We start from the raw sequence: 189,386 nt of genomic DNA on the forward strand, positions 1-189,386 counted from the left end.
GGGTGAGCAGGACCGCGGCCCCCTCGCAGGGCCCCGCCGCGAGCACGCGAGCGGCGGGGGGCCAGGGGTGAGCAGGACCGCGGCCCCCTCGCAGGGCCCCGCCGCGAGCACGCGAGCGGCGGGGGGCCAGGGGTGAGCAGGACCGCGGCCCCCTCGCAGGGCCCCGCCGCGAGCACGCGAGCGGCGGGGGGCGAGGGGGTCCTTCTAGGGTCGGGGACGTGGCTGCCGCACCGATCGCCGTGCACGTGGGCCCCGGCCTGACCGACGACGGCGAGCTCGACGACGGCGGCCCGCTGGCCCGGGCCGCCGAGATGGACGCCGACGGCGTGCAGGTCTTCCTGGCCGACCCGCAGGGCTGGACGGCGCCGAAGCCGCGGCCGGACGCCGACGCCCTGCGCGACGGCGACCTCGTGGTCGTCGTCCACGCGCCGTACGTGCTCAACGTGGCGACGACGAACAACCGGATCCGCATCCCCAGCCGCAAGCTGCTGGACAAGCACGCGCAGGCCGCCGCGGCGGTCGGTGCGCCGGGCATGGTGGTGCACGGCGGGCACGTCCTCGCCAAGGACGACCCGGCGGCCGGGGTGGACAACTGGCGCAAGACCTTCGCCCGGCAGGCCGAGAGCGGGGGCTTCGCCGTCCCGCTGTGGATCGAGAACACCGCCGGCGGCGGCAACGCCATGGCCCGCGACCTCGACGCGATCGCCCGGTTGTGGGACGCCGTGGGGGAGTTCGGTGCCGGGTTCGTGCTCGACACCTGCCACGCCTGGGCGGCCGGCTGGGACCTCGCCACGGCGGTGGACGACGTCCGCGCGATCACCGGGCGGATCGACCTGGTGCACCTCAACAACAGCCGCGACCCGGCCGGCTCCAGCCGTGACCGGCACGCCCCGCTGGCCGGCGGGGAGATCCCGACCGAGCTGCTCGTCGAGGTGGCGCGGGCCGCCGGCTGCCCGGTGGTGCTGGAGACCCCGGGGGACAGCGCCGCCCACGCCGAGGAGGTGGCCCTCCTCCGCGCGGCCCTGTCCGCCTGACCCGCGGGACGACTGACCCGCGGGACGGCCCACCCGCGGGAGAGGGAGCAGTGCCGGCGTCCAGCAGCCCGGGACGGGGGCATCGCTTGCTGTCCCGCGTGACTTCCTACCCCGCGTGGGCGGCCGACCGCCGGCGCCGGGCCACCCGGTCCGGGGCGTGGTCGAGGACACCCCCGGCGGGGTCGTCGACGGCGGGCCAGCTGGTGCGGACGACGTCCCGGTCGGGGTGCAGCACGTCCCGCACGACCAGCACCACGAGCGCGACGACGGCGGCGTCCCGCAGGGTGACCGCGAGGAAGAACCACTCGACGTCCACCCCGCGGTTGTCCGTGCCCAGGTACCAGAGCATCCGCGGCACCCACAGCAGCGCCTCGGTGGCCTGCCACAGCAGCAGCGACCGCCAGCGCGGCCGGGCCAGCACGGCCAGCGGCAGCAGCCACAGCGAGTACTGCGGGCTCCACACCTTGTTGAGCAGCAGGAAACCGGCGACGAGCAGGAAGGCCACCTGGGCCACCCGCGGCCGGACCGGTGCGGACAGCACCAGCCAGCCGACCGCGGTCACCATCGCCAGCGTGCTGACCGCCACGACGGCGTTGAGCACCGTCGGCGCCTGCCCCTCGGCCAGCGGCCCGTCGAACAGCCGGCCGCCGCTGGCGGTGATCGCGATGTTCCACAGCGAGTCGGGGTCGGCGGGCCGGGTGCTGTTGAGCCGGAAGAAGCGCGACCAGTTCTCCGGGGCGAGCACGGCCACGGGGACGTCGACCGCGAGCCAGGCCAGCGCCGCCGCGGCTGCGGTCCGCGCCCAGGCGGTCAGCCGCCCGGCCCGCAGGCACAGCAGGAACAGCGCCCCGAGCAGCAGCACCGGGTAGAGCTTGGCGGCCACCCCCAGGCCCAGGAGGACGCCGGCGAGGACCGGCCGCTCGCGGGCCCACGCCCACAGCCCGAGCGACGCCAGCGCGACCGCCCACAGGTCCCAGTTGGTGAACGCGTGGACGAACAGCACCGGCGAGAGCCCGACCATCGCGGCGTCCCACGGCCGGCGGCCGGCGGTGCCCAGCACGGCCCGGGTGGTGACCAGCGCGCACACCGACAGCAGCAGGCAGGTCGCCACGTAGTACGCCTGCACCGGGGGGACGTCGGGCAGCAGCGCGGTCGCGTCGGTCAGCGACCCGTAGACCCGGCCGAGCGCGGCGGCCACGACCATGAACGCCCCGGTGAGCACGGGGTACTCGACGGCCGAGTCGAGGTAGGGCAGCTCGCCGCGGTCCAGGCCGTGCAGGCCGAACAGCGGGACGGTGTCGGAGTAGCACAGGTGCGTGTACTGCACCGACCCCGCCCAGTTCCCGTCCGCGCAGGGCGACTGCTTGGCCCAGGCCAGGGCGAGGACCGCGGTGGTGAACAGCAGGCAGACCCGCAGCGGGGTCCAGAACGGTGCCCGGCCGGTCACCGCGTGCCGGCCCCACGGCCCACCGACCGCCTCGCTGGCCTGGGCGACCACCGGGTCGGTCCAGGTCGGGACGACGCGGTCCGGCTCCGTGCCGTCGTCCCCCGGCGGCCGTCCCCCGGACGGCACGGACCCCCCGGCCGACGGTGCGGCCGGGGGGTCCGGGAGGGGGTCGCTCGGGCGGTGCGGGCTCACCCGCGCCAGTCTGCCCGAGGAGCGGTCAGCCGCCCTGCTGCTGCGGGTCGACGGGGGGCGCCCCGTTGGCGGGGGGCTCCTGACCCGGGCTGCCCTGCTGCTCCTCGGGATCCGGCGACTCCGGCGGGACCGGCGGCTGCGGCGGCTGCGTCGACGGGGGAGCGGTGGTCGGCGCCGGCGGCGTCGTGGTGGTCGGCGCCGGCGGCTCCGGGGCCTCGGTCGTCGTCGGCGCGGGGGCCTGCGTCGTGGTCGGCGCGGGCGCCCGCGTGGTCACCGGCGCCGGAGCCGGCACCCCGCGGTCGCCCTTGTCGCCGCGGATGGCCGGGCGGTCGGGCAGGTTCTCCTCCGGCGTCCCCTGGAGCGCGGTGTCCATGAACCGCTGCCAGATGGCGCCGGGCAGCCCGGAGCCGTACACGATGGCCCCGCCGGAGTTCACGATCGGCTCCCGGCCGTCGGTGCCCATCCACACCGCCGTCGACAGCGACGGGGTGTAGCCGACCATCCAGGCGTCGGAGTTGTCCTCGCTGTTGAGGCCCTGGGTCCCGGTCTTGCTGGCGACCTCGCGCCCGCCGCTGAGGGACCGCTTCGAGTACCCGGCGACGTCCTTCAGGGCGTAGGTGACGTCGTTGGCGACGTCGGCGCTCATGACCTGCTCACCGGGGTCGCCGCCGTACTGGAGCAGCACCGCGCCCTCGGTGTCGGTCACGCGGGAGACGAAGAACGGGTCCCGCTCCACCCCGCCGGCGGCGAAGGTGGCGAAGCCGTGGGCCTGGTCGATCGGGCGCATCTCGTACTCGCCGATGCCGATGGCCGAGCCGGTGTCCCCGTCGGCGTTGGCCAGCGTGGTGTTGCCCTCCAGCGGCCCGCCGGCCCAGGTCTCGGGCAGGTCGGTGGCCGCCAGTGCCGTCTCCCGCACGTTCTGCGGGCCCACCTCGTAGGCCAGGCCGTAGAAGGTGGTGTTGAGCGACCGGGTCATGGCCTCGACGAGGGTGCAGGCCCCGCAGGAGACGCCGCCGGAGTTGCGCACCGGCGCCTCGCGGTCGGGGAACTCCTGCGGCGAGGAGCCGTCCCGGCGCGAGGTGACGCTGATGCCCTGCTCCAGCGCGGTGGCCAGGACGTAGGGCTTCATCGACGACCCCGGCTGGCGCTGCGCCTGCGCGTAGTCGTTGCCGGTGCCGCTCGGCCCGCCGTAGTACGCGCGGACGGCGCCGGTCCTCGGGTCGATGGCGACGAGGGCCTCCCGCAGGTTCTCCGGCTCCCCGGCGGTCACGTCGGTGACCGCGGCGATGGCGGCGTCCTGCGCGGCCTTGTCCACCGTGGTGGTGATCCGCAGGCCGCCGGCCCGGATCTGCTGCTCGGTGTACCCCTTGGCCTCGAGCTCGCCGATCGCCCGCTGCACGACCAGGCCCTCCGGGCCGGAGGGGATGCCCAGCGAGGAGCCGGTCTTGGGCAGCACGGCCGGGTAGCCGGCGGCCTCGCGGGCGGCGGGCTCCAGCCAGCCCTCCTCGACCATCGCGTCGAGGACCAGCCCCCAGCGGTCCTGCGCACCCTCCGGGTTGGCCTCCGGGTCGTAGGTCGAGGGGCTGCGCACCAGGACGGCCAGCACCGCACCCTGCTCTGCGGTCAGCTGGCTGGCCGGGACGCCGAAGAAGGTGTTGGCGGCGGCCTCGATGCCGTAGGCGCCGCGGCCGAAGTAGATGGTGTTCAGGTAGTTCTCGAGGATCGCGTCCTTCGAGTACTGGTTGTCCAGCTTGATGGCCAGGAAGAGCTCCTGGAACTTGCGGCTGAACGTCTGGTCGGTGGTCAGGAAGGCGTTCTTGACGTACTGCTGGGTGATCGTCGAGCCGCCCTGCGTCGAGCCGCCGGTGAGGTTGTTCCACGCGGCCCGGACGATGCCGGTGAACGAGATGCCGGGGTCGTTGTAGAAGTTCCGGTTCTCCGCGGCCAGGATCGCCTGCCGCGCCGGCTCCGAGACCTCGTCCAGGCTGACGTTGGTGCGGTTCTCCGCACCCAGCCGGGCCATCTCGGTCGTGCCGTCGGCGTAGTAGACGACGGTGGTCTGCGCGTTCTGCACCGAGCCGGGGTCGGGGACCTCGGTGGTGGCGTACACCACGCCGACGAAGACCCCGAGCAGCACGAACAGGCCGACGAGCGCGGCCAGCGCGGCCTTGAGCACCCGGCGCCGCCTCGGCTTGGCCTTGCCCGCAGGGCGCTTGCCCGCGGGACGGGAGCCGGCGGGGCGGGACCCGCCGGTCCGGGACGCCGTCGTCCGTGCACCGCGCCCGGCCGGCGGGCGGCGGGCGCTGCCGCCGCCGCGGGCACCGCCGCCGCCGTTCCCGGCCGTGCGCCCGGGCGGCGGCCGGCGGACCGAGCCGCCGCGCGGGCCGACCGGTGAGGTCTCGTCGTGGGGAGGCACGAGGGGCCCCTCTCTGGTTCGATACACGGGGACACGCCGACGGACGTCGGTCATCCCAGGGTGGCGTCTTCAGGTGTGGCACCGCGGGAGACCCGCGCAGCGGCCGCAGGGCGACGCCCCACCAGCCCCAACCAGTGAACACGGCAGGGCCTGTTCCCCGCCGTGACTCAGAACACGTGCTCCCGGGCGGCGACCACCCCGTCGCGACCCGGCGACTACTCCGTCGCGACCCGCCGGCGGCTTCGCCGGCGCTGGCGGGCCGGATCCGGCTCCGCACCCAGGACGTACGAGCAGTCGAGGTGGTTCCACCCGCACCCGCGGCACACCTCGACGGCGTAGACGGTGAACTCCTCCTGGGCGGCGTCCATCCGCGCGAGCTCGGCCTGGGTCTTGGCCTGACCGGCCGCCGGGCCCAGGGCGTCACCGTAGACGTAGTTGACCCGGGTCAGCCGCTCCCGGCGGCACACCGGGCAGGCGACGTCGGTCTGCTCCCCGTGGTACTTGGCGGCGCGGGACAGGTACGGGCTGGCGTCGCAGACCTCCGAGACCCCGGTGCGGCCGGCGTACACGCCGGCCAGGACCGCTCGCCGCTGCAGCGAGTAGTCCACGACGGATCGACGTCCGGGCACGCACCCAATCTACGCACCGGGCCCCTGCCCCGGGACCCCTCGCCGACCGTGGGCGCCGTCCCGGCGGTCGCCGCGGGACACCTGCCGGTCACCTCCCGTTGGAGTGCCCGACCGATGCCGATGTATCGTCCCGATACATCGAGGCGCAGGGGACCGGAGGGGGGCGACGTGCTGGAGTTCGCCATCCTCGGACTGCTGCAGCAGTCCCCGATGCACGGGTACGAGCTGCGCAAGCAGCTGGCCCAGGTCCTCGGGGGGCTGCGGAGCATCTCCTACGGGTCGCTCTACCCCGCGCTCAAGCGCCTGCACGCCGCCGGGTACGTCACCACCGACGAGCCGGCACCGGGTGCCCTGCTGCCGGCCGACGCCCCGCCGCTGACCGGCCGGCGCGGCAAGGTGGTGTACCGGATCACCGCGGAGGGCAAGGAGCGCTTCCACGAGCTGGCCGGCCAGTCCGGCCCGGAGGCCTACGACGACGGCGGCCTGTTCGGCGTCCGCCTGGCCTTCTTCCGGCACACCGCCGCCGACGTGCGGCTGCGCATCCTCGAAGGCCGCCGCCGCACCGTCGAGCGGCAGCGGGAGGGGCTGCGGGCCTCGCTGGCCCGCACCCGCGAGCGGCTCGACCGCTACACCCTCGAGCTCCAGCGGCACGGCCTGGACTCGGTGGACCGCGAGGTCCGCTGGCTGGCCGAGCTCATCGACCGCGAGCTGGTCGACACGGACCCCGCCCGCACCGAGCACACCCGTACCGAGCAACCCGACCACGACCGGCGTCGAGACGACGGCGCCGGACCGACCGGGACCGGCCCCGACGAGGGGGCCGGCAGACCCCGTCCTGACTGACACCCGGGGGTAGCACCGCCCCCGTCCACCACCACCCGGACCGTTCGCGGTCCGACCGCCCACCGACCGCGAACCGGTCCGTACCAAGGAGATCTGCATGGGAACCGTCAAGGTCGCCATCGTCGGCGTCGGCAACTGCGCCGCCTCGCTCGTGCAGGGGGTGCACTACTACCGGGACGCCGACGAGACGACGTCGGTCCCGGGCCTCATGCACGTGCGCTTCGGCGAGTACCACGTCTCGGACGTCGAGTTCGTCGCCGCCTTCGACGTCGACGCCAAGAAGGTCGGCCGCGACCTCTCCGAGGCGATCGTCGCCAGCGAGAACAACACGATCAAGATCTGCGACGTGCCGCCCCTGGGCGTGCCCGTCCAGCGGGGCACCACCCTCGACGGGCTCGGCAGGTACTACCGCGAGACCATCGAGGAGTCCGACGAGCAGCCGGTCGACGTGGTCGCCGCGCTGCGCGAGTCGGGCGCCGACGTCCTGGTCTGCTACCTGCCGGTCGGCTCGCAGCAGGCCGCCGAGTTCTACGCCCAGGCCGCCCTGGACGCCGGGGTGGCCTTCGTCAACGCGCTGCCGGTCTTCATCGCCGGCACCCCGGAGTGGGCCGACAGGTTCACCGCCGCGGGCGTCCCGATCGTCGGCGACGACATCAAGTCCCAGGTGGGCGCGACCATCACCCACCGGGTGCTGGCCAAGCTCTTCGAGGACCGCGGCGTGCAGCTCGACCGCACGATGCAGCTCAACGTCGGCGGCAACATGGACTTCAAGAACATGCTCGAGCGCGAGCGCCTGGAGTCGAAGAAGATCTCCAAGACCCAGGCCGTCACCAGCCAGGTCGACCGCGACATGGGCCAGGGCAACGTGCACATCGGCCCGTCGGACCACGTGCCGTGGCTGTCGGACCGCAAGTGGGCCTACGTCCGGCTCGAGGGCCGCGCGTTCGGCGACGTCCCGCTGAACCTGGAGTACAAGCTCGAGGTGTGGGACTCCCCGAACTCCGCGGGGATCATCATCGACGCCGTCCGCGCGGCGAAGATCGCCAAGGACCGCGGGATCGGCGGTCCGATCCTGTCCGCGTCGTCCTACTTCATGAAGAGCCCGCCGGTGCAGTACTCGGACTCGGAGGCCCGCGACGCGGTCGAGGCCTTCATCCGCGGGGACGTCGAGCGCTGAAAGGACTCGTCCTCCTCACCCCTCGCAGGCTCGGGGTGAGCCTCGGGACGGGGCCGCTCCGGCGGCGCAGGCGGTTCACCGGGCCCGTCCCCTGCGGGGGGCGGGCCCGGTCGCGTGTCGGGCCACCGCGCCCGGCCGGGCGGCTGCCTACGCTGGCCGCCATGCCCGCCCCGCGCCGCCGTCCCCTCGCCGCCGGCGTGCTGGCCCTCGGCCTGGCGGGCCCGGGGCTGCTCGCCGGCTGCGGGGGCGACGTGCAGCGCCCGGTGGGTGACCAGGTCACCGCCGACGAGGCCGGCGTCCTCGGCGGCCTGCTCAGCCGCAACGCCGAGCAGGGCGGGGCGGCGTTCGTCGCCAGCGCGCCCTACGGCTCGGACGGCGTGCTGACCCTCACCGGCGAGGTGGACCTCGCCGGCCGGGCCGGGCGGGCGCAGGCCGTCGCCGACCCCGGCGACGGCGGCCCCGAGCTGACCCGCACCGTCTTCTTCACGGCGGACGACGTCTGGCTGGGCGACGTTCCCGGGCTGGCCGACGCCCTGACCGCCGCCGGCCTGCCCGCCGCCTCCTACGTGCGCCGACCGCTCGCCGAGGGGGATGCCCCGCCGCTGACCGACGTCCTGGTGCGGGTGGTGCTGGGACTGTCCGCCGAGGAGGCCGACGACCCCGCGGCCTTCCTCGACGGCGGCTACCGCTGGCAGGGCGACCGCTCGATCGACGGGGAGCTGACCAGCGTCTACGGCGCCGAGTCGGGGTGGACCGTGGCGGTCGACCGCAGCAGCGACCTGCTCGTGCAGTTCGTGGCGCCGGTGGGCGGCACCGACGCCACGGTGACCCTCTCCGAGCACGGGCCGCGCACGATCGCGCTGCCTCGGGACGAGGAGACGGTGGACGGCCCGGCACACCCGGAGGTGGCGGCGACCGTCGGCCTCTGAGGGGCCCGCCGGCCGGAGCCGGACATGGGTGGAGGGGGCGGCCTCTTCCCCAGACCGCCCCCTCCGACCGCTTTCCTACCAGAGATCGGCCCCGCGCGCCTCCCCTGGCCGCGCGACGCGCCGGATCGAGTGCACCGGTCTCAGCGCACCGGATCGGGTGGGCCGGATCGGGTGGGCCGGGTCAGTTGAGGGTCGGGTCGGCCGGCGCGGTCGACAGCACCGCCAGCAGGCCGGTCTGGCGGGCGAGCACCCGCCGCCACAGCTGCGGGCCGGAGAGGTCGCTGACGACGTCCTCCGGCGTCCCGGGGACGCAGGCCCACGCCCCCTCGGCGACCTCGCCGGCCAGCTGGCCGGGCGACCAGCCGGCGTAGCCGGCGAAGACCCGCAGCCCGCTGACCTCGCCGTCGAGCTCCTCGGGGTCGGTGTCGAGGTCGACGAGGTAGACGTCGCCGGCCACCCGTCGCAGCCCCCGGTCGCCGAGCGCGGCGGCGGCGGGGGAGACGGCGAGGCACAGGGCGGTGTCGGTCTCGCACGGGCCGCCGACGTGGAAGACCCCGGGCGGCACCGCCAGGTCGCACCAGCCGGGCAGCACGTCGCGGATCTCCACGCCGCTGGGCCGGCCGAGGACCACGCCGAGCGTGCCGCTGTCGTTGTGGTCGAGCACGTACACCACGGCGCCGGCGAAGGTCGGGTCGGTCAGCGAGGGCATCGCCACCAGCAGCGACCCCGGTCGCACGTCCGCGACCGAGCCGATCGAGACGGCGGGGGCGGCGTCGGGCCGCCGCCTGCCGGTCGCGGGACGGGCCGGCGGGCCGCTGTCGGGGTCGGGCGCGGACGGGGGAGTCATCGCCGTCCAGTGTGCCCCACCCGGCGGCCCGGGGGAGGCTCCGGACGCCTCCGTCCCGAACGTCACGGCCGCGTCCCCGGCGGCCGTAGGGTGAGCGGCGTGCGGCAGGCCGGGGCGTCCGCGCGGCACCTGCTGCCGCGGGCGGACTTCCGGCGGCTGCTGGCCACCCGGCTGCTGGCCCAGGCGGGGGACGGCGTCCTGCAGGCGGCGCTCGCCGGGACGGTGCTGTTCAACCCGCAGCGGGCCGCCGACCCCGTCGACGTCGCGGCCGGCTTCGCGGTGCTGCTGCTGCCGTACTCGGTGGTCGGCCCGTTCGCCGGCGTGTGGCTGGACCGCTGGAGCCGGCGGCAGGTGCTGCTGTGGGCGGGGCCGGTGCGCGCGGCCCTGGTCGCCGTCCTGGCCGCCCTCGTCGCCGCCGGGGTGGCCGGGCCGGCGTTCCTGCTCGCCGGGCTGGCGGTCTTCTCGGCCAACCGCTTCGTGCTCGCGGCGCTGTCGGCCGCGCTGCCGCACACGGTGGAGCAGCCGTCGCTGGTGTCGGCCAACGCGCTGTCGACCACGGCCGGGGGCGTGGCGACCGTCGCCGGCGGTGCGGCCGCGGTGGCCGCCCTGCCCCTCCTCGGCGCCGGGGACGCCGGCTACGCGCTGGTGGCGCTGGCGGCGACGGTCCCCTACCTGGCCTCCGCGGCCGCCGCGGCCGGCTTCCCGCGCCCCTACCTCGGCCCCGACGCCGGTGCCCGGTCGGCGGCCGGCGAGATGCGCGACGTGGTGCACGGGATGGTCGCCGGCGCGCGGCACGCGTGGTCCCGGCCCCCGGCGCGGGCCGCGCTCGGCGTCATCACCGTGCACCGGCTCTGCTTCGGGCTGGTGACCCTGATGACGCTCCTGCTGTTCCGCGCCACCCCGGGCGGCGAGGGCCCGGTGCCCGGGGGGCTTCCCGGTCTCGGGGTGACCGTCGCCGCCGGGGCCGTGGGGACCGTGGCCGCGGCGGCGGTGACACCGGCGGCCGTCCGGCGCTGGGGCCGGTCGCGCTGGGTCGCGGGCCTGCTCGCGGGCGGGGGCGTGCTGGTCGTCGTCCTCGGGTTGCCGGCGCGGCCGACCGGGGTGGTGCTCGCGGCGCTGGTGCTGGGCTTCCTCGGCCAGGGGGTGAAGGTCTGCGTCGACACCACGCTGCAGGAGGTGGTGGACGACGACGTCCGCGGCCGGGTGTTCTCCGTCTACGACACCCTGGTCAACGTCGCCTACGTGGCCGCGCTGGGCCTGGGAGCGGCCGTGCTCCCGCCCGCGGGGGCCTCGCCCCCGGTGCTGCTCGCGGTCGGCGCGCTGTACCTCCTCACCGCGGCCGCGGCGGCCCTCCGCCGCTGAGCACGGTGCCGCGCCCCGGTAGCGGAGTGCCCCGTGCGAGAGAACCTCGCACGAGGCACTCCGCTCACCCCTCCTCGACGTGCGGGGCGAGCTCCAGACCGCAGGCCAGCGGCTCCGCGCGCAGCCGGCGCACCGGGAAGCGGAAGAGGACCAGACCCACCGAGTGGAGCGCGTTCTGCCGGAGCAGGTCACCGCCCCAGTCGGCGGCAGAGAGGTGGAAGGCGGCCCCGTCGGCCTCCGCCGCGACCCTGCGACGCCGCCACAGCGCGTCCACGAAGAAGGTCCCCCGCGGGGTCTCGACGACTGCGCCCCACTCCGGCTCCGGGAGGCCGGCAGCGAGCACAGCCCGCCGGAGGTCCGCCTCGCCCACCGACCGCATCCCGCGTCCGGCATCGGCGACCGCCTGCCGCAGCCACGGGGTGGACCGCCTGCCCAGAGCTGCCACCTCGATCTCCAGGTCGCCGACCGTGCACAGCTCCCGCTGCAGGACGTCCGCGACGACGTGGTCGACGTCGGCACGGCGCCCGGCCGTCACGGCGACGTCCACCGCCGCGCGTGCCGGTGGTGCCACGGCAAGCCGGTCGACGACCCAGCCGGGAGGTACCGGCCGCCGGCTCTGGTGCACGACGACGAAGGCCCGTGAGAGCAGGTGCCGGCCGTGGGGGACGGTGATCTCCACGAGCCCGCCTCCGCTCGGGGCCGCGTAGCGACCTCTCACGCCGGCCACCCGGGACGCCCGCCTGGCCTCGTCCACCCGGGCGCCCCAGGCCAGCAGTGCGCTGCGGTGGGAGAGGACGGCGTCGGCCCCCGCGTAGCAGAGCGCGGCCTGCCAGCGCTGCCGCAGGGTCAGGGGTCCCGAGTGGCTGACCAGCACGCCGGGGAGCGGTTCCTGCCAGCGCCCGGACTCCACCGCCGTCCGCAACCGGTGGTGACTGAGGCCTGCCTCGAGCAGGAGCCGCCGAGGGGCGACCGGCTGGCCGAGGTGGTCGATGGGAGGCAGTCGCACCCGCGAGAGGGTGGCGGACCACTCGCTCACCCGCGCCCGCCGTCCACAGCGGAGTGCCGCATGCGGGAAAACCTCGCACGCAGCACTCCGCATCCGTTCAGTGGCGGCGGGACCACCAGGCGCGCAGCTCGGCCTCGGCCTCGTCGGGGTCCAGCGGCCCGCGCTCCAGCCGCAGGTCCTTGAGGAACCGCCAGGCCTCGCCGACCTCGCGCCCCGGCGGGATGCCCAGGACCTCCATGATCCGGTTGCCGTCGAGGTCCGGGCGCACGCGGGCGAGGTCCTCCTGCTCCGCCAGCTCCGCGATCCGCCGCTCCAGCGAGTCGTAGGTCGCCGCCAGGGCCGCCGCGCGCCGCCGGTTGCGGGTCGTGCAGTCCGAGCGCACCAGCTTGTGCAGCCGCGGCAGCAGGTCGCCGGCGTCGGTGACGTAGCGGCGCACCGCCGAGTCGGTCCACTCGCCCCGGCCGTAGCCGTGGAAGCGCAGGTGCAGGAACGTCAGCCGGGCGACGGCCTCGACGACGTCCTTGGGGTAGCGCAGTGCGGCCAGCCGCTTGCGCACCAGCTTGGCGCCGACCACCTCGTGGTGGTGGAACGAGACCCGGCCGCGCGGCTCGTGCCGGCGGGTGGCCGGCTTGCCGACGTCGTGCAGCAGCGCGGCCAGCCGCAGCACCAGGTCGGGGGACCCGTGCTCCGGGTCGGCCCGCTCCAGGGCGATCGCCTGGTCGAGCACGGTCAGGGAGTGCGCGTAGACGTCCTTGTGCTGGTGGTGCTCGTCGATCTCCATCCGCAGCGCGGACAGCTCCGGCAGGACGACGTCGGCCAGGCCGGTCGCGACGAACAGCTCCAGCGCCGCGCGGGGGGAGTCCTGCAGCAGCGTCTTGGTCAGCTCGGTCTGCACCCGCTCAGGGGTGATCCGCGCCAGCTCGCCCGACATCGACGTCATCGCCTCGACCACCGCGTCGGACGGCGTCAGCCCGAGCTGGGCGACGAACCGGACGGCGCGCAGCATCCGCAGCGGGTCGTCGGCGAAGGACGCGGTCGCGGCCCCGGGGGTCCGCAGCCGCCGTGCCAGCAGGTCACCCAGGCCGCCGTAGGGGTCGGTCACCGTCCGGTCGGGCCCCAGGGACACCGCCATGGCGTTGACCGTGAAGTCCCGGCGGGCGAGGTCGTCGACGAGCGAGTCACCCCAGGCCACCTCGGGGTTGCGCGACTCCCGGTCGTACCGGTCGGCACGGAAGGTGGTGATCTCCAGCCGGACGCCGTCCACCTCGGCACCCACGGTGCCGAAGGCGATACCGGTGTTCCACGTGGAACTGGCCAGGCCGCGCAGCAGGCGCAGGACCTCGGTCGGCCGGGCGTCGGTGGTGACGTCGAGGTCGCCGGGGACCGCCTGCCCCGCCGACCCGGCCGCGAGCAGGGCGTCGCGCACCGACCCGCCGACCAGGTGCGCCTCGAAGCCGGCCTCGGCGAAGCGCTTCCCCAGCCGGGTGAGCACGGGGGAGAGGTCGACGAGCTGCCGCACCGTCTCCTGCACGGCGGGGGGCACGGCCTCGGCGGGGGGCACGGCTGCCGGGGAGGGCGCCGCGGCCGCGGAGGGCGCGGTGGCCGACGACGGCACGGCAGTGGCAGCCGGCGCCTCGTCGGCGGGCGACCCGGCGCGGGCCGGGGGAGGACTCTGCGGCTGTCCGGACACGACGATCCAGGGTAGTGGCGCCGGTCGCGCTACCCTCCTCGCATGGCTGGGACGGGCGGGCGAGGGCGCCCCGGCCGCCGGTTGCGCCGGGTCGACGAGACCTCCGCCGGGGGCCTGGTGGTGGCCGACGACGGTGTGACCGGGCCGCGGGCGGCCCTCATCGGCCGGACCGACCGCCGGGGCCGGCTCCTGTGGTCCCTTCCCAAGGGCCACATCGAGGAGGGGGAGACCCCCGAGGACACCGCCGTCCGCGAGGTCGCGGAGGAGACGGGGATCATCGGCGAGGTGGTCGCCCCGCTGGGCATCATCGACTTCTGGTTCGTGGCGGACGGCCGCCGCGTGCACAAGACGGTGCACCACTTCCTGCTGCGCGCCATCGGAGGAGCCCTGTCCGACGCCGACATCGAGGTCACCGAGGTCGCCTGGGTCCCCCTCGAGGAGCTCAGCGCCCGGCTGGCCTACGCCGACGAGCGGGCACTGGTCGAGCGGGCCCCCGCCCTCCTCGCCGACAGCGCGTGACCGGGGGCACCAGGTCCTCGCAGGAGCGCTCCCCCGGCACCGCCGGCGCCCGGCGGACGGCGGACGCCCCGCGACCTGCCCGCCGCCCGCTGGCCGCGCTGACCGCGGCGGTGCTCGCGCTCCCGGTGACCCTGCTCGGCCCGCCCGCGGCCGCCGCGCCGGGCTCGGTGGCACCCGACGACGCCAGCGACCCCGACCGGCCGGTGGCGGTCGACCTGACCCGCCTGGAGCCGCGCACCGTCACCCCCGGGGTGCCCGTCACCGTGGCCGGGACGATCACCAACGGCGGGGACGAGACGGTCACCGACCTCGACGTCCGGCTGCAGCGCGGCGAGCAGCTGACCAGCCGGGCCGCGCTCGTCGCCACGGATACCGACCCCGACCCGGCCACGGCCGCGGCCACCGCCTTCACCGACCTGCCCGGCGAGCTGGCGCCCGGGGACTCGACGAGCTTCAGCCTGACCACCACCGCCGAGGAGCTCGGGATCGCCGCCGACGGCGTCTACCCCCTGGTCGTCAACCTCAACGGCGTGGACGAGGACGGCGAGCGGCGGCGGGTGGGCGAGCTGACCACCTGGCTGGTGCAGCCACCTGCCCAGCCGGCCGCCCCCACCGGCGTGGCGTGGTTGTGGCCGCTGACCGAGCGGACCCACCGCGACGCCGCCGGGCGGTTCGTCGACGACGGCCTGGCCGACGCGGTGTCCCCCGGGGGCCGGCTGGACCGCGCGCTGGCCGCCGTGGAGCGCATCCCGGAGGCCGCCGCCGTGGGCGCCGAGCCGGCCCCGGTCGCGCGGGTGACCCTGGCCGTGGACCCCGCGCTGGTCGAGGAGCTCGAGCTCATGGCCGCGGGCCCCTACGACGTGGCCGGCCGGGAGGACGCCGGCCAGGGGACGGAGGAGGCCGGGGAGTACCTGGACCGGTTGCGCGCCGTCGCCGCCGAGCACGACGTCCTCGCCCTGCCCTACGGCGACGTCGACGCCGACTCGCTCACCGCCGCCGGCCTGTCCCAGGTGGTCACCCGCAGCCTGCCCGGCACCGCCGGCACCGCCGGCACCGACGCGGGCACGGCCGGCGGAACGGCGGACCCGAGCGGCGCGCCGGACGGCGAGCGGCCGCCGGTCGCCGGCGTCGGCTCCGACGTGCTGCGCGAGGCCCTCGACGTCGAGCCGCGGACCGACCTCGCCTGGGCGGTCGGGGGCACGCTGGCCGCCGACACGCTGACCACGCTGCGCGCCGGGGGCACCTCCGGCGTGGTCGTCGCGGCCGGCGCGCTCGACGACGGGACGGCCGCGCTCGGCCTCACCGGCGAGGGGGCCGCCGCCCGCGCCGCGGTCCCGGGCGCCGACGGCGAGGTCCCGGTGCTGGTGTCCGACCCGCGCCTGGGCCCGCTGCCGACCCGGGACGGCGGGGGGCTCGCCGAGGGCGGGCAGCGCTTCCTCGCCGAGCTGGCGCTGCTGACCCTCGCTCCCGCGCCGGGCGGCACCGCCGGGCAGACCGTCCTCGTCGCGCCGCCGCGCGCGCTCGACGTCGACCCGGCCACCGCGGCCGCGCTGATCGCCGACCCGGGGGTGCAGCCGTGGCTGCGGGCCCTCACGCTCGGCCAGCTCACCGACGGGCCGCGGGCCGCGGCCGGCGAGCTGGTGCCGCAGGTGCAGCCGGGCGGCCTGCCCCTGGACGGCCTGGCCGACCTCGCCGCGGCCGTGGCGGTCCGGGAGGACCTCGCCGGCGCCGCGGCCGAGGACCCCGCCACCGCGCTCGCCGTCTACGACGAGGCGATCGCCCGCGCCGCCTCGGCGGCCTGGCGGGACGAGCCCGACGGCTTCCGCGTCGCGGCCGCGGACACCCGTGCCACGCTGGAGGCCCTGCGCGAGCAGGTCACCCTGCTGGCGCCGGCCGAGGGCAGCTACAGCCTGGCCTCCAGCGAGGCCCCGCTGGTGCTCACCGTGCAGAACGACCTGCCCTTCGCCGTCCGCGTGCTCCTGGAGGTGCGCGCCCGCGGCAACGCCGCGCTGACCGTGGAGGACATCGGCCCGCAGGTCCTCGCGCCCGAGCAGCGCACCACGCTGCAGGTTCCCGCCCAGGTCCGCCAGTCCGGGCGGTTCGGCGTCGTGGCGACCCTCACCACCCCGGGCGGCGTGCCGCTGGGCGACCCGGTCGAGCTGCAGGTGAAGAGCACCGCCTACGGCTCGATCTCGCTGGCCATCACCATCGGCGCCGCGGCGCTGCTCGGGCTGCTCTTCCTGCGCCGCCTGGTGCGCTTCCTGCTGAGCCGGCGGCGGGGGACGCCGGAGACCGCGGACGACGCCGTCCCGCTGCCGCCCACCCGGAGCCCGGTGTGAGCCGGCCGGCCGGTGACCGGCGGCTCGAGGACCGGCCGCCCGACGAGCGCCCGCCCGAGGACCCGCCGGAGGACGGCGGCCCCCCCGGGCACGCCGACGCCGTCCGGCAGCGCGCCCGGCCGCTGCCCCCCGTCCCGCCGCCCACCGGGCCCCAGCGCGCCGCGGAACCCCCGCGCGCCGCAGGGCCCCGGCGCTCCCCGGGGCCCGCCGCCGGGCCGGCGTCCGCCGGTGGGTCGGTGCGCTCGGGTCGCGGGACCCCGCTGCCCCCGCCGCCCTACCCCCAGGCGCCGGCGACCCCCGGGCCGGGCACCGCCGCGGGGCTGGCCGCACCCGCGCCGCGGCCGCTGCCGCCGGTGCCGCCGCCGGTCGCGCGGGCCCGCCCGCTGCCGCCGCCCCCGCCGCCGCGCCGGCCGGCCCGCTTCGTCCCGGGCCCCGACGACACCCAGCTCATCCCCGTGCTGCCGGCGGTGCCCCGGCGGGTCTACGAGAGCGACGAGGAGGCCGAGGCCCGGGAGGGCACCCCCGGCGCGAGCGGGGGGATCCTGCGGGCGGCCGGCACCATGGCCGTGGCCACCCTCGTCTCGCGGGTCACCGGGCTGCTGCGCACCATGGTCCTGGCCGCGGCCCTGGGCGTCGGCCTGGTCAACGACGCCTACAACACGGCCAACACCCTCCCGAACATCGTCTACGAGCTGCTGCTGGGCGGCGTGCTGACGTCGGTCGTCGTCCCGCTGCTCGTGCACGCGCAGGAACGCGACGCCGACGGCGGCGTCCGCTACGCCCAGCGGCTGGCCACCGTCGCCCTCAGCGGCCTGGTGGTGGTCACCGGGCTGGCGATCGCCGCTGCCCCGCTGCTGACCTCGCTCTACGGCATCTCCGGGGACCCGGACCAGGTGCGGCTGGCCAACTGGCTGGCCCGCATCCTCCTGGTCGAGATCCTCTTCTACGGGGTCGGCGCGCTGGCGCAGGCGGTGCTCAACGCCCGCGGGGTCTTCGGCCCGCCGGCCTGGGCGCCGGTGCTCAACAACGTCGTGGTCATCGCCACCGGTGGGCTGTTCATCGCCGCCAGCGGTCCGGGGGAGCTCTCCCCGGCGACGATCACGCCCACCCAGGTCTGGCTGCTGGGCATCGGCACCGCCCTCGGCATCGCCCTGCAGGCGCTGGTCCTGCTGCCCCTGCTGCCCCGGGTCGGCGTGCCGCTGCGCCCCCGCTGGAGCCTGCGGCAGACCGGCCTGCGCGAGGCCGGCTCGCTGGGGCTGTGGGTGATCGGCTACGTGGCGGTCAGCCAGATCGGCGTCGTGGTGGCCACCCGCATCGCCAACCAGGCCAACCGGGACGGCGGCCTGGGGTCCAGCGCGTTCGCCATCGCCAGCCTGCTGTTCCACATGCCCTACGGGATCATCGGCGTCGCGCTGCTCACCGCCCTGCTGCCGCGGATGAGCCGCGCCGCCGCCCGCGCCGACGTGCCGGGCGTGGCCCAGGACCTCTCCCTCGGCACCCGGCTCTCGGCGCTCGGTCTGCTGCCGGTCACCGCGGCGCTGACCGTCGTCGGCCCGGCGCTGGCGGTGGTGGCCTTCGCCCGGGGCAACACCAGCGTGGAGGAGGCCCGGGCGATCGGTGTCGCGCTGGCCATCGGCGCCTTCGGCCTGCTCCCGATGGCGGTCACCCTGCTGCAGCTGCGGGTGTTCTACGCGATGAAGGACGCGCGCACGCCCACCCTCATCCAGGTCGGCATGGTCGGCGTCCGGGTCCCGCTGCTGTTCGCCGTCCCGGCGGTGGTCCCGCCCGACGGCGTCGTCGCGGGCCTGATGCTGGTCACCAGCCTCACCTACGTCGCCGGGTGGGTCCTCGGCAACCTGGCGCTGCGGCGCCGGCTGGGCGCGCTGCGCACCGGCGAGGCGGCGGGTCAGGTGCTGCGCGTGGCGGCGGTGTCACTGGTCGCGGCCCTGCTCGGGTGGATCGCCGTCGAGGTGACCGAGGACGCCTTCGGGACCTCGGTCACAGGCTCGCTCGGGACCCTCCTCGTCGGTACCGTGGTCGTCGGTGTCGCCTCCCTCGTCGGGATCGTGCTCGCCCGGGTGCCCGAGGTCCGGGAACCCCTGGCTCGGGTCAGGGCCCGGCTGGGTCGTCGGTGAGCGGGCGGGCGGCGCCAGGGCCGGGGCACCCCGGCCCTGGTGAGCAGCGAACAGGGGGCCGGCCACGCCGATGACGTCCACGATCACCGGCCTCCCGGACCGCTACCGTCCGCTCGACGAGGTGGGTCCGCCCGAGACCACGGCGACCGGCGTCGTCCACGCCTGGCGCGCCCGCGACCGGGTCCTCAACCGCGACGTCGCCATCCGCGTGCACACCCCCGGCGGCCGCGCCGCCCGGGAGTGGATCACCCGTGCGCTCACCGCCGGCGGGCTGGCCACCCCCACCCTGGCGATGGTCTACGACGCCGCCGAGGGCCACGACGGCCCGGGCGGCGCGGCCTACGTCGTCAACGAGTGGATCGAGGGGCGCACGCTCGCCGACCGGCTGGCCGACGGGCCGATGCCCGAGGCCGAGGCGCGGACCGTGCTGCGCCGGCTGGCCGAGGGCGTCGCGGAGGCGCACCGCGTCGGCCTGGCCGTCGGCGGGCTGACCCCCGAGGCCGTCGTCCTGCGGCCCAACGGGCTGGTGGGCCTGCGCGCGGTCCCGGCCGTCACCGGCACCATGCAGGGCGACATCGCCGCGCTGGGCGAGCTGGTCGAGCGCTGCCTCACCGCGGGCGCCCCCGGCCGTGCCGCCGGCCTCTCCCCGGACCTGGCCGCCCTCGTCCGCCGGGCCCGGTCCACCGAGCCGGGCAGCCTGTCCAGCGTCGCCGCCATGGCCGCCCTGCTCGCCGAGCGCCCCCGCCGGCCCGTCGCCGACACCGCCCGCGGTGCCGACGAGAGCGACAGCGGGTGGCTCCGGCGGCTGCGGGACCGGCGCGACGCCGCCGGCCGGGCCGACGACGGCGACGACGCGCGGGACGACGGCGTCCTCCTCCTCGCGCCCGAGGACGACGACCCGGCCCCGACCCTGGCCGCGCACGGCTCGCGGCTGCCCGCACCGCCGGCAGCCCCCGGACGCCGGGACGCCGAGGAGGACCTGCTGCCCCTCGGCGACGGGTTCGGCGCCGAGGACGACGAGCGGTGGGAGGACGACCGCTGGGACGACGAGCGGTGGGAGGACGACGACCGCTGGGCGGACGAGGCGCAGGGGACCGGCTCGGTGCCCGCGAACCGCCGCCGGGCGCTCGTCATCGGCCTCCCGCTGCTGGCCCTCGCCGTCGTCATCGCGCTGGCGTGGTGGGTCGGCACCAACGTGCTGTCGGTCGCCGGCTCCGTCGAGGAGGCCGACGGCGCGGCCACCTCCCCGCCGGCCAGCAGCGCCCCGGCCGAGGAGCCCGAGCCGGCGGCCCCGCCGGCGGGCGGGCCGGCCGCCGTCGCCGGGTCCGCGGTGTTCAACCCCTTCGGCGACGGGGATCCGGAGAACGACGACGCGGTCGGTCTCTCCCACGACGGCGACCCGGCCACCGCCTGGTCGACGGTCACCTACCGGGGCTCGGCCGCGTTCGGCAACCTCAAGCCGGGGGTCGGCGTCCGGTACGACCTGGGCAGCGCGCAGCCCCTCTCCGGTGTCTCGGTGGCCACCACGACGCCGGGGATCGCCGTGGAGGTCCGGGCCGGGACCGCGGACACCCCGGACCTCGAGGGGTACACCACCGTCGCCGCCGGCACCGTCGACGGCACCACCGAGCTGGCCTTCGAGGAGCCGGTGGACGCCCGCTACGTGCTGGTGTGGATCACCTCGCTCGCGCCGGCCGAGGGTGGGTTCGAGGGCGATCTCGCGGAGGTGACCGTCACCCGGGCCGGCTGACCGGCAGACCCTCCCCGGGGCCGAGGAAGCGGCCCCGGGGCAGGGGCACCGGGCGGCGGCGCGGCCCCGGGGCCGGGGAATGGCGCCCCTACCATGCTCGTTGTGCCGCCTGTGACCAGTGACCACCAGCCCACTCCCGGCCCCGCGGTGACCGCCGAGCACGCCGAGCCCGCGATCCCGCCCGCGGAGCACGACGGGGTCCGCGATCTGATCATCATCGGCTCGGGTCCGGCCGGCTACACCGCTGCCGTCTACGCCGCCCGCGCCAACCTGCACCCGCTCGTGTTCGAGGGCTCGCAGTTCGGCGGGGCGCTCATGACCACGACCGAGGTCGAGAACTTCCCCGGGTTCCCCGAGGGCGTCCAGGGCCCGCAGCTCATGGAGGACATGCGCACCCAGGCCGAGCGCTTCGGCGCCGAGCTGGTCGCCCGCGACGTCAGCGAGGTCGACCTGACCGCGACGCCGAAGATCGTCAAGGTCGGCGACGAGGTGCACCGGGCGCACGCCGTCATCGTCGCGACCGGGTCCAAGTACCGGTACCTCGGCCTGGACAACGAGGCCCGCCTGCTCGGCCGCGGCGTCTCGGCCTGCGCCACCTGCGACGGCTTCTTCTTCCGCGACCAGGACATCGTCGTGGTCGGCGGCGGTGACTCGGCGATGGAGGAGGCCACCTTCCTCACCCGCTTCGCCAAGAGCGTCACGGTCGTGCACCGGCGTCCGGAGCTGCGCGCGTCGAAGATCATGCAGAAGCGCGCCCAGGACAACGAGAAGATCCGCTGGGCGCTGAACCGGACCGTCAGCGACGTCCTCGGCGAGGAGACCGTCGCCGGCGTCGAGCTGACCGACGTCGACACCGGTGCCACGGAGACGCTCCCGGTGGCCGGCATGTTCGTCGCCATCGGCCACGACCCCCGCAGCGAGCTGTTCGCCGGCCAGCTGAAGCTGGACGACGAGGGCTACATCCAGGTCGAGCACCCGACGACGCGCACCAACATCGAGGGCGTCTTCGCCTGCGGTGACGTCGTCGACCACATCTACCGGCAGGCGATCACGTCGGCCGGCACCGGCGCCGCGGCGGCCATCGACGCCGAGCGCTGGCTGGCCGAGACCTTCGGCGAGCGCTGAGACCTTCGGCGAGCGCTGAGACCCGGCGGGCGCTGACCCCCCGGCGAGCGGCGACCCGGTGCCCGAGCGCGCCCCGGGTGCCCGGTTCGGCAGGCGCCGGACCGGGCACCACCGGCATCGGGCATAGCCGGCCGCCCCCGCTGGTTGTGCCCGGCGGACCCCGACCACGAGAGGAAGACCATGGCAGGCAACACCAAGACGGTCACCGACGCCAGCTTCGCCGACGACGTGCTGGGCAGCGAGAAGCCCGTGCTCGTCGACTTCTGGGCCGAGTGGTGCGGACCGTGCAAGATGGTCGCCCCGGTGCTCGAGGAGATCGCCGCCGAGCACGCCGACAAGCTCACCGTCGCCAAGCTCAACATCGACGAGAACCCGCAGATCGCCCGCGACTACCAGGTCATGTCGATCCCGACCATGACCGTCTTCCAGGGCGGCAAGCCGGTCAAGAGCATCATCGGCGCCAAGCCGAAGGGCGCGATCCTCTCCGACCTCGCCGACTACCTGTAAGGGCCGCCTCCAGGGCCTCCCCGGCACCCGCGCCGGGGAGGCCCTGCCGCGTTCCGGGCCGCCCCGGTGCGCCGACACCCCCTCGGGGGGACCACAATCGACCGGGATGGGAACCGACAGCCGCATGCACCCGCTGCGCCCCGGGGACCGCGGTCCCGCCGTCGCCGACGTCCGGGCCGCCCTGCGGGCCCTGGAGCTCCTGCCGGCGGCCAACGGCGCCGGGCCCGGTGACCCCGGGGACCTCGACCAGGCCGGGTACGACCGGGCCACCGAGCTCGCCGTCCGCCACTTCCAGCAGGTCCGCGGGCTGACCGTGGACGGCCTGGTGGGGGAGGAGACCTACCGGGCGCTGTCCGAGGCCCGGTGGTCCCTCGGCGACCGCCTCCTGCACCACGACCCCGAGCGCCCCACCCGCGGGGACGACGTCACCTCGCTGCAGGAACGCCTGCACGAGCTCGGCTACGACGCCGGCCCGGTCGACGGGGTGTTCGGGGCCGACACCGAGCGGGGCCTGCGGGCCTTCCAGCGCGACTACGGGCTGACCTCCGACGGCACGTGCGGGCCGGCCACGTTCCGAGCGCTGCGCCAGCTGGGCCGCAAGGTCACCGGCGGCCGCCCGCAGCTGCTGCGGCAGAGCGCGGTGTTCGTCGAGAGCGGCCCCCACCTCATCGGACGGCGCATCGTCGTCGACCCCGGCCACGGCGGGCCGGACCCCGGCCACACCGCGGGCGAGACCACCGAGGCCGACCTGGTGCTCGACCTCGCCTCCCGCATCGAGGGGCGGCTCGCGGCCGCGGGCGCCACGGTCTACCTCACCCGTGGGCGCTCGCAGAACCCGAGCGGTGAGGAGCGCACCGCCTTCGCCAACGACGCGCGGGCCGACCTCTTCCTCTCCCTGCACGTCGACGCGCACCCCTCCCAGCACGCCCGCGGGGTGGCGAGCTTCTACTACGGCACGGGGTCGGGGGCGTCCTCCACGGTGGGCGAGCAGTTCGCGAACCTGCTCCGCCGGGAGGTCGTGGCCCGCACCGGGATGGTCGACCTGGGCTCGCACGCCAAGACGTGGCAGATGCTGCGGGCCTCGCGGATGCCCGCCGTGCGGCTCGACTGCGGGTACCTCAGCCACCCCGTCGACCGCCTGCTGCTGCTCGACGCCCGGCTGCGCAGCACGGTGGCCAGCGCCGTCCTGGCGGCCGTGCAGCGGCTGTTCCTGCCCGCCGAGGCCGACCCGCCGACGGGCACGTTCGTCCTCCCCGCGCGGGTCTAGCGGCCCCGCCCGGCCCGTCCCGCGGGTGGGCGGGGCTCGAGTGACGGGTGGGGGCGGACCGGTCCGTCCCCCCGTGTCCCCCGCCGGAGCCGGCCGAGGGCGTCCCTACACTCGACAGGTGGTCTCTCTCCCGCCCGGCACCTCCCCGGGCCCCGGTGTGCACCCGGCGCCGCGCCACCCGCGGCTCGACCCGCTGGCCGACCGGTACGCAACCCGCACCCACGGGATGAAGAGCTCGGAGATCCGGGCGCTGTTCTCCGTGGTGAGCCGCCCCGAGGTCGTCTCGCTGGCCGGCGGCATGCCCGCGGTCACCGCGCTCCCGCTGGACGCCGTCGGCTCCATGATCGGGGAGCTGGTCTCCGGCATGGGTGCGCAGACGTTGCAGTACGGCTCGGGCCAGGGCGACCCGCGGCTGCGGGAGCGCATCTGCGACGTCATGGCGCTGGAGGGCATCACGGACGCCTCGCCGAGCGAGGTCGTCGTCACCGTCGGCTCCCAGCAGGGGCTGGACCTGGTCACCCGGGTGTTCTGCGACCCCGGCGACGTCATCCTCGCCGAGGGGCCCTCCTACGTGGGCGCGCTGGGCGTCTTCGAGGCCGCCCAGGCCCGGGTCCGGCACGTGACCATGGACGACGACGGCCTGGTGCCCGAGGCGCTGGAGCAGGCGCTGCTCGAGTGCCGCGCCGGCGGTGAGCGCGTCAAGTTCCTCTACACCGTGCCGAACTTCCACAACCCGGCCGGCGTCACCCTCTCCGAGCCGCGCCGCCAGGCGGTCATGGAGATCGCCGACCGGTACGACCTGCTGGTCGTCGAGGACAACCCCTACGGCCTGCTCGGCTTCGACCGCGAGCCGATGCGGGCGCTGCGGGCGCGCGACGACCAGCGGGTCATCTACCTCGGCTCGTTCTCCAAGACCTTCTCGCCGGGCCTGCGGGTCGGCTGGGTGCTCGCCCCCCTCGCGGTGCGCGAGAAGCTGGTGCTGGCCACCGAGGCGCAGGTGCTCTGCCCGCCCTCGCTGACCCAGTACGCCGTGGCGCGCTACCTGGACACCCAGCCCTGGCGCGAGCAGATCAAGCTGTTCACCGAGCTCTACCGCGAGCGCCGCGACGCCACGCTGGAGTCGCTCGGGGCGCTGATGCCGGCCGGCACCACCTGGACCCACCCGGACGGCGGCTTCTACGTGTGGCTCAAGCTGCCGCACGGCCTGGACGCCAAGCTCATGCAGCCGCGGGCGGTCAACGCGCACGTCGCCTACGTCCCGGGCATCGGCTTCTACGCCGACGGCTCGGGCCGCGAGTACATGCGGCTGTCCTACTGCTACCCGGAGCCCGAGCAGATCCGCGAGGGCGTGCGCCGGCTCGCCCGGGTCATCGAGGCCGAGCTGGAGCTGCACGCCACCTTCGACGGCGTCGACACCGGCAGCTTCCGGGCCGTCCGCGGGGGCAGCCAGGTGCCGGGCGTGGACCCGTTCGTGGGGCCCGCCAACAGCGACCGTTACGGGGACCGGGGATGAGCGAGTCCGCCACCACACCTGCCGCCGCACCCGCCGAGACACCGGTGGCGACGCCGGCCGCGCCCGCGCCCCGGGCGGCCGCCGAGCCGCCCGGTCGCAGCGACCCGCTGCGGGCGGTCGTCCTCGCCGGCGGCCTGGCCTTCGAGCGGGAGGTCAGCCTGTCCTCGGGCACGCAGGTCTGGGAGGAGCTCAACCGGGTCGGCTTGGACGCCGAGCTGCGCGACGCCGACGCCGACCTGCTGCCCGGGCTGGCCGCCGCCCCCGCCGACGCGGTGTTCATCGCGCTGCACGGGGCGACGGGGGAGGACGGGTCGCTGCGGGCGGTGCTCGACCTCGCCGACGTCCCCTACGTGGGCTCCCCGGCCGCGGCCTGCCGGCTGGCCTGGGACAAGCCCGCCGCGAAGGGCGTCGTCCGCTCCGCCGGCCTCACCACCCCCGACTGGGTGGCACTGCCGCACAGCACCTTCCGGGAGCTCGGCGCCGGCGCGGTCCTGGACCTCATCGTCGCCCGGCTCGGCCTGCCGCTCATGGTCAAGCCCGCCTCGGGCGGCTCCGCGCTCGGCGCGCAGAAGGTCGCCCGCGTCGAGGACCTCCCCGCGGCGATGGTCAGCTGCTTCGCCTACGGCGACACCGTGCTCGTGGAGCGCTTCGTGGACGGCGTAGAGCTCGCCCTCGGTGTGGTGGACCTGGGGGACGGGCCGCAGGCCCTGCCGGCCGTGGAGATCACGCCGGAGTCCGGCGTCTTCGACTACACCGCGCGGTACACCCCGGGCCTCACCGAGTACCACGCCCCGGCACGGGTGCCCGACGACGTCGCGGCGCGGGCCGCGGCGCTCGCCGTGGAGGTGCACCGGGTGCTCGGGCTGGCCGACCTGTCCCGCACCGACGCCATCGTCAGCCCGGACGGCGAGGTCCACTTCCTCGAGGTCAACGTCTCCCCGGGGCTGACGGAGACCTCGATGTACCCGATGGCGCTCGAGGCGGCCGGCTACTCGCTGGGCGACGTCCTGGCCCGGCTTCTCACCCGGCGGGCCGCCACGGCTCGCTGAGCGCCGTCCCGCGGCACCACGCGGACGAAGCAAGCCATGCCCCCGTCAGACGGCCCGTGACACGGGGATGGCTTCCTCTTCGGAGGCAGGTGCCGGTACCGGACGACACGAGGCCCATTTCCGCAGTGACGGAAATGGGCCTCGTGTCGTGAGAGGGAGGCGGTCAGTCCTCCGGGTTCCGCCCGGTGATGTCGGGGGCCATCTGGCCGATGATCCGCTGGAGGTCGTCGACCGAGCCGAACTCGACGACGATGCGCCCCTTGGCCCGGCCGATCTGGATCCGCACCTTGGTCTCGAAGGCGTCGGAGAGGCGGCCGGCGAGGTCCTCCACTCCCGGGGCGTTGAACCGCCGCGGCCGGCGCTTGGCGGTCGGCTGCTCGGCGACGGCCAGCGCGACGGCCTCCTCGGTGGCCCGCACCGACATCCCCTCGGCGACGATCCGGGTGGCGAGGGCGTCCTGCGCCTCGGCGTCCGGCAGCCCGAGCAGGGCCCGGGCGTGCCCGGCCGAGATGACCCCGGCGGCCACCCGGGTCTGCACCTTCACCGGCAGCTTGAGCAGCCGGATGGTGTTGGTGACCTGCGAGCGGCTGCGCCCGATCCGCTGGGCGAGCTCCTCGTGGGTGGCGCCGAACTCCTCGAGCAGCTGCTGGTAGGCGGCGGCCTCCTCGAGCGGGTTGAGCTGGACCCGGTGGATGTTCTCCAGCAGTGCGTCCCGCAGCAGGGCGTCGTCGGTGGTGTCCCGGATGATCGCCGGCACGCTCTCCAGCTCGGCCGCCCGGGCGGCGCGCAGCCGACGCTCGCCCATGATGAGCTCGTAGCCGCCGTCGGCCCTCTCCCGGACGACGATGGGCTGCAGCAGGCCGAACTCGCGGACCGAGTGGGTGAGCTCCTCGAGCGCCTCGTCGTCGAAGACCTGGCGGGGCTGCCGCGGGTTGGGGACGACGTCGGCGACGGCCACCTCGCGCAGCTGGGCGCCGGGGACGCCGACGGCCGCCTCCTCCGCCTGCCGGGCCACCGTCGCCGCGGCCTGGGCGGCCGGGGGGAGGAGGTGGACGGGTGCCGCGGCCGGCTCGGCGCTCGCGGCGCCGCCCGGACCATCGGGCTCCGGCGGGGTGCCGGGAGCCGGCTGCTCGGCCGGCGGGGCGCTGGTCGGGATCAGGGCCGCCAGTCCCCGGCCGAGACCGCCGCGCTTGGTCATGCTCGCTCCTCTGTGGTGCGGGACGGGGGAACCGGGACGCCGGCCGCGCCGCCGTCGCCGAAGGCCAGGGACGCGGCAGGGGGTGCGGTCACCGGGGCCGGGCCCGACGGCGCCGGCAGCGGGGGCAGCGAGACCCCGCGCTCGGCCAGCTCGCGGGCCGCCTCGACGTAGCTGGTGGCGCCGCGCGACCCCGGGTCGTAGGTGAGCACCGACTGCCCGTAGCCGGGCGCCTCGGAGACGCGGACGTTGCGGGGGATGACGGCGTCGAGCACCAGCTTGCCGAAGTGGTTGCGTACCTCCTCGGCGACCTGGTCGGCCAGCTTGGTCCGTCCGTCGTACATCGTCAGCAGGATGGTGCGGACGGCGATGCCCGGGTTGAGGTGCTGCCGGACCAGGTCGATGTTGTTGAGCAGCTGGCCCAGCCCCTCGAGTGCGTAGTACTCGCACTGGATGGGGATGAGCACCTCGTCACCGGCCACCAGGGCGTTGAGGGTGAGCAGGCCGAGGGACGGCGGGCAGTCGACCAGCACGTAGTGCGGCCGGTCCTGCTCGGGGAGGGCGTGCAGGTAGGCCTCGATGGCCCGCCGCAGCCGGTACTCGCGGGCCACCACGGAGACCAGCTCGATCTCCGCGCCGGCCAGGTCGATGGTGGCCGGGACGCAGCGCAGCAGCGGGCTCGCCGAGGTCGGGTGGACCACCTCCGACAGCGAGCTGTCACCGACGAGGGCGTCGTAGATGGACGGCGTCCCGACGCTGTGCTCGACGCCCAGGGCGGTGCTGGCGTTGCCCTGGGGGTCGAGGTCGATGACCAGCGTCCGCAGGCCGTACAGCGAGAGGGCGACGCCCAGGTTCACCGTGGACGTCGTCTTCCCCACGCCGCCCTTCTGGTTGGCGACGGAGATGACGCGGACCCGGCTCGGCGCGGGGAACGGCTCCTGGTCGGCCGCGTGCAGGACACGGGTCGCCCGGAGCGCCTCCATGGCGATGGGGCTGTCGAAGTCGCCCGGCGTCGCACCGGCCGTCCGCTCCCCGGCGGCGCTGTCGGCCGCGAGGCTGCTGCGCAGCCGCTGGCCCGGGTCGGTCATCCGGATCCCTCCCTGCCGATCCGTTTCACGTGGAACGGAGTCGGGTGACGCTGCGGTTCCACGTGGAACCGCACTCACCGGCGTCCACGGGTCATGACCACCACGGTAGTGGCAGCCTCCCCGAGCTCCGCGCCGACAGCCCGGGCGGACACCTCGTGCATGCCCGCAGCTTCCAGTTCGGGGAGCATCGCCGGCAGGTCCTCGACGGCCCGGGAGCCGACCAGCGCGACCAGCAGCGTGCCCGGGGCCATGAGCCCGCGGCACCACCCGACCAGGCGGGGGAGTGCGGCGACCGCCCGGGCGGTCACGACGTCGACCGGGCCGACGGCGGAGCGCGTCGTCCGCTCCTCGGCTCGGCCGCGGACCACCCGCCAGGGGGCGCCGAGCTCCTCGACGACCTCCTCGAGGAACTCCACCCGCCGGGCCATCGGCTCCACCAGGGTGAGGGCGACGTCCGGCCGGGCCAGGCCCAGCGGGACGCCCGGCAGGCCCGCCCCGCTGCCGATGTCGGCCACGCGCGCCCCCTCCGGCACCGCCTCGGCCACCGCGGCGCTGTTGAGGACGTGCCGCTCCCACAGCCGCGGCACCTCGCGCGGGCCGATCAGCCCGCGGGTGACGCCGTCCGTGGCCAGCCGGGCCACGTACCGCTCCGCGCCGGTCAGGGCGTCCCCGAAGACCGCCCGGGCCTGCTCGGGGGCCGGCGGCACCTCGGGGGCGACGGGCGGGGTCACTTCTCCGGCAGGACCACGACGCGGCGGTTCGGCTCCTCGCCCTCGGACTCGCTGCGCACACCGGCCACCCGCGCGATGACGTCGTGGACGACCTTGCGCTCGAACGGGTTCATCGGCGAGAGGCGCTCCGGCTGGCCGCTGGTGGCGACGCGCCGGGCGGTCTCGCCGGCGAGGGAGGTCAGGTCGGACCGCCGCCGGGCCCGGAAGCCGCCGACGTCGAGCATGAGCCGGCTGCGGACGCCGGTGGACTGGGCGACCGCCAGGCGGGTCAGCTCCTGCAGCGCCTCGAGGACGGCGCCGTCCGAGCCCACCAGGTCACCGAGGTCGCCGCCGACGATGGCGACGCTGGCCCGGTCGCCCTCGACGTCGAGGTCGATGTCGCCGTCCACGTCGAGGATGTCGAGCAGCCGCTCCAGGTAGTCACCGGCGACGTCGCCCTCGCGGACCAGCAGGTCGTCGGCCTCGTCCGCCCCACCCGCCTCGTCCGCGTCGTCCGCGTCGTCCGCGTCGTCGACGAGCGCGGCGGCGCCGTCCTCGTCGGGGTCGGGCAGGTCCGGCTGCGCGACCGGGCCGTCCTGCGGCACGGGGCTGAGCACGGCGCCCGAGGTCGCCTCGGCGGTGGCGGCGGTGTCGGTGGGGTGCTGCGGAGCACTCACGGGGGTCCTCCCAGGTCGGTGAGGGGCGGCCGGGTTCTCCCGGTGGTCGGTGGGGTGCGGCGCTCGGGCCGGTGCCGGTGGGGCGCTGCTCAGCGTCGCTTGCGCTTGCCCCGGTTGGCGGGGCCCTGCCCGCCCCGGCCGGCGCCGCTGCGGGGCCGGTTGCCGCCGGAGCGGGGGACGGGTGGCTGGCCGTTGGAGGCCGCCGTGGAACCGCCGGAGGGAGCGGCACCCGCGGGCGGCGTCGCGCCGTCCCCGTCGGCGGTGAGCGCGGCGCCGGCGTCGCCCTTGCCGAGGTCGACCGGCGGGGTCGCCGGGCGGCCGGGCTTGGGGCGCACCGGCTTGGCGCCGGGCTTGGGCGCGAGGGTCCTGGGGTCGACGGCCGGCTTCTCGGCGGCCGCCTTCGCCTTGGCCGCGGGGGAGCCGGGCGGGGGCATCTTGCGGAGGATGAAGAACTGCTGGCCGAGCGTCCACAGGTTGTTGGTGAACCAGTAGAGCAGCACGCCGATGGGGAAGAAGAAGCCCGTGACGAAAAGGCTGATCGGCATGCCGTAGAGCAGCAGCTTCTGCACCATCGCCGCCTGGCCCTCGACGGGACCGGCCCGCTTCATCGTCTGCTTCTGGGTCACGTACGTCGTCACGCACATGATCACGATGAGCACGAAGCCGACGACGCGGATGTTGACCCAGCTCACGCCGTCGAGGGCGAGCAGGGCCTCGGCCTTCGGGCCGGTCATGAAGAACGAGGACGAGATCGGCGCGCCGAACAGGTCGGCGACAGCGGCCTGCCGCGTGGTCGTGTCGTCCCAGCTGTACAGACCCTGCGCGTCGGGGGACAGGCGCCGCAGGACGTGGAACAGCGACAGGAAGATGGGGATCTGCGGCAGGATCGGCAGGCAACCGGCCAGCGGGTTGACGCCGCGCTCCTTCTGCAGCGCCATCATCGCCTGGCTGAAGCCCTGCTTGTCGCTGCCGTACTGCTTGCGCAGCTTCTGGATCTCCGGCTGGATCTCCTGCATCGCCCGCTGCGACTTGATCTGCTTGACGAACAGCGGGAACAGGAGGATCCGGATCGTCACCACCAGGAAGACGATCGCCAGGGCCCAGGTGATGCCCCCGGCCGGGTCCAGGAACGTGGAGAAGAGGTCGTGCCACCGGGCCATGACCCAGGAGATGGCGGTGTACAGCCAGTCAAGCAAGGCCAGCCTCCTGCTGGGCGGACCGGCGGGGCGCCGGCACGTGGTCTCGGTCGGTGCGCGCCGGCGGGACGGGGTCGAACCCGCCGGGGTGCCAGGGCGCGCACTTCAGCAGCCGGCGCAGGGCCAGCCAGGTGCCGCGCGCCGCGCCGTGGACCTCGAGGGCCTCCGCGGCGTAGGCGCTGCAGGTCGGTGCGAAGCGGCAGCGCGGCGGGAGAGCCGGGCTCACCGCCCGCTGGTAGAAGCGGACGGCGGCCAGCAGGGACCGCCGCACCGGTGCCCGGCCGGACGACCCTCGGGGCGAGCTCACCGCGGGGCCGGTCCTGCGGTGCCCGCGCGCGGCGCGAGGAGACGGTCGAGGCCGGAGGCGAGGTCGCGGCGCAGCCGGGCGGAGTCCGCGTCGGCGGCCTCGGGCCGGGCGCGCACCACCAGGTCGGCCGTCCCGGGGAGCCGGTGCAGCTCCTCGCGCACCACCGCGCGCAGCCGCCGGGTGACGCGGTGCCGGACCACCGAGTTGCCGACGGCCCTCCCCACCACGAAACCGGCCCGTGGACCACCGGCTGCGCCGGCGGGGCCGGGCAGCGGCGTCACGGGCCGTTCGGGGAGGTAGTGGAGGACCATGGTCGGCCGTCCGGCGCGCCTGCCGGACCGGACGACCGCGGTGAACTCCGGACGCCGGCGCAGGCGGGCCTGCGCGGGCAGCACCTCAGGCGGAGAGCTTCTCGCGACCCTTGCGCCGACGGCCGGCGATGATCGCCCGGCCCGCGCGGGTGCGCATCCGCAGCCGGAAGCCGTGGGTCTTGGACCGGCGGCGGTTGTTCGGCTGGAACGTGCGCTTGCTCACGAGGTACTCCCACTGACACGACGTCGACGGCGCGCACCGGCCGGCGGGCAGGCGCGCGAGGGCCGCGGGTGGCGACGCGGTCTCGGGGTGACCGGCGCGTCGCGTCCGCGGAACTCCGACCAGCATAGCCGAACCGCGCCGCCCGGCGGCGGGCTCGAGCCGCCCCACCCAGCCGGGGTGCGCCTCCCCGGTCCCGCCGCGCCCGGGGCGCGCCGCCACCCGGGTGGAGTTCCGTCCCCCCGGAGTTCACCGTGTCGTTGCCGGGCTGTGGACGAGGCTGTTAGCGTCGCCGTCGCCCGGCCCCGGAACTCCCGGTCCGGGACGGGCCGAACCGCCGGCTCGACCGACCGCCGCCGCACCGCCACCACCCCGCCCGATCCCGCCTCCCACCTGCGACGACGCACCCGTGCGGAGCGGCTCGCGGAGACGTCTGGCCGTTGTGCACGGGTGGTTCACAGCCTGTGGACGGTGGTGTGGACGGCCTGTGCTCAGACCTCCGCAGCAGGGTCGGCGGCGGGCGCGAGGGGTACGGCGCCGCGGCGGTGGCCGACGACACACGGAACAGGGAGGACCAGGCCATGGCCGATGCCACGGTGGAACTGGCGACGGTCTGGGACTCGATCCGCGCGCGGCTGGCGACGAGCCTGTCCCCGCAGCAGAACGCGATGCTCAACCTCACCCGGCCGATCGGGCTGTTCGAGGACACCGCCGTCCTGGCCGCGCCGAACGAGTTCACCCAGACGGTGCTGGAGTCCCGGATGCGCCGGGTGCTCGCCGAGGCCCTCTCCGAGCAGCTGGGTCGCGACATCCGCGTGGCCGTGCAGCTCGAGGACGCGCCGGCCGAGCGGGCCGCCGAGCCGGAGCCCGAGCTGCCCACCCGCCGGCCGTGGGCCGCGGTCGAGGCGCAGCGCGCCGCCGAGGACCGGGAGTCGCAGGACCGCGCCGACGACGGGCGCAGCGCCTTCGGGGTGCGCACCGACGCGGCGCAGCTGGCCTGGGAACGGGACCCCGCCCCGGCGCCCGAGCCCCCGGCCGACGGCGACGGGGAGCACTGGGCGGCCACCGACTGGAGCCCCGCCGGTCGCCGGGGCGGCCGCGGTCCCCGGCCGGTGCAGCGCGACTGGGGCGGGGCGCCCGAGGACGACGGTCCCGCCGTCCTGCCCTTCGACCTCGAGCCCCCGGGCGGGGCGCCGGCACCGGCCCCGTCGCGGGGGCGCCGCGGTGCCGCGGCCCGCGACGGCGACGCCGTGCCGCTGTTCGGCGACCGCCGCGGCCCGGCGGGTGCCGCGGACCCGGGGCTGAACCCCAAGTACGTCTTCGACAGCTTCGTCATCGGCAACAGCAACCGGTTCGCGCACGCCGCGGCGGTGGCGGTCGCCGAGGCGCCGGCCCGGGCCTACAACCCGCTGTTCGTCTACGGCGACTCCGGGCTGGGCAAGACCCACCTCCTGCACGCCATCGGGCACTACGCGGCGCGGATGTTCCCCAACGTCCGGGTGCGGTACGTGAGCACCGAGGAGTTCACGAACGAGTTCATCAACCTCGTGCACTCCGGCCGCGCCGAGGACTTCCGCCGCCGTTACCGGGACATCGACTTCCTGCTCATCGACGACATCCAGTTCCTGGAGCGCGCCGAGCGGACGCAGGAGGAGTTCTTCCACACGTTCAACACGCTGCACAACGCCAGCAAGCAGATCGTGATCACCTCCGACCGGGCGCCGAAGAAGCTCACCACGCTGGAGGACCGGCTGCGGACCCGGTTCGAGTGGGGCCTGATCACCGACGTCCAGGCGCCCGACCTCGAGACCCGCATCGCGATCCTGCGGAAGAAGGCCTACGGCGAGCGGCTCCAGGTCGCCGACGCGGTGCTGGAGTTCATCGCCAGCAAGGTGCAGACCAACATCCGCGAGCTCGAGGGCGCGCTGATCCGGGTGACCGCCTTCGCGAGCCTGAACAAGCAGCAGGTCGACCTCTCGCTGGCCGAGCTGGTCCTCAAGGACCTCATCAGCGACGAGCAGGGCCCGCAGATCACCGCGGCGATCATCATGGCGGCGACGGCCGAGTACTTCAGCGTGACCATGGAGGAGCTGCAGGGCTCCAACCGCAGCCGGACGCTGGTCAACGCCCGCCAGATCGCCATGTACCTGTGCCGGGAGCTGACCGAGCTGTCCCTGCCGCGCATCGGTGCCTCGTTCGGCGGCAAGGACCACACCACGGTCATGCACGCGGTCAAGAAGATCACCAACCTGATGAGCGAGCGGCGGGCCACCTACACGCAGGTCACCGAGCTCACCGCCCGCATCAAGAGCCGCGCCCGGCAGTAGCCGGCGCCGGCGGTCGGAGCGCTGCTGACCTCGGCCGGGGCCGGCAGCGTGCGGTCGTGGCGCACGATCCGCCCGGAGCGCGCCCCAGCCGCACATCGCTCGGCGATCCCGGCCGGGCACGGCACGCGGCGGCGGTGGGGTTCCTGGGAGCGGGGGGCCGCAGGCTCCCCCGAGCAGGACCGGGCCGCCGGGGCTCCACGCCGGCCGGGCACGGCACGCGGCGGCGGTGGGAGGCCGGTAGGCCGACAGTGAGCAGAGCACACGGTCGACACAGCGCAGTCGACTTCTCCACACCTGTGGGAAACCGTGTGCACGGCGTCCGCCCACGTCCCGGCCGCGCAGGCCGCGCCGACCGTGTCCACAGCGGTCGACAGGTCGAGGAGTTGTCCCCAGGGATGTGCACACCCTGGGGGAATCCCGTACGTGTGACCTCACGGGGCGTCACCGCCCGGCCGAGCGGCCCCCGACGGCCCCGGATGCCGCTCGCCACGCGACTGACCTGCACGTTCGCCGCCTGCCGAGCTCCAGACGCCGAAGGCACCCCCGCGGTCGTGCACAACACCTGGGGACGGACCGGGGAACGACCAGGGGACGACGGGTGGACGACCGGGGGTGAGGGTGGACGACCATCGAGATGTCCACGTGTCGACAACAGCCGTACGCCGGCCACCCACAGCGCACCAACATGTCGACTCCGGGGCTGACCTGGGCGGACGGCCTCGATCCCCAGGATCCACACCGGTGATGACGAGGATGAGGGAGATAGATCGAGGGATTCTCGAACCACACTCTGGGTGGGGAAGCAGGGTCGTGAGGGGCTCCTGGGCACCTGGTGGAGGCAGTGGTTACCCACCTGTCCCTGCCGCACGGCACGATGAACACCGCAGGGGAAGCGGTCGACACGAGCAGGGGTGGATCAGGTCATGAAGTTCCGGGTGGCACGTGAGGTGCTCAGCGATGCCGTCGCCTGGACGGCCCGCAGCCTGCCGCCGCGACCGTCGGTGCCGGTCCTGGCCGGGATCCTGCTCGACGTCGACGGCAGCCAGCTGTCCGTGTCGGGGTTCGACTACGAGGTCTCGGCCCGTGCGGAGGTCGACGTCCAGGCCTCCGAGGGCGGCCGGGCGCTCGTGCCGGGGCGCCTCCTGGCCGAGATCACCCGGGCGCTCCCGCCGCACCCGGTCGACATCACCGCCGAGGGCCCGCGGCTGGCGATCTCCTGCGGCAACGCCCGGTTCAGCCTCCCCACGCTGCCGGTGGAGGACTACCCCTCGCTACCGGCGATGCCCTCCTCGGCCGGGGTGGTCGACAGCGACGTGTTCGCCGAGGCGGTCGGCCAGGTGGCCGTGGCCGCCGGGCGGGACGACACCCTCCCGATGCTCACCGGTGTCCGGCTGGAGATCGAGGACGACCTGGTGACCCTCGCCGCCACCGACCGCTACCGCCTGGCGGTGCGCGAGTTCGCCTGGCGGCCGGAGACCCCCGGCCTGTCGGCGGCCGTCCTGGTGCCGGCGCGCACCCTCGCCGACGCCGCCCGCACCCTGACCAGCGGCCCGGAGATCGTGCTGTCGCTGTCCTCGGGGGGCTCCGGCGAGGGCATCCTCGGCCTGTCCGGCAAGGACAGGCAGACCACCACCCGGTTGCTGGACGCCGAGTTCGTCAAGTACCGCGCGATCATGCCGAACGAGTCGAACGCCCACGCCGTCCTGCCGGTGGGGCTGTTCACCGACGCGGCCAAGCGCGTGGCCCTCGTCGCCGAGCGGGGCACCCCCCTGCGCTGCGAGTTCACCCCGGGCCAGGTCACCCTCCGCGCCGGCGGCACCGACGACGAGGGGCAGGCCGAGGAGCGCTGCGACGTGGAGTTCGAGGGCGACCCGCTGACCATCGGCTTCAACCCGACGTTCCTGCTCGACGGGCTGGCCGCGGTGCACACCGCCCGGGCGCGGATGGACTTCACCAGCCCGCTCAAGCCGGCCGTGCTCTCGGGTGTGGAGGAACCGGCCGCCGGCGACGAGACCGCCGAGGCCAAGCCGGCCGAGCGGCCCGGCAGCTACCGCTACCTGATCATGCCGGTGCGCCTGCCGGGCTGACGGAGGCCCCGCGGGCTCGGCGCCCGGGCGGGGAGGGAGCGGGCCGCGCCCCCGGCGCGCGCCCACCGGCGGGGGCGAGCACGATGGCCACGGGAGATCGCCGACGAGGGAGGGGCACCGACGTGCAGCTGGGGCTGATCGGGCTGGGCAAGATGGGCGGCAACATGGCCGAGCGGCTGCGTCGCGGCGGCCACGAGGTCGTCGGCTACGACCGCTCACCGGGCAAGCGGGACGTCGACAGCCTGCCGGCGCTGGTCGAGGCGCTGTCCGCGCCGCGGGTCGTGTGGGTGATGGTCCCGTCCGGCGAGCCGACGCGCTCCACCGTCGAGGAGCTGGCCGGCCTGCTGGAGCCCGGCGACGTGATCGTCGAGGGCGGCAACTCGAAGTACACCGACGACCAGATCCACGACGTGATGTGCCGGGAGAAGGGCATCGGCTACATCGACGCCGGTGTCTCCGGCGGGGTGTGGGGCCTGGAGAACGGCTACGCGCTCATGGTCGGCGGCACCAAGGAGGACGTCGCCAAGGTGCAGCCGGTGTTCGACGCGCTCAAGCCGCCCGCGCCGAAGGACGAGTCCGGCGAGGAGATCCCCGGCGCCGGCTTCGTGCACGCCGGGCCGGTGGGTGCCGGGCACTTCAGCAAGATGGTCCACAACGGCATCGAGTACGCGCTCATGCAGGCCTACGGCGAGGGCTACGAGCTGCTCGCCGCCGTGGACCTCGTCGAGGACGTCCCCGGTGTCGTCAAGTCCTGGACCCAGGGCACCGTCATCCGTTCCTGGCTGCTGGACCTGCTGGTCCGCGCCCTGGACGAGGACCCGGCCCTCGAGAAGATCAGCGGGTACGCGGAGGACTCCGGCGAGGGCCGCTGGACCGTCGAGCAGGCCATCGAGAACGCCGTCCCGATGCCGACCATCGCGGCGTCGCTGTTCGCCCGCTTCTCCTCCCGGCAGGAGGACTCGCCGACCATGAAGGCGGTGGCGGCGCTGCGCAACCAGTTCGGCGGCCACGCGGTGCAGGCGGTGCGGAAGCACGAGGCCGAGCGCCCGGCATGACGGCGGACCCCCCTGCCCCTCACCGAGAGAGGACCCCCGGGAGGACCTCGCCGGCCCCCACCACGAGCGAACTCGCGGCGGGGCCCCTGGACGGGGCCGACCCGGGACGGGCCCACGGCGGTGCCGTGCAGGGGGGCCGTCCCAGCACCTCACCGCAGGGCTGCTGAGGTGTACGTCCGGCACCTCCAGCTGGTCTCCTTCCGCAACTGGGACCGGGTCGACCTCGCCCTGCAGCCGGGGCCGACGGTCGTCGTGGGCCGCAACGGCGAGGGCAAGACCAACCTGGTCGAGGCCGTCGGCTACCTGGCCACGATGGGCAGCCACCGGGTGTCGGGGGACGCGCCGCTGGTCCGGCAGGGCGCGGCGCAGGCCGTCGTCCGGGCGGCGCTGCGCCGCGAGGACCGCGAGCTGCTGGTCGAGGTCGAGATCAACCCCGGCCGGGCCAACCGGGTCCGGGTCAACCGCGCCCCGTTGCCCCGCCCGCGCGAGCTCCTCGGCCTGGTGAAGAGCGTGCTCTTCGCGCCGGAGGACCTCGTCCTGGTGCGCGGCGACCCCGCCGAGCGCCGCCGCTTCCTCGACGACCTGCTGGTCAGCCGCACGCCGCGGCTGGCCGGCGTGCGCAGCGACTACGACCGGGTGCTCAAGCAGCGCAACGCCCTGCTCAAGACCGCCCGCCTCGCCCGCGGGAAGGCGATCGAGACCCTCGACGTCTGGGACGGGCACCTCACCGACCTCGGTGGCCAGCTGCTCGCCGCCCGGCTCCGGCTGGTCGCCGACCTGTCCCCGCACGTCGCCCGGGCCTACGCGCAGGTCGCCGGCGCCGACGCCGCCCGGGCGGCGCTGGGCTACGCCAGCACGGTGCCCGCGGCCGGCGACGGGACGCCGCTGCCCGAGGGTGCCGCGCTGCCCGACGCCGCGACGCTGACGGCCGCCCTCGCCGCGCGGATCGCCGAACGCCGCGCCGACGAGGTCGACCGCGGCATGACGCTGGTCGGCCCGCACCGCGACGACCTCGTCATCTCCCTCGGTGCACTGCCGGCCAAGGGCTTCGCCAGCCACGGCGAGTCGTGGTCGCTGGCCCTGGCGCTCAAGCTCGGCTGCTTCGCCCTGCTGCGGGCCGACGGCGACGAGCCGGTGCTCGTGCTCGACGACGTCTTCGCCACCCTGGACACCGACCGCCGGACCGCACTGGCCGCCGTCGCCCGCGGGGCCGAGCAGACCCTCATCACCGCGGCCGTGCTCGAGGACGTGCCCGTCGAGCTGCGGCGCACCGTGGTGCAGGTCGCCGGGGGCCAGGCGGTGCCGCTCGGACCCGCGGCGGCCGAGGATGGACCCGTGGACGGTGCGGTGCTGGAGGAGGGGGCGCGGTGAGCGGTCAGACCGGCGACGGCCCACCCGGCCGGCCCAGCGACATCGCCCGCGCGGCGCTGGAGGCGGCGCGGGCCGCCTCGGCCGCGCGGCCGCGCCCCACGCGGCGGCGGATCGCCGGCCCGCGGCGCGCCTGGACCGGCGCCCGACCGGGCGACGACGACCCGCAGCCCCTCGGCCGGCTGGTCGACAAGCTGGTGGCCGACCAGGACTGGACGGAGCACACCCGGGTGGGCACCGTCTTCGGCCGCTGGTCGGCCCTGGTCGGCCCGGACATCGCCGCGCACTGCGCGCCGCAGACCCTCACCGAGGGGGAGCTCCTCGTCATCGCGGAGTCCACCGCCTGGGCCACCCAGCTGCGGCTGCTGGCCCCGACGATCCTCGGCAGACTGCGGGCGCAGGTCGGTGGGGACGTCGTGACCCGGCTGCGCGTTGTCGGACCGACGGCCCCCAGCTGGAAGAAGGGCCCGCGGTCGGTCCGCGGGCGGGGCCCCCGGGACACGTACGGATAGGAGCGGGCGGGAACGGCCGCTCAGGGGAGGACGGTGCAGCCATGAGCAGTCCGCGCGACCGCGACGGCTTCGAGGACCGACCGGACGACGGCAGCGGCTGGCGCGAGCCGGTCCACCTCGGCAAGGACGGCGCCGACCGGCCGCAGGCGGACCGCCCCGACGCGGACCGCCCACCGCGCGAGGAGCCGGCCGCCTGGCAGCCCCCCGGCTGGGACCTGCCGCCCGCCGCGCCCGCGCCCGCGCCGGGGACCGGTGAGCGGCCGGGCCCCCGCCCGGGGCTGTTCGGCCCGCGCCGGCCGCGCACGCCCGGCGAGGTGGAGCGGGTGTTCGCCTACCAGGGCGACCAGGTCGGCGCCCAGGGCTGGGCAGTGCAGCACGGCTGGACGGTGTCGGACGGCAGCGCCCCCGAGGACGCGCCGCTGGCCGAGCTGGTGCGCACGGCCCCGGTACGCGCGACGAAGGACCACCGCCCGGCCGGGGTCATGCGCGGCCGCTACGGGTCCCTGGAGCTGGTGGCCTTCGACATCCTGTACGCCTCGGGCCGCTACGCCGTCCCCGAGTACGCCGTCACCGCCGCTCCGGTGCTGGGCACCGTGCTGCCGCTGCGGCTGTCCCCGGCCCGGTTCTGGAAGCACCGCACCGGCGGGCTGGTGCACGTGCCCAGCGGGGACCCCGAGTTCGACGCGCGGTGGGTGCTGCTGGCCGCCGAGGACGGTCCGGTCGCGCAGCGGCTGGTGCAGGACCCGGCGGTGCGCGGGCTGCTGCTGGGCAGCGACGACGGCGACGAGTTCTGGACGGCGGACGGGACCGGTGGGGGCGGTTGGGGCGGGGGGATGATCGCCGCGATCCGCCCCGACGGGCACCGGCCCGAGCTGATCGAGCACCACGCCCGCCTGCTCGGTGCCCTCGTCGGCGCCCTGGCCGCCGCGGCGTGACCGCTCCGCCGGAGCCCGCCCCTCCGGCCGTGCCCGAACCGGCCGCCGGGGTCCGGGAGCTGCTGCCGCTGCTGCGGCCGCACCGGACGCCGCTGCTGCTGGCGGCCGCGCTGTCCCTGGTCGCGGCGGCCGCCGCCCTCGCGCAGCCGGCGCTGGTGGCCCGGGTCATCGAGGCCGTCGGGGCCGGCCGGCCGCTGCTGCCGGCGGTGCTGCTGCTGGTCGTCGTCCTGGTCGCCGCGGCCGCCCTCGGTGCGCTCCAGCAGTACCTGCTGCAGCGCACCGCGGAGGGCGTCGTCCTCACCACCCGCCGCACCGTCGCCGACCGGCTGCTGCGGCTGCCGGTCGCCGAGTACGACCGCCGCCGCACCGGTGACCTCATGTCGCGGGTCGGCGCGGACACCACCCTCCTGCGGGCGACGGTGACCTCGGGCGTGGTGGAGATCGCCGGCTCGGTGGTGGTCGGCGTGGGGGCGCTCGTGGCCATGGCGCTGGTCGACGTGTGGCTGCTGCTGGTCACCGTGGGCGCCGTGGCCGTGGGCCTGACCGTGGTGGTGTCGGTGTCGCGCCGGGTCCGCCGGCTGTCCCGGCAGGCCCAGGAGGCGGTCGGCACCATGAGCGCCGCCGTGGAGCGGGCGCTGTCGGCGGTGCGCACCATCCGGGCCAGCGGCGCCACCGCGCGCGAGGTCGGGGTCGTCGGCGACAGCGCGACGCGGGCGTACGCCGCCGGGGTCCGGGTCGCCCGGCTGGAGGCGCTGGTCGCGCCGACCGGGTCGATCGCCGTCCAGGGCGCCTTCCTGGCCGTGCTCGGCCTCGGCGGCTACCGGGTGGCGACCGGCTCGATCGCCGTGTCCGACCTGGTGGCGTTCATCCTCTACCTGTTCCTGCTGGTCATGCCCCTGGGCCAGGCGATCGGCGCGTGGACCCAGCTGCAGACCGGGCTGGGTGCGCTGGCCCGGATCCAGGAGGTCCTGGCCCTCCGCCCCGAGGAGGACGACCGGCCGGAGCGGGCCGGGGCCGGCCCGGTCCCCGGCGTCCCGGCGGCCCCGGCGCCCGGCGTGCCCCTGCTGGAGCTGGCGGACGTCGACTTCGACTACCCGGACGGCACCCCGGTGCTGCGCGGGGTGTCGCTCACCGTGCCCCCCGGGTCCCGGGTGGCGCTGGTCGGGCCCTCGGGGGCCGGCAAGTCGACGCTGCTGGCGCTGGTCGAGGGCTTCTACCCGCTCAGCGGCGGGTCGCTGCGCTGGGCCGGGACCGACGTGCGCGACCTGCCGCGGGCGGCGCTGCGGGCGCGGCTGGGCTACGTCGAGCAGGAGGCCCCCGTGCTGGCCGGGTCGCTGCGGGACAACCTGCTGCTGGCCGCCCCGGACGCCACCGACCCCGAGCTGTGGGCGGTCCTGGCCGACGTCGGCCTCACCGACGTGGTGCAGCGCTCGCCGCGCGGGCTGGACGTGCCGGTGGGGGACGACGGGGTGCTGCTGTCCGGCGGCGAGCGCCAGCGGCTGGCCATCGCCCGCTCGCTGCTGGCCCGGCCGGCGCTGCTGCTCCTCGACGAGCCCACCGCCAGCCTCGACGCCCGCAACGAGCAGCTGCTGCGCCGCACGCTGGCCGCGGCGGCCGCCGACCGCGCCCTGCTGGTGGTCGCCCACCGGCTGTCCACCGTGCTGGACAGCGACCAGATCGTGGTGCTCGACGGCGGCCGGGTGGTCGCCCGCGGCACCCACGAGGAGCTGCTCGAGGACAGCCCGCTCTACCGCGAGCTCGCCGCCGCCCAGTTGCTCGCCGGACCGGCGACCGGCTGAGCGGCCCGGGGACGGCGTGTCGACGCCCGGGGCAGCACCGGTGGTGGCGGACGAGCCGCGAGTGGCGCAGACACGGCGTCAGGGCACGGACGGCGACGTTCCTGTCATAGGGGCCGGTAGACTCGGGAGGAGAAACCGCCAGCATCCGGCTGAGAGCCGTTCTGCGCCCCTGTCCACGTCGGGGCGACCGACCCCGGGTGCGCGACAGAAGGGCCCCACGTGGTCGCTCGACCGAAGACCGACGTCCCGGCTGCCAACGCCTACTCCGGCAGCTCCATCACCGTCCTCGAGGGCCTCGAGGCCGTCCGCAAGCGCCCCGGCATGTACATCGGGTCCACCGGTGAGCGCGGCCTGCACCACATGGTGTGGGAGGTCGTCGACAACTCCGTCGACGAGGCGCTGGCCGGGCACTGCGACACCGTCCGGGTGACCCTGCTGGCCGACGGCGGGGTCCGGGTGGAGGACAACGGCCGCGGCATCCCGGTGGACATGCACCCGGTGGAGAAGCGCCCCACCGTCGAGGTCGTCATGACCATCCTGCACGCGGGCGGGAAGTTCGACGGCAAGAGCTACGCGGTCTCCGGCGGCCTGCACGGCGTCGGGGTCACCGTCGTCAACGCCCTGTCGACGAGGCTCGACGTCCGCATCTGGCGCGACGGCACCGAGTGGAACCAGGCCTACGACATGGCCAAGCCCGGCCCGCTGGAGAAGGTGGGGCCGACGAAGAAGCGCGGCACCCAGATCACCTTCTGGGCCGACGGGGACATCTTCGAGACCACGCACTACTCGTTCGACACCATCAGCCGCCGGCTGCAGGAGATGGCCTTCCTCAACAAGGGCCTGACCATCGTGCTGCGCGACGAGCGGCCCGGTCAGAGCAAGGCCGAGACCGGCGTGGCCGAGGAGGTCACCCTCGCCGAGGCCGCCCCCGAGCCCGGTGCGGAGGCGCACGCCTTCGAGGCCACCGAGATCACCTACCGCTACGACGGCGGGCTCGAGGACTACGTCCGGCACATCAACGCCAAGAAGACGGCGATCCACCGCTCCATCGTCAGCTTCGGCGCCGAGGGCCTCGGCAAGAACGACATGCGGATGAGCGTCGACGTGGCCATGCAGTGGTCCGACGCGTACTCGGAGTCGGTGTACTCGTTCGCCAACACGATCAACACCCACGAGGGCGGCACCCACGAGGAGGGCTTCCGCACCGCGCTGACCTCGATCGTCAACCGGTACGCCGAGGAGAAGAAGCTCCTCAAGGGCAAGGACGAGAAGCTCCAGGGCGAGGACATCCGCGAGGGGCTCGCCGCCATCGTCTCGGTGAAGATCGGCGACCCGCAGTTCGAGGGCCAGACGAAGACCAAGCTCGGCAACACCGAGGTGAAGGGCTTCGTGCAGCGGGTCTGCAACGAGCAGATCTCGCACTGGTTCGAGGCCAACCCGACCGAGGCCAAGACGATCATCACCAAGGCCGCCTCGGCCGCCCGCGCCCGCCGCGCCGCGCAGGACGCCCGCAAGCTGGCCCGCAAGAACCTGCTGTCGAACAACTCGCTGCCGGGCAAGCTGGCCGACTGCCGGTCGACCGACCCCCGCAACTCCGAGGTCTACATCGTCGAGGGCGACTCGGCCGGCGGCTCGGCGAAGTCCGGCCGCGACTCGATGTTCCAGGCGATCCTGCCGATCCGCGGCAAGATCATCAACGTCGAGAAGGCGCGCATCGACCGGGTGCTCAAGAACACCGAGGTCCAGTCGATGATCACCGCGTTCGGCACGGGCATCCACGACGAGTTCGACCTGTCGAAGCTGCGCTACCACAAGATCGTGCTGATGGCCGACGCCGACGTCGACGGCCAGCACATCCGCACCCTGCTGCTGACCCTGCTGTTCCGGTTCATGCGCCCGCTGGTCGAGGCCGGGCACGTCTACCTGGCGCAGCCGCCGCTGTACAAGATCAAGTGGGGCGGCAAGTGGGGTGACCAGTACGCCTACTCCGACCGGGAGCGCGACGCGCTGCTCCGGGCCGGCCGGGAGGAGGGCCGCAAGGTCCGGGACGAGATGATCCAGCGGTTCAAGGGGCTCGGCGAGATGAACGCCACCGAGCTGTGGGAGACCACCATGAACCCCGAGACCCGCATCCTGCTGCAGGTCACCCTCGAGGACGCCGCCACCGCCGACGAGCTGTTCAGCGTCCTCATGGGTGAGGACGTCGAGGCCCGCCGCAGCTTCATCACCCGCAACGCCAAGGACGTCCGCTTCCTCGACGTCTGAGGAAGGACCCCCGTGCCCCCCACCGTGGAAGGACCCCGTCCTCCTCACCGCTCGCACGCTCGCGGTGAGCCTCTGGACGGGGCCGCGGCGGGGTGCTGCACGGGGCCAGGCGCGGCTGACCTGGGCTTTCATCCACCACTGTGCACATCCTTGTGGAGACCTGAACCATGACGGAGACCCCCGCGCGCGACCGGATCGAACCGGTCGACCTCCAGCAGGAGATGCAGCGCAGCTACATCGACTACGCGATGTCGGTGATCGTCGGACGCGCGCTGCCCGAGGTCCGCGACGGCCTCAAGCCGGTGCACCGCCGCGTGCTCTTCGCGATGTACGACCAGGGCTTCCGCCCCGACCGCGCGTACGTCAAGTGCGCCCGCGTCGTCGGCGAGGTCATGGGCAACTACCACCCGCACGGCGACTCGGCGATCTACGACGCCCTCGTGCGGCTGGCCCAGCCGTGGTCGATGCGCTACCCGCTCATCGACGGCCAGGGGAACTTCGGCTCCCCGGGCAACGACCCGGCCGCGGCCATGCGGTACACCGAGGCCCGGCTGACCCCGCTGGCCATGGAGATGATGGCCGGGATCGACGAGGAGACCGTCGACTTCCAGCCCAACTACGACGGCCGCAACCAGGAGCCCCTGGTGCTGCCGTCGCGGATCCCCAACCTGCTGATCAACGGCTCGGCCGGCATCGCGGTCGGCATGGCCACCAACATGCCGCCGCACAACCTCCGCGAGGTCGCCGACGCGATCTTCTGGATGCTCGAGCACCCGGACGCCGAGCCGGAGGAGGCGCTCACCGCCTGCATGCAGCGCATCCCGGGGCCGGACTTCCCGACCCACGGGCTGATCGTCGGCCGCGAGGGCATCGAGGACGCCTACCGCACCGGCCGCGGCTCGGTCCGCATGCGCGCGGTGGTCACCGTCGAGGAGGACACCCGGGGCCGGGTGCAGCTGGTCGTCACCGAGCTGCCCTACCAGGTCAACCCGGACAACCTGGCCGAGGCGATCGCCGAGGCGGTCAAGGACGGCCGGCTCCAGGGGATCAGCGAGATCGCCGACGAGTCCTCCGACCGGGTGGGCCGGCGGCTGGTCATCACGCTGCGCCGCGACGCCGTCGCCAAGGTTGTCCTGAACAACCTCTACAAGCACACGCAGCTGCAGACCACCTTCGGCTGCAACATGCTCTCGATCGTCGACGGCGTCCCGCGGACGCTGCGGCTCGACGAGCTGATCCGCAACTACGTCGCCCACCAGGTCGACGTCATCCAGCGGCGCACCCGCTACCGGCTGCGCAAGGCCGAGGAGCGCGCGCACATCCTGCGCGGTTACGCCAAGGCGCTCGACCACCTCGACGACGTCATCACGCTGATCCGCAACAGCGAGTCCGCCGACGCCGCCCGCACCGGCCTCATGGAGCTCCTCGACGTCGACGAGGTCCAGGCCACCGCGATCCTCGACCTGCAGCTGCGCCGGCTGGCCGCCCTCGAGCGTCAGCGGATCATGGACGAGCTGGCCGAGATCGAGGCCCGCATCGCCGACCTGCAGGCGATCCTCGCCTCGCCCGAGCGCCAGCGGCAGATCATCCGGGACGAGCTCGCCGAGATCGTGGAGAAGTACGGCGACGACCGGCGGACCAAGTTCGTCGCCAACGACGGTGACGTCTCCATGGAGGACCTCATCGCCGAGGAGGAGGTCGTCGTCACCATCACCCGCACCGGGTACGCCAAGCGCACCAAGAGCGACCTCTACCGGTCGCAGCGCCGCGGCGGCAAGGGGGTGATGGGGGCCCAGCTCAAGCAGGACGACATCGTCGACCACTTCTTCGTGGGCTCCACCCACGACTGGATCCTGTTCTTCACCAACAAGGGCCGGGTCTACCGGGCGAAGGCCTACGAGCTGCCCGAGGCCAACCGCACCGCCCGCGGCGCGCACGTGGCCAACATCCTGGCCTTCCAGCCGGACGAGAAGATCGCCCAGGTCATGCAGATCAAGGACTACGGGGTCGCCCCGTACCTGGTCCTGGCGACCGCCAACGGGCAGGTCAAGAAGACCCGCCTCGGCGACTTCGACTCCCCCCGCAGCGGCGGCGTCATCGCCATCAACCTGCGCGACGGCGACGAGCTGGTCGGTGCCGCGCTCATCGACCCCGACCAGGACCTGCTGCTGGTCACCCGCAAGGCCATGAGCATCCGGTTCAAGGCCGACGACGCCACGCTGCGGCCGATGGGCCGGGCCACCGAGGGCGTGCGCGGCATCTCGCTGGCCCCCGACGACTCGCTGCTGTCGATGATGGTGGTCGAGGAGGGGGTCGACGTCCTCGTCGCCACCGAGCGCGGCTTCGCCAAGCGCACGGGAATCGAGAACTACCCGCCGCAGGGGCGGGGCGGCAAGGGCGTCCTCACCGCCGACCCGAAGGCCCGCAAGGGCTCGCTGGTCGGGGCGCTGTCGGTGCGGCTCGGCGACGAGCTGTACGCCATCACCTCCGGCGGTGGCGTCATCCGGACGCCGGTCAACGGGGTGCGCCACAACAAGGACCGGGCCACCATGGGTGTCAAGCTCATGAACTTGCCGGAGGACGTGACGATCGTGGCGATCGCCCGGACGACGGACAACGACGAGCCCGCCGCCTAGGCTGAGACCGATGACACGGGAGGCGCAGCGACCGGGCCCGGTGGGCCGGGCGGTGCGCCTCCCGTCGTCCGAGCACCGAAGTGACCGGCGCCCCGGCGTCCCCGGCAGCGCGCCGGGGCGGAGGGGTGCGAGGGAGCGGCACACGCCGCTGGGGAACGGGAGACTGGCATGAGCGACCGGACGCAGGGTTCGGTGCGCACCGGGTCCCGGGCCGGGGAGACCGCCCCGGTCACGGGAGCGCCCTCCGGGGCCGGGAAGGGCGCGGGCGCCCCGGGCCCGGCCGCCCCGGGCCCGGCCGCCCCCACCGACGGGACGCCGGCGACGTCCTCGTCCCCGGCCACCGGAGCGCAGCGGGCCACGCCCGCCACGGGCGCGCAGCGGGCGGCCCAGCCGGCCGTCGCCGACGGCACCGCCCCGGTCGGGCCGCCGGCCGGCTCCGTCCCGCTGTCCAAGGGCGCTACCCCGGCCGGGCCCCCCCCCGCCGGCTCCGGCCCGGGTGCACAGGCCGGCTCGCCCGCGACGGGCACGGCCGAGGCCACCGCCCCCGCGGCCCGGCCGGCCGGACGCGGCCGGCCCGCCCGCGGACCCCGCCGGGCCCGCCTGCAGCTGCGGCACATCGACACCTGGTCGGCGCTGAAGATCTCCCTGGTGCTCTCCATCGCGCTGTTCTTCATCTGGATGGTCGCGGTCGGGATCCTCTACGGCGTGCTCTCGGGCCTGGGCGTCTTCGACACCCTGAACGACCTGTTCGGCCAGCTCGGCACCGCCTCCGGCGCCGGCGGGGACGGCGAGGTCATCACCCCGGGCATCGTGTTCGGCGGTGCGGCCGTCGTCGGGGCCATCAACATCGTGCTCATGACGGCGCTGTGCACCGTGGCGGCGTTCATCTACAACATGTGCTCCGACCTGGTCGGCGGCCTCGAGGTCACGCTCTCCGAGCGGGACTGAAAGAGGACCCCGTCCTCCTCACCCCTCGCGGGCTCGGGGCGAGCCTCGGGACGGGGCCACCGTTCCCGGCCCCTCGTCCGGGCCCGGCCGCAGGAGGGCGACCGCGGACACGGGACCGACCCCCCTGCGGAGGGTGGCTGCCGGGCAGGTACGCTTGTCGAGGTCCACGGGCCTGTAGCTCAGGCGGTTAGAGCGCATCCCTGATAAGGATGAGGCCGGAGGTTCAAGTCCTCCCAGGCCCACCCGTGTCCCGGCGTCACCGGCGTCGTCCTCCGGTGAGGGCGGTGCCCACCGCCTCCGACCGGAGGTGGTGACCCCCCTCGAGGAGGCACCTGGCGTGATCAAGAAGCTGGCCCTCGCGGCCGCCGCCCTCGGCGCGGTCACGCTCGTGCGCAAGCGCTCGTCCGAGAAGGCCGAGGCCGACCTCTGGCACGAGGCCACCCGCGGGCCCCAGGGGGTCAGCAACCCGACCCTCCGCTGACCCCTCCCGGGCCGCGCCCCGCGCGCCGGCCCCCGGGGACGTAGCTCAATTGGCAGAGCACCGCCTTTGCAAGGCGGGGGTTAGGGGTTCGATTCCCCTCGTCTCCACTCCGTCGACAGGTCGCCCGGGCCGGAGCGCGGCGCGTCCCGGCCGCCGGTGACTTCCGGCCCTGGACGGCGCACTGCGCCCAGGCCACGGTCGGACCCGCCACCGGCCGGCCGGTGGGGCGGGCCGGGGCCCGGCCCTGAGGAGGAGCCATGGCTCGGAAGACCATCGACTGCCGCACGATGCCGAGCGAGAGCAACTGCACCGTCTTCGTCTCGGGCGAGGAGGACGAGGTCCTCGAGCTCGCCGCCCAGCACGCGGTGTCGGTGCACGGGCACACGGACGGCCCGGAGCTGCGCGACGGGCTGCGTGCCGCCCTGCGGGACGAGGAGGCCCTGCACCTGGAGGGTGGCGCCTTCGTCCAGCTCATCGAGTTCCACGCCAGGGACCTCGACGGATACCGCTCGCTGGAGGAGGAGTGGCGCCGGCGGATGGGGCGGGAGACGACGGCGCGGTGGATCGTGGTCGCCGCCGACCGCGACCGCCCCGACACCTACGTGGAGGTCGTCGCGTTTCCCGACCACGCCTCCGCGATGCGCAACTCCGAGCACCCGGTGACCACGGAGATCTCGAAGAAGATGCAGGAGGTCACCGAGGGGGAGGCGTCCTTCCGCAACCTCGACGTCGTGGAGGTCACCCGGATGTGAGCCGGCATCTCCCGGTCCGCTCCCCCTGCCTCGCGGGGAGCGGACCAGTGGGAGAGTGAACGTCGTGACCGAAGCGACCCCTGCACGCCGCGCCGTCCTGCACACCAACCACGGCGACATCACCGTCGACCTGTTCCCCGACCACGCCCCCAAGACGGTCGCGAACTTCGCCGACCTCGCCGAGGGCCGCCGGGAGTGGACCCACCCGCAGACCCGCGCGAAGACCACCGACCGCCTCTACGACGGCACCGTCTTCCACCGGATCATCGACGGCTTCATGATCCAGGGCGGTGACCCGCTCGGTCAGGGCATCGGCGGCCCGGGGTACCAGTTCGGCGACGAGATCCACCCCGAGCTGGCCTTCACCAAGCCCTACCTGCTGGCGATGGCCAACGCCGGCCCCGGCACCAACGGCTCCCAGTTCTTCATCACCGTCGCCCCGACGACCTGGCTGACCGGCAAGCACACCATCTTCGGCGAGGTCGCCGACCAGGCCAGCCGCGAGGTCGTCGACCGCATCTCCAAGGTCCCGACCGCCCGGGGTGACCGGCCGGTGGAGGACGTCGTCCTGGAGTCGGTCGAGGTGCAGCGCAGCTGACCACCGGCCCGGACGACGGGGGCGCCGGCCCCGGCCAGCCGCAGCCGGCGCCCCCGACACCAACCTGCTACCGGCACGCGGACCGGCCCACCCGGATCTCCTGCACCCGCTGCGGGCGGCCCATCTGCCCGGAGTGCATGACCCCCGCCTCGGTCGGGTTCCAGTGCCCGGAGTGCGTGCGCGAGGGGCAGGCCTCGGTCCGCCGGCCGCGCCCCACCCCGCCGCTGCGCCGCGCCGGCCGGCGGTTCGGCGTGGTCACCGTCTCCCTCATCGCGGTCAACGTCGCCGTCTTCGTGGTGACCGCGGTCTCGGCCGGGCTCGCCGGGGCCAACCCGCTGGACAACCAGCTCTCCCCGCTGTTCGCCCGCTTCTCGCAGATCCCGGTGCTGGTCGCGCTCGGGGAGGACTGGCGGGTGCTCACCGCCGCGTTCCTGCACATCGGGCCGGTGCACCTGGCGCTGAACATGCTCGCCCTGCTGCTGTTCGGCTCGGAGCTCGAGCGCCAGCTCGGGCGGTGGCGCTACCTGGCCGTCTACGTGGTCTCGCTGCTCGGCGGCGCGGCCGCCCTCCAGCTGTTCGGGGAGCCCGGCCGGCCGGTCGCCGGGGCCTCGGCCGCCATCTACGGCCTGCTCGGCGGCCTAGGCGTGCTCATGCTGGTCCGCCGGGAGGACCTGCGGGCGCTGCTCACCCTGCTCGCCATCAACGTCGTCATCAGCTTCCTGCCCGGCGTCTCGCTGCTCGGCCACCTCGGCGGCCTGGCCGCCGGCATCGCGGCCACCGCGGTGCTCGTGCTGACCCGCCGCCGGCAGCGGCTGCAGGTCCTCCTGGTGCTGCTGCTCGCCGGCGTGCTGGTCGCGGTGGCCCTCACCGTGCCGACCCTCGTCGTGCTCGGGCGCGCCTACGGGTAGCGGCCGCTACGGGTAGAGGTCGCGCAGCGCGCGGGCGACGTCGGCCGGGTCGGCACCCAGGTCGCGCCGCCCCAGCAGCACCAGCCGGCCGTCGTCCCCCGGCCCCGCGGTGTCCAGCTCGAGCAGCCGCGACCGCACCCCCCACCGCCGGGTCTCGCGCACCCGCACCGCCGGACGCCCGAGCCGCTCGGTGCCGGTCAGGGTGCGGACGGCGACCCCTGCCGGGCCCGCCGACAGCCGGGGTCGCAGCAGCAGGTCCCGGGTCCCCAGCGCCGCCAGCAGCAGGGCCGCGGCACCGACGAGCACCCGGCCCGCCGGGTCGAGCACGAGCGCGGCACCGGCCAGCAGCAGCGCGCCGATCCACACCAGCACGCCCTGTGCACGCGGTGCCGACCACTCCACGTCCCCGGCCCCCACGTCCCCAGCTTCCCAGCACGCCGGCACCGGACCCGTCCGTCCCCAGCCCTCCCGTGCGCTCCCCGGCCGCGACGGCTCGTCCACAGCCGGGGAGGGGCGGGTCGCGGCGCCCGCGGTCGTCGGCATCCGCCGTGGTCAGACCCCGTGTCAGGATCCGCGACACGGGGTAAGGACCCCGGGCGGTGACCGTCGTACCCGCCGGCGCCTTGTCGACTCGTCCACAGCTGTGTGCACACCTGGGGACAAGTTCCACGTCTGTAGTTACTCGGCTGCCCTTCTCGTCACATCCGCCTCAGCGGGCATGAAACCGCAGGTCAGCGCGTTCCTGTCGAACAGGCGTTCTCCACACGCGGTGGACAACTCTGGGGGTATCGCGCCAAGTCGACCTGTGGACGACGGATGCCCCTGTGCACAGCGCTCCCTGTGCACAACACGGACGGTGGTCGGGCGATCACACCGTCCCGGACGCACGCCGGCCCCCGTCCCGGGTGCGGGACGGGGGCCGGAGGGCGGGCGCAGGGGCGACGTCAGCGCCAGCGCATCGACATCACCAGGCCGGCGACCATCAGGCCGAACCCGATGGCGAAGTTCCAGGCCTGCAGGGACACCATCACCGGGACCTGGTCCCCGGCGACGTAGTAGACGACGATCCACAGCAGGCCGAGCACCATGAGCGTCACCATGACCGGCGCGTACCAGCGCGGGCTGGGCTGCAGGGCCCGCGCGTTGCCGCGGGGCTGCAGGGTGCCCTGCGGGGGCGTGTAGACCGACTTCTTGCGCACCTTCGACTTCGGCACGTGGAACTCCCTCCGGGGCCGGGTCGTCGCGACCGGCCGTCACCGATCCCAGCCTAAGCTGACCGCGTGGCCGCAGTCCGCAGCCTGACCGCGGGGGCCAGGCGCCGTCCCTCGGCGTGGGCGGCCCTCGTGCCGGTCGTGGCCCTCGCCGCCGGCCTGCTGTTCGCCACCTCCCGGCAGGCCTCCGACGGTGTGGACCTGCGCGGCGGCGACGTCACGGAGCTCTCCGCCCTCGTCCAGGAGCGCCGGGAGGACCTCGCCGGCCAGCGGGAGGAGCTGGCCGCGCTGCAGGAGCAGGTGGAGGCCCTCACCGACCGGGTCGCCGCCCGCGACGGGGACGTCGCCGCCGCGCAGGAGCGCGCCCTGGGCGGGATGCTCTCGGCCGGGCTGGTGGCGCTCACCGGGCCGGGTGTGGAGATCACCCTGGACGACGCCCCCCGCCGTCCCGACGGGTCGCTGCCGGTGGGCGCGCGGCCCGACGACGTGGTCATCCACCAGTCCGACGTGCAGGCCGTCGTCAACGCCGTGTGGGCGGCCGGCGCCGACGCCGTGGCGATCATGGACCAGCGGCTGATCGCGACCAGCGCGGTGCGCTGCGTGGGCAACGTGCTCCTGCTGCAGGGCCGCACCTACTCCCCGCCCTTCGTCGTCACCGCCATCGGGGACGCCGACGTGATCCGCGCGCAGCTGGCCGCCTCCCCCCAGGTGCAGCTGTTCCGGCAGGCCGTGGCGGACTTCGGGCTGGGCTTCGCCGTCCGCGACCGCGGGCAGCTCACCGTGCCCGCCTACGATGGCTCGCTGGACATGGAGCACGCGAGCGCCCTCGACCGCTGAGCCGGGCCGGGCGGGCCGGGTGCTCCCGACCGCCGTCCCCCGGGAGAGCCGAGCCGCCGTGACCCGCCCCGTCCTCGTCGTCGACAACTTCGACAGCTTCGTCTACAACCTCGTGCAGTACCTCGGGCAGCTCGGCGTGCGCTGCGTGGTGCGGCGCAACGACGCGGTCACCGTCGAGGAGCTGCCGGACCTGGACGTCGCCGGCGTGCTCCTCTCCCCGGGGCCGGGCACCCCGGCCGGCGCCGGGGTGACCGTCCCGATGGTCCGGGCCGCGGCCGAGGCCGGGACGCCGGTCCTGGGGGTCTGCCTCGGCCACCAGGCGATCGGGGAGGCCTTCGGCGCCCGGGTCGTCCGCGCCCCCGAGCTGCTGCACGGCAAGACCAGCCAGGTGGTGCACGAGGGCGCCGGCGTCCTGGCGGGGCTGCCGTCCCCGTTCACCGCGACCCGCTACCACTCGCTGGCCGTCGATCGGGCCACCGTCCCCGACGAGCTCGAGGTCACCGGGAGCACGCCGTCGGGGATCGTCATGGCGCTGCGCCACCGCGAGCTGCCCGTCGAGGGGGTGCAGTTCCACCCGGAGTCGGTCCTCACCGAGGGCGGGCACCGGATGCTGGCCACCTGGCTGGCCGCCTGCGGCCTGGCCCCGGACCCGGCGGCCCTGGAGGCCGCCAGCGCCGCCGCCCGGCGGCTCACCACGGTCGCCACCGCCTGAGCCCGCAGCCGCCCTCCCAGGGGCTTCCCGGGCGCCTCCGGCGAGCTCCGGGCGGGAGGAACGGCCCCGGGACGCCACGAGGGCGCCTCCCGTGCACGGGAGGCGCCCTCGTCGCGTCGTCGTCCGGGTCATTCGCCCCCGGGGTCCGTCGGCTGCTCGCCGCCGTCCTCCCCGCCGTCGCCGGTGGGGGCCTGCGTCGGCGGGGCCTCCTGCACGACCAGCAGGGTGATCTCGCCGTCGGGCTCCACGGTCTGGCCGGGCCGCGGATCGCTGCCGGCCACCGTGCCCGGCGCCTGCCCGCCGCCGGACTCGGTCGGCTGCACGGAGATCGTCCCGGTGAAGCCGGCCGCCGCGAGCGCCTGGCGGGCGGCCGCCTCGCTCTGCCCGACGATGCCGGCCGGCACGGTGATCTCGGTGACGCCACCGGAGATCTGCAGCGTGACGGTCTGGTCGGCGGTGGCCTGCGTGCCGGCCGCCGGGTCGGTGGCCACCACGGTGCCCGCGGGCCGGTCGGACTCGACCTCCTCGGTGGCGATGTCGGTGAACCCGGCTCCGCGCAGCTCCTCGGTGGCGGCCCCCTGGTCCTGGCCGGTCACGTCCGGCACCGCGACGTCCCCGTCGGAGACCTGCAGGTTGACCCGGGTGTCCGGGGCGACGGCGCTGCCCTGCTCCGGGTCGACCGCGATCACGGTGCCCTCGGGCTCGGCGGAGTCGACGGTCTCGGTGTCCACGCTGGTGAAGCCGGCGTTCTCCAGGGCGGTCCGGGCGTCGTCGACGTCCAGGTTGACCACCGGGGGGACGGTCAGGGTGTCGACGCCGCCGCCGACGACGAGGGTGACCTCGCTGTCGGGGTCGACCTGCGCGCCCCCGGCCGGGTCGGTGCTGAGCACCCGGCCCTCCTGCTCGGGCGTGCTCGGCTGCGCGGTGACCGCGCCGACGGTCAGCCCGGCGTCGCTGATCGCCGAGCGGGCGTCGGCCTCGGTGTCCCCGACGACGTCCGGCACGGCGACCTGGGTCACCGGCGGGGGCGCGTCGTCGGAGTTCCCCAGCACCAGCGCCAGGGCGATGATCCCGCCCAGCAGGACGACGGCGGCGGCGATCAGCGCGACGGTGCGGTTGCGCCGGCGCCGGGACGCGGCCTCGTCGTCCTCGTCCCAGGAGCCGTCCCCGTCGTAGCCGCCGGGGGTGGCGCCGAGGATGGTGGTCTTCTCGGCGTCGTTCATCACCGGCGTGGCCTCGACGCGCTGGCCGGCCAGCGCGCGCAGCAGGTCGCTGCGCATGTCGGCGGCCGACTGGTACCGGTTGGCCGGGTTCTTGCTCATGGCCTTGAGCAGGATCGCGTCCAGCTCCGGCGGGATGTCGGGGTTGACGGACGACGGCAGCCGCGGGTCCTCGCGGACGTGCTGGTAGGCCACCGCGACCGGCGAGTCCCCGGTGAACGGCGGCGCCCCGGTGACCAGCTCGTAGAGCAGGCAGCCGACGGAGTAGACGTCGGAGCGGGCGTCGACGCCCTCACCGCGGGCCTGCTCGGGGGAGAGGTACTGGGCGGTGCCGATCACCGCGGCCGTGGAGGTCATCGTGGCCGCCGAGTCGGAGACGGCGCGGGCGATGCCGAAGTCCATGACCTTGACCGCGCCCTGCGGCGTGATCATCACGTTCCCCGGCTTGACGTCCCGGTGCACGATGCCGTTGCGGTGGCTGAAGTCGAGGGCGCCGCAGATGTCGGCGGCGAAGTGCATGGCCCGCTCCGGGGAGAGCACGCCCTCGCCGCGCAGGACGTCGCGGAGGGTCTGGCCCTCCACGTACTCCATGACGATGTAGGGCGTGGCGCCCTTGGTGTCGCGGTCCTCGCCGGTGTCGTAGACGGCGACGATCGCGGGGTGGTTCAGCGAGGCCGCGGCCTGCGCCTCGCGGCGGAAGCGCACCTGGAAGGACGGGTCGCGGGCGAGGTCCTGGCGGAGCACCTTGACGGCCACCTCGCGGCCGAGCCGCAGGTCGCGGCCGCGGTGCACCTCCGCCATGCCCCCGCGGCCGAGCACCCCTCCGATCTCGTAACGCTCGCCCAGCACCTGCGGCGTGGTCATCGGGGGTCCTCTCGGGCGGTGCGGTCCTGCGTGCAGGGGTCCTGGGGGCCGGGAACCCGGCGACGGTGGTCCCGCGGGCGCGGGGGACGGCCGCCCGGCGGGTGACCGGCGGGCAGCGTAACCGCTGGGACGGCGCCGTCCCGGGCGGCGCGGGGCAGCCGGCTCACCCGGCCGGACCCTCCGCGTCCTGCGCCGCACGGCCCTCGCCCGTACCGGCCTCCCCACCGGGCGCGTCGCCCTCCGGGGCCGCCTCACCGGGCAGCGGGGACCCGGTCGGGGCGGGGCTGCCCCCCTCGGCGTCGTCGTCGTCGGTCGGGGCGGGTGCCGTCGTGGGAGTCGTCGGCGCGGCCGTGGTCGTGGTGGGCGCGGCCGTGGTGGTGGTCGGGGCGGCGGTCGTCGTCGGCGCGGCCGTCGTGGTCGGCGCGGGCTCCTCGGTCTCCTCCGGCTCGCCCTCGTCCTCGGTCTCCTCGGCCGGCGGGGCGTAGTCGTCGGGCGCGACGAACAGCGTCACCGTGCCGCCCTCCGGCACCGCCTGGTCGGCCGGGTCGGACCCCACGACCGATCCCGCGGCCAGCGCGATCCCCCAGCGGGAGACCTCGTCGGCGGTCGCGTCCCGCTGCTGCACCTGCAGGCCGCTGCCGCCGAGCAGCTCGGCGATCTCGTCGGCGTCCCGGCCGATGTAGGCCTGGGTGTCGACCAGCACGGTGCCGGCCGAGGTGGTGATGCTCGGCGCGGGCCCGCTGGTCCGGGTCGTGCCGGTGCTCTCGCCGTCGCCGCCGAGCAGGAACCACAGCCCGCCGGCGACCACGAGCAGCAGCACCAGGCCCGCGGCCGCCCAGGCCCAGCGCCCGGTGCCCCCGGCGGCCGCGCCGCGGTGCCGGCCGGCCTCCGGCGGGGGGGCGTCGTCCCCGCCGTCCTCCCGCCGCAGCGGCGGCACCGGGCGGGCCCCGGTGCGCTCACCGGCGCCGGCCGCGCCGCCGGCGGCTGCGGCGCCGAGGACGGCGGTGTGCCCGTCGCTGGTGTCGCGGACCACCTCGGTGCGGGCCGTGGGGGTGGCGCCCGCCACCGGTCGCGTGCCGCTGACCGGGCCGGGCGCGGGGGACGCGCCGGTCAGCCCGGTGCCGGCCGCGACCGAGCGGATGGCGGCGGCGAACGCCCCGCCGTCCGCGAAGCGGTCGGCGGGGTCCTTGGCCAGCGCCCGCTCCACCAGCAGCCGCACCGCGGGTGGGATCTCGGCCGGCAGCGGCGGCGGCGGGCGGTTGATGTGGGCCAGGGCCACGGCGACCTGCGAGGTGCCGTCGAAGGGCCGCCCCCCGGTCAGGCACTCGTAACCGACCACGCCGAGGGAGTAGACGTCGGAGGCCGCGGTGACCTCGAACCCCTGCGCCTGCTCGGGGGAGAGGTACTGGGCGGTGCCGACGACCATGCCGGTGCGGGTCAGCGGCGTGGCGTCCCGGGCGCGGGCGATCCCGAAGTCGGTCAGCTTCACCACGCCGTCGGGGCGGACGATGAGGTTGCCCGGCTTGATGTCGCGGTGGACGACGCCGGCCCGGTGCGCCGCCGACAGCCCGTCGGCCGCCTGGCCGAGCACGTGCAGCGTCCAGTCGACCGGCAGCGTCCCCTCCTCGTGGAGGATCGTCACCAGCGGCTGGCCCTCGACCAGCTCCATGACGAGGAACGCCAGCCGGGCACCGCGGTCGTCCTCGGTCTCGCCGTAGTCGTAGACGGAGGCGATGTTCGGGTGGGTCAGCGCGGCGGTGTGCCGGGCCTCGTTGCGGAACCGGGCGACGAAGCTGGGGTCGCCGGTGAACTCGCTGCGCAGCACCTTGGCCGCGACGACCCGGTCGAGCACCCGGTCGCGGGCGCGCCACACCTCGCCCATGCCGCCGGTGGCGATGGGCGCGGTGATCTCGTAGCGGCCGGCGAGCACCGTGCCGGTGGACAGCGCCATCAGCCGCCCTGCCCCTCGAGGTAGGTCGAGATGACCTGCCGGGCGATCGGCGCGGAGGTGTCGCCGCCGGTGCCACCGCCGTTGGCCACGAACACGGCCACGGCGATCTGCGGGTCGTCGGCCGGGGCGAAGCCGATGAACCAGTTGTGGTCGGGGCCGGCGTTCTCCGCCGTCCCGGTCTTGCCGGCGACCTGGACGCCGGGGACCTGGGCGCGCCGGCCGCTGCCGTCGGTCACGACGCTCACCATCATCTCGGTCAGCTGGTCGGCGACCTCCGGGGTCACCGGCTCGCCGAGCTCCTCGGGGTCGGTCTGGTCGATCACCGACAGGTCGGGGGCGCGCACCTGGTCGACCAGGTAGGGCTCCATGAGCGTGCCGTCGTTGGCCACGGCCGAGGCGATCATCGCGGCCTGCAGCGGGGTCATCCGGACGTCCTGCTGGCCGATGGAGCTGACCCCGAGCTGGGCGTCGCCCTCGATCTCGCCGACGGTGCTGGGCGCGACCGCGAGCGGGATCTCCCGGCCGTCGCCGTCCATGCCGAACGCCTCGGCCATCTCGCGGACGCGGTCCTCGCCGAGGTCGATGCCCAGCTGGGCGAAGGCGGTGTTGCAGGAGACGGTGAGCGCGTCGATGAGCGGCTGCTCGCCGCTGCTGCTGCAGGCCGAGCCGCTGAAGTTCTCCAGCTCGGTGGAGGTGCCGGGCAGGGTCAGCGTCTGCGGGGCCGGGACGACGCTCTCGGGGGTGTAGCCCTCCGCCAGCGCCGCGGCCGAGACGATCACCTTGAACACCGATCCGGGCGGGTAGTTGTCGCCGATCGCCCGGTTGAGCCGCGGGTCCCGCTCGGCCTCGTTGAGCTCGGCCCAGTAGTCGCGGATGGCCTGCGGGTCGTGGCTGGAGAGCAGGCCGGGGTCGTAGGTCGGGGTGCTGGCCAGGCCGAGGACCGCACCGGTCGACGGGTCGAGGGCGACGACGGCGCCGGTGACCCCCTCGAGCGCGGCCATCGCGGTCTGCTGCACCTCGGCGTCGAGGGTGAGGACGACGTCGCCGCCGGAGGGGTCCCGGCCGGTGAACAGGTCGGCCAGCCGGCGCACCAGCAGCCGCGGGTCGTTGCCGGAGAGGACCTCGTTGGCCGCGCGCTCGGTCTGGGAGTTGCCGTAGACCAGCGAGTAGTAGCCGGTGACGCCGGCGTAGACCGGGCCCTCCGGGTACTGGCGCAGGTAGGTGAGCCGGCCGTCGGTGGGGACCGAGAGCGCGACCTCGGTGCCCTCCACCACGATCGAGCCGCGCTCGCGGTCGTACTCCTCGGCCAGGACCCGGGTGTTGCGGGTGTCCTCGCGCAGCTCGTCGGAGCGGACGACCTGGATGACGTTGACGTTGACGATCAGCAGCGTGAAGAGGACCAGCACGCTGATCGCCACGCGGCGGAGGGGAGCGTTCACGGTTGCACGACCTCGGTGGGGGCGTCGCCCAGCGCCGGCTTGGGCGGGGCGGCGGCGGGCGCCGGGCGGCGGGCGGCGTCGCTGATCCGGACGAGGACGGCGACGAGGACGAAGTTGGCCACCAGCGACGAGCCGCCGTAGGCGAGGAACGGGGTGGTCAGGCCGGTCAGCGGCAGCAGGCCGGTGACCCCGCCGAGGACGACGAAGACCTGCCAGGCCACGGCGAAGGCCAGCCCGGCGGCGAGCAGCTTGCCGAAGGCGTCCCGGACGATCAGCGAGGTGCGCAGGCCGCGCTCGACCAGCACCAGGTAGACGATGATCACCGCGACCAGGCCGAACAGGCCGAGCTCCTCGCCCACCGCCGAGGCGATGAAGTCGCTCTTGGCGATCGGCACCTGGTCGGGGCGGCCCCCGCCGAGCCCGGCGCCGAACAACCCGCCGGTGCCCAGCCCGAACAGCGACTGGGCGACCTGGAACCCCGAGCCGTCGTAGTAGGCGAAGGGGTCCAGCCAGGCGTCCACCCGCTGCTGCACGTGGCCGAAGACCTGGTAGGCGATGAAGGCGCCGCCGGCGAACAGCGCCAGCCCGATGAGCAGCCAGCTGGCCCGCTCGGTGGCGATGTAGAGCATCACCACGAAGATGCCGAAGAGCAGCAGCGAGCTGCCGAGGTCCCGCTCGAAGACCAGCACGAGGATCGACAGCATCCAGGCGACCAGCACCGGGCCCAGGTCGCGGCCGCGGGGCAGCTCCAGGCCCATCACCCGGCGGCTGGCCAGGGCCAGCACGTCGCGCTTGTCCACCAGGTAGGCGGCGAAGAAGACGACCAGGCAGATCTTGGCGAACTCGCCCGGCTGGATGCTGAACCCGGCGACGCGGATCCAGATCTTGGCGCCGTTGACCTCCGACAGGGAGGCGGGCAGCACGGCGGGGATCGCCAGCAGGACCAGGCCGACCAGCGCGAGGGTGTAGGCGAACCGGGACAGCAGCCGGTGGTCGCGCAGCAGCACGAGCACGGCGACGAACAGCGCCACGCCGAGCGTGGCCCACACCAGCTGCACGGGCGCGTCCTCGCGCGTCGCGGTGGCGTCGACCTGCTGGTCGGCCAGGTCGAGCCGGTGGATGACGGCCAGGCCCAGGCCCACCAGCAGCGCCACGCAGGGCAGCAGCAGCGGGTCGGCGTACGGGGCGAACCGGCGGACCACCAGGTGGGCGACCAGCCACAGGGCGCTGATCCAGACGCCGAAGGTGGCCAGCTCGGTGGTCAGCGACCCGGTGAGCGTCAGGTCCACGATGGCCTGCGCGGTCAGCGTGATGAGGACGGCGAAGCCCAGCAGCGCCAGCTCGGTGCCGCGCCGCTTCGGCGTCGCGGCACCGGCCGCGGCGCGGGGGTCGGTGGTGGGTCCGGCGGTCACGGCGCCTCCCGGCAGTCCACTCCCGGCTCGGGCGTCGAGGGCGACCGCGTCGGATCGGTGGGCACGGGGTCGGTGGGCACGGGGTCGGTGGGCAGGGACGGGGTGGGCAGGCCGGCGGTGGCGTCGGCGCCCAGGTCGGTGCCGGGGAGCGGGAGACCCAGGGAGGGGCTCGCGGCGGCGCCCGCCTCGTCGTCGGCCTGCTCGTCCCCGGACGGGCAGACGGGCAGCCGGGAGGACCGGAGCATCGCGACGATGCGGTCGGCGTGGGCGCCGTCGGTGGCCTCGATGCCGCGGCGGACCTTGCTCGCGTCGGCCGGGGTCAGGTCGTCGACGTCGAGGTCGGTGACCGTGGCGACCCGGTTGAGGTCCAGGCCGAGCAGCGAGGTGTCCAGGCCGCGGTAGACGGTGACCCGCTCGCCGTCGGCGACGTCCTCGACCCCGACGAACCAGTTCGACAGCAGCCACAGCCAGGCGCCCGCGGCCGCGGCGGCCACCAGCAGCAGCCCGGCCAGGCCCCAGAGCAGCCGCCGCCGGCGCTGCGGGGGTGGCGCGCTCGCCGCGGGCGGTGCGGGGGCCGGCGGGGGCGGCGGGGGACCGGCGAGCGCCGCCCGGCCGGCGGCCGAGCTCGGGTCGACGGCGCGCTGGCCGGCGTTGTCCCCGGCCGCGCCGTCGACGACCGGGTCCACGGGCGCCGGGCCGGCGCCGTCCTCGACGACGTCGGCGACGATGACGGTGATGTTGTCCGGGCCCCCGCTGCGCAGCGCCAGCTCGACGAGCCGGTCGGCGGTGGCCTGCGGGTCGGGGTCGGTGAGCGCCTCGGCGAGGGTCTCCTCGCTGACCACGCCGGAGAGCCCGTCGGAGCACAGCAGGTAGCGGTCGCCGGCGCGGGCCTCGCGCATCGACAGGTCGGGGTCGACGTCCTGGCCGTTGAGGGCGCGCAGCAGCAGCGAGCGCTGCGGGTGGTGGTTGGCCTCCTCGGGCGTGATCCGCCCGTCGTCGATGAGGGTCTGCACGAACGTGTCGTCGTGGGTGATCTGGGTGAGCACGCCGTCGCGCAGCAGGTAGGCGCGGGAGTCCCCGACGTGGCAGAGGGCCAGCCGGCCCCCGGCGAAGAGGACGGCGGTCAGGGTGGTCCCCATGCCCTCGAGCTGGGGGGACTCGCGGATCACCTCGCGCAGGTGCTCGCTGCCGTCGAAGACCGCCTCGCGCAGCGCCTGGAGCATGTCGCCCGAGGGCGCGTCGTCGTCGAGGTGCTCGAGCGCGGCGATGACGACCTTGCTGGCGACGTCGCCGGCGGCGTGCCCGCCCATGCCGTCGGCGACGGCGAGCAGCCGCGGGCCGGCGTAGACGGAGTCCTGGTTGTTGCCGCGGACCAGGCCGCGGTCGGACCGGGCGGCGTAGCGCAGGGAGAGGCTCACCGGATCCCCTCCGCGGCGCCCGCTGCCGCGAGCCGGGTCGCGGTGCTCGGGCGGGAGGTCACGAGCGCAGCTCCAGGGCGGTCTGGCCGATGCGGATCGGTTGGCCGGGGCTCACCAGGAGCGGCCCCTGGACGCGCTGCTGGTCGAGGTACGTGCCGTTGGTCGAGCCGAGGTCCTCGACGTACCACTGGCCGCTGCGGTTGGTCAGCCGGGCGTGCCGGGAGCTGGCGAAGTCGTCGGTGAGCACGAGCGTGGAGTCGTCGGCGCGGCCGATGAGGATCGGTTGCTCCCCGAGGGTGATCTTGGTGCCGGTCAGCGGGCCGGCGGTCACGACCAGCGTCTTCGGCCCGCGGTTGCGGCGGCGGCCCGGTGCGGCGGCCGCGCGGGGCGGGACCGAGGAGACCCGGCCGGCCCGCCCGCCGAAGAGGTCGGCGCGGACCACCCGGAACGCGGCGAAGATGAACAACCACAACAGCAGCAGGAAGCCGAAGCGGAAGATCTGCAGGACGATCTCGGCGGTCACCGGCGTCCTCCGCCCCGCCTCACGCGCCGTCCTGGCGGTAGACGAGCACGGAGTGGCCGATCCGGATCACGTCGCCGTCGGAGAGCGCCTGGCGGGTGATGCGCCGCCCGTTGACGAGGGTCCCGTTGGTGGAGCCGAGGTCCTCGGCCACCGCCGTCCCCCCGTCGAGGACGACGTCGACGTGCTTGCGGCTGACCCCGGTGTCGGGGAGCCGGATGTCGGCGTCCGTGCCGCGGCCGATGACGTTGCGGCCGGTGGTCAGCTCGTGGCGGGTGCCCGGCCCGTCGACGACGAGCACGTGGGTCAGGCCCGGCTTCGCACCGGCCCGCCCCACGACCGAGGGCGACTGGCGGCCGGTGTCGGTGGCCACCCGGCCGCGCAGCGGTGGCAGCGGGGGCACCACGCCGCTGCCGGGGCCCTCCGGCACGGGGGCGGCGTCGGGGCGCGCGGGTGGCCGTGCCGGGTCGGCGACGTGCGAGCTGACCTCGAAGACGCCGGTGGGCAGCTCCTCGTCCCGCTCCAGGCGCACCTGGACGCGGTCGAAGACCTGCCAGCCCTCGTCCTCGATGTGCTCGGTCACCATGTCGGCGAGCTGGACGGCGAGCTGCTCGGACCACTCCGCGAGGTGGTCGTAGTCGGTGGGCCCGAGCCGCACGTCGTAGACGTTGGGGGCCAGCACCCGGCCCTCGCCGAGCACCGAGCGCTGCTCCTCGGCCTCGCGGGTCAGCGCCTTGGCGATCTCGGCCGGGTGGACCTTGCCCTTGAAGAGCCGGGCGAAGGCCAGTCCGACCATCCCCTCCAGCCGCCGCTCGAAGCGCTGCAGCACACCCACAGTCGCTCCCTCGCGCTCGCCGGACGTCCGTTCTGCCACCCGTGATCGTAGCCGGGGATGAGGCTCCGGACCGGCCGGTGGCCCCCGGACGCACCGTGCGCCCCAGGCGTCCCGGGGGGCCTGCGCGGGCGGGCGGCGGAGGGCTGCTAACCTCGTCCCTGCGTCCGGGCAAGTGGCGGAATGGCAGACGCGCACGGTTCAGGTCCGTGTGTCCGGAAGGACGTGGGGGTTCAACTCCCCCCTTGCCCACCAGACGAGACGGCCCCCGGGGATCCCCCGGGGGCCGTTCGCGTCGGCGGGGGTTCCGGGAACGGGCCTCGGTGCCGGTCGGCTGACGGCCGTGGAAGCCGGCAGGGGTGAGGACGTGACCGGTCACCCACAGTCCCGGCCGGCCCCGGGGCGGTCCTCACCGGAGTGCCGGCACGGGCGCCGCCTCCCCGGCCAGCAGCCGGTCCCTCAGCTCGGCGGGTGGCGTCGGCCGGCCGAACAGGTATCCCTGGGCCCGTTCGCACCCGATGTCGCGCAGCGCGTGCCACTGGCCGACCGTCTCGACGCCCTCGGCGACGATCCGCAGCCCGAGGCCGTGGCCGAGGCCGAGGATGCCGGCGACGAACGGCGACGGTGCACCGTCGGTGAGCCGCGCCGTGAACGCCCGGTCCACCTTCATCTCGGTGACCGGCAGCCGGTGCAGCTGGCCCAGGGAGGAGTACCCCGTGCCGAAGTCGTCGACCGAGATGCCCGTGCCCAGGGCCGCCAGCCGCTCGAGGTGCCCGTGCCGGGTGGCGACCTCGGTGAGCACCTGGCTCTCCGTCACCTCCAGGGTCAGCCGGCCCGCCGGCAGCCCCGTCCGCTCGAGCACCCGCTCGACGAGCGAGGTGAACCCCGGGTCGGTCAGCTGGACGGCGGACACGTTGACGGCCACCTCGAGTTCCAGCCCGTCCGCCCGCCAGGCCGCGACGGCCCGGCACGCCTCGTGGAGGACGTGCTCGCCGATCTCCCGGATCAGCCCGCTGGCCTCGGCGACGGGCACGAAGACGTCGGGCCGGACCGGCCCCAGGGTGGGGTGGTGCCACCGCGCCAGCGCCTCGACGGCGACGACCCGTCCGCTCCGCAGGTCGACCTGCGGTTGCAGGTGTACGGCGATCTCCCCGCGGTCGACGGCACCGTGCAGGTCGGTCTCCAGCCGCAGCCGCTCGCGCGCCTCCTCCTCCTGGCCGGACAGGGCCCCGGTCGCGCACCGGCGCATGTCCTCCCCGGCCCGTTCGACGAGGTCCTCCCTCATCCGGTGCGCTGCGCCGCCGGGTACGTCGTCCCGTACCTCGTCGGAGGACCCGGCCACGGCGATGCCGACGGCCAGGTCGACGAACACGTCCTGGTCACCGACGCGCACCGGGGTCGACAGGGAGCGGTGGACCCGGTCGGCCACCTCGCGGGCGCCGGTCCCCGTGGTGCCGGGGAGCAGGACGACGAACTCGTCACCGCTGTAGCGCGCCACGGTGTCGTCGTCGCGGACCACCGACCGCAGTCGGCGGGCGACCTCCCGCAACACCTCGTCCCCCGCTCCGTGCCCGAGGCTGTCGTTGACCCGCTTGAGCCGGACGACGTCGCAGAAGAGGAGCGCCACGTCCCCGGCAGGTGGTCCCGGCCGGCTCAGCGCGGCGTCGACCCGCGACTGGAGCAGCGTGCGGTTCGGCAGGCCGGTGAGGGAGTCGTGCGTGGCCCGGTGCCGGATCTCGTCGAGCAGCTGGGTGTTGTCCAGCGCCACCCCGGCCAGGCCGGCCAGGCCCCACATCCGCTCGGTGGTCCCCTCGCCGAGGGCGGTCGGCGGTGTGCTGTCGACCCAGTGGGCGAGGACGATCCCCACCAGCCGGTCGTCCACCTTGATCGGCACCCCGCCCATCGCGGTGACGCCGAAGTGGCCCAGCACCTCGTCGGCCCACGCCGAGCTCGACCGGTCGACCAGCATGGGCGCGCCGACGGCGATCAGCTCGCACAGCTCGGGGCTCTCCTCCGTGGTGGTCACGAATCCGGCCAGGTGCTCGGCCGGCCCCGACGGCCAGCCGCTCAGGCCGGCGATCCAGACCGCCTGCATCCCGGGATCCCACAGGGCGACCGCGGAGCGGTCGGCGCCGCAGAGTGCCGGGACGGCGTCGGCGACGGTCTGGGCGACCTCGCGCGCCTCCCGCCGCCCGGCGAGTGCCCGGGCGACGGTCAGCAGCAGGCGTGCGGTCTCCTCCTGCTCCCGTGCCTCGGCCAGCGATGCCGTCATCTCGATGGCGGCGGCGGCGTGCCGGGCATAGGTGGTGAGCAGCTCGACGTCGCCGGGGAAGGTCTCCTGCCCGGGCCACGCGACCACGGCCAGCACGCCGTAGTCCCGCGTCGCGGAAGTGACCGGCACGGACAGCACCGAGGTGCCGCCGACCTCCCGGCACCCGACCTCGAGCCGCCGGTCCCCGAGCGCGGCCAGCACCGAGGAGCCCAGACCACGGGAGCGCACGTGCCGCTTCCCGTGGGGCAGGCGCACGTCGAGCACGTAGCCGGGGGCGTGCACGGCCCGGTCCGCACGTGCGGCGACTCGGTCGAGGGTGTCCTCGAGGGAATCCCCGCTGAGCAGGTCGGTGGCGGTTTCCTGCAGGTCGTGCAGCCGCTCCTCCGCATCCGCGACGGGCGTGCGGACCGCACGGCGGGGCGTCGGGCGGTGCCGGCGGCGGCCACGCCACCGGGGGGACGCGTGCTGCTGCCAGCTGACCGTGTACTCGCACTGCGGGGCGCCGTCGACCTGGCAGGTCCAGTGCTCGACCACCGCCGGCGGGAGACCGAACAGCACCGGAGCCTTGCAGAGCATCCCGATGTTGTAGTCGCAGTCCACGCGACCGGGGCGGTGCGGTGGCAGGACCCGCCAGGTCAGCCGCGCCGTGCCGTCCGCCGCCGACTCGCAGCGGAACACCGCGGAGGTGTCCAGCCGGGTGGAGATCCGCGAGACCTGACGGAGCAGTCCCGCGGGTGTCCCGAAGGTCCTCAGTACACGCCGCAGCGCCGCCACCCCGGGGTCCGAGACGGCGGCCCTGCCCAGCGCGAGCCCGATCCGCGGGTCACCGAGTTCCTCAGCGGCTGCGTCGAACAGCCGCAGCTTCTCCGGGTACGACACCCGCCCCCGGACGCTCTCCAGCAGAGCCCGCTGGTCGGCCAGTCCGGCGCGGCCGAGCACCCGTTCGACGGTCCCCTCACCTCCCCGCGCGGCGACCACGCGCAGGAGCAGCCGCGTGGTGACCGTGGAGGTCCCCGCCAGTGCATCCGCCTCGCCCACGGCGCCTCCCGTCCTGTCCGGCCCGGCGCGGACCTCCAGCCCCGGGACCCGCCCTGCCGGCAGGTATCGGCCGGTCGCGTCTCGCCTTGAGAGCCGGGTGCGCCCCTCTCCCCCGCGAGGGTGCCGTGGCCGCTCGCGCGGATCGTCCGTCGAGTGCTGCGCCGGTGGCCGGGTCGAGGAAGGCGGCACGGACGGGAGGCCGGGCACGGGCGTGCCGAGGCCGGTCACCGGCCGCCGCGACCGCGCCGCTCGCGCAGCGGCGGGGCCGCCGGGTCGGAGCCGGTGACGCCGGCCTCGAGGCCGAGCAGTCCCGGCGCCCGGTCGAGCAGCCGGTCCGCGCCGTCGCCGTGGGCGCGGACCCGGGCCGCGGGTGCGCCGTCCGGGTCAGGCCGTGCCCGCGCGCTCCTGCACGAAGGCGGCGGAGTCGTAGTAGGTGCGGACGCCGGACAGCCGGTCCTCGTCGCCCTCGATCACCGTCACGCCCCGATACGTGAACGGCTTGCCCGAGCGCAGCGTCCCGGTCGAGGTCCACTCGAGGGCGGCGCTGCCCTCCCCGACGACGCTGTGCGTGAACGTCGTCTCGATGTCGCCGAACACGTCCCGGTAGTCCTGCCAGAACTGCCGGGCGCCGTCCTGGCCCCGGGCCTCGTGGTGCTCGTCGAGCTTGACCAGCCGGGTGTCGTCGCGGGCCAGGTCGACCAGCGGCTGGGGGTCGCGCTCGGCGTCGAGGTGGTGCAGGGCGTCGGTGAAGCGCTCGGTGAGGGTGTGCATGCCGTGGGTCTACCCGCCGGAGGGGCGGGGCACCCGCGGGGCGGCGGCGCGGTCAGGGCAGCTGCCGTCGCTGCTCGTCGTCCGCGCCGCGGCGGGTGAGGGTCTGGGCCAGCAGGACGGCGCCCCACGGCCCGATCACCCAGATCGGCCAGGGGTAGAGCAGCTCCGCGGTGGCCAGGCAGGTGGTCAGCCAGACCCCGAGCACGACGACCGCGACGAAGGCCCAGTTGCGCCAGGCCGCCGCGCGGCTCGGGCCGCCGCTCCAGCCGCCGTGCAGGTGGGCGGTGTGCGACCCGGACCCGGACGCGGTGGTCGCCGCCGGGGCCGCTGCGACCGGCGCCGGGGCGGGGGTCGCCGGGAGGTCGGCGGTCAGCTCGGCCAGCTCCCCGTAGGTGCGCGCGGTGTAGGCGGCGGCGAGCCGCTCGTCGTACTCGGCGACCGAGAGCCGGCCGGCGGACAGGTGCTCGCCCAGCTGGGCGGCGACGGCGGCCCGGTCGGCGTCGGCGGCGCGCAGGTGCGGCTCGGGCATCGCGGGGACCCTCCTCGGGATCGGCTGCCCCCAGTCTCGTCGGCCGCACCGGGCCGGGACCACTGACGGACGTCACGACTGTCCCGTGGTCCCGGTCAGGCGCCCTCGGTGCGGGTCACGCCACGGCGGGTCGCCGGGAGGGGGCCGACCGGCCGGCTCCTCCGAGGGCTCAGCCCGCGGCCGGGGCGGCCTCTTTCGCCAGGTGCCGGCCGATGACCATCCGCTGGATCTGGTTGGTGCCCTCGAAGATCTGCATGACCTTCGCCTCGCGCATGAAGCGCTCGGCCGGGTGGTCGCGGGTGTAGCCGGCCCCGCCGAGGACCTGGACGGCGTCCGTGGTGACCTTCATGGCCGCGTCGGTGGCGACGAGCTTGGCGATGCTGGCCTGGCGGGAGTAGGGCTTGCCGGCGTCCCTGCGGCGGGCGGCGACGAGGTAGGTCGCGCGGGCGGACTCGACCGCGGCGGCCATGTCGGCCAGCAGGAAGGCCACCCCCTGGTGGTCGACGATGCGCTTGCCGAACGCCTCGCGCTCCAGCGCGTACGCGATGGCGACGTCCAGGGCGGACTGGGCCAGGCCCACCGCCACGGCGCTGACGCCGAGCCGGCCGGAGTCGAGCGCGGCCAGCGCGATGCCCAGCCCGCGGCCGCGCTCGCCGACCAGCCGGTCGGCCGGCACCGGGACGTCGTCGAGCCGGACGGCGGCCGTGGTGGAGGCGGTCAGCCCCATCTTCTCCTCGGGCTTCGCGGGGCTGAACCCCGGCAGGTCGGGGGTCAGGTGGAAGCAGGAGATCGCGCGCGGGCCGTCGTCCGGCGTGCGGAGGAAGGTGGAGTAGAAGTCGGCGTGGCCGCCGTGGGTGACCCAGGCCTTCTCGCCGGTGGCCACCCAGCCCCCGTCGCCGGCGTCCTTCGCGCTGGCGCGCATCGCCGCCGCGTCGGACCCGGCGTGCGCCTCGGAGAGGCAGTAGGCGCCGAGCAGGTCGCCGCCGACCATGGCCGGCAGCAGCTCGCGGCGCTGGGCCTCGGTGCCGGCGGTGTCGACGGGGAAGCAGGCCAGGGTGTGCACGCTGACCCCGAGCGCGACGCTCGCCCAGCGCGCCGCCAGCTCCTCGACCACCTGCAGGTAGACCGCGTAGGGCTGGCCGCCGCCGCCGACGTCCTCGCCGAAGGGCAGGCCCAGCAGCCCGGCCTCGCCGAGCAGCCGGAAGACCTCCCGCGGGAAGCGCTCCTCGCGCTCGTGCTGCGCGGCCCTCGGCGCCAGTTCGGCGTCGGCGATCTCGCGGGTGAGCGACAGGAGGTCGGCGGCCTCCTGGGTGGGCAGTTCGCGGTCGACCGGCACGGCGTCCCCTCCCTCGCGGACAGTACTGGTGACGGTACCGCAGTACTGTGTGGCGTCCTGGGTCGCGCTGTCCCGCCGGAGGTGCCCGATGACGACGACCGCTGCGGCCGACGGCCGGCTCACCCGCCGGCAGGCCGAGCTGCTCGACCAGCTCGAGGCGCTGTTCCTGGCCGAGGGCTTCGCCCGGTTCACGCTCGACGACCTCGCCGTCCGGCTGCGCTGCTCGAAGAGCACGCTCTACGCGCTGGCCGACAGCAAGGAGCAGCTGGCCGTCCGCGTGGTGCGGCACTTCTTCCGCAAGGCGACCGAGGAGGTGGAGGCGGGGACGGCGACCGAGGAGGACCCGGCGCTGCGGGTGACGGCCTACCTCAGCGCGGTGGCGCGGGCCCTGGCCCCGGCCGGGCCGCGCTTCCGCAGCGACCTCGACGCCTTCCCGCCCGGCCGGGCGGTCTACGAGCGCAACACGGCGCTGGCCGCCGACCGGGTGCGCGAGCTGATCGCCGAGGGGGTGGCCCGGGGCCGGTTCCGGGAAGTGCACCCGGCGCTGGTCGCCGACACGGTGACCACGCTGATGCTCCGGATCGGCCGCGGCGACACCGCGCGGGCCACCGGTCTGGACGACGCGGCGGCCTACCGCGAGCTGGCCGCCCTCCTGCTGCACGGGATCAGCCTGTGACCCGGGACCGGCCCGTGCCCCGGGACCAGCCCGCCTCCCGCCCCGTGGGACGACCCCGACGTGCACCGGCTGGCGGCGGCGCAGCAGGCCGAGCTGCGGGCCCGGTACGACGCCGCCGGCGAGCCCGGGACGCCGCCGGGGAGGCGGTGACGCCGGGTGACGGGACCACGGGGCGGTGGTGTACGGCCGCGGCGCAGGATCCGCGACGGTCGCGCCACGACCGCACACCACCGACCGGTGAGCGGGCCGGGGGGCGGGCCGGCTCCGGGAGCGCGGACCGCGGACGTCGGCGGCGTGTGGTGGGGTGAGGCCATGAGCGACCCGACCGCGCCCTGGCCCGCCACCGAGCCCACCGAGGTGGCGGTGAGCGCCGGCGGCACCCGGCTGGTGGTCGACCTGCGCGGCGGGGCCCTGCGCGCGCTGACCGCCGGCGACCGGGAGGTCCTCGACGGGTACCCGGCCGGCGGCCTGCCCTCCGGTCGGCGCGGCGGGGTGCTGCTGCCCTGGCCCAACCGGGTGCGCGACGGCCGGTGGACCTGGCGCGGCGAGGAGCACCTGCTGGAGGTGTCCTCGGCGGAGAAGCCGGTCGCCATCCACGGCCTGGTCTCCTGGCAGCCGTGGTCGGTGCTGGCCCAGGCCGACGGGGCGGTCACCGTCGGCACCGTCGTCGAGCCGCGCCCGGGCTACCCGTTCCGGCTGGCCGCGGCCCTCGACCACCGCCTCGGGGCCGGGCGGCTCACCGTCACCGCCCGGGTCCGCAACGCCGGCGACGCCGCGGCGCCGTTCGGCCTGGGCCTGCACCCCTACCTCGGGGTCGGGGCGACCGAGGACGGCGGCATCGCCGACGCCGAGCTCTCCCTGCCCGCCCGCACCGAGCTGGTGGTCGACGCCGGCGGCCTGCCCACCGGCGAGCGGCGGCCCTTCGACGGCGCGGTGGGCCTGATCGGCGAGCGCTCCTTCGACACGCCCCTCACCGACCTCGAGCGGGACGACGACGGCTGGGCGCGGGTGCGGCTGCGCGGGCCGGCCGGCTGGACCGAGCTGGCCGTGGACCGGGCGTGGGGCTGGCTGCAGGTCTACACCGGTGACACGCTGTCGCCGGGCGAGCGGCGGCGCAGCGTGGCCGTCGAGCCCATGACCTGCCCGCCGAACGCGCTGGCCGACGGCGCCGACCTCGTCGTCCTCGAGCCGGGCGCCGACTGGTCGGGCACGTGGAGCCTGGCCTGGGGGGACTGACGATGGGCACCACCCCGATACGGGTCGCCGAGCTGTGGCGCTACCCGGTCAAGTCGCTGCAGGGCGAGCGGCTCGAGGCGGCCGAGGTCGGCCCGGAGGGGCTGGCCGGCGACCGGCAGTGGGCGCTGTTCGACCGGGAGACCGGGTTGGGGCTGACCGCCCGGCGGGTGCCCGCGCTGCTGTTCGGCTCGGCCCGGCTGGGGCCGGACGGCGAGCTGCAGGTGGTGCTGCCCGACGGTTCGGCCACCACCGAGGACGACGCGCTGTCGGAGTGGCTCGGCCGGCCGGTGGCCCTGCGCCGGGCGGACGGGTCGGCGCCCTCCTACGAGGTGCCCGACGACGAGGAGCGGAACTGGGAGGCCTTCGAGGGGGCCGCCGGCGCCTTCCACGACTCCGCCGCCGCCCGGGTCACGCTGCTGTCCACCGGCACGGCCGGCGCGTGGGACCGGCGCCGGTTCCGGGCCAACGTCGTCCTCGAGGGGGCGGGGGAGGACGCGCTGGTCGGCAGCCGGGTGCGGCTGGGCGGGGCGGTGCTGGACGTCGGCCTCGCCGTCCCCCGCTGCGTGATGGTGACCCGCCCGCAGCCCGGCGGCATCGACCGGGACACCTCGGTCCTCAAGACCATCCACCGCGAGCGCGGCGGGACCCTCGCCGTGGGTTCGCTCGTCGCCCGCCCGGGCACCGTGCGCGTCGGCGACGAGCCGGTGGCGGGGGGCTGAGCCGGTGCGGACCGTCGAGCTGCGTCCCGGGGACGACTCCATCCGGCTCGGGCAGCTGCTCAAGCTGGTCGACGCGGTGCCGACGGGGGCGCAGGTCAAGGACGTGCTGCTCACCGGCGACATCCGGGTCAACGGCGAGCCCGAGGACCGGCGCGGCCGGCAGCTGCGCCGCGGCGACGTGGTCAGCGTCCCCGGCGCCGGGGACGTGCGCATCGCGTGAGCGCCGTGCCCCACCGCGGATACGCCGTTCCACGTGGAACCGGGGCCGGCGTCGCCGGACGCACGGCCCGACTCGGGAGGGAGGACGCCGCATGACCCGCGTGCCGTACCTGTCCAGCCGGCTCCAGGGCTTCGGGACGACGGTGTTCGCCGAGATGAGCGCCCTCGCCGTGGCCACCGGGTCGATCAACCTCGGCCAGGGCTTCCCCGACTACCCGGGCCCGCCGGAGGTGCTCGACGCCGCCCGCGCCGCCATCGGCACCGCGCACGACCAGTACCCGCCCGGCCCCGGCACCCCGGAGCTGCGCGAGGCGGTGGCCGCGCACGTGCAGCGCTTCGGCGGGCACGCCTACGACCCCCTCACCGAGGTGCTCGTCACCGCCGGCGCCACGGAGGCCCTCTCCGGCGCGCTGCTGGCGCTGCTCGAGCACGGCGACGAGGTGGTCCTCTTCGAGCCGATGTACGACTGCTACGCCGCGGGCATCGCGATGGCCGGCGGGGTGGCGCGCCCGGTACCGCTGCGCCCGCCGCCGTCCGGCACCGGCCCGTGGACCTTCGACCCCGCCGAGGTGCGCGCCGCGGTCACCCCGCGCACCCGGGTGCTGCTGGTCAACACCCCGCACAACCCCACCGGGAAGGTCTTCAGCCGTGCCGAGCTGGCGACCCTGGCGGCGGTGGCCATGGAGCACGAGCTGCTCGTGCTCACCGACGAGGTCTACGAGCACCTGGTGTTCTCCGGGGCCCGGCACACCTCGCTCGCGACGCTGCCCGGCATGCGCGAGCGCACGCTGGTGGTCAGCAGCGCCGGCAAGACCTTCAACGTCACCGGCTGGAAGGTCGGGTGGATCTGCGGCCCGGCGGAGCTGGTGGCCGCCGTCCGCACGGCCAAGCAGTTCCTCACCTACGTCAACGCCGGCCCGTTCCAGCCCGCGGTCGCCGCGGGGCTGGGGTTGCCCGACGAGTACTTCACCGGCGTCGCCCGCGACCTCGAGTACCGCCGCGACGTGCTGGTCGAGGGGCTCACCGCGGCCGGGCTCCCGGTGGTCAGCCCGGAGGCCACGTACTTCGCGACCGTGGACGTCCGGCCGGTGCAGCCCGACGGGGACGGGCTGGCCTTCTGCCGCACGCTGCCGGAGCGGGCCGGGGTGGTCGCCGTCCCCACGGTCGTCTTCTACGACCCCGCGCACGCCCACCTCGGCCGGCACCTGGTGCGGTTCGCGTTCTGCAAGAGCGACGCCGTGCTCGGCGAGGCCGTCGAGCGACTCGGCAGGATGTCGGCATGAGGATCGCCGCGGTGCAGCACGACATCGTCTGGGAGGACCGCGAGGCCAACTTCGCGCGGCTGGCACCGCAGGTGGCCCGGGCGGTGGGCGCCGGGGCGGAGCTGGTGCTGCTGAGCGAGACGTTCTCCACCGGTTTCTCGATGACCCCCGGCATCGGCGAGCCGGAGGGCGGGCCGTCGTCGGCCTTCCTGCGCGAGCAGGCCGCCGAGCACGGCGTGTGGGTCGCCGGCAGCTGCCCGGAGGTGGCGCCGGACCCCGGCGGTGCGGGCGGGGCGGAGGCCGCGCTGCCGTTCAACTCGCTGGTGCTGGCCGGTCCGGACGGCACGGTGCACCGCTACCGGAAGCTGCACCCGTTCACCCACGGCGGTGAGCACGAGCGCTTCCGGGCCGGGGCGGAGCCGGCCACGGTGGAGATCGGCGGGCTGCGGATCACGCCCTTCATCTGCTACGACCTGCGCTTCGCCGACGTCTTCTGGGACGCCGCCCCGCACACCGACGTCTACCTCGTCCCAGCCAACTGGCCGGCCGCCCGCCGGGTGCACTGGCGCACGCTGCTGCGGGCCCGGGCCGTCGAGAACCAGGCCTACGTGGTCGGCTGCAACCGGGTCGGCACCGCGGGCGACGGCACGGAGCACGCCGGGGACAGCGTGGTCGTCAGCCCGATGGGGGAGCTGCTGGCCACCGCGGCCGGCGGGGAGACCGTCGTCGTCGCCGACGTGGACCCCGCCGAGGTCGTCGCGACCCGGGAGCGCTTCGCCTTCCTCCCCGACCGGCGGTCGGCCGCCGCGCAGCGGGGGGCCGGTCAGTAGGAGAACGTGACGGCGTGGTCGTCGCCGATCCACTGCCACATCGGCACGGTGCCGCCGAGCTCCGCGCCCGCGATCAGGTCGCCCTTGTCCAGGCCCTTGGCGTCGAAGCAGATCGGGCACACCAGGTAGCGCCCGCCCGCGGCGGCGTAGCGCTGCAGCAGCGACGGCAGCGGGGGACAGCCCTCGCACGCGGTGCCGACGGCCACCCCCTCGAGGGCCAGCCGCACGGCCTCCTTGGTGAGGAAGACCAGCGTCCGGCGGCCCGTCTCGGCCGCGCCGACCGCGACGAGGAAGGCGACGGTGACGCGCTCGGCGTCCTCGAGCCCGGTGGTGAGGCTGATGACGGCCTTGTCGGCCATGACGTCCTCCGGCAGCGTGGGAGTGGCCCCCGTGCTGCCGCCGGACCCTAGCCCGCCGCGGCCCCGGCTGGGGGCCGCGGCGGCGCGCCGGCCGGTGCGGCGGATCAGTGCCGCGGACGCAGGTCCTCGTCGACGACGACCTGCTCGCGCTGCACCTGGTCGGTGACCTGCTCCTGCCCCCGGACCACCTCGGTGCGCAGCCGGACCCGCTCGACGGGCACCACCTCGACGGTCACCACCGGCTTCTCGGCGTGCAGCACGATCTCCCCGGGCAGGTCGGCGCCCGCGCCGCCACCCGCCCCCGTGCCGGCGCCGCCCGCGGCCGTGCCGGCCGGCACCAGCGTCTCCCCGGGACCCGGGTCGGCGGAGTCGTCCGACACCTCCTCGACCCGGATCTCCTCCCGCCGCACCGGGACGGTGAGGTGGACCTCCTCGGTCACCACGTACTTGACCAGCCGCACCCGCCGGTCGGCGACGCGCTCGGTGTGCACGTTCAGCCGTTCCTCGCTGCGGGTCATCGCACCGTCGGTCTCCCGGCGGGGGGTGGTCCCCTCCGGCCCGGCGTGCGCGTCGGCCGTGGGGCCGGCGGCGGCGACCGCGGCTCCCGGCACCGGGGCGGGGGTGGTCGGGGGCACGCCACCGGCCGGGGCGCCGGGAGCGGCCGCGGTCCGGTCGGGGACGTCGTCCCCCGCGCCCGCCGGGGCCATCCCCGTCCCCGTGCGCGTCCACCCCCCGCCGGCGGCCTCGGAGCCCGCCGGGGTCAGGCCGTAGTGGCGCCGCAGCAGCGTCTCCGCCTCCGGGTCGAGGTGCTCGTCGGGGACGTGCGGGGCGGTGCGGACGGCCTCCTTCGTCACCGGCAGCCGCAACCCGCCCCCGTCCAGGACGGCCTCGGTGGCCGGGACGACCGAGTGCCGGGTTCCGAACAGCCCCGTGGACACCGCCACCCAGGTCGGCGCCCCGGTGCGGTCGTCGGTGAAGAAGTGCTCCACCGTGCCGATGCGGTCCCCGTCGGGACCGTAGGCCGTCGCCCCGATCGCTGCGGCCAGCTCGCGTTCGCTGAGCATCGTCGCCCTCCCCTCCCGGAGCGCGGGCGGCGCTCCACCGGTCCCGACGTGCCCAGCCGGGGCAGCGGCCGAACATCGGCGTGCGGCGGACGGCTCGGCTCTGCTGACCTGCAGGTCGGTGGCCTACCGTGCTGTGCGTGAGCACCAGCCACGTGGAGGTCGAGCGCAAGTTCGAGGCCGAGGAGTCCTTCGTGCTCCCCGACCTCGCGGACCTGGACGGGGTGGCCGCGGTCGGCGACCCCGAGGAGCAGGAGCTCGAGGCCGTCTACCACGACACCCCCGACCTGCGGCTGCTGCGCTCCCGGGTCACGCTGCGCCGGCGCACCGGCGGCCCCGACGCCGGCTGGCACGTGAAGCTGCCCGCCGCGGCCGGCGCCCGGCGGGAGCTGCACCAGCCGCTCGGCCGGGCCGCGAGGACCGCGCCGAAGGCCGTCGTGGCACCCGTGCTGGGGCTGCTGGGGACGGCGACGACCGCACCGGTCGCCACGCTCTCCACGCGCCGGGTGGTCCGGCGGCTGCAGGCCGAGGACGGCCGGGTGCTCGCCGAGGTCGCCGACGACACCGTCCGGGGCACCGCGCTCGCCGCCGAGCCCGGGGAGCCGGCCACGGTGACGACGTGGCGGGAGATCGAGGTCGAGCTCGTCGACGGCGACGAGGCGCTGCTCCAGGCGGTCGCCGACCGGCTGGTCGCCGCCGGCGCCGAGGTGTCGGCCTCGCCGTCCAAGGTGGCCCGGGTGCTGGGTCCGGCCCGCTCCGCGGAGGACGCCCCGGAGGTGCCCGCGGACGGCGGCACCGGCGGGAAGGCCACCAAGAAGGCGGCGAAGAAGGCCGCGCGGAGGGCGGCGGACGCCGGCCGGGCCGTGACGGCGGGGGACGTCGTCCTCGCCGCGGTGGCCGGTCAGCTGGCGGCCCTGCGCGAGGCGGACATCGCCGTCCGCACCGGTGGCCCCGAGGGCGTGCACGACCTCCGGGTGGCCTGCCGCCGGCTGCGCAGCATCTTCGCCGCCTACCGCACCGTGCTGGCCCGCGAGGTGACCGATCCGCTGCGCGACGAGCTGCAGTGGGTCGGGGCCGAGCTGTCCGGCGCCCGGGACGGCGAGGTCGCGCTCGAGCACCTGCGGGCGCTGGTCGCCGAGCAGCCGCCCGAGCTGGTCCGCGGCCCGGTCGCCGCCCGACTCGAGCAGACCGAGAACCGGGACCACGCGGCCGGCGAGCGGCGGGCCCTGCGCGCCCTCACCGACCGCCGCTACCTGCGGCTGCTCGACGAGCTGGACGCCCTGCTGGCCGACCCGCCCTACGGCGAGCGCGCCGGGGAGCGGGCCCCCGTGGTGCTCGCCGACGCGGTCAAGCGCAGCGGCAAGCGGCTGCGGCGCGCCGTGCACGCGGCCGAGGACACCACCGGGGAGGAGCGCCACCACGCCCTGCACGAGGCGCGCAAGGCCGCCAAGCGGGTGCGCTACACGGCCGAGGTCGCGATCCCGGTGCTGGGTACCGCCGCCGAGGGGCTGGTCTCCTGCGCCAAGGAGGTGCAGGACGTGCTCGGCGACGCCCAGGACACCGTGGTCACCCGGGAGTACGCGCTGCGGGTGGGCCGGGAGGCCGCCGCCGCCGGCGAGGACGCCTGGACCTACGGGCGGCTGCACGCGCTGGAGGAGGCCCGCGCGGACGCGCGCGAGGCCCACTTCTGGGACCTGTGGCCGGCCCTGCGGTCGGCGGTCAAGGCCGCCGCCAAGGCCTGAGCACCGTCCGCACGACCGGGGAGCGCCCCTGTCCCTCATCGCCCTGTTGGGCTTCGTCACCGTCGTCCTGCTCGCGCTGGTCCTGCTGCACGGCTACCTGTGGTGGCGACTGGTCCGCAGCACCACCCGGCCCGGTCGGGCCCGTCACCGGGGAACCGCCGCGGTGGTCCTGCTGGCCCTGCTTCCCGCCGCGGCGGTGCTGGTCGGCCGTGACGCGGTCACCCCCGCGGCCACCGCGCTGGACTGGGTCGGCTTCACCTGGCTCGGCCTGGCCTTCTACACGTCCCTGACCCTGCTCGTCCTCGAACCCCTGCGGCTGGTGCTGCGGCGCTGGACGCGGGGGGAGGTGCGCGCCCGGAGGGTCCCCGAGCGGGGCCACGCCGGGGCTCAGCGCGACCCGGGGACGGCTCCCGGAGGCGGTGCGGTCCCGGAGGACCGCGGTGTCGAGGAGCGCGGTGTCGAGGACCGCGGTGTCGAGGACCGCGGTGTCGAGGACCGCGGTGTCGAGGACCGCGGTGTCGAGGACCGCGGTGTCGCCGACCCGTCCCGGCGGCTGCTGCTCGCCCGCGGCCTGGCGGTCACCGCGGGGGCCGTGGCCCTCGGCACCGCCGGCACCGGCATGGTGCTGGCCAACTCGGCGCCCGTCGTCCGCCGGGTGCCGGTGACGCTCGCGGGGCTGGACCCGGCGCTGTCCGGGCTGCGCGTGGTGACCTTCTCCGACGCGCACCTGTCGACCACCTTCCGCGGCCGCCGCTTCGAGCGCCTCGTCGAGACGGTCAACGCGCAGCGGCCCGACGTGGTGGCCGTCGTCGGCGACCTGGTGGACGGCGAGCTCGCCGAGCTGCGCGAGGAGGTCGCCCCGCTGGCCGACCTGGTGAGCGAGCAGGGCGTGTACTTCGTGACCGGGAACCACGAGTACTTCGTCGACACCGCCGCCTGGCTGGACCACCTGCCGACCCTGGGGGTGCAGGTGCTGCGCAACGAGCGGGTCCCGATCCGCCGCGGCGGGGCGACGCTCGACCTGGCCGGCATCGACGACCGGACGGCGGCCGGCTCGGGGGTCGCCGGCCACGGCGCCGACCTCGACGCCGCGCTCGACGGGCGCGACGACGCCGTCCCGGTGGTGCTGCTGGCCCACCAGCCGGTCCAGGTGCAGCAGGCGCGGGCGGCCGGGGTGGACCTCCAGCTGTCCGGGCACACGCACGGCGGTCAGCTGTGGCCCTTCGACTACGCGATCCGGCTGGACCAGCCGTCGGTGGAGGGGCTGCACCGGTTCGGCGACACCCAGCTCTACGTCACCTCCGGCGCCGGGTTCTGGGGCCCGCCCATGCGGGTGGGCGCCCGGCCCGAGGTCACCGTGGTGGAGCTGCGCGCCCCCTGACCGGGGCTCACGGCTCCCGCAGCGCCCTCTGCCCCGGGGCTCACGGCTCCCGCAGCGCCCTCTGCCCCGGGGGCTCACAGCTCCCGCAGCGCCTTGAGCACCTCCTCGATGAGGTCCTCCAGGGCGACGTCGCCGTCGGACTCGGCCCAGCGCAGCAGGATCTGGGTGTACGCCGAGAAGGTCGCCGCCGTGACGACGGCCGCCGTGCCGTCGCGCTCGGCGCCGAGGGCGCCCAGCACCACGTCGACCGTCCGCCGCTCGAACTCCGCCGCCCGGCTGCGCAGCCCCGGCGTGCGGATGACGATGCGCCACCGGTCCAGCAGCTCCTCCCGGTCGCGGCCCTGGATGGCACCCAGCCAGCCGCGGATCGCCCCCCGGAGCCGCTCGCCGAGCGGTAGGTCGGCCGGCTGCAGCGCCAGGACCTGCTCCACGTCGGCCGCCTCGGGGAGGGGCAGGACGATGTGCTCCTTGCTCGGGAAGTGGGCGTAGAAGGTGGGCACCGTCACCTGGGCGGCGGCGACGATGGCGCTCACGGTGACCGCCTCGAACCCGTGCTCGGCGAACAGCCCCATCGCGCACTGGTAGATGCGCCGGTGGGTCCGCTCCCAGCGCGGGGTGCGGGGCTCCCGGGGCTCGTTCACGAGGAGCCATCCTCACCCGCCCGCGCCGGCCTCCGGACGGTGGGGTTCCGCGATCCGCCTCTCATGACGCCGTGCCACCAGGTGGACACGGCCCGAACAACACCCGTCGGAGAGACGTCTCATACGACCAGACGTCTATGCGTCCAGTACCTTTGCCGTCGTGACGAGCACCGTGTCGGGGCCGAAGTACCTCGCGGTCCGGGAGCACCTGCGCCGCCGGGTCTCCGCGCTGCCCGAGCACACGCTGCTGCCGCCCGAGCCGGTGCTGTGCGCCGAGTACGGGGTCAGCCGCATCACGCTGCGCCGCGCCGTCGACGGGCTGGTCGCCGACGGCCACCTCGTGCGCGAGCAGGGCCGCGGGACCTACGTCACCCGGCCGGCCATCCGGCACGAGTACCGGGAGAGCTTCGTCCACCGGATCGCCGGGTTCAGCTCGGTCATGACCGAGCAGGGCGCCCAGGTGGGCACCACGGTGCTCACCCAGCGGGTGGTCTCCGTCCCGCCCTCGGTCGCCGGCGAGCTGGGCCTGGAGCCCGCGGCGGACGTCGTGCAGCTCGTGCGGCTGCGCAGCCTCGACGGCCTGCCCAACCACGTGGCGCACAGCTTCATGGCCGCCGACGTCTACCCCCGCGCGGCGGAGGAGGACTTCAGCGAGGGCTCGCTCTACGACTTCCTGCGCCGGGAGTACGACGCCGACCTGGCGCACGCCCGCATCGTCGTGGACGTCGGCACCGCGGCGCCCGACGAGGCCGAGGTGCTCGGCGTGGTGGCCGGCTCGCCGCTGCTGGTGGTGCGGACGACGGTCCGCGACAGCGCCGGCCGGCCGCAGGTGCACAGCTTCTCGCGGCTGCGGCCGGACGTCAGCCAGGTGGAGTTCGAGGTCTCGGTCCCCGGGCGCTGACCCCGCCCGGGCTCGCCGACGCGGGCCGCGCGGGGGGCACCGCGCCCGGCGGCGGCTACCGTCGTCGGCGATGACCACCGCGAGCGGCACCCGCGAGGTGCCCCACGACCGCGCCCTCGTCTGGCGGGCGCTCGCCGTCCTGGCGCCCTACTGCGCCGTGTGCGACGTGTCCTACGTCGTCGACGGCGACGGCCCGCCGGGGCGCGGCACCCGCTTCGTCTGCGCACCCGGCCGGCTCGCCGACGGGGCGGCGCCGCCGGCCGGCGCGCCCCGCGGCGAGATCGTCACCTGGACCCCGTGCCGCGAGGTGGCCACCCGGCTGGACCTGACCGGCGAGACGTGGACCACCCGCATCGAGATGGCCGACGCCGGGCCGGAGGCGACACGGGTCACGATCACCGTCACCCTCGAGGCGCGCGGCCGGCGCCGGCTCGCCCGGCGGCTGCAGCGCCGGCAGCTCCAGCGGCTGGTCCAGCAGACCGTCGACGGCGAGCTGGACGAGCTGGAACCCCACGTCGAGCAGGCTCGAACGGCGTGAGTCACCCGGCCGGGTGAGGGCCCCCGCGGTTGTACGGTGATCTTGCGGGTAGAGACCCGCCCGGACGGGCGCACCGACCGGGTGCGCCCAGGGACACAAGGGAGAGCGCCATGCTCTGGGACATCCTCGGACTGATCGTCGTCGGGCTGATCATCGGGGCCCTCGCCCGCCTCATCAAGCCGGGCAGGCAGCCGATGAGCATCCTCGCCACCATGCTGCTCGGTGTCGTCGGCGCGCTGATCGGTGGCTTCATCGCCAGCCTGCTCGGCACCGGTGACATCTTCGAGCTCAACGTGCTCGGGTTCATCCTGGCGGTCGTCGCCGCGGTGATCCTGGTCGGTGCGTTCGCCGGCTACTCCGGTCGCAACCGCGCCGTCCGCTGACCCCAGGCCCCGAGGGGGCACGGTCGCCGCAGAGCTCGCGCACCTCAGAGCTCGACCGTGTCCCCCGGGGTCAGCCGGCTGTACGGGGTGGGGGTCCCGGGCCCGCGTTCCCCCAGCAGCCCGCCGACGACGCCGAGGCCGGTGTCGTTGAGCAGCCCGTCGTGCACGGCGAACGCCTGGTCGGCGTCGACCGCCCGCACGTAGTCGATGACGTCGGCCGTCCGGCTCCAGGGCGCGTGCACCGGCAGCAGCAGCACCGGCACGGGCTCCGACGGGACGGTGAGCGCGTCACCCGGGTGGAACACCCGGCCCCCGACGAGGAAGCCGACGTTGGGGATCCGCGGGACGTCGGGGTGGATCTGCGCGTGCAGCTCGCCGTGGACGTGCACGTCGAACCCCGCGACCTCCACGGCGTCGCCGTCGCCCACCACGTGGACCCGGGAGCCCAGGCCCTCCAGCTGGCGGGCCACCGAGCCGTTGGTCCAGACCTCGAGCGCGGGGTCGTCGTCCATCGCCCGCCGCAGCACGTCAGGGACGAAGTGGTCGGCGTGCTCGTGCGTCACCAGGACGGCGCTCGCCCCCGCCAGCGCGGCGGGGTCGGTGAACGCGCCCGGGTCGACGACCAGCCGGCGGTCGTCCTCGCTGAGGACCACGCAGGCGTGCCCGTGCTTGGTCAGCTCCACGGCTCTCCCTCCTCGCCGGCCGCTGCCCGGCCGTCCCCTCTCGCCGGCTGCGGCTCGCCGCCCGCCGGCGGCGTCCCCCGATCCTGCCCCCCGACCGGCGGTGGTCGCGCGCCGGGCCCGCCACCCGGTCGCGGCGCTCGCTCACCCGTCCGGGTGACCTGGTGCGACGCCCCGCTGTGCGACGCGGCCGGGCCTGCCGTACTCGGGGGCATGACGCCCCGGACCCTCGCCCAGACCGCGCCCGCCGCCCGCGCACCCGCCGTCAGCGCGGCCCGCAGCCGGGCGCACGGCCCCACCGCGGCCCTCTGGCACGCCGTCGAGCTGCACCGGCCGACCAGCGAGGTCGACGGCGCCTGCGAGCTCACCCTCTGCGGCTCGCTGGCCCGGGTGGCGGTGGGGAAGTCCTGGCCGCCGGCGTCCCGCGACGTGTGCCCCGCCTGCGTCGTCCTGACCGCGCGCTGACCGGGGCCGTGCCGGGGCCGGACCCCGGGCTCAGCGGCCGGTGAGTCGGCAGCGAGGTGACTTCCGGGTGGAGAGCCCATTCCCGAGGTCACCAGCGTTGATCCCCCGACGGGCGTCTCCGGACCAGCATGCCCACCGACTGCCCTTGCGGCGCATGTCGGAAGGGACGCGGTTCACGAGGCTCGTCCGGTGGAGGTCCTGTCTGCGGGGGCGGGCCGGTAGCGCAGGAGCACCGCACCCGACGGGAATGTCGTAGTGGCGATGAGCTCCAGCCGGACGGCGCCGAGATCGTCGAAGATCCGGGGCCCGGTTGCCCAGAGGTAGGGGCTCACCGAGAACCAGAGCTCGTCGACGAGGTCCTGGGCCATGAGGTTGCGGGCCAGTTCGCCGGCACCGGTGACGATCAGGTTGCCGGGGTGTTCGACCTTGAGGTCGTTCACGCTGTCGGCCAGGTCGCCTTCGAGCAGGGTGGCATTCCAGGTCAGCGGCCCGCTCAGTGTCCGGGACGCGACGTACTTGGTCATGCTGTTCATCCGATGCGCGTAGGCCTCGTACCCAGGGACGTCTGCCATCTGCGGCCACACCGCGGCCAGGCCTTCGTAGGTCTTGCGCCCGATCACCATCGCGTCGGCTGCCTGCCACTTCTCGAGCGAGGCGTGCTGGCTGTCGGGGTCCAGGACGAGCCACCCGTCGGGTTCGGGTACCGGTGCTTCGAAGGCGCCGTTGACGGTGACGGCGTTGTTGACGATCAGTCGTCCCAAGAGAAGCTCCCCGGTCGATTCGGCAGCGATCGGTGGTTGTCGTTCTCCTGACAGCGCGCACGAGCGAAACTCATCGAACTCTGCAGCCCGCCCTCGAGCCGGGTGTCGAAGCGGCCCGCGGCGGGCTGCTCTCACCAGCCATGGCCACAGGCCGGACAGCTGCCCCGGCGGGAGCGTGGCCGGCCCTCCGCCCGCGCCACCAGCCCGGCAGGCCCTCGGTCGGACTCCTGCTCTCACACGAGTGCTCTCACACGAGCAGACGACCGATGGCGCCGGCCGGGCCGACAGGGGCACTCGCAGACCCGCAGTCGTCACGCCCGGATGACAAGGGGGTGCCCCCGGCAGGGATGCTGACCCCCCCACCCAGAGGTCACCTCGCTGCCGACCTCAGCGGCCGGTGAACCGCGGCGGCCGCTTCTCCAGGAACGCCTCCACCGCCTCGCGGTGGTCGGCGGTGCGGCCGAGCTCCGTCTGCAGCCGCGCCTCCAGGGCGAGGGTCTCCTCGAGCGGGTCGGTCGCCGCGGTGGCCAGGACCGTCTTGATCGCCCGGTAGGCGGCGGTCGGGCCACCCGCCAGACGGGCGGCCAGCGCCTGGGCCTCCGGCCGCACCCGGTCGGCCTCGACCACGCGGTGCACGAGGCCCCACGCCGCCGCCGTCTCGGCCACGAACGGCTCGGCCAGCATCAGCAGCTCCGTGGCCCGCGACCCGCCCACGCAGTGCACCAGCCGGGAGGCCAGGCCGGAGTCGCTGGAGAGCCCGATGCCGGCGAAGGCCGTGGTGAACTTCGCCCCGGCGGCGGCGACGCGCAGGTCGCCGGCGAGCGCCAGGCCCAGCCCCGCCCCGGCCGCGGCGCCGTTGACGCCGACGACGACGGGCACCTGCAGGGCCGAGAGCGCCAGCACCAGCGGGTTGTACTCCTCCTCCACGACGCGCAGCGAGCTCGCCGCGTCGCCGCGCAGCGCCTGCACGTGCTGGCCGAGGTCCTGGCCCACGCAGAAGGCCCGGCCGCTGCCGGTGAGCACGACCGCCCGCACCTCGGCGTCGGCGTGCACCTCCTCCACGACCTCCCGCAGCTCCCGGCGCACCTGGTGGGTCAGGCCCGGCTGCTGCAGGGTGATCGTCGCGACGCCGCCGGCGTCCTCGCGGGTCACGGTCTCGGGCATCGTCGCCCTCCTCTCGTCGTCTGTCGTCGCGCCCCGGGGCCCGGTGACCGGGCGCCCGGGCGGTCCCCCCGGCGTGCCGCCCGGGTGGTCACCCCGGCGTGGCGTCCGGGTGGCGTCCTGGCTCACCGCGGCGGGTCCTGGCCCACCACCGGCGGTGAGCCAGGACCCGCGGGGATCAGGTCACCTGATCACCGGTCGCGGAGCTCCCGGCGGAGGATCTTGCCAGTGACCGTCTTGGGCAGCTCCTCGATGAGCTCGACCTGCCGCGGGTACTTGTAGGCGGCCATGCGCTCCTTGCAGTGCGCGATGAGCTCCTCCGCCGTCACCCCGGCCCCAGGGACGACGCTGACGTAGGCCTTGACGGTCTCGCCGCGCTTCTCGTCCGGGACGCCGACGACCGCGGACTCCCGCACCGCCGGGTGCTCGGCCAGGACGTCCTCGACCTCCCGCGGCCAGACCTTGTAGCCCGAGGCGTTGATCATGTCCTTCTTGCGGTCGACGATGAACACCCAGCCCTCGGGGTTCATGAAGCCGACGTCGCCGCTCTTGAGCGCCCCGCCGGGCAGGTTGGCCGCCGTCTCCTCCGGCTTGCCCCAGTAGCCGGCGACCACCTGCGGCCCCTCGGCCACGATCTCGCCGACCTCGCCCAGGGGCAGGTCCCGCCCGTCGTCGTCCTGGATGCGGACGATCGTGTTCGGCGCCGGCACCCCGACCGACAGCGCCCCGGAGGTGGGGTCGACCGGCGACGGCGAGCCGAACGGCGTCACCGTCATCGGCGAGGTGGTCTCGGTCAGGCCGTAGGCGTTGTGCACCTGGATGCCGGTGGCCTCCAGGAACCGCTTCTCCGCGGTGGGCGAGATCGCCGCGCCGCCCGAGTACACCGAGGTGAACGAGGAGAAGTGGTCCCGGGTGAACCCCGGTGCGCCGAGCAGGGCGTTGAGCGCCGTGATCGCGCCGATGGTGAAGGCCGGCCGGTGCTCGAGCAGCGCGTCGAGGACCACCTGCGGCTCGAACCGGTAGGCCAGGACCAGCGGCGCCGGGGCCAGCATGCTCACCGCGATGTGCCCGATGAGCCCGGTGATGTGGAACAGCGGGGCGATGCCGAAGATCGCGCCGTCCCGGCCGGCGTGCACCCAGTCCCGGTAGACCTGCGCCGTGAACACCACGTTCCGGTGGGTGTTCATCGCCCCCTTGGGGACGCCGGTCGTCCCCGAGGTGTAGGTCAGGAACGCGACGTCGTCCGGCCCCAGCTCGACCGGCGGCGGCGCCTGCCCGCGGTGCTGCCCGATGAACTCCAGCAGGTCCGTGGTGCCCTCGTGCCGCTGCCGGCCGATCCCGGCGAAGAGCCGCTCGTCGTCCCGGCTCTGGAACTCCAGCTCGCTGGTGGTGAGGACCAGCCGCACGTCGGTGTCCGGCACGACCTCGCGGGCGACCTGGTCGTAGAGCGACTCCAGCGAGACGAGGACGGTCGCCCCCGAGTCCGCGAGCAGGTAGGACAGCTCCCGCTTCCGGCTCATCGGGTTGATCGACACCATGATGCCGCCGGCCTTCCAGGTGGCGACCATCGCGATGACGAACTGCGGCACGTTCTGCAGGTACACCGCGAGGCGGTCGCCGGGCGAGAACCCGTCGGCCCGCAGCCCGGCGGCCAGGGCGTCGCTCATCTCGTCGAGCTCCCGGCGGGAGATGCGCCCGTCGAAGTAGCGGAGGGCGTCCCCGTCGGGGTCCCGGGCGAGCCCGGCGCGGAACATCTCCAGGGCGTCGCCGAACTCGATCTCGTAGTCGGCCGGCTGGTCCCCGTAGAGGGCCAGCCAGGGCCGGTCGTCGTAGCTGCTCATGGCCGGCTACTTGACCGCGATCGGGTTGACCGGCGCGCCGGTCGCCTGGTGGATCTTCAGCGGGGCGGCCGCGTAGAGGAACGTGTACTGCCGGTCCGACGCGCTGTCGGCGGCGAGCTCCTCGAGGTCGGCGATCTCGGTGAGGGTGACCCCCAGGTTGCGCATGAGCGCGCAGTGCAGCGGCAGGGCGGTGCCGTTGTTCGGGTCGAAGGTCACCTCGTTGGCGATGGTGTCGGTGACCAGGTTGGGGATCTCCATCTCCTGGAACCAGCGCACCAGCTCCGGGCTGTAGACCAGCCCCGGCTCGTTGAACCCCTCGTAGAACCGCTCGCCCTGCTCGTGGAACAGCTGCAGGAAGTTGGTCCGGACGACGAGGACGTCGCGCTTCTCGATCCGCACCCCCTGCGCCTCGGCGCAGGCCACGAGGTCCTCGTGCGTGAAGGTCTCGCCCTTGTCGAGGGTGTCCTTCCCGCGGAAGCGGGCCATGTCGAGGAGGATGCCGCGGCCGACGACGCCCTTGCGCGCGATCGGCTCGACGCTGGCCCGGTCCATGCCGCCGACCGTCGTCCGGGCGTCGTAGCCGTTCCAGATCTGCCCGCCGTACCAGACGTGCCCGAGCGCGTCGTACTGCGTGGACCCCTGCAGGAAGGCGTTGATCTTGTCGTCGGCGTAGTGCAGGCCGCCGGGGAACTGCGGTGCGTCGGGGGAGTCCCAGGTGGACTCGTCGAGGATCATCGTGCGCTCCGCGGGCGTGCGGCCGGGCCAGACCGGGTCGCCCTTCGGGTCGCCGATCAGCCGCTGGAGGGTGAAGACCTTGCCCTGGCTGACGTGCCGGATGCCGCGCAGCACCTCGTCCGCGGTCAGGTAGTTGAGCGCGCCGACCTCGTCGTCCGGACCCCACTTGCCCCAGTTGGTGGGCGCGTCGGCCAGCACCTCGGTCATGTCGGGGACCGCGGTGGCCTCGACGGGCGCCTTCTCCTCGGCCTGCTCGGCGGCGTTGGTCATGGGGGACCGTCCTCTCGTCGGGAAGCGGGACCGGCGCCCTCACCCGGCGCCGGGGTGTCCACCGTCACAGTCGACGGTTGCGCCTGGCAAGCACCGGCCGGGGAACGCGCAACGTCGGCGCAACGCCCGGGTCGCCCGGCGCGCCGGCCCGCGCCGGACGGCCACGGGGCGTGCGGCACCGGGCTCCCGGGGAGGTGGGCCCGCGGCCCGGCGCCGTCCGCGGGCGGCACGGGAGAGCGATCACACGCGACACGCCCACCACGGGGGCGCTCTCCCGTCACAATGGCAACGGCGGGCCCTGCCCGCCGCCGGGTGCGCCGGTGGCGGGTCGGGTGTGCGGGGTCGTGGATCGCGGTGGCGGGCAGGCGGGGGTGGCCACGGTGGTGGAGCCGGGACGGCGGGAGCTGGGTGGGCGGTACGCGCTCACCGAGCTGATCGCCTCCGGGGGCATGGGCCAGGTCTGGCGGGGGACCGACGAGCTGCTCGGCCGCCCGGTCGCGGTCAAGGTGCTGCGCAGCGAGTACACCGGCGACCCGACCTTCCGTGCCCGCTTCCGGGCCGAGGCCCAGCACGCGGCGGGGCTCAACCACCCGAACATCGCGGCGGTGTTCGACTACGGCGAGGCCCGCGCCGAGGACGGCAGCGGCGAGACGCTGGCCTACCTCGTCATGGAGCTGGTCGAGGGCGAGCCGCTGTCGGCGGTGCTGCACCGGGAGGGCCGGCTGGCACCCGAGCGGACCCTGACCCTGCTGGAGCAGACCGCCTCCGCGCTGGCCCAGGCGCACCGGGCCGGGCTGGTGCACCGGGACGTCAAGCCGGGCAACATCCTCGTCCGGGCCGACGGCAGCGTGAAGATCACCGACTTCGGCATCGCCTGGTCCGCCGGCAGCGTGCCGCTCACCCGGACCGGCCAGGTCATCGGCACCCCGCAGTACCTGGCCCCGGAGGTCGCCGAGGGGCTGCACGCCTCCCCGGCCAGCGACGTCTACGCCCTCGGCCTGGTCGGCTACGAGTGCCTCGCCGGGCACCCCGCCTTCGACGGGGACAACGCCGTCACCATCGCGCTCAAGCAGGTCCGGGAGGACCCCGAGCCGCTGTCCACCGAGCTGCCCCCGGGCCTGCGCACCCTGATCCGCCGGGCGCTGAGCAAGGACCCCGGCGTCCGGATGGCCGACGGCGCGGAGTTCGTGGCCGCCATCGGCGACCTGCGGGCCGGCCGCCGGCTGGCCGAGCCGCCGCCCACCCGCGCGGTGGCGGCGGTGCCCGCGGCCGAGGTCGCCCGTGCGGTGCCCGGCGGCCGCACCCACCGGGCGCCGGCCGCCCGGCGGCGCGGTGCGGCGGTGCTGGTCCCGCTCCTGGCGCTGCTCCTCGGCGCCGGGGCGGCCGCCGCCGTCCTCACCGTCCTGCCCGGGGACCCACCGCCGGCCACGCAGGCGGCCGCGCGGACCACGGCCGGGGAGCCCGTCGTCCTCGACGCCGGGGAGTTCGTCGGGCGGCCGGTCGACGAGGCCGCGCTCACCCTCGCCGCGCTCGGCCTCGTGGTGGACCGCCGGCCCGAGGTGACCGGCGCGGCCGACCCGGGCAGCGTGACCGCCGTCGACCCCACCGGCGTGCCGCTCGAACCGGGCGAGGACGTCCTGCTCGTCTACGCCGTGCCCCCTGCCGACGACTCGCCGGCCCCGCCGTCGCGGGCACCGGCCCCGGAGGCGCCGGTCGAGGCCGGGGCCCCCGACGGGCCCGCCGTGAGCACGGCCCCCGAGGAGCGGCCCGAGCCGGAGCGGGGCGCCGCGGTCACGCCCGTGGACGACCCGCGCCCGGACCCCACCGCCGGCCGGGAGCTGCCCGGTGGGCGGGTGCCCGCGGAGCCCTCCCCGACCACGCCCGCGACGTCCCCGTCGACGGTCGAGGAGGAGCCGTCGCCGGACCCCTCCGCCACCCCGACGAGCACGTCCGTCGCGCCGCCGTCGCCCTCCGGGACCACCGATCCCGGCGGGACGCCGGAGAGCCGGGAACGGGTCGACGACGGGGTCCCCTGGACGGGGGAGGGCTGACGGCGCGGGTTTCACGCCCAGCCCTCCCCGGGCACCGAGGGCGTCGTGCCCCCGGAGCGTCGTGCCCGGGGAGGGTCGCGACGGGGGGTGAGGCGGGGTGCTCGAGCGCGGGGCCTGCACGCTCGGCAACCGGTACGACCTGCTCGAGCCCGTCGCCGGCGGCGCGATGGGCCGCGTCTGGCGGGCCCGGGACACCCTCCTCGACCGCGTCGTCGCGGTGAAGGTGCTGCGGGCCGAGTACGCCGGTGACCCGGTGTTCCTCGCCCGGTTCCGCGCCGAGGCCCGGCACACCGCCCGCCTGCTGCACCCGGGCATCGCCGCGCTGCACGACTACGGCGAGGAGCCGGTCGACGGCGAGACCGTCGCCTGGCTGGTCATGGAGCTGGTCGAGGGGGAGCCGCTGTCGGCGCTGCTGCGCCGGGAGGGCCGGCTCGGGCCCGCCCGCACCCTGGAGCTCGTGCGCCGGACCGCCGAGGCGCTCGGCGCCGCCCACGCCGCCGGGGTGGTGCACCGGGACGTGAAGCCCGCCAACGTGCTCGTCCGGCCCGACGGGGTCGTGAAGGTCACCGACTTCGGCATCGCCTCCTCGGCCGGCTGCGCACCGCTCACCGGCACCGGCCAGGTGGTCGGCACCGCGCACTACCTCTCGCCCGAGCAGGCCGCCGGTGGGCGCGCCACGCCGGCCAGCGACGTCTACGCCCTGGGCGCGATCGCCTACGAGTGCCTGGCCGGGCGGCGGGTGTTCGACGGCGACAGCGCCGTGGGCATCGCGGTGGCCCACGTGCACGACGAGCCGGACCCGCTGCCGGACGACGTCCCCGAGCAGCTGCGCCGGCTGGTCGCCCGGGCGCTGTGCAAGGACCCCGCGGAGCGCTTCCCCGACGGCGCGGCCCTCGCCGCCGCCGTCGTCGACGTGCAGAGCGGCCGCGAGCTGCCCCCGGCGCCGGCCGGCACGGTCCCGATGCCGCGCGTGGGCGCCCCGCGGCGGCGGCTCCTGGCGCCCGCGGCGGCGCTGCTGGTCGGCGCGGCGCTGGCCACCGGGGGGCTGCAGCTGGTCTCCGGGGCCGGGTCCCTGCCGGCGGCCGAGGCGGAGGCCGGGGTGCTGGTGTCGGCCGACGCGGTGGTCGGCCGGCCGGTCGCCGAGGTCGAGGCCGAGCTCGTGGCCGCCGGGCTCCGGGTCCAGCGGGCCGAGGAGCAGCGGGACGACGTCCTGCCCGGCACGGTGACCCGGGTCGGACCGGTGGGCCGGCTGGCGGCCGGGGACCTGGTGACGCTGCGGGTCGCCGTCCTGCCCGACCTGCCGGCCCCGCTGCCCGACCCGGCGGAGGGTGCGGTGGAGGCGTCCGCACCGGCGGGGACGCCGGACGCGCCCGGTCCTGCGGAGGGTGCGGTGGTCCCGGTGTCGGCCTCGGTGCGCGGGTCGGGCGACGCGGCGGCGGCACCGGAGCCGCCCGTCGTCCCGCCGGCCGCGCCGGAGCCTCCCTCGGCGCCGGCGGCGGCCCCGCCGGCCGGGGACACCGCGGTGGACGACCCCGGCGACGGGAACGGTGCCGGCAACGGGGACGGGGACCGCCGGGGCGGCGCGGACGGCGACCGCGGGGGCAACGGCGGTGGCGACGGTGCCGGCAACGGCAACGGCAACGGCAACGGCAACGGCGGTGGCAACGGCGGTGGCAACGGCGGTGGCGGGGGGAACGGGCGCGGCCGCGGCTGAGCGGACCGCACCGCCCCCGGTGTTCCCGCGGCCGGTGGTCCCGCGGCGGTGGTCCTGCCGGTGGCTCAGCCCCGGCGGGCCGGGGCGGTCCAGAGCGCCGCGCCGAGCGCGACCAGGGCGGCGGTCAGCACGAAGCCGCGGTCGCTGGCGACCCCGGGCAGCACCACGAGCACCCAGAACACCGCCACGCCGGTGAGGCCGCCCGCCGCGACCTGCCAGGCCGTGCCGGGGTCGAGCCGGGCCCGCCGCACCAGCCGGCCGGCGGCGGGCAGCAGGCCCAGCAGCGTGCCGATCGTGGCGAAGGCCGACCACAGCGGCACGGCGGACCACAGCGCCGTCCCGTCGGCGCCGACCAGCAGCCCGGCCTGCAGGAGGGCCAGGGAGACCCCGGCGAGACCGGCGCAGCGCAGCCCGGCCCGCTGCTCGGGGGTCCGCGGTGACCGGCGCGCGGCCGCGGGAGCGGGGGTGGGTGCCGCCGTCCCGGCCCCGGGGAGGCCGGGGACGAAGCCGACCGGCCCGGTCGGCTGGACGCCCGGCTCGGGGTCGGCGGACGGGCGCGGTGCCGGCGCGGCCTCGGCCGGCACCGGCGGGAGCTGCGCGGTCGCGTGCGGTGCCGTCCCGACGGTGATGGCCTGGGTGCTCGGGGTGGCGTCCGGCGTCGCGGTCGTCGGCTGGCTCACGGTTCCTCCTCGCTCGGGCGCCGTCCCGGCGGCGCCGGGGTCCTCGGGCGGACCGGTCCTCCCCGAACGGTAGGGCGGCGGCGGGCCCGCGTCCGGGAGACGCGCGGGGGGCCGGGGCCTAGGGTCGGCCGGGTGGGTGCGCGCGCAGGGATCGTGGTCACCGGAACCGAGGTCCTCACCGGCCGGGTGACCGACCGCAACGGCCCCTGGCTGGCCGAGGAGCTGCGCCGCCGCGGGGTCGACGTGGGGTCGGTGCTCGTCGTGGGGGACCGGGTCGACGACCTGCGGGCCGCCCTGGCCTTCCTCGCCGGCGCGGGGGTCGACCTGGTCGTCACCACCGGTGGCCTCGGGCCGACCGCCGACGACCTCACCGCCCAGGTGGTCGGTGACGCGCAGGGCCGCCCGTCCGCGGTGGACCCCGAGCTCGAGGCCCACATCGGCGGGATCGTCGAGCGGTTCATGGCCCGCCGGGGGTGGCGGGCCGACCCCGAGGCGACCGCCGCCGGGACCCGCAAGCAGGCGCTCGTCCCGGCCGGGGCCACGGTGCTGCCGCCGGTGGGCACCGCGCCGGGCCTCGTCGTCCCGCCGGCCGAGGGGCGCGGCGGGCCGCCGGTCGTCGTCCTGCCGGGCCCGCCGCCGGAGCTGCGGGGCATGTGGCCGGCCGCTCTCGCCTCCGAGCCGGTGCAGCGGGTGCTCGCCGGCGCGCCGGAGCTGCGGCAGGAGACGGTGCGGCTGTGGGGGACGCTGGAGGCCCAGCTCGCCGCCACGCTGCGCGAGCACGACGCCGGGCTGGACGGCCTGGAGATCACCACCTGCCTGCGGGACGGCGAGCTGGAGATCGTCACCCGGTTCGCCCCCGCCGCGCAGCCCGCCTACGACCGGCTCCGCGCCGTGCTGCACGGGACCTACCCCGACACGCTCTTCTCGACCGGGCCGACGGTCGACGACCTGGTGGCCGGGGCGTTCGCCGACCGCGGCCTGACGGTGGCGACCGCCGAGTCGTGCACCAGCGGGCTGCTGGTGGCGCGGCTCACCGAGCGGGCCGGGTCCTCGGCGTGGGTGCTCGGCGGGGTCGCCTCGTACGCCAACTCGGCCAAGGAGGCGCTGGTCGGCGTTCCGTCGGAGGTGCTGGCCGGGCACGGCGCGGTGAGCACCCAGGTGGCCGCGGCGCTGGCGGAGGGCGCGCGGGAGCGCTTCGGCGCCGACGTCGGCGTCGGGATCACCGGCATCGCCGGGCCGGGCGGGGGGACGGCGGACAAGCCGGTCGGGACGGTGCACCTGTGCGCCGTCGGCCCGGACGGGCGGCAGCCGCGGTCGGTGGTCCTGCCCGGCGACCGCGCGGCCGTGCGGCACCGCTCGGTGACCCTCGCGATGCACATGCTGCGCCAGCTGCTGCTCGGGGGGCCCGCCGCCTGAGCGAGGGGTGGCCGTGCCGCCCGCGGGGCATGGTGCCGGCGTGGAGCTGCTGGCCGTGCCCGAGCGGGGGATGACGGCGCACGGCAGCGCCGGCGTCGGGCTGCGGGCCGTGGCCCGGGTCCTCGCCCCGCAGGACGGGTTCGCGGTCGACGTCGTCCGCCTGGCGGCCGGTGGCCGGCTGGGCCGGCACCCCACCGCCCTGTGGCAGCTGCTGGTGGTGGTGGAGGGCGCCGGCTGGGTCGCCGGCGCCGACGCCGAGCGCCGTCCCGTGGCGGCCGGGACGGCGGCCCTGTGGGCGCCGGGCGAGGAGCACGAGACCGGCAGTGCCGGGGGGCTGCTGGCCGTCGTCGTGCAGTGCCGGGAGCGCCCGCTGCCCGGACCCGGCCCCGAGGAGGCGCGGTGACCACGCTGACCCTGCACGCGAGCGGCCCGGAGTCGCCGGCCGAGGTGTGGGACCGCTACGCCCGGCCCGCGCGCTGGCGGGAGTGGTCGCCGCAGATCAGCCGCGTCGAGGTGCCGGGGGAGCGGCTGGCCGCCGGCCTGCGCGGCCGGGTGTTCGGCCCGGTCGGGCCGGGCCTCCCGTTCGAGGTGGAGGCCGTGGACGACGCCGCCCGGGAGTGGGCGTGGACGGTCGGGGTCGGCCCCGTGCGGGTGCGGCTGCTGCACTGGGTGGCCCCCGCCCCGGCGGGCGGGACGACGACCGGCCTGCGCCTCACCGGCCCGGCCCCGCTCGTGCTCGGGTACGCCCCCCTCGCGCGCCTGGCCCTCGGTCGCCTGGTCCGCCCCCTGGGCTGAGTGAGCCCGGGTCGGCGCTCCGCCGTGGTGCCGCGCTCTGCCGCGGCCCGACGTTCCGTCGGCCGGCGCTGTGCGGTCGCGGTGCAGTTCCAGCGGATCGTGCGCCGCGGCTGCACATCTCCCACCCGTCATGACCCTCTCGTCTGCTGTCGGGGTGCACGGCCTCGTCAACCGCCCGCCCTGGTCCGCTCGTCAGCCTTCTCGTCGGCCGGACGTGTGCGGTCCTGGCGTGCTCCGTCACAGGTCGCGCAGCACGGCTGCACATCACTGACCCCGTCATGCGCGCTCGTCTGCTGTCGGGTGCACGTCCCCGTCAACCTCCGGCTCCGATCTGTGAACAGCGGGCTGACCTGGAAGTTCACGGTGCGGTGACCCCTGCCCGGCGGTAGTATCCGTACACACGTTCGAGACGGTGGAGCGGGAGGTGACCCGGCGGTGGAGCGGCTGTCGAACGCGATCGACGACCTGTCCGCGGCCGAGCTCACCTCGGCCTTCGGCCCGGAACTGCTGACCCGCCTCGGCGGGTTGCTGGTCGCGCAGCACCGGCTGGCCGCCGAGGTCGCCCGCACCGTGCGGGCGTGTGAGCTGGCCGGAGCGGCGGAGTGCGACGGGCTCAAGACCATGGCCTCCTGGCTGCGCGGGCACGGGCGCATGTCGACTTCGGCGGCGGCCGGGCTGGTCCGCGCCGGCCGCGCGCTGGCGCACCTGCCCGCCCTCGCGGCCGCGCACGCCGCCGGCGCGGTGTCGGCCGAGGTCGTCGCCGTGGTCGCGCCGATCACCCGGGGAGGACAGGCTCGCCGCCGCACGAGCCCAGGGCGTGGACCTCGGCGAAATCGACCGGCTGCTCACCGGCGTCGCCGCCGGGCTCCCGCACGCCGACCTCGTCCACGCGGTGCGGCACTACCTGGCCGGCCTGGACCCGACGGGGCCGAGCCCGACCCCACCGAGGGCCGCCGGCTGAGCATCGCCAAGCACGCCGACGGGTCGATCTCCGGCCGCTTCGAGCTCGACGCCGCCGGCGGGGAGAAGCTCCAGGCCGCCCTGGAGAGCATCCTGCAGGCCGGGCGCTGCGCCGGCGACGCGCGCACCCGGGCCCAGCAGCAGGCCGACGCCCTGGTCCAGCTCTGCGATCTGCACCTGGCCGCCGGGACGCTGTCCACGCCGCGCACGGTGAAGCCGCAGGTGGCCGTGGTCCTCGACGCCGCCGACCTCATCGACCCCGCCACCGGCCCGGGCGCGGCCGAGCTGGGCTTCGGCGCCACGATCTCCGCCGCCCGGGCCCGCTGGCTGGCCTGCGACGGCGCGGTCACCCGCATCGTGATGGGCCCCGACGGCACACCCCTCGACGTCGGGCGCGCCCACCGCGTGGTGCCACCCCACCTGCGCCGCGCGGTGGAGCGCCGCGACCGGGGCTGCGTGTTCACCGGCTGCGGGGCACCGACCCACTGGTGCGACGTGCACCACCTGCTGGAGTGAGCCCTGGGCGGGGAGACCAGCCTCGCGAACAGTGCCTTGCTGTGCGAGCGGCACCACACGAAGGTGCACCACGGGTTCCGGGTCGAACGCCGACCCGACGGCCGCTGGCGCACCTGGCGCCCCGACGGCACCCAGATCCGCATCCTGGCCTCACCCCTGGCCGCCGCCTGAACCCACCGGGCCCCGGCCAGAGCCGGGACCGGAGACCCAGCGCAGCCCCGCCGACCCGGCGCACCACCCCGTGCGCCGGGCACTCGGCGTGCCCCGAGGACGGCAGCGCCCGGCGGCGCGGCCGTCCGTCCGTCCGTCGGAGAGCGGCCCCGCCGGGGCGTCGCCATGGTGCCGCCGGGACGCCGTTCCACGTGGAACGCGACCCGCGCCGGGGCGGTCGGGACCTGCTCCGGCGGCGCTACCGTGCGGGGATGGGTGCCACGCACGAGGTCACGAACCAGGTCCCTCCGCTGGTCGGGCACGACCCCATCGCCGGGGACGCCGCCCTCGCCGAGGCCTGCCGGCGGCATGCCGACCAGGCCACCCTCGATTCGCTCAAGGCCCTCGGTGCCCTCGCCGGCAGCGAGCAGGCGCAGGAGTGGGGGCGGCTGGCCAACGAGAACCCGCCGCGGCTGCGCACCCACGACCGTTACGGCCACCGGGTCGACGAGGTGGAGTTCCACCCGGCCTGGCACGAGCTGGTGCGCACCGCGGTCGAGCACGGCATGGCCGGAGCGCCGTGGGCGTCCCCCGAGCCGCACGCGCACGTGCGCCGGGCCGTGGGCTACCTCGGCTGGACCCAGGTCGAGCAGGGGCACGGTTGCCCGGTGACGATGACCTACGCCGCCGTCCCCGCGCTGCGCGCCGCCCCCGGGCTCGCCGGGCGGTACGGGCCGGGGCTGACCAGCCGCGAGTACCAGTTCGGCCTGACCGAGCCCACCGGCAAGCGCGGCCTGGTCGCCGGCATGGGCATGACCGAGAAGCAGGGCGGCTCCGACGTCCGGGCCAACACCACCCGCGCCGTCCCCCAGGCCGACGGGACGCACCTGCTCACCGGGCACAAGTGGTTCACCAGCGCCCCCATGAGCGACGTCTTCCTCGTGCTCGCCCAGCTCGAGGAGGGGCTGTCCTGCTTCCTCGTCCCACGCGTGCTGCCCGACGGCTCGCGCAACGAGTTCCGGCTGCAGCGGCTCAAGGACAAGCTCGGCGACCGCTCCAACGCCTCCAGCGAGGTCGAGTTCGACGGCACGGTGGCCTGGTCGGTCGGCCCTCCCGGCCGCGGCGTCCCGACGATCATCGAGATGGTCAACCTGACCCGCGTCGACTGCGTCCTCGGCTCGGCCGCCACCCTGCGGGCGGCGCTCACCCAGGCCGTCCACCACGCCGGGCACCGCCGCGCCTTCGGTGCGGCCCTGGCCGAGCAGCCGCTCATGCAGCACGTGCTCGCCGACCTGGCCGTCGAGAGCGAGGCGGCCACCGCGCTCGCCGTCCGGCTGGCGGCGGCGGTGGACGCCGGGGAGGCCGACCTGCTGCGCCTGGCCGGTGCCGCCGCCAAGTTCTGGGTCTGCAAGCGCACTCCCGCCGCGGTCGCCGAGGCCCTGGAGGTGCTCGGCGGCAACGGCTACGTCGAGGAGTCCGGGCTGCCCCGGCTCTACCGCCAGGCGCCGCTGAACTCCATCTGGGAGGGCTCGGGGAACGTCATCGCCCTCGACGTGCTCCGCGCGCTCGGGCGGTCCGAGGCCTCGCTGGCCGCCGTCCGCGCGGAGGTGGACGCCGCCCGCGGGGCCGATCCGCGGCTGGACGCCGCGGCCGCCCGGCTGGCCGCCGAGCTCGCCGACGCCGACGGGCTGGAGGTCCGGGCCCGCCGGATCGCGGGTCTCGTGACGCTCTGCCTGCAGGGCTCGCTGCTCGTCCGCCACGCGCCGCCCGAGGTCGCCGACACCTTCTGCGCCTCCCGCCTGGGCGGGGACGGCTGGGGGGCCGTCGCGGGCACCCTGCCCGCTGGGGCACCGGTGCGCGCGATCGTGGAACGATCCGCCATCCGGGCTGACTAGAGCGCATCCGGACCGTTACCCTCGGTGTCGCGCCGAGCGCCCGCGCCGTCGCCCGTGCGGCCGTGGCGGGCGTCCCGGGGAGGAGCGGCGCCACCGCAGGGGGAACGAGGTAGCGGCAGCGTGCACACTTCCGTCGAGAGCGTCACGACCGTCCCGGTCGACCCGCTCGCGACGGTCCCCGACGCCGTGGTCCACCTGGACCCCCACTGGCACATCACCTACGTCAACTCGACCGTCGTCACGGTCGTCGGCCGCCCGGCCGAGCGGATCGTCGGCCGGGCCGCCCTGGACGTCTTCCCCCACCTGCAGGGCACCGTGCTGCAGCGGGAGCTGCACGCGGTCGCGGCGCACCGGCGGCCGGCGGTCGTCGAGTACCGCACCCCGGACGGCCGCTGGTTCGAGGTCCGCGCGTCGGCCGAGGAGCACGGCCTGGTCGTGGTCTTCCGCGACGTCACCGCGGCGCGCCGGCACAGCGACCGGCAGGAGGCGCGGCTGCAGAACATGGCCGCGGTCCTCGACGCGCTCCCCTCCGCGACGGTCCTGGTGGACGCCGACGGCCGCATCGTGCTGGTCAACCGCCGGTGGTCGGTGGCCAGCGAGGTGGTGCAGCGCTCGGGGCTGCGGCCCGGCCGGATCGGCGACGACTACCTCGCGGTCATGACCCAGGGCATGGACACCGACGACCGGCAGGTGGTCACCGACGGCGTCCGCAGCCTGCTGGCCGGGACCGGCTCCGGCGCAGCCGTGTTCTCCCACGACTACGCCCACCAGACCCGCGCCGAGCCCGCCTGGTTCCGGCTGCAGGCCTCCCGGGTCGAGGGCACCGGCCAGGTGGTCATCACCCACACCGACATCACCGCGCGGGTGCTGGTGCAGGAGACGCTGGCCTGGCAGGCCAGCCACGACGACCTCACCGGGCTGCCCAACCGGGCCCGCCTGCTGCACCTGATCGGGGCCGCGCTGGCCGACCGGCACTCCCGCCCCGCGCTGCTCTTCCTCGACCTCGACGGCTTCAAGACGGTCAACGACTCCCTCGGTCACGAGGTGGGCGACGAGCTGCTGCGCCAGGTCGGGAGCCGGCTGGTCGAGGACGTCCGCCCCGGGGACACCGTCGGCCGGCTGGGTGCCGACCAGTTCCTCGTGCTGGCCCGGAACTGCGACACCGCCGAGGCGGCCGCCCTCGCCGTCCAGCTGCAGCAGTCCTTCTCCCGGCCCTTCGTCGCCGCCGGGCTGCCGGTCCCGCTCTCGGCCAGCATCGGCGTCGCCGCGGCGACCCCGGGCGTCCACCAGGCCCACCAGCTGCTCAGCGACGCCGACGCGGCCGCCTACGCCGCCAAGGCCTCCGGCCGCGACCGCGTCCACCTGTTCTCGCCCGGCCTGCGGGAGGCGGCGCGCTGGCGGCTGGACGTGGCCAACCGGCTGCGGGACGGCGCGGTCGACCAGTTCGTCGTCCACTACCAGCCGCTGGTCCGCGTGGACACCGGCGCCATCGAGGGCGTGGAGGCGCTGCTGCGGTGGCAGCACCCCGAGCGCGGCCTGCTCTCCCCCGACTCCTTCCTCGGTGTGGCCGAGGAGACCGGCCAGCTCATCCCGATCACCCGGTGGCTGCTGCGCGAGACCACCCGGCAGGCCGCCGCCTGGGCCACCGAGGGCCTGCCGCTGCGCATGTCGGTCAACATCAGCGCCCGGCACTTCTCCGCCGAGACGCTCGTGCACGACGTGCGGGTCGCGCTGCGCGACTCGGGCCTGCCGCCCGAGGACCTCGTGCTGGAGCTGACCGAGACCAGCGTCGCCGAGGACCCCACCCGCGCCGAGGACCAGCTCGCCGTGCTGCGCAGCTCCGGGGTGCGGGTCGCCATCGACGACTTCGGCACCGGCTGGTCCTCGCTGGCCCAGCTGCTGGCCCTGCCCATCGGCACCCTGAAGATCGACCGCTCGCTGCTCACCGCCGCCGCACGGCTGGCCGCGGACGGCACCGGCCCCGTGCTGGCCGCCATCGTCTCGCTGGCCCGCACGCTGGGCATCCGCTCCGTCGCGGAGGGCGTGGAGACCGCCGAGCACCTGCAGATGGTGCGCGCGGCCGGGTGCGACCTGGCCCAGGGCTACCTCCTCGCCCGCCCGATGCCGGCCGAGGAGATCCCCCGGTGGGCCTCCCGCGTCCGGGAGGCAGGCGGCGACTCCTGCGCCCTGGCGCTGCGGGCCCGGGCCGGGTGAGCGGTCCCCGGCTGCGCCGCCGAGCGGTGCGCCGGGCCACCTCCCCGGGTGGTCCTCCGGCGCCGGCATCCCCCGTTGCGGTGCCGACCCGGCAGACTGCCCCCGTGACCGACGCAGCCGCAGCGGCCGAGCCCGACGCCGCCGAGGGGCGGCCCCGTCCCGCGCTCGACCTGCTCATCTGGGACGCCCCCAACATCGACATGACCCTGTCGACGGTGATCGGCGCCCGCCCCACCGCCGCCTCCCGCCCGCGCTTCGACGCGATCGCGGCCTGGTTCGTCGAGGGCGCCGGTGACCCCGCCGCGGTCGACGCACCCGAGGTGGAGGCCTGCGTCTTCGCCAACATCCCGCCCGTCGTGGGCTCCCTGCAGCGCTGGGTCGAGGCCCTGCGCAGCTTCGGCTTCGCCGTCTTCGCCCGTCCCAAGACCCAGCCGGACGACGACATCGACCAGGACATGCTCGACCACATCGAGGTCCGCGGGCACAGCCACCGGCTGCGCCGGCTGGTCGTCTTCTCCGGCGACGGCCGCAACTTCGCCGAACCCCTGGAGGAGCTGGCCCGCGCCGGCACCCAGGTGGTCGTCGTCGCCTTCAGCGAGGTCGCCGGCTACGCCATCGGCTCGGAGCTGCTCGAGTTCATCGACATCGAGGACGTCCCGGGGGCCTTCGTGGAGCCGCTGGACCGCGTCCGGCTCGACGCCCTGCCCCCGGACGGCGCCTGGCTGCGGCCCACGCGCGGGCTGCGCGACTTCGTCAGCTCCTACGTGCGCCGGAACGGGTGAGCCCGGTGCTGGAGGGCAGCGGCGTCCCGACCGATCCGGACGGGCCGGTCACCACCGACCGGCTCCTCGTCGAGGGCGAGACCTGCTGGCGGATCGCCCGGGCCGACCGGCACGCGGTCTTCATCGACGCCGCCGACTACTTCGCCACGCTCATGGGCGCGGTGCTGCGCGCCGAGAAGCGGGTGCTGTTCATCGGCTGGGACTTCGACCCGCGCATCCACATGGACCCGCAGGGCCGCGGCGGGCGCGGTCGCCGGGGGCGGGACAAGCTCGGGCGGGTGCTGCAGGACGCCGTGGCCGCCAACCCCGACCTGGAGATCGGCGTCCTCCAGTGGGACCTCGGCATGGTCGGTGCCCTGGCCCGGGGCCTGGCCCCCATCGTGTTCCTCAACCGGCGCACGCCCGACCGGCTGCACCTGACCGTCGACACCCACCACCCGATCGGCGGGGCGCACCACCAGAAGATCGTCGTCATCGACGACTGCCTGGCCTTCGCCGGGGGGATCGACGTCACCGCCGACCGCTGGGACACCTCCGACCACCTCGACCGCCACCCGCTGCGCCGCCGCCCGCGCTCCAAGCGGCCGACCGGGCCCTGGCACGACGTCACCAGCCTCGTCTCCGGCCCCGCCGCCCGCGTGGTCGGCGACCTGGCCCGCGACCGCTGGGAGAGCGGGACCGGCCGCCGCTACGAGCCGGTGGACGGCGTCGAGGCCTGCTGGCCCCCCGAGGTCGAGCCGCTGTTCACCGACGTGGACGTCGCCGTCTCCCGCACCCGGCCGGAGTACCGCGACCAGGAGCTGGTGCACGAGATCGAGCTGCTGTGGCTCTCGGCCATCGCCGGCGCCCGGCGCACGGTGTACATCGAGAGCCAGTACTTCGCCGCCCGGCGGATCGCCGAGGCCATCGCCGACCGGCTGGGCGAGGAGGACGGCCCGGAGTTCGTCGTCGTCAACCCCGAGAGCGCCGACGGCTGGCTGGAGGAGAAGGCGATGGGCACCGCCCGCGCCAAGCTGCTGGGCATGCTCGCCGAGGCCGACGTGCACGGCCGCTTCCGGCTCTACGTGCCGGTCACCGAGGGGCGGCAGCCGATCTACGTGCACGCCAAGGTGATGGTCGTCGACGACCGGCTGCTGCGGATCGGCTCGGCCAACGTCAACAACCGGTCCATGGGCCTGGACACCGAGTGCGACATCTCCGTCGAGGCGGTGCCGGAGGACCCCCGGCGGGACGAGCTGGCGGCGACCATCACCGGCCTGCGCGACCGGCTGCTCGGCGAGCACCTGGGGGTGCCCCCGGCGCGCGTCGCCGAGGAGATCGCCGCCCGGGGCGGCTCGCTGCTGGGCGCGGTGGAGGCCCTGCGCACCGGCACCGGCCGCTCGCTGGTGCCCTTCACCCCGCCGGACCTGGGCCCGCTGGACGGCGCGCTGGCCGAGAGCGAGCTGCTCGACGCCGAGCACACCCCCAACCGCTGGCAGCGGGTGCGGCGGCGGTTCCGGCGGGCGCGCTCCCGGGGACCGCGGCCCTCCCACCGCCGGGCCTGACGCGGGCCCCGGGGCCGGACGACGGCTCAGAGCACCCCGCGGGCGCGGAGGACGCGCAGCTCGGTGAACACCCGGGCGCGCAGCCGGTCCCCGGCCTTCTCGTCGAGCCCGACGAAGCGCACCGACAGCTCCAGGGTGCCCTCGGACAGCTGCACCCGGCGCGCGACGGCCTCGCACGCGACCGGTGTGCCGACCGGGTCGTCCAGGGTGAGCGTCACCTGCAAGGGGTCGCCGCCGTGCGGGCGGGGCGGCGCGCCCTCGCGCATGCGGAACACCGCGAGCAGGCCGCCCTCGCTCACGTCGACCGTCTCGCCGGTCAGCGAGCCGCCCTCGAGGACGACCTGCACCGGCAGCCGCAGCGGTGCGCGGACGGCCTCCCGGCGTTGGGCGCGCGTGGCCGGGCCCACCGGGCGCAGCCGCCAGCACGGGGGGTCGCTGGGGACGACGGACCCGATCTCGGCCGGGATCGCGCGCAGCCCCTCGGGGCCCTTCCAGACCAGCTCCACGTCCTGGCCGACGTCCAGCCGGACCCTCCGGCCGGAACGGTCGACACCCACCGTCAGGCGGAGGGAGTCGGCGTCGGCCTCCTCGACGAAGCTGATCAACGGCTCCTCGTGCCCGGGGACCCGGACGTCGACGGCGTCCTTGGTCTCCGGGTGGTCGACGCCGGGTGTTCCCGCTGCCATGCCTGCCTCCGTGGGGCCAGCGCCCGCGGCACGCCCGCGGCTCGGGGGGAAGCTAGACCCCGCCGTTCCGCCGCCCGGCCGCGACACGCCGCGCGACGGTGCGGACCGGTACGCACCACACCCGGTGGGTGAAGTGACGTCGCGCTGGGCACCGTCTCCGCCGTGACGTCGCCCGTTGCCCTGCCCGCGGCCCTGGAGGACCTCCGGGACACGGTGGCCGCCGCACCCCTGGGCCTGGCCACCCCCGGACGCGACGCCGCGCTCGCGACGGCCCGCGGGGTCGTCGACCAGGTCGACGACTACCTGCTCCCGCGCCTGCGCGACCTCGGCGCGCCGCTGCTGACCGTCGTCGGCGGGTCGACCGGCGCCGGGAAGTCGACCCTCGTCAACAGCCTCGTCGGCGCCCCCGTCAGCACCGCCGGGGTGCTCCGGCCCACGACCCGCGCACCCGTGCTGGTCTGCTCCACCACCGACGCCCCGGCCTTCTCGGGTGACCGGGTGCTGCCCGGCCTGGCCCGGGTCACCGGCGGCTCGGGTGGTCCCGGCACCCTGCAGCTGGTCGCCCGGGACGACGTCCCGTCCGGCCTGGCCCTGCTCGACGCCCCGGACGTCGACTCGGTGGTGGAGTCCAACCGGGAGCTGGCCGCCCAGCTGCTGGCCGCTGCGGACCTGTGGGTGTTCGTCACCACCGCCGCGCGCTACGCCGACGCCGTCCCGTGGGACGTGCTGCGCACCGCGCAGGAGCGGGGGGCCGCGCTGGCCGTCGTCCTGGACCGCGTGCCGCCGGAGGCCGTCGGGGAGGTGGCCGCCGACCTGGCCGGGATGCTCGAGCGGGCCGGCCTGGCCGCGGCCCGGCTGTTCGTCGTCGAGGAGCGGCCCCTGGTCGACGGCCGGCTGCCCGAGGACCAGGTCGCGCCGCTGCGGCGGTGGCTCGCGGAGCTGGCGCAGGACCAGGAGCAGCGGGCCGCCGTCGTCCGGCAGACCCTCACCGGCGCGCTGGCCAGCCTGGGCCGGCGCGCCGAGGGTCTGGCCCGCGCCGTGGAGGAGCAGGCCGCCGCCGCCACCGCCCTCGAGGACGCCGCGTCCGCCGCGTACGCCGCCGCCTGCGAGGGGGTGGACGAGGGCGTGCGCAGCGGCACCCTGCTGCGCGGGGAGGTGCTGGCCCGCTGGCAGGAGTTCGTCGGGACCGGGGAGTGGATGCGCTCCCTGCAGGGGGCGGTCGGCCGGTTCCGGGACCGGGTGACCGCCGCCGTCACCGGCCGCCCCACCCCCGCCGACGACCTCGCCGAGGCGCTGGAGTCCGGGGTGGAGACCCTGCTGCGCGCCGAGGCCGACCGGGCCGCCGAGCGCACCGTGACCGCGTGGCGGGCGCTGCCCGGGGGACCGGGCCTGCTCACCGCCGGCGGGCCGGGCCTCGACCGCGTCTCGCCGGACTTCCCCGAGGCCGCCGGCGCCCAGGTGCGCGACTGGCAGGGGGCGGTGCTGGACCTGGTGCGCGACGAGGGGGCCGGCAAGCGCAGCCGCGCCCGCTTCCTCTCCTGGGGGGTCAACGGCGCCGGTGCGGTCGTCATGGTGGCCGTCTTCGCCCAGACCGGCGGGCTGACCGGCGGGGAGGTCGCGGTGGCCGGCGGGACGACGGCGGTGGGCCAGCGCCTGCTGGAGGCCGTCCTCGGGGACGCCGCGGTCCGGTCCCTGGCCGCCCGTGCCCGGGAGGACCTGCAGGACCGCGCCGACGCTCTGCTCGGCACCGAGCGCGCCCGCTTCGACGAGCTGGTGGACGCCGTCGCGCCGGGCCCGGACGACGCCGACCGGCTGCGCGCGGCCGCCGCCGCGCTGGCCGCCGCGTGAGCCGCCGGCAGGGGCGCGGCGCCCCGCTCGCCGACCGGCTGGCCGCCCTCCGCGAGGCCGTCGAGGTCGCCGACGGGCGGCTGGAGGCCGATGCGGTCGGCCGGTCCCGCGCGGTGCTGGCCAAGGCCGGGGCCCGCGAGGCGCTCGGCGACGCCACCGTCGTCGCCCTGGCCGGTGCCACCGGAAGCGGGAAGTCCACCCTCTTCAACGCGCTCTCCGGGGCGGAGGTGAGCGCGCCAGGGGTGCGCCGGCCGACCACCGGGACCGCGCACGCCACGGTCTGGGGTGCCGACGACTCCAGCGACCGGCTGCTGGACTGGCTCGAGGTGCCCCGCCGGCACCGGCACGCCCCCGAGCCCGCGTTCGACGGGCTGGTGCTGCTCGACCTCCCCGACCACGACAGCGTGCGGCTTGAGCACCGGCTGGAGGTCGACCGGCTCGTGCAGCTCGTCGACGTGCTGGTCTGGGTGCTCGACCCGGAGAAGTACGCCGACGCGGCGGTCCACGAGCGGTACCTGGTGCCCCTCGCCGGGCACGCCGGGGTGCTGCTCGTCGTCCTCAACAAGGTGGACCGGCTCGACGCCGCCGCGGCCCGCGCCTGCCTGGCCGACCTGCGGGCGCTGCTCGACCGCGAGGGCCTGGCGGCGACGCCGCTGCTGGCGGTGTCGGCCCGCACCGGCGCCGGGCTGGGGGAGCTGCGGGGCGAGCTGGCCCGCCGGGTCTCCGCCCGCCGCGCGGCCACCGACCGGCTGGCCGCCGACGTCCGCGCCTGCGCGGGGGAGCTCGCCGACCACTGCGGCCCGGCCGGGGGCGGCCCGGCGGTGGGCCCCGACGACCGGGCGCGGCTGACCGCCGCCCTCGGCGACGCGGCGGGGGTGCCGGCCGTGGTGTCGGCGGTGGCGCGGTCGGTGCGCCGGGACGGGACCGCGGCCACGGGCTGGCCGGTGGTGCGCTGGACCCGGCGGCTGCGCCCGGACCCCCTGGACCGGTTGCACCTGGGGCGGGAGGGGGCGCGCAGCTCGCTGCCCGCGGCCGGGACGGTGCAGCGGGCGGCGGTCGAGCGGGCCCTGCGCGGGGTGCGGGACTCCGCGGGGGAGGGGCTGCCCGAGTCCTGGCGGGACGAGCTGCGGCGGACCGCCGAGGTCGCCGGGGACCGGCTGCCCGACCGGCTCGACGCCGCCGTCGCCGGCACCGACCTCGGCCCGCGGACCACCCCGCTGTGGCAGCGCGCGGTCGGCGGGCTGCAGTGGCTCCTGGCGCTGGTCGCCCTCGCCGGGGCGCTGTGGTTGCTCGCCCTCGTGCTGCTGGGGTTCCTCCAGCTGGACGACGTCGTCCCGGTCCCCCGCGTGGAGGGGCTGCCGGTGCCGACCCTGCTGCTCGTCGGGGGCCTGCTGGCCGGGGCGCTGCTGGCGCTGCTCGCCCGGCCGCTGGTCGGGCTGCGCGCCCGCCGGAGGGCCCGGCGGGCGGAGCTGCGGCTGCGCGGCGCGGTGGACGTCGTCGCCCAGGAGGAGGTGCTCGGGCCGCTGGGTGAGGTGCGGGCCGACCACGCCCGCTTCTGCGCCGCCGTGACCCGCGCCGCCCGCTGACCCGGCGGCCCCGTCCAGAGGCTCGCTTCGAGCTCGCGAGCGGCGAGGAGGACGGGGTCCTCCCCGAGGGGTGGGGGACCGGGTCCTCCTACTCGGGGCGGCGCGGCACCTCGGGGGCGCGGGGCTCGGGCACCCGGTCCTGGCCGACCTCGATGGGGGCGCGGCCGTTGGGCAGGCGGGCCCAGACGTGCTTGCGGCCCGGCCGGCTCTCCCAGCCGTACCCGACGGAGAGCTGGGCCACCAGGTGCAGCCCCATGCCGCCCAGCGCCGGGTCGCGGTCGACGGCGGGGACCGGTGGCCGGTCCGGCGCCTCGTCGCTGAGGTCGAGCAGCCAGCCGTCGTCGCCGGCCACCACCAGGGCGCGCACCGCCCCGCCCCCGTGCCGCAGCGCGTTGGAGGCCAGCTCCTCGAACACCAGCAGGAGCCCGTCGCGGGCGTCCTCGGTCGAGGAGGAGCAGACCGAGGGGTGCGCCACCCGGGCGCGCAGGTCGGCCCGGACCCGGGAGACCGTGGACATGGTCTCCAGCGCCCAGTGCCACACGTCCCCGCGAACCGACGGGACGGGCGCGTGCGGCCACGTCTCCGCACCCATCGCACCCTCCTCGCACCGGTCCGGCCGCCCCATCCTGACCGAAAGGCCGTCGAGCCGCAGCGGGTGGGTCCGGTCGGAGGGCGGTCCGGTGCAGACTGGCGCCGTGCAGGACCTGTGGCGGGACCTCAGCCGGGTGACCCTCGGTGACCGTGCGCTCGACGACGTGCTCTCCGAGATCACCACGATCGCCGCCCGGGGGATCCCGGGGGCGGAGGCCACGTCCATCACCCTCATCCGTGGGGACCGCGCTTTCACGGCCGCCTACTCCGCCCCCATGGCGCTGGCGGCCGACGAGCTCCAGTACGAGCGCGGCTACGGCCCGTGCATGGACGCCGCCCGCGGCGGGCTGCTGCTGCACATCGCCGACATGCGCACCGAGCAGCGCTGGCCCGACTACGCCGCCCGCGTCCTGGACGTCGGCGTCCGGGCCTCGCTGTCGGTCCCGCTGCCCTACCAGGGGGACCTCATCGGCGCCCTCAACGTCTACTCCGGCACCGCGGGCGCCTTCTCCGGCCCGGAGGCCGCCGCCCGGGGGGAGGAGGTGGCCGAGGCGATCGCCGTGGCCGTGGTGAACGCCGACGCCCACCACCGGGTCGGCGAGGAGGCCCGGAACATGCGCCTGGCGATGCAGTCGCGGGCGGTGATCGAGCAGGCCAAGGGCGTGCTCATGGCGCAGCGGCGGATCGGCTCCGACCAGGCCTTCGACATCCTGCGGGCGGCCTCGCAGCGCTCCAACCGCAAGCTGCGCGACGTCGCCGCCGGCGTGGTGGCCTCCACCACGGCCCCGCCCACGACCCCGCCCCCGTCCACGGCTCACCCCCCGCCCCAGCCGGCGGCCCCGCCCGGCGGCGGGAAGGACCCGGCCGGGCCGCGCTGACCCGCGGCGCGCCCGGTCAGCCGACCGCGCGGGCCAGCGACTCCAGCCGCGCGACGAGGAACTCGACCGCGGTCGGGCTGTCGACGGTCTCGGCCACGTCGACGGCGGTCGGGGCGTCCGAGACGGCGCGGCGGTCGACGATCGTCTGCCCCCTGCCGGGCCCCGGGGTGGTGTCGACGACGACGTCGCGCCGGACGGTCCCCAGCGTGCCCGGGGCGATAGCCTCGGTCAGCGCCAGCGCGTCGTGCACCACCACCCCGGTCGTGCCGTAGGCCGAGCGGGCGTGGTCGAGGTACTGCCGCAGGATCGCCGCCGCGGTGCGCCCGACCGGCCCGGCCCCGGCGAAGCGGGCGACGCCGTCCTCGTCGAGCACCGTGGGCAGCGTGACGTCCAGGCCGACCAGGGTCGTGGGGATCGTCGAGGTCAGCACCGCGTGCGCCGCCTCCGGGTCGGACCACACGTTGAACTCCGCCGCCGCGGTGACGTTGCCGCCGCGGCCGGCCGACCCGCCCATGAGCACCAGCCGACCGATCCGGGCCGCCGCCTCGGGGTGGGCGCCCAGCAGCAGCGCGATGTTGGTCCACGGCCCGATCGCGGCCACGGTCACCGGCACGGGGGAGGCGGTCAGGACCTCGGCCAGGGCGAGCACGGCCGGGCGGGGGTCGGCCGGCACCGGGGACGGCGGCAGCTCCACCCCGCCCAGCCCGCTCGCCCCGTGCACGTGCCCGGCCCGCTCCGGCTGCGGGTGGACCAGCGAGTCGCGGGCGCCCGCGGCGACCGGGACGTCGGACCGGCCGGCCAGGTGCAGCACCCGCAGCGCGTTCTCCGTGGTCTGCGCCAGGTCGACGTTGCCGTGCACGGTGGTGACCAGGCGCAGGTCCACCTCCGGGCTGGCCAGGGCCAGCAGGATGGCGAGGGCGTCGTCGATGCCGGGGTCGGTGTCGATCACGAGCGGGGTGCGGTCGGCCACCGGCTCATCCTGGCAGTGCCGCGCCGGGCAGGATCTGCGGTCGTGCCGACCGTCCTCCTCGCCAGCTGCGCCGAGGCCCTGGGCCGTGACGACGACGAGCCGCTGCTGGTCGCCGCGCTCGCCGCCGAGGGGATCCGCGCCGCCGTGGCCGACTGGGCCGACCCGGGCGTCGACTGGGCCGCCGCCGACGCGGTCGTCGTCCGGTCCACCTGGGACCACGCCCCCCGGCGGGCGGAGTTCCTCGCCTGGGCGCGGCGGGTCGAGGCCGGGACCCGGCTGCTCGACCCGGCCGCCGTCCTGGCGTGGAACACCGACAAGCGGTACCTGGTCGAGCTGGCCGACGCCGGCGTCCCGGTGGTGCCCACCACCTGGGCCGCGGACGAGGCCGACCTCGACGCGTCCCTCGCGGCCTGGCCCGACGTCGTGGTGAAGCCGGCGGTCTCGGCCGGCGCCCGGGACACCGCCCGGTTCCGCCCCGGCGAGGCCGCGGCGGCGCGGGCCCACGCGCTCGCGGTGCTCGCCTCCGGGCGGGCGGTCATGGTGCAGCCCTACCTGGACCGGCTGGACGCCGAGGGCGAGACCGGCCTGGTCTTCGTCGACGGGCGGTTCAGCCACGCCTTCGGCAAGGGCGCGCTGCTGGCCGGCGACCCGCTCGGCCCGGGCCTGTACGCCGAGGAGACGATCACCGCCCGCACGGCCGGGCCCGCGCAGCGCGCCGTGGGGGACGCCGTCCTGGCCCGGCTGGCCGGCACCGGCCCGGCGCCGCTCTACGCCCGCGTGGACCTGGTCCCGGGCCCGGACGGCGCACCGCAGGTGCTCGAGGTCGAGCTGACCGAGCCCAGCCTGTTCCTCGCCACCGCCCCGGAGGCGGCCGGCCGGCTGGCCCGGGCGGTGGCGGCCCGGCTGCGCTGAGCAGCCCGTGTCCGGCGGCCGCCGCGACACGCGGGCGTGCCGCGGTGGGTCCCGGGGTGACCGGCCCGCCGACCAGCGCGTTCCACGCTCGGGACGGCACGGCTTGTCGACAAGGCAGTGCCGCGGGCGGGGGGTGACCGACCGGTCCGGAGCACCGCCGCAACGGTTCGGTCACGCGCCCTCCAGGAGGTGTCCCGGAACGCCGTCCGCGAGGGGGGTCGTCCCTACCGTTCTCCTCGTCCGCGGCACCTTCCCCAGCCGCGGCGGACCACTGCAGGGAGGACGCCGTGCCGATCGACGCGCGCCCGGTCGACCGGATCGCCGGGCACCCCCGGGGCCGGGGGACGGCGGACCTCACCCTGGGTGGCCTGCTCGACGTGCTGGACCGGGTCGACGCCACGCCGGAGCGGCGCCGATCCGGTCCGCCGCGGGCGACCGCCGTCCGCCCGACCGCCGTCCGCCCGACCGCCGTCCGCCCGGTCCCCGTGCCGCGGCCGCGTCCGGCCCCGCCGGCCCGGGTCGCGACCCCCGGCGCGGCCGGCCGGCCCCCGGCCACCGCACCCACCCGCACCGGGCTGCTCCGCCGGCTCGCCCTGTGGGGCGCCGGCCCCTCGGGTGAGCACCTGGCCTGGGGCCGCCCGCCCGCGCCGGTCGTCCCGGTCGCGTCCCCCGGAGCGCCGGCCGCGCGCCCGGCCACCCCGGTGGCGCCCCGGCCCGGCGTCGTCGCCCGCCTCCGCGCGGTCACCCGGCGGCTGGCGCTCTGGGGCGCCGGCCCCTCCGGCGAGCACCTCGCCTGGCGGCGGCCCGCCCCGGTCGCGCCCCGCACCGACGGCCCGGTGCACCTCACCGAGCTGCCGAGCACACCCACCACCCCGCCCGCGGCGCACCGCCCTGCCGCGGCGCACCGCCCGGCCCGCGTCCACCCGGCCGCCCCGCCCGCCCGCCCGCGCGTCCCGGTGGTCGTCCCGCTCGCCCGGCAGCAGCCGGCAGCGCGGCCTGCCCCCGCACCGGCGACCGCGCTCCCGGGCCGGTCGGCCGGACGTCCCCGGGTCGCCGGGCCGCGCCGCCGGGCCGCCGCCGCGGCGGCCCGGGGCACACCCGCCCGGGGAGCGCACGCCCGGGCCGTGGCCCGGTCCCGCGGCGACCCGCGACCACCGCCCGCCCGCGGATCGCCCGTGCGCTGACCACCCGACGCCCACGGCCGCCCGCTGCCGGACGCCGTCCTCCCGCACCGCCTGCCGGACCGCCGGACGCCGGTCCCCCTTCCCCGGGGACCGCGACCGCCGCCCCCGGGGTGCGTCCCCCGCTCCTCCCGACCGACCCGTCCCACCCCCAGGCCGTCCCCCCGCCGGGAACCCGGCCGCCCCGACCGTCCCGCACCACCGAGCTCGCCTCGTCCCCCCGCCGACTGCGCCCGACGCAGCGCGCGGACCCTCCCGGGAGGCGCAGCCGGCCGGCCGCGGGCAGCGTCGGGCGGCACCGGGACCCGCCGGGGCGCGGACCACAGGTCCGACGCCGGTACCCGCCGCCCCCGGGTCCCGACCGGCGCGACCTGGCCGGGGACGACGGATCGGGTGCGCCGCTCGGCGGCCCCGGGAGTCGACCGCGGTGGGGATGCACCCGGGGCCGGCCCGGCGCGGTGCGGGGAGGACGCCGGCAGCGGCCCGGGGCACGCAGACTCTCGGCGGTCTTCCCCCCGCCGGGACCGGCGGTCTTCCCCCCGCCGTCCCGCCGACGGGCGGGTGCCCTCCCCGGACCGGGGGGCACCCGCCCGTCGGTCGCGTCCGCCCCCGGCCGGCGCGGCACCGCACAGGCCGGGACCCGGGGACGCGGCACCCCGGCCCCGGTGTTCACCGGACGGCCGGCCGGTCGTCAGCCGGGCAGGACCGCCCACACGTGCTTGGCGCCGTCCTCGACGAACCAGCCGTGCTCGGTGGCGAGCTCGGCGATCAGGTAGAGGCCGAGACCCCCCTCGCTGGGGTCGCGCCCCACGGCCGGCGTCGGGGGGATCTCCGCCGCCCGGTCGGAGACGACGAGGAGCCAGGCCACCCCGGTCGGGCGCACCGTGGCCCGCACGCCGCCCCCGCCGTGCCGCAGGGCGTTGGAGGCCATCTCGTCGAGGGCGAGCACGAGGCGGTCGCGGAGGTCGACACCGTCCGAGGGCAGGTGCCGGCGCAGGTCGGCCCGGACCCGGGGGAGCTGGGCGACGTCGGAGAGCTCCCAGGCCGGCCCCTCGCACGACGGCGGCGGGGTCGCGCGCGGCCAGGCCCGGCCGGCCGTCTCCCTCGTCACGCCGCGATCCCCTCCACGCGCAGCAGCCCGCGCTCCTGCGGGCGGTGACCCCGGCTGCGACCCGGGGCGAACACCTCCGGATGGCCCCGGAGCAGCTGGTCCAAACCTCGTGAGTCCGATGTCACAGGCCGCGCCGGCAGGTGGCGCCCACCGGGGTCGGGAGGTGGTGCGCCACCGACGGACCCTAGCGCTGATCCGATCGCCGCGGGGCCGGATACAACGCGTTCGTCACGGGACCGCAACACCCGGGCACGACCCTCGCGGGGTCCCGCCGCCCGACCGCTCCTGGAGCCCCCATGGCCGCCCCCGCACCCCGCGCCACCGCCGACCCCGCCACCGCCGACCCCGCCGCCGCCGACCGCGCCACCGCCCACCCCGACCGCGCCGCCGCCGCCTCGACCACCGCCCGCACCGACCCGGACGCCCGGCCGCCGTGGGGCGTCGCCGTCCCGCTGGGCCTGCAGCACGTCCTGGCGATGTTCACCTCCAACCTGACCCCGGCGATCCTGCTGGCCGGGGTGATCGGCGCGACGACCGGCGAGGCGGTGCTGCTGGTCCAGGCGGCGCTGCTGTGCGCCGGCCTGGCGACGCTCCTGCAGACCGTCGGCATCGGCCCGGTGGGCAGCCGGCTGCCGCTGATGATGGGCTCCGGCTTCGCGTTCATCGCCGTCGCCGTCCCGCTGGCCGAGGACCACGGGCTGTCGGCCGTCCTCGGCGGCGTGCTCGTCACCGCCGCGGTGCAGGTCGCGATCGGGCTGGGGATCCACCGGGTCGCCGCGCTGTTCCCGCCGGTGGTGACCGGCACGATCATCCTGGTCATCGGGCTCGGGCTGCTGCCGAGCGGCGTGAACCTGGCCGCCGGCGGGGTGGGCTCCCCCGACTTCGGCTCCCCGGTCAACCTCGGGCTCGCGGCGCTCGTCCTGGTCCTCACCGTGGTGCTCAACCAGTTCGGCCGCGGTCTGCTGGGCACGTGCTCGGTGCTGGTCGCCGTCGCGGTGGGCTACCTGGTGGCGGTCCCGCTGGGCCTGCTCGACCTGTCGGGGGTCGGGGACCGGCCGCTGGTCGCCGTCCCCGCGCCGTTCGAGTTCGGGCTGTCCTTCCCGCTGGTCGCCGTCCTGTCGATGGCCGTGGTCGGGGCGGTGAACATGGTGGACTCCGTCGGCACGGTGCACGCGGTGACCGAGGGCGGTGCGGGCCGGCCGGCGACCCCGCGGGAGCTGCGCGGCGGCATCCTCGCCGAGGGCGGCAGCGCGGTGCTCGGCGGGGTCTTCGGCGCCCTGCCGACGACGATGTTCAGCCAGAACATCGGCCTGGTGGCGCTCACCCGGCAGATGAGCCGGCACGTGGTCACCATCGGGGCCCTCGTGCTCGTCGGCCTGTCGCTGCTGCCGCAGGTGGCCGCGGTGCTGGCCGCGATCCCGCCCGCCGTGCTGGGCGGCGGCGTGCTCGTGCTCTTCGGGATGATCTGCGCCATCGGCGTGCAGCTGCTGACCAAGGACGGGCTGGACACCCGCGGGCTGCTCGTCGTGGCCCTCTCCGTCGGGCTGGGCCGGGGGATCGCCGCCGCGCCCGGCGCGCTGGACCGGGTGACCGGGGACTGGGGCGCGCTGTTCGACTCGGGGATCGTCGTCGCGGCCGTGGTCGCCGTGGTCCTCAACCTCGTCCTGCCCGGGCGGGTGCGGCGGTCGCAGCCCGTGCCGACCCCGGCCGGCTGACCGGAGGGTGCGGGCCGGGCCGGCGTTCCCGACCGGAGCGCCGGCCTGGCCCCGTGTCAGCCGCCGACGAAGACCGGGTCCCAGGTGCCGAGGCCGATGCTGAGCGCGAGCGCCGCGGCGCACACGGCCACGGTCGCCGCGACGAACACCGCGTCCCGCCGGTGCAGCGTCGACCCGCGGGCGTTGGTGCGCGGCACCCCGGAGTCGAAGCCCCGGGCGTCCATCGCGGTCGCCAGCCGCGACCCCCGGCGCACCGCCCCGACGAGCAGCGTGAACCCGACCCCGCCCAGCAGCCGGGCGCGGGCGACCGGGCCCCGGGCCTCCACCCCGCGGGTGCGCCGGGCCAGCCGGGCGGCCTCGAACTCGGCCACCAGCAGCGGGGCCAGCCGCAGCGCGGCCAGCGCCCCGTAGGCGAACCGCGTGGAGACCCGCCAGTGCACGGTCAGGGCGTCGGCCAGCCGCACCGGGTCGGTCGAGGCCACCAGCAGCACCCCCGGCAGCGCCAGCCCCACCACCCGCAGCGCCAGCCCGATGCCGGTGACCGGGCCGGCCTCCGCCGACAGCAGCACGTTGACCAGGCCCACCGACCCGGCGCCGACGAGCACCGGCCAGGTCCGCCGCAGCAGGTCGACCGGGCGGGACAGCCCGGCGGCGGGCAGCAGGCACAGCTCGGCGGCGACGACGACCGCCGGCGTGACGACGTCCAGGCTGCTCAGCAGCACCACGGTGACCACGGCCAGCGCCGTGAGCTGGGCGACCGGGTTGATGCGCGACAGCGGGACGTCGGCGACCGGCCCGAGCGCGAAGGACGCCGTCACCCCAGCTCCAGCCGGTCGTCGGCCAGCACGGCGACCAGGTCGGCGTCGTGGGTGACCGCGACGACGGCGCAGCCGCGGGCGCGCTGCTCGGCGAGCAGGGCCACCAGCTCCCGCCAGGTCGCCGCGTCCTGCCCGAACGTCGGCTCGTCGAGCACCAGGACCCGCGGGGAGGTGGCCAGCGCGGTGGCCACCGACAGCCGGCGCTGCTGCCCCCCGGAGAGCGTGTACGGGTTGGCCTCGGCGAAGGCGGTGAGCCCGAGCCGCTCGAGCAGCTCCCCGGCCGTCGCCCGCGCGGCCGCGGCGCCCTCGCCGGAGCGCAGGGGCCCCAGGGCCAGCTCGTCGCACAGCCGGCCGGTGAGGAACTGCTGCTCCGGGTGCTGGAACACCGTGCCGATGCGGCTGACGAGCTCCCCGGCCCGCCAGCGGCCGGGCTCGCGCCGGCCGCGCCGGGTCCCGGCGGCGAGCACCCCGGCGGCCTCCACCCGGCCCGTCGTGGGGGTGCGCAGGCCGGCCAGCAGCAGCGCGAGGGTGGACTTGCCCGCGCCGTTGCGCCCGGTCACCGCGAGCACGCGGCCGCCGGGAACCACGGCGTCGGTGGGCGGCAGCGCCGGGCGGTCCGCACCGCGGTAGGTGTAGCCGGCCCGCGCGGCGGTGAGCAGGACCGGTCCGCCCGGTGCCGGGGGCAGGGCCAGGCCGGCGGTGCGCGGCACCGGCCGCCACCCGGGGCCGTGCTCCACGACCCCGCCGCCCGCGACCACCTCGACGACCCGGTCGACCAGCGGCAGCCACGGGGCGGCGTCGTGGTCGACGACGACCACGGTGGCCTCCCGCCCGGCGGTCGAGCGGGCCACGGCCTCCCGGACCAGCGCCGCGCCCTCGGGGTCGAGCTGGGCGGTGGGCTCGTCGAGCAGCAGCAGCCCGGGTCGGCGGGCCAGCGCCCCGGCGAGCACCAGCCGCTGCTTCTCGCCGCCGGAGAGCGCCGAGGTGGGCCGCCCCCGGCCGTGCGGGAAGCCGACCGCGGCGAGGGCCTCGTCCACCCGCGGCCAGATCAGCTCGGGGGGCAGACCGGCGTTCTCCAGGCCGAAGGCGACGTCGTCCCCGGCGCGGGTCATGACCAGCTGGCTGTCGGGGTCCTGGGCGAGCAGGCCCAGCCGGTCGCGGGCCGCCCGCGGCGAGCGCCCGCCCACGGTCAGCTCACCGGCGACCTCGGTGCCCTCGGCGTCGAGGACGCCGGCCAGCGCGGCCAGCAGCGTCGACTTGCCCGCGCCGGAGGGCCCGGTGAGCAGCACCCGCTCGCCGGGCTCGATGGCGAGGTCCACCCCCGTCAGCGCCCACGCGCGCCGCGAGGGGTGGCGGATGCCCAGGCCCCGCGCGGCGACGGCCACCGGCCCGGCGCCCGGGACCGCCCGCGCCGGGAGCCGGCCGGTGCTGGTCACGCCCTGCTGCCGCCCGCGCCCGAGCTCAGACGCGGCGGCGGCCCGAGGCGAACGAGCTCAGCGCACCCGTCCGGGCCAGTGCGCGCACCAGCAGGAGGCCGACCACGCCGGCCAGGAGCACGCTGGAGAGCACCGTGAAGAGGATGTAGGGCAGGCTGAACGCCCAGAACGGGTGCTCGGCCGACACCGGGTAGTACAGGTTGAGGTCCAGCAGCGACGTGGACAGCCCCGCGGTGACCGCCGCGAGCAGCGCGGTCGGCCAGCCGAACCGCCGGTAGCCGGTGAGCAGGAAGCCCAGCTCGGCGCCGAGGCCCTGCACCAGCCCGTAGACGACGATGATCCCGCCGTACGGGGAGCCGAGCAGGATGCTGACCGTGGCGGCCAGCGTGGAGGCGAAGGTCGCCGCACCCGGCTTGCGCACCAGCAGCCCGGCGACCACGCCCGGCATGAGGTAGACGCCGTTGAGGACCGCCTGCAGCGGCGGGAAGAACTCCAGCGGTGCCGACAGCACGCCGAAGACCAGGTTCCACGCCCAGAAGACGATGCCGAAGGCGACGCCGAGGACGGCGGTGACGACGATGTCGACGGTCCGCCAGCGGTACCCGGCCGGCGGGCGATCGGTGACGGACGACGGACGGACGGCCTCCTGGGCCATGACTTCCTCCAGACTCCCTGCGCCGGCATGACCCGGATCAGGTTCGAGGGTCTGCGGTGATCCGCACTCTCAGCGCCGTGGCGCTCCCCTGCTGTGTGTTCGGTTGTGCCGTCGAGCGTAGACCACGTCCGCCCGCCGCGATCCCGGTACCGCCGGTCACCGGGCCGACCGCCGTGCGCGCTGGACCAGCCGGTCGATCCGCGCCGCGTGCGCGCCCCGCCAGTAGACGCGCCCGCAGGCCGGGCAGCGGGAGAAGTCGGCGTACGTGCGCCGCGTGCCGGCCGGCAGCCGGCCGGCGACCTCGGCCTTCGCCACCGGCTCGCGGTGCGCGCCGCAGGCGGTGCAGCGGGTCAGCGGCGCCAGCGGCGGGGCGAACCGGTCGAGGACGTCGGCGAGCTGGTCGTCCGGCCGCGCGCCGCGGACCAGCGCCCCGCGCACCCCGCGGCGCATGAGCAGGCCGCGGTCCTGGGTGAGCAGGGTGCGCCGCTCGTCCCGGGCCCGGGCGGCGAGCTCGGCGTCCCCGGCGTCGTTCGACCACGCGACGTCCAGGCCCAGCAGCCGCAGCCGGCGGGCGAGCGCGCCGAGCCCGACGTCGAGCAGGAAGCCGCCGGGCGCGGCCGGTTCCGGCCGGGCGACGGCCAGCACGTCGACCACGGCGCCCGGGGCGGCGCGGGCGGTGGCGTCCGCCGGCCGGCCGTCGAGCCGCAGGCCGCCCGCCTCGGTCGGGGGGACCCCGGCGGCGCGCACCAGGTGCCCCAGGGTCGCGTCGGGGTCCGCGGCCAGCCGGCGCGCCCGGGCCGGGCGGTCCCGCGGCGGGAGCAGGAAGGCCAGCTCCCCGGGCACCCGCACGGTCACGGTGTCGCCGTCCACCGTGCTCCCGTACCCGGCACGCGGGGGAGGATGTCCGCCGTGGAGCCGGTGGAGCTGGACGCGGGGCCCGTCCGGCTGCGGCGGTGGCGGGAGGACGACGCCGACGCCGTCCTCACCGCCCTGCGCGACCCCGTGCTGCAGCTGTGGAACGGCGTGCCGGCGAGCACCCGGGACGACGCCGTGGACTTCGTCCGCCGGCGGGCCGACTGGAGCGCCGGCGACCACGCCTCGTGGGCGGTCGCCGACGCCGGCACCGGGGTCCTGCTGGGCTCGGTGTCGCTGCACTCGGTCGACCGGCAGCAGGCCAACGCACAGGTCGGCTACTGGACCGTCCCGGCCGCCCGCGGGCGCGGGGTGGCCCCCCGCGCGGTCGACGCCGCCTGCCGGTGGGCCTTCGCCGTGCCGGCCCTCGAGCGCGTCGAGCTGTGCCACGCCGTCGACAACCCGGCCTCGGGCCGGGTGGCCGCGAAGGCCGGGTTCACCCTGGAGGGCCGGCTGCGCGCCTCCTACCGCTACGGCGACGGCCGCAAGCACGACGAGCTGATCTGGGGCCGCCTCGCCGCGGACCCGGCGCCCGTCCTGCCGGCCGGCCTCAGCAGCCGCAGGCCGCCGGGGCGGTGAGCGGGTCGACCGGCCCCCGGGCGGTGCCGCCCGGGGTCGCCACCGGCAGGCCCTCGCGGGCCCAGTACTCGAAGCCGCCGATCATCTCCCGCACCCGGTAGCCGAGCAGGGCCAGCGCCAGCGCCGCCCGCGTGGCCCCGTTGCAGCCCGGTCCCCAGCAGTAGGCGACCACCGGGACCGACGGGTCCAGCTCGGCGGCCGCCCGGTCGGCGATATCCCGGCCCGGCAGGTGCACGGCGCCGGGGACGTGGCCGGCGTCCCAGGCCTCGCGGCTGCGGCTGTCGAGCAGCACGAAGCCGGGGTCCCCGGAGGCCAGGGCGGCGGACACGTCGCTGACGTCGGTCTCCACGGCCAGCCGGTGCGCGAAGTGGCGGGCGGCGTCCGCGGGGTCGGGGAACCGGTCGGGGTCCATGCCGCCATGTTCGGCAGCCCGGGGCGGTGCGGACCAGGGCCGGGGCTGCCCGGTTCCGCGCCGTTCCTGCCGCGGCGGGGTTGACGGCGGGGCCTCTGACATCTGAGATGTCAGTTGTGCCCCTCGCCCCGGTCGGCCGCGTGCTGCTCCGCGACCTCGCCCTGGCCCGGCTGCGGGAGGCGATCGTCTCCGGCGCGCTGGCCCCCGGCGAGGTGGTGAAGGACGCCGAGCTGGCCGCCTCCCTCGGGCTGTCGGTGGCCCCGGTGCGGGCCGCGCTGGCCCGGCTGGCCGACGAGGGGCTGGTCGAGGCCAAGCCGCAGAGCCACACCCGGGTCACCCCGCTCCGGGTCGCCGAGGTGCGCGACGCGGCCGTCGTCGTCCGCGTCCTGCAGGAGCTGGCCGCACGGGAGGCCGCCCCCCGGGTGACCGACGAGGACGCGGCCGTGATGCGGGCGGCCAACGCGCGGTTCGCCGCCGCGGTCGGCGCCGGGGACGTCGACGCCGCCCTGACCGCCGACGACGAGCTGCACGGCGTGCTGCTGGCACGGTGCGGCAACGGCGCGGTGACCGCGACCGTGGCGCGGTTGGCCCCCGCGATCCGCCGGCTGGAGCGGGCCCGCTTCGGCGCGGCGCACGGCCGCGAGTCCGTCGTCCTGCACGACCGCCTGATCGCCGCCTGCGCGGCGCACGACGTCGGCGCCGCCGTCGCCACCACCACCGAGATCTGGACGGCGCTGCTGTCCGAGCTGGAGGACGATCCCCATGGGGCTTGACGACTTCCCCCGTTTCCCGCTGCTGTTCGGCCCCTCGCCGGTCCACCGGCTGGACCGGCTGACCGAGCACCTCGGCGGCGCCGCCGTCTGGGCCAAGCGGGAGGACTGCAACTCCGGGATCGCCTACGGCGGCAACAAGACCCGCAAGCTGGAGTACCTGGTCGCCGAGGCCCTGGCGCAGGGCTGCGACACGCTGGTGTCGATCGGGGGCGTGCAGAGCAACCACACCCGGCAGGTGGCCGCGGTCGCCGCCCGGGCCGGGCTGCGCTGCGTGCTGGTGCAGGAGAGCTGGGTCGACTGGCCCGACGCCGTCTACGACAAGGTCGGCAACATCCTGGTCAGCCGGCTGGCCGGGGCGGACGTGCGGCTGGTCAAGGCCGGGTTCGGCATCGGGTTCAAGGAGAGCTGGGAGGCCGCGCTCGCCGAGATCGAGGCGCGCGGCGGCAAGCCCTACGCCATCCCGGCCGGGGCGAGCGACCACCCGCTGGGCGGGCACGGGTTCGCGGGCTGGGCGCACGAGGTGGCCGCGCAGGAGGCCGAGCTCGGCGTCTTCTTCGACACGGTGGTCGTCTGCTCGGTCACCGGCTCGACGCAGGCCGGCATGGTCGCCGGCTTCGCGCAGCTGGAGGAGGCCGGCGCGCGGCCGCGGCGGGTGCTCGGGATCGATGCGTCGGCCAGGCCCACCGAGACCCGCGAGCAGGTGCTGCGCATCGCGCAGCGGACGGCCCGGGCGATCGGGGTGCGGCGGCAGATCACGGCCGCCGACGTGGAGCTCGACGAGCGCTACCACGCCGGGGTGTACGGCATCCCCGACGCGACCACGATCCGCGCGATGGAGACCGCCGCGCGCACCGAGGGCATGGTCACCGACCCGGTCTACGAGGGGAAGTCGATGGCGGCGACCATCGACCTGGTCGGCCGGCGGGAGATCGACCCGTCGTCCACCGTGCTGTACGCGCACCTCGGCGGGCAGCCGGCGCTCAACGGCTACAGCGCCCTGTTCGCCTGACGACCGGAGTGCCTCGCGCGAGGTTCCCTCGCATGAGGCACTCCGCTCACGCGCGCCAGGCCGGGTGGAGCAGGCGGTGCAGCTCCGGCGCCCACGCCCGCGTCCGCCACCGCCCGGGGGGACGCCGCCCCGGCGGCCGGCGTCCGGGCGGCGGGCCCCCCGACCGGACCCGCCGCGCCGCCCGCAGCCCGGCGCCGGCCACGTGCCGGACCGCGACGACGACGGCGGCCCCGAGCACGGCGCGCCACTCCGGGTCGCCGGCCAGCCGCAGCAGGCCGGCGGCGACGAGCAGGTCCAGCAGCACCCCGAGGGCCGGCAGCGGGCGGCGGGTGACGGCGAGGGCGAGCGCCCCGGCCACGAGCGCCGCCACGACCACCGCTCCCGCGGCCGCGCCGGTGACCTGCTCGAGGGTGCTCACGCGGTGCGCCCGGACCGCCGTCGCGCGGGGTCGGCGGGCTCGCCGCCCTCCTGCTCGGCGACCTGGCGGCGCTCCTCCTCGATCTCCCGCCCGAGGAAGTAGTTGAGCGCGGTGCGGATGGTGGCGATCGCGGCGAGCTTGGCGATCTCCTCGAAGGTCGGCGCCACGGCCGTGGTGAGGATGTCGCTGGCCAGCTGGAACTCCAGCCCCAGCGCCAGGGACCGGCCCAGGGTCAGCCGCACGGGGACGAACGCCGCCGCGGTCCGGCGGGTCAGGCCGACCCAGACGAACCGGGCGAAGGCCCACACCGCCCCGACGGTGATGACGGCGGCTCCGCAGGCCTCCACGACGACGACCAGTCTGCCGACGACCTCGGCGAGCAGCTCCTCCACCGTCGCGCCCTACCCCCGCGGGCGGCCCGCCCGCACATCGCCCGACCCGGCCGCGGCCCGCGGCACCACCCGCTACAACCGGGCGTCGAGGTCGCCGGCGTCCAGGGCCGCGCGCAGGTCGGGCCGCTCCGGGGTCAGCCCCGTGCCGGCGAGGACGACGTCCCGCACGAACGCGTGCCAGACCGGCGCCCGGCGCATCATGCTGTGCCCGCCGGCGATCGTGAACCGGGCGATCCGCGCCCCGGCCTCCTGGGCGCGGGCGGCGAAGCGCGCCGAGAGGTCCGCGGGCACCCAGCGGTCGCCGCGGCCGTGCAGCACCGCCACCGTGCGCCCCCGCAGGTGCCCGACCGGCTCGCCCGGCGGCGTCCACGGGGCGAGCGCGCAGACCGCCTGCACCGACGGGTCGCCGCCGGCCCGCAGCACCGCGCGCCCGCCCATGGAGTGACCGACCAGCACCACCGGGACCTCCGCGCCGTGCCGCTCGCGCAGCCGCTCGAGGGTCCACCGGACGTCGGCGTGCGCGTCGGCGGCCGGGCCGTTCCAGCCGGCCACCCGGTAGCGCACCAGGTAGGTGTCCAGCCCGCTGTCCGCCCCGGCCGCGCGGACGTACTGCTCCACCGCCCGCATCCGCACCAGGGACAGCGCGCGCTCCCGCGGCGGCTCCACGCTGGCGACCGTGCCCCCGTGGCAGAACACGGCCACCGCCCGCGTCGTCCCCCGGGCGGGCGCGTGCTCCAGGGCCGGGTGGGCGGCCGGCGTCGTCCCCGGGGGGATCCCGCCCCGGGTCACCACCGCCGGCGGCGGCGACCGCCGCGCAGCGTGTCGCGGGTCCGGTCGCCGAGGTCGGAGGCGCGGTGCAGCCCCCGGGTGACCGGCGTCGACCCGGTGCGGCGCTGCAGGGCGTCGGCGACGCGCCGCACCGTGCCGGTGGCCAGGGGGACGAGGACGGTGATCAGCAGCCAGGTGCGCAGCCGGCGGGTCAGGAAGAGCCACATGCGCCCGATCCTGCCCGGCGGGGGTCAGGCCGAACCGGGATCGGGGGCCAGCCGCACCACCATCTTGCCGGTGTTGCCGCCGCGCAGGAGGTCGAGGAAGGCCGGGACGGCGTCCTCCAGGCCCTCGCGCACCGTCTCCCGGACGACGAGCTCCCCGGAGCGGATCCACCCCGAGACGGTCTCGGTGAACTCCGGGCGCAGGTCGGTGTGGTCACCGACGAGGAAGCCGGTCAGCGCCAGCCGCTTGGCGACCATGAGCGCGCTGAAGCCGCGGGGGCCGGGCACCGGCTCGGTGGCGTTGTAGCCGGAGATCGAGCCGCACAGCGCCGCCCGCCCGTGCACGCGCAGCGCCCCCATGGCCGCCTCGAGGTGCTCGCCGCCGACGTTGTCGAAGTAGACGTCGATGCCGTCGGGGGCCGTCTGCGCCAGCAGGTCGCGCACCCGGCCGTCGTGGTAGTCGAAGGCCGCGGTGAACCCGATCTCGCGCAGCCAGGCCACCTTCTCCGGGCTGCCCGCGCTGCCCACCACCGCCGAGGCGCCGCGCAGCCGGGCGAACTGGCCGACCGCGCTGCCCACGGCGCCGGCGGCGCCCGAGACGAGGACGGCGTCCCCCTCGCGGAAGGCGGCCACCCGGAACAGCCCCGCGTACGCGGTCAGCCCGGGCATGCCGAGGATGCCCAGCGAGTACGTGACCGGCAGGTCGCTCTCGGGCAGCTGCCGGACGGCCCGGGCGTCCAGGACCGCGACGTCCCGCCAGGCGGCGTCGGTGAGCACCAGCGCGCCCTCGGGGACGGCGGGGGAGCGGGAGGCGACCACCCGGCCGACGGCCCCGCCCTGCATCACCTCGCCGACCTCCCACGGCGCGGCGTAGGAGGGGCCCAGCCGCATCCGCCCCCGCATGTAGGGGTCCACCGACATCGCCAGCATGCGCACCAGCACCTGGCCCTCGGTGGGGTCGGGGTGCTCGACCTCCACCAGCCGGAAGTCCTCGGGGGCCGGTTCGCCGTGGGGCCGGGCGGCCAGGTGCCACTCGCGGGCGGTCACGGGCACGGGCGTCTCCTCGCGTCGGGGGGTGTCGGGTGGGTGGTCGGGGACGTGCTCGGGGCCGATCCTGCCCCGGCGGTCCCGGCCGCGCCGCCGCCGTCCTCCCCGTGTGCTGACCTCGCCGTTCGGTTGCGCCGCGCGCCTACGCTCGGGGCATGTTGTTCTCCCGGTCCAAGACCCAGCCGGTGGCGGCGGAGGACGCCCTGCCGGGCCGCCCCGACCCGCTGCCGTACGTGCCCGAGGTGCACGCGGTCAACGGCAACCGCATCCAGCCGCCCTTCCCCGAGGGCATGCAGACCGCCGTCTTCGGCGCGGGCTGCTTCTGGGGCGTGGAGAAGGTGTTCTGGGAGACCCCGGGGGTGTACTCCACCGCGGTCGGTTACGCCGGCGGGTACACCCCCAACCCGACCTACGAGGAGGTCTGCTCGGCGCGGACCGGCCACACCGAGGTCGTGCTCGTGGTCTTCGACCCGGCGGTCATCTCCTACGAGCAGCTGCTCAAGGTGTTCTGGGAGGACCACGACCCGACGCAGGGCATGCGCCAGGGCAACGACATCGGCACCCAGTACCGGTCGGCGGTCTACACGCAGGGCCCCGAGCAGGAGGCCGCGGCCAAGGCCAGCAGGGACGCCTTCCAGGAGCGGCTCACCGCGGCCGGCTACGGGCCGATCACCACCGAGATCCAGCCGCTCGGCGAGTTCTACTACGCCGAGGACTACCACCAGCAGTACCTGTACAAGGTGCCGAACGGGTACTGCCCGATCCACTCGACCGGCGTCTCCTGCCCCGTGGGCCTGCCCGGCGTCTGAACGACGCCCTGGGCGGGCCCGGCCGGGGTCGGGGTCGGGGGATAGGAAGCTCTCCCCGCGTCAGGCGGTCCCCGACGCGGGTATAGCGTCCTGTCCCCCGTGACGACGACGTCGAGAGGTGCGTGCAGCGTGGAGGTCCTGAGGACGCCCGAGGAGCGGTTCGCCGACCTGCCGGGCTTCCCCTACCAGCCCGGCTACATCACCTTCGACAGCGGGGACGACGGGGACGGCGGCACGCTGCGGGTGGCCTACGTCGAGGCCGGCCCGCCGGACGGCGAGGTCGTGCTGCTCCTGCACGGGGAGCCGTCGTGGGCCTACCTGTACCGGCACGTGATCCCGGTGCTCGCCGACGCGGGGCTGCGCGTGGTGGCCCCCGACCTGGTCGGTTTCGGCCGGTCCGACAAGCCGGTCGACCGGGCCGCCTACACCTACGCCCGGCACGTGGAGTGGATGCGGCGGGCGCTGTTCGACGGGCTCGGCCTCACCGACGTGACGCTGCTGTGCCAGGACTGGGGCGGCCTGATCGGGTTGCGGCTGGTCGGCGAGCACCCCGACCGCTTCGCCCGCGTGGTGGTGGCCAACACCGGGCTGCCCACCGGCGAGCACCCGATGAGCGAGGCGTTCCTGGCCTGGCAGCGGTTCTCGCAGGAGAGCCCGCAGTTCGACGTCGGCCGGATCGTGCAGAACGGCACGGTCACCGCGCTGCCGCCCGAGGTCGTCGCCGCCTACGACGCGCCCTTCCCGGACGACACCTACAAGGCGGGCGCGCGGGCCTTCCCCGCCCTGGTCCCGACCCGGCCCGACGACCCCGCCGCCGCGGCCAACCGGGCGGCCTGGGAGGTGCTGGCCCGCTTCGACCGGCCGTTCCTCACCGCGTTCTCCGACTCCGACCCCATCACCGGGGGCGGGGACCGCGTGTTCCGGAAGGTGGTGCCGGGCGCCACCGGGATGCCGCACGTCACGCTCGCCGGTGGCGGGCACTTCCTCCAGGAGGACGTCGGCCCCCAGCTCGCCCGGGTCGTGGTCGACCTGGTCGCCGCGACCCCTCGCCGGTGACCGACCGGGAGGACCCTCGCCGGTGACCGACCGGGAGGAGCTCCTCACCCGGCTGCGCCGGGACCCGGACGTCGAGGCTCCGGACCTGGTCGCGGTCGACGCCACCGACCGGCTGCTGCTGGACGAGGCCGCCGGTGCGCTCGCCGGCGCCGGTCCCGGTGAGGTGGCGGTCGTCGACGACTCCTACGGCGCCCTCACCCTGGGCGCGGTCGCGGCCGGCTCCCGCGACGTGCGGGTGCACCAGGACCTGCTGGTCGGCGAGCTGGCGCTGGCCCGCAACGCCGAGCGGACCGGCCTGGCCGGCACGTACCGCACGCTGCCGCTGGCGCCGGAGCTGGTGGCCGGTGCGCGGGTCGTGCTCGCCAAGGCCCCGCGCTCCCTCGACGCGCTGCGGGAGCTGGCCGAGCTGGCCGCGGGGGCGGCGCCGGACGCCGTCCTGCACGTCGGCGGCCGGGTCAAGCACATGACCCCGGCGATGAACGACGCGCTCGGGGCGGGGTTCACCGACGTGCGGGCGACCCTCGCCCGGCAGAAGTCGCGGGTGCTCGTGGCCCGGGGTCCGCGCCCCGGGGTGTCGCCGTCCTTCCCCCGCTGCCGGTCGCACCCGGACCTGGGCCTGACCGTGTGCGCGCACGGCGCGGCCTTCGCCGGGACCCGGGTCGACGCCGGCACCCGGGCGCTGCTGGCCGCGCTGCCGGGCGCCGCGCCGGACGCGGCGACCGTGCTGGACCTCGGCTGCGGCACCGGCGTGCTGGCCGCCGCCGTGGCCCTCGCCCGCCCCGGGGTCGGGGTGACCGCCAGCGACGCCTCGGCCGCCGCGGTCGCCTCGGCGGCGGCCACCGCGGCGGCCAACGGGCTGGCCGGGCGGGTGCGCGTCGTCCGGGACGACGCGGCCGCCACTGTCCCCGACGGCACCGTGGACCTCGTCGTCTGCAACCCGCCGTTCCACCTCGGGGCGGCGGTGGTGACCGGTGCCGCCGACCGGTTGTTCGCCGCCGCCGGGCGGGTGCTGCGGCCGGGTGGGGAGCTGTGGGCGGTGTACAACAACCGGCTGCCGCACCGGTCGGCACTGCGCCGGCTGGTGGGCCCGACCCGGGTGGTGGCGGCCGACCGGCGGTTCACGGTGACGGTGTCCACGCGGCGCTGAGCGCGGTCCCTGCCGCGGCAGGGACGGAGGTCCCTCCCGGTGCGCGACGCGACGGGCCACGGTCGGGGTCCATGACGACGACGGACCTCTCACCCACCGACGCCTCCGCGGCGCTGGCCCAGCGCATCCTCGACGCGGTGACCGGCAGCCTCGAGCTCGCCGCCCTGCAGCTGGGCAGCGAGCTGGGCTGGTACCGCGCGCTGGCCGAGGCCCCGGCCACCGCGCCGGAGCTGGCCGACCGGACCGGGACCGATGCCCGCTACGCCCGGGAGTGGCTGGAGCAGCAGGCGGTGGCCGGCTACCTCACCGTCGACGACGTCCGGGCCGCCCCCGACGCCCGGCGCTACACCCTGCCGCCGGAGCACCGCGGCGTGCTGGTGGAGGAGGCGGACCCCTCCCACATGGCGCCGTTCGCCCGGATCGCGTTGACCTTCACCCGCAACGTCCCCCGGCTGGTCGAGGTCTACCGCACCGGGGGCGGGCTGGGCTGGGCGGAGATGGGGGACGCCCGCGACGCCCAGGCGGCCGCCAACCGCCCGTACTTCCTGGGTGCGCTGGTCACCGACGACCTGCCGTCCCTGCCGGAGGTGGACGCCGTCCTGCGCGCCGGTGGCCGGGTGGCCGACGTCGGCTGCGGGATGGGCTGGTCCTCGATCGGGATCGCCCGCGCCTACCCGCAGGTCCGCGTCGACGGGTTCGACGTGGACGCGCCCTCGGTGGAGGCCGCGCGGCGCAACGCGGAGGAGGCGGGGGTGGCCGACCGGGTGCGGTTCCGGGTGGCCGACGCCGCCGCGGTGGCCGACGCCGAGGGGCGCTACGCCCTCGTGGCGGCGTTCGAGTGCATCCACGACATGCCCGACCCGGTCTCGGTGCTGGCCGCGATGCGGGGCATGGCCGGCCCGGAGGGCACCGTCCTGGTGGTCGACGAGCGGGTCGCCGAGGAGTTCACCGCGCCGGGGGACGACGTCGAGCGGCTCATGTACGGCTACAGCCTCACCTGCTGCCTGCCCGACGGGCTGGCCACCCGGCCCTCGGTGGGCACGGGGACGGTCATGCGCCCGGCCACCCTGGAGCGCTACGCCCGGGAGGCGGGGTTCACCGGCGTGGACGTGCTGCCGGTGGAGAACGACTTCTTCCGCTTCTACCGCCTCCGCACCGGCGGGTGAGGCCGCCCGGTGTCCCCGCCGGTGGCGCTCAGCGGGGGGTCGTGGCGGCGGTGTAGCGCGCCGCCAGCCGGCTCATCACGCGGTACAGCGCGACCGACGCCTGCGCCCAGGCGTCGCCCAGCTCGGCGTCGGGGTCCCCGGCCCACAGCGTCACCGCGTCCCACGTCTCGAGCAGCCGCTCCACCACCTCGCAGTTGGCCAGCTCGGCACCGGGGTCGGCCAGCCGTCCGGGGTGCGCGGTGGCCTCGCCGCGGATCTCGGCGACGCGGTCGCCCAGGGCGTGCCGCAGGGTCCACATGGCCGCCAGCTCCGGCGGGCGGGCACCCGGCCCGGCCGACGGTGCGGAGCGCGCCGCGGCCGTCTCGGCGCGTCGTCGCCGGGACGCCGCCACCAGTGCCCGGGCCTGGTCCCGCTCGGCCGCCGCCCAGGCCCGCAGCAGGGCGGGGTCGTGCGCGGCCGACGCCTCCCGGCCGGCCCGCCGGAGCTCCGCCAGCGTCGGTGTGCCCGTCTGCATGGGTCCCCCCACGATCGGCTCGCTGCCCAGTAGACGCCGCGCCGGGGAGCAGGGCAAACGGGGGACCGGGGGCGGTCAGCGCCCGCGCGCGCCGGCGCGGCGCCGGACCGGCGGGAGGGTCGACCAGGGGAAGTCGATCCAGCGGTCGGTGCGCCGCCACACGTGGTCGCAGCGCACCACCGAGTGCGGCTTCTCGTACAGCACCGCCGTCCGCACCTCGGCGACGTAGCCGGTGCAGAAGTCCCGCACCAGCTCCAGCGTCCGCCCGGTGTCGGCCACGTCGTCGGTGACGAGGACGGCGGCGCCGGTCAGGTCCACGCGGTCGAGCGTCGGCGGCAGGACGACCGGGAGGTCGAGGCGCTCGTCGACGCCGGTGTAGAACTCCACGTTCATCACGAACAGGTTCTTCACGTCGAGCGCGTAGCCGAGGGCCCCGCCCAGGAACAGCCCGCCCCGGGCGATGGCGAGGACGAGGTCGGGCTCGAACCCGCTGGCCGCCACCTCCTCGGCCAGCTCCCGGGCCGCGGCCCCGAAGGCCTCGTAGGTCAGGGTCTCCCGGTCGTCGCCCACCCGAGGATGGTGGCAGGGCGCTCACCGGCGCGGGCGACCCCCTGGGCAGGCCGGGCGCCGGCCGGGCAGGCTGGCGCCCATGAGCACCTCCGCGCTGCGCTCCGCCCTGCGCCGGGCCCTGCCCTGGCTGCTCGGCTGGTGGGCGCTGCAGGCCGCGCTCGCCGTGGCCGGTCGGCTGGTCGCCCGCCGCAGCGACGAGGGGGACGAGAGCAGTGCCGGGATCCGGCGCACGGTCGCCCTCGGCGACCTGCGGCTGCGGCCGGTCAACCCCGAGCTGTCCCGGCTGCGCGTCGACCTCCTCATGGCCGGCGGTGAGATCGACCTGACCGCGCTGGCGCCGGTGCCCGGTGGCGTCGACCTCACGCTGCGTGCCGTCATGGGCGGCCTCGACGTCCGGGTGCCGGCCGGCTGGCGGGTCTGGTGGTCCGCCCGCGGGCTCGGCGGTGTCGGCCTGGCGCCAGGGGCGGAGGCGACCCGCACCGACGACGAGCGGGGTGCCGACCTGCGGGTGCACGCCGCCGTCGTGCTCGGCGGCGCGGGGATCGGCACGCCGGCCCCCGCCGGCGCCCGGGGCCGCTGACGACGGGGCGACCCGGGCGCGGGTCAGCAGGTGCCCGGCGTCCCCTCCCACGCGATCGGCGCCGGCGGGACGTCGTCGCGCAGCACGGTCCCCTCGATCAGCCCGTAGGGCCGGTCGTCGGCGTGGTAGACGACGTCGGGGTTGTCCCGACCGAACGCCGAGAGGTCCAGCAGGAAGTGGTGCCGGTTGGGCATCGACAGGCGCACCTCGGCCACCTCGGGCACCCGTTCGAGCACCGCCGTCCCCATCGCGTACAGCGTCTGCTGCAGGGCGAGGGAGTGGGTGGCCGCGAAGGTCTCGAGCAGCGCGGTGCGGGCGGTGCCGAACGCGGCGTCGAGGTCCAGGTCGGCGGTGGTGTACCGCCAGCGCGCGGTGACCGCGGTGGCGAGGACCCGCTCCCGGGTCTCGGCCAGCGTCGTGTAGCGGTCGCGCGGGAAACCCCGGAACTCCGAGCCGGTGGTCTTGAGGACGACGAGGTCCGCCAGCCCCGCCAGCACGTGCGCCTGCCCGCCGTCGACGGTCACCACCGCCGTGCGCACCTCGCCGCCGTCCCGCCGGAAGGCGTGCCCGTGCGGCCGCCCGCCGACGGGGATGGGCTGCCAGCCGTGCGCGTCGACCGCCACCCGGGCGCCGGTGACCCACGGGTAGGTGCCGGCGAGGTGGCGGGCCAGGCGCAGCCCGAAGGCCTCCGGGGAACCGACGCCGTCCCGGGCGAAGGCGAAGACCGTGTTCTTCTGGCTGTCGGTCGGGTGCACGTGCGCGTTGTCGCCCTCGGTGTGGGCGGCCGCGAAGTCCCCGCGCAGGCTGGTGCTCACGGTCAGGTCGTGCAGCGTGTGCGCCGGGCCGCTGCGGTCGACGGCGACGACGCGGACCTCCGCCTTGCCGTACTGGTTGGGGCCGAGTCGGATCGCCATGGCGGCAGGCTGCCAGACCCCGCGGTTCCACGTGGAACCGCGCGTCACGAGCCCCGGTAGGTGGAGTAGGCGAACGGGGAGAGCAGCAGCGGCACGTGGTGGTGCTCGGCGGGCTCCCGGACGGCGAAGGCCAGCACCACCTCCGGCCAGAAGGTCTCCCGGCCCCGCGCCGCGAACCAGGCGCCGGTGTCGAACACCAGCCGGTGCGACCCCGCGGGCGTCGGCCCCTCGGCCAGCCGGCACCGGCCGTCGTCGTCGGTGACCCCCGCCGCGAGTTCCCGGTCCCCGGCGAGGAGCCGCACCACCAGGCCCGCGGCCGGGCGCCCCAGCGCGGCGTCCAGCACGTGCGTGGAGACGCTCACGCGACCTCCTCCCCGGCACCCGCCGCGGACACGCGCGAGCTCACCGGACCAGCTCCCGCACCCGCAGCTCGGTGATCTGCGCCAGCTGCTCGACCACCTCGGCGCGCTCGGTCTCCTCGTCGTTGCCCAGCCGCCGGCGCAGCTCGGCCAGCAGCTCCTCGGGCGAGCGGCCGGCGGCGCGGACGAGGAACACCCGGTCGAAGCGCTCCTCGTAGGCGCGGTTGCCCTCGGCCAGGGCGGCGCGGGTCCCCTCGTCGGCCCCCTCGACCGCGCCCTGCTCCCGGCGGGAGGACGCCGCCTCGGCCGAGGAGCCCTCCACCCGGTCGCCGATCCGCGGGTGGGTGGCCAGCGCGAGCTCGACCTCCTCCCACGGCAGCCCGCGGGCCACCTCGCCGGCGTGGGCGACGAGGGTGTCGGCGTCCGGGTAGGGGCGGCCGGCGACCACCTGCGCGGCGAACCGCGGGGCGGCGTTGCAGGCGCGCAGCCGCTGCACCAGCCGGTCGGCGGGGGCGTCGTTGAGCTCGTCGAGCGCCGTCATGACCACCGAGCCTGCCAGCCCCCCGCCGAGGTGGCACCGGGTGCGGCGGGGTCCGGTCGCGTGCGGCAGGGTGCGCAGCATGGTCGACGTGCGCGTGGCGGGTCCGGCGGTCGAGCGCGCCGAGGAGGTGCTCACCCCGGAGGCGCTGGCGTTCGTCGCCGCCCTGCAGACCCGCTTCGGCGCCCAGCGCGAGGCGCTGCTGGCCGCCCGCGCCACCCGCCGGGCCGAGATCGCCGCCGCGCGGTGGCTCGACGTCCGCCCCGAGACCGCCGGCATCCGGGACGGCGACTGGCAGGTGCCCCCGCCACCGCCGGGCCTGGTCGACCGCCGGGTGGAGCTGCTCGCCCCGGCCGGCCCGGGGACGGCGGCCGACGCGCTCGCCTCGGGGGCGGACGTGTGGGTGGCCGACCTGGAGGACGCCACCACCCCGCACTGGCGGCACGTCGTCGGCGGCCAGGTCGTGCTGCGCGACGCCGTCCGCCGGGCGCCGGTGCGCACCCCGCCCGGGGGCCGGGAGCACCCGGGCCGCGCGGACGCCGCCCGGCCGGCGATCGCGCCGCGGCCCCGCGGCTGGCACCTGCCCGAGCGGCACCTGCTGGTGGACGGCCGGCCGTGCGCCGGTGCGCTCGTCGACGCCGGGCTGCACCTGTTCCACAACGCCCGGGAGCAGCTCGACCGGGGCGGCGGGCCCCACCTCTACCTGCCCAAGCTGGAGGGCCACCTCGAGGCCGCGCTGTGGAAGCTGGTGCTCGACGCCGCCGAGCAGGCCCTCGACCTCCCGGCGGGGTCGGTCCGGGCCACGGTGCTCGTCGAGACCGTCCCGGCGGCGTTCGAGATGGACGAGATCCTGCACGCCCTGGGCGACCACGCCGCCGGGCTCGCCGCCGGCCGCCGGGACTACCTGTTCAGCGTCAGCAAGGTCTTCCGCGAGGCCGGCCCGCGCTTCGTGCTCCCCGACCGCGCGGCCGTGACCGCGGCGGCACCGATGATGCGGGCCTGGGCCGACCGGCTGGTCGAGGTCTGCCACCGGCGGGGGGCCGTGGCGATCGGCGGCCTGGCCGCGGCCGTCCCCGACGGGCGGGACCCGGAGGCCGACGAGCGGGCCGTGGCCCGGGTGCGGGAGGAGAAGGCCCGCGAGGCCGCCGACGGGTTCGACGGGTCGTGGGTGGCCCACCCCGACCTCGTGCCGGTCTGCCGGGAGGCCTTCGCCGCCGTCCTCGGCGATCGCCCGGACCAGCTCGACCGGCGCCCGGGGGTCGCCGTCACCGCCGCCGACCTGCTCGACGTCGCCGGGGTGCCCGGGGAGCGCACGATGGCCGGGCTGCGCGCGGACGTGGAGGTGGCCCTCCGCTACCTGGCCGCCTGGCTGGGCGGCGACGGGGCGGTCGCCGTCCACGGGCTCGTGGCGGACGCCGCCACCGCCGAGACCATCCGCTCGCAGGTGTGGCAGTGGGTGCACGAGGGCGTCGAGCTGGACACCGGCGAGACGGTGACCGGGGAGCTTGTGCGCCGCGTCGTCGACGAGCAGGCCGCCGGCATCGGTGCGCTCGAGCGGCTCGACGACGCCCGGCGGCTGTTCGAGCAGGTGGCGCTGGCCGACGAGTTCCCCGACTTCCTCACCCTCCCCGCCTACGAGCTCCTCGGGGGCACCGAGGCATGACCCTGCCCGAGGACGTCTACGCCGAGCTGGACCGGCGGCTGGCCCCCGTGGACGCCGCCCGCGCGGCGGCCTACCCCGGCGAGCGGCCCGGCCGGCAGCCGGTGCACACCTGCTACGTGCCGGCCGACGCTGTCGTCCCGGGCCTGGCCGCGTCCTGGGGGGCGGCCGCGCTGGCCGCCCTGGATGAGCACGGCCCACCCGACCTCGGCCTGGACCCGGCCCTGGCCGAGGAGGTCCTGCCGCGGGTCCGCGCCAAGCTGGCCGCCGAGCCGGTCGAGGACCTCCGCGTCGACGTGGAGGACGGCTACCGCCGTCCCCGGGAGCGGGAGGACGACGACGTGCGCGCCGCCGCGGCCGCGGTCGCCGCCGACCTGCGCACCGGCACCGCCCCGCCGGTGGTGGGCGTCCGCGCCGGCTCGCTGGAGGAGCGCACCCGGCGCCGCGGCGTCCGCAGCCTCGACCTGTTCCTCGGCGGGCTGGCCGGGGTGGCCGAGCGGGTCACCGTCACGCTCCCCAAGGTCAGCGACCCTGAGCAGGTGCGCGCGTTCCTGCCCGTCCTCGACGCGCTGGAGGCCGCGCACGGGCCGGCCGTCGACCTCGAGCTGCAGGTCGAGACCCCGCAGGCCGTGGTGGCCGCCGACGGCGCGGTCGCGGTCGCCCGCCTGGTGCACGCCGCCGGCCCCCGGCTGACCGGCCTGCACCACGGGACCTACGACTACACTGCCGCGCTCGGCATCGCCGCGGCGCACCAGTCCCCCGACCACCCGGCCGCCGACCTGGCCAAGGGGCTGGTGCAGGTCGCCGTCGCGGGCACCGCCGCCCGGGCGGTCGACGGCTCCACCAACGTGCTGCCGGTGGGCTCCCGCGCGCAGGTGCAGGCGGGCTGGCGGCGGCACGGCGGGCTGGTGCGCCGGGCGCTGGAGCGCGGGCTCTACCAGGGCTGGGACCTGCACCCCGCGCAGCTGGTCACCCGCTACGCGGCCACCTACGCCTTCTTCCGGGCCGCGCTGCCCGCGGCCGCCGAGCGGCTGGTGGCCTACCGCGAGCGCACCGACCGGGAGGTGCTCGACGAGCCGGCCACGGCCCGGGCCCTGGCCGGGGTGGTGCTGCGGGGGCTGGACTGCGGCGCGCTGGGCGAGGAGGAGGTGCGCGCGGCCACCGGTCTGGACCGCGGCGGGCTGGCCCGGCTCGGGCGCCCGGCCTGAGCCGCGACGGGCCGGGCGGGACGGGGGCACCTACGATCCGGTCGTGATGCGGGCGTGACCGGGGATGCGTCCGGGCTCTTCGACGGCGGCGGCGAGCTCGGCGCAGCGATGGCCGCCCGGGACTGGACGGCGACCCCGCTGGGCGCGCCGGGCACCTGGCCGGCCGGGCTGCGCAACGCCGTCCGCATCGTCCTGACGTCGCGGTTCGCCATGTGGGCGGCGTGGGGGCCGGAGCTCACCGCGTTCTACAACGACGCCTACCGGCACGACACGCTGCAGGCCAAGCACCCCTGGGCGCTCGGGCGCCCGGCCCACGAGATGTGGGCCGAGATCTGGGACGACATCGGACCCCGGATCCGATCCGTCCTGGACACCGGCGTGGCCACGTGGGACGAGGACCTGATGCTCCTCCTCGAGCGCAGCGGGTACCCCGAGGAGACCTACCACACCTTCTCGTACAGCCCGCTGGCCGGCGAGGACGGTCGCCCCGCGGGCATGCTCTGCGTGGTCACCGAGAACACCCGGCGGGTCGTCGGGGAGCGCCGGATGGCGACCCTGCGCGACCTGGCTGCCGCCGTGGCCACCGCGCGCACCGGGGCCGACCTGCTCGCCGCCGTCGCCGACCAGCTCGCCCGCAACCCCGCCGACCTCCCGGTCACCGCCACGTACCTCCTGGAGCCGGACGGGTCCGCCCGGCTCGGCTGCACGTCCGGCCTGCCGCCCGGCGCCGCCGCGCCCGCGGCGGAGGAGTGGCCGGTGGCGCGGCTGCGCGCGGGGGAGGTGGTCCTGGTCGAGGACGTCGCGGCCCGGTTCCCCGACCTGCCCACCGGGGCCTGGGACCGCCCGCCCGAGCAGGCGGTCGCGCTCCCGGTGGCCGGGGCCAGCGCCGGCGCCGACGCCGCGGGGTTCCTCGTGGTCGGGCTCAACCCGCACCGCCGGTGGGACGACGACTACCGCGGCTTCCTCGAGCTGCTGGCCGGCCAGGTCGCCGCGGGGCTGGTCAACGCCGGCAGCCACGAGGCCGAGCGCCGCCGCGCCGAGGCGCTCGCCGAGCTCGACCGCGCCAAGACCGACTTCTTCAGCAACGTCAGCCACGAGTTCCGCACCCCGCTCACCCTCATCCAGGGTCCGGTCGCCGAGCTGCGGGACCACCCCGCGCTGGCGGCCGACCCGGGGGCCCGCGAGGAGCTCGACGTCGTCGAGCGCAACGCCGCCCGGCTCGGCAAGCTGGTCAACACGCTGCTGGACTTCTCCCGCATCCAGGCCGGGCGGGTCGAGGCCCGCTACGAGCCGGTCGACCTCGCCGCGACGACCGCCGAGCTGGCCAGCGTCTTCCGGTCGGCGGTCGCCCGGGCGGGGCTGTCCTACGAGGTGGACTGCCCGCCGCTCGGGGTGCCGGTGCACGTCGACCGGGACATGTGGGAGAAGGTCGTCCTCAACCTGCTGTCCAACGCGCTCAAGCACACCTTCGAGGGCGGTATCGCGGTGCGGCTGCGGCGCGACGGCGACGCGGTGCGGCTCACGGTGCGCGACACGGGCACCGGCGTCCCCGCCGGGGAGCTGCCCCGGCTGTTCGAGCGCTTCCACCGGGTGGCCGACGCCCGCGGGCGGTCCGGCGAGGGCAGCGGCATCGGCCTGGCCATGGTGCGCGAGCTGGTCGGGCTGCACGGCGGTTCGATCACCGCCGAGAGCGCCCTCGGCGCCGGGAGCACGTTCACCGTCACGCTGCCGCTGGGCTCCGGGCACCTGCCGCCCGACCGCGTCGCCGACGCCGCCCCCGGCGGCCCGGCCGTCTCCCCGGCCGCCGTCCCGTTCGTCACCGAGGCGCTGCGCTGGCTGCCCGGCGCGGCCGAGGAGGGCCCGGCCGCCGAGCCGGCGCCGGGGGAGGCCCCCGGCGGGCGGGTCCTGGTCGCCGACGACAACGCCGACATGCGCGAGTACGTCACGCGCCTGCTGGCCGGCCGGCACGCCGTCCGCACCGTCGCCGACGGCCGGGCGGCGCTGGCGTCGGCGCTGGCCGACCCGCCGGACCTGGTGGTCAGCGACGTGATGATGCCCGGGCTGGACGGCATGCAGCTGCTGGCCGCGCTGCGGGCCGACGCCCGGACCGCCCGGGTCCCGGTGCTGCTCGTCTCCGCGCGCGCCGGGGAGGAGGCCGCCGTCGAGGGGCTGGCCGCCGGGGCCGACGACTACCTCGTCAAGCCGTTCAGCGCCCAGGAGCTGCTCGCCCGGGTCGACGCGCACGTGCAGCTCGGCCGCGCCCGGCGGACCGCCGAGGAACGCTTCACCGCCCTGGCCGACCTGGCGCCGGCGCTCGTCTGGCTCGCCGACGGCGACGGCAGCCGGGTGTTCGTCAACTCCGGCTGGACCGCCTTCACGGGGCGGGACCCCGGGTCCGAGCTCGGCGACGGGTGGCGGGCCGGCGTCCACCCCGACGACCTCGCCGGCTACGAGGGGACGGTCGCCGCGGCCCGCGCCGAGGGGGTGGGCTGGGAGGTCGAGTACCGGCTCCGGCGCGCCGACGGCACCTACCACTGGGTGCTCGAGCGGGCGGCGCCCGTGCCCGGTGAGCCGGCCGGCGGCGTCATGGCCGTCTGCACCGACATCGACGTCCGCTACCGGGAGAGCGAGCGGCAGGCGCTGCTGGCCGAGGTCGGCGCGGCGCTCGACCGGGACATGGTGCTCGACGGCCAGCTCGGCGCGCTCGCCCGGCTGCTGGTCGACCGCCGGGTCGGTGACCTGTGCACCGTCCGGGTGGTCGGCGAGGACGGCCGGCTGCGGTTCGCCGGCATCGCGGGCCTGGACGCCGCCGCCGAGGCGGCCATGACCGCGGTCGACCCGGCCAGCGGGCTCGGCCCCGAGGTGGTCGCGACCGGCCGGACGATCCTGCTCGACCAGCTCCCGCCGGCGCCGGTGGACCGGCCGGGGCTCGCCGACGCGCTGGCGGTGGGCTCGGGGATGGCCGTGCCCCTCACCGTCCGGGGGCGGGTGCTGGCCGTCCTGGGGCTGGCCCGCCGCCCGCACGGCCGGCGCTACGACGCGGAGGACCGCCGCCTGGTCGAGGAGATCGCCGCGCGGGCGGCGCTGGCCGTCCAGAACGCGATCCTGCTGGCCGAGGAGCGCGCCGGGGCCCGGCGGCTGGCCCTGCTGCAGCGGGTGACCGCCGAGCTGTCCGCGGCGACCACCCCCGTGGCCGTCGCCGCGGCCGCCGCCGGGCACGTGCGGGCGCTGGCCGGGGACGCGAGCCGGGTGGCGGTCTACGAGCTCGACGACTCGCACCGGGCGCTGACCGCCCTGGAGATCGACGGCGCCAGCGAGGAGGGGCGGCGGGCCTGGCAGACCCTGCCGCTGACCGCGCCCCTGGTGGGGCCGGCCGCGGTCCAGCAGCGGCGTGCGCTGTGGGTCGAGGACGCCACCGCGACGCCGGAGGACCCCGCGCTGGCCCCGGAGCTGGCCGAGAGCATCCGCGGCTACGGGCTCGGGGCGTGCGTCGGGCTGCCGCTGGTGGTCGCCGGCCGAGCGGTCGGCGTGGTCTCGGTGGCGTGGCCGGCCCCCCGCCGGGTGCCGCCCACCGACCGCGCCATGCTCCTGGCCGTCGCCGAGCAGTGCGCCCAGGCCCTCGACCGGGCCCGCCTCCACCGCGCCGAGCGGCGGATCGCCGAGACGCTGCAGCGGTCCCTGCTGCCGGCCGGCCTGCCGCGCTTCGAGCGGCTCGCCCTGGCCGCCCACTACCTGCCGGGCGCCGAGGGGGCGCAGGCCGGTGGTGACTGGTACGACGTCGTCGACATGGGTCACGGCGCGGTGGCCATCGCCGTCGGCGACGTCGTCGGGCAGGGGCCGGCCGCGGCGGCCGTCATGGGCCAGCTGCGCAGCGCCCTCTCGACGGCGCTGCTGCAGGGCTGCAGGCCCGCCGAGGCGCTGGAGGTCCTCGACCGCTTCGCCGGCCGGCTGCCCGGCGCGCTGGCCTCCACGGCCGCCGTGGTGCTGCTCGACGCGGCGGCCGGCACCGTCCGCTGGGCGCGGGCGGGCCACCCGCCGGCGCTGCTGGTCACCGGCGAGGGCACCCGGCTGCTCGACGGTGCCGGGGCGGGGACGGTGCTCGGCGTCCCCGGGCGGCCGCCCTACCGCGACGGGGTGGGCACGCTGCCGGTCGGTGCGACCCTGCTGCTCTACACCGACGGCCTGGTCGAGCGGCGGGGCGAGGTGCTCGACACCGGCCTGGAGCGGGTGCAGGCGGTGGCCGCCCGGCACGCGGACGCCGATCCGGGCCGGCTCACCGCCCGGTTGCTGGCCGAGGTGCTCGCGGACACCGATCAGCCCGACGACGTCGCGCTCATCGCCGCCCGGCTGCTGCCCCCGCCGCTGACCGGACGGCTGCCGGCCGACCCGGTCCGGCTGGCCGGGGTGCGGCGCCGGGTGGCGGCCTGGGCGGCCGCCGGGGGGCTGCCCGAGGAGACCACCGACGACCTGCAGCTCGCCCTCGGTGAGGCGCTGGCCAACGCGGTCGAGCACGCCTACCCCTCCGGCGACGGCTGGTGCAGCTACCGGCTGGCGCGGGAGGGCGACGGCGACGTCCGGGTCGAGGTGACCGACGGCGGCGCCTGGCGGCCACCGCCGGCCGACCGCGGGTTCCGGGGCCGCGGCCTGGAGCTGATCGCCGCCCTGGGCACCGACGTCGCGGTCGACCGCGCCGGGGAGGGCGGCGGGACGGCCGGCACCACCGTCCGGTTCCGGGTGCCGGTCGCCCCGGGCCCGGAGCGCCCGCCCACCCGCCGGCGGCCGGCCAGCCCGGGCGCGGGGCCACCGGAGGGCACCGCCGACCTCGTGGTCACCGACGACGGCGACGCCGGGGGCCTGCGGCTGCAGGTCCGCGGTGAGGTCGACCTGGCCGGAGCCGAGGGCCTCGGCGCCGGGCTGCTGGCCCGGCTGGCCGCGCTGCCGGCCGGCTCCACCGCGGTGCTCGACCTCCGCGCGACGACGCACCTGGCCAGCGCCGGGGTCGGCGTGGTCCTGGCCGCCCTCGCCCGTGCGGGTGAGCTCGGCGTGGCCCTCCGGGTCGATGCGGAGCCGGGGACCGCGCCGTACCGCATACTCGGTCTGGCCGGGGTCGGGGAGGACCCGACGGGGGCTGCCACGCCCCGCTGAGCGCCCGGGCGCAGGCCCCCGCGGTGGTCCCGCCGGGGGGTGTCCCACAATGGTGGATCGGCCGGGCCCTCCGGCCGTGGGGAGGACGAGGCCGGTGGACCAGGCGGTGGACGCGCACACCACGCCGCCCGTCCGCCCTGCACCGGGAGCCGCCGCACCCGGGGGCTTCCGGCACGCCGTGGGGTTCGTCGGCTCGGACCGGGAGGTCCTGGCCACCGCGCTGCCCTTCGTCGAGGCGGGTCTGCGGGCCGATGACTGCGTCGCGCTCACCTGCCCGGCAGAGGTCACCCACCTGGTCCGGGCGGCGCTCGGGGACCGTGCGGCGTCGGTGGTCGTCGACGAGGCGTTGAGCCTGCTCGGCGCGCGGGCGCCCGACGCGCTGGGCCGCACCCGGGAGCTCGCCGCCGCCGCGGCCGGCCGCGGGTCCGGGCGGCTGCGCATCCTGGCCCTCGTCGACTTCGGGGACCGGCCGGCCGGCCGGCGGGAGGGCCAGCGGTTCGAGTCGGCCTGCAACCGGTTCATGGCCGGTAGCGGGGTGTCGGCGCTGTGCCTCTACGACCGCCGGCGGCTGCCGGCGGACGTGCTCGCCGGCGCGACCGCCACGCACCCGGAGGTGCTGCGGTCGGGGGCGTGGGCGGCCAGCGCCGAGTTCGAGGAGCCCGAGCGGTTCATCGCCGCGCTGTCCACGGCTCACGACCCGCTGCAGGACCGGCCACCGGTGCTCGCCGTCGACGAGGCGGCGACCCTGCCCGACCTGCGCCACCGGCTCGGTGCCGCCCTCGACCGGCACGTGCCGGACGCCGAGCAGCGGGAGGACCTGCACCTGGGGATCAGCGAGGTCGCGGCCAACGCCTTCCGGCACGGCCGCCGGCCGGTCTCGGCGCGCCTGTGGGTGGGCGACGGCGAGTTGGTCTGCACGGTCACCGACGCCGGGACCTCCTTCGGCGACCCGCTGGCCGGGTTCCGCCCGGCGCACGGGGACGACCTCGCCCGCGGGGGCATGGGCCTGTGGCTGGCCCGGAAGCTGTTCGACACCGTGGACCTGCTGCCCTCGCCGGCGGGGCTCACCGTCCGGCTCACGGCGGCGGTGCGGGGGGCGACCTTGACGCCGGAGATATCTCACTGCTGAGGTATCTCGTGTGATCGTGGTGACGGGGGCGGGGGGGACGACCGGAGCCGCGGTCGTCCGGGCGCTGCGCGACCGGGACCGGCCGGTGCGCGCCGTCGTGCGCACCCCCCGGCCGGCGCCGGCACCGGGTGCCGAGGTGGTCGCGGCCGACCTCACCGACGCAGCGGGGGTCGAGCCGCTGCTGGCCGGGGCCGAGGCCCTCTACCTGATCTGGCCCAACTTCTCCCCCGGGGAGGCCGAGGGCGCCGCCGCGCTGTTCGCCGCCGCCCGCCGGGCCGGCGTCCCCCGCGTCGTGTACCACTCGGTGCTGCGCCCCCAGGTGCGGGCCATGCCGCACCATGCGGCCAAGGACCGCGCCGAGGAGGCGCTCGACGCGGCCGGGCTGCCCGGCTGGCGGGTGCTCCAGCCCTGCGCCTACTCGGCCAACCTCGACGCCGGGCTCGCCGAGGCCGCGCGCACCGGCGTCCTGCGCAGCACGTGGGGCCTGACCCGCGGGCAGTCGTTCGTCGACCTCCGGGACGTCGCCGAGGCCGCCGCCGTCCTGCTGACCGAGGACGGTCTGGACGGCGGGACGTTCGAGGCCGCCGGCCCGCGGCCGCTCACCGCCCCGCAGGTGGCCGAGGCGCTGGCCGCGCGGGTCGGGCGGCCCGTGCGGGCGGTCGACGTCCCGCCGGAGCGGCCGCCCGCCGACGAGCCGTACGCCGCCCGCTGCCTGCGGCTCATGCTGGGCCACTACCGGGCGCACGGCTTCCCCGGCAGCCCGCGGGTGCTGGAGGCGCTGCTCGGCCGCCCGGCCCGGACCCTCGCCGACCACCTCGCCGGGCTGGACCTGCCGTGAGCGCGCCGGGCGGGCAGGACGCCGTCGACCTGATCCTCGCGCAGTGGGCCCGCGAGCGCCCCGACCTGGACTGCAGCCCGATGGGCGTCATCGGGCGCATCACCCAGGCCCAGCGCGAGGTCCACCTGGCCCAGCGGGCGACGTTCGCCCGGCACGGCCTCGACGCGCCGTCCTTCGACGTCCTGGCGGCGCTGCGCCGCGCCGGACCGCCCTACCAGCTCACCCCGACCGCGCTCATGCGGACCGCGCTGGTGACCTCGGGGGCGATCACCCAGCGGCTGGACCGGCTCGAGGAGAAGGGGCTCATCACCCGGGAGCGCAGCGAGGCCGACGGCCGGGCGGTCGTCGTCACGCTGACCGAGGCGGGCCGGGGGGCGCTCGACGGCGCGCTGCCCGACCACCTGGAGACCGAGCGCCGCCTGCTCGAGGGGCTCACCGCCGAGGACCGGGAGCAGCTGGCCGGGCTGCTGCGCCGGCTGCTGGTCGCCCTCGGCCGGCTGCCGCAACGCCCCTGACCGCACCGGAGCGGCAGGGACGCGGGAACCGCGCCCTCGCACTCCGTCAGATGCCGGGGAGGTCCTCCGGGTGCAGGTCGGGGCGCACGCGGACGAACCGCAGCGGGTGCCGGAACACCCCCGCCTGCAGCGCGGCGTCGGCGCTGACCTCGACGACCACGTCGGGCGCCACCCGCGTGATCGGCACCGCCAGCCGGCCCCCGCCGAAGCGCCCGGTGCCGATCCGGTCGGGCCACGGGTGGTCCTCCGGCGCGGGCCGCAGGACGGCGGCCAGCTCGGCCGACTGCGCCGGGGACAGCGGGCCGGTGCGGCCCACCACCACCAGCTCGCCCTGCCGCAGCCGGCCCGCGACCAGCTGGGACGGCCGGTCCAGCGGGCCGATCACGGCGCCGGCGAGCACCTCGGTCGTCTCCCACGACTTGACCTTCAGCCACTCGCGGCGCCCGGGCGCGTAGCGGGTGCCGGCCCCCTTGGCGACCACGCCCTCGACCCCGGCCGCCCGCCACTCCGCCGACCAGCGCGCCGCCTCGGCCGGGTCGGTCGTGACCGGCGAGAGCTGCAGGGGCGGTGCCCAGCGGGCGGCCAGCTCCTCGAGCGCGGCCCGGCGCTCGCGCAGCCGCCGGTCCCGCAGGTCGCCGCCCCCGGCGGCGAGCAGGTCGAAGGCGACGTAGGAGGCCGGGGCGGTGGCGGCCAGGGCGGCGATGCGGCCGGCCGGGGTGACCAGCCGGCGCTGGAGCAGGCCGAAGTCCAGCCGGGAGCCGTTCCACACGACGACCTCGCCGTCGACCACCGCGCCGGCGGGCACCTGGGCCAGGGCGGCCGCGGCCACGTCGGGGAAGCGGTCGGTCAGGTCGCGGCCCTGCTTGGACCACAGCCGGGTGCCGGTGGCCGTGCGTACGACGACCAGCCGGTAGCCGTCCCACTTGGGCTCGTAGAGGACCCCGCCCGGGAGCGCGCCGGCGTGCGGGAGGTCGCGGACCGGCTTGGCCAGCTGCACCGCGACCGGGCCCGCGAGCTCGGGAGGCAGGTCGGGCAACCCCGGGACGGAGAGCGGCACGCCGGACAGCCTGGGGCCCGGTCGGGGGCCCCGCAGGCCCGCCGGCCTCCGGGGTCACCCGATCGGGGCGGGTCGCCACGCTCCGCGCCGCCGTCGGAGCCCCGCAGGAGTCCCGCCGCAGGTCAAGGCACGGATCGGCAACGGATCGGGGGCGGCGGCCCGGGCCCCGGTCGGGCGCCGGCACCGGGGCCCACGTCAGGCGGCCGTCGCGGCCAGCACCCCCGTGACGGCGTCGGCCACCGCGTCCGGGCGGTCGACCGGGACGAAGGTCAGGGCGTCGTCCAGCCAGGTCACCGTCGTCCCGAGCAGCCCGGCGAGGCGGACGGCGTCCCGGGGCGGGAAGACGCGGTCCCGGCGCCCCCACACCACCGCCGCCGGCCCGCCCCACGAGCCCAGGGCCCCGGCCGCGGCCAGCAGCGGCTCCGGCCGCACCGTCCGCAGCAGGGCGGTGAGGTCCGCGCGCACCGCGCGGTCGGTGCGGGCCGGGTGCAGCAGGTCGGCGACCAGCGGGCGCCCCAGGCCCCGGCGGCTGAACAGGTTGGACCGGCCCGGGTCGGCGAGCAGGGCCGGGACGGCGAAGGTGCGAACCACGAGCCGGGTCACCCCCGGGACCGCCGCCAGGCGCGGGAGCGGCCGCAGCAGCGGGGGCGGGAAGTGCTCGAAGGCGTCGCAGCCGGCCAGCACCAGGCCCGCGACCCGCTGCGGGGCCGCGGCCACCGCCAGCTGGGCCAGCGCGCCGCCGGTGTCGTTGCCGACCAGCACCGCGGTGTCCGCACCCACCGCGCCCAGGACGTCGAGGACCGCCCCGGCCAGGTCGGGCGGGGTCAGCCGGCTCCGGTCGGGGACCGCCCGGCGGTGCGCCCCCAGCGGCAGGTCGGGCAGCAGCACGCGCGCGTGCGGGGCCAGCCGCTCGGCCACGCCGTCCCACAGCCGGCCGTCGACGAGCGCGCCGTGCACGGCCAGCACGGTCGGCCCCGTCCCCGCCGCCCGCACCGGGACCGGCCCCACCCGCGTCGGCACCTCGGACCGTTCCATCGTCCCCTCCTCCTCTGTAGCAGTTGCTACAACACCGCTAATGTAGCGTCCGCTACATGAGCGGGGCAACGGGTGGCGGGCAGCGCGCGGTCTTCCTGGAGGGCGCGGTGCGCCACGTGCTGCAGCACGGGGTGGCCACCCTGTCGCTGCGGCCGCTGGCCCGGGCGCTCGGGACCAGCGACCGGATGCTGCTCTACTACTTCGGGACCCGCGAGCAGCTGCTCGTCGCCGTCCTCGACGTGGTGGGGGAGCAGCTCCGGTCGGGGCTGGCCGCGCGCCTGCCGGAGCGGCCGGTGCCGCCGGCGGCGCTCGTGGCCGACGCCGACCGGGTCCTGCGCGACCCGGCGGCCGAGGCGCACCTGCGGCTCTACCTCGAGGTGAGCGGGCTGGCCGCCCGGGGGCAGGAGCCGTTCGCGGCGGTGGCGGCCGCGGTGGCCGGCGCCTGGCGGTCGTGGCTGGCCGAGCGGGTCGACGTCCCCGCGGGGGAGCGGGAGGCCGCCGCGGCCGGGGTCCTCGCCGTGCTCGACGGGCTCCTGCTGCTGCGCTCGCTGGGGGCACCGGAGGCGGCCGCGCAGGCGGCCGGCTGGCTGACCGATCGGCTCGGCTGACGGGTGCGGGGTGCGCCACACCCGGAAGCGGCCGACGCGGACCCCGGTTGGCTCCTCCCGAGAACGTCCCCCGGAAGGAGCGCCCGTGCCCTCGTCCACGCGTCCGGTCCTGCAGGTCGTCGCCGCCAGCACCCGCCCCGGCCGCCACGGCCCCGCCGTGGCGCGCTGGCTCGCCCGGGCGGCCGGGGCGCACGGCGGCTTCGACGTCGAGCTCGTCGACCTCGCCGAGGTCGGGTTGCCGCTCTTCGACGAGCCGCACCACCCGCGGCTGGGCCGCTACGAGCACCAGCACACCCGCGACTGGAGCGCCACGGTGTCCCGCGCCGACGCGTTCGCGTTCGTGACCCCCGAGTACAACCACTCCTTCCCGGGCGCCCTGAAGAACGCGCTGGACCACCTCTCCGCCGAGTGGGCCGACAAGGCCGCCGGCCTGGTGACCTACGGCGGTGTCCCGGCCGGGCTGCGCGCGGCCGCGGCGCTCAAGCCGGTGCTCGGCGCGCTGCGGATGACGCCGGTCGTCGAGGCGGTGTCCATCCCCTTCTTCGCCCAGTTCCTCGACGAGCTGGCCCGGGTCACCGGGGCGCTGCGGACCCTCCGCCGGGCCGCCTGAGGCCACCCCGGTGCACGGCGGGGCCGGCGGGGTAGCGGGGACGGCGTGACCGAGCGCAAGCCGCCCGGGGTGTCCTTCGAGACCTGGGTCGACAGCCAGATCCGCCGCGGCCTGGAGCGCGGCGACTTCGACGGGCTGGAGGGCGCGGGCCGCCCGCTGCCCCGGCGCGGGCGCGAGCAGACCAGCTACGACTGGGCGCTGGACTGGGCGCGGCGGCAGCAGGCCGACCCCCGCGACCTGCTGCCGCCGGGGATGGCCCTGCGCCGGGAGCGGGACGACCTGCCCGGGCGGGTCGCCGGCCTGCCGTCGGAGGCGGCCGTGCGCGCGCTCGTGGCCTCCTTCAACGCCCGGGTCGAGCAGCAGTGGCGGCGTCCCCAGGAGGGGCCGGACGTCGTCCCCGGGCTCGCCGACGCCGAGGCGCTCGTCGCGCACTGGCGGGCCACCCGCCCGCCGCCGGCGCCCGCGCCGCCACCGGAGCCGCCCGCCCCCCCGCGGCGGCCCCGGTGGCGCCGCCGCCGCGGGTGAGGGGTCAGGCCGGCACCCGGTCGAGGAACCCGAGCACGGTGCGGATCCGCCCGTCGCCGTCGGTCACCGCGACGTCGGAGCCGGTGACGGGCGCCGCGCCGTCCCCGTCGGGGCCGAGGTGCCACGTGAAACGGAGCTGGTCGTGGTGGGCGTCGGCCGGCCCGGCGAGCCGGAACGCGAAGCCGGGGAAGCGGTCCTGGACCGCGGCGATGGTCGCCTCCAGGTCCGCTCGGCCGCGGACGTCGACCAGCGGGTCGGTGTAGCGGACGTCCTCGGTGAACAGCTCGGCGACGAGGGTGCGGCGGGTGGCGGGGTCGGTGGCGTTCCAGGCGGCCAGGTAGCGCTCGGCCAGGTCCGGGGTGGCGGTCACGGGGTCCTCCTCAGTGGTGGGTAGCGGTGCGGTGCGGTGCGGGTGCGGTCAGCGGCGGCGCAGGCCGGCGGCCTGCGCGGCGGCGAAGGCGGCGACGACGGCGGCCTGCAGGACGATCCAGGCGGTACCGGCGGTGGTGGGCGAGCCGGCGCCGGTCAGGGCGACCGCGAGGCCGGCCGCCGCCCACAGGGCGTTGGCCGCGATCACGGTGCGGACCGCCGGCGCGGCCGGGCGGTCGGCGACCAGCCAGACGGCGACGGCGTAGGCCAGCAGGAAGGCGCCGGCGCCGCGCAGCCACCCGGCGGGCAGGCCGAGCAGGTCGCCGACCGGGCCGGCGGCCAGGAGGTAGCCGGCGCCGTTGAGGCCGGTGACGACGGCGTCGAGCCGCAGCGCCGGGCGCAGCAGCGGGACGGGGGCGGTGGTGGTCGTGGTCATGGGAGGACCGTGGCCCCGCCGCGGGGGCGGGTCGATTACCTCCGGGGTAGGCGACGCCGGCGCCGTCCGCCGCTAGCGTCCCCGCCGTGACCGCCGTCGAGACGCGACCGCCGGTGGGGGAGCTGCTCCGGGACTGGCGGCAGCGCCGACGGCTCTCCCAGCTGGGGCTGGCCAGCGAGGCCGGGGTGTCCGCGCGGCACCTGAGCTTCGTCGAGACGGGCCGGTCCCGGCCGAGCCGGGAGATGGTGCTGCACCTGGCCGAGCAGCTCGAGGTCCCGCTGCGGGCGCGCAACGAGCTGCTGCTGGCGGCCGGCTTCGCCCCCGTCTACGCCCGGCGCCGCCTGGACGACCCGGGCATGGCCGCCGTCCGGGCGGCGGTGGACCTCGTGCTCGCCGCCCACGAGCCCTTCCCCGCGCTGGCCGTCGACCGGGGCTGGCACCTGGTCGCCGCCAACGCGAGCGTCGCGCTGCTCACCGACGGCGTCGCGCCGGAGCTGCTCGAGCCGCCGGTGAACGTGCTCCGGCTCGGCCTGCACCCGCGCGGGCTGGCGCCGCGCATCCGCAACCTGCCCCAGTGGCGCACCCACCTGCTCACCCGCCTGGCCCGCGAGGCGCACCTGACCGCCGACCCCGCCCTGGCCGCGCTGCACCGGGAGCTGGCCGCGCTGCCCGGCGGCACCGACCGGCGGCCCCCGGACGGCATCGCCGTCCCCCTGCGGCTCGCGCACGGGGACGACGTCCTGTCCCTCCTCAGCACGGTGACCACCTTCGGCACCGCCGTCGACCTCACCGCCGCCGAGCTGTCGGTCGAGGCCTTCCTGCCCGCGGACCCCCGGACCGCCGAGCTGCTCCGCCGCCGGTGACCGGGGTCCCGCGCGGCCGGGACGTACGATCCTGTTCCGTTCGCGTGGAGGTGCCACGCCCGCCTGCCGATGCCCTGTCACACGGTCGGACGACAGGGGCGGGGACATGCGCGGGTGGTTGCGGAGCGCGGGGGTGGGCACGCGGCTGCTCGCCCTGGTGGTGGCGGCGGTGGTCGGGATGGCCACGGTCGCGGTCATCGGTGCGCTGCAGGTGCGGCAGACCATCGAGCAGGAGCAGCGGCAGACGGCCCAGGCGGCCGTGCAGACCGCGCTCGGCGTGGTGGCGTCCTACGGCGCCCGCGAGCAGGCGGGTGAGCTGACCCGGGCCGCGGCCCAGCAGGCGGCCACGGCGGCCCTGCGGGAGCTGCGGTACTCCGGCGAGGAGTACTTCTGGGTCAACGACATGACCCCGACCATGGTCATGCACCCCATCAAGCCGGAGATGGACGGCACGGACCTCTCCCGGACCGAGGACCCCACCGGGGCCCGGCTGTTCGTCGAGATGGTGGACGTCGTCGAGCGCGAGGGCAGCGGCTTCGTGTCCTACCTGTGGCCCAAGCCGGGTGAGGAGGACCCCCAGCCGAAGGTCTCCTTCGTCGCCGGGTACGAGCCCTGGGGCTGGGTCGTCGGGTCGGGGCTGTACGTGGCCGACCTGGACGGGGCCTTCCGCGCCGAGCTGCTGGACATGGCCCTGTGGGCGCTGCCGGTGGTCCTGGCCATCGTGCTGCTCTCCCTGCTGGTGACCCGGACGATCACCCGCCCGCTGCGGGAGATGACCGACGTCCTGGCGGCCGGGGACCTGCGCCGCCGTCTCCCGGCCCGGGGGACCGGCGACGAGCTGGACGGGTTGGCGACCGCGCTGAACGCCACCCTCTCCGACGTCTCCGACGTGGTGGCCGGCGTCTCGCGGGCCTCGCGGCTGCTCGAGCGGTCCGCGCAGACGGTGTCGGCGACCAGCGAGACCATCGCCGGCACCGCCGAGCGCTCCACCGGTCAGGCGCAGAGCGTCTCGATCGCGGCCGCGGAGGTCAGCGGCGGCATCGAGACCGTGGCGGCCGGTGCCGAGCAGATGGGGACCTCGATCCGGGAGATCAGCCAGAACGCCACCGAGGCCGCACGGGTGGCGGCCCAGGCGGTGACCGAGGCGGAGGCGACCACCTCGACGATCACCCGGCTCGGGGACTCCTCGCGGGAGATCGGGGACGTGGTCAAGGTGATCACGAGCATCGCGGAGCAGACGAACCTGCTGGCGCTCAACGCCACCATCGAGGCGGCGCGGGCGGGGGAGGCCGGCAAGGGCTTCGCGGTGGTGGCCAACGAGGTCAAGGAGCTGGCCCAGGAGACGGCCAAGGCCACCGAGGACATCGCCCGGCGGGTGGAGGCGATCCAGGGCGACACGTCCGGAGCGGTGGCCGCGATCGGGCGGATCAGCGAGGTGATCGGGCGGATCAACGACTTCCAGCTCACCATCGCCTCGGCCGTCGAGGAGCAGACCGCCACCACCGCCGAGATGACCCGGTCCATCAGCGAGGCCGCCGGCAGCGGCCGCTCGATCGCCACGACGGTGGCCGAGGTGGCCCGGGGCGCCCAGGAGACCTCGGCCGGCATCGGGGCCATGCAGGCGGCCGCGGCCGGCCTGGTCCGCACCTCGCAGGAACTGCAGCGCTCGGTGGCGGCCTTCCAGCAGTAGGCGGTGGTGCCCGGGTCCCGCGAGCGGGCTCGTCACCGGCTCGCGGGACCCGGGCGGCCGGGTCACTCCTCGGTGTTGGGCACCGAGCTGTCCACGCTGCTCGCCATGACGTACGGCTCGCCCTCGAAGTCGGCGTAGAGGTCGTCGGTCAGATCGACCCCGAGCTCGTCCTCGACGTCGGTGAGCACGAAGTTCTGCTCGACGGTGCCGGTCACCTGCACGGCCTCGCCGTTCTGGTAGGCCGAGGTGTCGCCGGCGCCCACGACCAGCAGGGGCTCGACCTCGCCGTCGGTGCCGGCGATGGTCATCGCCTGCTGGTCGAGCACCTCGTTGACCTCCGCCGAGACCGTCACCTGCTCGCCGACGTAGCTGTCGATGTCGCCGTAGAAGGCGCTGTCGTAGGCACCCTCGTAGGCGAGGGTGCCGGTGTCCTCCTCCTGGATGTCCTGGACGCTGGCGCCCTGCTCGGCGCCGGTGGTCTCCTCGCCGCAGGCGGCCAGGGTGAACGGGGCGAGGGCCAGCATCCCTGCGGTGGTCATGCCGGCGATCCGCGTGCGGTTGAGTCGCATGTCATCAGTCCTCTCGCGTCGCGGCGGCCGCCGTGCGGCCGGGGGATCTCCCCCCGGGGCGCGCGGGGCCGCCTCGGATGCGTGCACGCAAGGGCTTGCCGGGCTCGGGGGGAGCCATGCGGGGTCGGTGCCTTCGTCACGCGTCTGACACGTGCGGTCGCTCGGCGGAGCGGCGGAGGAACGTCCGGCCGGTGCGTCGCCGGGCCGTGATCGCGGGCGGTGTCGGCTGGGTAGGGGTCCGGCACGCGACGACGAGGAGGCCCCCATGAGCGAGGTACCGGGCACCGACCGCGACAAGGCGAGGGAGGACGTGCTCGCCGAGACCCCCTACCGGCCGGAGGGCGTCGAGGGGGTCGAGGACGACCACCGCGGCGACGAGGGCCGCACGGGCGACGAGGTGAAGCCGGAACCCGGCAGCACCGACCTGGGCACCGACACCTGACGGTGCCCGGCGGCCCGCGAGGGGCTGCAGCGGCGGCCGACCGCGCGCACAGTGGTGGGGCAGGTCACGGGACCGATGACGGGAGGCAGGAATGACCGAGAGCACCGGGCCGGCCGACGAGGTGACCGCCACCCCGAGCGGCAAGGCCGCCGGCGGCGAGGCGGAGGACCTGCACGGCACCGCCCGCGAGGTCGAGGAGCAGAGCCGGGAGGGCAGCCCGGGGGAGCCCGGGCCGACGCCCGGCGGCGGCTGACCCCTCGGACGATCATGGCGCGGTGACCGCCCGGGAGCGCCCGGAGTGGTCACCGCGCCATGATCGCGGGATACGGACTTCTGGTTACAGCAGGTCGAACTCGTTGAAGGCCGCGCCGCCGGAGAGGGTGGCGTAGCCGGGGCCGCGGTCGAAGAACGGCTCGTCCCCGGTGCGGGCGGCCCGCACCGACGCGCGCAGCTCCTCGGTGGCCGCCTCGTCGCACGAGCCGTCGTCCCGCACGACGACGCCGTAGTCCTCCCGGGCGCCGGTGACCGACACCTTGCGCCAGGCGATGTCCCGCAGCACCTCCTCGACCGGCCGGTCGAGGGGGTCGCCCCAGCCGCCGCCGCCCGTCGTCCGGATGCGCACCACCGTCCCGGCCTTCAGCGGCTCGGCGTCGGCGAGCGCGTCGACCTCGTGCTCGTCCGGGCCGCCCGGGTCCACGGTGATCTGGAACGGCCGCCCCGCCTTGCCGCCCTTGACGCCCCAGCAGGCCAGGATCGAGCGGTCGGCGATGGACATGAAGTGCGCGTCGCGCAGCACCCGGATGTGCTTCTCGTACCCGCAGCCGCCGCGGTGCCGCCCCGGGCCGCCGGAGTCGACGGCCAGGCCGAGCCGCTCCACCCGCAGCGGGAAGCGCCCCTCGGTGAACTCGGTGGGCAGGTTCCGCGAGTCGGGGACGACGTGGATGGTGTCCTCGCCGTCGGCGTAGTACCGCCCGCCCGAGCCGCCGCCGAGCACCTCGCGCATGAGGTACGGCTGCCCCTCGGCGTCGGTGCCGTAGACGCCGGTGTAGCGGATCGTCTCCTGGTCGGCCGGCATCCGCCCCCCGGTGGCCTTGGCCAGCACCCCGGCGAGCACGCCGAGCAGCCGCAGGATGACGAACGTCCGGGCGTTGGTCGGCGCCGGGAAGACGGGCGTGAGCAGCGTGCCCTTCTCCGGGAAGCGCATCTCGATCAGCGGGACGACGCCCTCGTTGACGTCGAGCTCGGCCATGCGCTCCGGGGTCTCGGCCAGGTTGCGCAGGATGGGCGCCAGCCACTTCTTGAGGAAGTTGCCGTCGGCGTAGTCCCCGCAGTGGTTGATCGGGCCCTTGGCCTGCGGGCCGGTCCCGGTGAAGTCGATGACCAGCGGCGTCTCCTTCGAGGAGTCCATGGTCAGCGTGATCCGCTGCCGGTGCAGCTGCGGCTCCTCGACGCCGTCGTGCTCGGCGTAGTCCTCCCAGACGTAGGTGCCGTCGGGGATCTGCGAGAGGATCTCCCGCCGGTAGACCTCGGTGGAGCCGGCCAGGATCGCGTCGAAGCACGCCTCGACCGCCGCCACGCCGTACCGGTCGAACAGCTCGCCGAGCCGCCGGGCACCGGCCAGGCACGCCGAGCACTCGGCGTCGAGGTCGGCGGCCAGCGAGTCGGGCATCCGCGAGTTCCGGGTCATGATCTTCAGCGCGCTCTCGTTCGGCACGCCGCGGTCCCACAGCTTGATCGGGGGGACCATCAGGCCCTCCTCGTACACGCTGGTCGCCGCCGAGGGCATCGACCCGGGGACGGCCCCGCCGATGTCGTCGTGGTGGCCGAAGGCCTGGATGAACGCGACGACGCGCTGCTCGCCGTCCACGTGCGCGAACACCGGCACGGTGACGCAGAGGTCGGGCAGGTGCCCGATCCCGCCCTCGGAGAGGTAGACGTCGTTGTGGAAGAAGACGTCCCCGACGTTCATCTGCTCGATCGGGTAGTCCCGCACCACGGGGTGCACGAGCGCCGAGTACGAGCGCCCGGTGAGCTTGCGCAGCTTCCGGTCGTGGATGCCGGCCCGGAAGTCGTGCGCGTCGCGGATCATCGGCGAGCGCGAGGTGCGCCCGATGGAGGTCTCCACCTCCTTCTCGATCGCGGCCAGCGTGCCCGCGACGATCTCCACGAGCACCGGGTCGGCCTGCACCTCGCCGTCGGTGAGGGTGCCGGTGGGGAAGGGGCTCATCGGTCGGTCTCCTTGGTGAGCAGCAGGTTCCCGTAGCCGTCGACTGTGGCGGCGAAGCCGGGGTGCACCGGCACGGTGGAGCCGAACTCCTCGACGATCGCGGGTCCGGTCACCACGTCGCCGGGGGCCAGCCGGGTCCGGTCGTAGGTGGGCGTGTCCACCCAGTCGTCCCCACCGGAGGACGACGACTGCAGAGCCTCGAAGAAGACCCGGCGCGAGCCCGTGACGGCCCGGTCCGTCCCGCCGTCGGCGGGCGGGAGCTCCACGATGTCGGGACGGCGGATCGGGCCGATCCCGCTCACCCGCAGGTTGACCCACTCCACGGCCTGGCGCGGGTCGTCGGCGAAGTCGTAGCCGTAGAGCTGCCGGTGCGCGGCGTGGAAGGCCTGCGCCACCTGCTCGGCGGCCGCGGCGTCCAGCTCCCCGTCGGGGACCGGCACCCGCACCTCGAAGGCCTGGCCGACGTAGCGGAGGTCGGCGGTGCGCTGCACCCGCTGCTGGTCGCGGCCGAAGCCCTCGCCGTCGAGCGCGGCGGCGGCCTGCGCCTCCAGGTCGGCGTACACGGCGCGCACCCGGTCCAGGTCGAGGTCGGTGTGCCGCTGGACCGAGGTCTGCACGTGGTCGTTGCGGACGTCGACGGTGAGCAGTCCGAACGCGCTGACGTTGCCGGGGTTCGGCGGGACCAGCGTCCGCGGCAGGCCGAGGATGTCCATGAGCCGGCAGGCCAGCAGCGACCCGGAGCCGCCGAAGGTGGTCAGCGTGAAGTCGCGGACGTCGAGACCGCGGGCGACGGTGACCTGGCGCAGGGCGTTGGCCTGGTTCCACGCGGAGATCTCGAGGATGCCGGTCGCGGTGCGCTCCAGGGAGAGGTCGAGCTTGCCGCCGAGCTGCTCCAGGCCGGCGCGGGCCGCGTTGACCGACAGCGGGATCTCCCCGCCGAGCAGGTGCGGGGGGATCCGGCCGAGGACGACGTGCGCGTCGGTGACGGTCGGCTGGTCGCCGCCGTCCGGGTAGCACATGGGGCCCGGGTCGGCGCCGGCGGACTTCGGGCCGACCTTGAGCGTGCCCTCCGGGGACAGCCAGGCGATCGAGCCGCCGCCGGCGCCCACGGTCACCACGTCGATCATCGGGATCTTGGACGGGTAGTCGCCGACCGAGCCCTCGGTGGTCAGCGTCGGCTCGCCGTCGACGACCACGGTGACGTCGGTCGAGGTGCCGCCGCCGTCGCAGGTGAGCACCCGGTCGAAGCCCGCCGTCCCGGCGATGAGCGCCGCGCCCAGGGCGCCGGCGGCCGGGCCGGAGAGCATCGTGGTGATCGGCTGGTGCACGACCTCGCCGGCGGAGAGCACCCCGCCGTTGCTCTTCATCACGTAGAACGGCACGCCCGGGGCGATCTCGTCCAGCCGGCGGCGGATGTTGGTGACGTAGGCGCCGACCTTCGGCTTGACCGCCGCGTCGACCAGCGTGGTCACCGAGCGCTCGTACTCGCGGTACTCGCGCAGCACCTCGGAGCTGATGCTCACCACGGCCTCGGGGTGCTCCTCGCGGATCACCTCGAGCACCCGCCGCTCGTGGGCGTCGTTGGCGTAGGCGTGCAGGAAGCAGACGCCGATCGTCGAGATGCCGGCGTCGGCGAAGAAGCGGGCCGCGGCGCGGGCGTCGTCCTCGTCGAGGGGCCGGACCTCCTCGCCGTGCACGTCGAGCCGGCCGCGCACGGTGCGGACCAGGTCGGCGGGGACGATCCGCGGCGGCTTGACCCAGAAGTAGCTGTTGCCGTAGCCGTCGGGCACCGACTGCCGGGCGATCTCCAGCACCGACTCGTAGCCCTCGGTGGTGATGAACCCGATCCGGTCGAGCCTGCCCTCGAGCAGCTGGTTGGTGGCGACCGTCGTCCCGTGGCTGACGGCGGTGACCGCCTCGCCCGGGAGGCCCATGAGGCCGAGGACCTTGCGGACCCCGGCGAGGAACCCCTCGGCCGGGTCGGCGGGGGTGGACGGTGTCTTGGTGGTGGTGGTCTGCCCGGTCTCCTCGTCCACCGCGACGACGTCGGTGAACGTCCCCCCGGTGTCGATGCCGATGCGGACCCGACGGGGCGGCGCACTCATGGCCAGATACCTTAGCGCTGAGACATCCACCGTCGGAAGGCCCGGCCCGGTGCGGCGGTCCCGCCGCGGGGCGCCGGGCTAGGGTCGGCCGGGGACGCGCAGGGCGACCGTGGGGAGGACCGTGCCGGGCTGGGTGCAGGACGCCGTCTGGTGGCATGTCTACCCGCTGGGCTTCCTCGGGGCCGAGCGCGGAGCGACCGGGGGGGCTCCCGCGGAGGTCACCCACCGGCTGCCGCGCCTGGAGCCCTGGCTGGACCACGCCGTCGAGCTCGGTGCCTCCGGGCTGCTGCTGGGGCCGGTGTTCGCCTCCGAGACCCACGGCTACGACACCGTCGACCACTTCCGGGTGGACCCGCGGCTCGGGGACGAGGCCGACCTCGACGCACTCCTCGCCGCCGCGCACGCCCGCGGCCTGCGGGTGCTGCTCGACGGCGTCTTCAACCACGTCGGCCGCGGCCACCCGGCCTTCCGCGCGGTGGTGGAGCAGGGGCCCTCGGCGCCGACCGCGTCGTGGTTCCGGGTGTCCTGGCCGCAGCCGGGCGGCGAACCGCGGGCCGACACCTTCGAGGGGCACCACCGGCTGGTGGCCCTCGACCACGACGAGCCGGCGGTCGCCGACCTCGTCACCGACGTCATGACGCACTGGCTCGCCCGCGGCGCCGACGGCTGGCGCCTGGACGCCGCCTACGCCGTCCCCCCGCGGTTCTGGGCGACCGTGCTGCCGCGCGTGCGCGCCGCCCACCCCGACGCCTACCTCACCGGCGAGGTCATCCACGGCGACTACCCGGCGTTCGTGCGGGAGTCCGGCGTGGACTCGGTGACCCAGTACGAGCTGTGGAAGGCCGTCTGGAGCGCGCTCAACGACGGCAACTTCCACGAGCTGTCCCACGCCCTCGGCCGGCACGACGGCTTCCTCGACACGTTCGTGCCGCTCACCTTCCTCGGCAACCACGACGTCACCCGGATCGCGAGCCGGCTGACCGACGAGCGGCACCTGGCGCACGCCCTCGCCGTGCTCCTGACCGTGGGCGGGACGCCGGTCGTCTACGCCGGTGACGAGCACGCCTTCCGCGGGGTCAAGGAGGACCGGCCCGGCGGGGACGACGCCGTCCGCCCGCCCTTCCCCGCCGGCCCGCGCGAGCTCTCCCCCCTGGGCGCGCCGACCTACCGGCTGCACCAGGAGCTGATCGGGCTGCGCCGCCGGCACCGGTGGCTGCACACGGCCCGCACCGCGCCGCTGCACCTGGCCAACGACGTGCTCGCCTACGAGTCCCGCGGCGACGGCGGCCGGCTCGTCGTCGCGCTCAGCGTCTCCGACACCCCGGCCGAGCTGCCCGCCCCGGGCGCCGGGGCGCCACTGGCCGGGCAGGGCGAGGTCGTGGGCGCCGGGCCGGGGGCACGGGTGCGGCTGCCGGCGCACGGCTGGGCGGTGCTGGCCGGCTGAGCGGCATCCCGGCCGGGCGCCGTGGTGCGGCCGCCACCCGCTCCATCGGCCCGTCCTTCATCGGCCCGTCGCGCGGCCACCCGGCCCGGCCGCCTCGAGAGCCTCCATCCCCGGCACGTCCGAGAACAACCAGGGGTCCAGCGGCTCGCCCCGGCGGACGACGCTCACCGAGCCGTTGCGCTCCAGGACGACGCAGCGGACCTCGGCCGGGTTCCGGACGCCGGCCAGGCGCAGTCGCTGTCGGAGTTCGTCCTCGGCGACGTGGCTGGAGCGCAGGTTCCCGTGCAGCGGCCGGCTGCCCACCATCAGCAGGACCGGCGGCCGGTTGAGCAGCCGGTCCACCCACCGGCTGCGCCGGACCCGGGCGAGGGCGATCTGGGTGGCGAACAGGGTCACCATGGCCACCAGCCCGACCGCCAGCGTGGGGTCCACCAGCAGCGCCGTCCGCCCGACCACGGCACCGAGGGCGATGGCGCAGCCGAGGTCGAAGCTCGACATGGTGGCCAGGCTCCGCTGACCCAGCACCCGGACGCAGAGCACCAACGTCAGGTACATCGCCACGGTCGTCAGCACGACCAGACCTGCCAGCGGCCACCCGATGCCCAGCTGCTCGTCCACCAGCGCCTCCCTCGGTCCCGCGGGGGCAGTACCCGCCCGGTGGCCGGTGCCGCCGCCGGTCAGCCGGTGACCTCGACCCCCGCCAGGGGTACCCCCCGGTGCGCGGCCAGCCGCGCGGCCCCCTCCTCCACGCCGGCCCGCAGCCGCGCGGTCGGGCGCCGCCAGAGCTCGGCGGTGACGGTCAGCCGCCGTCCGCCCGCCCGGGGGCGCCAGGCCCCGGCCGGCTCGCCGTCGGCCAGCACGGCGCCGGGCCGGCCGAGCACCGGCCACAGCTGCCGTGCCCGCTCGGCGTCGGGCACCAGCAGGTCGCGGTCGCGGGCCTGCAGGAACGGGTCGAACGGCCCGAGCAGCAGCACCCCCTCGGCGGCGGGGACGTCGGCTGCCCGCTCGGCGTCGGCCGCGAGCAGCCACCGCCGCGCCCCGTCGGCGGCCACCTCGACGGCGTCCTCCGGCCAGCGGGCCCGGACGTCGGCGACCGGGGCCTCGAGGTAGGCGGCGACGAGGGCCGGGGTGGTGGGCCCGAGCAGCCGCAGGCAGCCGCGCACCACGTCGAGGGCGGCCGGGGGCCCCGCCGCCGGTCGCAGGCCCGGCACCGGGCGGAGCACCGGCGGGGAGGTGCCCGGTTCCAGCTCCAGCCCGGCGCGCAGGGCGGCGAGCCGGAAGGGCTGCTCGAACGGGTGGGTGGCCCTGCACGGCCGGCAGTACCGCAGGTACGGCTCGGGCAGCTCCCGGGTCAGCCGGGCCGAGAGCTCCCCCTTGGCGGTCGGTTCCCGGACGGCCGCGCGCATCGCCGCGGCGACGGTGTCCAGGGCGGTGAGCACCGGGATCCCCGCCGCCCGCAGCGGCCGGGCCGCGTCGTGGATGCGCTTGGCCGCGTCGGCCTCGGAGAACGGGGCGGTGGCCGCGACGACCCCGGCGAGGTCGGCCCGCCGGTACAGGTGCGGGGCCCCGCGGAGGGTCCAGGCGGTGACCAGCTCCCCGGGCGCGAGGGCGGCGACGTCGACGCCGCGCAGCGCCAGCGCCCACCGCCCGCCGTCCGGGCCGGTGTCCTGCACGCCGAGGTCGAGCACCGCCGTCCCGGCCACCGACCCCGCGGGCCGGCCGAGCTGCTGGGCGTGCACGCGCAGGTCCAGCACCCGGCGGCGGGGGAGGTTCTCGGGCACGGCCGCACGCTAGCGCCGGGGTGCAACCGGCGTCAGCGGCGCGGCCGGCCGATGCCGACCAGGTAGAGCACGGCGAGCGCGGCGGCGGGCGGGCCGGCCGTCCACACCCACCACGCGTGCACCGAGGCGTCGGTGGTCCCCGCGACCAGGCCCCACACCACGAGGTTCACCGCCGCGATGCTCGCGAACACGATCGTGAGCACCCGCATGGCCGTGCCGGCCGCGTCGTGGGAGAACGCCCGGCCGAGCGGCGGGGGCGGCTTCGGGGCCGGCGGCGGGGGAGGCGGCTCGGGCAGGTCGCGGGTCACCCGGGCCAGCTCGCCGCGGGTCCGCGCCGCCCACACCGACTGCACCCGGGTGTCGAACTCGTGCAGGTCCAGCTGCCCGGCCGCCACCGCCCGGCGCAGCCGCTCCTGCACGACCGCCCGCTCGGGGTCGGACACCCGCAGGTCCTCGGGCCGCACCGGCTCGCTCACGGTGTCGATGGTGGCACTCCGCCGGGCGTGCGGTCAGTCCTCGGCGAGCCGGCGCAGCGCGCGGGCCAGCGCCGCCCGGTCGGCCGGGTCCAGGCGCCCGAACAGGGCCCGGCTGTCGGCGGCCCGCGCGGCGTCCACCTCGGCCTGCACCCGCCGCCCCGCCGGGGTCGGCCGCAGGACGACGGCCCGCCGGTCGGTGGGGTCGGGCAGCCGCTCGACCAGCCCGCGGGCCTGCAGTGCGTCGGCGACCTCCGTGGCCGATCGGGGCGCGATCCGCAGCGCCTCGGCGAGGTCGGAGGGGCGGGTGCCGCCGGAGCCGCACACGACGCGCAGCGCGCGGGCCTGGTGGGGGGAGAGGTCCCAGGGCGCCAGGGCGTCCCGCCAGCGGCGGCGCTGGGCCCGCGCGGCCCGCATGAGCAGGTCGCCGAGCGCGGCGGTGTCCTCGTCCTCGCGCACGGGGGAATGCTAGCGAGAGAATCGAGGTTGCCTCACCGTGAGGTAGCCTCACCATCTCGGAGGTGGTCGTCATCGAGAGCACGGACCGGCCCGGGGGCCGGGGGCGGTCGGGGCGCACCGTCGACCCCGCGGACCGCGCCCAGCTCGAGCGCTCCCCGGTGCCGCTGCGCCGGGTGACCGCGCTCTTCCACCCCTACCGCCGGCAGGTCGCGGTCGTGGTGGCCCTCATCGTCGCCTCCTCCGCCGTCGCGCTGGCGACGCCGTTCCTCGTCCGGCTGGTCATCGACGAGGCCATCCCCCGGCAGGACGTCGGGCTGCTGGTCCTCGTGGTGGCGGGGATGCTCGGCGTCGCGGCGAGCACCGCCGTGCTCGGGGTGGTGCAGACCTGGCTGTCGACCACCGTCGGCCAGCGGGTCATGCACGGGCTGCGGACGGCGGTCTTCGAGCACCTGCAGCGCCAGTCGCTGGGCTTCTTCACCCGGACCCGCGGCGGCGAGGTGCAGTCCCGGCTGACCGACGACATCGGCGGGATGCAGTCGGTGGTGACCTCCACCGCGACGTCCCTGGCCGCCAACGCGACCACGGTGGTCGGCACGGTGGTCGCGATGGTGGCCCTGTCGTGGCGGCTGTCGCTGCTGTCCCTCGTCGTCCTCCCGCCCGCTGTGCTGCTCACCCGCAAGGTGGCGCGGATGCGGCGCGCGGTGACCGCCCAGCGGCAGCGGCACCTCGCCGACCTGCACGCCCAGGTGGAGGAGGGGCTGAGCGTCAGCGGCGTGCTGCTCGGCAAGACGCTGGGTGCCGGGCCGGCCCAGTCCCGGCGGTTCGCGGCGACGTCGGCCGACCTCGTGGGCCTGGAGGTGCGCTCCCAGCTGGCCGGCCGCTGGCGGATGGCCACCATGAGCATCGTCTTCGCCGGCATCCCGGCGCTGATCTACCTGGTCGCGGGCCTGCCCGCGACCTCCGGTGGCATGACCATCGGCACGCTGGTCGCCTTCACCACCCTCCAGGGCGCGCTGTTCCGCCCGCTCATGGGGCTGCTCGACGTCGGCGTCTCGGTGACCAGCTCGATGGCGCTGTTCAGCCGGGTGTTCGAGTACCTGGACCTGCCGGTGGACGTCGACGACCCGGTCTCCCCGGTCCCCTTCGACCCGGCGCGGGCGCGTGGCGAGGTCGCCTTCGAGGGCGTGTCGTTCACCTACCCCGACGGGCACCGGCCCGCCGTGGACGGCGTCGACCTGACCGTGCCCGCCGGCCGGTCGCTCGCGCTGGTCGGGGCGACCGGGTCGGGCAAGAGCACGCTGGCCTCGCTCGTGGCCCGGCTCGCCGACCCGACCGCCGGGCGGGTGCGCATCGACGGTGTCGACCTGCGCGACCTCCCGCTGGCCACCGTCGCCCGGCTCGTCGGCGTCGTCGCCCAGGAGACCTACCTGCTGCACACCACCGTGCGGGAGAACCTCCGGCACGCCCGGCCCGGCGCCACGGACGACGAGATCGAGGCCGCCGCCCGCCTGGCCCGGGTGCACGAGGTGGTGGCGGCGCTGCCCGACGGCTACGACACCGTCGTCGGCGCCCGCGGGCACCGGTTCTCCGGCGGGGAGAAGCAGCGGCTGGCCATCGCGCGCACGCTGCTGCGCGACCCGCGGGTGCTGGTGCTCGACGAGGCGACGAGCGCGCTCGACACCACGACCGAGCGCGCGGTCCAGGAGGCCCTGGACGAGGCCGGCCGGGGGCGGACGACGATCACCATCGCGCACCGGCTCTCCACGGTCCGCGGCGCCGACCGCATCGCCGTCCTGGACGCCGGCCGGGTGGTCGAGACCGGCACCCACGAGGAGCTGCTCGCCGCGGGCGGCCGCTACGCGGCCCTGGTCTCGGCCGCCGACCGGCAGGTGGCGCTGGCCGCCTGAGCACGGGCGCCGGGGTGCGGCCGCGCCACTGTGACGAGTCCGCGTCGAAACGGCGCGGCACGTGTCCCGTCCCGAGCCGTGGGTCACCGGGTACCCGTGAGCGAGAGCCCCCCGCAGGTGACCGGTCACGAGCCACCCGGCGCGCCGGTCCGGACCCCCGACCGGGTCGGCCGCGGTCCCGCGGCGGTGGCCGGCCTGGTCGCCACCGCCGCAGCGCTCGGCGTCGAGGAGCTGGTCGGCGGCTGGCTGGACCGGGTCCCGTCGCTGGTGGTCGCCGTGGGGGACGCGGTGGTCGACAGCGTGCCCGGCTGGTTGGAGCGGCAGGCGATCGCCACCCTCGGCACGGCGGACAAGCCGGCTCTGATCACCGGGATCCTCGTCGTCGCAGCGGCGGTCGGCGCGCTGCTCGGTGTCCTCGCCCGGCGGTGGTTCACCGCCGGCGCGGCCGGGATCCTGCTCTTCGCCGGCCTCGGCGTCACGGCGGCCGCCGCCGACCCGCAGGGGTCCCTCCCGCTCACCGTCGTGTCCGGCCTGCTCGGCGCCGCCGCCGGGATCGGCGTCCTGTGGTGGCTGCTCGCCCTCGCCTCCGCCCGCCCCCGCGCCGACGGGCCGCCGGCGGAGGCGCCGCCGGCACCCGCCGGCGCCACGCCGGCGACGGCGGGCCCCTGGGAGCGGCGACGGTTCCTCGTCGCGGCCGGCGCGACCCTGGCCGCCGCGGCCGTCGCCGGCGTCGGGGGCTGGTTGCTGACCGGGCGCGAGCGGCTCACCGAGCTGCGCGCGGCCATCCGGCTGCCGGTGCCCGTGCGGCAGGCCGGGCCGGTGCCCCCGGGCGCGACCCTGGACATCCCCGGGCTGACCCCGCTGTTCATCCCGAACGACGAGTTCTACCGCATCGACACCGCGCTGCGGGTTCCGACCGTGGACCCCGAGGGGTGGCAGCTGGAGGTGCGCGGGCGGGTGGACGCCCCCTACGCGCTCACCTACGCCGACCTGCTGGAGCTGCCGCAGATCGAGGCGGACATCACCCTCGCCTGCGTCTCCAACGAGGTCGGCGGAGACCTCGTCGGCACCGCCCGCTGGCAGGGCGTGCCGCTGCGCGCGCTGCTGGAGCGGGCCGGCCTGCAGGACGGCGCCACCCAGGTCGTCGGTCGCTCGGTCGACGGGTTCACCGCGGGATTCCCGACGGTGACCGCGCTGGACGTCGAGGAGGCCATGGTCGCCGTCGCGATGAACGGTGAGCCGCTGCCGGCCGAGCACGGCTTCCCGGCGCGGCTGGTCGTGCCCGGGCTGTACGGCTACGTGTCGGCGACCAAGTGGCTGGCCGCGATCGAGCTGGCGGGGTGGGACGAGGTGCAGGGCTACTGGATCCCCCGCGGCTGGGCCAAGGAGGGACCGATCAAGACCCAGGCCCGCATCGACGTCCCCCGACCGGGGGTGGTCACCGCCGGTCGGCAGCCGATCGCCGGGGTGGCCTGGGCGCCCACCCGGGGCATCGAGCGGGTCGAGGTCAGCGTCGACGGCGGCCCGTGGCGGGAGGCCGAGCTCGCCGCGGCCTACGACGTCGACGTCTGGCGGCAGTGGTACCTGCCCTGGGACGCCTCACCGGGTCGGCACGTCATCGCCGCCCGGGCGACCGACGGCCTGGGGGAGACGCAGACCGACCGGCGCACCCCCGTGGCGCCCGACGGCGCGTCCGGCTACCCCACCGTGGAGGTGCTGGTCGAGGGCTGACGGCACCGTGCCCGCCGGCGATGAGTCCGCCGGCCCGGGGCGGTCGGAGGGGGTGACCGGACCGCACCCGAGGAGGACCCACCATGCGACCGCTCGTCGCCACGATGTTCCTGACGCTGGACGGGGTCTGCCAGGCGCCCGGTGGACCGGACGAGGACACCTCCGGCGGCTTCCGCGCCGGCGGCTGGCTGGTCCCGCACTTCGAGGAGACCCTCGGCGCGCGGATGGACGCCTGGTTCGGCGGCGCCCAGGACTTCCTGCTCGGCCGCGGCACCTACGAGATCTTCGCCGCCGCCTGGCCGCAGGTGCCCGTGGAGGGGGATGCGGTCTCCGCCGGGCTGAACACCAGACCCAAGCACGTGGCCTCGCGCACGCTGACCACCCTCGACTGGGCGGGCGCCCGGCTCGTCGAGGGGGACGTCGTCGAGGCCGTGCGCGCCCTCACGGCCACCGACGGCGGCGAGCTGCAGGTGCACGGGTCGCCCGGGCTCCTCCAGACGCTGCTGCGCGCCGACCTCGTCGACGAGCTGCGGCTGGTCGTCGCACCGGTGGTCGTGGGGAGGGGCAAGCGGCTGTTCGGCAGCGGCGCCGTGCCCGGTGGGTGGGAGCTGACCGCGCACGAGGTCACGCCGACCGGCGTGCTGCTGCTGACCTACCGGCGGGCCGGTGAGCTGCGGACCGGCGCGGTGGGGCCCGAGTACGACGGGGTCAGCGGCTGACCGGGACGACCGGCTCGCGGACCGCGCGGACCGCGGGGACCGCGGGTTCCGCGGCGTCCAGGGCCTCCGGCGGGCCGGGCCGGCCGAAGTACCAGCCCTGGCCCAGGTCGACGCCCAGGGCGAGCAGCGCCGCGGCGTCCTCCGCGGTCTCCACGCCCTCGGCGACGACCGCGGCACCGCAGCCGCGGCCGAAGGTGACCAGCGAGGAGACCAGGGTGGACAGGACCGGGTCCGCGCCCAGGCCGGTCACCACGCTGCGGTCGAGCTTGATGACGTCGGGGGAGGTGACCACGATGTGCCGCAGCGAGGAGAACCCGGCGCCGACGTCGTCGATGGCCAGCCGCATCCCGGCGGCCCGGAACGGGCCCAGCGCCGCGGTCAGCGCGTCGTAGTCCTCGACCGCCTCGTGCTCGGAGAGCTCGAGCAGCACGCGGTCCAGGGGCAGGCCGCGGAGCAGGTCGGCGCACTCCGGCCGCAGCAGGGTCTCGGGGGAGACGTTCATCGCCACGTAACCGCCGACCCGCTCCAGGTGGGCGGCGGCGCGGGCGAGGGCGAGCAGCTCCAGCCGGTGCCCCCAGCCGATGCGGTGGGCCTGCTCGAACACCACGTCCGGTGCCAGGCCCCACTCCGCGGGGAACCGGGACAGCGCCTCGGCGCCCACCCGCCGGCCGCTGGCCAGGTCGACGATCGGCTGCAGCGCGACCACGGGGCCCCCGGCCTCGACGACCGGTCCCAACCGCCCCTCGACCGCGTCCCGCTCCTGCTGCGCCCGGACCTCCGGCTCGATGATCACCGAGGCGGCGGAGGCGAGGACCTCCATGAGGGCCTCGTCACGCCTGCCCAGCTCCTCGTCGGAGGTGAACCCGAAGGCGCAGAAGGTCCCGTACAGGCTGCCGTCGGAGAGCCGCACCGGCGTGGACACGTAGCTGCGGATCCGGGGGATCCGCGCGGACGGCAGCGCCATGGCTTCCGGGAACCGCGTCACGTCGGGGATGACGGCGGGCAGCCGCCCGTCGAGGATGGCCTGGCAGAAGGACGTGTCCTGCCGGACCCGGGCCTTCTCCTGCACGAGCACCGGCACCGAGGACTCGACGACCTCCAGGTGCTGGGTGGTGCCGTCGAGCCGGCTGAGGAAGGCCACCGACAGGTGCAGGGACCTCTTGGCCGTGACCAGCAGCTCGGCGATCTGCTCCTCGGCTGCCGTGCGCTGTCTGCGCATGGGGCCCCCTCTCGTCTGCCCCCTCTCTCGGCCGTCCGGGTCCCCTGCTGGAGCGGGGCGTGGGCCGGTTCACCCCTCCGGGGCGGGCGGCCGCCGGGAAGGAGCCGGCCGCGGGGCCGGTTGCAGCGGTCAGACCGTGCGCGTGGGGTGCCCCGTGCGCACCGACGCCGTGACCGAGGAGTGCCCGCATGACCGTGCCCCTGTCCGTGCTCGACCTGGCGCCGATCGCCCGTGGCGGGACCGCGTCCGACAGCATCGCCGCCAGCGTCGCGCTGGCCCGGACGGCGGAGGAGGCCGGCTACCGGCGGGTCTGGTACGCCGAGCACCACAACATGCCGACCATCGCCTCGTCGGCGACCAGCGTCCTCATCGCGCACGTCGGCGCGCAGACCTCGACGATCCGGCTCGGCGCCGGCGGCGTCATGCTGCCCAACCACTCCCCGCTGACCATCGCCGAGCAGTTCGGCACCCTCGAGGCCATGTACCCGGGCCGGATCGACCTGGGGCTGGGCCGGGCACCGGGGTCGGACCAGAACACGATGTACGCGCTGCGCCGCGACCCGGCCTCCGCCGACCGCTTCCCGCAGGACGTGCTGGAGCTGCAGGGCTACCTCACCGGCCGGTCGCGGGTGCCCGGTGTCGACGCGATCCCGGGGAAGGGTTCCGACGTCCCGCTCTACGTGCTCGGCTCCTCGATGTTCGGCGCCACGCTCGCCGCGGCCCTCGGCCTGCCGTACGCCTTCGCCTCGCACTTCGCCCCGGCGATGCTGCGCCCGGCCGTGGAGGCCTACCGGCGGGAGTTCCGGCCCTCCGAGCAGCTCGCGGAGCCGTACGTGATCGCCGGGGTCAACGTCGTGGCCACCGACAGCCGCGCCGCCGCGGAGGACGCGTTCGCCGCCGTCCGCCGGAACCTGGCCGTCGGGCTGTTCGGGCAGGGCCGGTCGCTCTCCGACGACGAGGCCGAGCTGCTGCTCTCCTCCGGCGCCGGCCGGCACGTGGACACCATGCTCACCCACACCGCCCTGGGCACCCCGGCCGAGGTGCGGGAGCAGCTGACCGCCTTCGCCCGCGAGGCCGGCGCCGACGAGCTGATCGTCGCCCACCAGGTGCCCGGGGTCGAGGGCCGGCTGCGCTCGGCCCGGCTCACCGCCGAGGCGATGGAGACCGTCGCGGCCTGACCGCCCCCCGCCCCCGCCGGACCACCCCCTGCCCCCGCCGGACCGCCCCCTCCGCCGTGATCATGGGCTTCTTGCCGGTGACACGCGGCGGCACGCCCCCCGGGCCGGCGAGATCCCCGTGATCACCGTCGGTCCGGTGGTCAGCCGGGCCGGTGGACCGGGTCAGTCCTCGAGCAGGCCGGCCTCGTGGGCGAGGATCGCCGCCTGGGTGCGGTTGGCCAGGTCGAGCTTGGTCAGCAGCCGGGAGACGTAGGTCTTGACCGTCGCCTCGCTGACGAACAGCCGGCCGGCGATGCCGGCGTTCGGCTCGCCGGTCCCCAGCAGGCGCAGCACCTCGCGCTCCCGCTCCGAGAGGGCGGCGACCCGCTCCTGCGCGGCGGCCCGGCGGGGGGCGGCCCGCCGGTCGACGTAGGAGTCGATGAGCGCCGCGGTCACGGCGGGGGAGAGGGCGGCGGTGCCGTCGGCCACCGCCCGGACGGCGGCGGCGATCTCCCGCGGCGGGGTGTCCTTGAGCAGGAAGCCCGCCGCCCCGGCGGCGAGCGCCGCGTAGACGTACTCGTCGAGGTGGAAGGTCGTGAGGACGGCGACCTGCGGGGGGTCCGGCAGCGCCAGGATCTGCCGCGTCGCCTCCAGCCCGTCGGTCCCCGGCATCCGGATGTCGGTGAGCACGACGTCGGGCCGCAGCTCGCGGGCGGCCCGCACGCCGGCCGCACCGTCCCCGGCCTCACCGACCACCTCGAACCCGCCCACCGACTCCAGCACGGTGCGCAGGCCGAAGCGCACCAGCTCCTCGTCGTCGACCAGCAGCACGCGGATGTCGCTCATGATCTCCCGTCCGGTCCGGCGGGCAGGACCGCCTCCACCACGAACCCGCCGTCCAGCCGCGGCTCGGCGCGGAACCGGCCGCCCAGCGTGCGCACCCGCTCGGCCAGCCCCACCAGCCCGTAGCCGCCGGAGACCGGGGCCTCGGGGGCGGCGGCCGGGGCCCGGTTGACCACGCGGACCAGCAGCTCGCCGTCGGGCTGCTCGACGGCCACCGTGACCGGCGCGCCGGGGGCGTGCTTGCCGGCGTTGGTCAGCGCCTCCTGCACGATCCGGTAGGCCGCCCGGCCCGCCGCGGGGTCGACCGGGCCCGCCGCGGACCCGGCGAGCTCCACCGGCAGGCCCGCCTCCCGGGCGTCGCGCACGAGCGCGGGCAGGTCGACCAGGCCCGGTTGCGGGCCCAGCGGTGCCGCCTCGCCGGCTTCCCCGCCGCGGAGGACGCCGACCATCTGGCGCAGCTCCTCCAGCGCCTGCCGCCCGGCCGTCTGCACCTGGGCGGCGAGCTGCTCCACCCGGGCCGGGTCCCCGGCGGCGACCTCGATCGCGCCGGCCTGCAGCACCATGAGGCTCACCCGGTGGCCGACCGCGTCGTGCATCTCGCGGGCGATGCGGGTCCGCTCGGTCAGGACGGCGTCCCGGGCGAGCAGCTCGCGCTCGGCCTCGGCCCGCTCGGCCCGCTCGGTGAGCGCGGTCATGAGCTCGGCGCGGGTCCGCACCCAGGCGCCGACCGCGCCCGGCAGGAGCACCGCCAACCCCAGGGCGCCGACCGCCCCGACGACGTCCTCCCAGGTGCCGGGGCTCCACGGCCGGAACAGCGCGACCGCGGCGGCCACCGCGGCGGCCCAGCGCACCGGCCACCGGTCCTCCCACCGGCCCACCGCGTAGGAGGTGAAGGGCAGCGCCGCGGCGATCGCGGGGGCGGTCGCGGTGAGGAGGGCCGCCAGGGCGAAGGGGACCAGCGGCGCGCGGCGGCGCAGCAGCAGGAGCAGCAGGGCCAGGACGGCGGCGCCCGCGGCCAGCACCGCATCGGGCAGGACGGCGTCCGGCGTCCCGGCGCCGGCGGCCACGCTGAGCCCCGACACCAGCGCGATGAGGACCTCGAGGGCCACGCCGCGCCGGCGCAGCCCCGGCCGGACGCGCTCGCGGATGCCCACGGCGGGAGCCTAGGGGGGCGCCGCCCGCCCCCGGGTCGGCCGGTGGTCGGAGCGGGTGTCCACTTCCGGATGACGCGGTCGCGACTCCCGGCGACCCCGGTCCTGGCCGCCCGGCCGACGCGGGGACCGGCCGCCCCGCGACAGGCTCCTCCCCGAAGCGGACACCCCGAGGAGGAACCCCCGATGATCGAGGTCAGCGGCCTGACCAAGCAGTACGGCGAGCGCACCGTCGTCGCCGACGTGTCCTTCACCCTGGAGCCGGGCACCGTCACCGGCTTCCTCGGCCCGAACGGGGCCGGCAAGTCCACGACGATGCGGATGATGACCGGCCTGGTCCCGGCCACCTCCGGCACCGCCCTGGTCGACGGCCGGCCCTACGCGCAGCTGCCCAACCCCGGCGCCGTCATGGGCACCCTGCTCGACGCCTCGGCCGTGCACCCCGGCCGCACCGGGCGGACGCACCTGCGGCTGCTGGCCGCCGCGATCGGCGTGCCGGCCGGCCGGGTCGACGAGGTGCTGGACCTGGTCGGGCTGGCCGACGCCGGGCACCGCCGGGTCGGGGGCTACTCCCTCGGCATGCGCCAGCGGCTCGGCATCGCCGGCGCGCTGCTGGCCGACCCGCCGGTGCTGGTCTTCGACGAGCCCGCCAACGGCCTGGACCCGGAGGGGATCCGCTGGATGCGCGACCTGCTGCGCGGGCACGCCGCCCGCGGCGGGACGGTGCTGCTCTCCAGCCACCTCCTGGGCGAGGTCGAGCACACCGTGGACCGGCTCCTGGTCATCGGCGGGGGCCGGATCGTGGCGGACGGCTCCGTCTCCGAGCTGCTCGGTGCCGACGGGACCGTCGTCCGCGCCGAGCGCCCGGCCGACCTGCGGGCGCTGCTCGAGGCCCGCGGGCACGCCGTCACCGCCGAGCCCGACGGCCGGCTGACCGTCCCCGGCGCGACCCCCGCCCAGGTGGGCGCGGTCGCCGCCTCCGCCGGCCTCGCCCTGGTCGACCTGCGCCCCGCGCAGCACGGCCTCGAGGACCTCTTCTTCCAGCTCACCGCGGCCGCCTGAGCGGCCGCCCACCGCACACCCCGACCACCGCAAGGAGCGCACCGTGACCGCCGTCCTCACCCCGCCGTCCACCGCACACCGCCCGGCCGTCCGCACGGGCGCCGCCGGCCCGGCCACCCTCGTGGGCCTCGAGGTCCGCAAGTCCCTGTCCACCCGGTCCGGCCGCGCCGTGGCCCTGGCAGCGGCGCTGCTGCCCCCCGCGGGTGCGGCACTGGCCTCGGCCGTCAGCGAGGACCCGCTCATCGCGGTCGCGTCGCCGCTGGCGATGATGGGCATGCTCACCGCGCTGGTGCTGCTGGCCCTGGGCGTGCTCTCCACCGCCGGGGAGTGGACCCACCGCACCGTGCAGACGACGTTCCTGCTCACCCCGCAGCGGGGCCGGGTGCTCGCCGCCAAGGCCGCGGCCCTGGTCCTGCTCGGGGCGGGGCTGGCCGCCGTCTCGGCGGCCGCCTCCGCCGGCGTCCTGGCCGTGTTCGAGCCGACGGCGGCCTGGGACGGCGTCGGGCGGGTGCTCGCCGTGGCCGTCGTCTCCGGCGCGGCGTTCACCGTCACCGGGGCCGGCATCGGCGCCGCGGTCGCCAACGCGCCCGCTGCCCTGACCGGCACCTACCTCGTGGTGCTGGGCGTGATGCCCGTCGTGCAGGCCTTCCGCCCCGAGATCACCGAGAAGCTCGACCCGACCGCGGCGGTCCTGCGGCTGGCGGAGACCGGGTCGGGGGCCACGCCGGCGCTGGTCCTCGCCGGGTGGGTCGTCGTCGCCACCGTCGCCGGGGCGCTGGTCACCCGCCGCCGAGCGGTGGCCTAGCCGGCCGGGCCGAGGGCCCTCCCCTGCAGGGGAGGGCCCTCGGTCGTGCCGGTCAGTACCAGTTGTTGGCCTGGAAGTGGCTCCAGGCAGCGCAGGCGCTGCCGTAGCGGTTCTCGATGTAGATCAGACCCGCGTCGATCTGCCGGTACGGGTCCGACGTCTTGGCGATGCCGGTGCCGGCCCACGTGGAGTCGAGGAACTGGGCGATGCCGTACGCGGTGCTGGTCGGGTTCTGCGCGTCCGGGTTCCAGCTGCTCTCCCGCTCCCACAGCTGCTCCAGGCAGGAGAACTGCGCGGCGTCGCCGCCGAGCGCGGACCGCGCGTAGTCCTTGTACGCCTGCTCGGTGCCGCCGGCCGGGGCCGGTGCCGGTGCGGGGGCCGGTGCGGGAGCCGGGGCCGGTGCCGGCGCGGGCGCCGGTGCGGGGGCGGCTGCTGCCTCTACGGCCGGCTCCGCGCCGCCGCGCCAGCTCCCGCGGTCGCCGTCCCGGTCCTGCGACCAGCCGCCGCGGTCGCCGCCGCGGTCGTCGCCGGGGGCGGCCTGGGCGACCGACTGGCCGGCGAAGGTGACGGCCAGGGACAGGGCGCCGACCGCGGTCAGCAGGCGCAGGGCGCGGCGACCGCGGGGCGGCCGGATCGCGTCGGTGGTGTCGTGCTGGGTGGGGGCGTGCAGGGTCGTTCCGTGCATCGGAGAGATCTCCTGGGGTGTGCGGTGACCGGGCGCGCGTCCGTCGGAGGACGGCCCGGCGCAGGACAGGGCAACGCGGCACGAGGCCTGGACGGGCAGGGGCCAGCCACCGGCGCGCTGCACCTCCTGGAGCGCGGAACGGCTCCGGCACGGCGCACGCGGGCGCCGCGGCTCGGTGCAGCGGGGCGGCTGGGGCCTGCTGGATGCGCAGCCGGGGCGCGACGGGCCCGGACTGCGGCGCCGCGGGCCTCTGAGGGCCCCGGGCGGATGGTTCTCCGTTCTCCCCTGGCCGCCTACCAGGTCAGCTGACGGGTTCGGGCTGGGAGTGCCCTACCCACCTCCGAGCGGGCTCGGGGGTGGGACTCACCCCGGTGGTGCAGGTGGGTCCCCGGCTCGCCCCACCGCGGTGGGTGCGACTCGGCGGCATCCGGCGCGGCCTCCCCGGCTGGGGAGGTGACGACCGGCCGGACGCAGTCACGGTAGGGGCGTGACCATCCCGTGACAATCGCTCGTGCCGGACCGGTCCGTCGCCGTCGCGGCCCTCGCCGGACCGGCCCGGCCGGGGCACCGCCGCGCCGACCAGCGCGGGTCCCGCCCTCCCGGCCGGCGGGACCGCGCGACCGGCCGGGAACCGGGCGGGGAACCCCACCGCGTGTCGGCAACGGGCAGCGACGCCGCGGCCACGTCCGCGCGCCGGCGGGCACGCCGGGGGTCCCGGTCTCCCGGGCACCCACCGGCCGGGCCGGCCGCGCGTGATGCCGGTCGCGTTGCGGAATGGCCGGGCACCCCGGGACGTCGGCATCCCCCGTGGACCTCTTCTCCCCCGTGACCCTGGGCGACCTCGAGCTCGCCAACCGCGTCGTCATGGCCCCGCTGACCCGGATGCGCTCGGGAGCCTCCGGCGTGCCCGGCGACCTCGTCGTCGAGCACTACCGGCAGCGCGCCGGCGTGGGGCTGGTCGTCACCGAGGGCACCTACCCGAACCACGAGGGCCAGGCCTTCGTCGGCCAGCCCGGCATCGTCACCGACGAGCAGGTCGCCGGCTGGCGGCGGGTCGCCGACGCGGTGCACGCCCGCGGCGGCCGCGCCGTCCTGCAGGTGATGCACGGTGGGCGGGTCACCCACCCCGACGTCAACGGCGGGCGGCGCGTGGTGGCCCCCAGCGCGATCGCCATCGACGGCGCGGGGCACACCGAGAAGGGCAAGCAGCCCTACCCGGTGCCGCACGCCCTGACCGTCGAGGAGGTTCGGGCGACCGTGGCCGACTTCGTGGCCGCGTCCCGCCGGGCGGTCGAGGCCGGGCTGGACGGCGTGGAGATCCACGGCGCCAACGGCTACCTGCTGCACGAGTTCCTGTCCCCGGCGTCCAACGTGCGCACCGACGAGTACGGCGGGTCACCGGAGAACCGCGCCCGCGTCGTCGTCCAGGTGGTGACGGCGGTGGCCGCGGCGATCGGCGCCGGCCGCGTCGGCCTGCGCATCTCGCCCGAGCACGACATCCAGGACGCCCTCGAGACCGACCGGGACGACGCCCGGGCCACCTACGGCACCCTGCTCGACCAGCTGCGCCCCCTGGGCCTGGCCTACCTGTCGGTGCTGCACCGCGAACCGGCGGGCGACCTCGTGCAGGAGCTGCGCCGCCGCTTCGGCGGGCCGCTGGTGGTCAACAGCGGCTTCGGCTCGGTCACGACCCGCGCGGAGGCGGTGGCGCTGGTCGAGGCCGCGCACGCCGACGCCGTCGCCGTGGGCCGTGCGGTGATCGCGAACCCGGACCTCGTCGAGCGGTGGGCGGGCGAGCACCCGGAGAACGAGCCGCGGCCGCACCTGTTCTACAGCCCCGGCGCCGAGGGCTACACCGACTACCCGGCGCTGCAGGACCGCCGGGCCGGCTGAGCGACGCCGCGCGCACCCGGCGCGGCCGCCGCTGCCGGCCGGGCGGGCGAGTGCGAGCCCGGCGGGCGAGTGCGACGCACTCGTGGTGATCGGGCCGCGAGGGCCACGGGTTCGTCGCCCTCGCGCCCCGCGCCGGACGCGGCCGCGGGCCCCCTCCCGGGTCGGGAGGGGGCCCGCGGCGCGGTCCCCCGGGGCCGGCCCGGCGCGGTTCCCCGGGGCCGGCCCGGCGGCGGCTCAGGCGCGGCGGCCCAGGCGGTAGCCGACCAGCACGCCGATGAGGGTGAGCGCGGCCCCGCCCACCGCCCCGAGGGCGAGGGTGCGGACCTCTCCGCCGACCGCGGCCGGCGCCGCGGCCGCGCGCCCGGCGAAGACCTGCGGCGCGGCGGGAGCGGCGGCGGCCGCCTCGGGCGCCGCCACCCCCGTCTCGCTCACCGCGGCGGCCGAGGGCCGCGGCTCGGCCGGCGCGGGCGCCGGGGCCGCCTTCCCGGTCAGCTCGTCGTCGATGGCGGAGAAGAACTGCCCGGCCATGCGCTTGGCGACGCCGGTCATCATCCGCTGGCCCACGCCGGCCACCGGGCCGCCGACCACGGCGTCGGCGGAGTAGGTCAGCGTCGTCGTCCCGCCGTCGGCCGGCTCCAGCCCGATGGTGACCGTGGCCCGCGCGTTGCCCGGGGCGCCGGCGCCGGAGGCGTGCATGACGTAGGACTTCGGGTGGTCCTTGTCCGACAGCCGCACCTCCCCGGCGTAGGTGCCGCGCACGGCACCGACGCCGACCGAGACGTTCATCCGGTAGCTGTCCTCGCCGGTCTGCTCCAGCGACTCGCAGCCGGGGATCGTGCGGGCCAGCACCGCCGGGTCGGTGATGACCGACCAGACCCGCTCGGGGTCGGCGTGCAGCACGGCTGAGCCGTCGAGGTTCACGCGGGCACTCCTGTCCTGCGGGCCGCCTGCGCGGTCCGCTCCGTCGTCTCGTCGCGCACGAGGTCGTAGAGCTGGGTGGGGGACAGCGGCATCGCCGCGATGCGCCGGCCGGTGGCGTCCTCGAGCGCCGAGGCGATCGCCGCCGTCCCGGGGATGACGCCGGCCTCGCCGGCCCCCTTGATGCCCAGCGGGTTGAGCGGCGAGGGCGTCTCCTGGTGGTCGATCACCACGTCGGGGACCTCGCTGGCGTAGGGCATGAGGAAGTCCATGAACGAGGCGTTCTGCAGCTGTCCGTCGGCGTCGTAGGCCATCCGCTCGTAGAGCGCCCCGCCGACGCCCTGCGCGACCCCGCCGTGCACCTGCCCCTCGACGATCATCGGGTTCACCACGTTGCCGCAGTCGTGCACGACCGCGTAGGTGACGACGTCGATCTCCCAGGTCTCCGGGTCGATCTCCACCACCGCGGCGTGCGCGCCGGAGGCGAAGGTGGAGCGGATCGGCGAGTAGTAGTCGCGGTGCTCCAGCCCCGGGGCGTCCCCCTCGGCCACCGGCGGCTTGGAGTCGTCGGCCGGGCCGGCGAACTGGGTGGCCTGGCGGGCGGCCTCGTCGAAGGCGTACCGCAGCGGGTTGGAGAGGACGGCGACCGTGCGCAGGGGGATCGACGCGCCCGGCGTCCCCTTGACCTGCACCAGGCCCTCGTCGATCTCCAGGTCCTCGGGGTCGACCTCGAGGGCGTCGGCGGCGATCCGCAGCGCCTTCTGCCGCACCCCGCGGGCGGCCAGGGCCACCGCGTTGCCGCTCATGACCGCCGCGCGGGAGGCGAAGGTGCCCACCGCGTAGCCGAAGCGGCGGGTGTCGCCGGTGGTGACCTCGACGTCCTCGATCGGTACGCCGAGCTCGGAGGCGACGATCTGCGCGAACACCGTCTCGTGGCCCTGCCCCTGGCTGGTCAGGCCGGTGGAGACCAGCACCTTGCCGCTGCCGAGCACCTGGACGTGCCCGCCCTCGTAGGGGCCGGGGCCGGTGCCCTCGACGTAGAGGGCCATGCCGGCGCCGAGCAGCTTCCCGCGCCGCTCGGCGTCGCGGCGGCGCTCCTCCATCGCGTCCCAGCCGACGAGGTCCTTGAGCTTGGTCAGCAGGCCGGGGTAGTCCCCGGAGTCGTAGATGACCGGCCGGCCGTCCTGGAACGTCAGGCGGTGGTCGTAGGGGAACTGGTCGGGCCGGATGAGGTTGCGCTCCCGGACGACGGCCCGGTCCAGGCCGAGGGCGTCGGCGATGCGGTCCATCGTCCGTTCCATGGCGTAGCAGCCCTGGGGCCGGCCGGCGCCGCGGTAGGGGGTCACGATGACCGTGTTGGTGTAGACGCTCTCCACCACCACCCGGTAGACGGGCAGCGCGTACGGACCGACCAGCTGGGTGGCGGTCACGATCGGCACGATGATCCCGTAGGGCGTGTAGGCGCCGTTGTCGTGCCAGATGTGCACGTCGAGCGCGGTGACCCGGCCCTCGTCGTCGTACCCGACGGTGATCTCCTGGCGCTGCTGGCGCTCGTGCGCCGAGGAGATGAAGTGCTCGCGGCGGTCCTCGGCCCACTTGACCTCGCGGCCCAGCGCGATCGCCGCCATCGGCACCAGCAGCTCCTCCGGCCACGGGTGGACGATCTTCACGCCGAAGCCGCCGCCGACGTCGGGGGCGATGACCTCGACCGCGTCGAGGGAGAGCTCGAGCTTCGCCGCGATCGCCGCGCGCACCGAGGTGGAGGCCTGGGTGCTGGTGTGCACCCGCAGGGACGAGTCGTCGGGGTCCCAGCGGGCGTGCACGCCCTTGCCCTCCAGGGGCATGCAGGCGCTGCGCTCGATGTACTGGGTGAAGGAGAGGGTGTGCGGGCTGGCGGCCAGCGCCGGCTCGACGTCCCCGGTCTCCTGGTGGTGCCGGGCGGCGACGTTGTCGGGGATCTCCTCGTGGACGGCGTCCCCCGCGGTGCGGGCGGCATCCACCCCCACGACCGCGGGCAGCTCCTCGTAGGAGACGAGGATGCGGTCGCAGGCGTCCTCGGCGACGTACCGGTCGGTGGCGACCACCATGACCACCGGCTCGCCGACGTGGTTGACCTCCCCGTTCGCCAGCGGGTACCCGGTGCGCGGCGCGTGCAGCTGCGGGTGCGGGATGAGCACCGGCAGCGGCTCGGCCAGCGGGCCGGTGAGGTCCTCGTAGGTGTAGATGGCGACCAGGCCCTCGACGTCCAGGGCGGCGTCGACGTCGATGCCGGTGATGCGGGCGTGCGCGTGCGGGCTGCGCACGAAGGCCGCGGCCAGCGCGCCGTTGCCGATGTCGTCGAGGTACCGGCCCCGGCCGGTGATCAGCCGGGCGTCCTCCCGGCGGCGGACCGGCTCGCCGAACAGCTTCGTGGTCACCGTCGTCCCCCCTGACGCCCAGGCATCGGATGCTCCACCCCCGTACCGGCGCCCAGGACGTGGGCACGGCTTCCCCTCCCGCGGCCTGCGGGGCCGGTCACCGGGCGTCCCGCATCGTCGCGTCGGCGTGCCGCACGGCCTTCTTGATGTTGGCGTAGCCGGTGCAGCGGCAGAGGTTGCCGCCGACGATCTCCTCGACCTCCTCGTCGGTGATCGGCTCGTCGGTGTCGCGTGCCTCCAGGCCGGCGGCGATGGTCACCAGGAAGCCCGGGGTGCAGAACCCGCACTGCAGGGCGTGGCACTCGCGGAAGGCCTCCTGCACCGGGTGCAGCACCTGCCCGCCGGGCGCGCCCGAGCCGGAGTGGTCCTCGCGGGCCAGCCCCTCCACGGTGGTGACCGAGGCGCCGTCGACCTGCACGGCCAGCAGCAGGCAGGAGCGCACGGGCGCCCCGTCGACCAGCACGGTGCAGGCCCCGCACACGCCGTGCTCGCAGCCGACGTGGGTGCCGGTCAGCCCGAGGTCGTGGCGCAGCGCGTCGGAGAGCAACCGGCGCACCGGGACGGTGGCCTGCCGCGGGACCCCGTTGACGGTGACGGTGATGGTGCGTTCGGCGTCGACGGACGTGGTCATGCCACCTTCCCCAGTGCCTCCGCGGCGGCGGAGGCGAGCGTGCGTTCGGTCAGGACGCCGACCAGCAGCCGGCGGTAGTCGGCGCTGGCGTGGATGTCGCCGTCGGGCTCGACGAGGGAGCGGGCCAGGGCGCCCGCGGCGGCCCAGTCGGCCTCCTCCGCGGGTGCGCCGCCGACGGCGTCGGTGAGGTCGTGCACCTCCGGCACCAGCCCCACGGAGACGTAGGCGGCGCGGGCGGCGGTCACGCGGCGGTCCCCGTCGAGGGTGACGACGACGCCGGCGCCGCAGACGGCGTAGTCGCCCTTGCGCCGGGCGACCTCGGCGAAGGCGGTCCCCGACCGCTCCGGGAGGGCGGGGAAGAAGGCGGAGGTGACCACGGCCGGGCCGGTCACCGAGGTCTCGAGCGGCCCGACGAACAGGTCGCGCCAGCCGACCGTGTCCGTGCCGGACGGCGTCGCGACGGTCACCGAGCCGCCGGTGAGGGCGAGGACGGAGGTCATCTCGCCGGAGGGGTCGGCGTGCGCGATGGAGCCGACGGTCGTCCCGCGGTTGCGGATCGCGGGGTGGGCGACGTTCGCCGTCGCCCGGGCCAGCAGCGGCTGGACCCGGGCGGCGGCCTCGTCGCGGAGCAGCGTGTCGTGCCGGACGAGCGCCCCCACCCGCACGCCGTCCCCGGTCGCCTCCACGGCGCCGAGGCCGGGCACCCGGTTGATGTCCACGAGCACGGCCGGCGCCGCCAGCCGCATCGACAGCAGCGGGAGCAGCGACTGGCCGCCGGCGAGCACCTTGGCGCCCTCCTCGGCGGAGAGCACGGCGAGGGCCTCGTCGAGGGACCGGGGATCGGCGTAGCGGAAGGGGGCGGGTTTCACTTGGTCAGCTTGTCCTGTCGCGTCGTCCGGCTGCCGGGCACCCCGGGGCGGCCGACCTCGTCGACCGACGACGGGTCGGGGCTGACCTCGTCGCCGTGCACGTGGCCGAAGGTGGTGGCCGCGGCCGGGTGGGCTCCCTCGCGGGTGAGGGCGGCCTTCATGTCCGCGGGGGCCAGCACGCGGGCCAGGTGCCAGGCGGCGACCGCCACGATGGAGCCCAGCGCGATGCCGGTCAGCGAGAACTCGTCGGAGAAGGTCAGCGTCACGTTGCCGATGCCGATGATGATCCCGGCGGCCAGCGGCACGAGGTTGATCGGGTTGGCGAAGTCGACCCGGTTCTCCTTCCAGATCTTCGCGCCGAGCAGGCCGATCATGCCGTAGAGGACGACGGTGATCCCGCCGAGAACCCCGCCCGGGACGATGCTGATCAGCGCGCCGAACTTGGGGATCAGGCCCAGGGCGATGGCCACGAGCGCGGCCACGTAGTACGCCGCGGTCGAGTAGACGCGGGTGGCGGCCATGACGCCGATGTTCTCGGCGTAGGTGGTCGTGGGCGAGCCGCCGACCGAGGTGGCGACCACGGTGGCGACGCCGTCACCCATGATCGCCCGGCCCATCACCGGGTCGAGGTCGCGCTTGGTCATCTCCGCGACCGCCTTGACGTGCCCGGCGTTCTCGGCGACCAGGGCGATCACGGCGGGGATGACCAGCAGGCTGTAGTTCAGCGAGAACGTCGGGAACGTGAACTCGGGGAGGCCGAACCAGTCGGCCGCGCCGACCGCGCCGAAGTCGATCCGGTCCCGGGTGGAGACCTCGCCGGTGCCGTCCGGGGAGGTGATGGGGCCACCCAGCGTGTCCCACAGCGTCGAGACCAGGTAGCCGAAGACCAGGCCGAGGAGGATGGAGATGCGGGCGAGGAAGCCGCGCAGCGCCAGCGAGCAGACGATGACGAAGGTCATCGTGGCCAGGGCGATCCACTGGTCCTGCGGCCAGTAGATGCCCGCGGCGACCGGGGCCAGGTTGAACCCGATCAGCATGACCACCGCACCGGTGACGGCGGGCGGCAGCACCTTGTTGATCACGCCGAGGCCGGCGAAGTGGATGACCAGGCCGACGAGGGCGAGCACGACGCCGGCGACCAGCAGCGCGCCCACGACGTCGGAGGAGTCACCCCCGTTCGCCCGGATCGCAGCGACCCCGCCCACGAAGGCGGCGCTGGTGCCCAGGTAGCTGGGCACCTTGTTCTTGACGATGAGCAGGAAGATGATCGTCGCGACGCCGCTCATCATGATCGCGAGGTTCGGGTCGAGCCCCATGATGATGGGGAAGACGAAGGTCGCACCGAACATGGCGACCACGTGCTGCGCCCCGATGCCCACGGTGCGCGGCCACGACAACCGCTCGTCGGGCGCGACGGCCTCGCCCAACGGCGGGGTCTTGCCGTCCCCGTAGAGCTTCCACCCGAACGCCATCCCGGCCTCCTCGTGTCCTGCGCCGACCCGGCCGGACGGGCCCGCCGCGGCCGGAGAGGCGCCAATCTGTCACGCGTCCGGGAGCCTCCGGAAGTACCTCACCGCTAAATCTTCACCGACCTGATATCTCACCGCTGAAGCAGTTTCCCGGTACGGTCGCCCGGTGAGCTCCGCACCCCCCGGCAGCACGGCCCGGCACGTCACCCTCCGCAGTGGCGTCTACGCCGACTCGGTGAAGCTGATGCAGGTCAGCCGCGACATCGGCGCCCGCGAGGGCGTCTCCGCCGTCCTCGTCGCGATGGCCACCCCGCTCAACCTGGAGCTCGCCGGGAACATGGGGCTCGCCCCCGACGGCGACGCCTCGCCCGACCAGCTGCTCATCGCCGTCGAGGCCGTCGACGAGGACGTCCTGGCCGGCGCGGTCGCCGCCGTCGACGCCGCCCTGGCCGCACGTGAGCGCGCGGGCACGAGCGCCGACGCCATCCCGGCCCGCACCACCGGCGCCGGGCTCGACGCGCTCGCCGGCGGTCCCGCCGCGCTGGCGATCGTGAGCGTCCCGGGGCAGTACGCGGCGCTGGAGGCGGCCGACGCGATCGCCGCCGGCCGCAGCGTGCTGGTGTTCTCCGACGGGGTGCCGGTCGAGCAGGAGGTGGCCCTCAAGCACGCCGCGCACCACGCCGGGGTGCTCGTCATGGGCCCCGACTGCGGGACGGCGATCGTCTCCGGCGTCGCCCTCGGCTTCGCCAACGTGGTCCGGCGGGGGCCGGTGGGCCTGGTCGCCGCGTCGGGCACCGGGGCGCAGCAGGTGTCCTGCCTGCTCGACATGGCCGGGGTCGGGGTCTCGCACGTGCTCGGCGTCGGGGGCCGCGACCTGTCCGAGGCCGTCGGGGGCCTGGCCACGCTCGACGCGCTGGCGGCGCTGGACGCCGACCCGGCCACCGAGCGGGTGCTGCTGGTCTCCAAGCCGCCGGCGCCGTCCGTGGCCGCCGCGGTCGAGGAGGCGGCCGGCCGGTTGTCGGTGCCGGTGCGCTCGGCCGCGCTGTCGCCGCAGAGCCCGGACCTCACCGCCGCGGTGGAGGCGCTGCTGGGCGACCTGGGCGTCGCCGTCCCCGCCTGGCCCTCCCGCCCCGGTGACGGCACGCAGGCCGCGCCCGGCGCCGTCCTCAAGGGGCTGTACTCCGGCGGCACCCTCGCCGACGAGGCGATGCTGGTCGCCGCCCCGGTGCTCGGGGACATCCGGTCCAACACCCCGCTGCGGCCCGAGCTCGACCTCGGTACGGACCTGTCCGCCCCGGGGCACACGGTCGTCGACTTCGGGGACGACGCCCTGACCGTGGGCCGCGCCCACCCGATGATCGACCCGACCCTGCGGCTGGAGGCCCTGGCCGGGGTCGCCGCGAGGGAGGAGCCGGCGGTCGTGCTGCTCGACGTCGTCCTCGGGTACGGGGCCGACGCCGACCCCGCGGCCGCCCTCGTGCCCGCGCTCCGGGCCGCCCGGGAGACCTCGGCGCGCCCGCTGCCGGTGGTCGTCGCGCTGGTCGGCACCGAGGCCGACCCGCAGGGCTGGACCCGGCAGGCCGACGCCCTGGCCGCCGCGGGCGCCGCCGTCTTCGCCTCCAACGCCGCGGCCACGCGGCACGCCCTCGAGCTCCTGGGAGCCGCCTCGTGAGCCTGTCGGACCTGCTCTCCGCCGCACCCACCGTGGTCGCGGCCGGCGTCGACGTCTTCTCCGGCGCCCTCCGCGCCCAGGGCGCCGAGGTGCACGACGTCGACTGGCGCCCGCCGGGCCTCGGTGATCCGGCCGACCTGGCCGCGCTCGCCCTCGACCCGCGCCGGGCCGTCGCCAACCGGACGGCGGTCGAGCGCCTGGTGGCCGCCGGCTCGCAGCTGGTCGACGTCCGCCCCGCCCGCGAGGTGCTCGACCTGCCCGACCGCACCCTGCTGCACTCCGGGCCGCCGCTGACCTGGGACACGGCCTCCGGCCCGATGCGGGGAGCGCTCATCGGCGCCTGCCTGTTCGAGGGCTGGGCCGGCACGGTCGAGGAGGCCGAGCGGCTGCTGGCCGCCGGGGAGATCGCCCTCGGCCCGTGCCACCACCACCGCACGGTCGGCCCCATGGCCGGGGTGACCAGCCCGTCGATGTGGATGTGGTGCCTGGCCGACCCGGTGCACGGCGGGCAGGCCTTCTGCAACCTCAACGAGGGCCTGGGCAAGGTGCTCCGGATGGGGGCCTACGGCGACGAGGTGCTCACCCGGCTGCGGTGGATGCGCGACGTGCTCGGCCCGGTGCTGGCCGCCGCGGTGCGGTCGATGGCCGAGCCGCTGGACGTCAAGGCCGTGCTCGCCCAGATGCTCCAGATGGGCGACGAGGGGCACAACCGCAACCGGGCCGGCTCGCTGATGACCCTGCGCGAGCTGTCCCCGGCGGTCGTGGCCGTCGACGCGCCGTCCTCCGACATCGCCGCGGTGCTGCGCTTCATCGGCGGCAACGAGCACTTCTTCCTCAACCTCGGGATGCCGACCGCGAAGCTCGCGCTCGACGCCGTCGGCTCGATCCCCGGGTCGACGATGGTCACCGTCATGTCCCGCAACGGCACCGAGTTCGGCATCCGCACCGCCGGCACCGGCGACCGCTGGTTCACCGGCCCGGCGCAGACGCCGGTGGGCCTGTTCCTCGGCGACTACGGGCCCGAGGACGCCAACCCCGACATCGGCGACTCGGCGATCATGGAGACCTACGGCGTCGGCGGCTTCTGCATGGCTGCGGCACCGGCCATCGTCCGGTTCGTGGGCGGCACCGTGCCCGACGCGCTGGCCACCACCGAGCGGATGTACCAGGTGACCCTGACCGAGAACCCGGCGATGCAGGTGCCGATCCTCGGCTTCCGCGGCGCGCCCACCGGCATCGACGTCCTCTCCGTCGCCCGCACCGGCTGGCTGCCGCAGATCAACACCGGCATGGCCGGGCGGGTCGCCGGCACGGGGCAGGTCGGCGCCGGGCTCGTGCAGCCGCCGCGGGAGTGCTTCGACACCGCGCTGGCCGCGCTGGCCGAGGAGGCGCGGGGGGCCGCCGCGGCCTGACCGGCCGGGCCGGACCTCCCGTACCCGCGGGCCGGGACGCGCCGCTGGTCGAGTGCGACGAACCCGGGGCCATCAGCCCCTGACGCCCACGGGTTCGTCGCACTCGACCGCCGGGCCACGCGCGGGGACCCGCCCGGCCGCCGGCGCGGAGGTCAGCGGGCGAGAGTGCCGAGGTCCACGGGCAGCGCGACTCCGGTGACGTGGCGGGCGTCGTCGGAGGCCAGCCAGGCCACCGCGGCCGCCACGTCCTCCGGCTGGGACACCTGGTCGGGCAGCGTCTGCATGAAGATCGGCCCGAGCGTCGGGGCGTAGCGCTCCATGAGCGGCTGCATGTCCGGGACGGTCATGCCGGTGGCGACGCCGTGCGGGTGCAGCGTGTTGACCCGGATGCCGTGCTGCCCCAGCTCGTTGGCCATGGTGCGGGCCAGGCCGACCACACCGTGCTTGCTGGCCGCGTAGTGCCCGAGGAAGGGCAGCCCGCGCAGGCCGGCCACCGAGCTGGTGATGATGATCGACCCGCCCGTGCCCTGCTCGAGGAGGACCGGCACGGTCGCCTTCGCGGTGTGGAACACCCCGGTCAGGTTCGTGTCGAGGGTCTCCTGCCACTGCTCGAGGGAGATCTCCCACGACAGGGCTGCCGAGCAGATGCCCGCGTTGGCGACCACGACGTCGAGCCGGCCGAGCTCGGCCACGCCGTCGGCCACCACCGCGGACAGGGCCGCGAAGTCCCGGACGTCGGCCTCGCGGGCGACGATCCGCCGGTCCTGGGCCTCGACCAGCCGGACGGTCTCGGCGAGGTCCGCGGCCGTCGGTCCGGCATAGGCGGTCGTCCGGGCGTCGGCGTTCACGTCGAGGGCGATGACGTCGGCCCCCTCGGCGGCGAGCCGGACGGCGTGCGCACGCCCCTGGCCGCGGGCGGCGCCGGTGATGAGGGCGACCTTGCCCTCGAGTCGGCGGGTGGTCATCCGGGTCCCCTCTCGTTGCACTGAGTGCAGCGGACCCTAGGGCCGGAGGGTGTCCCCCGCTACCCTGCGTCGCGTGGGGGAGCGGTCCGTGCGCGAGCAGCGCCGCCGGGAGAGCTGGCGTGCACTGCAGGCCGCGGCCGTGGACCTCGTGGGCCGGCACGGGTTCGCCGCGGTGACCGTGGACGACATCGCCGCAGCGGCCGGGGTCTCCCGGCGGACGTTCTTCAACCACTTCCCGACCAAGGCCGCCGCGCTCTTCGACCCCGACCCGGACGACGCGCAGCGGCTCGCGGACCTCCTCGCCGCGGCGGAGGGGTCCGGCGACCCCTGGGCCGCCCTCGGTGCGGTCTGCCGCGAGTACCTCACCGCCCACACCGCCACCCTCGCCGTCCGGCGGCGGCTCACCGAGGACCCCGAGCTGGCCGCCTACCAGCAGGCGGCCTACGGGCACGTCGGGACGGCGCTGACCGCGTGGGTGCGCCGGCAGCGGCCCGACGACCCGCTCGTGGCCGGCCTCCTGGCCGGCGCGGCCGCCGCCGTCCTCGGGGCGGCCTTCGCCGCCTGGCGTCCCGACGACGACCCCGACGGGTTCCTCGACCTGGTCGGCCGCGGCTTCGCCCTGGTGGCGGTCGCCCCCGGCTGAGCCGGCCGCCCCGGGCTCCCTCGGTCCGCCTGGCCGACCTCACCTGCCGCTGCGAGCGACACAGCAGCGCGCGGAGGTCCCGGTGGTGTGCGAGGAGCGGCCGGTCGTCGAGCACTGCTCCCGCTGACCGGCCTCCCGGCGGCGGGGTCGTTACCGCGCCCCCGGTCCGGGTAGAGCGGCGGACGACCGTGCACGCCGACGGAGGGGATCGCCATGGCCCGCTGCGAGGTCTGCGGCAACGACTACCGGCTCAGCTTCGAGGTGCACGCCGCCGGTGCGGTGCACACGTTCGACAGCTTCGAGTGCGCCATCCACGCGCTGGCGCCGGTGTGCGAGAACTGCGGGGTGAAGGTGGTCGGTCACGGCGTCGAGGCCGACGGCACGTTCTACTGCTGCGCCAGCTGCGCGCGTGCGGACGGCCGCTCCGCCAGCGCGGGGGAGCTGGTCGACCACGCGGGCCGGGCACCGGACGAGCGGTAGACCGGAGGGTCAACGGCGGCCCGGGACCCGCACGGCGAGCAGGGCCACGTCGTCGTCGACCCGGCCCCCGATCTCCTCGAGCAGCCCGTCGCACAGCTCGTCCAACGAGCGGGACGCGCGCCCCGAGAGCGTGCCGGTCAGCCAGGCCAGGCCCGCGTCGATCGGCGCCCCGCGGCGCTCGACCAGGCCGTCGGTGTAGAAGAGCACGGTGTCGCCCGGGCACAGGTGCAGGGTGTGGTCGTGGCGGGCGGCGCCGGGAGCCAGCCCGAGCAGCGGGTCGGGGTCGCGCTCCAGCAGCTCCGCGCGGCCGTCGGCCCGCAGGAGCGCGGGCGGCGGGTGGCCGGCGTTCGACCAGCGGAGCAGGGCCGTGCGGCCGCCGTCCCCGCGCTGCGGGCCCGGGTCGGCGGTGGCCACGATCGCGGTGATGAGCGTCGGCACGCCCACGGTGGCGAAGGCCCGGTCCAGCGCCGACAGCAGCGCGGCGGGTGACCCGTCCACGGACTGGGCGACGGCCCGGAGCATGCCCCGGGCCTGGGCCATCGTCGCCGCCGCGGAGGGCCCGTGGCCGGCGACGTCCCCGATGACGAGCACGGTGTGGCCCTCGGGGTCGGGGAAGGCGTCGTACCAGTCCCCGCCGACCTGCGCGTGCTGGCTGGCCGGCACGTAGCGCACGGCGGACTCCCACGACCGGACCTGCGGTGGCGCGCCCAGCAGGTCCCGCTGCAGGTTCTCGGCCAGCTGGACGACCGTGGCCGTCCTGGCGGCCTCGGCGCTCAACCGGGCGACGTCCTCCTCCCTGCGCAACCGCAGCGTGCTGGCCGCGACGGCCAGCGCGCCCCCGAGGGCCACGGCGAACAGGCGGACCACGTGGACGTCGATGTCGCGCCGGTCGTACTGGCCGTCGTAGATGCCCAGCAGCGCGGCCGTCACGAGGGCCAGGACGGCGTAGGCCAGGGTCGCCCGGCGACCCAGGCTGGTGGCGGCCACGACCGGCGCGACGACGACCAGCCCCAGCAGGACCTGGTCGGGCCCGGCGAGCAGGTCGGCGCCCGCGAACAGGGCCAGCACCACGAGGGGCAGTGCGTGCGCCCAGCGCGCGGACCTGATCACCGTCGGGCTCCTCGTCCGGCCGACCGGGAGGGCCGGGCTCATCGGGCGCTCAACCTAGACGACGACCGTCGCCGATCGGGCTCTCCCGGCCCGGTGTGGCGGACGGGGACGTCCCCGGGCGGTGACCCGCCGACCGGTGGCGCGATCTGCGATGCCGTTCGCGGGCCGGGGGTCCCGGTCGGGGGCACGCGGCCCCCGACCGGGACACCGGGGGTCAGTCCGCCCGGACGATGGCGGCGACCGGGCCGCCGCCGGAGGGGCCCTGGTGCACGGCGGCGACGGAGACGAAGACCGCCGGGTCGCCGGTGACCGAGGCGGTCACGCCGCCGACGCAGGCCTTGATCTGGCGGTGCCAGTGGACGTCGGAGTCGTCGAGCATGGCGTTCCGCCGGCCGCGGACCGCCCCCGACGGGTCGGCCTCGCACTTGAGGAAGACGTTGACCAGCCGGTCCCCGAGGTCGCTGTGGTGCGGCCGCTCGGGCAGCTCCAGGCCGGCGTCGCGGATGGCCGCCCAGATGCCGTCCTGGTCCAGGGCGTCCTGCATCACCGAGTGGCCGATCCGGTAGCTGCCGCCGTGCCCGCGGGCGTTGCCGACCACCACGATCTGCGCCTGGTCGAGCTCCACCCCCGAGGAGCAGGAGGCCACGGAGGAGAACAGCGAGAGGTCGTGCATGACGTCCTCGTCGCCCGGCATCTCGATCTCGCCGAGCGCGACGGCGATGCCGAGGGCGGTGGTGGCGTTGGAGAGGTCCATCGACTCGTGGGTGTGCTCGGTCCACACCGTCTTCCCGCGGGACTTGGCGTCCCGGATGGTGTCGATGGTGAGCAGCGGGGTCTTGGTCTGCACGTAGTGGACGTCGGCGGGGTCGTCGATGCCCGCCTCGGCCATCGCCTGCTTCACCCCCGCGGCGACCTTCTCGATCATGGCGACCCGGCCGATGTCCTCGGGCAGGATCTGCTCGCTCATCGCGAAGCCCACGGTCAGCCGCGGCTCGTCGGTCTTCTCGACGGCGTCCTCGGCCAGGGTGGCGAAGACCGTCGCGTGCGGGCTGATGACGCCGTCGGTGCCGCCGGACCACACGATCGGGACGCCCTTGACCTCCTCGGCCGAGCGGGTGCCCTTCTCGACCAGGACCTCGCGGAAGGCGCGGTCGGCGATGATGCGGGTGTAGTCGTTGACGCCGCCGTTGCCCTCGGTCTTGCCGATGACGGCGATGACGCGGTCGGCCTCGAGGACGCCGTCGTCGATGAGCTTCGCGAGCTCGGAGGCGTCGCTGACGGAGTGCAGCGGGACCTTGCGGACCTCGATCGGTGCGGGCACGGGACCACTACTCCTTCGTTCTCAGGGGTCGGCCCCCCTGCAGGGCCCCGCCGCGAGCTTGCGAGCGGTGGGGGCAGGAGGGCCCTTTCTCTTCAGTTGGCGGTCAGGACGGTGCCGGCGTCGTCCACGGCGACGGCGTCGGCGATGTGCTGCAGGGAGGTGATGACGGCGCGGCCGCCGCCACCCTCCACGAAACCCAGGGCGGCTTCGACCTTCGGGCCCATCGAGCCGCGCGCGAACTCCCCGGCCGCGGCGTGCGCGCGAAGCTCCGCGGTGGTCACCCGGCCCAGCGGCCGCGCCGCGCGCGTGCCGAAGCCCACCATCACGTGGGGGACGTCGGTGGCGATGACGAGGGTGTCGGCGCCCAGCTCCCGGGCCAGCAGCGCCGCGGTGAGGTCCTTGTCGATGACCGCCTCCACCCCGCGCAGCGCGCCGTCGGGCCCGTCCGGGACGACCGGCACGCCGCCGCCGCCGGCGCACACGACGACGAAGCCCGCCGCGGCGAGCGCCGCGATCGCCGGGACGTCGATGACCGAGCGCGGCACCGGCGAGGCGACCACCCGGCGCCAGCCGCGCTCGCCCCGGTCCTCCCAGGTCTGGCCGTGCGCGATGAACAGCTCGGCCCGCTCGCGGGACAGGTGGCGGCCGACCGGCTTCGACGGCTCGGCGAAGTGCGGGTCGTCGGGGTCCACGAGCGTGCGGGTGACGAGGCCGGCGGTGCGCTGCGGCAGGCCGCGGGCGGCGAGGGCCGCGTCGAGCTCGTCGGCCAGCGTGAACCCGATCGTGGCCTGCGTCTGGGCGACGCACCAGTCCAGCGGCACGGGCGGGACCTCGTGGGCGGCCAGCTCGTTCTTCACGAGGAGGTTGCCCACCTGCGGCCCGTTGCCGTGGGTGAGGACGACGTCGGCCCCGGTGGCGACCACCTCGGCGACGTGGCCGGCGGCCACCGCGAGCGCGCGCTGCTGGGCCGCCGGGGTCGCCGAGCCGTCGGGGCCGGTCATCGCGTTGCCGCCGAGGGCGATCACGACGCGGCGGGAGGTGGGCACCGGCCGACCCTAGCCCGAACTGTCTTAGCGGTGAAGTAGTCGGGTCAGCGGCGACGCCAGAAGTCGAAGGCGTCCCGCCCCGGGCGGAAGCCGGCGGCCTCCACGACGTCCACGGCGAGGTCGAAGTACTGGCCGACGGCCGCCGGCTGGTGGGCGTCGCTGCCGAAGCTGACCGCCTCCCCGCCCTCCTCGTGGAACCAGCGCACCTGGTCCACCGACGCCAGCGGGCTGGTCGTGTTGACCTCCAGCGCGCGTCCGGTGCCGGCCAGCGCGCGGAACACCGCGCGGTACTCCTCCTCGAAGTCCTTCTCCTGGTAGGCGTCGGGCCCGCCCGGCCAGTAGCGGCGGGGGAAGTCCACGTGCGCGAGCACCTGGAAGACGTCGCTGCTCTCCACCATGTCGACGACCTCGGCGAGGTAGCGCCGCATCGTCGGGTCGGGGTCCGGGTAGAGCATCCGGCCGACCCCGTACAGCCGGCCGTCCTCGCTGAGCGAGTGCAGCGAGCCGAGCACCCGGTCGACGGGGGCGTCGCGCAGGTGCGCGGCGACGCTGGCGGCGAACAGGTGCGGCTCACCGGTCTCCACGCCCGACCAGATGCGCAGCTGGGGGAAGCGCTCGCGGCACTCCTCCAGCTCGGCCCAGTACCCCTCGACGTCGATGGGCAGGTGCCGGGAGGCGTGCCGGTCGACCAGCCCCTCGGCGGTCGCCCGGTCCTCCGGGGACCAGGTCGTGAAGTCCAGGTGCTCGGTGAAGGCGATGGCCGGCAACCCCCGGGCGACCGCGCGCTCGCAGGCACGCACCATCGTCGCCGAGTCGGGGGTGTCCCAGGACCAGCGGGTGTGCACGTGGTTGTCGGGGGGCGGCGTCGGGAGCGGCATCGTCCGCGGATCCTCCTCCATCGCCCCCAGCATGCGCGCCCCGGGACGCCCCTGTCGGCCCCGGTCCCTACTGTCGGGGGCCATGAGCACCGCCGCGCCGCCGTCCGCCCTCGACGTCGAGGCCCTCGAGGTGCTGCGCGAGCTGACCGGCCGCCCCGACGCGGCCTTCCGCGAGGGGCAGGACACCGCCGTCGCCGCGCTGGTCGAGCGGTCCGAGCGGGCCCTGGTGGTGCAGCGCACCGGCTGGGGCAAGTCGGCCGTCTACTTCGTCTCCACCGCGCTGCTCCGCCGGCGGGGCCGCGGCCCCACCCTGCTGGTCAGCCCGCTGCTCGCCCTGATGCGCGACCAGGTGGCCGCGGCCGCCCGGGCCGGCATCCGGGCGGTCGAGATCTCCAGCGCCAACGCCACGGAGTGGGACGACGTCGCCGCGGCGCTGGCCGCGGACGAGGTCGACGTCCTGCTGGTCTCCCCGGAGCGCCTCACCAACCCGCGCTTCCGCGAGGAGCAGCTGCCCGAGCTGGTCCAGCGCTGCGGCCTGCTCGTCGTGGACGAGGCGCACTGCGTCTCCGACTGGGGGCACGACTTCCGCCCGGACTACCGCCGCATCCGCGACCTGCTCGGCGCCCTGCCCTCCGGCACCCCCGTCCTGGCGACCACCGCGACGGCGAACGAGCGGGTGGTGGCCGACGTGGCCGAGCAGCTCGGGGCCGGCGGCGTGGGCGTCACGACGGTGCGCGGCCCGCTGGCCCGCGACTCGCTGCGGCTCGGCGTCCTCCGGCTGCCCACCGACCGTGCCCGGCTGGCCTGGCTGGCCGCCCACCTGGGCGACCTCCCGGGCAGCGGGATCGTCTACACGCTCACCGTCTCCGCCGCGGAGGAGACCGCCGCGCTGCTGCGGGACGCCGGTCACGAGGTGCGCGCCTACACCGGCCGGCTGGACGACGCCGACCGGCGCGAGGCGGAGGAGGCGCTCCGGGAGAACCGGGTCAAGGCGCTGGTGGCCACCTCCGCCCTGGGGATGGGCTTCGACAAGCCCGACCTCGGGTTCGTCGTCCACCTGGGGGCGCCGTCGTCGCCGGTCAGCTACTACCAGCAGGTCGGGCGCGCCGGCCGGGCCGTCGAGCACGCCGACGTGCTGCTCCTCCCGGGCCCGGAGGACCTCGCGATCTGGCAGTGGTTCGCCACCTCCTCCATGCCGCGGGAGGACCACGCCGCCGCGGTGCTCACCGCGATGGCCGACGGGAAGGCCTGGTCGGTGGCCCGGCTGGAGACGGTGGCCGACGTCCGGCGGTCCCGGCTGGAGCTGCTGCTCAAGGTGCTCGCCGTCGACGGCGCGGTGGAGCGGGTCCAGGGCGGCTGGCGCGCCACCGGCCGGCCGTGGGTCTACGACGCCGACCGGTACGGCCGCGTCACCCGCACCCGGGAGGCCGAGCAGCGGGCGATGATCGCCTACGCCCGCCCGGTCGACGAGGCGCGCTGCCGCATGGCCTTCCTGCAGGAGGCGTTGGACGACCCGACCGCCGCACCCTGCGGCCGCTGCGACGTCTGCGCCGGCCCCTGGTACGCCACCGAGGTCCCCGCCGCGGCGGCCGAGGCGGCGTCGGCCGCGCTGGACCGCCCCGGCGTGGAGCTGGCCCCGCGGGCCCAGTGGCCGACCGGCGCCGACCGCCTCGGGATGGAGGTCAAGGGGAAGATCGCCCCCGGCGAGCAGCTCGACCCGGGCCGGGCCGTCGCCCGGCTGACCGACCTGGGTTGGGGGCAGCGGCTGCGCACCCTCCTCGGCGACGACGGGGTGGGTGGGGTGGTCGATCTGGAGGCCCCGGGGCTCGAGGAGGACCCGGACGCCGCCTTCGACGGGAAGGAGCCCGCTGACCCCCACACCGCGCACGCTCGGCGCGGGTCCCTGCAGCGGGGCCACGACGCGCCGCCGGACGACGACCTCCTCCGGGCCTGCGCGCGGGTCCTGGGCGCCTGGGACTGGGCGGAGCGACCCGCGGCGGTGGTGGCGGTGCCCTCCCGCCGACGTCCCCGGCTGGTCACCGGGCTGGCGCAGGGGCTGGCCGGCCTCGGCCGGCTGCCCTACCTCGGGGAGCTCTCCCTGGCCCACGGGGGGCCGACCGGCGGGCCCGGCGGCAACAGCGCGTTCCGGTTGGCCGGGGTGTGGCAGCGCGTGGTGGTCGGCCCGGAGCTGCGGGCCCGCCTGGAGGAGCTCGGGCCCGTCCCCGTGCTGCTGGTCGACGACCTCGCCGACTCTCGCTGGACCATGACGGTGGCCGGGCGGGAGCTCCGCCTGGCCGGGGCGTCCCGGGTGCTGCCGTTCGCGCTGGCGCTCACCGCCTGAGGACCCGCCAGGCCGCCGCGCACTCGTACAGGCGTTCGACAGCGCGTAGCCTCTGCGCATGGCGCTCGCGCACCAGCCGTCGATCTGGGACCTCGCCGAGGAGGCGGCGCTCGCACGCCTGCGCCCGGTGCGTCACCCGCTGACCCGGGGCGCCTGGGTCGACCACCAGCCGGGGTGGGTGACCGGCTCCGACGCCGTCCTCGAGGTGCTCCTCGGGGACATCGGGTGGCGGGCCGACCGCCGGCAGATGTACGAGCGGGAGGTCGCGGTACCCCGCCTCCTGCGGTGGTACGGCGACGGGGAGACCCTGCCGCACCTGCTGCTGACCCGGGCGCGGGAGGCGCTGACCGACCGGTACGCCCAGGAGCTCGGCGAGCCCTTCGTCACCGCCGGGATGTGCCTGTACCGCGACGGGCGCGACAGCGTGGCCTGGCACGGGGACCGCATCGGCCGGGGGCGGAGCGCGGACACGATGGTGGCCATCGTCTCCTTCGGGTCGCCGCGTCCGCTCCTGCTGCGCCCGGTCGGCGGCGGCGAGAGCCTGCGGTTCCCGCTGGGGCACGGCGACCTGGTGGTGATGGGCGGGTCCTGCCAGCGCACCTGGGAGCACTGCATCCCCAAGACGGCCAGGGCCGTCGGCCCGCGGGTCAGCGTCCAGTTCCGCCCCCGCGGGGTCGCCTGAGCGCCGTGCCGTGCCGCGCCGCGCCGTGCCGTGCCGTGCCGTGCCGTGCTTGCACCGTGGTCCCGGCTGCCCGGCCGGCGTCCGACCGGGGCGTCACGGACCTCGGCGACGGGGAATGCACCGGGGACCGGGACCGTTGCACCCACCGACCGAGGAGCACGGGAACCGCGCGTCTCGGTCATCGGGAAGGGCCTCCGGGACCCCCCGTGCACGGCCTCCCGAGGACGTGTATGGTTCTTCCTGCACCGAGCGAGAACAGACCGGGCCGCAGGGCCCGGGAAACCGCCGGACGAACGCCTGAGGTTCGACTGCTGCGGAGCACGGTGTACAGTGGGGAAACCGCCGCGAACAAAGGCCCGTGAAACGGCCGGGAGTCGCGCGCGTCCGCTCCTTGAGAACTCAACAGCGTGCCGAAAGTCAGTGCCAAGTAACAACCCCTTTGTGGGTTCCTTTGGTTGAGATTGATCGCGATCTGTCAGGTCGCGGTTCTCGGCCGGGTTTCAAGCA

At 76.4% G+C, this 189,386-nt stretch carries 173 protein-coding genes, 3 tRNA genes and 2 riboswitches; of the genes, 96 read left to right on the forward strand and 80 right to left on the reverse strand.

The features are described from left to right. The first annotated feature begins 218 nt into the window (after positions 1 to 218). Positions 219 to 1,034: a deoxyribonuclease IV gene (locus ACI8AC_RS05120; protein ID WP_456895831.1), complete on the forward strand. Its 816-nt coding sequence runs from the start codon at positions 219 to 221 to the stop codon at positions 1,032 to 1,034. Between the two features lie 106 nt (positions 1,035 to 1,140). On the opposite strand, the gene ACI8AC_RS05125 is transcribed toward ACI8AC_RS05120, so the two are convergent. The 3 genes from ACI8AC_RS05125 to ACI8AC_RS05135 all read right to left on the reverse strand — a co-directional run bounded on the left by ACI8AC_RS05125 (position 1,141) and on the right by ACI8AC_RS05135 (position 5,718). After that, entirely contained in the window at positions 1,141 to 2,673 is a 1,533-nt protein-coding gene (locus ACI8AC_RS05125; RefSeq protein ID WP_456895833.1) for a glycosyltransferase family 87 protein, read from the reverse strand. Positions 2,674 to 2,698: 25 nt separating this feature from the next. Then, entirely contained in the window at positions 2,699 to 5,089 is a 2,391-nt protein-coding gene (locus ACI8AC_RS05130) for a transglycosylase domain-containing protein (protein ID WP_456895835.1), read from the reverse strand. Between the two features lie 215 nt (positions 5,090 to 5,304). Beyond that, positions 5,305 to 5,718 (reverse strand): DUF5318 family protein, encoded by a 414-nt coding sequence (locus ACI8AC_RS05135; RefSeq protein ID WP_456895837.1) that lies wholly within the window; start codon positions 5,716 to 5,718, stop codon positions 5,305 to 5,307. A 168-nt stretch (positions 5,719 to 5,886) separates the two neighbouring features. Between ACI8AC_RS05135 and ACI8AC_RS05140 the strand changes: the two genes are divergently transcribed. The 3 genes from ACI8AC_RS05140 to ACI8AC_RS05150 all read left to right on the forward strand — a co-directional run bounded on the left by ACI8AC_RS05140 (position 5,887) and on the right by ACI8AC_RS05150 (position 8,667). Next, positions 5,887 to 6,561 carry a PadR family transcriptional regulator gene (locus ACI8AC_RS05140; protein ID WP_456895839.1) on the forward strand — a complete coding sequence of 225 codons (675 nt, stop codon included), beginning with the start codon at positions 5,887 to 5,889 and terminating at the stop codon, positions 6,559 to 6,561. A 97-nt stretch (positions 6,562 to 6,658) separates the two neighbouring features. After that, the gene (locus ACI8AC_RS05145; RefSeq protein WP_456895840.1) at positions 6,659 to 7,738 is read left to right on the forward strand and encodes an inositol-3-phosphate synthase; all 1,080 of its coding nucleotides are present in this window, start codon (positions 6,659 to 6,661) and stop codon (positions 7,736 to 7,738) included. Between the two features lie 161 nt (positions 7,739 to 7,899). Beyond that, the gene (locus tag ACI8AC_RS05150) at positions 7,900 to 8,667 is read left to right on the forward strand and encodes a hypothetical protein (protein WP_456895842.1); all 768 of its coding nucleotides are present in this window, start codon (positions 7,900 to 7,902) and stop codon (positions 8,665 to 8,667) included. A 181-nt stretch (positions 8,668 to 8,848) separates the two neighbouring features. On the opposite strand, the gene ACI8AC_RS05155 is transcribed toward ACI8AC_RS05150, so the two are convergent. Beyond that, a complete protein-coding gene (locus ACI8AC_RS05155) occupies positions 8,849 to 9,514 on the reverse strand; it encodes a YqgE/AlgH family protein (protein ID WP_456895844.1) in 666 nt (221 codons plus the stop codon). Between the two features lie 99 nt (positions 9,515 to 9,613). Here ACI8AC_RS05155 and ACI8AC_RS05160 point away from each other — a divergent pair, with 99 nt between their 5' ends. Continuing rightward, positions 9,614 to 10,876: an MFS transporter gene (locus tag ACI8AC_RS05160; RefSeq protein ID WP_456895846.1), complete on the forward strand. Its 1,263-nt coding sequence runs from the start codon at positions 9,614 to 9,616 to the stop codon at positions 10,874 to 10,876. A 64-nt stretch (positions 10,877 to 10,940) separates the two neighbouring features. Here ACI8AC_RS05160 and ACI8AC_RS05165 read toward each other — a convergent pair whose 3' ends face one another. Together ACI8AC_RS05165 and ACI8AC_RS05170 are read right to left on the reverse strand one after the other, a co-directional pair. Continuing rightward, positions 10,941 to 11,882 (reverse strand): hypothetical protein, encoded by a 942-nt coding sequence (locus ACI8AC_RS05165; protein WP_456895848.1) that lies wholly within the window; start codon positions 11,880 to 11,882, stop codon positions 10,941 to 10,943. A 97-nt stretch (positions 11,883 to 11,979) separates the two neighbouring features. Next, positions 11,980 to 13,572, reverse strand: coding sequence for a CCA tRNA nucleotidyltransferase (locus ACI8AC_RS05170; protein WP_456895850.1), 1,593 nt, complete (start codon positions 13,570 to 13,572; stop codon positions 11,980 to 11,982). Positions 13,573 to 13,614: 42 nt separating this feature from the next. On the opposite strand from ACI8AC_RS05170, the gene ACI8AC_RS05175 reads away from it, so the two are divergent. The 9 genes from ACI8AC_RS05175 (at position 13,615) to ACI8AC_RS05215 (ending at position 25,776) form a co-directional block, all read left to right on the forward strand. Then, the gene (locus ACI8AC_RS05175; RefSeq protein WP_117377870.1) at positions 13,615 to 14,091 is read left to right on the forward strand and encodes an NUDIX hydrolase; all 477 of its coding nucleotides are present in this window, start codon (positions 13,615 to 13,617) and stop codon (positions 14,089 to 14,091) included. Next, on the forward strand, positions 14,088 to 16,430 hold the full coding sequence (locus ACI8AC_RS05180; protein WP_456895852.1) for a DUF6049 family protein: 2,343 nt from the start codon (positions 14,088 to 14,090) through the stop codon (positions 16,428 to 16,430). Before ACI8AC_RS05175 ends, ACI8AC_RS05180 begins: the two co-directional genes overlap by 4 nt. Next, complete coding sequence (gene murJ, locus ACI8AC_RS05185) at positions 16,427 to 18,565, forward strand: murein biosynthesis integral membrane protein MurJ (RefSeq protein WP_456895854.1); 2,139 nt, start codon at positions 16,427 to 16,429, stop codon at positions 18,563 to 18,565. Before ACI8AC_RS05180 ends, murJ begins: the two co-directional genes overlap by 4 nt. A gap of 70 nt (positions 18,566 to 18,635) precedes the next feature. Further along, complete coding sequence (locus ACI8AC_RS05190) at positions 18,636 to 20,315, forward strand: hypothetical protein (protein WP_456895856.1); 1,680 nt, start codon at positions 18,636 to 18,638, stop codon at positions 20,313 to 20,315. Positions 20,316 to 20,408: 93 nt separating this feature from the next. Continuing rightward, a complete protein-coding gene (gene trxB, locus ACI8AC_RS05195) occupies positions 20,409 to 21,440 on the forward strand; it encodes a thioredoxin-disulfide reductase (RefSeq protein WP_456895858.1) in 1,032 nt (343 codons plus the stop codon). 180 nt (positions 21,441 to 21,620) lie between these two features. Next, positions 21,621 to 21,947 (forward strand): thioredoxin, encoded by a 327-nt coding sequence (trxA, locus tag ACI8AC_RS05200; RefSeq protein WP_117377874.1) that lies wholly within the window; start codon positions 21,621 to 21,623, stop codon positions 21,945 to 21,947. A gap of 106 nt (positions 21,948 to 22,053) precedes the next feature. Further along, positions 22,054 to 23,214 carry an N-acetylmuramoyl-L-alanine amidase gene (locus ACI8AC_RS05205; protein WP_456895860.1) on the forward strand — a complete coding sequence of 387 codons (1,161 nt, stop codon included), beginning with the start codon at positions 22,054 to 22,056 and terminating at the stop codon, positions 23,212 to 23,214. A 118-nt stretch (positions 23,215 to 23,332) separates the two neighbouring features. Further along, the gene (locus ACI8AC_RS05210) at positions 23,333 to 24,727 is read left to right on the forward strand and encodes an aminotransferase-like domain-containing protein (RefSeq protein WP_456895862.1); all 1,395 of its coding nucleotides are present in this window, start codon (positions 23,333 to 23,335) and stop codon (positions 24,725 to 24,727) included. Continuing rightward, a complete protein-coding gene (locus ACI8AC_RS05215; RefSeq protein WP_456895864.1) occupies positions 24,724 to 25,776 on the forward strand; it encodes a D-alanine--D-alanine ligase family protein in 1,053 nt (350 codons plus the stop codon). Before ACI8AC_RS05210 ends, ACI8AC_RS05215 begins: the two co-directional genes overlap by 4 nt. 163 nt (positions 25,777 to 25,939) lie before the next feature. Here ACI8AC_RS05215 and ACI8AC_RS05220 read toward each other — a convergent pair whose 3' ends face one another. The 8 genes from ACI8AC_RS05220 to rpmH all read right to left on the reverse strand — a co-directional run bounded on the left by ACI8AC_RS05220 (position 25,940) and on the right by rpmH (position 31,483). Further along, positions 25,940 to 26,974, reverse strand: a complete 1,035-nt coding sequence (locus ACI8AC_RS05220) for a ParB/RepB/Spo0J family partition protein (RefSeq protein WP_456895865.1) — start codon at positions 26,972 to 26,974, stop codon at positions 25,940 to 25,942. Next, positions 26,971 to 28,059 (reverse strand): ParA family protein, encoded by a 1,089-nt coding sequence (locus ACI8AC_RS05225; protein ID WP_456895867.1) that lies wholly within the window; start codon positions 28,057 to 28,059, stop codon positions 26,971 to 26,973. Before ACI8AC_RS05225 ends, ACI8AC_RS05220 begins: the two co-directional genes overlap by 4 nt. A 74-nt stretch (positions 28,060 to 28,133) precedes the next feature. Continuing rightward, positions 28,134 to 28,790: a 16S rRNA (guanine(527)-N(7))-methyltransferase RsmG gene (gene rsmG / locus ACI8AC_RS05230; protein WP_456895869.1), complete on the reverse strand. Its 657-nt coding sequence runs from the start codon at positions 28,788 to 28,790 to the stop codon at positions 28,134 to 28,136. Continuing rightward, on the reverse strand, positions 28,787 to 29,446 hold the full coding sequence (locus tag ACI8AC_RS05235) for a Jag family protein (protein WP_456895871.1): 660 nt from the start codon (positions 29,444 to 29,446) through the stop codon (positions 28,787 to 28,789). Before ACI8AC_RS05235 ends, rsmG begins: the two co-directional genes overlap by 4 nt. An 89-nt stretch (positions 29,447 to 29,535) precedes the next feature. Beyond that, a complete protein-coding gene (yidC, locus tag ACI8AC_RS05240) occupies positions 29,536 to 30,642 on the reverse strand; it encodes a membrane protein insertase YidC (protein WP_456895873.1) in 1,107 nt (368 codons plus the stop codon). Continuing rightward, positions 30,635 to 30,949: a membrane protein insertion efficiency factor YidD gene (gene yidD, locus ACI8AC_RS05245; protein WP_456895874.1), complete on the reverse strand. Its 315-nt coding sequence runs from the start codon at positions 30,947 to 30,949 to the stop codon at positions 30,635 to 30,637. The genes yidC and yidD overlap by 8 nt, the downstream gene beginning before the upstream one ends. Beyond that, positions 30,946 to 31,344, reverse strand: coding sequence for a ribonuclease P protein component (gene rnpA / locus ACI8AC_RS05250; protein ID WP_456895876.1), 399 nt, complete (start codon positions 31,342 to 31,344; stop codon positions 30,946 to 30,948). The genes yidD and rnpA overlap by 4 nt, the downstream gene beginning before the upstream one ends. A 1-nt stretch (position 31,345) precedes the next feature. After that, positions 31,346 to 31,483, reverse strand: coding sequence for a 50S ribosomal protein L34 (gene rpmH / locus ACI8AC_RS05255; RefSeq protein ID WP_089305879.1), 138 nt, complete (start codon positions 31,481 to 31,483; stop codon positions 31,346 to 31,348). A 578-nt stretch (positions 31,484 to 32,061) separates the two neighbouring features. On the opposite strand from rpmH, the gene dnaA reads away from it, so the two are divergent. The 16 genes from dnaA (at position 32,062) to ACI8AC_RS05335 (ending at position 50,151) form a co-directional block, all read left to right on the forward strand. Beyond that, complete coding sequence (gene dnaA / locus ACI8AC_RS05260) at positions 32,062 to 33,807, forward strand: chromosomal replication initiator protein DnaA (RefSeq protein ID WP_456895878.1); 1,746 nt, start codon at positions 32,062 to 32,064, stop codon at positions 33,805 to 33,807. A 923-nt stretch (positions 33,808 to 34,730) separates the two neighbouring features. After that, the gene (gene dnaN / locus ACI8AC_RS05265) at positions 34,731 to 35,894 is read left to right on the forward strand and encodes a DNA polymerase III subunit beta (RefSeq protein WP_456895879.1); all 1,164 of its coding nucleotides are present in this window, start codon (positions 34,731 to 34,733) and stop codon (positions 35,892 to 35,894) included. A gap of 122 nt (positions 35,895 to 36,016) precedes the next feature. Next, positions 36,017 to 36,949, forward strand: a complete 933-nt coding sequence (gene gnd, locus ACI8AC_RS05270; protein WP_456895881.1) for a phosphogluconate dehydrogenase (NAD(+)-dependent, decarboxylating) — start codon at positions 36,017 to 36,019, stop codon at positions 36,947 to 36,949. A gap of 168 nt (positions 36,950 to 37,117) precedes the next feature. Further along, positions 37,118 to 38,320, forward strand: coding sequence for a DNA replication/repair protein RecF (gene recF / locus ACI8AC_RS05275; protein ID WP_456895883.1), 1,203 nt, complete (start codon positions 37,118 to 37,120; stop codon positions 38,318 to 38,320). Beyond that, positions 38,317 to 38,829 carry a DUF721 domain-containing protein gene (locus ACI8AC_RS05280; protein WP_456895885.1) on the forward strand — a complete coding sequence of 171 codons (513 nt, stop codon included), beginning with the start codon at positions 38,317 to 38,319 and terminating at the stop codon, positions 38,827 to 38,829. The genes recF and ACI8AC_RS05280 overlap by 4 nt, the downstream gene beginning before the upstream one ends. A gap of 41 nt (positions 38,830 to 38,870) precedes the next feature. Then, positions 38,871 to 39,764, forward strand: coding sequence for a hypothetical protein (locus ACI8AC_RS05285; RefSeq protein ID WP_456895886.1), 894 nt, complete (start codon positions 38,871 to 38,873; stop codon positions 39,762 to 39,764). A 29-nt stretch (positions 39,765 to 39,793) separates the two neighbouring features. Next, positions 39,794 to 41,563 carry an ABC transporter ATP-binding protein gene (locus ACI8AC_RS05290; protein ID WP_456895888.1) on the forward strand — a complete coding sequence of 590 codons (1,770 nt, stop codon included), beginning with the start codon at positions 39,794 to 39,796 and terminating at the stop codon, positions 41,561 to 41,563. Between the two features lie 219 nt (positions 41,564 to 41,782). Continuing rightward, a complete protein-coding gene (gene gyrB, locus ACI8AC_RS05295) occupies positions 41,783 to 43,828 on the forward strand; it encodes a DNA topoisomerase (ATP-hydrolyzing) subunit B (protein ID WP_456895890.1) in 2,046 nt (681 codons plus the stop codon). Between the two features lie 167 nt (positions 43,829 to 43,995). Next, a complete protein-coding gene (gene gyrA / locus ACI8AC_RS05300; protein ID WP_456895892.1) occupies positions 43,996 to 46,464 on the forward strand; it encodes a DNA gyrase subunit A in 2,469 nt (822 codons plus the stop codon). 168 nt (positions 46,465 to 46,632) lie between these two features. Then, positions 46,633 to 47,412 carry a DUF3566 domain-containing protein gene (locus ACI8AC_RS05305; protein ID WP_456895894.1) on the forward strand — a complete coding sequence of 260 codons (780 nt, stop codon included), beginning with the start codon at positions 46,633 to 46,635 and terminating at the stop codon, positions 47,410 to 47,412. A 168-nt stretch (positions 47,413 to 47,580) separates the two neighbouring features. Continuing rightward, a tRNA-Ile gene (locus ACI8AC_RS05310) sits at positions 47,581 to 47,654 on the forward strand. A gap of 95 nt (positions 47,655 to 47,749) precedes the next feature. After that, positions 47,750 to 47,893 (forward strand): DLW-39 family protein, encoded by a 144-nt coding sequence (locus ACI8AC_RS05315; RefSeq protein WP_456895896.1) that lies wholly within the window; start codon positions 47,750 to 47,752, stop codon positions 47,891 to 47,893. A gap of 34 nt (positions 47,894 to 47,927) precedes the next feature. Beyond that, positions 47,928 to 48,000, forward strand: a tRNA-Ala gene (locus tag ACI8AC_RS05320). A 150-nt stretch (positions 48,001 to 48,150) separates the two neighbouring features. Then, positions 48,151 to 48,645: a DUF1059 domain-containing protein gene (locus ACI8AC_RS05325; RefSeq protein ID WP_456895898.1), complete on the forward strand. Its 495-nt coding sequence runs from the start codon at positions 48,151 to 48,153 to the stop codon at positions 48,643 to 48,645. Positions 48,646 to 48,709: 64 nt separating this feature from the next. Beyond that, positions 48,710 to 49,243: a peptidylprolyl isomerase gene (locus tag ACI8AC_RS05330; protein ID WP_456895899.1), complete on the forward strand. Its 534-nt coding sequence runs from the start codon at positions 48,710 to 48,712 to the stop codon at positions 49,241 to 49,243. 137 nt (positions 49,244 to 49,380) lie between these two features. Next, positions 49,381 to 50,151, forward strand: a complete 771-nt coding sequence (locus ACI8AC_RS05335; protein WP_456895901.1) for a rhomboid family intramembrane serine protease — start codon at positions 49,381 to 49,383, stop codon at positions 50,149 to 50,151. Between the two features lie 6 nt (positions 50,152 to 50,157). Here ACI8AC_RS05335 and ACI8AC_RS05340 read toward each other — a convergent pair whose 3' ends face one another. Together ACI8AC_RS05340 and crgA are read right to left on the reverse strand one after the other, a co-directional pair. Beyond that, positions 50,158 to 50,568 (reverse strand): PH domain-containing protein, encoded by a 411-nt coding sequence (locus tag ACI8AC_RS05340; protein ID WP_456895903.1) that lies wholly within the window; start codon positions 50,566 to 50,568, stop codon positions 50,158 to 50,160. Between the two features lie 527 nt (positions 50,569 to 51,095). Continuing rightward, positions 51,096 to 51,365 (reverse strand): cell division protein CrgA, encoded by a 270-nt coding sequence (gene crgA, locus ACI8AC_RS05345; RefSeq protein WP_456895905.1) that lies wholly within the window; start codon positions 51,363 to 51,365, stop codon positions 51,096 to 51,098. A gap of 66 nt (positions 51,366 to 51,431) precedes the next feature. Here crgA and ACI8AC_RS05350 point away from each other — a divergent pair, with 66 nt between their 5' ends. Beyond that, on the forward strand, positions 51,432 to 52,199 hold the full coding sequence (locus tag ACI8AC_RS05350) for a DUF881 domain-containing protein (protein WP_456895907.1): 768 nt from the start codon (positions 51,432 to 51,434) through the stop codon (positions 52,197 to 52,199). A 58-nt stretch (positions 52,200 to 52,257) separates the two neighbouring features. Continuing rightward, complete coding sequence (locus ACI8AC_RS05355) at positions 52,258 to 52,911, forward strand: aminodeoxychorismate/anthranilate synthase component II (protein WP_456895910.1); 654 nt, start codon at positions 52,258 to 52,260, stop codon at positions 52,909 to 52,911. A 128-nt stretch (positions 52,912 to 53,039) separates the two neighbouring features. Here the strand turns inward: ACI8AC_RS05355 and pknB are convergent, their stop codons facing one another. The 7 genes from pknB to ACI8AC_RS05390 all read right to left on the reverse strand — a co-directional run bounded on the left by pknB (position 53,040) and on the right by ACI8AC_RS05390 (position 62,570). Beyond that, positions 53,040 to 54,995: a Stk1 family PASTA domain-containing Ser/Thr kinase gene (gene pknB, locus ACI8AC_RS05360; RefSeq protein WP_456895912.1), complete on the reverse strand. Its 1,956-nt coding sequence runs from the start codon at positions 54,993 to 54,995 to the stop codon at positions 53,040 to 53,042. A gap of 163 nt (positions 54,996 to 55,158) precedes the next feature. Further along, positions 55,159 to 56,946, reverse strand: coding sequence for a protein kinase domain-containing protein (locus tag ACI8AC_RS05365; RefSeq protein WP_456895914.1), 1,788 nt, complete (start codon positions 56,944 to 56,946; stop codon positions 55,159 to 55,161). Then, positions 56,946 to 58,385, reverse strand: coding sequence for a peptidoglycan D,D-transpeptidase FtsI family protein (locus ACI8AC_RS05370; protein WP_456895916.1), 1,440 nt, complete (start codon positions 58,383 to 58,385; stop codon positions 56,946 to 56,948). The genes ACI8AC_RS05365 and ACI8AC_RS05370 overlap by 1 nt, the downstream gene beginning before the upstream one ends. Next, positions 58,382 to 59,797: an FtsW/RodA/SpoVE family cell cycle protein gene (locus tag ACI8AC_RS05375; protein ID WP_456895917.1), complete on the reverse strand. Its 1,416-nt coding sequence runs from the start codon at positions 59,795 to 59,797 to the stop codon at positions 58,382 to 58,384. The genes ACI8AC_RS05370 and ACI8AC_RS05375 overlap by 4 nt, the downstream gene beginning before the upstream one ends. After that, complete coding sequence (locus ACI8AC_RS05380) at positions 59,794 to 61,215, reverse strand: PP2C family protein-serine/threonine phosphatase (protein ID WP_456895919.1); 1,422 nt, start codon at positions 61,213 to 61,215, stop codon at positions 59,794 to 59,796. The genes ACI8AC_RS05375 and ACI8AC_RS05380 overlap by 4 nt, the downstream gene beginning before the upstream one ends. Positions 61,216 to 61,273: 58 nt before the next feature. Then, a complete protein-coding gene (locus ACI8AC_RS05385) occupies positions 61,274 to 61,738 on the reverse strand; it encodes an FHA domain-containing protein FhaB/FipA (protein ID WP_117377914.1) in 465 nt (154 codons plus the stop codon). Positions 61,739 to 61,757: 19 nt separating this feature from the next. After that, positions 61,758 to 62,570, reverse strand: a complete 813-nt coding sequence (locus ACI8AC_RS05390; RefSeq protein WP_456895921.1) for an FhaA domain-containing protein — start codon at positions 62,568 to 62,570, stop codon at positions 61,758 to 61,760. A 166-nt stretch (positions 62,571 to 62,736) separates the two neighbouring features. Here ACI8AC_RS05390 and ACI8AC_RS05395 point away from each other — a divergent pair. Then, a tRNA-Leu gene (locus tag ACI8AC_RS05395) sits at positions 62,737 to 62,822 on the forward strand. Between the two features lie 154 nt (positions 62,823 to 62,976). On the opposite strand, the gene ACI8AC_RS05400 is transcribed toward ACI8AC_RS05395, so the two are convergent. The 4 genes from ACI8AC_RS05400 to ACI8AC_RS05415 form a co-directional block, all read right to left on the reverse strand. Continuing rightward, the gene (locus ACI8AC_RS05400; protein WP_456895923.1) at positions 62,977 to 65,877 is read right to left on the reverse strand and encodes an EAL domain-containing protein; all 2,901 of its coding nucleotides are present in this window, start codon (positions 65,875 to 65,877) and stop codon (positions 62,977 to 62,979) included. 384 nt (positions 65,878 to 66,261) lie between these two features. Further along, positions 66,262 to 66,648 (reverse strand): nuclear transport factor 2 family protein, encoded by a 387-nt coding sequence (locus tag ACI8AC_RS05405; protein ID WP_456895925.1) that lies wholly within the window; start codon positions 66,646 to 66,648, stop codon positions 66,262 to 66,264. 52 nt (positions 66,649 to 66,700) lie between these two features. After that, positions 66,701 to 67,177 (reverse strand): DUF1707 SHOCT-like domain-containing protein, encoded by a 477-nt coding sequence (locus ACI8AC_RS05410; RefSeq protein ID WP_456895927.1) that lies wholly within the window; start codon positions 67,175 to 67,177, stop codon positions 66,701 to 66,703. A gap of 169 nt (positions 67,178 to 67,346) precedes the next feature. Continuing rightward, positions 67,347 to 68,513, reverse strand: coding sequence for an acyl-CoA dehydrogenase family protein (locus ACI8AC_RS05415; protein WP_456895928.1), 1,167 nt, complete (start codon positions 68,511 to 68,513; stop codon positions 67,347 to 67,349). Between the two features lie 88 nt (positions 68,514 to 68,601). Here ACI8AC_RS05415 and ACI8AC_RS05420 point away from each other — a divergent pair, with 88 nt between their 5' ends. The 6 genes from ACI8AC_RS05420 (at position 68,602) to ACI8AC_RS05445 (ending at position 73,455) form a co-directional block, all read left to right on the forward strand. After that, entirely contained in the window at positions 68,602 to 69,189 is a 588-nt protein-coding gene (locus ACI8AC_RS05420) for a TetR/AcrR family transcriptional regulator (RefSeq protein ID WP_456895930.1), read from the forward strand. A 312-nt stretch (positions 69,190 to 69,501) separates the two neighbouring features. Continuing rightward, positions 69,502 to 70,425, forward strand: a complete 924-nt coding sequence (locus ACI8AC_RS05425; protein ID WP_456895932.1) for an aldose 1-epimerase family protein — start codon at positions 69,502 to 69,504, stop codon at positions 70,423 to 70,425. 2 nt (positions 70,426 to 70,427) lie between these two features. Beyond that, entirely contained in the window at positions 70,428 to 71,144 is a 717-nt protein-coding gene (locus tag ACI8AC_RS05430) for an MOSC domain-containing protein (RefSeq protein ID WP_456895934.1), read from the forward strand. 4 nt (positions 71,145 to 71,148) lie between these two features. Beyond that, on the forward strand, positions 71,149 to 71,364 hold the full coding sequence (locus ACI8AC_RS05435) for an RNA-binding S4 domain-containing protein (RefSeq protein ID WP_456895936.1): 216 nt from the start codon (positions 71,149 to 71,151) through the stop codon (positions 71,362 to 71,364). Positions 71,365 to 71,455: 91 nt separating this feature from the next. After that, entirely contained in the window at positions 71,456 to 72,646 is a 1,191-nt protein-coding gene (locus ACI8AC_RS05440) for a pyridoxal phosphate-dependent aminotransferase (RefSeq protein WP_456895938.1), read from the forward strand. Beyond that, positions 72,643 to 73,455 (forward strand): nitrilase-related carbon-nitrogen hydrolase, encoded by an 813-nt coding sequence (locus ACI8AC_RS05445; protein WP_456895940.1) that lies wholly within the window; start codon positions 72,643 to 72,645, stop codon positions 73,453 to 73,455. Before ACI8AC_RS05440 ends, ACI8AC_RS05445 begins: the two co-directional genes overlap by 4 nt. On the opposite strand, the gene ACI8AC_RS05450 is transcribed toward ACI8AC_RS05445, so the two are convergent. Together ACI8AC_RS05450 and ACI8AC_RS05455 are read right to left on the reverse strand one after the other, a co-directional pair. Next, the gene (locus ACI8AC_RS05450; RefSeq protein ID WP_456895942.1) at positions 73,449 to 73,814 is read right to left on the reverse strand and encodes a DsrE family protein; all 366 of its coding nucleotides are present in this window, start codon (positions 73,812 to 73,814) and stop codon (positions 73,449 to 73,451) included. The two genes, ACI8AC_RS05445 and ACI8AC_RS05450, sit on opposite strands and share 7 nt — an antisense overlap. Positions 73,815 to 73,918: 104 nt before the next feature. Next, entirely contained in the window at positions 73,919 to 74,878 is a 960-nt protein-coding gene (locus tag ACI8AC_RS05455; RefSeq protein ID WP_456895944.1) for a PRC and DUF2382 domain-containing protein, read from the reverse strand. Between the two features lie 137 nt (positions 74,879 to 75,015). Here ACI8AC_RS05455 and ACI8AC_RS05460 point away from each other — a divergent pair, with 137 nt between their 5' ends. Both ACI8AC_RS05460 and ACI8AC_RS05465 read left to right on the forward strand, forming a co-directional pair. Continuing rightward, on the forward strand, positions 75,016 to 76,617 hold the full coding sequence (locus ACI8AC_RS05460) for a CYTH and CHAD domain-containing protein (protein WP_456895946.1): 1,602 nt from the start codon (positions 75,016 to 75,018) through the stop codon (positions 76,615 to 76,617). Between the two features lie 46 nt (positions 76,618 to 76,663). Beyond that, positions 76,664 to 77,998, forward strand: coding sequence for a metallophosphoesterase (locus ACI8AC_RS05465; RefSeq protein WP_456895948.1), 1,335 nt, complete (start codon positions 76,664 to 76,666; stop codon positions 77,996 to 77,998). A 74-nt stretch (positions 77,999 to 78,072) separates the two neighbouring features. Here ACI8AC_RS05465 and ACI8AC_RS05470 read toward each other — a convergent pair whose 3' ends face one another. Further along, positions 78,073 to 78,639, reverse strand: coding sequence for a TetR/AcrR family transcriptional regulator (locus tag ACI8AC_RS05470; protein ID WP_456895950.1), 567 nt, complete (start codon positions 78,637 to 78,639; stop codon positions 78,073 to 78,075). A gap of 160 nt (positions 78,640 to 78,799) precedes the next feature. Here ACI8AC_RS05470 and ACI8AC_RS05475 point away from each other — a divergent pair, with 160 nt between their 5' ends. The 3 genes from ACI8AC_RS05475 (at position 78,800) to ACI8AC_RS05485 (ending at position 80,461) form a co-directional block, all read left to right on the forward strand. Next, entirely contained in the window at positions 78,800 to 79,540 is a 741-nt protein-coding gene (locus ACI8AC_RS05475) for a GntR family transcriptional regulator (protein WP_233517663.1), read from the forward strand. Between the two features lie 70 nt (positions 79,541 to 79,610). Continuing rightward, complete coding sequence (locus ACI8AC_RS05480) at positions 79,611 to 80,078, forward strand: SRPBCC family protein (protein WP_456895952.1); 468 nt, start codon at positions 79,611 to 79,613, stop codon at positions 80,076 to 80,078. Positions 80,079 to 80,188: 110 nt separating this feature from the next. After that, the gene (locus ACI8AC_RS05485; protein WP_456895954.1) at positions 80,189 to 80,461 is read left to right on the forward strand and encodes a GlsB/YeaQ/YmgE family stress response membrane protein; all 273 of its coding nucleotides are present in this window, start codon (positions 80,189 to 80,191) and stop codon (positions 80,459 to 80,461) included. A 44-nt stretch (positions 80,462 to 80,505) separates the two neighbouring features. On the opposite strand, the gene ACI8AC_RS05490 is transcribed toward ACI8AC_RS05485, so the two are convergent. Next, the gene (locus ACI8AC_RS05490; protein WP_456895956.1) at positions 80,506 to 81,144 is read right to left on the reverse strand and encodes an MBL fold metallo-hydrolase; all 639 of its coding nucleotides are present in this window, start codon (positions 81,142 to 81,144) and stop codon (positions 80,506 to 80,508) included. 210 nt (positions 81,145 to 81,354) lie between these two features. Between ACI8AC_RS05490 and ACI8AC_RS05495 the strand changes: the two genes are divergently transcribed. Next, a complete protein-coding gene (locus ACI8AC_RS05495; RefSeq protein WP_456895958.1) occupies positions 81,355 to 81,606 on the forward strand; it encodes a hypothetical protein in 252 nt (83 codons plus the stop codon). A gap of 173 nt (positions 81,607 to 81,779) precedes the next feature. On the opposite strand, the gene ACI8AC_RS05500 is transcribed toward ACI8AC_RS05495, so the two are convergent. The 4 genes from ACI8AC_RS05500 to ACI8AC_RS05515 form a co-directional block, all read right to left on the reverse strand. Further along, positions 81,780 to 82,367, reverse strand: a complete 588-nt coding sequence (locus tag ACI8AC_RS05500; RefSeq protein WP_456895959.1) for a dihydrofolate reductase family protein — start codon at positions 82,365 to 82,367, stop codon at positions 81,780 to 81,782. A gap of 387 nt (positions 82,368 to 82,754) precedes the next feature. Next, positions 82,755 to 83,531, reverse strand: coding sequence for an enoyl-CoA hydratase-related protein (locus ACI8AC_RS05505; protein WP_456895961.1), 777 nt, complete (start codon positions 83,529 to 83,531; stop codon positions 82,755 to 82,757). A 188-nt stretch (positions 83,532 to 83,719) separates the two neighbouring features. Further along, positions 83,720 to 85,369 (reverse strand): AMP-binding protein, encoded by a 1,650-nt coding sequence (locus ACI8AC_RS05510; RefSeq protein WP_456895963.1) that lies wholly within the window; start codon positions 85,367 to 85,369, stop codon positions 83,720 to 83,722. A 6-nt stretch (positions 85,370 to 85,375) separates the two neighbouring features. After that, positions 85,376 to 86,374, reverse strand: coding sequence for a cyclase family protein (locus tag ACI8AC_RS05515; protein WP_456895965.1), 999 nt, complete (start codon positions 86,372 to 86,374; stop codon positions 85,376 to 85,378). Between the two features lie 371 nt (positions 86,375 to 86,745). On the opposite strand from ACI8AC_RS05515, the gene ACI8AC_RS05520 reads away from it, so the two are divergent. Continuing rightward, positions 86,746 to 88,425, forward strand: coding sequence for a protein kinase domain-containing protein (locus ACI8AC_RS05520; protein WP_456895967.1), 1,680 nt, complete (start codon positions 86,746 to 86,748; stop codon positions 88,423 to 88,425). A 97-nt stretch (positions 88,426 to 88,522) separates the two neighbouring features. Beyond that, positions 88,523 to 90,139, forward strand: coding sequence for a serine/threonine protein kinase (locus ACI8AC_RS05525; RefSeq protein WP_456895969.1), 1,617 nt, complete (start codon positions 88,523 to 88,525; stop codon positions 90,137 to 90,139). 65 nt (positions 90,140 to 90,204) lie between these two features. Here the strand turns inward: ACI8AC_RS05525 and ACI8AC_RS05530 are convergent, their stop codons facing one another. Beyond that, positions 90,205 to 90,819, reverse strand: coding sequence for a hypothetical protein (locus ACI8AC_RS05530; protein ID WP_456895971.1), 615 nt, complete (start codon positions 90,817 to 90,819; stop codon positions 90,205 to 90,207). 132 nt (positions 90,820 to 90,951) lie between these two features. On the opposite strand from ACI8AC_RS05530, the gene ACI8AC_RS05535 reads away from it, so the two are divergent. The 8 genes from ACI8AC_RS05535 to ACI8AC_RS05570 all read left to right on the forward strand — a co-directional run bounded on the left by ACI8AC_RS05535 (position 90,952) and on the right by ACI8AC_RS05570 (position 101,091). Then, positions 90,952 to 92,235: a competence/damage-inducible protein A gene (locus ACI8AC_RS05535; protein WP_456895973.1), complete on the forward strand. Its 1,284-nt coding sequence runs from the start codon at positions 90,952 to 90,954 to the stop codon at positions 92,233 to 92,235. Positions 92,236 to 92,275: 40 nt separating this feature from the next. After that, a complete protein-coding gene (locus ACI8AC_RS05540) occupies positions 92,276 to 92,638 on the forward strand; it encodes a hypothetical protein (RefSeq protein WP_456895975.1) in 363 nt (120 codons plus the stop codon). Continuing rightward, positions 92,635 to 93,030 (forward strand): SRPBCC family protein, encoded by a 396-nt coding sequence (locus ACI8AC_RS05545; protein WP_456895977.1) that lies wholly within the window; start codon positions 92,635 to 92,637, stop codon positions 93,028 to 93,030. The genes ACI8AC_RS05540 and ACI8AC_RS05545 overlap by 4 nt, the downstream gene beginning before the upstream one ends. Before the next feature lie 435 nt (positions 93,031 to 93,465). Next, positions 93,466 to 94,506, forward strand: a complete 1,041-nt coding sequence (locus ACI8AC_RS05550) for a DUF222 domain-containing protein (RefSeq protein ID WP_456895979.1) — start codon at positions 93,466 to 93,468, stop codon at positions 94,504 to 94,506. Positions 94,507 to 94,928: 422 nt separating this feature from the next. Continuing rightward, on the forward strand, positions 94,929 to 96,551 hold the full coding sequence (locus tag ACI8AC_RS05555) for an acyl-CoA dehydrogenase family protein (protein ID WP_456895981.1): 1,623 nt from the start codon (positions 94,929 to 94,931) through the stop codon (positions 96,549 to 96,551). 120 nt (positions 96,552 to 96,671) lie between these two features. After that, on the forward strand, positions 96,672 to 98,765 hold the full coding sequence (locus tag ACI8AC_RS05560; protein ID WP_456895983.1) for a putative bifunctional diguanylate cyclase/phosphodiesterase: 2,094 nt from the start codon (positions 96,672 to 96,674) through the stop codon (positions 98,763 to 98,765). 104 nt (positions 98,766 to 98,869) lie between these two features. Further along, positions 98,870 to 99,547: an NYN domain-containing protein gene (locus ACI8AC_RS05565; RefSeq protein WP_456895985.1), complete on the forward strand. Its 678-nt coding sequence runs from the start codon at positions 98,870 to 98,872 to the stop codon at positions 99,545 to 99,547. After that, complete coding sequence (locus tag ACI8AC_RS05570) at positions 99,544 to 101,091, forward strand: phospholipase D-like domain-containing protein (RefSeq protein WP_456895987.1); 1,548 nt, start codon at positions 99,544 to 99,546, stop codon at positions 101,089 to 101,091. Before ACI8AC_RS05565 ends, ACI8AC_RS05570 begins: the two co-directional genes overlap by 4 nt. 26 nt (positions 101,092 to 101,117) lie before the next feature. On the opposite strand, the gene ACI8AC_RS05575 is transcribed toward ACI8AC_RS05570, so the two are convergent. Beyond that, positions 101,118 to 101,777, reverse strand: a complete 660-nt coding sequence (locus ACI8AC_RS05575) for a flagellar brake protein (RefSeq protein ID WP_456895989.1) — start codon at positions 101,775 to 101,777, stop codon at positions 101,118 to 101,120. Positions 101,778 to 101,939: 162 nt separating this feature from the next. Here ACI8AC_RS05575 and ACI8AC_RS05580 point away from each other — a divergent pair, with 162 nt between their 5' ends. Further along, on the forward strand, positions 101,940 to 103,625 hold the full coding sequence (locus ACI8AC_RS05580) for an ABC transporter (protein ID WP_456895991.1): 1,686 nt from the start codon (positions 101,940 to 101,942) through the stop codon (positions 103,623 to 103,625). Further along, positions 103,622 to 105,211, forward strand: coding sequence for a GTPase (locus tag ACI8AC_RS05585; RefSeq protein WP_456895993.1), 1,590 nt, complete (start codon positions 103,622 to 103,624; stop codon positions 105,209 to 105,211). The genes ACI8AC_RS05580 and ACI8AC_RS05585 overlap by 4 nt, the downstream gene beginning before the upstream one ends. An 88-nt stretch (positions 105,212 to 105,299) precedes the next feature. On the opposite strand, the gene ACI8AC_RS05590 is transcribed toward ACI8AC_RS05585, so the two are convergent. After that, positions 105,300 to 105,803 carry an ATP-binding protein gene (locus ACI8AC_RS05590; protein WP_456895995.1) on the reverse strand — a complete coding sequence of 168 codons (504 nt, stop codon included), beginning with the start codon at positions 105,801 to 105,803 and terminating at the stop codon, positions 105,300 to 105,302. Positions 105,804 to 105,906: 103 nt separating this feature from the next. On the opposite strand from ACI8AC_RS05590, the gene ACI8AC_RS05595 reads away from it, so the two are divergent. Continuing rightward, positions 105,907 to 106,680: an ANTAR domain-containing protein gene (locus tag ACI8AC_RS05595; RefSeq protein ID WP_456895997.1), complete on the forward strand. Its 774-nt coding sequence runs from the start codon at positions 105,907 to 105,909 to the stop codon at positions 106,678 to 106,680. Positions 106,681 to 106,696: 16 nt separating this feature from the next. Here the strand turns inward: ACI8AC_RS05595 and ACI8AC_RS05600 are convergent, their stop codons facing one another. Further along, positions 106,697 to 107,650, reverse strand: a complete 954-nt coding sequence (locus ACI8AC_RS05600) for a nucleoside hydrolase (protein WP_456895998.1) — start codon at positions 107,648 to 107,650, stop codon at positions 106,697 to 106,699. Between the two features lie 42 nt (positions 107,651 to 107,692). Here ACI8AC_RS05600 and ACI8AC_RS05605 point away from each other — a divergent pair, with 42 nt between their 5' ends. Further along, on the forward strand, positions 107,693 to 108,562 hold the full coding sequence (locus ACI8AC_RS05605; protein ID WP_456896000.1) for an ATP-grasp domain-containing protein: 870 nt from the start codon (positions 107,693 to 107,695) through the stop codon (positions 108,560 to 108,562). 287 nt (positions 108,563 to 108,849) lie between these two features. After that, complete coding sequence (locus ACI8AC_RS05610) at positions 108,850 to 109,746, forward strand: hypothetical protein (RefSeq protein WP_456896002.1); 897 nt, start codon at positions 108,850 to 108,852, stop codon at positions 109,744 to 109,746. A 688-nt stretch (positions 109,747 to 110,434) separates the two neighbouring features. Here ACI8AC_RS05610 and ACI8AC_RS05615 read toward each other — a convergent pair. Then, on the reverse strand, positions 110,435 to 110,854 hold the full coding sequence (locus ACI8AC_RS05615; RefSeq protein WP_456896004.1) for an ATP-binding protein: 420 nt from the start codon (positions 110,852 to 110,854) through the stop codon (positions 110,435 to 110,437). A gap of 296 nt (positions 110,855 to 111,150) precedes the next feature. On the opposite strand from ACI8AC_RS05615, the gene ACI8AC_RS05620 reads away from it, so the two are divergent. Further along, positions 111,151 to 112,569 (forward strand): uracil-xanthine permease family protein, encoded by a 1,419-nt coding sequence (locus ACI8AC_RS05620; protein WP_456896006.1) that lies wholly within the window; start codon positions 111,151 to 111,153, stop codon positions 112,567 to 112,569. Between the two features lie 56 nt (positions 112,570 to 112,625). Here the strand turns inward: ACI8AC_RS05620 and ACI8AC_RS05625 are convergent, their stop codons facing one another. From ACI8AC_RS05625 to ACI8AC_RS05640, 4 genes are all read right to left on the reverse strand, one after another. Then, entirely contained in the window at positions 112,626 to 113,387 is a 762-nt protein-coding gene (locus ACI8AC_RS05625; RefSeq protein ID WP_456896008.1) for an energy-coupling factor transporter transmembrane component T family protein, read from the reverse strand. Next, a complete protein-coding gene (locus tag ACI8AC_RS05630; RefSeq protein WP_456896010.1) occupies positions 113,384 to 114,823 on the reverse strand; it encodes an ABC transporter ATP-binding protein in 1,440 nt (479 codons plus the stop codon). Before ACI8AC_RS05630 ends, ACI8AC_RS05625 begins: the two co-directional genes overlap by 4 nt. A gap of 25 nt (positions 114,824 to 114,848) precedes the next feature. Then, the gene (locus ACI8AC_RS05635) at positions 114,849 to 115,478 is read right to left on the reverse strand and encodes an ECF transporter S component (protein ID WP_456896012.1); all 630 of its coding nucleotides are present in this window, start codon (positions 115,476 to 115,478) and stop codon (positions 114,849 to 114,851) included. Beyond that, positions 115,475 to 115,578: riboswitch (TPP riboswitch) on the reverse strand. Its footprint overlaps the gene before it by 4 nt. Positions 115,579 to 115,634: 56 nt before the next feature. Further along, positions 115,635 to 116,348, reverse strand: coding sequence for a Mut7-C RNAse domain-containing protein (locus tag ACI8AC_RS05640; RefSeq protein WP_456896014.1), 714 nt, complete (start codon positions 116,346 to 116,348; stop codon positions 115,635 to 115,637). A gap of 39 nt (positions 116,349 to 116,387) precedes the next feature. Between ACI8AC_RS05640 and ACI8AC_RS05645 the strand changes: the two genes are divergently transcribed. Next, positions 116,388 to 116,969, forward strand: a complete 582-nt coding sequence (locus ACI8AC_RS05645; RefSeq protein WP_456896016.1) for a GNAT family N-acetyltransferase — start codon at positions 116,388 to 116,390, stop codon at positions 116,967 to 116,969. Here ACI8AC_RS05645 and ACI8AC_RS05650 read toward each other — a convergent pair. Beyond that, positions 116,941 to 117,381 carry a rhodanese-like domain-containing protein gene (locus ACI8AC_RS05650; RefSeq protein ID WP_456896018.1) on the reverse strand — a complete coding sequence of 147 codons (441 nt, stop codon included), beginning with the start codon at positions 117,379 to 117,381 and terminating at the stop codon, positions 116,941 to 116,943. The genes ACI8AC_RS05645 and ACI8AC_RS05650 overlap by 29 nt on opposite strands. Before the next feature lie 116 nt (positions 117,382 to 117,497). Between ACI8AC_RS05650 and ACI8AC_RS05655 the strand changes: the two genes are divergently transcribed. Continuing rightward, positions 117,498 to 118,154 carry a GntR family transcriptional regulator gene (locus tag ACI8AC_RS05655; RefSeq protein WP_456896020.1) on the forward strand — a complete coding sequence of 219 codons (657 nt, stop codon included), beginning with the start codon at positions 117,498 to 117,500 and terminating at the stop codon, positions 118,152 to 118,154. After that, complete coding sequence (locus ACI8AC_RS05660; protein WP_456896022.1) at positions 118,144 to 119,163, forward strand: 1-aminocyclopropane-1-carboxylate deaminase; 1,020 nt, start codon at positions 118,144 to 118,146, stop codon at positions 119,161 to 119,163. Before ACI8AC_RS05655 ends, ACI8AC_RS05660 begins: the two co-directional genes overlap by 11 nt. Before the next feature lie 46 nt (positions 119,164 to 119,209). Here ACI8AC_RS05660 and ACI8AC_RS05665 read toward each other — a convergent pair whose 3' ends face one another. The 5 genes from ACI8AC_RS05665 to ACI8AC_RS05685 all read right to left on the reverse strand — a co-directional run bounded on the left by ACI8AC_RS05665 (position 119,210) and on the right by ACI8AC_RS05685 (position 122,018). Further along, complete coding sequence (locus tag ACI8AC_RS05665) at positions 119,210 to 119,581, reverse strand: hypothetical protein (protein WP_456896024.1); 372 nt, start codon at positions 119,579 to 119,581, stop codon at positions 119,210 to 119,212. Next, positions 119,578 to 119,973, reverse strand: coding sequence for a DUF1622 domain-containing protein (locus ACI8AC_RS05670; RefSeq protein WP_456896026.1), 396 nt, complete (start codon positions 119,971 to 119,973; stop codon positions 119,578 to 119,580). Before ACI8AC_RS05670 ends, ACI8AC_RS05665 begins: the two co-directional genes overlap by 4 nt. 72 nt (positions 119,974 to 120,045) lie before the next feature. Then, positions 120,046 to 120,639 carry an alpha/beta fold hydrolase gene (locus ACI8AC_RS05675; RefSeq protein ID WP_456896028.1) on the reverse strand — a complete coding sequence of 198 codons (594 nt, stop codon included), beginning with the start codon at positions 120,637 to 120,639 and terminating at the stop codon, positions 120,046 to 120,048. 119 nt (positions 120,640 to 120,758) lie between these two features. After that, positions 120,759 to 120,968 carry a hypothetical protein gene (locus ACI8AC_RS05680; protein ID WP_456896030.1) on the reverse strand — a complete coding sequence of 70 codons (210 nt, stop codon included), beginning with the start codon at positions 120,966 to 120,968 and terminating at the stop codon, positions 120,759 to 120,761. Positions 120,969 to 120,992: 24 nt separating this feature from the next. Further along, positions 120,993 to 122,018: an NADP-dependent oxidoreductase gene (locus tag ACI8AC_RS05685; RefSeq protein ID WP_456896032.1), complete on the reverse strand. Its 1,026-nt coding sequence runs from the start codon at positions 122,016 to 122,018 to the stop codon at positions 120,993 to 120,995. 149 nt (positions 122,019 to 122,167) lie between these two features. On the opposite strand from ACI8AC_RS05685, the gene msrA reads away from it, so the two are divergent. The 4 genes from msrA to ACI8AC_RS05705 all read left to right on the forward strand — a co-directional run bounded on the left by msrA (position 122,168) and on the right by ACI8AC_RS05705 (position 126,190). Then, positions 122,168 to 122,821 carry a peptide-methionine (S)-S-oxide reductase MsrA gene (msrA, locus tag ACI8AC_RS05690; RefSeq protein WP_456896033.1) on the forward strand — a complete coding sequence of 218 codons (654 nt, stop codon included), beginning with the start codon at positions 122,168 to 122,170 and terminating at the stop codon, positions 122,819 to 122,821. A 129-nt stretch (positions 122,822 to 122,950) separates the two neighbouring features. Then, entirely contained in the window at positions 122,951 to 123,877 is a 927-nt protein-coding gene (locus ACI8AC_RS05695; protein WP_456896035.1) for a haloalkane dehalogenase, read from the forward strand. 22 nt (positions 123,878 to 123,899) lie between these two features. Next, positions 123,900 to 125,024 (forward strand): class I SAM-dependent methyltransferase, encoded by a 1,125-nt coding sequence (locus ACI8AC_RS05700; protein ID WP_456896037.1) that lies wholly within the window; start codon positions 123,900 to 123,902, stop codon positions 125,022 to 125,024. A 71-nt stretch (positions 125,025 to 125,095) separates the two neighbouring features. Beyond that, a complete protein-coding gene (locus tag ACI8AC_RS05705; protein WP_456896038.1) occupies positions 125,096 to 126,190 on the forward strand; it encodes a class I SAM-dependent methyltransferase in 1,095 nt (364 codons plus the stop codon). Between the two features lie 28 nt (positions 126,191 to 126,218). Here the strand turns inward: ACI8AC_RS05705 and ACI8AC_RS05710 are convergent, their stop codons facing one another. Both ACI8AC_RS05710 and ACI8AC_RS05715 read right to left on the reverse strand, forming a co-directional pair. Continuing rightward, positions 126,219 to 126,704, reverse strand: a complete 486-nt coding sequence (locus ACI8AC_RS05710) for a hypothetical protein (protein ID WP_456896040.1) — start codon at positions 126,702 to 126,704, stop codon at positions 126,219 to 126,221. A 75-nt stretch (positions 126,705 to 126,779) separates the two neighbouring features. Beyond that, positions 126,780 to 127,274, reverse strand: a complete 495-nt coding sequence (locus tag ACI8AC_RS05715; RefSeq protein ID WP_456896042.1) for a phosphoribosyltransferase — start codon at positions 127,272 to 127,274, stop codon at positions 126,780 to 126,782. Positions 127,275 to 127,353: 79 nt separating this feature from the next. On the opposite strand from ACI8AC_RS05715, the gene ACI8AC_RS05720 reads away from it, so the two are divergent. Beyond that, complete coding sequence (locus ACI8AC_RS05720; RefSeq protein WP_456896044.1) at positions 127,354 to 127,854, forward strand: hypothetical protein; 501 nt, start codon at positions 127,354 to 127,356, stop codon at positions 127,852 to 127,854. Positions 127,855 to 127,877: 23 nt separating this feature from the next. Here ACI8AC_RS05720 and pucL read toward each other — a convergent pair whose 3' ends face one another. From pucL to uraD, 3 genes are read right to left on the reverse strand one after another with little or no spacing between them, the layout of a single operon-like run. Next, entirely contained in the window at positions 127,878 to 128,768 is an 891-nt protein-coding gene (gene pucL, locus ACI8AC_RS05725) for a factor-independent urate hydroxylase (protein ID WP_456896046.1), read from the reverse strand. Positions 128,769 to 128,812: 44 nt separating this feature from the next. Then, positions 128,813 to 129,130 carry a hydroxyisourate hydrolase gene (gene uraH, locus ACI8AC_RS05730; RefSeq protein ID WP_456896049.1) on the reverse strand — a complete coding sequence of 106 codons (318 nt, stop codon included), beginning with the start codon at positions 129,128 to 129,130 and terminating at the stop codon, positions 128,813 to 128,815. Positions 129,131 to 129,170: 40 nt separating this feature from the next. After that, a complete protein-coding gene (gene uraD, locus ACI8AC_RS05735; RefSeq protein WP_456896051.1) occupies positions 129,171 to 129,668 on the reverse strand; it encodes a 2-oxo-4-hydroxy-4-carboxy-5-ureidoimidazoline decarboxylase in 498 nt (165 codons plus the stop codon). 79 nt (positions 129,669 to 129,747) lie between these two features. Here uraD and ACI8AC_RS05740 point away from each other — a divergent pair, with 79 nt between their 5' ends. The 6 genes from ACI8AC_RS05740 (at position 129,748) to ACI8AC_RS05765 (ending at position 140,160) form a co-directional block, all read left to right on the forward strand. Beyond that, positions 129,748 to 131,328 (forward strand): malate synthase, encoded by a 1,581-nt coding sequence (locus tag ACI8AC_RS05740; RefSeq protein ID WP_456896053.1) that lies wholly within the window; start codon positions 129,748 to 129,750, stop codon positions 131,326 to 131,328. After that, positions 131,325 to 132,533, forward strand: a complete 1,209-nt coding sequence (locus ACI8AC_RS05745; protein ID WP_456896055.1) for a DUF6986 family protein — start codon at positions 131,325 to 131,327, stop codon at positions 132,531 to 132,533. Before ACI8AC_RS05740 ends, ACI8AC_RS05745 begins: the two co-directional genes overlap by 4 nt. 54 nt (positions 132,534 to 132,587) lie before the next feature. Next, on the forward strand, positions 132,588 to 137,678 hold the full coding sequence (locus ACI8AC_RS05750; RefSeq protein ID WP_456896057.1) for a SpoIIE family protein phosphatase: 5,091 nt from the start codon (positions 132,588 to 132,590) through the stop codon (positions 137,676 to 137,678). A gap of 94 nt (positions 137,679 to 137,772) precedes the next feature. Continuing rightward, positions 137,773 to 138,807, forward strand: a complete 1,035-nt coding sequence (locus ACI8AC_RS05755; protein WP_456896059.1) for an anti-sigma factor RsbA family regulatory protein — start codon at positions 137,773 to 137,775, stop codon at positions 138,805 to 138,807. A gap of 10 nt (positions 138,808 to 138,817) precedes the next feature. Next, positions 138,818 to 139,645 carry an SDR family oxidoreductase gene (locus tag ACI8AC_RS05760; protein WP_456896061.1) on the forward strand — a complete coding sequence of 276 codons (828 nt, stop codon included), beginning with the start codon at positions 138,818 to 138,820 and terminating at the stop codon, positions 139,643 to 139,645. Further along, the gene (locus ACI8AC_RS05765) at positions 139,642 to 140,160 is read left to right on the forward strand and encodes a MarR family winged helix-turn-helix transcriptional regulator (RefSeq protein ID WP_456896063.1); all 519 of its coding nucleotides are present in this window, start codon (positions 139,642 to 139,644) and stop codon (positions 140,158 to 140,160) included. Before ACI8AC_RS05760 ends, ACI8AC_RS05765 begins: the two co-directional genes overlap by 4 nt. A gap of 46 nt (positions 140,161 to 140,206) precedes the next feature. Here ACI8AC_RS05765 and ACI8AC_RS05770 read toward each other — a convergent pair whose 3' ends face one another. Together ACI8AC_RS05770 and ACI8AC_RS05775 are read right to left on the reverse strand one after the other, a co-directional pair. Next, positions 140,207 to 141,217 carry an ATP-dependent DNA ligase gene (locus tag ACI8AC_RS05770; protein ID WP_456896065.1) on the reverse strand — a complete coding sequence of 337 codons (1,011 nt, stop codon included), beginning with the start codon at positions 141,215 to 141,217 and terminating at the stop codon, positions 140,207 to 140,209. Between the two features lie 195 nt (positions 141,218 to 141,412). Further along, positions 141,413 to 142,252 carry an alpha/beta fold hydrolase gene (locus ACI8AC_RS05775; RefSeq protein ID WP_456896067.1) on the reverse strand — a complete coding sequence of 280 codons (840 nt, stop codon included), beginning with the start codon at positions 142,250 to 142,252 and terminating at the stop codon, positions 141,413 to 141,415. Positions 142,253 to 142,308: 56 nt separating this feature from the next. Here ACI8AC_RS05775 and ACI8AC_RS05780 point away from each other — a divergent pair, with 56 nt between their 5' ends. From ACI8AC_RS05780 to ACI8AC_RS05790, 3 genes are all read left to right on the forward strand, one after another. Continuing rightward, positions 142,309 to 142,860, forward strand: a complete 552-nt coding sequence (locus ACI8AC_RS05780) for a TetR/AcrR family transcriptional regulator (RefSeq protein WP_456896069.1) — start codon at positions 142,309 to 142,311, stop codon at positions 142,858 to 142,860. A gap of 85 nt (positions 142,861 to 142,945) precedes the next feature. Then, positions 142,946 to 143,470, forward strand: a complete 525-nt coding sequence (locus ACI8AC_RS05785; protein WP_456896070.1) for an NADPH-dependent FMN reductase — start codon at positions 142,946 to 142,948, stop codon at positions 143,468 to 143,470. A gap of 45 nt (positions 143,471 to 143,515) precedes the next feature. Next, complete coding sequence (locus ACI8AC_RS05790) at positions 143,516 to 143,995, forward strand: DnaJ family domain-containing protein (protein WP_456896072.1); 480 nt, start codon at positions 143,516 to 143,518, stop codon at positions 143,993 to 143,995. A 4-nt stretch (positions 143,996 to 143,999) separates the two neighbouring features. Here ACI8AC_RS05790 and ACI8AC_RS05795 read toward each other — a convergent pair whose 3' ends face one another. Both ACI8AC_RS05795 and ACI8AC_RS05800 read right to left on the reverse strand, forming a co-directional pair. Further along, complete coding sequence (locus ACI8AC_RS05795; RefSeq protein WP_456896074.1) at positions 144,000 to 144,365, reverse strand: nuclear transport factor 2 family protein; 366 nt, start codon at positions 144,363 to 144,365, stop codon at positions 144,000 to 144,002. A gap of 48 nt (positions 144,366 to 144,413) precedes the next feature. Further along, complete coding sequence (locus tag ACI8AC_RS05800; RefSeq protein WP_456896076.1) at positions 144,414 to 144,800, reverse strand: hypothetical protein; 387 nt, start codon at positions 144,798 to 144,800, stop codon at positions 144,414 to 144,416. An 86-nt stretch (positions 144,801 to 144,886) separates the two neighbouring features. On the opposite strand from ACI8AC_RS05800, the gene ACI8AC_RS05805 reads away from it, so the two are divergent. Further along, positions 144,887 to 145,663: a helix-turn-helix domain-containing protein gene (locus ACI8AC_RS05805; protein ID WP_456896078.1), complete on the forward strand. Its 777-nt coding sequence runs from the start codon at positions 144,887 to 144,889 to the stop codon at positions 145,661 to 145,663. A 133-nt stretch (positions 145,664 to 145,796) separates the two neighbouring features. Next, positions 145,797 to 147,353, forward strand: coding sequence for a methyl-accepting chemotaxis protein (locus ACI8AC_RS05810; RefSeq protein ID WP_456896080.1), 1,557 nt, complete (start codon positions 145,797 to 145,799; stop codon positions 147,351 to 147,353). A 62-nt stretch (positions 147,354 to 147,415) separates the two neighbouring features. On the opposite strand, the gene ACI8AC_RS05815 is transcribed toward ACI8AC_RS05810, so the two are convergent. Further along, positions 147,416 to 147,922: a hypothetical protein gene (locus tag ACI8AC_RS05815; RefSeq protein ID WP_456896082.1), complete on the reverse strand. Its 507-nt coding sequence runs from the start codon at positions 147,920 to 147,922 to the stop codon at positions 147,416 to 147,418. 265 nt (positions 147,923 to 148,187) lie between these two features. On the opposite strand from ACI8AC_RS05815, the gene ACI8AC_RS05820 reads away from it, so the two are divergent. Together ACI8AC_RS05820 and ACI8AC_RS05825 are read left to right on the forward strand one after the other, a co-directional pair. Beyond that, on the forward strand, positions 148,188 to 148,364 hold the full coding sequence (locus tag ACI8AC_RS05820; protein WP_456896084.1) for a hypothetical protein: 177 nt from the start codon (positions 148,188 to 148,190) through the stop codon (positions 148,362 to 148,364). A gap of 91 nt (positions 148,365 to 148,455) precedes the next feature. After that, entirely contained in the window at positions 148,456 to 148,617 is a 162-nt protein-coding gene (locus tag ACI8AC_RS05825; protein ID WP_456896085.1) for a hypothetical protein, read from the forward strand. A gap of 84 nt (positions 148,618 to 148,701) precedes the next feature. On the opposite strand, the gene ACI8AC_RS05830 is transcribed toward ACI8AC_RS05825, so the two are convergent. Both ACI8AC_RS05830 and ACI8AC_RS05835 read right to left on the reverse strand, forming a co-directional pair. Then, positions 148,702 to 150,591: a hydantoinase B/oxoprolinase family protein gene (locus ACI8AC_RS05830; RefSeq protein ID WP_456896087.1), complete on the reverse strand. Its 1,890-nt coding sequence runs from the start codon at positions 150,589 to 150,591 to the stop codon at positions 148,702 to 148,704. Continuing rightward, positions 150,588 to 152,696 carry a hydantoinase/oxoprolinase family protein gene (locus tag ACI8AC_RS05835; protein ID WP_456896089.1) on the reverse strand — a complete coding sequence of 703 codons (2,109 nt, stop codon included), beginning with the start codon at positions 152,694 to 152,696 and terminating at the stop codon, positions 150,588 to 150,590. The genes ACI8AC_RS05830 and ACI8AC_RS05835 overlap by 4 nt, the downstream gene beginning before the upstream one ends. Before the next feature lie 121 nt (positions 152,697 to 152,817). Between ACI8AC_RS05835 and ACI8AC_RS05840 the strand changes: the two genes are divergently transcribed. Beyond that, the gene (locus tag ACI8AC_RS05840) at positions 152,818 to 154,140 is read left to right on the forward strand and encodes an alpha-amylase family glycosyl hydrolase (protein WP_456896091.1); all 1,323 of its coding nucleotides are present in this window, start codon (positions 152,818 to 152,820) and stop codon (positions 154,138 to 154,140) included. A gap of 57 nt (positions 154,141 to 154,197) precedes the next feature. Here the strand turns inward: ACI8AC_RS05840 and ACI8AC_RS05845 are convergent, their stop codons facing one another. The 4 genes from ACI8AC_RS05845 to ACI8AC_RS05860 are packed head-to-tail and all read right to left on the reverse strand — an operon-like array spanning position 154,198 to position 156,853. Continuing rightward, a complete protein-coding gene (locus tag ACI8AC_RS05845) occupies positions 154,198 to 154,758 on the reverse strand; it encodes a DUF421 domain-containing protein (protein WP_456896093.1) in 561 nt (186 codons plus the stop codon). Between the two features lie 59 nt (positions 154,759 to 154,817). Continuing rightward, a complete protein-coding gene (locus ACI8AC_RS05850; RefSeq protein ID WP_456896095.1) occupies positions 154,818 to 155,921 on the reverse strand; it encodes a DNA glycosylase AlkZ-like family protein in 1,104 nt (367 codons plus the stop codon). Between the two features lie 32 nt (positions 155,922 to 155,953). Further along, positions 155,954 to 156,397 (reverse strand): DUF1707 SHOCT-like domain-containing protein, encoded by a 444-nt coding sequence (locus tag ACI8AC_RS05855; protein WP_456896097.1) that lies wholly within the window; start codon positions 156,395 to 156,397, stop codon positions 155,954 to 155,956. Positions 156,398 to 156,430: 33 nt separating this feature from the next. After that, entirely contained in the window at positions 156,431 to 156,853 is a 423-nt protein-coding gene (locus ACI8AC_RS05860; protein ID WP_456896099.1) for a MarR family winged helix-turn-helix transcriptional regulator, read from the reverse strand. A 62-nt stretch (positions 156,854 to 156,915) separates the two neighbouring features. On the opposite strand from ACI8AC_RS05860, the gene ACI8AC_RS05865 reads away from it, so the two are divergent. The 3 genes from ACI8AC_RS05865 to ACI8AC_RS05875 all read left to right on the forward strand — a co-directional run bounded on the left by ACI8AC_RS05865 (position 156,916) and on the right by ACI8AC_RS05875 (position 161,210). Then, complete coding sequence (locus tag ACI8AC_RS05865) at positions 156,916 to 158,760, forward strand: ABC transporter ATP-binding protein (protein WP_456896101.1); 1,845 nt, start codon at positions 156,916 to 156,918, stop codon at positions 158,758 to 158,760. Between the two features lie 96 nt (positions 158,761 to 158,856). Next, on the forward strand, positions 158,857 to 160,491 hold the full coding sequence (locus tag ACI8AC_RS05870) for a molybdopterin-dependent oxidoreductase (protein ID WP_456896103.1): 1,635 nt from the start codon (positions 158,857 to 158,859) through the stop codon (positions 160,489 to 160,491). Between the two features lie 83 nt (positions 160,492 to 160,574). Next, positions 160,575 to 161,210, forward strand: a complete 636-nt coding sequence (locus ACI8AC_RS05875) for a dihydrofolate reductase family protein (protein ID WP_456896105.1) — start codon at positions 160,575 to 160,577, stop codon at positions 161,208 to 161,210. Here ACI8AC_RS05875 and ACI8AC_RS05880 read toward each other — a convergent pair. Beyond that, positions 161,200 to 162,429, reverse strand: coding sequence for an EAL domain-containing protein (locus ACI8AC_RS05880; RefSeq protein WP_456896107.1), 1,230 nt, complete (start codon positions 162,427 to 162,429; stop codon positions 161,200 to 161,202). The genes ACI8AC_RS05875 and ACI8AC_RS05880 overlap by 11 nt on opposite strands. A gap of 188 nt (positions 162,430 to 162,617) precedes the next feature. Between ACI8AC_RS05880 and ACI8AC_RS05885 the strand changes: the two genes are divergently transcribed. Continuing rightward, the gene (locus ACI8AC_RS05885; RefSeq protein WP_456896109.1) at positions 162,618 to 163,607 is read left to right on the forward strand and encodes an LLM class flavin-dependent oxidoreductase; all 990 of its coding nucleotides are present in this window, start codon (positions 162,618 to 162,620) and stop codon (positions 163,605 to 163,607) included. Between the two features lie 162 nt (positions 163,608 to 163,769). Here the strand turns inward: ACI8AC_RS05885 and ACI8AC_RS05890 are convergent, their stop codons facing one another. Then, entirely contained in the window at positions 163,770 to 164,432 is a 663-nt protein-coding gene (locus tag ACI8AC_RS05890) for a response regulator transcription factor (protein WP_456896111.1), read from the reverse strand. Beyond that, a complete protein-coding gene (locus ACI8AC_RS05895; RefSeq protein WP_456896113.1) occupies positions 164,429 to 165,583 on the reverse strand; it encodes a sensor histidine kinase in 1,155 nt (384 codons plus the stop codon). The genes ACI8AC_RS05890 and ACI8AC_RS05895 overlap by 4 nt, the downstream gene beginning before the upstream one ends. 183 nt (positions 165,584 to 165,766) lie before the next feature. Between ACI8AC_RS05895 and ACI8AC_RS05900 the strand changes: the two genes are divergently transcribed. Together ACI8AC_RS05900 and ACI8AC_RS05905 are read left to right on the forward strand one after the other, a co-directional pair. Continuing rightward, positions 165,767 to 166,642: an ABC transporter ATP-binding protein gene (locus ACI8AC_RS05900; protein WP_456896115.1), complete on the forward strand. Its 876-nt coding sequence runs from the start codon at positions 165,767 to 165,769 to the stop codon at positions 166,640 to 166,642. Between the two features lie 43 nt (positions 166,643 to 166,685). After that, the gene (locus ACI8AC_RS05905) at positions 166,686 to 167,447 is read left to right on the forward strand and encodes a hypothetical protein (protein ID WP_456896117.1); all 762 of its coding nucleotides are present in this window, start codon (positions 166,686 to 166,688) and stop codon (positions 167,445 to 167,447) included. Between the two features lie 52 nt (positions 167,448 to 167,499). On the opposite strand, the gene ACI8AC_RS05910 is transcribed toward ACI8AC_RS05905, so the two are convergent. Beyond that, the gene (locus ACI8AC_RS05910) at positions 167,500 to 168,132 is read right to left on the reverse strand and encodes an aggregation-promoting factor C-terminal-like domain-containing protein (protein WP_456896119.1); all 633 of its coding nucleotides are present in this window, start codon (positions 168,130 to 168,132) and stop codon (positions 167,500 to 167,502) included. A gap of 275 nt (positions 168,133 to 168,407) precedes the next feature. After that, positions 168,408 to 168,565: riboswitch (cyclic di-AMP (ydaO/yuaA leader) on the reverse strand. Between the two features lie 374 nt (positions 168,566 to 168,939). On the opposite strand from ACI8AC_RS05910, the gene ACI8AC_RS05915 reads away from it, so the two are divergent. After that, entirely contained in the window at positions 168,940 to 170,025 is a 1,086-nt protein-coding gene (locus ACI8AC_RS05915; RefSeq protein WP_456896121.1) for an alkene reductase, read from the forward strand. Positions 170,026 to 170,259: 234 nt separating this feature from the next. Here ACI8AC_RS05915 and ACI8AC_RS05920 read toward each other — a convergent pair whose 3' ends face one another. From ACI8AC_RS05920 to ACI8AC_RS05940, 5 genes are all read right to left on the reverse strand, one after another. Then, complete coding sequence (locus ACI8AC_RS05920) at positions 170,260 to 170,946, reverse strand: CoxG family protein (protein ID WP_456896123.1); 687 nt, start codon at positions 170,944 to 170,946, stop codon at positions 170,260 to 170,262. Continuing rightward, positions 170,943 to 173,360: an aerobic carbon-monoxide dehydrogenase large subunit gene (cutA, locus tag ACI8AC_RS05925; protein ID WP_456896125.1), complete on the reverse strand. Its 2,418-nt coding sequence runs from the start codon at positions 173,358 to 173,360 to the stop codon at positions 170,943 to 170,945. The genes ACI8AC_RS05920 and cutA overlap by 4 nt, the downstream gene beginning before the upstream one ends. A gap of 97 nt (positions 173,361 to 173,457) precedes the next feature. Continuing rightward, on the reverse strand, positions 173,458 to 173,991 hold the full coding sequence (locus ACI8AC_RS05930; RefSeq protein ID WP_456896127.1) for a (2Fe-2S)-binding protein: 534 nt from the start codon (positions 173,989 to 173,991) through the stop codon (positions 173,458 to 173,460). Beyond that, positions 173,988 to 174,860, reverse strand: coding sequence for an FAD binding domain-containing protein (locus ACI8AC_RS05935; RefSeq protein WP_456896129.1), 873 nt, complete (start codon positions 174,858 to 174,860; stop codon positions 173,988 to 173,990). Before ACI8AC_RS05935 ends, ACI8AC_RS05930 begins: the two co-directional genes overlap by 4 nt. Further along, positions 174,857 to 176,332 (reverse strand): uracil-xanthine permease family protein, encoded by a 1,476-nt coding sequence (locus ACI8AC_RS05940; protein WP_456896131.1) that lies wholly within the window; start codon positions 176,330 to 176,332, stop codon positions 174,857 to 174,859. Before ACI8AC_RS05940 ends, ACI8AC_RS05935 begins: the two co-directional genes overlap by 4 nt. 163 nt (positions 176,333 to 176,495) lie before the next feature. Between ACI8AC_RS05940 and ACI8AC_RS05945 the strand changes: the two genes are divergently transcribed. Together ACI8AC_RS05945 and ACI8AC_RS05950 are read left to right on the forward strand one after the other, a co-directional pair. Continuing rightward, on the forward strand, positions 176,496 to 178,001 hold the full coding sequence (locus tag ACI8AC_RS05945; RefSeq protein WP_456896133.1) for an FdrA family protein: 1,506 nt from the start codon (positions 176,496 to 176,498) through the stop codon (positions 177,999 to 178,001). Continuing rightward, positions 177,998 to 179,413, forward strand: a complete 1,416-nt coding sequence (locus tag ACI8AC_RS05950) for a DUF1116 domain-containing protein (RefSeq protein ID WP_456896135.1) — start codon at positions 177,998 to 178,000, stop codon at positions 179,411 to 179,413. The genes ACI8AC_RS05945 and ACI8AC_RS05950 overlap by 4 nt, the downstream gene beginning before the upstream one ends. Positions 179,414 to 179,565: 152 nt before the next feature. Here ACI8AC_RS05950 and ACI8AC_RS05955 read toward each other — a convergent pair whose 3' ends face one another. Next, positions 179,566 to 180,378: a mycofactocin-coupled SDR family oxidoreductase gene (locus ACI8AC_RS05955; protein ID WP_456896137.1), complete on the reverse strand. Its 813-nt coding sequence runs from the start codon at positions 180,376 to 180,378 to the stop codon at positions 179,566 to 179,568. A 73-nt stretch (positions 180,379 to 180,451) separates the two neighbouring features. On the opposite strand from ACI8AC_RS05955, the gene ACI8AC_RS05960 reads away from it, so the two are divergent. After that, positions 180,452 to 181,021, forward strand: coding sequence for a TetR/AcrR family transcriptional regulator (locus tag ACI8AC_RS05960; RefSeq protein ID WP_456896139.1), 570 nt, complete (start codon positions 180,452 to 180,454; stop codon positions 181,019 to 181,021). Between the two features lie 213 nt (positions 181,022 to 181,234). Next, positions 181,235 to 181,501 carry a hypothetical protein gene (locus ACI8AC_RS05965; protein ID WP_456896141.1) on the forward strand — a complete coding sequence of 89 codons (267 nt, stop codon included), beginning with the start codon at positions 181,235 to 181,237 and terminating at the stop codon, positions 181,499 to 181,501. Between the two features lie 9 nt (positions 181,502 to 181,510). Here ACI8AC_RS05965 and ACI8AC_RS05970 read toward each other — a convergent pair whose 3' ends face one another. From ACI8AC_RS05970 to ACI8AC_RS05985, 4 genes are all read right to left on the reverse strand, one after another. After that, on the reverse strand, positions 181,511 to 182,611 hold the full coding sequence (locus ACI8AC_RS05970; protein WP_456896143.1) for a PP2C family protein-serine/threonine phosphatase: 1,101 nt from the start codon (positions 182,609 to 182,611) through the stop codon (positions 181,511 to 181,513). A 214-nt stretch (positions 182,612 to 182,825) separates the two neighbouring features. Continuing rightward, positions 182,826 to 183,932, reverse strand: coding sequence for a barbiturase (gene bar / locus ACI8AC_RS05975; RefSeq protein ID WP_456896145.1), 1,107 nt, complete (start codon positions 183,930 to 183,932; stop codon positions 182,826 to 182,828). Between the two features lie 92 nt (positions 183,933 to 184,024). Further along, positions 184,025 to 184,978 (reverse strand): carbamate kinase, encoded by a 954-nt coding sequence (locus tag ACI8AC_RS05980; RefSeq protein WP_456896147.1) that lies wholly within the window; start codon positions 184,976 to 184,978, stop codon positions 184,025 to 184,027. A gap of 44 nt (positions 184,979 to 185,022) precedes the next feature. Next, positions 185,023 to 185,856, reverse strand: a complete 834-nt coding sequence (locus tag ACI8AC_RS05985; RefSeq protein WP_456896149.1) for a PHP domain-containing protein — start codon at positions 185,854 to 185,856, stop codon at positions 185,023 to 185,025. Positions 185,857 to 185,938: 82 nt separating this feature from the next. Here ACI8AC_RS05985 and ACI8AC_RS05990 point away from each other — a divergent pair, with 82 nt between their 5' ends. Together ACI8AC_RS05990 and ACI8AC_RS05995 are read left to right on the forward strand one after the other, a co-directional pair. Beyond that, positions 185,939 to 188,197: a RecQ family ATP-dependent DNA helicase gene (locus ACI8AC_RS05990; RefSeq protein ID WP_456896151.1), complete on the forward strand. Its 2,259-nt coding sequence runs from the start codon at positions 185,939 to 185,941 to the stop codon at positions 188,195 to 188,197. A gap of 58 nt (positions 188,198 to 188,255) precedes the next feature. Continuing rightward, positions 188,256 to 188,879 (forward strand): alpha-ketoglutarate-dependent dioxygenase AlkB, encoded by a 624-nt coding sequence (locus ACI8AC_RS05995; RefSeq protein ID WP_456896153.1) that lies wholly within the window; start codon positions 188,256 to 188,258, stop codon positions 188,877 to 188,879. Positions 188,880 to 189,386: the final 507 nt, after the last annotated feature.

The organism is Geodermatophilus sp. SYSU D00758, from assembly GCF_054049955.1.

What these genes read in the sequence shown, in the direction of transcription:
- ACI8AC_RS05510 (WP_456895963.1), bottom strand. Translation starts at nt 85,369, where the DNA reads ATGAGCAGCTACGACGACCGGCCCTGGCTGGCCCTCTACGGGGACCAG.
- dnaN (WP_456895879.1), top strand. Translation starts at nt 34,731, where the DNA reads ATGAAGTTCCGGGTGGCACGTGAGGTGCTCAGCGATGCCGTCGCCTGG.
- ACI8AC_RS05885 (WP_456896109.1), top strand. Translation starts at nt 162,618, where the DNA reads ATGACCGTGCCCCTGTCCGTGCTCGACCTGGCGCCGATCGCCCGTGGC.
- ACI8AC_RS05720 (WP_456896044.1), top strand. Translation starts at nt 127,354, where the DNA reads ATGAGCACCTCCGCGCTGCGCTCCGCCCTGCGCCGGGCCCTGCCCTGG.
- ACI8AC_RS05150 (WP_456895842.1), top strand. Translation starts at nt 7,900, where the DNA reads ATGCCCGCCCCGCGCCGCCGTCCCCTCGCCGCCGGCGTGCTGGCCCTC.
- ACI8AC_RS05900 (WP_456896115.1), top strand. Translation starts at nt 165,767, where the DNA reads ATGATCGAGGTCAGCGGCCTGACCAAGCAGTACGGCGAGCGCACCGTC.
- ACI8AC_RS05825 (WP_456896085.1), top strand. Translation starts at nt 148,456, where the DNA reads ATGACCGAGAGCACCGGGCCGGCCGACGAGGTGACCGCCACCCCGAGC.
- ACI8AC_RS05455 (WP_456895944.1), bottom strand. Translation starts at nt 74,878, where the DNA reads ATGCTCAGCGAACGCGAGCTGGCCGCAGCGATCGGGGCGACGGCCTAC.
- ACI8AC_RS05485 (WP_456895954.1), top strand. Translation starts at nt 80,189, where the DNA reads ATGCTCTGGGACATCCTCGGACTGATCGTCGTCGGGCTGATCATCGGG.
- ACI8AC_RS05365 (WP_456895914.1), bottom strand. Translation starts at nt 56,946, where the DNA reads ATGGCGCTGTCCACCGGCACGGTGCTCGCCGGCCGCTACGAGATCACC.
- pucL (WP_456896046.1), bottom strand. Translation starts at nt 128,768, where the DNA reads ATGGCGATCCGACTCGGCCCCAACCAGTACGGCAAGGCGGAGGTCCGC.
- ACI8AC_RS05145 (WP_456895840.1), top strand. Translation starts at nt 6,659, where the DNA reads ATGGGAACCGTCAAGGTCGCCATCGTCGGCGTCGGCAACTGCGCCGCC.
- ACI8AC_RS05505 (WP_456895961.1), bottom strand. Translation starts at nt 83,531, where the DNA reads ATGCCCGAGACCGTGACCCGCGAGGACGCCGGCGGCGTCGCGACGATC.
- ACI8AC_RS05335 (WP_456895901.1), top strand. Translation starts at nt 49,381, where the DNA reads ATGACCCCCGCCTCGGTCGGGTTCCAGTGCCCGGAGTGCGTGCGCGAG.
- ACI8AC_RS05880 (WP_456896107.1), bottom strand. Translation starts at nt 162,429, where the DNA reads ATGCGCAGACAGCGCACGGCAGCCGAGGAGCAGATCGCCGAGCTGCTG.
- ACI8AC_RS05175 (WP_117377870.1), top strand. Translation starts at nt 13,615, where the DNA reads ATGGCTGGGACGGGCGGGCGAGGGCGCCCCGGCCGCCGGTTGCGCCGG.
- gyrA (WP_456895892.1), top strand. Translation starts at nt 43,996, where the DNA reads ATGACGGAGACCCCCGCGCGCGACCGGATCGAACCGGTCGACCTCCAG.
- ACI8AC_RS05515 (WP_456895965.1), bottom strand. Translation starts at nt 86,374, where the DNA reads ATGACCAACGCCGCCGAGCAGGCCGAGGAGAAGGCGCCCGTCGAGGCC.
- ACI8AC_RS05325 (WP_456895898.1), top strand. Translation starts at nt 48,151, where the DNA reads ATGGCTCGGAAGACCATCGACTGCCGCACGATGCCGAGCGAGAGCAAC.
- ACI8AC_RS05480 (WP_456895952.1), top strand. Translation starts at nt 79,611, where the DNA reads ATGACCACCGCGAGCGGCACCCGCGAGGTGCCCCACGACCGCGCCCTC.
- ACI8AC_RS05990 (WP_456896151.1), top strand. Translation starts at nt 185,939, where the DNA reads ATGAGCACCGCCGCGCCGCCGTCCGCCCTCGACGTCGAGGCCCTCGAG.
- ACI8AC_RS05495 (WP_456895958.1), top strand. Translation starts at nt 81,355, where the DNA reads ATGACGCCCCGGACCCTCGCCCAGACCGCGCCCGCCGCCCGCGCACCC.
- trxB (WP_456895858.1), top strand. Translation starts at nt 20,409, where the DNA reads ATGCTCGTTGTGCCGCCTGTGACCAGTGACCACCAGCCCACTCCCGGC.
- ACI8AC_RS05985 (WP_456896149.1), bottom strand. Translation starts at nt 185,856, where the DNA reads ATGCCGCTCCCGACGCCGCCCCCCGACAACCACGTGCACACCCGCTGG.
- ACI8AC_RS05740 (WP_456896053.1), top strand. Translation starts at nt 129,748, where the DNA reads ATGGTCGACGTGCGCGTGGCGGGTCCGGCGGTCGAGCGCGCCGAGGAG.
- ACI8AC_RS05940 (WP_456896131.1), bottom strand. Translation starts at nt 176,332, where the DNA reads ATGGCGTTCGGGTGGAAGCTCTACGGGGACGGCAAGACCCCGCCGTTG.
- ACI8AC_RS05830 (WP_456896087.1), bottom strand. Translation starts at nt 150,591, where the DNA reads ATGAGCCCCTTCCCCACCGGCACCCTCACCGACGGCGAGGTGCAGGCC.
- ACI8AC_RS05995 (WP_456896153.1), top strand. Translation starts at nt 188,256, where the DNA reads ATGGCGCTCGCGCACCAGCCGTCGATCTGGGACCTCGCCGAGGAGGCG.
- ACI8AC_RS05775 (WP_456896067.1), bottom strand. Translation starts at nt 142,252, where the DNA reads ATGGAACGGTCCGAGGTGCCGACGCGGGTGGGGCCGGTCCCGGTGCGG.
- ACI8AC_RS05650 (WP_456896018.1), bottom strand. Translation starts at nt 117,381, where the DNA reads ATGGACCCCGACCGGTTCCCCGACCCCGCGGACGCCGCCCGCCACTTC.
- ACI8AC_RS05680 (WP_456896030.1), bottom strand. Translation starts at nt 120,968, where the DNA reads ATGTGGCTCTTCCTGACCCGCCGGCTGCGCACCTGGCTGCTGATCACC.
- ACI8AC_RS05450 (WP_456895942.1), bottom strand. Translation starts at nt 73,814, where the DNA reads ATGGCCGACAAGGCCGTCATCAGCCTCACCACCGGGCTCGAGGACGCC.
- ACI8AC_RS05155 (WP_456895844.1), bottom strand. Translation starts at nt 9,514, where the DNA reads ATGACTCCCCCGTCCGCGCCCGACCCCGACAGCGGCCCGCCGGCCCGT.
- ACI8AC_RS05440 (WP_456895938.1), top strand. Translation starts at nt 71,456, where the DNA reads ATGACCCGCGTGCCGTACCTGTCCAGCCGGCTCCAGGGCTTCGGGACG.
- trxA (WP_117377874.1), top strand. Translation starts at nt 21,621, where the DNA reads ATGGCAGGCAACACCAAGACGGTCACCGACGCCAGCTTCGCCGACGAC.
- ACI8AC_RS05205 (WP_456895860.1), top strand. Translation starts at nt 22,054, where the DNA reads ATGGGAACCGACAGCCGCATGCACCCGCTGCGCCCCGGGGACCGCGGT.
- ACI8AC_RS05965 (WP_456896141.1), top strand. Translation starts at nt 181,235, where the DNA reads ATGGCCCGCTGCGAGGTCTGCGGCAACGACTACCGGCTCAGCTTCGAG.
- ACI8AC_RS05705 (WP_456896038.1), top strand. Translation starts at nt 125,096, where the DNA reads ATGACGACGACGGACCTCTCACCCACCGACGCCTCCGCGGCGCTGGCC.
- ACI8AC_RS05815 (WP_456896082.1), bottom strand. Translation starts at nt 147,922, where the DNA reads ATGCGACTCAACCGCACGCGGATCGCCGGCATGACCACCGCAGGGATG.
- ACI8AC_RS05745 (WP_456896055.1), top strand. Translation starts at nt 131,325, where the DNA reads ATGACCCTGCCCGAGGACGTCTACGCCGAGCTGGACCGGCGGCTGGCC.
- ACI8AC_RS05420 (WP_456895930.1), top strand. Translation starts at nt 68,602, where the DNA reads ATGACGACGACCGCTGCGGCCGACGGCCGGCTCACCCGCCGGCAGGCC.
- ACI8AC_RS05955 (WP_456896137.1), bottom strand. Translation starts at nt 180,378, where the DNA reads ATGACCACCCGCCGACTCGAGGGCAAGGTCGCCCTCATCACCGGCGCC.
- ACI8AC_RS05875 (WP_456896105.1), top strand. Translation starts at nt 160,575, where the DNA reads ATGCGACCGCTCGTCGCCACGATGTTCCTGACGCTGGACGGGGTCTGC.
- ACI8AC_RS05190 (WP_456895856.1), top strand. Translation starts at nt 18,636, where the DNA reads ATGACGTCCACGATCACCGGCCTCCCGGACCGCTACCGTCCGCTCGAC.
- ACI8AC_RS05285 (WP_456895886.1), top strand. Translation starts at nt 38,871, where the DNA reads ATGAGCAGTCCGCGCGACCGCGACGGCTTCGAGGACCGACCGGACGAC.
- pknB (WP_456895912.1), bottom strand. Translation starts at nt 54,995, where the DNA reads ATGACCACGCCGCAGGTGCTGGGCGAGCGTTACGAGATCGGAGGGGTG.
- ACI8AC_RS05410 (WP_456895927.1), bottom strand. Translation starts at nt 67,177, where the DNA reads ATGCCCGAGCCGCACCTGCGCGCCGCCGACGCCGACCGGGCCGCCGTC.
- ACI8AC_RS05910 (WP_456896119.1), bottom strand. Translation starts at nt 168,132, where the DNA reads ATGCACGGAACGACCCTGCACGCCCCCACCCAGCACGACACCACCGAC.
- ACI8AC_RS05780 (WP_456896069.1), top strand. Translation starts at nt 142,309, where the DNA reads ATGAGCGGGGCAACGGGTGGCGGGCAGCGCGCGGTCTTCCTGGAGGGC.
- ACI8AC_RS05590 (WP_456895995.1), bottom strand. Translation starts at nt 105,803, where the DNA reads ATGGGTGCGGAGACGTGGCCGCACGCGCCCGTCCCGTCGGTTCGCGGG.
- ACI8AC_RS05305 (WP_456895894.1), top strand. Translation starts at nt 46,633, where the DNA reads ATGAGCGACCGGACGCAGGGTTCGGTGCGCACCGGGTCCCGGGCCGGG.
- ACI8AC_RS05800 (WP_456896076.1), bottom strand. Translation starts at nt 144,800, where the DNA reads ATGACCACGACCACCACCGCCCCCGTCCCGCTGCTGCGCCCGGCGCTG.
- ACI8AC_RS05430 (WP_456895934.1), top strand. Translation starts at nt 70,428, where the DNA reads ATGGGCACCACCCCGATACGGGTCGCCGAGCTGTGGCGCTACCCGGTC.
- ACI8AC_RS05220 (WP_456895865.1), bottom strand. Translation starts at nt 26,974, where the DNA reads ATGACCAAGCGCGGCGGTCTCGGCCGGGGACTGGCGGCCCTGATCCCG.
- ACI8AC_RS05820 (WP_456896084.1), top strand. Translation starts at nt 148,188, where the DNA reads ATGAGCGAGGTACCGGGCACCGACCGCGACAAGGCGAGGGAGGACGTG.
- ACI8AC_RS05215 (WP_456895864.1), top strand. Translation starts at nt 24,724, where the DNA reads ATGAGCGAGTCCGCCACCACACCTGCCGCCGCACCCGCCGAGACACCG.
- dnaA (WP_456895878.1), top strand. Translation starts at nt 32,062, where the DNA reads ATGGCCGATGCCACGGTGGAACTGGCGACGGTCTGGGACTCGATCCGC.
- uraD (WP_456896051.1), bottom strand. Translation starts at nt 129,668, where the DNA reads ATGACGGCGCTCGACGAGCTCAACGACGCCCCCGCCGACCGGCTGGTG.
- ACI8AC_RS05425 (WP_456895932.1), top strand. Translation starts at nt 69,502, where the DNA reads ATGAGCGACCCGACCGCGCCCTGGCCCGCCACCGAGCCCACCGAGGTG.
- ACI8AC_RS05635 (WP_456896012.1), bottom strand. Translation starts at nt 115,478, where the DNA reads ATGGCCCAGGAGGCCGTCCGTCCGTCGTCCGTCACCGATCGCCCGCCG.
- ACI8AC_RS05225 (WP_456895867.1), bottom strand. Translation starts at nt 28,059, where the DNA reads ATGACCGACCCGGGCCAGCGGCTGCGCAGCAGCCTCGCGGCCGACAGC.
- ACI8AC_RS05930 (WP_456896127.1), bottom strand. Translation starts at nt 173,991, where the DNA reads ATGACCACGTCCGTCGACGCCGAACGCACCATCACCGTCACCGTCAAC.
- ACI8AC_RS05405 (WP_456895925.1), bottom strand. Translation starts at nt 66,648, where the DNA reads ATGCACACCCTCACCGAGCGCTTCACCGACGCCCTGCACCACCTCGAC.
- ACI8AC_RS05575 (WP_456895989.1), bottom strand. Translation starts at nt 101,777, where the DNA reads ATGGCAGCGGGAACACCCGGCGTCGACCACCCGGAGACCAAGGACGCC.
- ACI8AC_RS05835 (WP_456896089.1), bottom strand. Translation starts at nt 152,696, where the DNA reads ATGAGTGCGCCGCCCCGTCGGGTCCGCATCGGCATCGACACCGGGGGG.
- msrA (WP_456896033.1), top strand. Translation starts at nt 122,168, where the DNA reads ATGTTGTTCTCCCGGTCCAAGACCCAGCCGGTGGCGGCGGAGGACGCC.
- ACI8AC_RS05710 (WP_456896040.1), bottom strand. Translation starts at nt 126,704, where the DNA reads ATGCAGACGGGCACACCGACGCTGGCGGAGCTCCGGCGGGCCGGCCGG.
- ACI8AC_RS05890 (WP_456896111.1), bottom strand. Translation starts at nt 164,432, where the DNA reads ATGAGCGACATCCGCGTGCTGCTGGTCGACGACGAGGAGCTGGTGCGC.
- ACI8AC_RS05620 (WP_456896006.1), top strand. Translation starts at nt 111,151, where the DNA reads ATGGCCGCCCCCGCACCCCGCGCCACCGCCGACCCCGCCACCGCCGAC.
- ACI8AC_RS05555 (WP_456895981.1), top strand. Translation starts at nt 94,929, where the DNA reads ATGGGTGCCACGCACGAGGTCACGAACCAGGTCCCTCCGCTGGTCGGG.
- ACI8AC_RS05445 (WP_456895940.1), top strand. Translation starts at nt 72,643, where the DNA reads ATGAGGATCGCCGCGGTGCAGCACGACATCGTCTGGGAGGACCGCGAG.
- ACI8AC_RS05660 (WP_456896022.1), top strand. Translation starts at nt 118,144, where the DNA reads ATGGGGCTTGACGACTTCCCCCGTTTCCCGCTGCTGTTCGGCCCCTCG.